213 protein-coding genes, 5 tRNA genes and 3 pseudogenes (1 of these 221 cut by a window edge) are annotated in these 224,644 nt (G+C 65.2%); 78 read left to right on the top strand and 143 right to left on the bottom strand.

All coding sequences use genetic code 11. The features are described 5' to 3' along the window. From AC3A4M_RS01105 to rpoB, 8 genes are all read right to left on the bottom strand, one after another. A protein-coding gene (locus AC3A4M_RS01105; RefSeq protein WP_498733311.1) for an alpha/beta fold hydrolase crosses the window boundary here: on the bottom strand, window positions 1-761 show its 5' portion. It extends 34 nt beyond the left edge of the window; only the first 761 of its 795 coding nucleotides appear in the window; the start codon lies at window positions 759-761; its stop codon lies beyond the left edge, outside the window. Further along, entirely contained in the window at window positions 758-2,182 is a 1,425-nt protein-coding gene (locus tag AC3A4M_RS01100; RefSeq protein ID WP_498733309.1) for a lyase family protein, read from the bottom strand. The genes AC3A4M_RS01105 and AC3A4M_RS01100 overlap by 4 nt, the downstream gene beginning before the upstream one ends. 6 nt (window positions 2,183-2,188) lie before the next feature. After that, window positions 2,189-2,761, bottom strand: coding sequence for a protocatechuate 3,4-dioxygenase subunit alpha (pcaG, locus tag AC3A4M_RS01095; RefSeq protein ID WP_498731094.1), 573 nt, complete (start codon window positions 2,759-2,761; stop codon window positions 2,189-2,191). Continuing rightward, the gene (gene pcaH, locus AC3A4M_RS01090; protein WP_139005728.1) at window positions 2,761-3,606 is read right to left on the bottom strand and encodes a protocatechuate 3,4-dioxygenase subunit beta; all 846 of its coding nucleotides are present in this window, start codon (window positions 3,604-3,606) and stop codon (window positions 2,761-2,763) included. The genes pcaG and pcaH overlap by 1 nt, the downstream gene beginning before the upstream one ends. Window positions 3,607-3,643: 37 nt before the next feature. Next, window positions 3,644-4,834 (bottom strand): 4-hydroxybenzoate 3-monooxygenase, encoded by a 1,191-nt coding sequence (locus tag AC3A4M_RS01085; RefSeq protein WP_498733307.1) that lies wholly within the window; start codon window positions 4,832-4,834, stop codon window positions 3,644-3,646. 104 nt (window positions 4,835-4,938) lie between these two features. Next, entirely contained in the window at window positions 4,939-5,694 is a 756-nt protein-coding gene (locus AC3A4M_RS01080; protein WP_498733305.1) for an IclR family transcriptional regulator, read from the bottom strand. A 281-nt stretch (window positions 5,695-5,975) separates the two neighbouring features. Beyond that, a complete protein-coding gene (locus AC3A4M_RS01075) occupies window positions 5,976-9,869 on the bottom strand; it encodes a DNA-directed RNA polymerase subunit beta' (RefSeq protein WP_498733303.1) in 3,894 nt (1,297 codons plus the stop codon). A 114-nt stretch (window positions 9,870-9,983) separates the two neighbouring features. Beyond that, the gene (gene rpoB, locus AC3A4M_RS01070; RefSeq protein ID WP_498733301.1) at window positions 9,984-13,502 is read right to left on the bottom strand and encodes a DNA-directed RNA polymerase subunit beta; all 3,519 of its coding nucleotides are present in this window, start codon (window positions 13,500-13,502) and stop codon (window positions 9,984-9,986) included. A 516-nt stretch (window positions 13,503-14,018) separates the two neighbouring features. On the opposite strand from rpoB, the gene AC3A4M_RS01065 reads away from it, so the two are divergent. Together AC3A4M_RS01065 and AC3A4M_RS01060 are read left to right on the top strand one after the other, a co-directional pair. Then, window positions 14,019-15,218, top strand: a complete 1,200-nt coding sequence (locus AC3A4M_RS01065; protein ID WP_498733299.1) for an acetyl-CoA C-acetyltransferase — start codon at window positions 14,019-14,021, stop codon at window positions 15,216-15,218. Window positions 15,219-15,221: 3 nt separating this feature from the next. Beyond that, on the top strand, window positions 15,222-15,701 hold the full coding sequence (locus AC3A4M_RS01060) for an aminoacyl-tRNA deacylase (RefSeq protein WP_498733297.1): 480 nt from the start codon (window positions 15,222-15,224) through the stop codon (window positions 15,699-15,701). A 76-nt stretch (window positions 15,702-15,777) separates the two neighbouring features. On the opposite strand, the gene rplL is transcribed toward AC3A4M_RS01060, so the two are convergent. From rplL to AC3A4M_RS01045, 3 genes are all read right to left on the bottom strand, one after another. Further along, window positions 15,778-16,155 (bottom strand): 50S ribosomal protein L7/L12, encoded by a 378-nt coding sequence (gene rplL / locus AC3A4M_RS01055; RefSeq protein ID WP_074701263.1) that lies wholly within the window; start codon window positions 16,153-16,155, stop codon window positions 15,778-15,780. 74 nt (window positions 16,156-16,229) lie between these two features. Then, window positions 16,230-16,832 (bottom strand): 50S ribosomal protein L10, encoded by a 603-nt coding sequence (gene rplJ / locus AC3A4M_RS01050; protein WP_074701262.1) that lies wholly within the window; start codon window positions 16,830-16,832, stop codon window positions 16,230-16,232. A 256-nt stretch (window positions 16,833-17,088) separates the two neighbouring features. Continuing rightward, a complete protein-coding gene (locus AC3A4M_RS01045; protein ID WP_498733294.1) occupies window positions 17,089-18,189 on the bottom strand; it encodes a GNAT family N-acetyltransferase in 1,101 nt (366 codons plus the stop codon). A 164-nt stretch (window positions 18,190-18,353) separates the two neighbouring features. Here AC3A4M_RS01045 and AC3A4M_RS01040 point away from each other — a divergent pair, with 164 nt between their 5' ends. Further along, the gene (locus tag AC3A4M_RS01040) at window positions 18,354-18,794 is read left to right on the top strand and encodes a hypothetical protein (protein WP_498733292.1); all 441 of its coding nucleotides are present in this window, start codon (window positions 18,354-18,356) and stop codon (window positions 18,792-18,794) included. Between the two features lie 127 nt (window positions 18,795-18,921). On the opposite strand, the gene rplA is transcribed toward AC3A4M_RS01040, so the two are convergent. The 5 genes from rplA to AC3A4M_RS01015 form a co-directional block, all read right to left on the bottom strand. Next, on the bottom strand, window positions 18,922-19,629 hold the full coding sequence (rplA, locus tag AC3A4M_RS01035; protein ID WP_074701259.1) for a 50S ribosomal protein L1: 708 nt from the start codon (window positions 19,627-19,629) through the stop codon (window positions 18,922-18,924). A 173-nt stretch (window positions 19,630-19,802) separates the two neighbouring features. Further along, the gene (rplK, locus tag AC3A4M_RS01030; RefSeq protein WP_074701258.1) at window positions 19,803-20,234 is read right to left on the bottom strand and encodes a 50S ribosomal protein L11; all 432 of its coding nucleotides are present in this window, start codon (window positions 20,232-20,234) and stop codon (window positions 19,803-19,805) included. 125 nt (window positions 20,235-20,359) lie between these two features. Next, entirely contained in the window at window positions 20,360-21,244 is an 885-nt protein-coding gene (gene nusG, locus AC3A4M_RS01025) for a transcription termination/antitermination protein NusG (protein ID WP_498733290.1), read from the bottom strand. 107 nt (window positions 21,245-21,351) lie between these two features. After that, the gene (gene secE, locus AC3A4M_RS01020) at window positions 21,352-21,621 is read right to left on the bottom strand and encodes a preprotein translocase subunit SecE (RefSeq protein ID WP_083339782.1); all 270 of its coding nucleotides are present in this window, start codon (window positions 21,619-21,621) and stop codon (window positions 21,352-21,354) included. 113 nt (window positions 21,622-21,734) lie between these two features. After that, window positions 21,735-21,807, bottom strand: a tRNA-Trp gene (locus tag AC3A4M_RS01015). Window positions 21,808-22,101: 294 nt separating this feature from the next. Here AC3A4M_RS01015 and AC3A4M_RS01010 point away from each other — a divergent pair. Then, window positions 22,102-23,310, top strand: a complete 1,209-nt coding sequence (locus AC3A4M_RS01010; RefSeq protein WP_498733287.1) for a pyridoxal phosphate-dependent aminotransferase — start codon at window positions 22,102-22,104, stop codon at window positions 23,308-23,310. Between the two features lie 69 nt (window positions 23,311-23,379). Here the strand turns inward: AC3A4M_RS01010 and AC3A4M_RS01005 are convergent, their stop codons facing one another. Beyond that, the gene (locus tag AC3A4M_RS01005; protein WP_139005717.1) at window positions 23,380-24,030 is read right to left on the bottom strand and encodes a LuxR C-terminal-related transcriptional regulator; all 651 of its coding nucleotides are present in this window, start codon (window positions 24,028-24,030) and stop codon (window positions 23,380-23,382) included. After that, window positions 24,027-25,394, bottom strand: coding sequence for a PspC domain-containing protein (locus tag AC3A4M_RS01000; RefSeq protein WP_498733285.1), 1,368 nt, complete (start codon window positions 25,392-25,394; stop codon window positions 24,027-24,029). Before AC3A4M_RS01000 ends, AC3A4M_RS01005 begins: the two co-directional genes overlap by 4 nt. A 134-nt stretch (window positions 25,395-25,528) precedes the next feature. Here AC3A4M_RS01000 and AC3A4M_RS00995 point away from each other — a divergent pair, with 134 nt between their 5' ends. The 5 genes from AC3A4M_RS00995 to AC3A4M_RS00975 all read left to right on the top strand — a co-directional run bounded on the left by AC3A4M_RS00995 (window position 25,529) and on the right by AC3A4M_RS00975 (window position 29,580). Next, a complete protein-coding gene (locus AC3A4M_RS00995) occupies window positions 25,529-27,022 on the top strand; it encodes a PspC domain-containing protein (RefSeq protein WP_498733283.1) in 1,494 nt (497 codons plus the stop codon). Continuing rightward, on the top strand, window positions 27,019-27,264 hold the full coding sequence (locus AC3A4M_RS00990) for a hypothetical protein (RefSeq protein ID WP_498733281.1): 246 nt from the start codon (window positions 27,019-27,021) through the stop codon (window positions 27,262-27,264). The genes AC3A4M_RS00995 and AC3A4M_RS00990 overlap by 4 nt, the downstream gene beginning before the upstream one ends. A 32-nt stretch (window positions 27,265-27,296) precedes the next feature. Next, the gene (locus AC3A4M_RS00985) at window positions 27,297-27,554 is read left to right on the top strand and encodes a PspC domain-containing protein (RefSeq protein ID WP_074703294.1); all 258 of its coding nucleotides are present in this window, start codon (window positions 27,297-27,299) and stop codon (window positions 27,552-27,554) included. A gap of 250 nt (window positions 27,555-27,804) precedes the next feature. Next, on the top strand, window positions 27,805-28,833 hold the full coding sequence (locus tag AC3A4M_RS00980) for a 6-phosphofructokinase (RefSeq protein ID WP_498733279.1): 1,029 nt from the start codon (window positions 27,805-27,807) through the stop codon (window positions 28,831-28,833). Window positions 28,834-28,869: 36 nt separating this feature from the next. Further along, window positions 28,870-29,580, top strand: coding sequence for a GNAT family N-acetyltransferase (locus tag AC3A4M_RS00975; protein ID WP_498733277.1), 711 nt, complete (start codon window positions 28,870-28,872; stop codon window positions 29,578-29,580). A 35-nt stretch (window positions 29,581-29,615) separates the two neighbouring features. Here AC3A4M_RS00975 and ygfZ read toward each other — a convergent pair whose 3' ends face one another. From ygfZ to AC3A4M_RS00960, 3 genes are all read right to left on the bottom strand, one after another. Further along, window positions 29,616-30,701, bottom strand: a complete 1,086-nt coding sequence (gene ygfZ / locus AC3A4M_RS00970) for a CAF17-like 4Fe-4S cluster assembly/insertion protein YgfZ (RefSeq protein ID WP_498733275.1) — start codon at window positions 30,699-30,701, stop codon at window positions 29,616-29,618. Window positions 30,702-30,767: 66 nt separating this feature from the next. After that, window positions 30,768-31,370, bottom strand: a complete 603-nt coding sequence (locus AC3A4M_RS00965) for a nitrobindin family protein (protein ID WP_498731071.1) — start codon at window positions 31,368-31,370, stop codon at window positions 30,768-30,770. Window positions 31,371-31,593: 223 nt separating this feature from the next. Beyond that, window positions 31,594-32,337, bottom strand: coding sequence for a hypothetical protein (locus tag AC3A4M_RS00960; protein WP_498733274.1), 744 nt, complete (start codon window positions 32,335-32,337; stop codon window positions 31,594-31,596). Between the two features lie 166 nt (window positions 32,338-32,503). Here AC3A4M_RS00960 and AC3A4M_RS00955 point away from each other — a divergent pair, with 166 nt between their 5' ends. The 11 genes from AC3A4M_RS00955 (at window position 32,504) to AC3A4M_RS00905 (ending at window position 42,355) form a co-directional block, all read left to right on the top strand. Continuing rightward, window positions 32,504-33,214 (top strand): winged helix-turn-helix transcriptional regulator, encoded by a 711-nt coding sequence (locus AC3A4M_RS00955; protein ID WP_498731068.1) that lies wholly within the window; start codon window positions 32,504-32,506, stop codon window positions 33,212-33,214. A gap of 42 nt (window positions 33,215-33,256) precedes the next feature. Next, the gene (gene mshD / locus AC3A4M_RS00950; protein WP_498733272.1) at window positions 33,257-34,234 is read left to right on the top strand and encodes a mycothiol synthase; all 978 of its coding nucleotides are present in this window, start codon (window positions 33,257-33,259) and stop codon (window positions 34,232-34,234) included. Between the two features lie 72 nt (window positions 34,235-34,306). After that, on the top strand, window positions 34,307-36,532 hold the full coding sequence (locus AC3A4M_RS00945) for an RNA degradosome polyphosphate kinase (RefSeq protein WP_498733270.1): 2,226 nt from the start codon (window positions 34,307-34,309) through the stop codon (window positions 36,530-36,532). Beyond that, the gene (locus AC3A4M_RS00940) at window positions 36,532-37,494 is read left to right on the top strand and encodes an NUDIX hydrolase (protein WP_498731063.1); all 963 of its coding nucleotides are present in this window, start codon (window positions 36,532-36,534) and stop codon (window positions 37,492-37,494) included. Before AC3A4M_RS00945 ends, AC3A4M_RS00940 begins: the two co-directional genes overlap by 1 nt. A 115-nt stretch (window positions 37,495-37,609) precedes the next feature. Beyond that, window positions 37,610-38,134, top strand: coding sequence for a ferritin (locus AC3A4M_RS00935; protein ID WP_498635807.1), 525 nt, complete (start codon window positions 37,610-37,612; stop codon window positions 38,132-38,134). Between the two features lie 109 nt (window positions 38,135-38,243). Further along, a complete protein-coding gene (locus AC3A4M_RS00930; protein ID WP_498734073.1) occupies window positions 38,244-39,005 on the top strand; it encodes a thymidylate synthase in 762 nt (253 codons plus the stop codon). Next, on the top strand, window positions 39,002-39,583 hold the full coding sequence (locus AC3A4M_RS00925) for a dihydrofolate reductase (RefSeq protein ID WP_498733267.1): 582 nt from the start codon (window positions 39,002-39,004) through the stop codon (window positions 39,581-39,583). Before AC3A4M_RS00930 ends, AC3A4M_RS00925 begins: the two co-directional genes overlap by 4 nt. Before the next feature lie 120 nt (window positions 39,584-39,703). Further along, window positions 39,704-40,012: a GNAT family N-acetyltransferase gene (locus tag AC3A4M_RS00920; protein WP_498733265.1), complete on the top strand. Its 309-nt coding sequence runs from the start codon at window positions 39,704-39,706 to the stop codon at window positions 40,010-40,012. Between the two features lie 102 nt (window positions 40,013-40,114). Continuing rightward, window positions 40,115-41,266, top strand: coding sequence for an aspartate-semialdehyde dehydrogenase (gene asd / locus AC3A4M_RS00915; protein WP_498733263.1), 1,152 nt, complete (start codon window positions 40,115-40,117; stop codon window positions 41,264-41,266). A 238-nt stretch (window positions 41,267-41,504) separates the two neighbouring features. Next, on the top strand, window positions 41,505-41,927 hold the full coding sequence (locus AC3A4M_RS00910; protein WP_498733261.1) for a hypothetical protein: 423 nt from the start codon (window positions 41,505-41,507) through the stop codon (window positions 41,925-41,927). Continuing rightward, window positions 41,924-42,355, top strand: coding sequence for a hypothetical protein (locus AC3A4M_RS00905; protein WP_498733259.1), 432 nt, complete (start codon window positions 41,924-41,926; stop codon window positions 42,353-42,355). Before AC3A4M_RS00910 ends, AC3A4M_RS00905 begins: the two co-directional genes overlap by 4 nt. 20 nt (window positions 42,356-42,375) lie before the next feature. Here the strand turns inward: AC3A4M_RS00905 and AC3A4M_RS00900 are convergent, their stop codons facing one another. The 6 genes from AC3A4M_RS00900 to AC3A4M_RS00875 form a co-directional block, all read right to left on the bottom strand. Next, the gene (locus AC3A4M_RS00900) at window positions 42,376-43,473 is read right to left on the bottom strand and encodes a UDP-N-acetylmuramate dehydrogenase (RefSeq protein ID WP_498733257.1); all 1,098 of its coding nucleotides are present in this window, start codon (window positions 43,471-43,473) and stop codon (window positions 42,376-42,378) included. Then, window positions 43,463-43,888, bottom strand: a complete 426-nt coding sequence (locus AC3A4M_RS00895; protein WP_498733255.1) for a MaoC family dehydratase — start codon at window positions 43,886-43,888, stop codon at window positions 43,463-43,465. The genes AC3A4M_RS00900 and AC3A4M_RS00895 overlap by 11 nt, the downstream gene beginning before the upstream one ends. Then, window positions 43,888-44,337, bottom strand: a complete 450-nt coding sequence (locus tag AC3A4M_RS00890) for an FAS1-like dehydratase domain-containing protein (RefSeq protein WP_498734072.1) — start codon at window positions 44,335-44,337, stop codon at window positions 43,888-43,890. The genes AC3A4M_RS00895 and AC3A4M_RS00890 overlap by 1 nt, the downstream gene beginning before the upstream one ends. 65 nt (window positions 44,338-44,402) lie before the next feature. Further along, window positions 44,403-44,639 (bottom strand): hypothetical protein, encoded by a 237-nt coding sequence (locus AC3A4M_RS00885; RefSeq protein ID WP_498733253.1) that lies wholly within the window; start codon window positions 44,637-44,639, stop codon window positions 44,403-44,405. Between the two features lie 17 nt (window positions 44,640-44,656). Next, window positions 44,657-45,565 carry a DUF2797 domain-containing protein gene (locus AC3A4M_RS00880; protein ID WP_498733251.1) on the bottom strand — a complete coding sequence of 303 codons (909 nt, stop codon included), beginning with the start codon at window positions 45,563-45,565 and terminating at the stop codon, window positions 44,657-44,659. Window positions 45,566-45,694: 129 nt separating this feature from the next. Beyond that, window positions 45,695-46,261: a type 1 glutamine amidotransferase domain-containing protein gene (locus AC3A4M_RS00875; protein ID WP_498733249.1), complete on the bottom strand. Its 567-nt coding sequence runs from the start codon at window positions 46,259-46,261 to the stop codon at window positions 45,695-45,697. Between the two features lie 200 nt (window positions 46,262-46,461). Between AC3A4M_RS00875 and AC3A4M_RS00870 the strand changes: the two genes are divergently transcribed. Next, on the top strand, window positions 46,462-46,935 hold the full coding sequence (locus tag AC3A4M_RS00870) for a hypothetical protein (RefSeq protein WP_498733247.1): 474 nt from the start codon (window positions 46,462-46,464) through the stop codon (window positions 46,933-46,935). 94 nt (window positions 46,936-47,029) lie between these two features. On the opposite strand, the gene AC3A4M_RS00865 is transcribed toward AC3A4M_RS00870, so the two are convergent. The 15 genes from AC3A4M_RS00865 to AC3A4M_RS00795 form a co-directional block, all read right to left on the bottom strand. Then, window positions 47,030-47,106, bottom strand: a tRNA-Met gene (locus AC3A4M_RS00865). A 58-nt stretch (window positions 47,107-47,164) separates the two neighbouring features. Then, window positions 47,165-47,236 (bottom strand) — tRNA-Thr (locus AC3A4M_RS00860). A gap of 126 nt (window positions 47,237-47,362) precedes the next feature. Further along, complete coding sequence (locus AC3A4M_RS00855; RefSeq protein ID WP_498733245.1) at window positions 47,363-47,758, bottom strand: hypothetical protein; 396 nt, start codon at window positions 47,756-47,758, stop codon at window positions 47,363-47,365. Beyond that, window positions 47,755-48,816 carry a hypothetical protein gene (locus tag AC3A4M_RS00850; RefSeq protein WP_498733243.1) on the bottom strand — a complete coding sequence of 354 codons (1,062 nt, stop codon included), beginning with the start codon at window positions 48,814-48,816 and terminating at the stop codon, window positions 47,755-47,757. The genes AC3A4M_RS00855 and AC3A4M_RS00850 overlap by 4 nt, the downstream gene beginning before the upstream one ends. Continuing rightward, window positions 48,813-50,087 carry a phosphotransferase gene (locus AC3A4M_RS00845; protein ID WP_498733241.1) on the bottom strand — a complete coding sequence of 425 codons (1,275 nt, stop codon included), beginning with the start codon at window positions 50,085-50,087 and terminating at the stop codon, window positions 48,813-48,815. Before AC3A4M_RS00845 ends, AC3A4M_RS00850 begins: the two co-directional genes overlap by 4 nt. Further along, the gene (locus AC3A4M_RS00840; RefSeq protein ID WP_498733239.1) at window positions 50,088-51,941 is read right to left on the bottom strand and encodes an ABC transporter ATP-binding protein; all 1,854 of its coding nucleotides are present in this window, start codon (window positions 51,939-51,941) and stop codon (window positions 50,088-50,090) included. After that, entirely contained in the window at window positions 51,938-53,098 is a 1,161-nt protein-coding gene (locus AC3A4M_RS00835; RefSeq protein ID WP_498733237.1) for a glycosyltransferase family 4 protein, read from the bottom strand. The genes AC3A4M_RS00840 and AC3A4M_RS00835 overlap by 4 nt, the downstream gene beginning before the upstream one ends. After that, entirely contained in the window at window positions 53,098-54,375 is a 1,278-nt protein-coding gene (locus tag AC3A4M_RS00830; RefSeq protein ID WP_498733235.1) for a glycosyltransferase family 4 protein, read from the bottom strand. Before AC3A4M_RS00830 ends, AC3A4M_RS00835 begins: the two co-directional genes overlap by 1 nt. Beyond that, window positions 54,362-55,594, bottom strand: a complete 1,233-nt coding sequence (locus AC3A4M_RS00825) for a glycosyltransferase family protein (RefSeq protein ID WP_498733233.1) — start codon at window positions 55,592-55,594, stop codon at window positions 54,362-54,364. The genes AC3A4M_RS00830 and AC3A4M_RS00825 overlap by 14 nt, the downstream gene beginning before the upstream one ends. Window positions 55,595-55,839: 245 nt before the next feature. Beyond that, window positions 55,840-57,771 carry a DEAD/DEAH box helicase gene (locus tag AC3A4M_RS00820; protein ID WP_498731030.1) on the bottom strand — a complete coding sequence of 644 codons (1,932 nt, stop codon included), beginning with the start codon at window positions 57,769-57,771 and terminating at the stop codon, window positions 55,840-55,842. 365 nt (window positions 57,772-58,136) lie between these two features. Beyond that, a complete protein-coding gene (locus AC3A4M_RS00815; RefSeq protein WP_498733231.1) occupies window positions 58,137-58,643 on the bottom strand; it encodes a PadR family transcriptional regulator in 507 nt (168 codons plus the stop codon). Continuing rightward, window positions 58,643-60,670 (bottom strand): oxidoreductase, encoded by a 2,028-nt coding sequence (locus AC3A4M_RS00810; RefSeq protein WP_498733229.1) that lies wholly within the window; start codon window positions 60,668-60,670, stop codon window positions 58,643-58,645. Before AC3A4M_RS00810 ends, AC3A4M_RS00815 begins: the two co-directional genes overlap by 1 nt. A gap of 70 nt (window positions 60,671-60,740) precedes the next feature. Further along, on the bottom strand, window positions 60,741-61,388 hold the full coding sequence (locus AC3A4M_RS00805; protein ID WP_498733227.1) for an MOSC domain-containing protein: 648 nt from the start codon (window positions 61,386-61,388) through the stop codon (window positions 60,741-60,743). A gap of 119 nt (window positions 61,389-61,507) precedes the next feature. Next, window positions 61,508-62,668 carry a cystathionine gamma-synthase gene (locus AC3A4M_RS00800; protein WP_498733225.1) on the bottom strand — a complete coding sequence of 387 codons (1,161 nt, stop codon included), beginning with the start codon at window positions 62,666-62,668 and terminating at the stop codon, window positions 61,508-61,510. 11 nt (window positions 62,669-62,679) lie between these two features. Next, the gene (locus AC3A4M_RS00795) at window positions 62,680-64,056 is read right to left on the bottom strand and encodes a cystathionine beta-synthase (RefSeq protein WP_074701218.1); all 1,377 of its coding nucleotides are present in this window, start codon (window positions 64,054-64,056) and stop codon (window positions 62,680-62,682) included. A gap of 103 nt (window positions 64,057-64,159) precedes the next feature. On the opposite strand from AC3A4M_RS00795, the gene AC3A4M_RS00790 reads away from it, so the two are divergent. Beyond that, window positions 64,160-65,146, top strand: coding sequence for a DNA-3-methyladenine glycosylase family protein (locus AC3A4M_RS00790; protein ID WP_498733222.1), 987 nt, complete (start codon window positions 64,160-64,162; stop codon window positions 65,144-65,146). A 65-nt stretch (window positions 65,147-65,211) separates the two neighbouring features. Here the strand turns inward: AC3A4M_RS00790 and AC3A4M_RS00785 are convergent, their stop codons facing one another. Beyond that, window positions 65,212-65,598, bottom strand: a complete 387-nt coding sequence (locus AC3A4M_RS00785; protein ID WP_498635834.1) for a thioredoxin family protein — start codon at window positions 65,596-65,598, stop codon at window positions 65,212-65,214. A 181-nt stretch (window positions 65,599-65,779) separates the two neighbouring features. On the opposite strand from AC3A4M_RS00785, the gene AC3A4M_RS00780 reads away from it, so the two are divergent. Beyond that, entirely contained in the window at window positions 65,780-66,187 is a 408-nt protein-coding gene (locus AC3A4M_RS00780) for a hypothetical protein (RefSeq protein WP_498733219.1), read from the top strand. A gap of 22 nt (window positions 66,188-66,209) precedes the next feature. Here AC3A4M_RS00780 and AC3A4M_RS00775 read toward each other — a convergent pair whose 3' ends face one another. The 4 genes from AC3A4M_RS00775 to AC3A4M_RS00760 form a co-directional block, all read right to left on the bottom strand. After that, on the bottom strand, window positions 66,210-67,802 hold the full coding sequence (locus AC3A4M_RS00775; protein ID WP_498733217.1) for a hypothetical protein: 1,593 nt from the start codon (window positions 67,800-67,802) through the stop codon (window positions 66,210-66,212). 16 nt (window positions 67,803-67,818) lie between these two features. Further along, on the bottom strand, window positions 67,819-70,134 hold the full coding sequence (locus AC3A4M_RS00770; RefSeq protein ID WP_498733215.1) for a penicillin-binding protein: 2,316 nt from the start codon (window positions 70,132-70,134) through the stop codon (window positions 67,819-67,821). A 250-nt stretch (window positions 70,135-70,384) separates the two neighbouring features. Continuing rightward, window positions 70,385-70,466 (bottom strand) — tRNA-Tyr (locus tag AC3A4M_RS00765). A gap of 102 nt (window positions 70,467-70,568) precedes the next feature. Continuing rightward, window positions 70,569-70,943: a hypothetical protein gene (locus tag AC3A4M_RS00760; protein ID WP_498733213.1), complete on the bottom strand. Its 375-nt coding sequence runs from the start codon at window positions 70,941-70,943 to the stop codon at window positions 70,569-70,571. Between the two features lie 169 nt (window positions 70,944-71,112). Here AC3A4M_RS00760 and AC3A4M_RS00755 point away from each other — a divergent pair, with 169 nt between their 5' ends. Next, window positions 71,113-71,604, top strand: a complete 492-nt coding sequence (locus tag AC3A4M_RS00755) for a YajQ family cyclic di-GMP-binding protein (protein WP_498733211.1) — start codon at window positions 71,113-71,115, stop codon at window positions 71,602-71,604. Window positions 71,605-71,666: 62 nt separating this feature from the next. Here AC3A4M_RS00755 and AC3A4M_RS00750 read toward each other — a convergent pair whose 3' ends face one another. The 5 genes from AC3A4M_RS00750 to AC3A4M_RS00730 form a co-directional block, all read right to left on the bottom strand. Further along, complete coding sequence (locus tag AC3A4M_RS00750) at window positions 71,667-72,341, bottom strand: histidine phosphatase family protein (protein WP_498731009.1); 675 nt, start codon at window positions 72,339-72,341, stop codon at window positions 71,667-71,669. Window positions 72,342-72,353: 12 nt separating this feature from the next. Continuing rightward, window positions 72,354-73,220, bottom strand: coding sequence for a zinc metalloprotease HtpX (htpX, locus tag AC3A4M_RS00745; RefSeq protein ID WP_264668713.1), 867 nt, complete (start codon window positions 73,218-73,220; stop codon window positions 72,354-72,356). Window positions 73,221-73,332: 112 nt separating this feature from the next. Beyond that, window positions 73,333-74,613, bottom strand: coding sequence for an MFS transporter (locus AC3A4M_RS00740; protein ID WP_498733208.1), 1,281 nt, complete (start codon window positions 74,611-74,613; stop codon window positions 73,333-73,335). Window positions 74,614-74,623: 10 nt separating this feature from the next. After that, complete coding sequence (locus tag AC3A4M_RS00735) at window positions 74,624-75,316, bottom strand: esterase/lipase family protein (protein ID WP_498733206.1); 693 nt, start codon at window positions 75,314-75,316, stop codon at window positions 74,624-74,626. A gap of 26 nt (window positions 75,317-75,342) precedes the next feature. Continuing rightward, entirely contained in the window at window positions 75,343-76,086 is a 744-nt protein-coding gene (locus AC3A4M_RS00730; protein WP_498733204.1) for an alpha/beta fold hydrolase, read from the bottom strand. Between the two features lie 171 nt (window positions 76,087-76,257). Here AC3A4M_RS00730 and AC3A4M_RS00725 point away from each other — a divergent pair, with 171 nt between their 5' ends. Continuing rightward, complete coding sequence (locus AC3A4M_RS00725) at window positions 76,258-76,728, top strand: Fur family transcriptional regulator (protein ID WP_498635843.1); 471 nt, start codon at window positions 76,258-76,260, stop codon at window positions 76,726-76,728. Beyond that, window positions 76,721-78,220, top strand: a complete 1,500-nt coding sequence (locus tag AC3A4M_RS00720; protein WP_498731002.1) for a catalase — start codon at window positions 76,721-76,723, stop codon at window positions 78,218-78,220. The genes AC3A4M_RS00725 and AC3A4M_RS00720 overlap by 8 nt, the downstream gene beginning before the upstream one ends. Window positions 78,221-78,271: 51 nt before the next feature. On the opposite strand, the gene AC3A4M_RS00715 is transcribed toward AC3A4M_RS00720, so the two are convergent. Both AC3A4M_RS00715 and AC3A4M_RS00710 read right to left on the bottom strand, forming a co-directional pair. After that, window positions 78,272-78,604, bottom strand: a complete 333-nt coding sequence (locus AC3A4M_RS00715; protein WP_498734071.1) for an ankyrin repeat domain-containing protein — start codon at window positions 78,602-78,604, stop codon at window positions 78,272-78,274. Between the two features lie 53 nt (window positions 78,605-78,657). Then, window positions 78,658-79,251, bottom strand: a complete 594-nt coding sequence (locus tag AC3A4M_RS00710) for a TetR/AcrR family transcriptional regulator (RefSeq protein ID WP_498733201.1) — start codon at window positions 79,249-79,251, stop codon at window positions 78,658-78,660. A gap of 211 nt (window positions 79,252-79,462) precedes the next feature. Here AC3A4M_RS00710 and AC3A4M_RS00705 point away from each other — a divergent pair, with 211 nt between their 5' ends. Next, entirely contained in the window at window positions 79,463-79,693 is a 231-nt protein-coding gene (locus AC3A4M_RS00705; protein WP_498733199.1) for a hypothetical protein, read from the top strand. 59 nt (window positions 79,694-79,752) lie between these two features. Here the strand turns inward: AC3A4M_RS00705 and AC3A4M_RS00700 are convergent, their stop codons facing one another. The 7 genes from AC3A4M_RS00700 to AC3A4M_RS00670 all read right to left on the bottom strand — a co-directional run bounded on the left by AC3A4M_RS00700 (window position 79,753) and on the right by AC3A4M_RS00670 (window position 87,419). Continuing rightward, window positions 79,753-81,180: an FAD-dependent oxidoreductase gene (locus AC3A4M_RS00700; protein WP_498733197.1), complete on the bottom strand. Its 1,428-nt coding sequence runs from the start codon at window positions 81,178-81,180 to the stop codon at window positions 79,753-79,755. Window positions 81,181-81,634: 454 nt separating this feature from the next. Next, window positions 81,635-82,573 (bottom strand): hypothetical protein, encoded by a 939-nt coding sequence (locus AC3A4M_RS00695; protein WP_498733195.1) that lies wholly within the window; start codon window positions 82,571-82,573, stop codon window positions 81,635-81,637. A 452-nt stretch (window positions 82,574-83,025) separates the two neighbouring features. Beyond that, entirely contained in the window at window positions 83,026-83,511 is a 486-nt protein-coding gene (locus AC3A4M_RS00690; RefSeq protein WP_498733193.1) for a hypothetical protein, read from the bottom strand. A 170-nt stretch (window positions 83,512-83,681) separates the two neighbouring features. After that, window positions 83,682-86,174: a hypothetical protein gene (locus AC3A4M_RS00685; RefSeq protein ID WP_498733191.1), complete on the bottom strand. Its 2,493-nt coding sequence runs from the start codon at window positions 86,172-86,174 to the stop codon at window positions 83,682-83,684. Between the two features lie 65 nt (window positions 86,175-86,239). Continuing rightward, on the bottom strand, window positions 86,240-86,620 hold the full coding sequence (locus AC3A4M_RS00680; RefSeq protein ID WP_498730990.1) for a DUF6507 family protein: 381 nt from the start codon (window positions 86,618-86,620) through the stop codon (window positions 86,240-86,242). 75 nt (window positions 86,621-86,695) lie between these two features. Beyond that, window positions 86,696-87,001, bottom strand: a complete 306-nt coding sequence (locus AC3A4M_RS00675; protein WP_498733189.1) for a pore-forming ESAT-6 family protein — start codon at window positions 86,999-87,001, stop codon at window positions 86,696-86,698. 82 nt (window positions 87,002-87,083) lie between these two features. Then, window positions 87,084-87,419, bottom strand: a complete 336-nt coding sequence (locus tag AC3A4M_RS00670) for a hypothetical protein (protein ID WP_074703288.1) — start codon at window positions 87,417-87,419, stop codon at window positions 87,084-87,086. A gap of 293 nt (window positions 87,420-87,712) precedes the next feature. Here AC3A4M_RS00670 and AC3A4M_RS00665 point away from each other — a divergent pair, with 293 nt between their 5' ends. The 7 genes from AC3A4M_RS00665 (at window position 87,713) to rarD (ending at window position 96,946) form a co-directional block, all read left to right on the top strand. Beyond that, window positions 87,713-88,021 carry a hypothetical protein gene (locus AC3A4M_RS00665; protein WP_498733187.1) on the top strand — a complete coding sequence of 103 codons (309 nt, stop codon included), beginning with the start codon at window positions 87,713-87,715 and terminating at the stop codon, window positions 88,019-88,021. Window positions 88,022-88,024: 3 nt separating this feature from the next. Then, window positions 88,025-89,353: a type VII secretion integral membrane protein EccD gene (gene eccD, locus AC3A4M_RS00660; RefSeq protein WP_498733185.1), complete on the top strand. Its 1,329-nt coding sequence runs from the start codon at window positions 88,025-88,027 to the stop codon at window positions 89,351-89,353. 73 nt (window positions 89,354-89,426) lie between these two features. After that, window positions 89,427-90,419: a MinD/ParA family ATP-binding protein gene (locus tag AC3A4M_RS00655; protein ID WP_498733183.1), complete on the top strand. Its 993-nt coding sequence runs from the start codon at window positions 89,427-89,429 to the stop codon at window positions 90,417-90,419. 1 nt (window position 90,420) lies between these two features. Beyond that, on the top strand, window positions 90,421-94,446 hold the full coding sequence (gene eccCa, locus AC3A4M_RS00650) for a type VII secretion protein EccCa (protein ID WP_498733181.1): 4,026 nt from the start codon (window positions 90,421-90,423) through the stop codon (window positions 94,444-94,446). Continuing rightward, window positions 94,436-94,855, top strand: coding sequence for a hypothetical protein (locus AC3A4M_RS00645; protein WP_498733179.1), 420 nt, complete (start codon window positions 94,436-94,438; stop codon window positions 94,853-94,855). The genes eccCa and AC3A4M_RS00645 overlap by 11 nt, the downstream gene beginning before the upstream one ends. Beyond that, on the top strand, window positions 94,852-95,850 hold the full coding sequence (locus AC3A4M_RS00640; RefSeq protein ID WP_498733178.1) for a DUF6177 family protein: 999 nt from the start codon (window positions 94,852-94,854) through the stop codon (window positions 95,848-95,850). The genes AC3A4M_RS00645 and AC3A4M_RS00640 overlap by 4 nt, the downstream gene beginning before the upstream one ends. 61 nt (window positions 95,851-95,911) lie before the next feature. Further along, on the top strand, window positions 95,912-96,946 hold the full coding sequence (gene rarD, locus AC3A4M_RS00635; protein ID WP_498733177.1) for an EamA family transporter RarD: 1,035 nt from the start codon (window positions 95,912-95,914) through the stop codon (window positions 96,944-96,946). A 4-nt stretch (window positions 96,947-96,950) separates the two neighbouring features. Here rarD and AC3A4M_RS00630 read toward each other — a convergent pair whose 3' ends face one another. From AC3A4M_RS00630 to AC3A4M_RS00610, 5 genes are all read right to left on the bottom strand, one after another. Beyond that, window positions 96,951-97,829: a universal stress protein gene (locus AC3A4M_RS00630; RefSeq protein ID WP_498733175.1), complete on the bottom strand. Its 879-nt coding sequence runs from the start codon at window positions 97,827-97,829 to the stop codon at window positions 96,951-96,953. A gap of 160 nt (window positions 97,830-97,989) precedes the next feature. Then, entirely contained in the window at window positions 97,990-99,369 is a 1,380-nt protein-coding gene (gene gabT, locus AC3A4M_RS00625; protein ID WP_498733173.1) for a 4-aminobutyrate--2-oxoglutarate transaminase, read from the bottom strand. A gap of 45 nt (window positions 99,370-99,414) precedes the next feature. Then, on the bottom strand, window positions 99,415-100,845 hold the full coding sequence (locus tag AC3A4M_RS00620; RefSeq protein ID WP_498733171.1) for an aminobutyraldehyde dehydrogenase: 1,431 nt from the start codon (window positions 100,843-100,845) through the stop codon (window positions 99,415-99,417). Window positions 100,846-101,073: 228 nt separating this feature from the next. After that, complete coding sequence (locus AC3A4M_RS00615; RefSeq protein WP_169993406.1) at window positions 101,074-101,211, bottom strand: methionine/alanine import family NSS transporter small subunit; 138 nt, start codon at window positions 101,209-101,211, stop codon at window positions 101,074-101,076. Continuing rightward, entirely contained in the window at window positions 101,208-102,779 is a 1,572-nt protein-coding gene (locus AC3A4M_RS00610; protein ID WP_498733168.1) for a sodium-dependent transporter, read from the bottom strand. Before AC3A4M_RS00610 ends, AC3A4M_RS00615 begins: the two co-directional genes overlap by 4 nt. 193 nt (window positions 102,780-102,972) lie before the next feature. On the opposite strand from AC3A4M_RS00610, the gene AC3A4M_RS00605 reads away from it, so the two are divergent. After that, complete coding sequence (locus AC3A4M_RS00605) at window positions 102,973-104,406, top strand: PucR family transcriptional regulator (protein ID WP_498733166.1); 1,434 nt, start codon at window positions 102,973-102,975, stop codon at window positions 104,404-104,406. On the opposite strand, the gene AC3A4M_RS00600 is transcribed toward AC3A4M_RS00605, so the two are convergent. From AC3A4M_RS00600 to AC3A4M_RS00560, 9 genes and pseudogenes are all read right to left on the bottom strand, one after another. After that, window positions 104,403-105,938, bottom strand: a complete 1,536-nt coding sequence (locus AC3A4M_RS00600) for an FAD-dependent oxidoreductase (RefSeq protein WP_498733164.1) — start codon at window positions 105,936-105,938, stop codon at window positions 104,403-104,405. The two genes, AC3A4M_RS00605 and AC3A4M_RS00600, sit on opposite strands and share 4 nt — an antisense overlap. A 66-nt stretch (window positions 105,939-106,004) precedes the next feature. Then, window positions 106,005-106,886, bottom strand: coding sequence for an ABC transporter permease (locus AC3A4M_RS00595; RefSeq protein WP_498733162.1), 882 nt, complete (start codon window positions 106,884-106,886; stop codon window positions 106,005-106,007). After that, window positions 106,876-107,505: pseudogene (locus AC3A4M_RS00590) on the bottom strand (ABC transporter ATP-binding protein); the annotation flags it as partial. The gene AC3A4M_RS00595 and the pseudogene AC3A4M_RS00590, both read right to left, overlap by 11 nt. Before the next feature lie 128 nt (window positions 107,506-107,633). Then, window positions 107,634-108,767: an ABC transporter substrate-binding protein gene (locus AC3A4M_RS00585; protein WP_498733160.1), complete on the bottom strand. Its 1,134-nt coding sequence runs from the start codon at window positions 108,765-108,767 to the stop codon at window positions 107,634-107,636. Beyond that, window positions 108,757-110,127 carry a sulfate adenylyltransferase subunit 1 gene (locus tag AC3A4M_RS00580; RefSeq protein ID WP_498733158.1) on the bottom strand — a complete coding sequence of 457 codons (1,371 nt, stop codon included), beginning with the start codon at window positions 110,125-110,127 and terminating at the stop codon, window positions 108,757-108,759. Before AC3A4M_RS00580 ends, AC3A4M_RS00585 begins: the two co-directional genes overlap by 11 nt. Then, complete coding sequence (gene cysD / locus AC3A4M_RS00575) at window positions 110,127-111,092, bottom strand: sulfate adenylyltransferase subunit CysD (protein ID WP_498733156.1); 966 nt, start codon at window positions 111,090-111,092, stop codon at window positions 110,127-110,129. The genes AC3A4M_RS00580 and cysD overlap by 1 nt, the downstream gene beginning before the upstream one ends. Then, window positions 111,089-111,826, bottom strand: coding sequence for a phosphoadenylyl-sulfate reductase (locus AC3A4M_RS00570; protein WP_498733154.1), 738 nt, complete (start codon window positions 111,824-111,826; stop codon window positions 111,089-111,091). Before AC3A4M_RS00570 ends, cysD begins: the two co-directional genes overlap by 4 nt. Next, window positions 111,823-113,547, bottom strand: a complete 1,725-nt coding sequence (locus AC3A4M_RS00565) for a nitrite/sulfite reductase (protein WP_498733152.1) — start codon at window positions 113,545-113,547, stop codon at window positions 111,823-111,825. Before AC3A4M_RS00565 ends, AC3A4M_RS00570 begins: the two co-directional genes overlap by 4 nt. Before the next feature lie 222 nt (window positions 113,548-113,769). Next, on the bottom strand, window positions 113,770-114,492 hold the full coding sequence (locus AC3A4M_RS00560) for a sirohydrochlorin chelatase (protein ID WP_498733150.1): 723 nt from the start codon (window positions 114,490-114,492) through the stop codon (window positions 113,770-113,772). Between the two features lie 136 nt (window positions 114,493-114,628). Between AC3A4M_RS00560 and AC3A4M_RS00555 the strand changes: the two genes are divergently transcribed. The 3 genes from AC3A4M_RS00555 to AC3A4M_RS00545 all read left to right on the top strand — a co-directional run bounded on the left by AC3A4M_RS00555 (window position 114,629) and on the right by AC3A4M_RS00545 (window position 116,259). After that, window positions 114,629-115,252 carry a putative glycolipid-binding domain-containing protein gene (locus AC3A4M_RS00555; protein WP_498733148.1) on the top strand — a complete coding sequence of 208 codons (624 nt, stop codon included), beginning with the start codon at window positions 114,629-114,631 and terminating at the stop codon, window positions 115,250-115,252. A gap of 82 nt (window positions 115,253-115,334) precedes the next feature. Beyond that, window positions 115,335-115,778 carry a hypothetical protein gene (locus tag AC3A4M_RS00550; RefSeq protein ID WP_498730955.1) on the top strand — a complete coding sequence of 148 codons (444 nt, stop codon included), beginning with the start codon at window positions 115,335-115,337 and terminating at the stop codon, window positions 115,776-115,778. Window positions 115,779-115,782: 4 nt separating this feature from the next. Next, on the top strand, window positions 115,783-116,259 hold the full coding sequence (locus AC3A4M_RS00545) for an HIT family protein (RefSeq protein ID WP_498733146.1): 477 nt from the start codon (window positions 115,783-115,785) through the stop codon (window positions 116,257-116,259). 20 nt (window positions 116,260-116,279) lie between these two features. Here the strand turns inward: AC3A4M_RS00545 and AC3A4M_RS00540 are convergent, their stop codons facing one another. From AC3A4M_RS00540 to AC3A4M_RS00525, 4 genes are all read right to left on the bottom strand, one after another. Beyond that, a complete protein-coding gene (locus tag AC3A4M_RS00540) occupies window positions 116,280-116,900 on the bottom strand; it encodes a Rho termination factor N-terminal domain-containing protein (RefSeq protein WP_498733144.1) in 621 nt (206 codons plus the stop codon). 102 nt (window positions 116,901-117,002) lie between these two features. Continuing rightward, window positions 117,003-118,103 carry a polyprenyl synthetase family protein gene (locus AC3A4M_RS00535; protein WP_498733142.1) on the bottom strand — a complete coding sequence of 367 codons (1,101 nt, stop codon included), beginning with the start codon at window positions 118,101-118,103 and terminating at the stop codon, window positions 117,003-117,005. Window positions 118,104-118,112: 9 nt separating this feature from the next. Continuing rightward, window positions 118,113-119,450 (bottom strand): geranylgeranyl reductase family protein, encoded by a 1,338-nt coding sequence (locus tag AC3A4M_RS00530; RefSeq protein ID WP_498733140.1) that lies wholly within the window; start codon window positions 119,448-119,450, stop codon window positions 118,113-118,115. 2 nt (window positions 119,451-119,452) lie between these two features. Continuing rightward, window positions 119,453-120,214 (bottom strand): demethylmenaquinone methyltransferase, encoded by a 762-nt coding sequence (locus tag AC3A4M_RS00525; protein ID WP_498733138.1) that lies wholly within the window; start codon window positions 120,212-120,214, stop codon window positions 119,453-119,455. Between the two features lie 148 nt (window positions 120,215-120,362). On the opposite strand from AC3A4M_RS00525, the gene AC3A4M_RS00520 reads away from it, so the two are divergent. The 4 genes from AC3A4M_RS00520 (at window position 120,363) to AC3A4M_RS00505 (ending at window position 124,271) form a co-directional block, all read left to right on the top strand. Next, window positions 120,363-121,667: an isochorismate synthase gene (locus AC3A4M_RS00520; RefSeq protein ID WP_498733136.1), complete on the top strand. Its 1,305-nt coding sequence runs from the start codon at window positions 120,363-120,365 to the stop codon at window positions 121,665-121,667. A 173-nt stretch (window positions 121,668-121,840) separates the two neighbouring features. Then, the gene (locus AC3A4M_RS00515) at window positions 121,841-122,650 is read left to right on the top strand and encodes a basic amino acid ABC transporter substrate-binding protein (protein WP_498733134.1); all 810 of its coding nucleotides are present in this window, start codon (window positions 121,841-121,843) and stop codon (window positions 122,648-122,650) included. A gap of 73 nt (window positions 122,651-122,723) precedes the next feature. Further along, window positions 122,724-123,509: an amino acid ABC transporter permease gene (locus AC3A4M_RS00510; protein ID WP_498733132.1), complete on the top strand. Its 786-nt coding sequence runs from the start codon at window positions 122,724-122,726 to the stop codon at window positions 123,507-123,509. A 3-nt stretch (window positions 123,510-123,512) separates the two neighbouring features. Next, window positions 123,513-124,271 carry an amino acid ABC transporter ATP-binding protein gene (locus AC3A4M_RS00505; protein ID WP_139007217.1) on the top strand — a complete coding sequence of 253 codons (759 nt, stop codon included), beginning with the start codon at window positions 123,513-123,515 and terminating at the stop codon, window positions 124,269-124,271. Window positions 124,272-124,327: 56 nt separating this feature from the next. Here the strand turns inward: AC3A4M_RS00505 and AC3A4M_RS00500 are convergent, their stop codons facing one another. The 4 genes from AC3A4M_RS00500 to AC3A4M_RS00485 all read right to left on the bottom strand — a co-directional run bounded on the left by AC3A4M_RS00500 (window position 124,328) and on the right by AC3A4M_RS00485 (window position 130,572). Further along, entirely contained in the window at window positions 124,328-125,233 is a 906-nt protein-coding gene (locus tag AC3A4M_RS00500) for an intradiol ring-cleavage dioxygenase (protein WP_498733129.1), read from the bottom strand. A 63-nt stretch (window positions 125,234-125,296) separates the two neighbouring features. Beyond that, a complete protein-coding gene (menD, locus tag AC3A4M_RS00495) occupies window positions 125,297-127,177 on the bottom strand; it encodes a 2-succinyl-5-enolpyruvyl-6-hydroxy-3-cyclohexene-1-carboxylate synthase (RefSeq protein ID WP_498733127.1) in 1,881 nt (626 codons plus the stop codon). A 92-nt stretch (window positions 127,178-127,269) separates the two neighbouring features. Beyond that, the gene (locus tag AC3A4M_RS00490) at window positions 127,270-129,360 is read right to left on the bottom strand and encodes a PhoX family protein (RefSeq protein WP_498734070.1); all 2,091 of its coding nucleotides are present in this window, start codon (window positions 129,358-129,360) and stop codon (window positions 127,270-127,272) included. A 216-nt stretch (window positions 129,361-129,576) separates the two neighbouring features. Continuing rightward, complete coding sequence (locus AC3A4M_RS00485; RefSeq protein ID WP_498734069.1) at window positions 129,577-130,572, bottom strand: o-succinylbenzoate synthase; 996 nt, start codon at window positions 130,570-130,572, stop codon at window positions 129,577-129,579. Window positions 130,573-130,669: 97 nt separating this feature from the next. On the opposite strand from AC3A4M_RS00485, the gene AC3A4M_RS00480 reads away from it, so the two are divergent. After that, a complete protein-coding gene (locus AC3A4M_RS00480; protein WP_498733125.1) occupies window positions 130,670-131,578 on the top strand; it encodes a phosphatase PAP2 family protein in 909 nt (302 codons plus the stop codon). Here the strand turns inward: AC3A4M_RS00480 and AC3A4M_RS00475 are convergent. The 3 genes from AC3A4M_RS00475 to AC3A4M_RS00465 form a co-directional block, all read right to left on the bottom strand. Further along, window positions 131,553-132,776 carry an MFS transporter gene (locus AC3A4M_RS00475; protein ID WP_498734068.1) on the bottom strand — a complete coding sequence of 408 codons (1,224 nt, stop codon included), beginning with the start codon at window positions 132,774-132,776 and terminating at the stop codon, window positions 131,553-131,555. The two genes, AC3A4M_RS00480 and AC3A4M_RS00475, sit on opposite strands and share 26 nt — an antisense overlap. A gap of 11 nt (window positions 132,777-132,787) precedes the next feature. After that, the gene (locus AC3A4M_RS00470) at window positions 132,788-133,621 is read right to left on the bottom strand and encodes an MBL fold metallo-hydrolase (RefSeq protein WP_498733123.1); all 834 of its coding nucleotides are present in this window, start codon (window positions 133,619-133,621) and stop codon (window positions 132,788-132,790) included. A 164-nt stretch (window positions 133,622-133,785) separates the two neighbouring features. Then, window positions 133,786-133,992, bottom strand: a complete 207-nt coding sequence (locus AC3A4M_RS00465) for a hypothetical protein (RefSeq protein ID WP_074703282.1) — start codon at window positions 133,990-133,992, stop codon at window positions 133,786-133,788. 199 nt (window positions 133,993-134,191) lie between these two features. Here AC3A4M_RS00465 and AC3A4M_RS00460 point away from each other — a divergent pair, with 199 nt between their 5' ends. Then, window positions 134,192-135,862 carry an HNH endonuclease gene (locus AC3A4M_RS00460; protein ID WP_498733121.1) on the top strand — a complete coding sequence of 557 codons (1,671 nt, stop codon included), beginning with the start codon at window positions 134,192-134,194 and terminating at the stop codon, window positions 135,860-135,862. Window positions 135,863-135,877: 15 nt separating this feature from the next. Here AC3A4M_RS00460 and AC3A4M_RS00455 read toward each other — a convergent pair whose 3' ends face one another. From AC3A4M_RS00455 to pdhA, 3 genes are read right to left on the bottom strand one after another with little or no spacing between them, the layout of a single operon-like run. After that, window positions 135,878-137,455, bottom strand: a complete 1,578-nt coding sequence (locus tag AC3A4M_RS00455) for a dihydrolipoamide acetyltransferase family protein (RefSeq protein WP_498733119.1) — start codon at window positions 137,453-137,455, stop codon at window positions 135,878-135,880. Window positions 137,456-137,457: 2 nt separating this feature from the next. Then, window positions 137,458-138,450 carry an alpha-ketoacid dehydrogenase subunit beta gene (locus AC3A4M_RS00450; protein WP_498733117.1) on the bottom strand — a complete coding sequence of 331 codons (993 nt, stop codon included), beginning with the start codon at window positions 138,448-138,450 and terminating at the stop codon, window positions 137,458-137,460. A gap of 24 nt (window positions 138,451-138,474) precedes the next feature. After that, window positions 138,475-139,599: a pyruvate dehydrogenase (acetyl-transferring) E1 component subunit alpha gene (gene pdhA, locus AC3A4M_RS00445; protein ID WP_498734067.1), complete on the bottom strand. Its 1,125-nt coding sequence runs from the start codon at window positions 139,597-139,599 to the stop codon at window positions 138,475-138,477. Window positions 139,600-139,853: 254 nt separating this feature from the next. Here pdhA and AC3A4M_RS00440 point away from each other — a divergent pair, with 254 nt between their 5' ends. Next, a complete protein-coding gene (locus AC3A4M_RS00440; RefSeq protein ID WP_074701154.1) occupies window positions 139,854-140,306 on the top strand; it encodes an Lrp/AsnC family transcriptional regulator in 453 nt (150 codons plus the stop codon). 335 nt (window positions 140,307-140,641) lie between these two features. Here AC3A4M_RS00440 and AC3A4M_RS00435 read toward each other — a convergent pair whose 3' ends face one another. From AC3A4M_RS00435 to paaA, 6 genes are read right to left on the bottom strand one after another with little or no spacing between them, the layout of a single operon-like run. Then, window positions 140,642-141,421: an enoyl-CoA hydratase/isomerase family protein gene (locus tag AC3A4M_RS00435; protein WP_498733115.1), complete on the bottom strand. Its 780-nt coding sequence runs from the start codon at window positions 141,419-141,421 to the stop codon at window positions 140,642-140,644. A 53-nt stretch (window positions 141,422-141,474) separates the two neighbouring features. After that, a complete protein-coding gene (gene paaE, locus AC3A4M_RS00430) occupies window positions 141,475-142,665 on the bottom strand; it encodes a 1,2-phenylacetyl-CoA epoxidase subunit PaaE (protein WP_498733113.1) in 1,191 nt (396 codons plus the stop codon). After that, window positions 142,666-143,205: a 1,2-phenylacetyl-CoA epoxidase subunit PaaD gene (gene paaD / locus AC3A4M_RS00425; protein ID WP_264668769.1), complete on the bottom strand. Its 540-nt coding sequence runs from the start codon at window positions 143,203-143,205 to the stop codon at window positions 142,666-142,668. 45 nt (window positions 143,206-143,250) lie between these two features. Continuing rightward, on the bottom strand, window positions 143,251-144,078 hold the full coding sequence (gene paaC / locus AC3A4M_RS00420) for a 1,2-phenylacetyl-CoA epoxidase subunit PaaC (protein ID WP_498733111.1): 828 nt from the start codon (window positions 144,076-144,078) through the stop codon (window positions 143,251-143,253). Then, on the bottom strand, window positions 144,075-144,407 hold the full coding sequence (gene paaB, locus AC3A4M_RS00415) for a 1,2-phenylacetyl-CoA epoxidase subunit PaaB (RefSeq protein WP_139004649.1): 333 nt from the start codon (window positions 144,405-144,407) through the stop codon (window positions 144,075-144,077). The genes paaC and paaB overlap by 4 nt, the downstream gene beginning before the upstream one ends. 23 nt (window positions 144,408-144,430) lie before the next feature. Beyond that, on the bottom strand, window positions 144,431-145,426 hold the full coding sequence (gene paaA, locus AC3A4M_RS00410) for a 1,2-phenylacetyl-CoA epoxidase subunit PaaA (protein ID WP_498732016.1): 996 nt from the start codon (window positions 145,424-145,426) through the stop codon (window positions 144,431-144,433). Window positions 145,427-145,593: 167 nt separating this feature from the next. Between paaA and AC3A4M_RS00405 the strand changes: the two genes are divergently transcribed. The 5 genes from AC3A4M_RS00405 (at window position 145,594) to AC3A4M_RS00385 (ending at window position 151,216) form a co-directional block, all read left to right on the top strand. Next, window positions 145,594-147,825 carry a S9 family peptidase gene (locus AC3A4M_RS00405; RefSeq protein WP_498733108.1) on the top strand — a complete coding sequence of 744 codons (2,232 nt, stop codon included), beginning with the start codon at window positions 145,594-145,596 and terminating at the stop codon, window positions 147,823-147,825. A gap of 165 nt (window positions 147,826-147,990) precedes the next feature. Further along, entirely contained in the window at window positions 147,991-148,482 is a 492-nt protein-coding gene (locus AC3A4M_RS00400) for a hotdog fold thioesterase (RefSeq protein WP_498732019.1), read from the top strand. Window positions 148,483-148,496: 14 nt separating this feature from the next. After that, window positions 148,497-149,837, top strand: coding sequence for a phenylacetate--CoA ligase PaaK (paaK, locus tag AC3A4M_RS00395; RefSeq protein WP_498733106.1), 1,341 nt, complete (start codon window positions 148,497-148,499; stop codon window positions 149,835-149,837). 31 nt (window positions 149,838-149,868) lie between these two features. Continuing rightward, on the top strand, window positions 149,869-150,498 hold the full coding sequence (locus tag AC3A4M_RS00390; RefSeq protein WP_264668775.1) for a TetR/AcrR family transcriptional regulator: 630 nt from the start codon (window positions 149,869-149,871) through the stop codon (window positions 150,496-150,498). A gap of 130 nt (window positions 150,499-150,628) precedes the next feature. Further along, complete coding sequence (locus tag AC3A4M_RS00385) at window positions 150,629-151,216, top strand: hypothetical protein (RefSeq protein ID WP_498733104.1); 588 nt, start codon at window positions 150,629-150,631, stop codon at window positions 151,214-151,216. Between the two features lie 31 nt (window positions 151,217-151,247). Here the strand turns inward: AC3A4M_RS00385 and paaZ are convergent, their stop codons facing one another. Further along, window positions 151,248-153,320 (bottom strand): phenylacetic acid degradation bifunctional protein PaaZ, encoded by a 2,073-nt coding sequence (gene paaZ, locus AC3A4M_RS00380; protein WP_498733102.1) that lies wholly within the window; start codon window positions 153,318-153,320, stop codon window positions 151,248-151,250. A gap of 165 nt (window positions 153,321-153,485) precedes the next feature. Here paaZ and AC3A4M_RS00375 point away from each other — a divergent pair, with 165 nt between their 5' ends. Continuing rightward, entirely contained in the window at window positions 153,486-153,920 is a 435-nt protein-coding gene (locus tag AC3A4M_RS00375; RefSeq protein ID WP_498733100.1) for a PaaI family thioesterase, read from the top strand. A gap of 309 nt (window positions 153,921-154,229) precedes the next feature. Here AC3A4M_RS00375 and AC3A4M_RS00370 read toward each other — a convergent pair whose 3' ends face one another. Together AC3A4M_RS00370 and AC3A4M_RS00365 are read right to left on the bottom strand one after the other, a co-directional pair. Further along, window positions 154,230-154,943, bottom strand: a complete 714-nt coding sequence (locus tag AC3A4M_RS00370) for a tyrosine-protein phosphatase (RefSeq protein WP_498733098.1) — start codon at window positions 154,941-154,943, stop codon at window positions 154,230-154,232. Window positions 154,944-154,947: 4 nt separating this feature from the next. Next, window positions 154,948-155,559 (bottom strand): GNAT family N-acetyltransferase, encoded by a 612-nt coding sequence (locus AC3A4M_RS00365; RefSeq protein WP_498733096.1) that lies wholly within the window; start codon window positions 155,557-155,559, stop codon window positions 154,948-154,950. A 139-nt stretch (window positions 155,560-155,698) separates the two neighbouring features. On the opposite strand from AC3A4M_RS00365, the gene AC3A4M_RS00360 reads away from it, so the two are divergent. Beyond that, entirely contained in the window at window positions 155,699-156,613 is a 915-nt protein-coding gene (locus AC3A4M_RS00360) for an SGNH/GDSL hydrolase family protein (RefSeq protein ID WP_498733094.1), read from the top strand. A gap of 96 nt (window positions 156,614-156,709) precedes the next feature. Here AC3A4M_RS00360 and AC3A4M_RS00355 read toward each other — a convergent pair whose 3' ends face one another. The 6 genes from AC3A4M_RS00355 to AC3A4M_RS00330 all read right to left on the bottom strand — a co-directional run bounded on the left by AC3A4M_RS00355 (window position 156,710) and on the right by AC3A4M_RS00330 (window position 162,455). Next, window positions 156,710-157,573 (bottom strand): 3-hydroxyacyl-CoA dehydrogenase family protein, encoded by an 864-nt coding sequence (locus AC3A4M_RS00355; protein WP_498733092.1) that lies wholly within the window; start codon window positions 157,571-157,573, stop codon window positions 156,710-156,712. A gap of 5 nt (window positions 157,574-157,578) precedes the next feature. After that, window positions 157,579-158,382 carry an enoyl-CoA hydratase/isomerase family protein gene (locus tag AC3A4M_RS00350; RefSeq protein ID WP_498634552.1) on the bottom strand — a complete coding sequence of 268 codons (804 nt, stop codon included), beginning with the start codon at window positions 158,380-158,382 and terminating at the stop codon, window positions 157,579-157,581. Further along, the gene (locus AC3A4M_RS00345) at window positions 158,382-159,593 is read right to left on the bottom strand and encodes a thiolase family protein (protein ID WP_074701138.1); all 1,212 of its coding nucleotides are present in this window, start codon (window positions 159,591-159,593) and stop codon (window positions 158,382-158,384) included. Before AC3A4M_RS00345 ends, AC3A4M_RS00350 begins: the two co-directional genes overlap by 1 nt. Window positions 159,594-159,789: 196 nt before the next feature. Further along, window positions 159,790-160,275, bottom strand: a complete 486-nt coding sequence (locus tag AC3A4M_RS00340; RefSeq protein ID WP_498733089.1) for an SRPBCC family protein — start codon at window positions 160,273-160,275, stop codon at window positions 159,790-159,792. 9 nt (window positions 160,276-160,284) lie between these two features. Further along, the gene (locus AC3A4M_RS00335; protein WP_498733088.1) at window positions 160,285-160,746 is read right to left on the bottom strand and encodes an SRPBCC family protein; all 462 of its coding nucleotides are present in this window, start codon (window positions 160,744-160,746) and stop codon (window positions 160,285-160,287) included. A 62-nt stretch (window positions 160,747-160,808) separates the two neighbouring features. Further along, window positions 160,809-162,455, bottom strand: coding sequence for an ABC-F family ATP-binding cassette domain-containing protein (locus AC3A4M_RS00330; protein ID WP_498733087.1), 1,647 nt, complete (start codon window positions 162,453-162,455; stop codon window positions 160,809-160,811). Between the two features lie 267 nt (window positions 162,456-162,722). Here AC3A4M_RS00330 and AC3A4M_RS00325 point away from each other — a divergent pair, with 267 nt between their 5' ends. From AC3A4M_RS00325 to AC3A4M_RS00310, 4 genes are all read left to right on the top strand, one after another. Continuing rightward, on the top strand, window positions 162,723-163,160 hold the full coding sequence (locus AC3A4M_RS00325; protein ID WP_498733085.1) for a VOC family protein: 438 nt from the start codon (window positions 162,723-162,725) through the stop codon (window positions 163,158-163,160). A gap of 98 nt (window positions 163,161-163,258) precedes the next feature. After that, window positions 163,259-164,209 carry a 1,4-dihydroxy-2-naphthoyl-CoA synthase gene (locus AC3A4M_RS00320; RefSeq protein ID WP_498734066.1) on the top strand — a complete coding sequence of 317 codons (951 nt, stop codon included), beginning with the start codon at window positions 163,259-163,261 and terminating at the stop codon, window positions 164,207-164,209. A gap of 10 nt (window positions 164,210-164,219) precedes the next feature. Next, window positions 164,220-165,335 carry an AMP-binding protein gene (locus AC3A4M_RS00315; protein ID WP_498733083.1) on the top strand — a complete coding sequence of 372 codons (1,116 nt, stop codon included), beginning with the start codon at window positions 164,220-164,222 and terminating at the stop codon, window positions 165,333-165,335. A 100-nt stretch (window positions 165,336-165,435) separates the two neighbouring features. After that, on the top strand, window positions 165,436-166,317 hold the full coding sequence (locus AC3A4M_RS00310) for a 1,4-dihydroxy-2-naphthoate polyprenyltransferase (RefSeq protein ID WP_498732037.1): 882 nt from the start codon (window positions 165,436-165,438) through the stop codon (window positions 166,315-166,317). A 3-nt stretch (window positions 166,318-166,320) separates the two neighbouring features. Here AC3A4M_RS00310 and AC3A4M_RS00305 read toward each other — a convergent pair whose 3' ends face one another. Beyond that, window positions 166,321-166,656 (bottom strand): DUF4229 domain-containing protein, encoded by a 336-nt coding sequence (locus AC3A4M_RS00305; RefSeq protein WP_498733081.1) that lies wholly within the window; start codon window positions 166,654-166,656, stop codon window positions 166,321-166,323. Window positions 166,657-166,762: 106 nt separating this feature from the next. Between AC3A4M_RS00305 and AC3A4M_RS00300 the strand changes: the two genes are divergently transcribed. Together AC3A4M_RS00300 and AC3A4M_RS00295 are read left to right on the top strand one after the other, a co-directional pair. Continuing rightward, a complete protein-coding gene (locus AC3A4M_RS00300) occupies window positions 166,763-167,182 on the top strand; it encodes a PLD nuclease N-terminal domain-containing protein (RefSeq protein ID WP_139004588.1) in 420 nt (139 codons plus the stop codon). Beyond that, window positions 167,154-167,624, top strand: a complete 471-nt coding sequence (locus AC3A4M_RS00295; RefSeq protein WP_498734065.1) for a ribosomal maturation YjgA family protein — start codon at window positions 167,154-167,156, stop codon at window positions 167,622-167,624. Before AC3A4M_RS00300 ends, AC3A4M_RS00295 begins: the two co-directional genes overlap by 29 nt. Here the strand turns inward: AC3A4M_RS00295 and AC3A4M_RS00290 are convergent. Both AC3A4M_RS00290 and AC3A4M_RS00285 read right to left on the bottom strand, forming a co-directional pair. Continuing rightward, complete coding sequence (locus tag AC3A4M_RS00290; protein WP_498733079.1) at window positions 167,604-167,744, bottom strand: hypothetical protein; 141 nt, start codon at window positions 167,742-167,744, stop codon at window positions 167,604-167,606. The two genes, AC3A4M_RS00295 and AC3A4M_RS00290, sit on opposite strands and share 21 nt — an antisense overlap. Window positions 167,745-167,992: 248 nt before the next feature. Further along, the gene (locus tag AC3A4M_RS00285) at window positions 167,993-168,157 is read right to left on the bottom strand and encodes an RCC1-like domain-containing protein (RefSeq protein WP_498733077.1); all 165 of its coding nucleotides are present in this window, start codon (window positions 168,155-168,157) and stop codon (window positions 167,993-167,995) included. A gap of 4 nt (window positions 168,158-168,161) precedes the next feature. Between AC3A4M_RS00285 and AC3A4M_RS00280 the strand changes: the two genes are divergently transcribed. Further along, a complete protein-coding gene (locus AC3A4M_RS00280; protein WP_498733075.1) occupies window positions 168,162-168,359 on the top strand; it encodes a hypothetical protein in 198 nt (65 codons plus the stop codon). Window positions 168,360-168,520: 161 nt separating this feature from the next. Then, window positions 168,521-169,468: a MerR family transcriptional regulator gene (locus tag AC3A4M_RS00275; RefSeq protein WP_498733072.1), complete on the top strand. Its 948-nt coding sequence runs from the start codon at window positions 168,521-168,523 to the stop codon at window positions 169,466-169,468. Window positions 169,469-170,089: 621 nt separating this feature from the next. Here AC3A4M_RS00275 and ccsB read toward each other — a convergent pair. The 5 genes from ccsB to AC3A4M_RS00250 all read right to left on the bottom strand — a co-directional run bounded on the left by ccsB (window position 170,090) and on the right by AC3A4M_RS00250 (window position 175,022). Continuing rightward, window positions 170,090-171,124, bottom strand: a complete 1,035-nt coding sequence (gene ccsB / locus AC3A4M_RS00270; RefSeq protein WP_498733070.1) for a c-type cytochrome biogenesis protein CcsB — start codon at window positions 171,122-171,124, stop codon at window positions 170,090-170,092. A 12-nt stretch (window positions 171,125-171,136) separates the two neighbouring features. After that, the gene (gene resB, locus AC3A4M_RS00265) at window positions 171,137-172,771 is read right to left on the bottom strand and encodes a cytochrome c biogenesis protein ResB (RefSeq protein WP_498734064.1); all 1,635 of its coding nucleotides are present in this window, start codon (window positions 172,769-172,771) and stop codon (window positions 171,137-171,139) included. Between the two features lie 128 nt (window positions 172,772-172,899). Continuing rightward, entirely contained in the window at window positions 172,900-173,655 is a 756-nt protein-coding gene (locus AC3A4M_RS00260) for a cytochrome c biogenesis CcdA family protein (protein WP_498734063.1), read from the bottom strand. Between the two features lie 35 nt (window positions 173,656-173,690). Next, entirely contained in the window at window positions 173,691-174,305 is a 615-nt protein-coding gene (locus AC3A4M_RS00255) for a TlpA family protein disulfide reductase (RefSeq protein ID WP_498733068.1), read from the bottom strand. A 54-nt stretch (window positions 174,306-174,359) separates the two neighbouring features. Beyond that, on the bottom strand, window positions 174,360-175,022 hold the full coding sequence (locus AC3A4M_RS00250; protein WP_498733066.1) for a histidine phosphatase family protein: 663 nt from the start codon (window positions 175,020-175,022) through the stop codon (window positions 174,360-174,362). 123 nt (window positions 175,023-175,145) lie between these two features. On the opposite strand from AC3A4M_RS00250, the gene AC3A4M_RS00245 reads away from it, so the two are divergent. Next, window positions 175,146-175,691 (top strand): YceI family protein, encoded by a 546-nt coding sequence (locus tag AC3A4M_RS00245; protein WP_498732043.1) that lies wholly within the window; start codon window positions 175,146-175,148, stop codon window positions 175,689-175,691. A 191-nt stretch (window positions 175,692-175,882) separates the two neighbouring features. Further along, window positions 175,883-176,626, top strand: a complete 744-nt coding sequence (locus AC3A4M_RS00240; RefSeq protein ID WP_498733064.1) for a hypothetical protein — start codon at window positions 175,883-175,885, stop codon at window positions 176,624-176,626. Between the two features lie 6 nt (window positions 176,627-176,632). Here AC3A4M_RS00240 and AC3A4M_RS00235 read toward each other — a convergent pair whose 3' ends face one another. Together AC3A4M_RS00235 and AC3A4M_RS00230 are read right to left on the bottom strand one after the other, a co-directional pair. After that, window positions 176,633-177,361: a redox-sensing transcriptional repressor Rex gene (locus tag AC3A4M_RS00235; RefSeq protein WP_498733062.1), complete on the bottom strand. Its 729-nt coding sequence runs from the start codon at window positions 177,359-177,361 to the stop codon at window positions 176,633-176,635. A 61-nt stretch (window positions 177,362-177,422) separates the two neighbouring features. Continuing rightward, complete coding sequence (locus tag AC3A4M_RS00230; RefSeq protein ID WP_074701123.1) at window positions 177,423-177,686, bottom strand: glutaredoxin family protein; 264 nt, start codon at window positions 177,684-177,686, stop codon at window positions 177,423-177,425. Between the two features lie 108 nt (window positions 177,687-177,794). On the opposite strand from AC3A4M_RS00230, the gene AC3A4M_RS00225 reads away from it, so the two are divergent. Next, window positions 177,795-178,613, top strand: a complete 819-nt coding sequence (locus AC3A4M_RS00225; RefSeq protein WP_498733059.1) for an HAD family hydrolase — start codon at window positions 177,795-177,797, stop codon at window positions 178,611-178,613. Window positions 178,614-178,727: 114 nt separating this feature from the next. Here the strand turns inward: AC3A4M_RS00225 and AC3A4M_RS00220 are convergent, their stop codons facing one another. The 5 genes from AC3A4M_RS00220 to AC3A4M_RS00200 all read right to left on the bottom strand — a co-directional run bounded on the left by AC3A4M_RS00220 (window position 178,728) and on the right by AC3A4M_RS00200 (window position 182,339). Next, window positions 178,728-178,826, bottom strand: a complete 99-nt coding sequence (locus AC3A4M_RS00220; protein WP_003792170.1) for a 30S ribosomal protein bS22 — start codon at window positions 178,824-178,826, stop codon at window positions 178,728-178,730. Window positions 178,827-179,003: 177 nt separating this feature from the next. Further along, window positions 179,004-179,216, bottom strand: coding sequence for a helix-turn-helix domain-containing protein (locus AC3A4M_RS00215; RefSeq protein WP_139004577.1), 213 nt, complete (start codon window positions 179,214-179,216; stop codon window positions 179,004-179,006). Between the two features lie 148 nt (window positions 179,217-179,364). After that, the gene (locus AC3A4M_RS00210; protein ID WP_498733056.1) at window positions 179,365-180,477 is read right to left on the bottom strand and encodes a 3-deoxy-7-phosphoheptulonate synthase; all 1,113 of its coding nucleotides are present in this window, start codon (window positions 180,475-180,477) and stop codon (window positions 179,365-179,367) included. Between the two features lie 222 nt (window positions 180,478-180,699). Then, the gene (locus AC3A4M_RS00205; RefSeq protein ID WP_498733054.1) at window positions 180,700-181,623 is read right to left on the bottom strand and encodes an N-acetylglucosamine kinase; all 924 of its coding nucleotides are present in this window, start codon (window positions 181,621-181,623) and stop codon (window positions 180,700-180,702) included. Window positions 181,624-181,634: 11 nt separating this feature from the next. Further along, window positions 181,635-182,339, bottom strand: coding sequence for a FadR/GntR family transcriptional regulator (locus tag AC3A4M_RS00200; RefSeq protein WP_498733052.1), 705 nt, complete (start codon window positions 182,337-182,339; stop codon window positions 181,635-181,637). Window positions 182,340-182,425: 86 nt separating this feature from the next. On the opposite strand from AC3A4M_RS00200, the gene AC3A4M_RS00195 reads away from it, so the two are divergent. Next, complete coding sequence (locus AC3A4M_RS00195; protein ID WP_498733050.1) at window positions 182,426-183,664, top strand: alpha-hydroxy acid oxidase; 1,239 nt, start codon at window positions 182,426-182,428, stop codon at window positions 183,662-183,664. Window positions 183,665-183,756: 92 nt separating this feature from the next. On the opposite strand, the gene gdhA is transcribed toward AC3A4M_RS00195, so the two are convergent. The 3 genes from gdhA to AC3A4M_RS00180 form a co-directional block, all read right to left on the bottom strand. Beyond that, window positions 183,757-185,097: an NADP-specific glutamate dehydrogenase gene (gene gdhA / locus AC3A4M_RS00190; protein ID WP_498733048.1), complete on the bottom strand. Its 1,341-nt coding sequence runs from the start codon at window positions 185,095-185,097 to the stop codon at window positions 183,757-183,759. Window positions 185,098-185,271: 174 nt separating this feature from the next. Beyond that, window positions 185,272-185,736, bottom strand: a complete 465-nt coding sequence (locus AC3A4M_RS00185) for an ArsR/SmtB family transcription factor (protein ID WP_498733046.1) — start codon at window positions 185,734-185,736, stop codon at window positions 185,272-185,274. A gap of 80 nt (window positions 185,737-185,816) precedes the next feature. Beyond that, window positions 185,817-186,965, bottom strand: a complete 1,149-nt coding sequence (locus AC3A4M_RS00180; RefSeq protein ID WP_498733044.1) for an acetoin utilization protein AcuC — start codon at window positions 186,963-186,965, stop codon at window positions 185,817-185,819. Window positions 186,966-187,155: 190 nt separating this feature from the next. Between AC3A4M_RS00180 and AC3A4M_RS00175 the strand changes: the two genes are divergently transcribed. Together AC3A4M_RS00175 and AC3A4M_RS00170 are read left to right on the top strand one after the other, a co-directional pair. Next, window positions 187,156-188,568, top strand: a complete 1,413-nt coding sequence (locus AC3A4M_RS00175; RefSeq protein WP_498733042.1) for a TrkH family potassium uptake protein — start codon at window positions 187,156-187,158, stop codon at window positions 188,566-188,568. Between the two features lie 37 nt (window positions 188,569-188,605). Continuing rightward, window positions 188,606-189,244, top strand: a complete 639-nt coding sequence (locus AC3A4M_RS00170) for a potassium channel family protein (protein ID WP_413542043.1) — start codon at window positions 188,606-188,608, stop codon at window positions 189,242-189,244. A 3-nt stretch (window positions 189,245-189,247) separates the two neighbouring features. On the opposite strand, the gene proC is transcribed toward AC3A4M_RS00170, so the two are convergent. The 5 genes from proC to AC3A4M_RS00145 form a co-directional block, all read right to left on the bottom strand. Further along, on the bottom strand, window positions 189,248-190,102 hold the full coding sequence (proC, locus tag AC3A4M_RS00165) for a pyrroline-5-carboxylate reductase (RefSeq protein ID WP_498733040.1): 855 nt from the start codon (window positions 190,100-190,102) through the stop codon (window positions 189,248-189,250). A gap of 238 nt (window positions 190,103-190,340) precedes the next feature. Further along, entirely contained in the window at window positions 190,341-191,366 is a 1,026-nt protein-coding gene (locus AC3A4M_RS00160) for a Ppx/GppA phosphatase family protein (protein WP_498733038.1), read from the bottom strand. Window positions 191,367-191,405: 39 nt separating this feature from the next. Then, window positions 191,406-194,132 (bottom strand): type I DNA topoisomerase, encoded by a 2,727-nt coding sequence (gene topA / locus AC3A4M_RS00155; RefSeq protein ID WP_498733036.1) that lies wholly within the window; start codon window positions 194,130-194,132, stop codon window positions 191,406-191,408. A 141-nt stretch (window positions 194,133-194,273) separates the two neighbouring features. Continuing rightward, window positions 194,274-194,927 (bottom strand): ArsR/SmtB family transcription factor, encoded by a 654-nt coding sequence (locus AC3A4M_RS00150; protein WP_498732061.1) that lies wholly within the window; start codon window positions 194,925-194,927, stop codon window positions 194,274-194,276. 74 nt (window positions 194,928-195,001) lie between these two features. Then, window positions 195,002-196,528 (bottom strand): DUF7059 domain-containing protein, encoded by a 1,527-nt coding sequence (locus AC3A4M_RS00145; protein ID WP_498734062.1) that lies wholly within the window; start codon window positions 196,526-196,528, stop codon window positions 195,002-195,004. A gap of 103 nt (window positions 196,529-196,631) precedes the next feature. Between AC3A4M_RS00145 and AC3A4M_RS00140 the strand changes: the two genes are divergently transcribed. After that, complete coding sequence (locus AC3A4M_RS00140) at window positions 196,632-197,249, top strand: GNAT family N-acetyltransferase (protein WP_498733033.1); 618 nt, start codon at window positions 196,632-196,634, stop codon at window positions 197,247-197,249. A gap of 69 nt (window positions 197,250-197,318) precedes the next feature. On the opposite strand, the gene trhO is transcribed toward AC3A4M_RS00140, so the two are convergent. Beyond that, window positions 197,319-198,212: an oxygen-dependent tRNA uridine(34) hydroxylase TrhO gene (gene trhO / locus AC3A4M_RS00135; protein ID WP_498733031.1), complete on the bottom strand. Its 894-nt coding sequence runs from the start codon at window positions 198,210-198,212 to the stop codon at window positions 197,319-197,321. 98 nt (window positions 198,213-198,310) lie between these two features. Here trhO and AC3A4M_RS00130 point away from each other — a divergent pair, with 98 nt between their 5' ends. Together AC3A4M_RS00130 and AC3A4M_RS00125 are read left to right on the top strand one after the other, a co-directional pair. After that, window positions 198,311-198,985: a GNAT family N-acetyltransferase gene (locus tag AC3A4M_RS00130; protein WP_498733029.1), complete on the top strand. Its 675-nt coding sequence runs from the start codon at window positions 198,311-198,313 to the stop codon at window positions 198,983-198,985. Window positions 198,986-199,088: 103 nt separating this feature from the next. Then, window positions 199,089-201,431 carry a DEAD/DEAH box helicase gene (locus AC3A4M_RS00125; RefSeq protein ID WP_498733027.1) on the top strand — a complete coding sequence of 781 codons (2,343 nt, stop codon included), beginning with the start codon at window positions 199,089-199,091 and terminating at the stop codon, window positions 201,429-201,431. 4 nt (window positions 201,432-201,435) lie between these two features. Here AC3A4M_RS00125 and AC3A4M_RS00120 read toward each other — a convergent pair whose 3' ends face one another. The 7 genes from AC3A4M_RS00120 to ssd all read right to left on the bottom strand — a co-directional run bounded on the left by AC3A4M_RS00120 (window position 201,436) and on the right by ssd (window position 206,470). Continuing rightward, window positions 201,436-201,825, bottom strand: coding sequence for an Rv3654c family TadE-like protein (locus AC3A4M_RS00120; RefSeq protein ID WP_498733025.1), 390 nt, complete (start codon window positions 201,823-201,825; stop codon window positions 201,436-201,438). After that, window positions 201,822-202,214 (bottom strand): TadE family type IV pilus minor pilin, encoded by a 393-nt coding sequence (locus AC3A4M_RS00115; protein ID WP_498733023.1) that lies wholly within the window; start codon window positions 202,212-202,214, stop codon window positions 201,822-201,824. The genes AC3A4M_RS00120 and AC3A4M_RS00115 overlap by 4 nt, the downstream gene beginning before the upstream one ends. 71 nt (window positions 202,215-202,285) lie before the next feature. Beyond that, window positions 202,286-202,588 (bottom strand): DUF4244 domain-containing protein, encoded by a 303-nt coding sequence (locus AC3A4M_RS00110; protein WP_498733021.1) that lies wholly within the window; start codon window positions 202,586-202,588, stop codon window positions 202,286-202,288. Between the two features lie 142 nt (window positions 202,589-202,730). Continuing rightward, window positions 202,731-203,351: a type II secretion system F family protein gene (locus AC3A4M_RS00105; protein WP_498733019.1), complete on the bottom strand. Its 621-nt coding sequence runs from the start codon at window positions 203,349-203,351 to the stop codon at window positions 202,731-202,733. Window positions 203,352-203,379: 28 nt separating this feature from the next. Continuing rightward, on the bottom strand, window positions 203,380-204,165 hold the full coding sequence (locus AC3A4M_RS00100; protein ID WP_498733017.1) for a type II secretion system F family protein: 786 nt from the start codon (window positions 204,163-204,165) through the stop codon (window positions 203,380-203,382). Then, window positions 204,162-205,367: a TadA family conjugal transfer-associated ATPase gene (locus tag AC3A4M_RS00095; RefSeq protein ID WP_498734061.1), complete on the bottom strand. Its 1,206-nt coding sequence runs from the start codon at window positions 205,365-205,367 to the stop codon at window positions 204,162-204,164. Before AC3A4M_RS00095 ends, AC3A4M_RS00100 begins: the two co-directional genes overlap by 4 nt. 8 nt (window positions 205,368-205,375) lie before the next feature. After that, a complete protein-coding gene (gene ssd, locus AC3A4M_RS00090) occupies window positions 205,376-206,470 on the bottom strand; it encodes a septum site-determining protein Ssd (RefSeq protein ID WP_498733015.1) in 1,095 nt (364 codons plus the stop codon). A gap of 175 nt (window positions 206,471-206,645) precedes the next feature. Here ssd and AC3A4M_RS00085 point away from each other — a divergent pair, with 175 nt between their 5' ends. Both AC3A4M_RS00085 and AC3A4M_RS00080 read left to right on the top strand, forming a co-directional pair. Then, entirely contained in the window at window positions 206,646-208,355 is a 1,710-nt protein-coding gene (locus AC3A4M_RS00085) for a bifunctional 3'-5' exonuclease/DNA polymerase (protein WP_498733013.1), read from the top strand. Window positions 208,356-208,382: 27 nt separating this feature from the next. Further along, window positions 208,383-209,234 (top strand): annotated as a pseudogene (locus AC3A4M_RS00080) (WXG100-like domain-containing protein); the annotation flags it as partial. 634 nt (window positions 209,235-209,868) lie between these two features. On the opposite strand, the gene AC3A4M_RS00075 reads toward AC3A4M_RS00080, so the two are convergent. Genes AC3A4M_RS00075 through AC3A4M_RS00065 form a run of 3 tightly spaced genes read right to left on the bottom strand, consistent with a single transcriptional unit; the run spans window position 209,869 to window position 213,117 of the window. Further along, on the bottom strand, window positions 209,869-210,588 hold the full coding sequence (locus AC3A4M_RS00075; RefSeq protein WP_498733011.1) for an NUDIX hydrolase: 720 nt from the start codon (window positions 210,586-210,588) through the stop codon (window positions 209,869-209,871). Further along, a complete protein-coding gene (gene nth, locus AC3A4M_RS00070; protein WP_498733009.1) occupies window positions 210,585-211,385 on the bottom strand; it encodes an endonuclease III in 801 nt (266 codons plus the stop codon). The genes AC3A4M_RS00075 and nth overlap by 4 nt, the downstream gene beginning before the upstream one ends. A 13-nt stretch (window positions 211,386-211,398) precedes the next feature. After that, entirely contained in the window at window positions 211,399-213,117 is a 1,719-nt protein-coding gene (locus tag AC3A4M_RS00065) for a hypothetical protein (protein WP_498733007.1), read from the bottom strand. Between the two features lie 278 nt (window positions 213,118-213,395). Between AC3A4M_RS00065 and acs the strand changes: the two genes are divergently transcribed. The 3 genes from acs to AC3A4M_RS00050 all read left to right on the top strand — a co-directional run bounded on the left by acs (window position 213,396) and on the right by AC3A4M_RS00050 (window position 216,980). Next, window positions 213,396-215,369 (top strand): acetate--CoA ligase, encoded by a 1,974-nt coding sequence (gene acs / locus AC3A4M_RS00060; protein WP_498733005.1) that lies wholly within the window; start codon window positions 213,396-213,398, stop codon window positions 215,367-215,369. Window positions 215,370-215,499: 130 nt separating this feature from the next. Further along, window positions 215,500-215,958: a type II 3-dehydroquinate dehydratase gene (gene aroQ, locus AC3A4M_RS00055; protein ID WP_498733003.1), complete on the top strand. Its 459-nt coding sequence runs from the start codon at window positions 215,500-215,502 to the stop codon at window positions 215,956-215,958. 8 nt (window positions 215,959-215,966) lie between these two features. Further along, the gene (locus AC3A4M_RS00050) at window positions 215,967-216,980 is read left to right on the top strand and encodes a DUF2332 domain-containing protein (protein WP_498733001.1); all 1,014 of its coding nucleotides are present in this window, start codon (window positions 215,967-215,969) and stop codon (window positions 216,978-216,980) included. Window positions 216,981-217,008: 28 nt separating this feature from the next. Here the strand turns inward: AC3A4M_RS00050 and AC3A4M_RS00045 are convergent, their stop codons facing one another. Next, window positions 217,009-218,196, bottom strand: coding sequence for a MarP family serine protease (locus AC3A4M_RS00045; RefSeq protein ID WP_498733000.1), 1,188 nt, complete (start codon window positions 218,194-218,196; stop codon window positions 217,009-217,011). Between the two features lie 258 nt (window positions 218,197-218,454). Between AC3A4M_RS00045 and AC3A4M_RS00040 the strand changes: the two genes are divergently transcribed. Beyond that, window positions 218,455-219,132 (top strand): Crp/Fnr family transcriptional regulator, encoded by a 678-nt coding sequence (locus tag AC3A4M_RS00040; RefSeq protein WP_074701094.1) that lies wholly within the window; start codon window positions 218,455-218,457, stop codon window positions 219,130-219,132. A 74-nt stretch (window positions 219,133-219,206) separates the two neighbouring features. Here AC3A4M_RS00040 and AC3A4M_RS00035 read toward each other — a convergent pair whose 3' ends face one another. From AC3A4M_RS00035 to sp36, 3 genes are read right to left on the bottom strand one after another with little or no spacing between them, the layout of a single operon-like run. Then, a complete protein-coding gene (locus tag AC3A4M_RS00035) occupies window positions 219,207-220,142 on the bottom strand; it encodes an NUDIX hydrolase (RefSeq protein WP_498732997.1) in 936 nt (311 codons plus the stop codon). Then, window positions 220,126-220,620, bottom strand: a complete 495-nt coding sequence (locus AC3A4M_RS00030) for a RidA family protein (protein WP_498732995.1) — start codon at window positions 220,618-220,620, stop codon at window positions 220,126-220,128. Before AC3A4M_RS00030 ends, AC3A4M_RS00035 begins: the two co-directional genes overlap by 17 nt. Window position 220,621: 1 nt before the next feature. Continuing rightward, the gene (gene sp36, locus AC3A4M_RS00025; RefSeq protein ID WP_498732993.1) at window positions 220,622-220,777 is read right to left on the bottom strand and encodes a Sp36 family protein; all 156 of its coding nucleotides are present in this window, start codon (window positions 220,775-220,777) and stop codon (window positions 220,622-220,624) included. Window positions 220,778-220,813: 36 nt separating this feature from the next. Between sp36 and AC3A4M_RS00020 the strand changes: the two genes are divergently transcribed. The 3 genes from AC3A4M_RS00020 (at window position 220,814) to AC3A4M_RS00010 (ending at window position 224,255) form a co-directional block, all read left to right on the top strand. Then, window positions 220,814-223,084, top strand: coding sequence for a transglycosylase domain-containing protein (locus AC3A4M_RS00020; RefSeq protein WP_498732991.1), 2,271 nt, complete (start codon window positions 220,814-220,816; stop codon window positions 223,082-223,084). Window positions 223,085-223,086: 2 nt separating this feature from the next. Next, window positions 223,087-224,031, top strand: a complete 945-nt coding sequence (locus AC3A4M_RS00015) for a metallophosphoesterase (RefSeq protein ID WP_498732989.1) — start codon at window positions 223,087-223,089, stop codon at window positions 224,029-224,031. A 150-nt stretch (window positions 224,032-224,181) separates the two neighbouring features. After that, window positions 224,182-224,255 (top strand) — tRNA-Pro (locus AC3A4M_RS00010). An 80-nt stretch (window positions 224,256-224,335) separates the two neighbouring features. On the opposite strand, the pseudogene AC3A4M_RS00005 reads toward AC3A4M_RS00010, so the two are convergent. Beyond that, window positions 224,336-224,644, bottom strand: a pseudogene (locus AC3A4M_RS00005) (hypothetical protein); the annotation flags it as partial.

The raw sequence follows: 224,644 nt of genomic DNA, 5'->3' as shown, positions 1-224,644 counted from the left end.
GCCGTTTCCTCCGGCGCCTCCAGCGGCGCCTGGTGGGCTGCCGAATCGACGACGGCGGCGCGTCCCTTGCGTACGCCGGCCGCCGTTGCTTCGGCGAAGGGCGGCGGGCAGACCTCGTCCTGGCCGCCGGCAATCGCCAGCACCGGGGTGGAGATTTCGCCGAGCTGCCCGCGCACGTCGAAGCCGGCCAGCGCCTCGCAGCAGTGCGCGTAGGCAAAGCGGTCCGCGTCCTGCAGGGTGTGCAGCAGGCGGGTGGTGGCTTCCGCGTTCTTCTCGATGAAGCCCGGGGCGAACCAGCGCTGCGCCGATCCGGTCACCATGGTGGGCGTCCCGGACGCCCGCACGGTCTCTGCGCGGTCCAGCCAGGACTGCGGTTCGCCGATCTTGGCGCCCGAGCAGATGACGCCGATGCCGGCGAAGAACTCCGGGTAGTCCAGTCCGAGCTGCAGCCCCAGGGCGCCGCCTAGCGAGACGCCGGCGTAATAGATCTTCTGTTCCGCGGCGATGTCGCCAGCCGCGCGCAGCTTCTCCACCGCATTGACGACGCCGGAGGCGAGCTCGGCCACGGTGAAGGTTTCGGTGGAGGCGGGGCTGGCTCCGTGGCCGGGCAGGTCCACGCCGACTACCTGGAAGTCATCCAGGAACGGCACGGTGTCGATCCACAGGGCCTTGGTGCCTGTGCCGAGGCCGGCGCCGGCGATCAGGACCGGCTTGCCGCGGCCCTCGGACAGCAGCGTGGGGGTGATCTGGGGAATGGTCATGCTTGGCTCCAATCTGAAAAATGTTCAATGATCCGGGTGATCAGTTCATTGCTTTGGCCCAGATAGCCGGCCGGGTCCAGCAGCGCCTGCAGATCCGCATCCGGCAGCTTGTCCTCCGGCACGGCACCGCGCAGCAGCTGCGCGAACGGTGTTCCGCCGGAGAGGGACTCGTTGACCAGCGTCTGCACCTTGGGCTTGCCCGATCCGGGCACGCCCTCGTCCAGCAGCGGGGCGACGGTGGCCATGATCTTCTCGCTGACGACCAGTGGACCGGTGATGGCCAGGTTGTCCTGCATCCGGTCCGCGTGCACCACCAGGCCGTCCGCGAGTTCGGCCAGCTTGGCGGCCGCTCCCCCGGCCAGGCGCAGCAGCTGGCGCAGGGCCTGCCACTCCACATGCCAGGAACCATCCGGCCGTTCGTCGATGGCTCCCGCCGCGGCGGCCTGGACCTGGGCCAGGTGGCCCGGCGCGGCCAGGGCTGCACTGCGGATCAGGACGGAGAGCACCGGGTTCTGCTTCTGCGGCATGGCCGAGGAAACCCCGCGCCCTTCCGCCCGGGGTTCGGAGAGTTCGCCGAATTCGGGGCGGCTGAGCAGCAGCACGTCGTTGGCCACCTTGCCCGCAGCGGCGAGCACATCGGCCAGGGATGCGGCCAGCGCGGTGACCGGCAGCCGGTTGGTCTGCCACGGCGCCACCGGATCGGCCAGCCCCAGACGTTCGGCGAGCTGCGCCGCCAAAGCCAGCGCCCCGCCGTCGTTGTTTGCGGATTTGTTTTGGGGACCCTTGGCGGCCACGGAGGTCAGCGCCGCCATGGTTCCGGCAGCGCCGCCCCACTGCAGCGGCAGCCTGCCGGCCACCTCGGACAGCTGCACACCGGCTTGTCCGATGCCGGAGAGCCAGTTCGCGGCCTTGAGCCCGAACGTGCTCGGCAGCGAGTGCTGGGTCAGCGTGCGTGCCACCGTGACCGTGCGACGGTGCGTGTCGGCCAGCCGCGCCAGCGCCGAAGCGGCGGTCTTCAGGTCCGCGAGAATGACGTCGAGGGTGCGGTTGGCCATCAGCAGCAGGGCGCTGTCCAGGATGTCCTGGCTGGTGGCGCCCTTGTGGATCGCCGCCGCGGCCGCGGGTGAGGACTCCTTCACCCGTGCGCGCAGGTCGCCGAGCAGTGGGATGACGGGGTTGCCGCCGCCCTGGGCGCGTTCGGCCAGCGACGCCGCATCGTACTGTTCGGCGGTGGAGGCCGCTTCGACCGCGTGGATGAGTCCGGCGTCGATATAGCCGGCATCGGCGAGGACGCGGACCCATTCGAGTTCGACGTCGAGCATGGCCTGGATGAACTGGTAATCACTGGTTAAACGGGACGCTGCTGTCCCGGCCGTAGCCGGGGACAGCAGCCCGAAATCAGCGTTATCCGCTGGATTCATGTGTAGTTATGCTCCCGGGTAGCTCAGGAAGACCGTCTCGTTTTCACCCTGCAGGCGGATGTCGAAATACAGGTCTCCGTTGGCCTCGCGCGTGGCGATCAGGGTCTTGCGGCGCTCCTCCGGCAGCGAGGAAAGCAGCGGATCCTTGGCCAAGGCCTCGGTGTCTTCGGGCAGGTAGATGCGGGTGTGCAGCTTGTTCAGCAGGCCGCGGGCGAAAACCACCAGCGAGATGAACGGGGCTTTGCCCTCCTGGGTGGCGCCCGGGTTGACCGTGGTGAAGGTGTAGTGGCCTTCGTTGTCCACCGCCACACGGCCGAAGCCGGTGAAGGTGTGGTCGTCGCGTACCAGCGAGCCGGTCTCACGGGAAATGACACCGCTTTCGTCGGCCTGCCAGATTTCCAGCAGGGCGTCCGGGATGGGTGCGCCCTGGCCGTCGTAGACCACGCCGTGCAGCCGGATGGAGCCTGGGTGCGCCCGGTGGACCAACTGGCTGTCCTTCTCGTACGGCAGCGCATAACCGTAGAACGGGCCGATGGTCTGGCCGGGGGTTGCTACAAGCTGTGTGGAGTTCTGCGTCATTACTCTGCGTCCTCGTCTTCCATCCAGGTGCGGTTGCTGCCGGAGAGCACAATGTCCCAGGTGTAGCCGGTGGCCCACTCGTGGCTGGTGACATTGTGGTCGTAGGTGGCGACCAGGCGGTCGCGGGCCTTCTGGTCCGTGATGGACTGGTAGATCGGATCCAGGGAAAAGAGCGGATCGCCCGGGAAGTACATCTGCGTGATCATGCGCTGGGTGAAGTCGGTACCGAACAGCGAGAAGTGGATGTGCGCCGGGCGCCACGCGTTGTGGTGGTTCTTCCACGGGTACGGTGCCGGCTTGATGGTGGTGAACTCGTACGAGCCGTCGTCACCGGTCAGGCAGCGGCCGACGCCGGTGAAGTTCGGATCGATCGGGGCCGGATGCTGGTCGCGCTTGTGGATGTAGCGGCCGGCGGCGTTGGCCTGCCAGATTTCCACCAGCTGGTTGCGGACCGGCCGGCCGGCGCCGTCGAGCACTTTGCCTCGGACCACGATGCGCTCACCGAGGGGCTCGCCGTTGTGCTGGATGGTCAGGTCCGCCTCCAGCGCGTGCACGTCGCGGTGACCGAAGGCGGGCGACCACAGTTCGATGGTCTCCGGATCCGCGTGGTGCAGGTCCTTCGTGGGGTGGCGCAGCACGGAGCTGCGGTACGGGGCGAAGTCGATCCGCGGCTGCGTTTCCTCCGGCTTCCCCTCGGCCTTGCCCTGCTGGTACTCATCGTGGATCTTGGTGATCTGGTTGGTGATGAAGTCCTGGCTGTCAGCGGCTGCGTCGGAATCAATCACGGCGCTGTCATTTTCGATCACGTGGCTCTCGTCAAACGTCTCGTCGGTATTTGCTGTCATGGTCGCGCTCCTCTCTTAAGGTGCTTGTGGATGGTGATTAGCTGTGCGGCCAGCCCGTGTAGGACTCGGCAAGGTACTGCTGCCCGTAGCGCGAACTGGTCACGGTCTCCAGCTCCCCGAGCGCGCGTTTGAGCGAGAACGGATCCGCGTTCGGCGAGGTGTGCAGCATGGAGGTCATCCAGTAGGAGAAGTTCTGCGCCTTCCAGACGCGCTTGAGCGCCAGGTCCGAGTACCCCTGCAGCAGCGCGTCATCCTTGGTGGAGTAGAAGGAGTCGATCGCCTCGAAGAGGACCTTCACATCGGCCAGCGCGAGGTTCAGGCCCTTGGCACCGGTGGGCGGAACGGTGTGGCCGGCGTCGCCGACCAGGAACATGCGCCCGTGGCTCAGCGGTTCGCGGACGAAGGAGCGGAAGCCCAGCACCGTCTTGTCGAAGATCGGGCCGGTCTTCAGCTGGAACCCGTCCGGTCCGTCCACGCGCTTCTGCAGCTCGGTCCAGATCCGGTCATCGCTCCACTGGTTGACGTCCTCGTCCGGGCTGCATTGGAAGTACATGCGCTGGACGGTCTCGCTCCGCTGGGAGATCAGCGCGAAGCCGTGCGGGGAGTTGGCGTAGATCAGTTCCGGGGCGCTCTTCGGTGCTTCGGCGAGGATGCCGAACCAGGCGAAAGGGTATTCGGTCTTGTAGTCCTGGGTGCCGGGAACGGCGCGGCGGCAGAAGCTGCGGGAGCCGTCTGCGCCCACGAGGATGTCGCAGTGGACCTCGATCGTGGCGCCGTCCTTGTCGGAGAAACGGAACTTCGGGGTCTCGGTTTCCAGGTCAAACACCTCGGTGACCTCGGATTCGTAACGTACGTCGCCGCCGTCGCGCTTGCGCGCCGCAGCCAGATCGACGAATACTTCGTTCTGCGCGTACAGGGTGACGGTGGCGTCAACCAGATCGCGGAAGTCCAACGGGTGCGACTCGCCGTTAAACCGCAGATCGATGCCGGCATGCTCGTCGCCCTCGGTCAGCACGCGGCCGTCCACGCCGGTATCGGTGAGGAGCTTGACCGAGCCTGCCTCAAGAATGCCTGCGCGATGGGTGTGGGTGATCGTGTCATGGTCACGGGATTCAACCACAATGTTCTCGACGCCGCTCTTCGCCAGCAGGTGCGAGAGCAAAAGACCGGCCGGGCCGCCGCCGACAATCCCGACCTGGGTCTTGATGATCTGAGCATTGGCAGCCATAGAGAATCTCCTCGAGGAATGTGGGGCACGTCTTGAACCAGTGTGACTGCGGCGACAGCGTTCCCGCGCCCCCGTTCGCATTGAATGAGAATTACGACAGGCCGTTAGTCCGGCAGTTCCCCCACTGCGCGGGCGATGCCACGGGCCCCGGCCATCAGCACCGGAACGATCGCGGTCAGGTTTTCCAGGCCGAGCGGCAGTACCACGCCGATCGCGGCGATGGCCTGCCCGTGCTTGCCCAGAACGGGAACGGCCAGGCCGGTGGTGTCGGTGTCCACCCGGCCATCGAAGGCGGCATAGCCGCGCTTGCGGATGTCCGCCAGATGCCGGCGGAAGTCGAAGGAAACCGCGTCCACCACGGCGACCGCTTCGGGGTGCCGGGCGAGGTAGGATTCCTGCACATGGTTGGGGGCATAGGCCAGCAGCACCATGCCCATCGCCGTGCGGTGTACCGGCATCCGGCCGGCGATTTTGGCCTGGTTGACCACCGATCCCCTGCTCGAGAGCCGCTCGATGATCAGTACTTCATCGTCTTTGAGGACGGCCAGCTGGGTGTGCTGGCGGACCACGGACTGGATGTCTTCCATAAAGGGCATGGCTGCCTGGCGCAGATCGAGCGCCGGCGAGCTGCGGTTGGCCAGCTCCCACAGCCGCAGGCCGAGCCGGACCTCCCCCGACGGCTCCCGGCTCAGCAGTTCATGACGGGCCATTTCGTCCACCAGCCGGTAGGTGGTGGCCAGCGGCACCTCGGCACGCCGCGACAGGGTGGCCACGCTCATGGACGACCGGGTGGCATCGAAAGCGCTGAGGATGCGTACAAACCGCTCCAGCATGGAGTCACCCGAACGCGAATTGGCCATGGCAACAGGTTCTCACAACAGCCGGTTCCCGCGGGAACGTCCCTGCCGGTACACCGGCTCTCGTGCAAGGGACGATCTCGGAGCCACGGAACGATCTCGCGTTCAAGAGCCACGGCCGGGAGCCCCGGGCCGGGCGGCCCTTGGCCTCAAAACCCGGAAGCGGCTCCGCGGTTAAACGCAGAACACCCCTTGCGCCCGTTTCCGGGTACAAGGGGTGTTCTGTTGCTACGTGCCTAGAGGCCCCGGGGTGGCGGCATTGCCGGCACGCCCGGGTCCGGTTCCTAGCGGTAGTCGTTGCCCATGTCGTAGTCATCCAGCGGGATGGCGTGGAACTCGGGGGTCAGACCGCCGTCGACACCGGGGTAATCGAAGTCGCTGAACGCGCTCGGGCCGGTGAACAGGTTGGCCTTTGCTTCCTCAGTCGGTTCAACGGTGACGTTGTTGTAGCGGTCCAGGCCGGTACCGGCCGGGATCAGCTTACCGATGATGACGTTCTCCTTCAGACCCAGCAGCGGATCCGACTTGCCTTCCATGGCCGCCTGCGTCAGGACGCGGGTGGTCTCCTGGAAGGAAGCCGCGGACAGCCACGACTCGGTCGCCAGCGAGGCCTTGGTGATACCCATGAGCTCGTCACGGCCGTTGGCCGGGGTCTTGCCCTCGGATACCGCCTTGCGGTTCTCCTTCTGGAAGCGGCTGCGCTCTGCCAGTTCGCCCGGCAGCAGATCCGTTTCACCGGATTCGATGACGGTCACGCGGCGGAGCATCTGGCGGACGATAACCTCGACGTGCTTGTCGTGGATACCAACACCCTGGCTGCGGTACACCAGCTGGACCTCGTCTACCAGGAACTTCTGTGCCTGGCGCGGGCCGAGGATACGCAGAACCTGCTTCGGGTCGATGGCACCGACAACCAGCTGCTGGCCGACCTCGACGTGCTGGCCGTCTTCGACCAGCAGACGCGCACGGCGCAGCACCGGGTAGGCGATTTCCTCGGAGCCGTCATCCGGAGTGACGATGAGGCGCATCTGGCGCTCCCCGTCCTCGATGGTGACACGGCCGGCAACCTCGGAGATCGGAGCAACACCCTTGGGGGTACGTGCTTCGAAGAGCTCCTGGATACGCGGCAGACCCTGGGTGATATCGCCTGCAGAGGCAACACCACCGGTGTGGAAGGTACGCATGGTCAGCTGGGTACCGGGCTCACCGATGGACTGTGCCGCGATGATGCCGACGGCCTCGCCGATGTCCACGGTCTTGCCCGTGGCCAGGGAGCGGCCGTAGCACAGTGCACAGGTACCGACGGCGGACTCACAGGTGAGTACGGAGCGGACCTTGATATCGGTGATGCCGGCGTCGAACAGCTCGCGGATGAGCACGTCGCCCACGTCGGAACCGCCCGCAGCCAGTACCTTGCCGTCGGCGTCAACGACGTCGGTGGCGAGGGTACGTGCGTAAGCCGAGTTCTCCACGTCCTCATGCAGGTGCAGCTCGCCGTTGGCGTCCGCTACTGCAATCGGGGTGTTCAGGCCGCGCTCGGTACCGCAGTCCTCTTCGCGGACGATGACGTCCTGGGACACGTCCACCAGACGACGGGTCAGGTAACCCGAGTTGGCGGTACGCAGAGCGGTATCGGCAAGACCCTTACGGGCACCGTGGGTAGCGATGAAGTATTCCAGAACCGACAGGCCCTCGCGGTAGGAGGACTTGATCGGACGCGGGATGATTTCACCCTTCGGGTTAGCCACCAGACCACGGATACCGGCAATCTGGCGGACCTGCAGCCAGTTACCACGTGCACCCGAAGACACCATGCGGTTGATGGTGTTCTCCTTGGTCATGTTCTTGCGCATCGCGTCGGCAACCTCGTTGGTGGCCTTGTTCCAGATGTCGATCAGTTCCTGGCGGCGCTCGTCATCCGCAATCAGGCCCTTGCCGTACTGGGACTCAACCTTGGCAGCCTGCGCTTCGTAGCCCTCCATAATGGCGGGCTTCTCGGCCGGTGCCTCGATGTCCGAGATAGCCACGGTTACACCGGAGCGGGTAGCCCAGTAGAAACCGGCATCCTTCAGGTTGTCCAGCGTTGACGCCGTAACAACCTTCGGGTAGCGCTCGGCCAGATCGTTGACGATCGTGGAGAGCTGGCCCTTGTCCGCAACCTTCTCTACCCAGGGGTAGTCATCGGGCAGCGTCTGGTTGAAGATGACCTGGCCCAGCGATGTCTCGAGGAGCACCGGCTGGCCGTCTTCCCAACCTTCCGGAGCCGGCTGGTCCGGGCTGGGCACGTACCCGGTGGAGATCCGGATCTTGACCACGGAGTTCAGGTGCAGTTCCCCGGCGTCGAACGCCATGATGGCTTCGGCCGGCGAGGTGAACACGCGGCCTTCGCCTGCTGAACCTTCGCGCTTGGTCGTCAGGTGGTGCAGACCGATGATCATATCCTGCGAGGGCAGGGTGACCGGACGGCCGTCCGACGGCTTCAGGATGTTGTTCGAGGACAGCATCAGGATGCGGGCTTCAGCCTGCGCTTCGGGGCTCAGCGGCAGGTGGACTGCCATCTGGTCGCCGTCGAAGTCAGCGTTGAACGCGCCACAAACCAGCGGGTGCAGCTGGAGAGCCTTACCTTCAACGAGCTGCGGCTCGAAGGCCTGGATGCCCAGGCGGTGCAGGGTTGGTGCACGGTTCAGCAGGACGGGGTGCTCGGTGATGATCTCTTCGAGCACGTCCCAAACCTGCGGACGGTAACGCTCCACCATGCGCTTGGCGCTCTTGATGTTCTGCGCGTGGTTGAGGTCAACCAGGCGCTTCATCACGAACGGCTTGAAGAGCTCCAGCGCCATCTGCTTGGGCAGACCACACTGGTGCAGCTTCAGCTGCGGGCCGACAACAATGACCGAACGGCCGGAGTAGTCAACGCGCTTACCCAGCAGGTTCTGACGGAAACGTCCCTGCTTGCCCTTGAGCATGTCGGACAGCGACTTCAGCGGACGGTTGCCCGGTCCGGTGACCGGACGGCCGCGGCGGCCGTTGTCGAACAGCGAGTCAACAGCTTCCTGAAGCATGCGCTTTTCGTTGTTCACGATGATCTCGGGGGCACCGAGATCCAGCAGGCGCTTCAGGCGGTTGTTGCGGTTGATCACGCGGCGGTACAGGTCGTTCAGGTCCGAGGTGGCGAAACGGCCACCGTCGAGCTGGACCATCGGGCGCAGTTCCGGCGGGATCACCGGGACGGCGTCCAGCACCATGCCCAGCGGGCTGTTGGTGGTGGTCAGGAACGCGTTGACAACCTTCAGGCGCTTCAGGGCACGCGTCTTGCGCTGGCCCTTGCCGTTCTTGATGGTGTCGCGCAGGGACTCTGCCTCGGCAACCATGTCGAAGGTTTCCAGGCGCTTCTTGATCGACTCGGCACCCATGGAGCCCTCGAAGTACAGACCGTAGCGGTCGCGCAGTTCGCGGTACAGGCCCTCGTCACCTTCGAGGTCGGCGACCTTGAGGTTCTTGAAGCGGTCCCAGACCTGCTCGAGGCGCTCGATGTCGGCATCCGCGCGCTTGCGGACATTGGCCATCTGGCGGTCGGCGGAGTCGCGGGCCTTCTTCTTCTCTGGTGCCTTGGCGCCTTCGCCCTCGAGACGGGCAAGCTCGTCTTCCAGGTCGCGGGCGATCGCGGCGATGTCCGAGTCGCGGGTGTCGGAGAGCTGCTTCTTCTCCAGGTCGTGTTCGGCCTGCAGGTTCGGCAGTTCTTCGTGGCGGCGCTCTTCGTCCACGCTGGTGATCATGTAGGCGGCGAAGTAGATGACCTTTTCGAGGTCCTTCGGTGCCAGGTCAAGGAGGTAGCCCAGACGGGAGGGCACGCCCTTGAAGTACCAGATGTGCGTGACAGGTGCGGCCAGTTCGATGTGGCCCATGCGCTCACGGCGTACCTTGGCGCGGGTGACCTCAACGCCACAACGCTCGCAGATGATGCCCTTGAAGCGCACGCGCTTGTACTTACCGCAGTAGCATTCCCAGTCCCGGGACGGGCCGAAGATCTTCTCGCAGAAGAGTCCGTCCTTCTCGGGCTTGAGGGTGCGGTAGTTGATGGTTTCCGGCTTCTTGACCTCGCCGTAAGACCAGTCGCGGATTTCTTCCGCGGTGGCAAGGCCAATTCGCATGAGGCCGAAGGAGGATTCGCTGGACATATGGTCCCTGTTCTCTCTTGTTCTCTAAATCTGAATGTCTTGTGTCGGGTACGGAAAGAGGTACGACGGCGGCAGCCGGCACGGGTTCCGAAGGTTCCGTGCCAGCCCGCTCATCTAGACCTCTTCGACGGAGCTGGGCTCTGCACGGGACAGATCGATACCCAGTTCCTCCGCGGCCCGGAAGACTTCTTCATCCGAGTCACGCATTTCAATCGTGGTGCCGTCGGTGGAAAGGACTTCCACGTTCAGGCACAGCGACTGCATTTCCTTGATCAAGACCTTGAAGGACTCCGGAACACCCGGTTCGGGGATGTTCTCGCCCTTGACAATGGCTTCGTAGACCTTGACGCGGCCGTGGATGTCATCGGACTTGATGGTCAGGAGTTCCTGCAGGGTGTACGCGGCACCGTAGGCTTCCAGAGCCCACACTTCCATCTCACCGAAGCGCTGGCCACCGAACTGGGCCTTACCACCAAGCGGCTGCTGGGTGATCATGGAGTACGGACCGGTGGAGCGTGCGTGGATCTTGTCGTCGACAAGGTGGTGCAGCTTCAGGATGTACATGTAGCCCACGGAGATCGGGTCCGGGAACGGCTCGCCGGAGCGGCCGTCGAACAGACGCGCCTTGCCGGAGGAACCGATCAGGCGTTCGCCGTCGCGGGTCACGTTGGTCGAGTCCAGCAGGCCGGTGATCTCATGCTCGGAAGCACCGTCGAATACCGGGGTGGCCACGGTGGTGGAACCGCTTTCGCGGGGCAGGTTCGGCAGGTTCTTGACCCAATCCGGGTCCCCTTCGATGGTCCAGCCCTGCTTGGCGACCCAGCCAAGGTGGACTTCCAGTACCTGTCCGACGTTCATACGGCCCGGAACACCCAGCGGGTTCAGGACGATGTCGACCGGAGTACCGTCTTCCATGAACGGCATGTCCTCGATCGGCAGGATCTTGGAGATGACGCCCTTGTTGCCGTGGCGGCCGGCGAGCTTGTCGCCGTCGGTGATCTTACGCTTCTGTGCCACGTAGACGCGGACCAGCTGGTTCACGCCCGGGGGCAGTTCGTCGTCGTTGTCGCGCTCGAAGATGCGCACGCCGATGACCGTACCGGACTCGCCGTGCGGAACCTTCAGCGACGTGTCGCGGACTTCGCGGGACTTCTCACCGAAGATGGCGCGCAGCAGGCGCTCTTCCGGAGTCAGCTCGGTTTCACCCTTCGGGGTCACACGGCCAACCAGGATGTCTCCCGCTTCAACCTCGGCACCGATGTGGATGATGCCGCGCTCGTCCAGCTGGGAGAGGACCTCTTCGCTCACGTTGGGGATGTCGCGGGTGATTTCCTCGGCACCAAGCTTGGTGTCGCGGGCGTCAACCTCGTGCTCCTCGATGTGGATGGAGGTCAGCACGTCGTCGGAGACGATGCGCTGGCTCAGGATGATCGCATCCTCGTAGTTGTGGCCTTCCCAGGACATGAACGCAACGAGCAGGTTCTTGCCCAGAGCCAGTTCGCCCTGGTCCGTGGAGGGACCGTCGGCGATGATGCTCTTGACCTCAACCCGCTGGCCTTCGGCAACCAGCACGCGCTGGTTGTAGGCGTTGCCCTGGTTGGAGCGCGCGAACTTCATGATCGGGTAGTGCGTTTCGGTGCCGTCGTCGTTCAAGGTAGTGACCATGTCAGCCGAAACCTCGGTGACCACACCGGCCTTCGCGGCAACCACGGAGTCACCTGCGTCAACAGCGGCGTAGCGCTCCATGCCGGTACCGACCAGCGGAGCTTCCGAACGCAGCAGCGGCACAGCCTGGCGCTGCATGTTCGCACCCATGAGGGCGCGGTTGGCGTCGTCGTGCTCGAGGAACGGGATCAGGGCGGTTGCCACGGACACCATCTGGCGCGGGGAAACGTCCATGTAGTCGATCTCGGTCGGCTCGGTCAGGATCGGCTCGCCGCCGCCACCGCGTTCGCGGCAGAGGACCAGCTCTTCGGAGAAGCGGTTGTCCTCGTCCAGCGGCGCGTTGGCCTGGGCGATCACGGCCTCGATCTCGTCATCCGCGGTCAGGTAGTCGATCTGGTCGGTGACCAGGCCGTCCACGACCTTGCGGTACGGGGTCTCGATGAAGCCGAAGGCGTTGATGCGGCCGTAGGAAGCCAGCGAACCGATCAGGCCGATGTTCGGGCCTTCAGGGGTTTCGATGGGGCACATACGTCCGTAGTGCGACGGGTGGACGTCACGGACTTCCATGCCTGCACGGTCACGGGACAGACCACCCGGGCCCAGCGCGGACAGACGACGCTTGTGCGTCAGGCCGGCCAGCGGGTTGTTTTGGTCCATGAACTGGGACAGCTGGGAGGTTCCGAAGAACTCCTTGATGGCTGCCACAACGGGACGGATGTTGATCAGGGTCTGCGGAGTGATGGCCTCCACGTCCTGGGTGGTCATCCGCTCGCGGACGACACGCTCCATGCGGGAAAGACCGGTGCGGACCTGGTTCTCGATCAGTTCGCCGACGGCGCGGATGCGGCGGTTGCCGAAGTGGTCGATGTCGTCGACCTCGACGCGGATCTCGTGGTCCTCGCCGTCGCGCTTGCCCGAGATGGACTTCTCGCCGGCGTGCAGGGCTACGAGGAACTTGATCATGGCGACAATGTCGTCATTGTTCAGAACCGATGCATCCGGATCATCCAGCGGCTTGTCGATGCCCAGCTTGCGGTTGATCTTGTAGCGGCCAACCTTGGCCAGATCGTAGCGCTTCGGGTTGAAGTAGAGGTTGTCCAGCAGGGACTGGGCAGCTTCCACCGTGGGCGGCTCGCCCGGACGGAGCTTGCGGTAGATATCCAGGAGTGCGTCTTCCTGGGTCTCGGTGGTGTCCTTCTCCAGCGTGGCGCGGATGGAGTCGTACTCGCCGAAGGTCTCCAGGATCTGGCCTTCGGTCCAGCCGAGGGCCTTCAGCAGGACGGTGACGGACTGCTTGCGCTTGCGGTCGAGGCGTACGCCGACCTGGTCGCGCTTGTCGATCTCCAGCTCGAACCATGCACCGCGGGACGGGATGATCTTGGCGGTGAAGATGTCCTTGTCACTGGTCTTGTCGGCGGAACGCTCGAAGTAGGCGCCCGGGGAACGGACCAGCTGGGAGACGACAACACGCTCGGTGCCGTTGATGACGAAGGTACCCTTGTCGGTCATCAGCGGGAAGTCGCCCATGAACACGGTCTGCTGCTTAATTTCGCCCGTGTTGTTGTTCATGAACTCCGCCTTGACGTACAGCGGAGCGGAATAGGTGGCGTCGCGGTCCTTGCACTCCGCCATCGTGTACTTCGGATCAGCGAACTCCGGCTCGGAGAAGCTCAGGGACATGGTGCCCTGGAAGTCCTCGATCGGGGAGATCTCTTCGAAGATGTCCGCCAGACCCGACGTGGTGGCCATGCCCTTCTGGCCTTCGGCCAGCGCCTGCTGAAGGCGGGTCTTCCAGCGCTCGTTGCCGACCAGCCAATCGAAGCTGTGGGTCTGCAGGGCGAGAAGATTGGGAACGTCCAGAGGTTCGTGAATCTTAGCGAATGAGATCCTGCGGGTGGCGCCATCGTTCGATGAAGCGTCAAGCAGGCTGTTAGCGGTATCAGTATTAGAGGTGCTCGAGGCGACCAAGAGAGGGATCCTTCCACAGACCTTCAGGCTTGTACGCGCTTCCGCACTACCGGCATCATGAGATGCCAAGCACAACCAGACCGGATCCGCTATATGATCCAGGCCCGCCCGGATTCCTGTTAAATACAGGAAGGCGTGGCAAAGCCCACCGCTATATGAAGGCTGAAGGTTAAGAGGGAAGACGCAGATTTATACTCTACGCCACGTCCCCTAAATTGTCCAGCAGGCAGAGTATCCCCTTGCCTGTCTGCGCCGGTGAACTGCCTCCGGCGTGTCGGGCCGCGGAAGCCGAATCGTAATCTCCGGCCCCGGCCCTGCTCCCTCCGCCAACGGAGCGCATTGTCTTCCGCGCGGCTCCCCTGCAGCAGCTTCCCTGCTTATCCTGCGGCGGCCATCCTGCGGAACATCTGCGGCTGTTGCCGCGTTCCACAGATTGGAAGCTTATCGAACTCCCGCGCCAGCTAACTGTAGCCTGTCGGGAACAGCTATTTCAAGGATGAAAGCGAGCACAGGACAGTGTCAGGTAACAGAAACGACGTGGTAATTCTCGGCGGCGCCCGCACTCCGCAGGGCCGGCTCAACGGACAGCTGGCGGCTTTCAGCGCCGTCGAGCTCGGCAGCAAGGCCATCGCGGCGGCCCTCGAGCGCTCCGGCGTGCCGGCGGAGAACGTCGACTCGGTCATCATGGGACAGGTCATCCAGGCCGGCGCAGGGCAGAATCCGGCCCGGCAGAGCGCCATCGGAGCCGGCATCGGCTGGGACGTTCCCACCGTGACCATCAACAAGGTGTGCCTCTCCGGCCTGGCTGCGATCACCGATGCGGCCCGCTTGATCCGCGCCGGCGAGGCAGAGGTAGTCGTTGCCGGCGGCCAGGAGTCCATGACCAACGGACCACATGTCCTTCCCGGTTCCCGGCAGGGCTGGACCTACGGCAACATCAACGTCGTCGACTCGGTGGCCCATGACGGACTGACCGATGCTTTCGACCACGAGTCCATGGGCGCCTCAACGGAACGGCGGAATACCGAACTAGCCATCGACCGCACCGCCCAGGACGAGGTCGCCGCGGCATCGCACCAGCGTGCCGCCGCTGCCACCGAGTCCGGTGTGTTCGATGCGGAGATCGTCCCGGTCACGGTCCCCCAGCGCAAGGGCGACGACCTGGTGCTGACCAAGGACGAAGGTATCCGCCCGCAGACCACGGTGGAATCGCTGGCGCCGCTGAGGCCGGCCTTTGATAAGGGCGGGACCATCACGGCTGGCAACTCGTCACCGCTTTCCGACGGCGCAGCCGCCGTCGTCCTGGCGACCCGCGGTTATGCCGAAGACAACGGACTCGACTGGCTCGCCGTCGTCGGCAAACCGGGCCAGGTGGCCGGACCGGACACCTCCCTGCATTCGCAGCCTTCCAACGCCATTGCCCAGGCCCTGAAGCGCGCCGGCTGGAGCACCTCGGACCTTGACTTCATCGAAATCAACGAGGCATTCGGTTCCGTTGCCGTGCAGTCGCTGAAGGATCTGGATTACCCGCTGGAGAAGTGCAATCTCCATGGTGGCGCCATCGCATTGGGGCATCCGATCGGAGCCTCCGGTGCGCGGCTGGCGCTGCATGCAGCCCATGAGCTCAAGCGCCGCAAGCAGGGCAAGGCTGCCGTTTCGCTGTGCGGCGGCGGAGGCCAGGGCGAGGCACTCCTGCTGTACCGCGACGAGGAGTAGCCAGTGGCTGACATTGCTGCCGGCAAGGACAGGTTCCTGGCCGACGCGGGAGACCGCGGGCTGGACGTGGAATTGATCGCACGTCCGGCGGCTCGGAGCCTGGTGGAGGCGGCGCAGCTGCTCGGGATCGCACCGGCGGACATCGTCAAGTCCCTCGTGGTAAAGCACAAGGACGGCACGTTCCTGTTCGCGCTGATTCCCGGGGACCGGCAGATCTCCTGGCCGAAGCTGCGCGCCTTGCTCGGAGTGAACAAGCTGTCCATGCCTGCTGCCGACGTCGCCTTCGAGGCCACCGGCTATCAGCGCGGTACCATCACGCCGCTGGGCAGCACCACGGCCTGGCCGGTCTATGCCGATGCCGCGATCGCCGGCCGGCGCATCTCCATGGGCGCCGGGGAGCACGGCTATTCGGCTTTTGTGGATTCGGATGCCCTGATCAAGGCACTGGACGCTACCGTCGCGGATATCAGCGACCCGGAATAGCGCCTCGGCATTCCGCCAGAGCCGACAAAAGAGCCCCGCACCTGAGTGCGGGGCTCTTTTGGGTGTTGCGAAAAGCTTACTTGACCGTGACGGTGGCGCCGGCAGCTTCGAGAGCTTCCTTGGCCTTGTCGGCAGCTTCCTTGGTTGCACCTTCGAGAACAGCCTTCGGAGCGCTGTCGACAACGTCCTTGGCTTCCTTCAGACCCAGGGAGGTCAGGGCGCGAACTTCCTTGATCACTGCGATCTTCTTGTCGCCAGCAGCTTCGAGGATAACGTCGAATTCGGTCTGCTCTTCAGCAGCCTCAGCGGCGCCACCGGCAGCGGGGCCGGCAACGGCAACGGCAGCAGCCGTGACGTCGAAGGTCTCTTCGAAGAGCTTCACGAAGTCGGAGAGCTCGATGATGGACAGTTCCTTGAAAGCTTCAATGAGCTCTTCGTTGGTGAGCTTCGCCATGGTTGGCGTCCTTCCTATAGGTGGTGTTCAGCGCATTGGCCGCGCACCAAGAGTTGTGGATTGGGAAGAGAGTCTTACTTCTCTTCGGCAGCAGCCTCGGCCGGAGCCTCGGTTGCCTCGGCAGCGGGAGCTTCTTCAGCAGCAGGTGCTTCTGCGGCCGGAGCTTCGGCAGCAGCAGTGTCTGCCGCACCGCCGTTCTCCTCCTGCTTGACGCGCAGTGCCTCGACAGTGCGGGCCAGGGCAGCCATCGGGGCCTTGAGGACGCCGGCAACGCGTGCCAGCTGGAACTCACGGGACTCGAGTGCGGCCAGCGCTGCAACACCGGGTGCGTCCAGGGCTTTGCCCTCGAAGAAACCGGTCTTGATGACGAGCTGCGGGTTGGACTTTGCGAAATCCGTCAGGGACTTTGCGGCTGCAACAGCGTCACCCTTGATGAAGGCGATAGCAGTGGGTCCGGAGAGCTGGTCATCGAATGCATCGATGCCGGCTTCCTTGGCTGCAATGCCAGTCAGGGTGTTCTTGACGACGGAGAACTTGGTCTCCTGGCCGAGAGAAACACGCAGCTCCTTGAGCTGTGCAACGGTAAGCCCGCGGTATTCGGTTAGGACTGCAGCATTGGATTCCTTGAAATCAGTGGTGATCTCTTCAACTGCTGCCACCTTGTTTGGCGTTGCCATAACCCTCCTTCCGGGGAATAGTGCCGGTGGTTCGGGTCGCACGCATAAAAAACGCCCCGGGCAGATGCACGGGGCTTGGCCTTCACACTACCGGCGGGACCGGAAATGGAGGATTGCTTCGTTCACCTGCGCAGGCCGTCCCAGGCATGGGACTTTCGGTTGAATTCTTAGGGGAAATCAACGACCGACGGTCTTTGGTAGTTCAAGCTTACGCGAAGGGATGACCACGGCCAAATCGGCCGTACTATCGTTCCGGTCAGCCACCGGCGCCCAGCCTTTTCTGCCATGCAGCTTCATACCCGGCGGGGGCAAAACCCAGCGCAACGTTGATGGCGAGCATGCGCTCGTTCTCGGCCGCGTTCCAGGTCAGCATGCGCTGCCCCTCAGGCCACAGCGTCCCGACCCGCAGCAGGTTATGCGCCTTCATGAGCATGCCAAGACTGTGGCCGCGGTGGGCACGCAGGACCAAAGTGTCCTCCTGGTAAACGACGTCCGGCTTCTCCGGGTAGTAATCCAAAAAAGTATGTCCGGCCAGTTCCCCACTAGGGTCATGCAGGGCGGCGACGACGAGAGAATGGCCGCCTTTACGTCGAAGTTCTTCTTCGCCTTGGCGGACCCTCGCGCGGTCCCAGGCCTCCTCCTCATAATCGATCTCACCCAACGGCACGTCCGTGCTCATTCTCTGGCGCAGCAAGGCATATTGGTCGACGAATTCCTCCGGGCAAGTGTCCTCCCAAACCACCAACCGGTAACCGGCAGCCTTCGCGGCCGCCTGCGACTCCAGGGACTCGACCTTGGCAACGTCCGCCGGCAGCCCAAGTACACTGAAGCGGTCCACCTGCTCCAACTCATATCCATGGGACTGGGCGAAGCGGACGGCCGCCGAATTGCCCGGCAACGACCCTGCACCGGTCTTCGGCCGCAGGACGTCCGCGGCGTCCGGGTCAAAGTCCGCCGGGTGCTCACTATATGACTGCAGCACACTTCTGCCGTGGTCTCGGGCCGAGGCTTCAGCTGTCCGCAGCAGCTCGCCTGCGATCCCCTGCCTGCGGAAGCCGGGATGGACCATGACGTGGACGTATGCGCTGTGCAAGTTGTCCTGTTTCGTCATTTCCAAGAGGGCACGGCCAACGTGCCTGTCCCCGTCCTTGGCCGCCCACAGCAACGACTGCTCGTAATCATTGGAACGGGCGCCCTCCAGCCGCACGGCAGGGCTGACCCACAGGTCGTTATTGCCCCACAGCAAACCGGTCACCAGATTGGCCAGCTCGGAGGAAGCAACGAAATCCTCTGCATCCCCGGTCTCCAATGAGACCGGAATGCGGATGGGCTGTACGGTGATCGACGTCGTCGACATGGCGTCCCTCGCTAGAGTGATTGACCTTCCCCAATCAGATTACCCGCTCCACCAATTCGATGCCAGCGGGATCCGGCCTTTCCGACAAAGCCTTTCCCAGGCGTCCCTCAACGGCCCTACGATGCAGTATGGAGCTCTTGAGCGGACGCGCTGGAAAACGAGCGGTGGCATACATCAGCCGCGGCATGCTGGCAGGAATGGCCGGAACGGCGGTCATGACAGCCTTCCAGAGGCTGGTGGAAATGCCGATCACCGGCCGCCCGGAGAGTTACGCGCCGGCAGAGCTCGCGGAGAAGTTCCTGCCGGTGGAGGTCGAGTCCATCCGCGGACGGAAACTGCTGAACTACAGTACACATTTCGCTATCGGAGCCGGGTGGGGAGCAGCCTACGGCACCGCCGCGGCACTGGGGCTGCACGGCCAGAAGGCCATCAATACCGTCTTCGCCGTCGTGTACGGAGGTGAGTTGCTGGGCGGATCGCTGTCCGGTTTCTCCCGGCCGTCCGAATGGAGCGCACAGGACTGGGCAGTGGACGTCGTGGACATCTACGTCCAGGCGCAGGCGACGGGGCTCGTCTTCGACCGCCTGCTGGGACCCAAGTCCTAGCAGGCTACCGACAACCGCGGCCGGGCCAGGGCCAGTGCCGCTTAGCTCAGTGCGGCTTAAAAGAACAGAACGGCCGCAGCGTGATGCTGGGCCGTTCTGTTATGGAAGATCCGGAAGGATTGCTTCCTTAGGCTTCGGTGGAAACCTTGGTGACGTTCGGGTCCATGGAGATGCCAGGGCCGAAGGTCGTTGCAACGGTGGCCTTCGAGATGTAGCGGCCCTTGGAAGCGGACGGCTTCAGGCGAAGGACCTCTTCCAGTGCGGCTGCGTAGTTCTCCACCAGCTTGTTGGTGTCGAAGGACACCTTGCCGATGATGAAGTGAAGGTTGGCGTGCTTGTCGACGCGGAAGTCGATCTTGCCACCCTTGATGTCGTTGACAGCCTTGGCCACGTCCGGGGTCACAGTGCCGGTCTTCGGGTTCGGCATCAGGTTACGCGGGCCGAGGACCTTACCGAGGCGTCCAACCTTGCCCATCAGGTCCGGGGTCGCCACGGCGGCGTCGAAGTCGGTCCAGCCGCCCTGGATCTTTTCGATCAGGTCATCGGAACCAACGAAGTCGGCGCCGGCCGCGATTGCGGCTTCAGCCTTGTCACCGGTGGCGAAAACCAGGACGCGGGCGGTCTTACCGGTGCCGTGCGGCAGGTTGACCGTACCGCGGACCATCTGGTCAGCCTTACGGGGGTCAACGCTGAGGCGCAGTGCAACCTCAACGGTGGCGTCGAACTTGGAAGGATTGCTTTCCTTCGCCAGGGTGATTGCCTCGACCGGGGCGTACTGCTTGTCCGCCTCGATCTTGGCTACAGCTGCCTCATATGCTTTGCTGCGCTTTGCCATCTGCTTTTTCTCCTTGTGCAGTTGTGGTCTGCGGACCGCGCCCGGCCCTGCCACTACGACGGCGTTGCCACCTTGGAAAGGTGACGTTTCGGCGCCGTCGTTCTTTAGTTTTGTCTTGTTTGCTTTCCGGCCCGGAAAAACCTGCAGCCGTTCAGCGGTAACGCCTAGGGGAATTAGCCCTCGACGGTGATGCCCATGGAGCGGGCGGTGCCGGCGATGATCTTGGCAGCAGCCTGGATGTCGTTGGCGTTGAGGTCATCCATCTTGGTGGAAGCGATCTCTTCAACCTGAGCCTGGGTCAGCTTGGCTACCTTGGTGGTGTGCGGGGTTGCGGAACCCTTCTGCACGCCAGCAGCCTTCTTGATCAGTTCTGCAGCCGGCGGGGTCTTGGTGATGAAGGTGAAGGAACGGTCTTCGTAAACCGTGATTTCAACCGGGATCACATTTCCGCGCTGGGCTTCCGTAGCGGCGTTGTACGCCTTGCAGAATTCCATGATGTTGACACCGTGCTGACCAAGTGCCGGACCAATCGGCGGTGCCGGGTTGGCGGCGCCTGCCTGGATCTGCAGCTTGATGAGGCCGGTGACCTTTTTCTTCGGGGCCATATCGGGTCCTTCTCTAATTTACGTACCGCAGACACAGGAGCGTGCCGACGGTGGTTTGGCCGCCATGGCGTGGCGGCCGCCCGCGCAGGTCCGGCTAAAGCGGGCCGGGCTGCGCGAAGTCTTTACTACTGGATCTTGGTGACCTGGTTGAACGAGAGCGTAACCGGGGTCTCGCGCTCGAAGATGGTCACCAGTACCACCAGCTGCTGGGATTCCGGCTTGATCTCGGAGATCGTCGCAGGCAGGGTCTCGAACGGACCGTCGTTGACCGTGACCGATTCGCCGACCTCGAAGTCCACCGTGATCGGGGCCGAGGGCTGTGCGGACTTGGAGGGCTTGCCACCCTCGGTCTTGCCTGCGGTGACGGTGTGCTCCAGCATGGAGAACACTTCGTTGAGGCTCAGCGGAACCGGGTTGTGGGCGTTGCCGACAAAGCCGGTCACACCGGGAGTGTGACGCACGGCGCCCCACGAAGCATCCGTCAGTTCCATGCGGACCAGCACGTAGCCGGGGATGCGCACGCGGTTGACGATCTTACGGGTGGTGTTCTTGATTTCCACGACCTCTTCCATGGGGACCTGGATCTCGAAGATGTAGTCCTCCATGTTCAGGGTCTGGATACGGGTCTCCAGATTGACCTTCACACGGTTTTCGTAGCCGGCGTACGAGTGGATGACGTACCAGTCACCCTCCTGGCGGCGCAGCTTTGCACGGAATGCCTCGACCGGATCCTCTTCAGGGGCTGCGGCGGGCTCCACTGCGGAAGCTTCTTCTGCGTCGGCGTCGGCCGGCTCTTCGCCTTCGGCCAGTTCTTCGCCTTCGGCAAGCTCTTCGCCTTCGGCCGGTGCGGTTTCAACGGTTGCTTCGTCGGCCGGTTCCGTTTCCTCGGAAACTTCCCCGGAAACGTCGGAAGCCGGTGCCTGATCGGCACCGGTCTCAGTAGCCTGATCCTCGGCTTCCAGATCAGCGGTTTCCTCGGTGGTCTGCGACTCGAGTTCCTGCTCGGACACTTAGCTTCCTGCTTTCTTCTTCAGCTCTGTTGATTCAATGGCGCCTGACGCTCAGGCCCGGCGCGTTGCCGTCTCCGGTGCACACGGCAGAATCCTGAGCAAAGACGCTACCGTTCGGGCGCTCCGTCACCGAAGATGTAGAGCGAGCCCTGGCCGAAAGCCAGATCCAAAACTGTCACGATCAGCATCATGATGACCACGAAGGCAATCACCACGAGGGTGTAATTCAGCAGTTCCTTGCGGGTGGGTGTGACCACCTTTTTCAGCTCACCGATTACCTGGCGGACAAAAAGGACGATCTTGCCGAAGAATCCGCGCTTGTCGGACTTCCTGCCTGAGGGGCGTCCCTTGGAGCTGTTGGCAGCCGTTTCGGTCAACCTGTGCCTCACTCATCTAGTCCGGTACACGGCCGCCGGCGGAGGCCGGCAACGCCGCTAGCTTCATACGTTGGATTGCTGAACTGCTGCTTCCCGTCCAAGACGGTTGTGCGCAGGGCAGACAGGACTCGAACCTGCAACCTGCGGTTTTGGAGACCGCTGCGCTACCAATTGCGCCACTACCCTATGCGTTGAAGCCAAGAGGCAAGCGTCCGGAATACGGGCGCAAACCATCATGGCGTTTTTCAACACCGAGGTCTAAGTCTACGTCAGGGAAACCCTCACGTCGAACCAGCCCTCATGCCGCCTTCACCAAGCGACTCTCCATTATGCAACATTTCCGGCGTCGTTATTAAACCGAACGGCTCGCAGGGCACTCATCTGGACGCTTTTGCCTGCCCAGGGCAGGACAGGCCGCGGGGCAAGCCCCTAAACTGGGCCATGGACCATTTGTTCTGACGCCTCAAAGACGGGAAATCCATGCCTGCCAACGCGCGCATCTCACAGCGCATAGCCTCCATCGCCGAATCCGCCACCCTGGCTGTTGACGCAAAAGCCAAGGCACTGAAGGCAGCCGGGCGTCCGGTCATTGGCTTCGGCGCGGGCGAGCCGGACTTCCCCACCCCGGACTACGTTGTCGAGGCCGCGGTGAAGGCCGCCCGCGAGCCGCGGTTCCACCGCTACTCCCCCGCCGGCGGGCTTCCGGAGCTGAAGCAGGCTATCGCCGAGAAGACGATGCGGGACTCGGGCTACCAGATCGACGCCGCTCAGGTGCTGGTCACCAACGGCGGCAAGCAGGCCGTCTACGAATCCTTCGCCACGCTGCTGGATCCGGGGGACGAGGTTCTGGTGCCGACTCCGTACTGGACCACCTACCCGGAAGCCATCCGGCTGGCCGGCGGTGTCCCGGTGGAGATGTTCGCCGGCCCCGAACAGCGCTACCTGGTGAACATCGACCAGCTTGAAGCAGCGGTGACCAAGAACACCAAAGTCCTGCTGTTTGTTTCGCCGTCCAACCCCACGGGTGCTGTTTACTCGCCGGAGCAGGTTGCGGAAATCGGCCGGTGGGCCGCGTCCAAGGGCCTGTGGGTCATTACCGACGAAATCTACGAACACCTCACGTACGACGGCGTGCCGTTCACTTCCATTGCCACGGCAGCTCCAGAGCTCGGAGACAAGGTTGTGATCCTCAACGGTGTGGCCAAGACCTATGCCATGACCGGCTGGCGGGTGGGCTGGATGGTGGGCCCGACGGATGTCATCAAGGCCGCCACCAACATGCAGTCCCATGCCACCTCCAACGTCGCGAACGTCTCGCAGATGGCGGCGCTGGCCGCCGTCTCCGGGCCGCTGACGGCAGTGGAGGAGATGAAGGTCGCCTTCGACCGCCGCCGCAAGGCCATGGTCGATGGCCTCAACGCCATCGAAGGCATCGAATGCCCGACGCCGAAGGGTGCCTTCTACGCCTATGCGGATGTCCGCGGGCTGCTGGGCAAGGAGATCGACGGCGTCCGCCCGTCCACCTCTGCCGAACTGGCTTCGCTGGTGCTGGACAAGGTGGAGGTAGCCATCGTTCCCGGTGAAGCCTTCGGTCCATCCGGCTTCGTGCGCCTCTCCTACGCGCTCGGCGACGAGGACCTGGCCACCGGCATCGGCCGCCTGCAGGACTTCCTCGGTACCGCCAAGTAAACCAATCCAGCACCGCTATTCGGGTGCCGGCCTCCTTGCGGGGGCCGGCATCCCGTCTTTTAAACGCGTTCAGAGAATCCGGCGGTCCACTGCCCAGCGGGTCAGCTCGTGGCGGGAGGACAGCTGGAGTTTGCGCAGCACAGCCGACACATGGGTTTCCACGGTCTTGATGGAGATGAACAGTTCCTTGGCCACCTCCTTATAGCTGTAGCCGCGGGCGATCAGCCGCATGACCTCCAGCTCGCGGGCCGAGAGCTTGTCCAGCTCGTCGTCAACGGAAGCAACAGCGGCGGTGCCGAAGGCATCCAGGACGAATCCGGCCAGCCGCGGAGAAAAGGCCGCATCTCCCCCGGCCACCCGGACCACCGCATCCGAAATCTCCGCTCCGGAAATGGTCTTCGTGACATAGCCGCGCGCACCAGCCCGGATGACGGTCACAACGTCCTCGGCGGAATCCGAAACGCTCAGTGCCAGGAACCGGGTGGTGGCCAGCAGATCCGCACAGCCGGCGACGACTTCGGCACCTCCGCCGCCGCGGCCGCCAGGCAGATGCACATCCAGAAGAACGACGGCCGGCCTCACCTCGTGGATGACGGCAATGGCTTCGTCCACGGTTGCAGCCTCCGCTGCGACGTCGATCCTGGAATCCAGGTCCGCCTTCAATCCCGACCTGAAGATGGCGTGGTCATCAACCACGACGATGCGGATGGGGTCGGTCATGAGTGGTTTCCTTCCTCAGGATGCTTCAGGCTCAAATGTACTTCGGTGCCGTTTCCGGTGTTGCGGATACGGGCCTCGCCGCCATGGCGTTCCATCCTGCGGATCAAGGATTCCCGGACGCCCAGCCGGTCGGCGGGCACATTGGCGAGCTCGAAACCCGGCCCGCGGTCGCGGACAAAGACGTCCGTGCTGCCGGGCGTCTTTTCCAAGTAGACGGAGATGCTGCCGCCGGCGTGCTTGGCCGCGTTCTGCACCGCTTCCCGGGTGGCATGGATCAGGGCTTCGTGCTGTTCAGTCATCGGTGTATCGCCTACCGCTACCACGTCGATCGGGTGTCCGTACGCGTCCTCGATTTCCGCCGCGACTGCTTTGATCCGGTCCACCAGATTGCCTTCTTCCTTGCGCCGGTCCCGGTACAGCCATTCGCGCAGTTCGCGTTCCTGGGCACGGGCCAGCCGCGTGACGTCCTGTTCGGAGGCAGCCCGGTTCTGGATCAGGGCCAGCGTCTGCAGCACCGAATCGTGCAGGTGCGCCGCAATTTCGGCCCGTTCCGTCTCCCGGATCCGGCCGGACCGTTCGGTTTCGAGATCAGTCCAGTACTTGACGACCCACGGAGCCAGGACCAGCCCGACGCCGGCCAGGACGGCCAACGTGGCCAGCAGCGTCGGCCACATCACGTCCCAGCTGATGGAACCGGAGATCAAGATGAAAATGCCGGCCACCACGAAAACGAGTCCCGCAATGAGCCGTACTACGCCCTGCGCGCCAGTGGCCCCGGCGCGGTCCATGATGCCGTTACGCCTGGAGTTATCCAGCTGCATCCAGGCCAGCACCGCCCCGGTCACGATGGCGAGCATCGGCAGCCAGGTTTCCCACGGTACGTTGAAGCCTGCCAACTGGGCGACGAAGGCTCCGCCGGCCAGGACCAGCGCTGCACCGACCGCGATTTCCCAGCCGCCGCGCTGCATGATTTCGGCCGTGCGGGTCCTGCCACTGGGGCCAGCGGCAGCCGCCCCGGCAGCAGCCTGATTGCCGGCCGGGCGTTGCGCAGGCGGCACGCCGGTTCCCGGCTGGGGGCCAGGCGGCATTGGAATCCCCGCTGGCCTCGGTCCACCGAAGTTGCGGGCGAAGTTTTCGGCGATGTTGCGCGGGTTGAAGGCCGCGTTGTCGGCCCTGACCGCCTCGTCCGCCGTCGGAACCAAAAGCCACAGCCAGGCATAGAGCAACAGCCCGGCCCCGCTGGCCAGGGTGAGTACGGCCATCGAAATCCTGACCGCCTTGACCGAAAGCCCCAGATGGGCGGCCAGCCCGGAGCAGACGCCCGCAATGATGCGGTCGGCGGGACGGACAAGAGGTGCGTACATGCCTTAATCCAAGCATGCCCGGCGGCGGGTCTGAACCAGTCCGCGGGGATCTCAGGGCTTCTCAGCTAGCGGTCAGGGAAGCTTCAGGGTAGCCCCCCATAGAACCAACCGCCGCGGCTTGGAATGATCGAACTATGACCTCACACCCCTCTGAACCATCCCGGCCGGAAGGCTCCACGGACCGTCCCGGCGACGAGGGCGCCCGCGGCATGGAATCGCCGGCGCCTCCCGCCTACACGCCCCCGCAGCCGTCCGGCAGCAACAGCTTCTTCGCCTGGTTCCGCAGTCTGGGCACACCCCGCGGAGAGGACCGCTGGGTCGGTGGCGTGGCCTCCGGCATCGCCCACCGGATCGGGCTCGATCCGATTCTGGTCCGCGGCATCTTCGTGCTGCTGTTCATCTTTGGCGGCATCGGCGTCCTGTTGTACGGCCTCGCCTGGGCACTGCTGCCGGAGACGGACGGCAGAATCCACGCCGAAGAAGCCGGTCGGGGCCGCTGGACCTCGGGCATGACCGGAGCGCTGATCGTCACCGTCCTCGGGCTGTTCGCCTGGCCCTTCGGCTTCTTCTCCGAGGGCTGGGACTTCGGCGGCTTCCTCTGGGCGGTGATCTGGCTAGGCGCCATCGTCTATTTCATCTACTGGCTCGCTACCCGTAACCGCAGCACACTGCCGCCGGCTTACGGCCCGTACGGACCTGCGCCGCAGGGCTTCGCCGCCCCGGCCGCTCCCGGAGCTCCGGTTCCGCCTGCTTATGGCCCGGCCGCCGGTTCAGCCTATGACCAGCCCAGTGACGGCGCGACGGGACGGGAGCAGGATCCGACCGCCCCGCTGGGTCCGGTTGGCATGCCGCACCCCACCGCCGGCGATCCCTACACCATGGGATCCCGGCCGGCAACGGAACAGCCGTGGTCCGGTTACACACCCCGGCCGGTTCGTCCTCCGGTCCCGCCGAAACCGCGGCGGCGCGGTCCCTCCGGTGCCGATATCGCCCTCACGCTGGGAGCGGCGCTGCTGGCGGGCGGCATCCTGCTGGCCCTGAACCAGCTGGGCTACCTCTCTCTGGCCGGCGCCTGGCTGCCGGTAGCCACAGCGGCCGCGCTGTTGTGCATCGGCCTGGGCATCGTGGTTCTGGGCATCCGCGGCCGTACCTCGGGCGTCCTCGGTTTCCTGGCTGCCGTCGGCGTCGTTCTCTCGCTGGTCTTTACCGCCGGTGTGCAGTGGCAGACCGCCAACTATGCGCTGGGTACGAACTCCACCTGGACTCCCGAATCGGGGGCAAAGGCCAGCGAGGGCTACAGCGTTGTGGCCAGCAACGGAACCCTGGATCTGACCGATGTCACCGGCAGTACCTTCGGCGGCCCCGTGGTGGTACCGGTGAACGCGGCGGCGGCGTCCGTAACGGTGATTGTGCCCGAGGACGTTCCGGTAGAAGTCAAGGCCGCGATGGCGATGGGCAACGTCGAATATGAGGCGGACGGCCAAAGCCGGCAGACCGCGGGGATGTGGCAGCCGGGATCCTTCATCATCAACGACGACGGGTCCGGGCCGGACATTATCCTGCAGATCAAGGGCGCAGCCAGCGATGTGAACATTGTTGAATCACAGGGAAGGGAAGGCTCGCAATGAGCACCGAATCCAACAACAGGGGCATCACCGGCCCGAGCACGGGAACCATTGTCTGGGGCCTGATCGCGATAGCAGTGGGCCTGCTGGTCCTGCTCAGCGTGCTCTGGGACATCAGCTTCGACGTCGGCCACGTCCTGATTGCCCTGCTGATCGGTTCCGGCATCGCCCTGGTGGCCGGGGGCATCTGGAGCGTGCTGCGCAACAAGGACAATTCGGCCGACGCCGACGCCGGCGACAAGTGACAATCAGTCCCAAACACGAAAGCATTGATCCCATGGACACCCTTTACAAGACTCTCCGTTCCATCCCGGTCCGCCGCGGCCCCAACCGCTGGGTAGGCGGTGTCTGCGGCGGCATTGCCGAGAAGTTCGGCTGGGACGCCACCGTGGTCCGCATCGTTACCCTGTTGCTCTTCCTCTTTCCCGGCATTGGCGTCGCCGCCTATCTGGTTGCCTGGCTGCTGCTGCCCAAGTATGACGGCAGCATCGCCCTGGAGCGGTTGCTCCAGAGCAAGGGCACGCGCCGCCGCTGAGCGTAGTCATCGCCGGCTGCTGCCGCTGGCTTTCGCCGCCAGCTCCTGCCGCCCATACGGCCGAATGAAGGTCCCCGCGAGATCCGCCGCGGGGACCTTCTGCTGTTCCGGTGCGGCGTTTTTTTGCCTCTGCGGCAGGCGCATGCAGCGTCAGGGGTGCCCTCACCGGTGGAGTTGCCTAGAATCGAAGGGAGCCCGACGGTGCGCTCCGGAGACGATCGGCAAATCCCGCGACGAAAGTTGGACCTGAGTGAAAATCGGCATCATGACCAGCGGCGGCGACTGCCCCGGCCTGAACGCGGTGATCCGCGGCGTCGTGCTCAAAGGCATCAAGTCCTATGACCACGAGTTTGTCGGCTTCCGCGATGGCTGGCGGGGTGTCATCGACGGGGACATTATCGAGCTGCCCCGCCAGCGCGTGCGCGGCATTTCCAAACAGGGCGGCACCATCCTGGGCACCTCCCGCACCAATCCCTACGACGGGCCCAACGGCGGTCCGGAGAACATCACCGCCACGCTGGAGCGTCTCGGCGTGGACGCACTCATCGCCATCGGCGGCGAAGGGACCTTGGCTGGCGCGCGGGAACTGACGGACGCAGGCCTGCCGATTGTCGGAGTCCCGAAGACCATCGACAACGACCTTGACGCCACGGACTACTCGTTCGGTTTCGACACAGCCGTCCAGATCGCCACGGAGGCCATCGACCGGCTGCGCACCACCGGCGAATCGCACCACCGGTGCATGATCGCAGAGGTCATGGGCCGCCATGTCGGCTGGATTGCCCTGCACGCCGGTATGGCGTCCGGTGCCCATGCCATCCTCATCCCGGAGCAGAAGGTGACCACGGCCCAGGTCGCCGAGTGGGTCCGCGAGGCGCACGACCGCGGGCGCGCACCCTTGGTGGTGGTGGCCGAGGGTTGGGTTCCGGAAGGCGACGCCGAGCCCTGGGCCGAGCGCGGCACGGACGCTTCCGGCCGTCCCCGGCTGGGCGGCATCGGTGAACACCTAGCGCCGGAAATCGAGGCCCTGACCGGAATTGAAACCCGGGCCGCGACCCTGGGGCACATCCAGCGCGGCGGCGTCCCCTCCGCCTACGACCGCGTCCTTGCCACCCGGCTCGGCATGGCCGCCGTCGACGCGGTCTCGGACAAGCGCTGGGGAACCATGGTCTCCCTGCACGGCACCGACGTCGTCGTTGTTCCGTTCGAAGAGGCGCTCGGAAACCTCAAAACCGTGCCGCAGCACCGTTACGACGAGGCCGCAGTTCTCTTTGGCTGAGCCCGTGGGGAACTGTGTAGATGTAGGGTGGCAAACATGAAACTGGACTCAGGCACCGCGGATATTGTGATGCTGGCCTGGGCACGCATGCTCGGCTTCGAGGATTCCGCCTTCGCGTCGCCGTCGGGCCGGTTGACCCGGATAGACAACGACGCCGACACCCTCACCTTTGTTCGGCTGTTCGGCAGATCGGCGCTGGTCGGTCCGGAATGGGCCGTTGAGGCCGCGGCAGCCCATACCGACGCCGAGCTGGCCGAGTACCAGACGCTGCTCCAGCTGACCAAGGGCCACGGCGGCCACGGACTGGGCAAGTCCCAGCTGTACTTCGCGGACGACCTGCCGATGGTCCAGCCGGACGAGGAAGTCACGGTTTCCACCGCAGTTCAGGACGCCTCCCGGCTGGAGTCGCTGTGTCCGCCGGATGACATCCACGAGGTGGCACTCACCGCGATGGACAAGTCCTTTGTCCTGGTCAACGGAACCGAACCGATAGCCGGCGCCGGCTACAAGGAGTGGCAGCAGATCCTGGGCCATATCGGCGTGCTGACCGCGCCGAAATACCGCCAGCGCGGCATCGGAACGTTGATCGGGGCCATTGCCGGCCACGATGCGCTCACAGCAGGACTCATCCCGCAATGGCGCTGCCACGAAACCAACGAGGCCTCGCGGGCCACCGCGCTGGCATTGGGCTTCATTGAATCCGGCACGCAGACCTCTGCGCACCTGCAGGCAGGCGGCCCGGACTAACCCCCGGCCCCTGCCCGCGCGGCGGAGTCAACGGGTCAGCGCGGTCCGCCGCGAAGCAAGCCCTTGGGCCGGCCTACTACCGAGCCGGCGTCCGGAGCCACGATGACCTCCTGGGCGGCGTCGTACTGCGAGTCCTCATCGACCACCAGCAGCTGGGTCTCCGGGTCCACGGAGCGCTTAATGACGGCCAGCCCCACCGGGCCCATCTCGTAGTGCAGGGCCGCGGACGTTACTGTCCCGACTTTGCGCTCGCCCAGCCGGACTTCGCTGCCGGCGGCGGGGAGGGTGTGCTGCAAACCGTCCAGCTGCAGGAAGACGAGGCGGCGCGGCGGGTGGCCCAGGTTGTGCACCCGCGCGATGGTCTCCTGGCCCTTGTAACAGCCCTTGTCCATATGCACGGCAGTGCGCATCAGGTCCAGTTCGTGCGGGATGGTCTTTTCGTCGGTCTCGGTCCCGAAACGCGGGCGCCAAGCGGCAATGCGCAGCGCTTCCACTGCCAGTGAGCCTGCCAGTTCCTTGCCGTCCACCGCCGATTCGAGTTCCGCTGCGGGGACAAGGTATTCAAACCAGGTCCGTTCCCGGCCCGGGTGCTGCGGCTCTTCGATCCTGGTGTAGGCGAAGCCGCCAGCGCCGACCTCCGGCCACGGGTCCTGCCACACCAGCCGGTCCTCAAAGCCGGCAACAGCCTTCACTGCCCCAACGACCGCCCACTGCGACGAGACGTCCGCGATCTCCACGCGGAGCATGAACTTCATTTTGTTCAGCCACGCGGCCAGGCCCTCGGCTTCGAAGGCCTCCACAATGAGCCACGTTGTTTCGCCGTCGTCGATCACGCGGGCGTCGTACTCAATCCGGCCCTGGACAGTCAACAGCAGGGCTTCGCTGGACTCCCCCGGTTTCAGTCCCAGCAGCAGCTGGGAGGACAACCGATTGAGCCAGCTCAATCGGTCAGGTCCGGTGACCGTTACGACACCGCGGTGGGACAAATCCGCCAGGGCCTCGCCGCGCGCGAGCAGCCGCTGCTCGCGCATCGGATCCCCGTAGTGGGCGGCAACGCCGGCATCGGGGCCGGTAGCTTCGACGGCGCCGGGACGGGACAACAGAGGGCTTTGATAAGTCATACCAGCGTCAACGTCCTAACGGCTACGGTATTCCCGCGGCGTCGGCGCCGGCGGGACGAGGGAGGGTCAGGAGACCTTTTTGAGGATCGCGGAGGCGTGGGCTTCGAGCTCTTTGCCCTGGGCGGCTGCGACGTCCCAGCGCCAGAACAGGTCCCCGTTGACCAGGCCGAAGATCCGGGTGGCGGCGTTGTATTCCTTGGACTGCGAGCCACGCATGACCATGTCCGTGGCCAACTGGATCTGCGGACCCTTGATCTGGCCGTAGTACAGCTCGGAAATGCCGCCCGGGTGGACGATGGTGGCCGTGATATCAAAGCCGCCGTTGCCGTTGCGGAGTTCTTCGACCTCGTCCGCCGACTTCAACGCAGGGACGATATCGGCCGGAATCAGGCCCGGTCCGACGTCGGCGTCGTTGAGTTTGCGTTCCAAAGCCCAGAAGCCTGTTTCCACGGTCAGCGGACGCAGCTTGGTCCCGTCCTCGTCCATGAGCCAGCTTTCCGCGGTGTACTGCAGGAACGGCAAGCCGTTGTGCTTGAACGTGGCGGATTGGAAGAAATGTTCCGATCCCTCGTCACCGGCGCCAAGCCGCCCCGAGCCCTCCCAGGTACCCAGAAGCCAGGACAACGGAACGATTTCCGGTGTCAGGTCAGTAGGTATTTCCATGGCCATGGCTTGAAGGGGAAACCTTTACTTCTGGCCCTTGAACAGGCGCCAGACCACCAGGCCGGCGAACCAGGCCATGGACAGACCGGCGACAACGAGCAGGCTGATGAAGAAAATCTCAAGTGCTAGATGCGACATGCCTCCATACTAACCGGCGGCTGCCGGTGGTGCCGCCGCATTACGCACCGCGCCGTGTGACCTCGGTCAACCCGTTGATTCGGAGCGTGAATCAGCGAAGCAGCAGCTTTTCGAGGAAGTACACCAGCGCCCCGGAGGCCATAATCGGGGCGGACCCGATGGCGAGGATGGCCGGGATTTTGCGCGGCCCGCCGTCCGCGAGGACCAGCCGGCGAAAACAGACAATGACGGTGCCTCCGAGCGCGCCCACCACCGCGGCCGGCAGGAGCGAGATACTCGAGCTCAGCGCGGCACCGAGCGGCGCCGCCAGCGTTGCGAGTACGACGCCGAGCGGCGCCACGAGCCGGTCGGGCCAGGGCAGCACACACACGCCGATGGCTACCAGCATGCTCACGCCGGTGATAAGCATCATGCCCGAGTTCGCGGAATTGGCGGCCAGCCGTTCGGCCGCCACCCAGCCCGCCCCGAGGGTCGCCAGGACCAGGCCCGTGCTCGCCCCGAAGGTGGATTCGAGCCGGTGGGGCTGTCCCGTCCCGCGGACCAGCTGGATCAGGAAGACCGTCATCACCCCCAGCGCGACCACCACCACGGTCCAGGCCATGGACATGCCGGTAGGCGCAGCGGCGGCGAGCAGGACAGCGGCAATGCCGCCCAACGAGATGACCGTGGCCAGCGTCTTCTTGGCGGGCACGCCGAGCAGTTGCGGCCAGCCGATGCCAACGAGCAGGACTCCCACGCAGGCGATGACGACAACAGCCGTCTGCGACCAATAGGAGGCACCCACCAGGGCACACAACACTGCGGCTGAAGCGACCGCCACCATCCAGATTCTCACCCTTGTCATCCTGCCTTATCTCAAGAATCCGTGCGAGAACACGGTGACGCGGGCCACCGCGGCGTTATACTGGTGCGCAACCGTCCGGCAACTCCCACGGTCACAAGCAGGTATCTGCCGGGCGTTCGCCCGATGGTGTGCGCCAAAATGATCCCTGGAGGAAAATATGCCGCACATTCTGCTCTTGACCAACGCCCCGGGCCCTTCGGTTGGCGTTCTCCCCGCCCTCGAGCTGCTCAACCACAAGGTGCATATCCTCCCCGCGGAACCGACCGCGCTGCTGGAGACCGATCCCTCCGACGTGGTGATGGTCGATGCCCGCAAGGATCTGGTTGGCGCCCGGTCGTTGACCCAGCTGCTTAAAGCCACCGGCTTGAACGCACCCCTGATGCTGATCCTGACCGAAGGCGGCATGGCCGCCGTCTCGGCGAACTGGCTCGCGGACGATGTCCTGCTCGACAGCGCGGGTCCGGCCGAAGTGGAGGCGCGGCTGCGGCTGGTCATCGCCCGGGCCAACCAGCACGACGAGGAGGCCAACAGCGAAATCCACGCCTCCGGCGTCGTTATTGACGAAGCCAGCTACACGGCCCGCGTGGGCGGGACGCCGCTGAACCTGACCTACAAAGAGTTCGAGCTGCTCAAGTACCTGGCCCAGCACCCCGGCCGGGTCTTCACCCGCGACCAGCTGCTCCATGAGGTGTGGGGTTACGACTATTACGGCGGTACCCGCACCGTGGATGTCCATGTGCGGCGGCTGCGGGCCAAGCTCGGCTCGGACCATGAACAGCTCATCGGCACCGTGCGCAACGTAGGCTACCGGTTCACGCTGGCGCGCAACCCGGAGGCCAATGCCGCGGACCTGGAGCAATCCGCGTAAAGGTTCCTCCCGCAGCCACGGCACGCGGGTTACGCTGAAGGCATGAGTGCACAGACTTCTGCTGAATGGCCCGTGTTGAGCATCAAGGGCTCGCCGGATCCGGAGGTGCTCGGCGACATCCGCGCGCTGACCGACGCAGCCGCGGAGGCGGACGGCAACCCGCCGCTGTCGGAACAGACCTGGGTCAACCTGAAATCCGTGGACCCGGACAACCTGCTGGTACTCGCCTCCTATGCCGGCGAGGAACGCTCGGATCCGTCCACCGCAACCTCGCTGGCCGGCGTCGCCGTCGTTAATCTGCCGGCGCACGGCGAATCCAACGGAGTCCTGGAGCTCGTGGTGCATCCGACTTATCGCAACCAGGGCGTGGGCACCGGACTGGTTGCCGCCCTGCAGGAACACACGGAACTGCCTGCGCTGAAGGCCTGGTCCCACGGCGACCACGAGGGAGCCGCCAAGCTGGCCGGCCGGTTCGGTTTCGCTCCGGTGCGCGAACTCTGGCGGATGCGGCTGACGCACGCTCCGCAGCTTCCCGACGTCGTCCTTCCGGACGGGGTATCGATCCGCGCCTTCGTTCCCGGCAAGGACGAGCAGGCCTGGCTGGCGGCCAACGCCGCGGCGTTTGCGCACCACCCTGAGCAGGGCTCCACCACCCTCGCGGACCTGCAGGCACGGATGGCGGAAGACTGGTTTGATCCCGCGGGTTTCCTGCTCGCGGTGCGGAACAACGACGACGCCCTGCTGGGCTTCCACTGGACCAAGGTGCATCCGCGCACAGGCACCCATCCGTCCATCGGCGAGGTGTACGTAGTCGGAGTCACCCCCGAGGCGCAGGGCACCGGGCTGGGCAAGGCCCTGACCATTGCCGGCATGAAGCATCTGCACGAACAGGGGCAGCAGGCGATCATGCTGTATGTGGACGCGGACAACGAGGCTGCGGTCGCGCTCTACCACAAACTCGGCTTCACCCGCTGGGATACCGACGTCATGTACGGACCGGCCGGGACCGAGGGCAGCTGAGAAGCGGTTAATCTTGTAGGTACTGCTGCCCCATACAATGAGGGCTCCCCCAGCAACAGCACAGGAGACGCCATGGCCACTGAATCGGTAACCCCGGCCCCGGTCCGGCTCGGATCCTCGGAAGTGGCACCAGCCCGCGCCACACAGGACCGCATCGACATCCCGGAATTTGCGCCCTCGCTCCTGCCCGACGGCAATTTCAGCCTGGATGACCGGTTCCTGGACCGCGAAATGAGCTGGCTGGACTTCAACGCCCGGGTGCTCGAACTGGCCGAAGATCCGGACCTGTTCCTGCTGGAGAGAGTGAACTTCCTCTCCATCTTCGCCTCAAATCTGGACGAGTTCTTCATGGTCCGCGTCGCCGGTTTAAAGCGGCGCATCGCTGCCGGCCTGGCCGTGCCGTCCGCTGCCGGGCTCAGCCCGATCGAGCAGCTGGAACAGATCATGGTGGAGGCCCACAAGCTGCAGGTCCGCCATGCCCGGATCTTCGCGGAGATCATCCGGCCGGAGCTGGCCTACGAGCACATCTACATGGTCCGGTGGGAAGAGCTCACCGACGGCGAGCGCGAGTGGCTGACCAAGATGTTCCGGGAAAAGGTGTTCCCGATCCTGACCCCGCTGGCGGTGGACCCGGCGCATCCGTTCCCCTATATTTCGGGACTGTCCCTGAACCTGGCCGTGGTGGTCCGGAACCCGGTCAGCGAAAAGGAGCTCTTTGCCCGCGTCAAGGTTCCTGACCAGCTGCCGCGCATGATCTCGCTGGACGGTCCCCGTGCCGGCTCGATACCGGGGCGGACGGCCCGCTTCATTCCGCTCGAAGACGTCATCGCCCAGCACCTGGATCTTCTGTTCCAAGGCATGGAGATCCTGGAACACCACAGCTTCCGCGTGACCCGCAACGAAGACCTCGAAGTGGAAGAGGACGACGCCGAAAACCTGCTCCAGGCGCTGGAGAAGGAACTGTTGCGCCGCCGTTTCGGTCCGCCCGTCAGGCTCGAAGTCACCACGGACATCAACCCGAGCATCCGCGAACTGCTGGTGCGCGAGCTCGGTGTGGAGGAGTCCGAGGTCTATGCATTGCCGACGCCGCTGGACCTCCGGGGCCTGAGCGTCATCTCCAACATCGACCGCAATGACCTGCACTACTCGAAGCAGTTGGCGCATACCAGCCGCCACCTGAACGAAAGCGAAACGTCCAAGGCAGCCAACGTCTTTGCCGCCATGCGCCGCCGGGACATTCTGCTGCATCATCCGTACGATTCGTTCTCCACCTCGGTGCAGGCCTTCCTGGAACAGGCGGCGTCGGATCCGAAGGTCCAGGCCATCAAGCAGACGCTCTACCGGACCTCCGGCGACTCCCCCATTGTCGATGCGCTGATCGACGCCGCTGAGGCGGGCAAGCAGGTCCTGGCACTGGTGGAAATCAAGGCCCGTTTCGACGAACAGGCCAACATCGACTGGGCCCGCAAGCTCGAGCAGTCGGGCGTGCATGTGGTGTACGGCATCGTTGGGCTCAAGACGCATTGCAAGCTTTCGCTGGTGGTGCGCCAGGAAGGCGACAGGCTGCGCCGCTACAGCCACATCGGCACCGGCAACTACCATCCCCGCACCGCCCGCTACTACGAGGACCTGGGCCTGCTGACCTCCAGTGACCAGGTGGGCGAGGACCTGTCCAAGCTGTTCAACCAGCTCTCCGGCTACGCCCCCAAGTCCACGTTCAAACGTCTGCTGGTGGCACCCCGGTCTGTGCGCAGCGGGCTCATAGACCGGATCGAGAAGGAAATCACCAACCGCAAGGCCGGTTTGCCGGCCCGCGTGGTCATCAAGGTCAACTCGATGGTGGACGAAGCAATTATCGATGCCCTGTACCGCGCATCCCAGGCGGACGTGCAGGTGGACGTCATTGTCCGCGGCATCTGCGCCGTCCGGCCCGGTGTGCCCGGCTTGAGTGACAACATCCGGGTGCGCTCCATTCTGGGACGGTTTCTGGAGCACTCACGCGTGTTCGCCTTCGCCAACGGCGGCGATCCGGTGGTATTCATCGGGTCGGCGGACATGATGCACCGGAACCTGGACCGCCGGGTGGAAGCGCTTGTGCAGCTCAGTTCGCGTGAAGACATTGCAGACCTGGTTTCTTTGATGGACCGGTACATGGATCCGGGCACCGCGAGCTGGCATCTGGACAATCAAGGCCGGTGGACCCGGCACCACAAGGACGCCGAGGGCAACCCGCTCAGCGACGTGCAGTCCTGGCTGCTGGCTTCGCGCGCGCGCCAACGAGCAGTGACGCGCCGGTGATGACCGAATTGAAGACAACGGACCGGACCGAAGCCCCCGCCAAAATCAGCGTCACCGCGGCCGGCGCATTGTGCTGGCGTGTCAGCCAGGGCCGTCTGGAGCTATTGCTCATCCACCGCCCGAGGTACAAGGACTGGTCCTGGCCCAAAGGCAAGCTGGACAGCGGGGAAACCAATCCCGAGTGCGCTGTCCGCGAAGTCGAGGAAGAAGTCGGCGTGCGGGTGAAGCTAGGCATCCCCCTGCCCACCATCCACTATCAGGTGCCCTCGGGGCTGAAGGAAGTGCTGTACTGGGCTGCCAAATTGGATAAGGCGACGCCGAAACCGGACGGCAAGGAAGTGGACAAGGTCCGCTGGAGCACTCCGGAGGAAGCAGCCGAGCTGCTGAGCAACCCCTCGGACAAGGAACCGCTGGCTGCTCTGGTCAAGGCCTACGAGGACGGTGACCTGGAGACGTACCCCTTCATCGTCGTGCGCCATGCCAAAGCGAAGCCCCGGTCGTCCTGGACCCGGGCTGAAGGTGAACGACCGCTTGCTGCCACCGGCCTGCGGCAGGCGCTGGCGGTCTGCCGCCTGCTCGCCTCCTGGCAGCCCAAACGGGTGGTTTCCAGCCCCTGGCTGCGCTGCATGCAAACCATCACGCCGTACGCCAATTCCCAAAAAAGCAAGATCCGTTCGGTCGAGGCAATCACGGAGCACAGTGCGCACCGGAACCCGCAGAAGGCCCGGTCGGCCATCGAATATCTGTTGGACAAGCGCAAATCCACGGCAGTCTGCACCCACCGGCCCGTCCTGCCCCAGGTCATCAAGGTCCTGCGTGACCGGCTGCCTGAGGACCTTGCAGAACAGCTGCCCACGAGAGACCCGTATCTGAAGCCCGGTGCGATGCTCGTCTGCCAGATCAGCGTCAAGAATCCGAGCAGAATCGTCTCTTTGGAGCACTTCGACGCCTACGACGACTGACACGTTCCGGTGCGGCGAGCGGCCGGCCGTTGGGCCGTTGAGAGGTCCGGCCACGGGAAATCTGGCTAGCCTAACCTGCCTATCCAAGACCAAGTTGAGGTCCTAGAGTGCTTGCATGAGCACATTCAACGAACTTCTCGCGGACCAGGTCGGCAACGAATTCGCTGCCTCGCAGCAGTACATCGCCATCGCCGTCTGGTTTGATAACGAAGACCTGCCCCAGCTGGCCAAGCACTTCTACCGGCAGTCGCTCGAGGAGCGAAACCACGCCATGATGCTGGTTCGCTACATGCTGGACCGGGACCTCAAGGTGACCATTCCGGCTATTAACCAGGTCCACAATGATTTCACCAACGTGGTGGAGCCGATCAGCCTGGCCCTGCGGCAGGAAAAGGAAGTCACGGCCCAGATCGAAGCGCTCTTCGCAGCCGCCCGGGCCGAGACTGATGCCTTGGGCGAACAGTTCATGCTGTGGTTCCTCAAGGAGCAGGTCGAAGAGGTGGCTTCCATGTCCACCCTGCTGGCCATCGCCGAGCGTGCAGACAATCTGTTCGACATCGAGAACTTCCTGGCCCGCGAATCCGTGGGCGACGAGGGCCGTGACTACGGCGCACCGGAAGCTGCCGGCGGCGCCGTCTAGGCACTTGAAGGCATCACAGCTGGCCAGTCCGGATCCCATTGCTGGCTGGTCTAGACTGGTCAGCGTGAATGCCATTCCCACTCCGTACGAAGACTTGCTTCGTGAGGTCATGGCCTCCGGCACCGAAAAATCGGACCGTACCGGCACCGGAACGCGCAGCGTTTTCGGCCGGCAGATCCGGTTCGATCTGGCCGAAGGCTTCCCGCTGATCACCACCAAGCGGGTGCATTTCAAATCCGTCGCCTTGGAGCTGCTCTGGTTCCTGCGCGGTGATTCCAACGCCAAGTGGCTGCAGGAACGCGGCGTGAAAATCTGGAATGAGTGGGCGGACGAGAACGGCGAGCTGGGCCCCATCTACGGTGTGCAGTGGCGCGCCTGGCCGACGCCGGACGGCGGGCATATAGACCAGATCGCCGAGCTCGTCGAGGGTTTGAAAAACAACCCCGACTCGCGCCGGCACATCGTTTCAGCCTGGAACGTGGCCGAGATCAAGAACATGGCGCTGCCGCCGTGCCATGCGTTCTTCCAGTTCTATGTGGCGGATGGCAAGTTGTCCTGCCAGCTGTACCAGCGCAGCGCCGACATGTTCCTGGGCGTCCCGTTCAATATCGCATCCTACGCACTGCTGACGCTGATGCTCGCGCAGCAGGCGGGCCTGGAACCCGGTGAGTTTGTCTGGACCGGCGGCGACGTCCACATCTATGACGACCATGTGGACCAGGTGAGTGAGCAATTGACCCGCGAGCCGTATCCCTACCCGCAGCTCCGGATCCTGCGGAAACCGGCCAGCATCTTCGACTACAACTTTGAGGACTTCGAACTGCTGAACTACCAGCATCATCCCGCTATCAAGGCACCGGTGGCCGTATGAGCCCCGCCGATACCCAGTCGGGTACGCATGCAGGCCGGAAGGAACCGGTACTGGGCCTGATCTGGGCGCAAAGTTCCAATGGCGTAATCGGCAAGGATGGCGACTTACCTTGGCACCTGCCCGAAGACCTGGCCCACTTCAAACGGACCACCAAGGGCCATCCGGTCATCATGGGGCGCAGGACGTGGGACTCCTTCCCCGCGAAGTTCCGCCCGCTGCCGGGCCGGACCAATATCGTCATCAGCGGCAGCCCGGAACGGCGGGAAGAGCTGGCCAGTTCCGGCGCGGTCGCCGTCGGATCCCTCGAACAGGCGCTGGCCGAAGCCGCATCCAGCCCCGGCAGCGAAGAGGTCTGGATCATCGGTGGCGGTGAAATCTTCCGTAACGCCACCGCTTTGGCGAACACCGCCGTCGTTACCGTGATCGATCTGGAGACGGACGGCGACACTTTCGCTCCAAAGCTGGGCCCGGGATGGACATTCGACGCCGCCGACCCCGCCGAGGGCTGGCTCACCTCTTCCAACGGCACGCGGTACCGCATCGCGTTGTGGACGCAGCAGGTGGATCCGGCCAGCTGAGGCCTTTCTGGCTGCAGGAGCCGCGGCAGGATAAATTGCCCCTGCCGCCGGGCCGCTGAAATGGCTAGGATCGGTGGACGGGCGCCAACAGTGGCGCCGGTCCGCTGCGCAGGAGGAACCATGTCTGTTTCACACGAGAACCTCACTCTGGTCCAAGACTCCAGCCGGGGCCGCTATGAGCTCCACTGCGGCGGTACGTTTATCGGATTCGAAGGCTTCGAGACCGACGACGACGGCGTCATCACCCTGCAGCACACCATCATCGACGAGAAATACGGCCGCCGTGGCTTTGCCCGCGCCCTGGTGACCATGATCCTGACGGACATGCGGGCCAAGGGGCAGATGATGGTCCCGCTGTGCACGTACGTCCAGTCGTACCTTGAGCGTTTTCCGGAGTACGGTGACTTGGTCGTCGAACACGCGCGCTGAGTTACTACGACACGCACAACGATAGGTACAGACCGACCACGATATGGTGGTATACGTCACCTATTTGGGGGTCGGGCCAGAAACTGGCCTAAAATGGAGCGTATGACTTCTCCCGCAGCAAGTTCCACTGTCCAATCAGTCGGCCTTATCGGCTGGCGCGGAATGGTCGGCTCAGTCCTTATGCAGCGCATGCAGGACGAGGGCGATTTTAATCTGATCAACCCGGTCTTCTTCTCTACGTCCAACGCCGGCGGCCAGGCCCCTGCGTTCGCCGAAGGAGCCGGCACCCTTCAGGATGCCTACGATATCGAAACGCTGGCCAAGCTGCCGATTATCGTCACGGCCCAAGGCGGGGACTACACCGCCGAGGTCTACCCCAAGCTGCGCGACGCCGGCTGGGACGGACTCTGGATTGACGCGGCTTCCACCCTGCGGATGGACCAGGATTCCATCATCGTGCTGGATCCGGTCAACCGCGAAGTAATCGACTCCGGCCTGGCCCGTGGCGTCAAGAACTACATCGGCGGTAACTGCACGGTCTCCGCCATGCTCATGGGCCTCGGCGGACTGTTCCGGAACGGCCTCGTCGAGTGGGGCACCTCCATGACGTACCAGGCCGCTTCCGGCGGCGGTGCCCGGCACATGCGCGAACTGCTCAACCAGTTCGGCAGCCTGAACTCCGTGGTGTCCGACGAGCTGGCCCATCCCTCCTCCGCCATCCTGGAGATCGACCGGAAGGTGCTGGCCGAGCAGCGCAACCCCGAGCTGGATGCCTCCCAGTTCGGCGTGCCGCTTGCCGGTTCGGTGATCCCGTGGATCGACAAGGATCTTGGCAACGGCCAGTCCAAGGAAGAGTGGAAGGCCGGCGCGGAGACCAACAAGATTCTCGGTCTCGACGTTGCCGAAGGCAGCCGGATTCCGTTCGACGGGCTCTGCGTCCGGATCGGTGCCATGCGCTCGCACTCCCAGGCGCTGACGCTGAAGCTCCGGGAAGATCTGCCTGTGTCCGAAATCGAGCGGTTGATCGACGCCGACAACGAGTGGGCCAAGGTGGTTCCCAACACCAAGGAAGCCACCATGGAACAGCTGACCCCCGTTGCCGTCAGCGGCACCCTGGAGATCCCGGTCGGACGTATCCGGAAGCTCGAAACGGGACCGGAATACATCAGCGCCTTCACCGTCGGCGACCAGCTGCTGTGGGGTGCGGCCGAACCGCTGCGCCGCATGCTGCGGATCGCCACCGGCAACCTCTAGCGGCTCGGGCGCCGAGAGCCGCCCTTAGCGCTACAGCAGTCCGTTTCCTTCGGGAAGCGGACTGCTGCCGTTAACGGCCGGTGCCCACACGGCTTTGGACGAGCGGCCGGCACCGTTCCTCCACATCCCAGGCCAAGACCGCGGCTGTCCACATACTTCGAATACTCGTTCTATCCCAGCTTTCCCCCGGCATAGCGTGAAGGCATATCAGTATCCGCACGCCGGAAGGGGCTATTCGATGAAAACGCCAACAGCAGGCGAACTGCTGCACCAGTTTCTGGTTCAGTCGTGCGCCTGCAAACAGGAGGCGACGGCAGAGCGCTACCTGCTGGTCCACGCACAGCTGCGCCGCTATTTGGAGGAAACCGGACACCGGATCCTTGAGACACAGCAACTCCCCTATTTCCGCAGGGAACAGCACAAGGACCCATCCGATGCCTTCTGCCGGTCTTTCTATGCCGAGGAGGTCATCTACGCTCTGCCCGGCTTCCTTGCCCCACCATGGCTCAACAGCAACCCGGCAGACCGCCGCATCCAAATTAGCCAGACTGCTCGCCTGATGGGATGGCTGTGCAAAAGCGGTTACGTTGACCGCAGCTGGCACAGCTGTGCCGTGCTGGAGGTGGAGGGAGCAGTCCGCCGGGCGAGGGCTGAATCATGACTGGCAGCCCCAACGTCGACAAGTTGCTCAGGATGTTCTTCCTCAGGTACAACCTGAGCCAGAAGCCGGTGACCGTAGACCGGTGCAACCGGATCGAAATCCACCTCCGGCACTTCCTGGACCTCTGCGGCGAGGACTATCTGGCACCCGAGCAGCGTCAGCTGCTGGCGTTGGAACGCCAGTTCCAACCGTATGGTTCGGCTTTCGCGCGGCTGATGTATGCCGGCGAGCTGCTTGCGGCACTGCCCGAATTCCTCGCCCCGGAATGGCTCATGAACCATGGCGTGGACCGCAAGGTGCAGATCAGCCACAGCGACCGGTTGGTGCGCTGGCTCTGCGGGGAACGGCTGGTGGACTTCCGGGCCCACCGGATGGATCTGCTGCACTTCCGGAGCGCCCATGACCAGGCACTACGGGTCCAGCCGTGATCCGCGGTCAAACGTCAGCGTCAGAGGGCGCAGCCGATCAGCAGCGGTTCGGGAACCAGCCGGATTCCAAACTTATCCTGAACGCCATCCCTGACCGCGCGGGCAATAGCCACGATGTCCTCGGCGGAAGCGCTCCCTCGGTTCGTGATGGCCAAGGTGTGCTTCGTGGACAGTGACGCCCTGCCTCCGGCGATGGAATACCCATCCACGCTTCCGTTGGCCGTGCCCTCAAGTCCGAAGCCCTTGCCGAAGCCGGATTTGTCGATCAGCCAAGCGGCGCTGAGCTTCATCCTGTCGCCCACGGGCCACCGGGGCGCCGTTCCAGGCAGCTGGTCGGCCACTTCGGCAGCAACGATCGGATTCGTGAAGAAGGAACCGGTGCTGTAGGTATCCCGGTCGGCCGGGTCCAGGACCATGCCTTTCGAGGCCCGCAGTCGCAGGACCTCGCTGCGCACGTCATTGGCCTTGGCCCGCTCTCCGGCTTCGACAGCGAGGGACCGCGCCAGCTCCGCATAGCGGATGGGCGCGCTCATCCGGCTCGGGACGAGCTGGAACTGGACCGTCAGGACCACGAAGCGCGGCGACCCGTTGGTTGTCGTCTGCTTCAGGACCGAGTCACGGTAGCCGAACCGGAGGTCCGAGTTGGCAAACGTCTTAACCACGTTGGCTGCCCGGTCCCACGTCCGTACCGTGGCCACGGTCTGGGCGACGTCCGCTCCGTAGGCTCCGACGTTCTGGACGGGCGTAGCTCCGGTCAGACCAGGAATTCCCGACAGTGCCTCCAGCCCGGACCACGCGTGCAGCACAGTGGCCTCCACTAGTTCGTCCCACGGCTGCCCGGCTTGGACAGTGACCATAACCCCGCCGCGGGCCGCATCGGCGTCTTCCACTTCGTAGCCGGTGCTGGCAATCCGCAGAACCGTTCCCGGATACCCCTCATCGGCAATCACGAGGTTGGATCCGCCGCCGATAATCAGCAGGTCTTCGCCTGCCTCATCCGCGGCACGGACGCCGTCAATGATTTCCCGCTCCGTTGTGGCTTCGACGTAGCGCCGGGCGGGTCCACCGACTCCTACCGTAGTAAGAGGTGCCAGCTTGACGGCGGCTTCACCAGGCACGGACAACGGCCTGCGCCTTGACCAGGACCTTCTGCCCGGCAGCAGTCACGGTCAGATCCACGCGGACCGATGAGTTCGCCTCGTCGACAGCGCCGATGACTCCGGCGACCTCGAGAGTAGCGCCGGCTGCATCCAGATTCTCCACAACCACCGGTTTGGTGAACCTCGTTTGGTAATCGACGACCGCCGCGGGGTTGCCCACCCAGTCGGTTACGAGCTGGACAGCAGCTCCCATCGTGAACATGCCGTGGGCGATCACTCCGGGTAGTCCGACCTGCTCGGCAAACCGGTCATTCCAGTGGATCGGGTTGAAGTCGCCGCTGGCACCGGCATACCGCACCAAATCGGCTCGGGAAATATCGATGGATGTGGAACCGATTTCCTGTCCGACGGACAGATCGCTCAACGCAGGCATCACTGGCCTTCCCCTCTCACCAGAATCGAAGACGTTGCAGTGGCGGTCTTCTCACCATCGGTAGTGCTGATCTCCGCGCGGGTGGTGATCATGGCTCCGCCACCCATCGCCCGCACTTGGTCCACATGTAGTTCGGCTACCAGTTGGTCGCCAGCCACGATGGGGCGGTGATGGACGAACCGCTGGTCGGCATGGACAACGCGGGAGAAATCAATGCCAGCCTCGGGATCTTCAATCAGCTGTGCATCTGCCCGCTGCGCAACAATGATCGCGAAAGTCGGCGGCGCAATCAGGTCCGGGTACCCCAGGTCCTTTGCGGCTTCCACCTCGAAGTGGGCCGGATGCGTTGCCTTAACGGCCCGCGCAAACTCCCGGATCTTCTCACGGCCTACGGTGTAGGCTTCCCCGGCCGGATAAACGCGGCCGGCCAGTTGCGGGTTGACCCCGATCTGTTCTGACATGGATCTCCTTCTCAAGGACAGAAAGTCTCTTCAAAGCCTAGTGCAGGGGTGTATCAATTCTTCTGCGGCCGGGCGGCTGCCCGGCGGGCCCTGGCATCCCGCGCCCGAACTAGCAGGCCGGCCAGATGCGTGAGCAGGCCGGTGATAATGATGGCCAGAGCCGCCCATACGAGGGGCTGAAGGCCGGCACTGGCAGCGATAATGGACAGCAGGATACCGGCGCCGATAAGAACCATGGCTGAGATGACTAGTTTGCGGTAGAGCGGCGAGCCAATATCCCAGGGGTTCATACTTCAAGGTTAGCGGTTCAGAACAACGAAACCTGCACCGGGGGTAGCTGTGACTGATAGGAACCCAACTCGATACGCCTGCCCTTGAGCCCGTTCAGGTCGGCCAGATAGGCCGGGCCGTCCTCCCGGGTCCGGACCAAGGCAATACTGCCCAGAATTGCCTCCAGCATCAGTCCATGGCCACCTGCTGCCAGCTCCAGCGGATAAGACGTGCGTGAATCCGAACCCATGACCCGCCTGCCCGGTTCCGGCAGTTCCCACGTCTGGTCGACGGTGGCGAAGCCTTCCAGCTCCGCACCTGACAGCAGATTCCGGACAGTGCGGGCGTGCTCGGCGTTGATGCTGTCCAGCTCGGCCGGGCTCTGCGGTGCCTGCAGACCGGTCAGCTTCACTGCGGAACGCACAGCCTGGGTCAATTCTGTTTGCTGGGAAACCATGTCTTCCAGCACACGGACAATCCGGCCGTCCTCGGCCCTGGCCACGTAGCGGGCAGCCGCAGCTCCTTGCTCGGCAAGGCGGAGCCGCTTGCGCACGTCCGAGGCTGTACCCACCTTGCTCGTACCGGAGGCAAAGGTTGCCACGTACAGCCAGTGCGGCTGCGCAAGGTAGGCGCGCAGTCCGTCCGGGGCGACACCGCTGCGGTGCGCGTCGTGGAGGAAGCGCAGATCATCGTTCAGAAAACAGTTGATGCATTGGTAGCCCCGTTCGGCGGGGGTTTGAAGGGGGCACGGCACGTGGTGCCTGGTCCGCGGTCCCTGAACCCGGTGGCTGCCCAGACAGAACTTTCCAGCTTCTAGAACCCGAAAGCCGAGCAGAGTCCCCTTGGCGACATCCATAGCGGCAGCCGAGCCGTCAGGCCTTGCCAACGCCAGCTGTGGCCCCGGTGCGCTCCAGACAATGCCGTGGCACAGGAAAGTACCTCTCATGCAGCTACTCTAAGACGCGGGCTGCCCGTCATGCACCCGGCATCACGACACGGCAAAGCCCGACGACGGCGCACCCGCGTGGCGTCCGCCGTCGGGCGTTGAAAGTCCTTGGACCTTTTGCGGAAAACCCTAGGCTGTCTGGCCCCGGTGCTTGCCTTCGGCTATTTCTTCAACCAGTTTGGCGTTGAAGGCGGGCAGATCGTCAGGATTCCGGCTGGTCACCAGCCCTTGGTCCACCACTACTTCCTCGTCAACCCATTTGGCTCCGGCATTCTTCAGGTCGGTGGCCAGGGTGTGATAGGAAGTCAGGTTGCGGCCATCCGTTACGCCGGCCTCGATGAGAATCCAGGGGCCGTGGCAAATCACGGCCACGGGCTTCTGCGCATCGAAGAAGGAACGGGTGAAGTCCACTGCGGCTTTTTCCGCGCGCAGATGGTCCGCATTCACGACACCGCCGGGAATGACCAGGGCGTCGTAATCGTCGACACGGGCCTGGTCAACGGCCACGTCCACTGGGAAGGTATCAGCCTTCTCGGTGCCTTTAAAGCCTTGCAAGGTCCCGGATTTGGGCGCGACAAGGACGGGCTCCCCGCCGGCGTCCTTCACTGCCTGCCAGGGGCTGGTGAGTTCGACTTGTTCCACGCCGTCCGTGAGCAGGAAGGCGACTTTCTTACCGGAAATATTCTGTTCAGACATCATTCCTCCACTTCACAGGGGCCGATAGACGCCAGCCCCCTACCCTCCACGCTAGCCACAGAAGGATTCAGTAAGCAAGCTGACCATTGCGCCGGGCAAAGCTTCGACGCCGACGTCTGGATGCCCGCGGGCACCTCATCGTCGGTGAATAGTTAAACCTCCTAAACATGTAGCCTTTGAGGAGCAAGCAAGAGGAGTCCATGAAAAAGGGTTTTGCCGTAGTAGCCGGTTTGGTGCTGGTTGCGGGATGTTCAGCACCGGTCGATGAGACGCCCGAGCCAGCGGCTGCGGAGACGTCCCATCAGGCGGAAGCGAAACAGGAGTCAACCGAACCGGAACCTTCGGCCGAGCCGATGCCAGAAGCCAACATGCTTGACGTCCCTAGCGGGCCTGGAATCGAGCCGGGCGACTACGAAGTATTCCTCGCTGCATACAAAACCACTTTGGAATCGGGCTTAGAGAAGCGAGTAGAACAACAGCGCACCGATCAGGAGGCCATGGGACTCGCGGCCTATGTGTGCCGGCTAATCAATGCCGGCGAGGACCCTGCACGACTGAGGCTCGTCTACTCCATGGGTTCCATTGACCCGGAACCAACAGAAGACATGGTCCGAGATTATTCTGCGATTCTGTTGGCGGCAGACGAAACATTGTGCGGTCACGAGGACGAATGAGGTAGCAAGGACTGGCGATTAGCCACGCTTGCCCGATAACGGCAAAAAGAAAAGCCCCTGACTAGAGATGATTCCCAGTCAAAGGCCTTCTTATTGGTAGCGGTGCCCGGACTCGATCCGGGGACCTCACGATTATGAGTCGTGCGCTCTAACCAGCTGAGCTACACCGCCACGAATAGGAACGCCCGCGCTGCGTCTTTGCGACACAGACGCGGGCTTCGCTATTCAGAGCCCCCCACCGGAATCGATCCGGTGACCTCGTTCTTACCAAGAACGCGCTCTACCACTGAGCTAGGGGGGCAACGGAGAAAAACTTTACCAGCAGTTTAGCTCCGTGTGAAATCGGAACCGGCGGTTGTGGCCAGCCCCACATTTCCGGCCGCTAACAGCACCGCTGTTTCGTCTCTTCAAAGGCGCCACAAGGGGACTAATCGTCTCCGCCGTCGTCCCAGTCATCGTCGACATCGTCATCCCAATCGTCGTCGTCAACAACCACCGGCGGTGCAGGCGCGACCTGTTCCGGCACCGGGGCCGGGGCCGGCTGCGGCTTGGGGGCGGAGTCTTGTGCCGGCTTGGCCGGCTCATCCTTGCCCTTGGGCTCCTGCTGCTCCTTCTCGGGCAAAGGTTTCGCCGGCGCTTCGGGCTTGGGATCTGCGCTGGCGTCGGGATCGACAGCAGGGGTCGGTTCCGGCGGCGACGAGGCCTGCTGCAGATGCGAGACGTCAATGGTGGAATCCTCGGGCTTGGCCACGGCGACGTTCCACAAGAACACGCTCGCTGCTCCGACCAGCAGCAAAGCCAGTATGGACGAGAAGATTTTCACGAGATTGCCTTTCTTGTCTGGGACGCCAGCAAGCCGTCCAACCACGACTGGGCAAGATGCTGCCAATGCGGACGGAATGCGTAGACGCAGACCAGTCGCAGCTGGGTGGCCACGGTGTAGAGATCCAGCCTGCGGGCCGGCACCGACAAGTCTGCGGCGGCCGCGTCCACCGCCGCTTCGCCCGTCTTACGGGCCTCCGCGGTGACGCGGCCCTGGTCTGCCCGCAAACGCAGGTGGACGGCCAGGTTTGCCAGATCCAGCGCAGGCTCGGCCAGCGCAGCGGTGTCGAAATCCAGCAGTCCAAGCGAAGCCGTCTCTGCACAGTAGAGCAGTTGTTTATCGTGCAGGTCCCGGTGTGCAAGGCCTGCTTCCCCGCGTCCGCTCCCCTCCGACAGGGCCTGACACACCTCATCCGCGAGGCTCCGGACGGCAGCCGGATCGGTATCCAGCGCGCCGAAGTCCAGCAGATGAGCCACCCACTTGCGTACCGTAGCCGCTTCCGCCGCGCCGTCATGCAGCGGCAGCTCCTGCACCCGGGTAGCGCCCCGGACCAACGACGGCCACCGCTCCGCCCAGAGCTGCCAGGCACGGCCCCATGCGCCCAGGGTATCCGCGCTTCCGAGTTCATGGAGACTGGTTCCGGCCAGCGCGGCGGAGACCACCCGGTCCGGTCCGCAACCCATTACCTCGGGCACCGCGAAGCCTGCGCGGGTTCCTGCTTCATGCATCAGTGCGGACTGCCCGGCAACCATGGCAGCCTTACCGGGGGCCAGCAGCTTGGTGTAGCGGGTTCCGTCCGCGGACCGCAGCACAGCGCGGCGTTTATAACGGTGGACCAGGAGCTTCCCGCGGGCCTCCCCCAACCCCGGCAACGCAGGGTCCGTTCTGAAGCCGGCAACGGTGGTTTTCCCGCCGTCGTCAATCATGCCCGCCCGCAGGCGGCCGTATTGATCCACGGCTTCGAAGGTGAGCCGGCGTCCGCTCTTGGGCCATGCTCGGCGGACCGACAAGGCCGCGCCGGCCTGATCGTAGACTGTTGCAGGAACGACGGCGGTCATGCCAGCATTCCTTCGATCTGTGCCAGCCGGCCGAGGATGAGTTGCCGCCAGTCCGGCTCGCACGCACGGAACGGCTCCAGAATCCTCGAGAACAGGTGGCAGGCCGTCCAGACGTTCAGCTCGTCGGCGTCCAGCCCGGCGCCGGACATTCCGCCCTGGCCTTCCTGGTATCCCTCCAGCAGGGCCGCCGTCAACGTTCCCGTGCCGGTGTTCAGCAGCTCGACCGCTGCGAAGCAGCCTAAATCCGAGACCACTGCACCGTAACCGAACCGGTCCAGATCGATGATGCGCAGGCCTTCTCCGCCGACCAGGATCTGGTCGGCGGAGAAATCGCCGTGTACAAAGCCGGCCCGGCCCGGCCGGCGCAGCCGAACGGTCAGCAGCTCGGCGGCGTGATGCAGGCGTTCAGCAGCTGGGGGCACCAGCTGGCCGGTGTTGGCTGCCAGTTTCTGGAGTCCCGGCATGGCAATGTGGCCAGGCGCGGGAACCTTGGGATCGGTGCCGGCAGCGCCCTGGCCGGCCTTCGGCGGCTGGACGGGGCCCGGGCCCGCCCACGGCGGCTGGGTGTGGAGCAGCGCCAGGAACCGGCCCGCTTCGGCCGCGAGCGCCAGCGAATCGGGCTGGCCCGGCTCCGGTGCACCCTGATCCTGCTGGTGCAGTCGCTGCAGGTCCGTATCACCGAACCAGGGGTAATACACGGCGTGCCGGGCGTCCGTTCCGTCCGGACGGGCACCTGCCTCGTCCCGGGGAGATTGTTGTTCCAGGACCGGGACGCCGGCGTCCTGTAGCCGCCTCAGCATGTCTGCGTGCACCCGTGTAGGTCCGGCCGTGACCTTGGCGACGCGGCGCTGCCCGCCCTGGCCGAACGCTGCGACCAGACGGCGGTGGGGGTTGTAGTTCAGCACGTCGATCGCCCCGGCGCGGCCGGACAGCAGCCCGGTCCCGGCGAGGGCACGGTGCAGTTTGCCGTCCAGTGCCAGAGGCCCGGACACCAGCAGCTGTCCGGGGGCTTCGGGGAGCTCCACGGCTTCAAGCTGCACCCCCTGCTGCCCGGCGCGCTTGAAGGTCTTGGCCAGCTTCGAGTCCTGGCTGCGCGAGTATCCGGCGATCCAGGCGGGCCCGTCGCTTCCGGAAAGCCGGGCCACCACGGACACACCGGGCTTATAACGCACGTGCGCCGCGGCGACCCGGCGGCCGAACAGGGTGCTCAGGCGCTCCGGGTCCATTACGGCGTCCAGGGCCGGGAGGGCTGGATCAATTACGGGACCCACCTAGACCACCTCCGCCACGGCGGCGTCGGCGGGATGGCCGACGTCGACCCGTGCCTCGCTGGCATTGGCCGCCTGCTGTTGTTCCACCCAGGCCTTGAAGGTGCCGGAAGGATGACCGAGCAGGTCTGCGGGAGTGCCGTCCAGCACCACGTTGCCGTCCTGGACCCAGAGAACACGGTCGGCGGCCAGCGCCGGTCCGGCGTCGTGCGTAATCGTCACGGTGGTACGTCCTTCGGTCAGGGTGCCCAGCGCTGCGAGCACTTCACTTGCTGCTTCGGGGTCCAGTCCCGTGGTGGCCTCGTCCAGCACTACCACGGGTGCGTGCCGGAGCAAGGCACGGGCGATGGCGAGCCGCTGGCGTTGTCCGCCGGAGAGTGTGCTCCCGCGCTCCCCCACCACAGTGTCATAGCCGTCCGGTGACGCCATGATGAAGCCGTGGGCCTGGGCACGCCGTGCCGCCTGCTCCACTTCCTCGTCGGTGGCCTCCATCCTGCCGTAGCGGATGTTGTCGCGGATGGTGCCGGTGAAGAGCACCGAGTCCTGCAGCAGCAGGCTGACCTGCGAGCGCAGCGAAGCCAGCGTCACCTCCCGCAGGTCGTGTCCGTCGACACTTACGCAGCCGTGCACGGGGTCCATCATGCGCACCAGCAGCGAAGCCAGCGTGGACTTCCCGGAACCGGATGGCCCGACGACCGCCACCTTCTGCCCGGCCGGAATATGCAGGTTCACGTGGTGCAGCACGGGACGTCCGTCGCCGTAGGCGGCCCGCACGCTTTGCAGGCGGATCTCGCCGCGGACACCGGAAAGCTCCACCGCGCCCGGGGCGTCCTGGATGTCCACGGGTTCGTCCAGCAGGTCGGCGACGCGTTCGCCCGAAGCCGTAGCCCGGGCGATGCGTCCGGTGTACTTGGCCAGGTCCCGCAGCGGCTTCATGGCTGTCTTGAGGTAGGTCAGGAAGATGACCAGATCCCCGGGCGTCATGGCCGCTTCGGCCACCCGCATGCCGCCGCCGAAGAGCACTGCTGCCGTCGCGACGCCGACGATCACGTCGGTGCGGCGTTCCAGCCCGGCGGCCAGCCGGCGTGCCTGCACGCCTTCCGTCAGGGCCTGTTTGTTGCTATGGGAGAACTTGCCGGCGAGGATCCGTTCCAGCCCGTAGGCCTGGACCACGCGAATGGCACCGAGGCTCTCCTGGGCGGTGTTGGCCAGGGCACCTTCGCCCTTGCGGGTCTTCCGGGAAGCAGCGGTGATCTTGCCCGTGCTGCCGCGGGAGATCAGCAGGAACGCCGCCGCAGCGAGGACCACCACGAGGGCCAGCAGCGGATCCAGCCAGAACATCACGCCGGCCATCACCACCAGGGTGATCACGTTGGCCACCAGCGGCAACCCGGCCGTGACCGCAACTTCCTGGAGCCGGCCGATATCGCCCACCAGCCGCTGCACCGTATCGCCGGTCCGCGCAGAGGAGTGGTAGCGGTCGGACAACGCCTGGACATGGGAGAAAACGCGCACGCGCAGCGCCGCAGCGACCCGCGAGCCGGCGAGCGCAAAGGCCACGGTGGCCAGATAGTTCGCCAGCGCGCGGAAGCCGACAATGCAAATGGTGGCCAGGGCGCAGGAAAGCAGCAGCACAGGAGTAGCCGAGGGCCCGCTGCCGGCCAGGTCCGCGCCGAGGCTGCGCGTGACCGCGTCCACCACAAACTTGACCGGCCATGGCTCGAGCACCCGGAACACCACCTCGAACAGCAGGGCAGTGATGCCGCCGCCCATCAGGAGCTTATGCCGGCCCACATGCGGCCTGATGATGCCCAGGGTGCGCCGCAGGGCCGCGGGGTTGGCTTGTTTCCGGCTCATACCGTCAGCTCCTGGTTCTTGTCCGGCAGGCGGATTCCGGCCAGACTACGCTCCAGCACCTGGTGCCAGCTGTGCCGCGCGACCGCCTGCTCCCGGGCCGCCAGCGCCATGGCCAGGCGCCGCTCGGGGTGGGCCACCAAGCGGTCAATCGCGGCGGCCAGCGCGGCGGGGTCCGACGGTTCCACCAGCAGCCCGGTTGCCCCGTCGTCGATAATGTCCGGAATCTGGCCTACGTTCGAGGCCACCACGGGCAGCGCCGCGGCGAGGTACTCGTAAATCTTCAGCGGCGAGAAGTACTGGTCGGCGTCCGAGCCCATCGCCGGGTACGGCGCGGTGGCCAGCGAGCAGTCTGCGAGCACCGCGGGAATCCGTTCAGGCACCACGGCACCGGTAAAGTCCACAGCCATGCCCAGTTCCGCGGCACGCCGCTGGAGTTCTGCTGCCAGCGGGCCGTCGCCGACAATGCGCAGTTGCCACGCCTGCGAGGCCAGCGCGGCGGCTTCCAGCAGCACCTCCACCCCGTGCCACGGTTTGAGCGTGCCGACAAAGGCAACTACCGGCACGGCATCGGGGTCGGGGCAGGCAGACAGGATCCGGTCCGTATTCACACCATTAGGTACGACGGCGATGCCGCCGTGGTGGGCAGCATCCGTTTTGCTTTCCACCCACCGGGCAACCGGTGCGGAGACGCACACGGTGCGGTCCGCTGCGGCCACCTGTGCGCGCAGTGCAGCGGAGGCAGCGGCTTCGTCATGCAGGTAGCGGTGGGTGCGCTGCTCGTCGATCAGCGGGGCGTTAACCTCAAGGATGCTGGGAATCCCCAACGCCGCGGTGGCCTGGGCCAGCCCGGTGCTGAAGAGGCTGTAGCGCTCGTAGACGAGGTCGGCGCCGTCGTCGATAATTTTCCCGGCCAGCTCCGCGGCCGCCGCGGCCTGGGCGGCTTCGCGCTCGGGTCCCTGGCTTTTGGGGACCTTGAGCCAGGTCACCGGGAGGTCGGCCAGGTCCGCGGGAACATCGTCGCCGGTGCGCGTGCAGTAGACGCTCACCTCGGCGCCGCGTGCCTGCCAGGCGCGGATGATCTCCTGGAGGTGGACCGAGGCTCCCTTGGTGCCGAAGACCGGGATTCCCGGGTCCGCGCATAGATATGCCACTCGCATTACGCTACCTCCACGCTTTCTGCGGCAGGTACGGCGGGCACCGAGGCCTCCACCAGGTGCCGCAGCCGCCGTGCCTGCTTCGTCGAGTCGAAGTTCGCCTCAATGCACTGCCGGGCGGCTGCCGCGATGCCCTCCCGGTCAAAGTCCGGCCGGGCCGCCTCCTCAAGTGCGGCGGTCAGGTCCGCCACCACACCGTTGCGGATCAGGGTGCCGGTCCGGGCCGCGACGCCTTGGGTCGGATGGATGACCTCGGGGATGCCGGTGACATCGCTGGCGATGGCGGGCACCCCCATGGCCATGGCTTCCAGCAGGACCGTGGGCAGCCCGTCAGCATTGCCGTCTTCTCCGACCACACAGGGGGCGGCAAAGACTTCGGCCCAGCGCAGCAGGTCGGCGACTTCCTGCTGGGTCCGCGGGCCCAGCAGCCGAACTGTGCCTTCCAGACCGAGCGAGTCGATCTGATCGGCCAGCTCCGTTTCGAGCATGCCGCCGCCGGCAATCCGGACATCCAGCCGCAGGCCGAGGCTGCGCAATTCGGCAGCCGACCGAATCAGCAGGTCAAAGCCCTTCTTCTCCACGAGGCGTCCGACGGCCGCAACCCGGAGCGTCTGTCCGGGTACCTGCGGCGCGGTGTAGGGAAAGCGCTCAAGTTCCAGCCCGTTATAGACCAGGTGCAGGTTGGCAGTTTCGGCGGGATACATGGAGCGCAGGTAGCGGTAGTTGTATTCGCTGATAGTGACCACGTGCGACGCGTTGGCCAGGGTCCGGGCCAGGCGGCTGCGGTCCACATCCTGATGGAAGATGTCCTTGGCGTGAGCGGTGAAGGAATAGGTGAGGCCGGACAGCGCAGCCGCAATTTCCGCGGTGCGGGCCGCCAGCGAACCAAAGTGGGCGTGCAGGTGCGTGATGCCGCGCTCCAGTGCCATGGTGGCCAGCTCGATGCCCTGATGCACTTCCGTAGGGTCGTAACCGGCAAACTGGGGCAGCAGCTGCGCCCAGCGTCCGGCGAATTCCGGATTCAGTTCCTGGGCGCGGCCGACAATGGCCCAGCCTTCGCTGAGCTTGGCCGGTTTGGGTACGTAGTTGACCGGGGCCTGTACCCGGGCCAGTTCCGTGTGGAACCTTGGATCCGCCGGCGGCCGCAGCGAGAAGATCTCCAGCACTTCGCCGGAGGCTTCCCGAGCCAGGATCTCGGTGACAATGAAGGTCTCGGAAAAGCGCGGATAGACCTTGAGGACATAGCCGACTCTGGGCGTATTGGGCTTAGCCAGCAACACGGTTCAGCTCCTTCTGCCCCGCAGGGCTCACTGTGTTTTCGGCGCCGGCGGTTTGCAACAGGTGCGCGGCCAGGCGGGCCACCGAGGTGAGTCCGTCGAGCTCAATGCCGGTGCGGGCGGCAGCTGTTCCGGCAACCGTTTCGAACCAGTTGCCGAGGACTTTGCTGCTCAGCTGGGCCGGCTCGCAGACGTCCACGAGCTGGCGTTTGCTGAGCGAACGTGCGCGGATCAGCTGCTCCTGGCGGGGCCAGACCCGCGGCACCACGAGGGCAGGAGTGTCCGTACTGAGGATTTCGCAGACCGAGTTATAGCCGCCCATGGTCACGATGGCCGCAGCTGCATTGATCTCGACGAGCGCGTCCGGGACGCTGGCGATCACGTCGGTCCGCTTCCGGGCGGCATGCTCGACCTGGCGCCTTTGGTCTGCTGCCATCTGCGGGCCGGTAATGACCAGGTGGCGGTACCCCGCCGGAACCTTGGCACGGGCCGCCGCCATGGTCAGGTCGAATCCATCCGATCCGCCGCCGACCATGGTCAGCAGGTACGGCTTGCGGCCCTGGGGTTTGCGCGAAGAGCAGGGGCGGCCTGCGGCCAGATAGCCAGTGAAGCGGACCTTATCGCTGAGGGCCGCGGGAATTTCGCCCGAGGCCACCGGATTGTGCACGGCCGGGTCGCCGTAGACCCACAGCTCGTCGAAGGTACGCCGGACGTGGCACAGATCCCCGAGCGCGGCCCATTCGCGGGCAGCGACGACGGGATCGTCAAGGACCTCGCGCAGGCCGAGGATGACCTTGCAGCCGAGATTGGCTTCCCGCACCGCAGCCAGCGCATCCACCAGTTCCCCGTCCACGCCGAAGGCATGCCGGTCCACGATGACCAGGTGGGGCCGGAAGGCTGTCAGGGCTCCTTCGATCACTGCGGAGCGCAGGCTGATGAGCCGGCTCATCCGGACATCCAGGTGGCGCGGTGCGTAGTTGCCCTGGCGTTTGCTGATCCCGGGAATGACCATCCAGTCCCAGCCTTCGGGCCGCCGGTAGCTGGTGGCGGTTCCCTCGCCGGTCACCAGCAGGCCCGAGACTTTCCGTCCGGTCAGCGCCGGCAGCCGGGCAGCCAGCGCATGGGCGATGGCAAGGTTACGCCGGGTGTGCCCCAGGCCCTGGGAATCATGGGAGTAGAGAACTATCCGTAACTCACCGCTGTCTTGCTGGTTGGTATACATCGGTCCTCCGTAGATTTCATTCTCTTCGTGCGTGTTATTCACTTTGCCGCAGGATGATGAATCGTTTATGAAACCTTTATGAGAGAGTTCTCATGCTCGGCGTGGTGCGCCTCACATCGGCGTCGGAACGGGGCTGAGGACATGCCCCGGGAATGCAAAAAGGCACCCGTTCATACGGGTGCCTTTTTGCGTAAGGTTACTTCAGCCGCCGGTTCCCGGCAGGAGCTGCCGGGTCTGGCCGCGGCTTAGTAGCTCTTGTGTCGGGGCTTGCGGGCTCCGGCGCCTTGGCCGGCGAAGTCCGAACGCTCGCCGCGGTCCTTGCTGAAGCTGCGGTCGCCGTCGAACTTCTTCTTGTACGGACGGTCGCCATCAAACTTCTTCTTGAACGGACGGTCGCTGCCGTAGCCGCCGCGGCTGCCGCCGAAGTCGCCCTGGTCGCGGCGCGGCTTGCGGCCGGAGTCCAGTTCGAGGTGGATCAGTTCGCCGCCGATGCGGGTGCGGGACAGTGCGCGCAGCTGGTCCTGGGACAGGTCCGCGGGCAGTTCCACCAGGGAGTGGTCCGAGCGGATGTCGATGCCGCCGATCTGCGCGGCACTGAGGCCGCCCTCGTTGGCGATGGCGCCGACAATGGAGCCCGGCATGACGCGCTGGCGGCGGCCTACCGCGATGCGGTAGGTCGCATTGCCTTCGGTCAGTGCACGCGTCGGGCCGCGGGATCCCGTGGCATCCCGTCCGCCGGCGGCGCGCTCGCGCTGGCCCTTCGGGGCCTCCGGCAGGTCCTGGACGAGCAGCGGCCGTCCGCCCTGGGCCATCACGGCCAGTGCTGCGGCAATCTCCGCTGCAGGCACATTGTGCTCGGTCTCGTAGTTCGCGATCAGGTCGCGGAAGATCGAGACATCTTCGGACGAGAGGGTCTCAGTGATCTTTTCCGCGAACTTGCTCATGCGAAGGCTGTTGATGGTTTCCGCCGAAGGCAGGTGCATCTGTTCGACCGGCTGGCGGGTGGCCTTCTCGATGGCCCGCAGCAGGTACTTCTCGCGCGGAGTCATGAACAGGATGGCATCGCCCGAGCGGCCGGCACGGCCGGTGCGGCCGATGCGGTGCACGTAGGACTCGGTGTCGTGCGGGATGTCGTAGTTGACTACCAGCGTGATGCGTTCGACGTCGAGACCGCGGGCGGCCACGTCGGTGGCAACCAGGATGTCGATCTTGCCATCGCGCAGGGCCTCGACCGTGCGCTCACGCTGCTGCTGCGGGATGTCGCCGTTGATGGCGGCGGCGCGGTAGCCGCGGGACTTGAGCTTGTCGGCCAGGTCCTCGGTAGCCATCTTGGTGCGCACGAAGGCGATAACGCCGTCGAAATCTTCCGCTTCCAGGATCCGGGTCATGGCATCCAGCTTGTGCGGGCCCATGACCTGCAGGTAGCGCTGGCGGGTGTTGGTGCCCGTGGTGGTCTTGGCCTTGACCGTGATCTCGGCCGGATCCTTCAGGTACTTCTTGGCGATCCGGCGGATGGCGGTCGGCATGGTGGCCGAGAACAGGGCAACCTGCTTGCTTTCCGGAGTCTTCGAGAGGATCTGGTCAACTTCTTCGGCGAAGCCCATGCGCAGCATTTCGTCGGCTTCGTCCAGCACCATGTACTGCAGTTCCGAGAGGTCCAGGGAACCCTTCTCGATGTGGTCGATGACGCGGCCGGGAGTACCGACAACAACCTGTGCACCGCGGCGCAGGCCGGCAAGCTGGGGGCCGTAAGGGGATCCACCGTAAACCGGAAGAACGGTGAAGTTCTCCATGTGCGAGGCGTACGAGGAGAAGGCTTCGGCCACCTGGAGCGCGAGCTCACGGGTAGGGGCCAGCACCAGGATCTGGGTGTTCTTGGTGGGCGGCAGTTCGGCCATGCGGGACAGCGCGGGGACTGCGAAGGCGGCGGTCTTGCCGGTACCGGTCTGGGCCAGGCCCACGACGTCGCGGCCTTCGAGCAGCACGGGGATGGTGGCGGCCTGGATGGGGGACGGCTTTTCGTAGCCGACGTCGCTCAGGGCTGCGAGCACACGGCCGTCAAGACCGAAATCCGTGAACAACACGGTGTTTTCTTCTGTCGCTTCGGCGGCGCTGTTGTCCGTGGCCGGCTCAGTGGCGGCGTTTTCAGACATGGTGGCAGTGGGGGTTTCAGACATGGGGTTCCTCATATTCATTTGGGGACCGTGGCCGCGCAAAGCATCACCATTGGGCTCGATTGAGCTATGGGCGGTGATGATCGAGAGGCCTGTTGACACAAGTCCGGCGCTGTTCCAATCCCTTGGCAGGACTTCCCGCCATAACTTTGCTGGCTGCCTCACGGCAGTCTGTATGGCGTTTTCTCAGCCGGCGCTCCCAAAATGAAAACTGTCCGCGTTATGCGGACCCTACACACCATCAGACGCGTTTTCCGCGTCGAAATAAGGGAATACCGGAGTGGGGGATGTATCCAGTGTACGGTACGCTGCAACTTCTTTGCGCCCGAATGCACGACGGCGGCCGGTGACCTTGGGCACAGCCGGCGTCACAGGGCGTCGAGAGTCTGCTCCGCCCAGGCAATCCACGTCTCTTCGAACATGATGCCCGCCGTCAGCACTGCGCGCTGGAGTTCGTTCCCGCCGCTCCAGTTCCCGCGCTTATCGAGCTGCCGGTAGGTGGCCAGTTGCTCCCGGTGCAGCCTGAGGTGACGTTCCAGTTCGTCCGCGATGGGATCGCCGAGCACCGAGGCGGCGCGCAGCCTGATCATCAACGCCTCGCGGACCGGCCGGGGGTCCTGCTGTTCGGCCGTCCACCGCTGCAGCTCGCGGCGCCCCTCGCCGAGCACCTCGTAGTCCTTGGCCCGCCCCCGGCTCGAATCACGGCCGGTGGAGCGGATCAACCCGTCTTTCTCCAGCCGGCCGAGCTCGCGGTAGATCTGCTGGTGCGTGGCCGGCCAGAAGAAGCCGAAGGACTTATCGAATCGGCGTGCCAGCTCGGCCCCGGAGCCGGGTTGTTCCAGCAGCGCGGTCAGAATGGCGTGCGGCAGCGACATCAGATGGCCGCCGCCAGCCGGGTGCCCTGGTTGATGGCGCGTTTGGCGTCGAGCTCCGCCGCCACGTCCGCTCCCCCGATCAGATGGACCGTCTGGCCTGCTGCTTCCAGTTCCGCCTGCAGCTCGCGCTGCGGCTCCTGGCCCGTGCACAGCACCACGGTATCCACGGCGAGTACCTGGTCGGTGCCGTCCGCGCTGAAGTGCAGTCCGCCGTCGTCAATCCTGCGGTAGGTGACGCCGGGAATCATGGTGACGTCCTTGGCCTTGAGCTCGGCCCGGTGGATCCAGCCGGTGGTCTTGCCCAGGCCGGCGCCGATCTTGCTGCTCTTGCGCTGCAGCAGGTAGATCTTGCGCGCAGGCTTCGGCGGGTGTGGCCGGGCCAGGCCGCCGGGCGTTTCATACTGCGGGTCGATACCCCAGTGCTCGTAGAAGAGCTCCGGCTCCAGCGTGGCGCTCGGCCCGGACTGCGTGAGGTACTCGGCGACGTCGAAGCCGATGCCGCCGGCGCCCAGGACCGCGACGGTGTTTCCCACCGGCCTCTTTCCGCGCAACACGTCCGGGTAGCCGAGCACCGAGGGGTGATCCAGGCCCTCGATGCCGGGGAGCCGGGGCAGCACGCCGGTGGCGAGGATGACCTCGTCGAAGCCCTCGGCCAGCAGGGTTTGCACGGTGGCTTTGGTATTGAGCCGCAGGTCGATGCCGCGGAGTTCAAGCTGGCGGCCGAAGTACCTGATGGTCTCGTGGAACTCCTCCTTGCCCGGGATCTGTTTGGCCAGGTTGAACTGCCCGCCGATCTCGCCGGCGGCTTCGAAGACCGTGATCCGGTGGCCGCGCTCGGCCGCTGCGACGGCGAAACCGAGGCCGGCCGGGCCGGCACCAACCACGGCGAGATTCTTCTTCTCCGCGGCTGGCTCCAGGAGGATCTCGGTCTCGTGGCAGGCCCGCGGATTAACCAGGCATGAGGTGACCTTCCCGACAAAGGTGTGGTCCAGGCAGGCCTGGTTGCAGGCGATGCAGGTGTTGATTTCGTCCGACGTCCCGCGCGAGGCCTTGAGTACAAAGGCCGGATCTGCCAGCAGCGGGCGGGCCATCGAAACCATGTCGGCGCAGCCGTCCGCCAGCAGCTGTTCGGCTACTTCGGGGGTGTTGATGCGGTTGGTGGTGATCAGGGGAATGCCTACGTGCCCCACCAGCTTCCGGGTTACCCAGGCGAAGGCACCCCGCGGAACGGAGGTGGCGATGGTGGGGACGCGGGACTCGTGCCAGCCGATTCCGGTATTGATCAGCGTTGCGCCGGCGGCCTCGATCCCGTGGGCCAGTTCGAGCACCTCTTCGAAGCCGGATCCGCCCTCCACCAGATCCAGCATGGAAAGCCGGTAGATGATGATGAAGTCCGAGCCGACCCGTTCGCGCGTCCGGCGGACGATCTCCAGCGGAAAGCGGATCCGGTTGCGGTAGGAACCGCCCCAAGCGTCGGTGCGGTGGTTGGTCCGCGCCGCGATGAATTCGTTGATCAGGTAGCCTTCGCTGCCCATGATTTCGACGCCGTCGTAGCCTGCCGACTGCGCCAGGGCGGCGGCGTTGGCGAAGTCCTCGATGGTTTGCTCAATGTCCGATGTAGACAGCTCGCGGGGAGCCAGCGGATTGATCGGAGAACCCGCTGGACTGGGCGCCACAAGGTCCCGGTGCGCGGCATAGCGGCCGGCGTGGAGCAGTTGCATGGCAATCCGGCCGCCCTCGGCATGCACTGCATCCGTAACGACTCGGTGCTCGGCTGCCTCTTCCTGCGTCGTTATTTTGGCGCCGCCCGCCCCCAGCCGCCCGGCCTCGTTGGGCGAGATGCCGCCGGTGACGATCAGTCCGACTCCCCCGCGCACCCGTTCAGCGTAGAACGCGGCCATCCGTTTGAAGCCGCCGGGCAGCTCCTCCAGGCCCACGTGCATGGAGCCCATCAGGACCCGGTTGGGCAGTGTGGCGAAGCCAAGGTCCAGCGGCTCAAGCAACCGGGGGAAGGCAGACGATGTCACTATGCACTCCTTTGCACAACTAGTTGCATAAAGACTAGGGGGTCCAAAGGCTCCGGGCAATAACCGCGGGTCAGCCCCGGCGCAGCGCCAGCTTGACCGCCTTGTTGACGTTGCCGCCGATGCTGATTTCGCCGGCCGCTTCCGAATCCAGCAGAGCCTGCGCCTGAGCCTTGTCCAGCCCGCCGAAAACGTCCGCCACGCTCACGCCGTGGCCGGGCCTGAAGACCACTTTGATGCTGTCGCCCGGTGCAATTTCCCCGGCCTGCACCACCTTGCAGTAGGCACCGGGCAGCCCCTTGTGCAAGAAACGCTTGGCCCAGCCCGGTTCTGCCATGTGCCGTTCAAAGGTGGCGCAGGGAATCCGCGGCATGGTCACTTCGGCGGTGACCTTACTGCCGATCCGCCACCGCTCCCCCACCAGCGCCCGGCTGACCGGCAGGCCCTGGGTACGCAGGTTTTCGCCGAACAGACCGGCCGGCACCTCGCGCCCGAGCTCGGCCGCCCACTGCGCCGCGTCTTCCTCCGCATAGGCGTAAAGCGCCTTCAGTTCGCCGCCGTGGTGCTTGCGGTCCGCCTGCACATCCGTCCGCAGCCCGAGCTGGTGGACCAGCACCGGGCCTTCCACCGACCGCTTGTCGATGGCGGTCACGCCGACAATGCTCTCGTCGGGCTTTAAGGCATGGACAGAGCAAACAGCAAGCAGCGATCCGGAAGTCATTGCCCCAGTTTAGGGCCGTTACACCGGGGCTTCCGGCAGCAAAACCTTCACAACCAACGACGGCGGTGCCGGACTTCCAAAAGTCCGGCACCGCCGTCGTTGTCTTGGGTTTTGGACCGCTAGATCTGCTTGAACGCCTGCTCCAGATCGGCGATCAGGTCTTCGGTGTCCTCGATGCCGACCGAGAGGCGGATCAGGTTGGCCGGGACTTCCAGCTCCGTACCCTTCACGGAGGCGTGGGTCATCTCGGAGGGGTAATTGACCAGGGACTCGATGCCGCCCAGCGACTCCGCGAGAGTGAAGATCGTGGTATTTTCGGCAACCTTCCGGGCCGCTGCCTCGCCGCCGTTGAAGGAGACCGACACCATGCCGCCAAAGCCGCGCATCTGCTTCTTCGCCAGCTCGTGGTCGGGATGGTCCGGCAGGCCCGGGTAGTAGACAGCCTCGACCTCGGGCCGGCCCTGCAGCCATTCGGCCACCGCCTGCGCATTGGCCGAGTGCCGGTCCATGCGCACGCCCAGCGTCTTCAGGCCGCGGGTGGTCAGGAACGCGTCCAGCGGTGCGGACACCGCCCCCACGGCGAACTGGATGAAGCCGATCTTCTCGGCCAGCTCGTCATCGTTGAGCACCACGGCGCCGCCGACCACATCCGAGTGGCCGCCGATGTACTTGGTGGTGGAGTGCACCACGATGTCAGCACCGAGCGCCAGCGGGTTCTGGAGGTAGGGCGAAGCGAAGGTGTTGTCGACCACCAGCAGCGCGCCGGCGCCGTGCGCAACCTCGGCGAGCGCGGCGATGTCGGTGATCTTCATCATCGGGTTGGACGGGGTTTCCACCCAGACAAAGCGGGTCTTGTTCTCCTTCACGGCCGCCGCCACGGCGGACTCGTCGGACATGTCCACCACCGTGTGGCCCACGCCCCAGTCCCCCAGCACGCGGTTAATCAGGCGGTAGGTGCCGCCGTAGGCGTCGTTGCCCAGCACGATGTGTTCGCCCGGGGCCAGCAGCGCGCGGATCAGCGAATCCTCGGCCGCGAGGCCGGAGGCGAAGGAAAACGCGTGCTTGCCGCCCTCCACCGCCGCCAGCTGTTCCTGGAGCGAGTCCCGCGTGGGGTTGGTGCCGCGCCCGTACTCGTAGCCGTCGCGCAGGCCGCCGACCCCGTCCTGCGCGTAGGTGGAGCTGAAGTGCACGGGCGGGACAACCGCACCGGTACGCGGTTCGAAGGCCTGGCCGCCGTGCACGGCGCGGGTGTTGAAGCCTTGGTTCTTCTCTGCAGTCATGGAAATCTCCTTCAGCTCGTCAGGTAGGTCAACAGGTCGTGGCGGGTCAGCACGCCGATGGGGGCGCCTACAAAGGTCACCATCAGCGCATTGTTGGACTGGAGTTTTTCGCGGGCGGCGGAGATGGATTCCAGCGAGCCGATCAGCGGCATCGGTTCGCCCATGTGGTCGCCGATCTTGTCGGTCAGTTTGGCTTCGCCCTTGAACAGCTGGGCCGTCAGGGTGCGCTCATCCACCGAGCCGAGCACCTCGCCCATCACCACGGGCGGTTCCTGCGAGAAGACCGGCAGCGTGGAAACGCCGTACTCGTTCATGATCTCGATGACGTCGCGGACCGATTCCGTGGGGTGCGTGTGGACCAGTTCGGGCAGGCGCCCGGCCTTGCCCTTGAGCACCTCGCCCACGGTGGCCTCTTCGCCGCCGGCAATGAAGCCGTAGGACTTCATCCATTCGTCGTTGAAGATCTTGCCCAGGTAACCGCGGCCGGAGTCCGGCAGAATAACAACGACGACGTCGTCAGGTCCCAGCTCCCGGGCCACCTTCAGCGCGGCGACCACTGCCATGCCGGAGGAGCCGCCGACCAGCAGCCCCTCTTCCTGGGCCAGCCTGCGGGTCATGGCGAAGGACTCGGCGTCGTTAACCGCGATGACCTCATCCGGCACGGACTTGTCATAGTTCGCCGGCCACATGTCTTCGCCGACGCCCTCCACAAAGTAGGGGCGTCCGGTGCCGCCGGAGTAGACGGAGCCTTCCGGGTCGGCGCCGATGATCCGGACCGGACCCGAGGCACGGTCCGCCGAAACCTCTTTCAGGTAGCGGCCGGTGCCGGTGATGGTGCCCCCGGTGCCGGCGCCGATGACCACGTGCGAAACCAGCCCGTCCGTGTCCCGCCAAATCTCCGGGCCTGTAGTTTCGTAGTGGCTCAGCGGAGCAGCGGGGTTGGAGAACTGGTCCGGCTTGTACGCACCCTCCACCTCGCGGACCAGACGGTCGGACACCCCGTAGTAGGACTCGGGGCTGTCGGGCGCCACGGCCGTGGGCGTGACAACCACTTCGGCGCCGTAGGCCTTGAGCACGTCGCGCTTCTCCACACCCACCTTGTCCGGCGTGACGAAGATGGACTTGTAGCCCTTCTGCTGCGCCACCAGAGCGAGCCCCACGCCGGTGTTGCCGCTAGTGGGTTCCACCACGGTTCCGCCGGGCTTGAGCAGTCCGTCCTGCTCCGCAGTTTCAACCATCTTGACCGCGATCCGGTCCTTGATGGACCCGCCCGGGTTGAAATACTCCACTTTGGCCAGCACGGTGGCGCTGATGCCTTCGGTCACATTGTTGAGTTTGACCAGCGGCGTATTCCCGATCAGGTCCAGTACAGAATTGGCAAACTTCATGCGCCCAAATCTACCGGCCCGTCCACAAGGGTCATAGCCGGAACGAAACCCTGCGACTCAAGCCGGCCGCCCTGCCCTGCCCGACGCGTGCGACCATGGATAGGTGCCTTCCACGTTTGCCGCCACCGCTGCCCCGACCGCAGATGCCGCGGCAACGGTGGAACTTCCTGCCGGCTACGATCTGCCCGGAACCCTGGGCATCATTCCCCGCGGCAAGCAGGACCCTACCTTTCAAACCACGCACGACGGCGTGTGGCTGGCTTTCGCCACTGCCCAAGGGCCGGTGACGCTGCGCCTGGCCAGCGAGCAAGCGGGCTCCAATGGCGGCGCCGATCCGGCCGTCATCCGGGTCCTCGCGTGGGGCCCCGGCGCCGAAGCAGCCTTGCCCGGGTTGCCGGCCCTGCTGGGCGCCGCTGATAACTGGACGGCCTTCGACCAGGCGGCGTTCCACGCCACGCTCCCGAAGCTGGTCACCGAACCGCGACGGCGGCATCGAGGCCTGCGGCTGCCAAGTACCGGCCGCATCCTGGACGCCCTGGTTCCGGTGGTGCTGGAGCAGAAAATCACCACCATCGAAGCCCGCTATTCCTGGCGCTACCTGGTCAGCAAGTACGGTACGCCCGCTCCCGGACCGGCCCCTGCGGGACTGAAGGTCGCGCCTTCGGCGGAGCAATGGCGGCGCGTCCCGTCCTGGGACTGGCACCGCGCCGGTGTGGACGCCAAACGCTCCGCCACCATTCTTCGCGCCTGCAATGTTGCCTCCGGCCTGGAGCGGCTGGCCGCGCTCTCCCCCGGCCCCGAACTGGCGGCAAAGCTGTGTTCCGTTCCGGGCATCGGTCCGTGGAGCGCCGCCGAGATCGCCCAGCGCACCCACGGCGACCCGGACTCGGTCTCCGTTGGGGACTTCCACCTGGCCGCCTTCGTCGGCTACGCCCTGACCGGAAAGAAAACGGACGACGCCGGGATGCTGGCTTTGCTTGAGCCCTGGCGCGGGCACCGGCAGCGGGTGGTGCGGATGCTCTACCTCAGTGGCTTCCGCAAACCGGCCTTCGGCCCGCGGCTGGCCCCGCAGGACCACCGCTTCCACTGATCAAGCAAAAAGCTCCCCGCCGTATCGGAACGGCGGGGAGCTTTTCGACGCGCGGGAGCAGAGTCCTACTCGGCGTCGGCCTGCTGGGCCTGCTGCTGCTGGGCTGCCACCTGGGCGTGGACTTCCTGCATGTCCAGGCCCTTGACGGCATCCACCAGTTCGGTGAACTGGCCCGAGTTCAGGGCGCCGGGCTGCGAAAAGACAAGGACCTTCTCGCGGAACGCCATCAGGGTCGGGATGGAGGTAATCCCGGCTGCGGCGGCGAGGCCCTGCTCGGCCTCGGTGTCTACCTTCGCGAAGACAATGTCCTCGTGCTGTTCGGAGACTGAATCGTATACGGGGGCAAACTGCTTGCATGGGCCGCACCAATCAGCCCAGAAGTCCACGAACACAATGTCGTTCTCTTCAATGGTCTGGGGGAACTGGGCTTCGGTGATATTAATCGTTGCCATGCTTCCACGCTAACGGGATCAGCCGAATATGTCGCCCCCTGTTCGCTCAGCGCATGAGCGCTGGTGTCCGGCGCCCGGATCGTGCACGTGTTTTCCACAGGTCCGCCGCCGCCCTATCCGCCGCCTCGGGTGCCGCCTAATCTCGGTTTTGACGGATCAACCACAATCGAAGGAGCAACCGATGGAACGCCAGACTGCACTGATCCTGACCGAGGGTTCGACTATCGATGACGCGGTCGCCCTCAGCACGGCCCTGATTGATGAACTAGTGGAGGAGCTGCCCTTCGGCCACGATCCGTCCAGAACCGAGCTCTACGCCGTTGGCCGGGCCGCCTCGCTGAGGTCCAAGCTGGATTTGCCCAGGGGCAGCGCCGGCGACGATCCGTACGCGACTATCAACGGCAAACTGCACCACATTTGGTGCCGCGGCAGCTGGTATACACCGGGAAGCTGTCCGCCCGCTCCCGCAGACAATAACGGTGCCTCCGCTTGGAAATGGCTGCATTTCAACTTGATGCACGCTGTGGAGGCGGACGCCACCTGCTTCCTCTGGGACATCTACCCCCTCGCCAGGGCGGAGGCTGCTTGAAGCAGCCTCCGCCGGCCGCTACCTAGCGGCGGTTTTCAGGGCGCGGGTCGGCCGGCGGTGCGGGCTCTGACGGTACGGGTGGCGGAGCCCAGTCCAGGATGGCCGGAACACCGATGGCAGAGTCGCAGTCAACCTGCCTCACCTCCGGTTGCTCCTGCTCCTCCTCCCTGGGCTCTTCCTCGTCCTTGTCCTTGTCGTCCGAGTCTTCCGGCTCCGGCTTGGGCTTGGGTTTGGGCTGCTCCGCCGCCCTCCGGTTGTCAGCCTCGCACTGGGCCAGCGCGTTCAGATAGGACCGTTCGGCATACTCCTGGTCCCGGAAGAACTGCGCTCGTACCCCCAAGGCGCTTTCATAGGCCGCGTAGGAAACCCAGTAGGCATCCCAATCGGCGCCGATGTCCGCCCAGGCCTTGTTGACCTCGCGGACTTCCTTGGCATAGCCCTTGTAATCGTCCGCGGCCTGGCTGTACTTGTCGTACGCCGTCCAGTAGTCGAGCACGCTTTGCTGCCACTGCTGGGTACCTGCCGCCAGCTTCTGGCTGGCCTCCCGGCGCCGTTCGGTATTCGTCTGCTCAGCTTCCTTGGCGTCGAAAACCATGGGACTCATCCCGGTAAACGCCCAGCCGCAGCCGGGTCCTTGCTTGTCCTCTGCCAAGATCCTGATGCTGGCTTCAGTCACGGCTGCCTTTGCCGGGCTCTTCGGCGGTTCCGGAACGTCCATCCGTTTGGGCATCGGCGGCCATACCGCGTAGTAGGGATCCGCAGCCGGCTGGACGTATTCAACCTTGATCTTGGGTCCCGGCAGCGGAACGGCTTCGATCCCTGAGCCGGCGGGCACCGTGGGCAACGGCACGTCCCTGACCGCCACTGTGTCTTTGACTGTGTACGGCTTGTATCCGGCGGCGGACCACGGCGAGCGCGAGGCATCCGCAGCTACCGATTTCTGGTCTACGCAGACGTCTTTGAGCCCGGCGGCAAGATGATCATCCAGCTGCCTCGCGATCCGGCTCAGCGGAGCATCCGGCGCGCCGACCAGAAAGGCCAGCACATCTCCCCGGCGGAAGGAGACTACCTGGGCGGCGCTGCTGCCTTTATAGGTAAAGACACGATGCGCTTCCACGCCTGGATCTTTCCCGCCGACTTTGCTCTCGTTGATTGCCACGGCGCTGCCGGCACAGGACTGCGCCTCCTTCACCTGCTGCCGCATGACCTCGGCGCCAAGTCCCGCGGTATAGGCGGCAGTAACAACCTGGACACGATCGCCGTCGACGCTGAACAGCCGCGACAGGGCTACCGACGGGGCGGTGTCGTTGACGGCGCAGGAGTACGGCACCGGCTGCGACGCCGAGCGCTGCAGCGTACCGGAAGGCCGCCATCCCTTCGGCGGCTCCGCCAGTGCTGCTGACAGTACCTTTTCCGCCGGCATGTCCCGGATCTCGGCGAAGACCGGTTTGGCGGCAGTGCTTTCTGACGCCTTTTCCTCAACGGAAACTTGTTCGGAGGCGACAAAAGGCGTTCCGGACAGATACAGGGCGCAGAGTCCGCTCCCTGCGACAGCCGTCAGGGCCAGGGCACCGGCTGCCAGTGCCATGCCTGGGCGCTTTTCGAAAACAGACACGATGGCTCCTCAACTGCTATTGGGCCGGAACACTGATCGAGGTATCGCTGCCGGCACTCAAAGTGATCGCCACTTCCTGCCGGTACTTCAAGGAGCTGCCGGGGCTCGGAGTCTGCGCGGTGACCGTATCCGGTGTATACAGGGGATTCTCCTTGGCCGGCTCTTCATTAATCACCGGTGTCAGGTTGTTCCGCAGCAGCACCGTGATGGCTTCGTCTACTTTCAGGCCGCGGACGTCGGGAATGGCTTTGGCCGTGACTGTCCCTACCCCGACGGGTGCGGATTCGGGCAGCGGAACCGCCGGCAGTCCCTTGTGCGCACCCTCCATCGTGGCCTTCCAAACGGGCCCCGCCACCTCGGAACCGGTGAGGTCGTAGAACGTGGTCCCGTAGGCGTCGACTTCGTCCAGTGGATACTGGCCGCCGCCGCGCGGGTCGCCGAGCCACACCGCCGTCGAGAACTGCGGCGTCATCCCCACAATCCAGTTGGCGGAGAAATCGTTGGTGGTACCCGTCTTGGCCCCGGCCTCGCGCCCCTTGAGTTTGCCCATGCCAGAGAGAGTGCCGCCGGACTTGAACGGCTCTTTCAGAGCGTCCGCGACCGTATCGGCAACGCCCGGATCAATGCCCTGATGGCAGTCGGCATCGGGAACCGGGATCTTCTCGCCGGTGTCGCTGCGGACCCCGGCGGTCACCGTTACCGGTTTGCACACCACGCCGCCGCTGACAAACGAGGCGTAGGCGTTGGCCATTTCCAGTGGCGAAATCTCATACGCTCCCAGTGCCAGAGAGGCTTCCCGGCCGCTGAGCTTGTCCGTGGGCAGAGACGTCACTCCCAGCATTTCGGCAAACTTGGCCACGTCCACCACCCCGGTCTGTTCGATCAGCCGAACGAAATACACGTTGATGGACTTGCGGATGGCCTCGTAGGCATCCACGCTGCCGTGGTTGATGTATCCGTAGTTGTGGAATCCCTCCACCGGATCATCGAGCGACGGCGAGTAGTACGGTCCGTTCGCCGAGTAACGCTGCGAGGCAGGAACCCCCTGGCTCAGGGCCGTGCCCAGCACAATCGGCTTCATCGAGGAACCGACTTGGAACTCGCTGGTGGCGTAAACCACCTCGGTTGCTCCCTTGCCCTTGCCCCACTTGCGGTTCTGGGTGATGGCAGCAACATGGCCGGTTCCCGGTTCAACGACGGCGACGCCGAGGGCGGCTCGGTTCTTATCGCCCAATGCTTTGGTCACCGCTTTCCGGGACGATTCCATGGCCTGCCGGTCCAACCCCGTTGTCAGGGTCATTCCGCCTCGGGATAGGCGGTCAGCCCTTTGCTCGGGTGTGGCTCCGAAGGCCGGGTTGGTCAGAATTTCCTCGCGGACCAGATGGCAGTAGAACGGATACTCCGAGTCGCCGCAGCTGGAGGGAACAGATCCCGGCTCAAGTCCCAATGGCGCTTCCTGAGCGGCATCCGCTTCTTCGGCGGTGATCGTCCCGCGGTGCTCCAGCACGGAGATCACGGTATTCCGCCGCATCGTCGCCGCTTCCGGATGGACCACCGGATCGTAGACTGCGGGCCCCTTGAGCAGGCCGACCAGCAACGCCGATTGCGTCAGGTTGAGTTTCGACGCCGAGGTGTTGAAGTAGATCCGGGCGGCCGCCTCGATGCCGTAGGCGCGGTTGCCGAAATACACCGCGTTGACGTACATCTTCAGGATCTCGTCCTTGCTCAGCTGCTGTTCGAGCCGGACCGCGTACTTCGACTCGCGGATCTTCGCGTTGTAGGTGTCTCCCACGGCGACCGATTCTTCGGTCTCGTCGCGCGCGTTGTTGACCAGGATGTTCTGGACCAGCTGCTGGGTGAGGGTCGAAGCTCCTTGCTGGCTGGCATTGACGGCGTTGTTCACGAACGCCCGCGTAATGCCGTACGGATCCACTCCGTTGTGCTCGTAGAAGCGTGCGTCTTCCGTATCGATCAGTGTTTCGAGGAACGTCGGTGACACATCCTCGACGTCGATGTCTATCCGGTTCTCGCTGTAGAAGCGGGCGAATTCCTTGCCGTCCTTGTCCAGCAGCACAGTGTGCTGGGGCAATGAGCGCTCCAGCGGCAGATCCTCGGGTAGTTCCTCCCAGAGGCTCACCAGAGTGTTGGCTCCCGCCGAGACCGCAACGGCTCCCGGCGCGACCAGCGTTCCTGCGCTTAGCGCAACAACCGCCACGGCACCGGCCCATACGGCCAGCCGTGCCGGCCAGGCACGTTCCTTCTCCGGATAACCCGACCGAGCAGACCCCATGAGTTCATGGAGACTTGTCAATGCCGCGTTTTTTCGTCCCATCTAGTACTCCTGACGACTGCGAACGCAGATCTGGCAAGACCACGTCACTGTGGCCACCGGCGAGCGGTATGTACAGAGTACGTCCTCGCACCCGGTGCACAAGGGAATGTTGCCGCAGTGTTGTAAGAGAGCCGAAATGTGACGTAATTGACATCTGGGACATATGAGACGGAGAGAAGTAGGCAGGTGGATCGTTAAGTAAAAATCCCGGAACCTCACAGTTGTGAAGTTCCGGGGATCTTACGTCCGGTGGCAGATGAGGGATTCGAACCCCCGTAGGCATTGCCAGCTGATTTACAGTCAGCCCCCTTTGGCCGCTCGGGTAATCTGCCGAACGTCTTCCTTGAAGACCGCCTCCGTAAGTGGAAGCAAGACAACCTTACAGAAGATCGGGCCGAGAATCGAATCGAACTCCTGACCCCCTGTTTTCCGAGCTAAAACCCGCGGTCAATGCGGGAGGCCAGCTGGGAAATGAAGCCGTCCGCCTGCCGCTGCGTCACCATCCCCCAGGCGACGGCCTGGTCCATCTCGGCACGCAGTCCCGCCAACCGCTCCTCACGTTCGGACTCCTGCTGGCCGCTGGCCAACCGGGCGTCCGCAAGCTGCTTCTCCAGCAGATCGGATTCCCGCCGGATGAATGTGCCAGTTCCGGCCACCGCGAGGTGGGAATGCACAGCATTCACTGTTGATGAACTTGCCGCCGCCGGTCCGGAACCGATGACCGTCAGGGTAGCCACCGTTGCGGCCGTGAGGAATGAGCCGGCGGCTACCCTCATTGAACGGACAAGGTACCGCTGGCGGCTGGACATCGGCTGTCTCCTTAGATGCTTCGCTTGGTGAATCAATTATTCGAGTCTTTCGCCGGAAGATGCATAGGGACTGAGCGGAGCCTGAGTGAGGGCTGTGAAGATACAGGCCGGGTCTGAGGACAGACAGTAGGCTAGTGGCAGAGTACGTTTCCCACCCCAAGGAGGAACCATGGCCAGTGAGTCATCATTCGATGTCGTCAGCAAGGTAGACACCCAGGAAGTTGCCAACGCCCTCAATCAGGCGCAGAAGGAGATCGCGCAGCGGTACGACTTCAAGGGCGTCGGCGCAGAGGTGGACTTCAGCGGCGAGAAGATCCTGATGAAGGCGAACTCCGAAGAACGGGTCAAGGCCGTCCTGGATGTCTTCCAGTCCAAGCTGGTCAAACGCGGGATCTCGCTGAAGTCCCTCGACGCCGGGGAGCCGTACGCTTCCGGCAAGGAGTACCGGATCGAGGGCTCGATCAAGGAGGGCATTGCCCAGGATCAGGCCAAGAAGATCTCCAAGCTGATCCGCGATGAAGGCCCCAAGGGAGTGAAGGCCCAGATCCAGGGCGATGAGCTGCGCGTGAGTTCCAAGTCGCGGGACGACCTGCAGTCAGTCATGGGGATGCTGAAGTCAGCTGACCTGGACGTAGATCTCCAGTTCATCAACTACCGCTAGAAACTCTTGGCGCGGCAGCGCTGTCCCGCTGCCGCGCCAAGTCGGCCCACCGGCCTGAATGCTTACTGGTCTTCCCGGGCGGGAACCGGATCACCCGTCGGCCCGTCGGTCAACGCATCCGCCAGCTCGGCTCCGCCCACGGCCTGGCCCATCCAAGTCAATGCCCTCCAGCCGTTGGCCAGACTGCCTTCAAGCACGACCACGCCGGTGTTACTGAGAATCTGACGCGCAACAAACGGAACACTCAGATTTCCCGCCCTCGCTCCGGCCCAGCTGCGGATCATGGCTCCGTGGCTGAAAATGGCGGCAGTTGCCAGCCCTGCGGCCTCGGCCTCGGCGACCACCTCATCGAAACGGCCGAACGTCTCGTGGCCGTCCGGCCCGCCCGGCATCCGCTGGTCCAGCTCTCCGCCCGACCAGGCGAAAACAGTGGTCATGTAGGTCCGCACCGATTCGGTGTCGCCGAGCATCTCGAGCTGTCCGGCGGAGATTTCCTTCACGCCGTCGCGAATTTCAACGTCCAGTTGCATCCCTGTGGCAAGCGGCGAGGCGGTCAACTGGGTACGGATCGCGGTGGAGGCGAACAGCGCGTCGATCGGCTCGCCGTCGAGGGCCTTTGGCAGTGCCCGGGCCTGCTTGTGGCCCAGCCTGGTCAGTTCCGGTCCGGGAATCGCAGTGTCCAGCAGGCCCTTGATATTCGATGGCGTTTGGCCATGGCGGATCAGCAGCAGGCGCATCGGGTCCGCTCCTTAGCCAAGGGTCCGACCCGCCATCCGTTCCAGCCGGGCCACACGATCGTCCATCGGCGGATGGGTGCTGAACATCTTCTTGAGTCCGCCGCCGCGGAACGGGTTGGCGATCATGAGGTGGCTGGTGTTGACCAGTTTCTGGTCCTGGGGCAAGGGCGCCTGCTGGGTGCCGTACTGCAGTTTACGCAGCGCGGATGCCAGTGCCAGCGGATCGTCGGTCAACTGCGCACCGTCTTCATCTGCGTCGTATTCGCGGGTCCGGCTGATGGACATTTGGATCAGCATGGCGGCGACCGGCGCCAGCAGCGACATGGCAAGCAGGGCAATGGGGTTGGCGTTGCGGTCCCGGCCGCCGAAGAACAGCATGAACTGGGCAACCGACGTGATGACTCCGGCGACGGCGGCGGCCACCGACGACGTGAGGATGTCGCGGTTGTAGACGTGCATCAACTCGTGGCCGAGCACCCCGCGCAACTCGCGCTCGGTGAGCAGGCGGAGAATGCCCTCGGTGCAGCACACCGCGGAGTTCTGCGGGTTGCGGCCGGTGGCGAAGGCGTTGGGCGCCTGCGTGGGCGAGACGTACAGCCGCGGCATCGGCTGGTTTGCGCGGGTGGATAGCTCGCGGACAATCCGGTACATCTGAGGCTGCTGCTGCTCGGTGACCGGGTACGCCTGCATGGCGCGGATGGCGAGCTTGTCGCTGTTCCAGTAGCTGTACGCCGTGGTGCCGACACCGATCAGGGCCATAATCCAGATCCAGCTGCTGCTGCCCGTGCCGCTGGCCAGCAGGGCACCGATGCCCAGCAGGATCGCAAACAGCACGCCGAGCAAGCCGGCTGTCTTCAAACCGTTGAAATGATTATGCACCGCGTCAGGTCTCCTTCTACGCCGGCCGTCGGCCGTCGGTGACCAGCGTGGCATGCCCGGCCATCTTCTGACCAGGCACTCCATATAACGTACAGCGGCGGCGCCGTGTTCCTTACGGCTCCGGGTTCCTATCGTCATACCGGGCAAAGCGCGGCTGCCATTTATGCAGCTGCCAGACCGCCAACATGCATGCCAGTCCCCCGGCGACGGCCGCGAACCCTTCGCCCAGCCACTCGCCGTTTCCGCCGGCCACCGCGTCCCCGAGCCGCGGCCCGCCGGCAACGACGACGATGAAGATGCCCTGGAGCCGACCCCGCATGGCGTCCGGCGTCGCCGACTGCAGGATGGTGTTGCGGAACACGCCGCTGACGGTATCCGCCGCCCCTGCCACCATCAGGCAGGCCACCGCCGGAACCAGCCAGGTGCTGACGCTTCCATCCGCCGCCGCTTCGGCCTTGCCGGCAAGAACGACGACGACGCCAAAGGCCGTGACCGCGGTTCCCCACACTGCCACGCACCACAGCACCGCCAGCCCTTGCCGGCGGATCTGGCCCAGCGGCCCGGAGAAGAGAGCCGCAAGAAACGCGCCCGCAGCAACCGCAGCCAGCAGGATTCCCGCCGTCGCTTCCCCGCCGCCGATGACCACTGCTCCGATGGCCGGCATCAGGGCGCGGGGCTGCGCCAGGACCATGGCGGCCATGTCCACCAGGAAGGTCATCCGGATGTTGGGCCGGGTGCGCAGGAACTGCAGCCCCTCGAGGACCGACCGGAGGCCGGCCTTGCGGACCTCGCCCTCCGGCGGGATCGGCGGCAGCCGGAACACGGCCCAGATGGCGGCGGTAAAGGTCACTACGTCGATGGTGTAGGTCCAGCCGAACCCGACGTTGGCCACCAGTACACCGGCGAGCAACGGGCCGATGGTCATGCCCAGTCCGAACGTCATCATGGTCAGGGCATTGGCAGCAGGCAGGATCTCCCGCCGGACCAGCCGGGGCACAATGGCGCTGCGGGCCGGCTGGTTGAGGCCGGCCGCGGCGGAGTGGATGGCAATCAGGAGGTAGAGCAGCCAGACCTGCCCCAGCCCCGACCAGGCATGCAGCGCGAACAGCCCGGCGCAGGCCCAGAGCACCAGACCGGAGTAGAGGGCGACCTTCCGGCGGTCGTGCGCGTCCACCACCGAGCCGCCGTACAGTCCCGCCAGCACCAGCGGGACCAGCCCGACAATGCCGATGGCACCTACCGCGAGGGTCGACTGCGTCAGCTGGTAGACCTCGAAGCTGACCGCCACGAGCGTGAGCTGGGCTCCGATCGAGGACAGCGAGGTCCCGATCCACATCCGCCGAAAATCCAGGCTCTCCTTGAGCGGAGTGGTGTCGGCGAAGAGTTTGGGCATGGACGAGATTCTAGTTGCCGGAAGCACCTTTCCCTGACAGCACGCTGCGGATCACCTCGAGGACCTTAGCGTCGCCGATGACGCGGAAGTGCCCCATCAGGTCCAGCTCGATATTCTCCGCGCCGGGCAGTTCGCTGCCGCCGGGGATGTGGGGATCAAAGGTGCTGTAGACCGAGGTGATTCGGTGGTTCACGGACAGTTCTGCGGCAAGGGAGCGCAGCGCGCCGTTGCGGGGCGAGAAGGCCCTGATGCTGGGAACCAGGAAGAACCGGGCGTAGACGGAACCGGAAAACGGAGTGTTGATGGCAACCATACGGGCTATGCGTCCGGCGGCACCCGGCATGGTCATGGCGTACTTGCCGATGAGCCCGCCTTTGCTGTGGGCCACGATGGTCACGTTCTTCAGGTCTGCTGCCGCCAGGTAGGCGCTGACCAGTTCCGCCATCCTGGCCACGGTGCCCCGGTTGTATCCGAGCGGCTCCACCACGTGGACCGGGTGGCCTGCCTGGCTCAGGTCTTCGGCGATGGGCTTGAGGAACTGCCATTTTTCGTAGATGCCGGGGATAAGCAGCACCGGTTGGTCCTCCCGACCTGCTGCCTGCAGATAAGGCGCAGGATCATCACGGAACAGGAAGCCGTGCACCTGCCAATAGGCCACATAGGCATAGTCCTGCAGCCATGCCCAGCCACGGCGCAGCGTCATTCCGACGCTTCGGGCCCGACCGTCGATCATGCCCGTGCGGCCAGTTCCAGGCAGTAGGCCGCGACTGTTCTGGGCCGGCGGAACATCGCCACGTGGGCCTCGCCCGGTACTTCCGCAATCCGCGCGCTAGGGCAGGCCCGTCCAAGTTCGGCAACCCACTCGCCCGGCGCGATCGGGTCGCGTTCACCGCGCAGCACCAGCGTGGGCACGTCAATCTTTGCCACAGTTTCCTCCAGCCGGTGTCCGACCATTTCGGGGACGGTGGTGAAGTACCAACGTTTGCTGGACCGCGCATAATCGCTCAGCACCACGTAGTTGACCTGTGGTGGTTCCCTCAGCGTGTCCTGGAACAGCCGCCACCCTTGCTGAAGGGCGCTTCGCTCCTTCCGGTTCGTCGTCGGCCCCAGCAGCACCAGGGCGCGCGTCAACTCGGGGTGGGCAACCGTCATCTCCGCGGTGATCTGGCACCCCATTGAATGCCCCACCAGCACCCCCGGGCCAATGCCGGCAGAATCCAGCGCACCCCGCACCAGCCGGGCGAAACCCGGCATCGACAGCGCCTGCCGTGGAGCCCTGGTACCGCCGAATCCTGGCAGTTCAACAGAGTGCACGGCACCGAAGGCAGCCAGTTCCTGGGCCAGCGGGGCAAAATACCGCGGCGAGACCCCGATACCGGGAACCAGGACGAAGGTTTCCGGCCCGCTGCCCCGCGTCAGAATCTTGAGTTCGCGTCCTTCTACCTGCACCGTGGATTCCTGGGCTGGAGCCATAAAGTGCGCACCTCCTCATGTGAATGTCATCGTAGGCTATGGGGCGGCGCCTGCGGACGATGATGGACCATTGGTGCGTCAGTAGAAGCGCCCAGCTCTCCCGTGACCCCCGACACGCCCGGAGCGAAATCTTTTCTGGACTCATTCCAGAAAACATGAAAGTATCGGTGCATGGTCGATATGAGGGAGCCGGAGGACTTGCTGCGTGAAGCCATGCTTCGCGTGACCCGTCCACGGACTGCAGTGCTGGAGGCCGTCCGTGCCCACCCGCACGCCGATGCCGACACCATCACTGGTGTGGTGAAGGCCGAACTCGGCACTGTCTCGAAGCAAGCCGTCTATGACGTGCTCGCGGCGCTGACCGATGCCAGGCTGGTGCGCCGGATCGAGCCATCAGGTTCACCGGCCCGCTTCGAGGCCCGGGTTGGCGACAACCACCACCATCTGGTGTGCCGGTCATGCGGAGGGATCGAAGACGTGGACTGCGCTGTTGGCGCCGCACCGTGTCTCTCGGCCTCCGATGACCACGGCTTCACGATTGACGAAGCCGAGGTCACGTACTGGGGCATCTGTCCGGCCTGCACTGCCAAAAAGACCTTCACAATGGAAGATCCGACAAGGAGCAATAGAACACATGGCTGAAAACACCAAGCCGCTGACAACCGTTGCGGGCGCGCCCGTCGCGGACAACCAGGACAGCCTGACCGCCGGCCCGCGCGGCCCCATGCTGCTGCAGGACGTCTGGTTCCTGGAGAAGATGGCGCACTTCGACCGCGAGGTCATCCCCGAGCGCCGCATGCATGCCAAAGGCTCCGGTGCTTATGGCACGTTCACGGTGACTAATGACATCACCAAGTACACCAGCGCCAAGATCTTCTCCGAGGTCGGCAAGAAGACCGAACTGTTCGCCCGTTTCTCCACTGTTGCCGGAGAGCGCGGCGCAGCCGACGCCGAGCGCGACATCCGTGGTTTCTCCGTCAAGTTCTACACTGAAGAGGGCAACTGGGACCTGGTCGGCAACAACACCCCGGTGTTCTTCTTCCGCGATCCGCTGAAGTTCCCCGACCTCAACCACGCTGTGAAGCGCGACCCGCGCACCAACCTGCGCAACGCCGAGAACAACTGGGACTTCTGGACCAACCTGCCTGAGGCCCTGCACCAGGTCACCATCGTTATGTCCGACCGCGGCATCCCGGCCTCCTACCGCCACATGCACGGCTTCGGCTCGCACACCTTCAGCTTCATCAACGACGCCGGTGAGCGGTTCTGGGTTAAGTTCCACCACCGTACGCAGCAGGGCATCAAGAACCTCACCGATGAGGAAGCTGCCAAGCTCGTAGGTGACGATCGCGAATCGCACCAGCGCGATCTGCTCGATTCGATTGACCGCGGCGACTTCCCGAAGTGGAAGCTCATGGTCCAGATCATGCCCGAGGCCGACGCGGAGACGTACAAGTACCACCCGTTCGACCTCACGAAGGTCTGGTCCAAGAAGGACTATCCCCTGATTGAGGTTGGCGAGTGGGAACTGAACCGCAACCCGGAGAACTACTTCGCCGATGTTGAGCAGGCCGCTTTCTCGCCGGCGAATGTTGTTCCGGGCATCAGCTTCTCCCCGGACCGGATGCTGCAGGGCCGCCTGTTCTCCTACGGCGACGCGCAGCGCTACCGCCTGGGTGTCAACCACCACCAGATCCCGGTGAACTACCCGCGCGGCGCCGGCTTGGTCAACTCCTACCACCGTGACGGTGCCATGCGTGTTGATGGCAACCAGGGTGCCACCCCGGGCATCGAGCCGAACTCCTACGGCCGCTGGCAGCAGCAGTCGGCGTACCGCGAGCCGGCACTGGCCGTGGGAGCACAGGCCGACCGGTTCAACTACCGCGAGGACGACGACAACTACTTCGAGCAGCCCGGCATCCTGTTCCGCGAGAAGATGTCTGCCGAGCAGAAGCAGGTGCTCTTCGAGAACACCGCGCGCGGCATCGACGGGGCTTCCGAAGCGACCATCGAGCGGCACATCGCCAACTGCACGAAGGCCGATCCGGCCTACGGCGAAGGCGTCCGCAAGGCCATTGAGGCACTGCGCGCCGGCAAGCTTTCCGAGACGGACGTAAACTCCGACTCGGTCTAAGGGCCAAAGAAGATGCCCGGGATCAGCCATGCGGCTGGTCCCGGGCATTTCTCATTTCTCGAGCAAGTGCTCCCGGCCGAACATCTTGGCTGCGTCGCGCGCGGTCGGCGTACCGGCATCGAGGTCGGCGCCCGCGGCCAGAAGTTTGACCACGACCGCATCTTCGCCCTTGAACAGCGCGCCGGCAATCGGCGACTGGTCGCGGACATTACGGATGTCAGGATTGGCTCCGCGCTCCAGCAGCATCGCCACAGTCTCTTCGTGCCCGTGGTAGGCCGCGAGCATCAGCAGGGTGTTGCGGTCCGAATCGAGCACGTCCACCTGCAGACCATGGTCGAGAAACTCCGAGAGTTCACCGGTGTTGCCTTCACGTGCCAGGTCCATGGCGAGTGCTACGACCCGGGCGGATTGTTCATCATTGAGTGGAATATTGTTCGTCACCGTTCCAGCGTAGGGGAAGACTGAGCGCACGAGAGGTAACGATCGAGCAATCGGCGGAAGGCCGCCGTCGTTTGCTGCGTCTGGCCTGTCAGTACGTGCTCATACAGCAGGCCGTGCACACCTGCGGCGAAAAGGCGGCCTTCAACCTCTGCAGCCTCCGGCCCCACCCCGTTCGCCTGTAGCCAAGCGGTGGCCACGTCCCGCCAGGCGCCATAGAGGTCGGCGGAGTGGCTGCCGAATGCCCCTTCCGGGTCCTGCATCGCCGCTTCGAAACCCAGCCGCTGGAGCTGCCGCCCGCGGGCCGTCATGGACCGGCTCCACAATTGGAGCATCTGTTCCCGGAACCCCTCGGGTGCCAGCTGGAGCATTTGGCCCCTCGGTGGCGCTGCCAGCCCGGACTGGACCTGGGCCACAATTTCGGCGACCAGCTGTTCCCTGGTACCGAAGTGGTAGACGAGCATGTAGCTGCTGATCCCCAGCCCTTCCGCCAAGGACCGGAAGGACAGACCAGCAAGGTTCTTGTCCTGCAAATAATCCAGAATGCCCGCCAGCAGCTGCGGCTTGCGCTGGAGATTCTGCGGTCTGGCCATGCCCCTGCGCGCTCCTCGTCCTCCGTGGCATCCTGGCTGGATGCTCTGCTGGACCCCAGCATAGTGCGGCGCAATATGAAGTTTGATTTTCACAACTTTTTCTAGGTGTGCCGTCCTAAGGTAGAGAGCAATGGCTCGCATACTGGTATAGGGACGGCACGGGGGTCGGACCAGCCGGAAACGGTTAAGCCATCAACTGAGGATGGGTATCGTGGCTACAACACAGACTTGGCTGCAACGGAGCACCGCTAAGCTGACCGGCCGACGCAGACCGGCCGAAGAAACGCGTTCGGGGCTGGCCGCTCAGGACAAAGGTCCGGAGCCGCTGATCAACAGCCTGCGGACGGTCTATCCGGAAGCGAGGATCAGTACTCCGAGCCGGAACAAGATCCGGCTCGAGCTGCCCAGCGGCGACGTCCTGCGCTTCTACGTCAATCCGTAGCTGACGGAACTAACTAGCGTTCGGGCGCACACGCTGCGTCCGCCCGACGTTCCCGGGTGTCAGCCGCGGGAGACGCGCACCATCTCGTCTCGCGGCACAACCTTGACGCGCTCGCGCTGGACGGCGGGAGCACCGCCGTCGTCGTTCGCCGCCGCGAAATCGGCACCGAGCTTGCGCTCATACTCATCCAGCTTCAGCCAGCCCTGCCAGGTGGTGTATTCGACGCCGCGCTCTTCGAGCAGCTTGATGATGGCGTCCTCGCCGGGGTTCTTCGCCGCAGGCAGATCCAGCCGGTCCTCCAAAAGGAAACCGATGGTTTCCAGCGCGTCACCCTTGGTGTGGCCGATGAGACCGACGGGGCCGCGCTTGATCCAGCCCGTAGTGTAGATGCCCGGCACCGGATTGCCTTCGGTGTCGATCACGCGGCCACCCTCGTTCGGGATGACGCCGCGGCGTTCGTCGAAACCGACCTCGGGCAGCTCTGAGCCAAAGTAGCCGATGGCGCGGTAGACGGCCTGGACCGGGTACTCGACAATCTCGCCGGTGCCCCGGACATTGCCGGTACCATCCAGCTCGTTGCGCTCGAATTTCATCGCGGCAACCTTGCCGGCGCCGTCGCCCGTACCCTCGACGATTTCCACCGGGGTGTGCAGGAAATGCAGGTGCAGCCGGCGGGAAGCCCCGGTGTCCTGCTCCTCCACAAGCCAGTTGGTGAGCGTATTGACCATCGTCTTGGTCTGGTTGTTGGAGCGGATCTGCTCGTCCGAGCCTTCGTCGAAGTCGAAGTCCTCCGGGTAAAGCACAATGTCGACGTCCCGGGAATGAGAGAGTTCGCGCAGCTCCAGCGGCGTGAACTTCACCTGCGCCGGACCGCGGCGGCCGAAAACGTGGACATCGGTCACCGGTGAATTCTTCAGGCCCCGGTAGACGTTGTCCGGTATCTCGGTAGTCAGCAGATCGTCGGCATGCTTGGAGAGAACACGGGCAACATCGAGGGCCACATTCCCGTTGCCGATGACCGCAATTTCCTTGGCCTCCAGCGGCCACTCGCGGGGAACGTCCGGGTGGCCGTCGTACCAGGAGACGAAGTCCGCGGCTCCGAAGGAGCCTTCAAGCTCGACGCCGGGAATGTTCAGGTCCGCGTCCTTAATGGCACCGGTGGAGAAAATGATCGCGTCGTAGAAGTCGCGGAAGTCCTTCAGCGTCAGGTCCCGCCCATAGTTGACGTTGCCCAGGAAACGGATGTCACCGCGGTCCAGCACCTTGTGCAGTGCGTTCACGATGCCCTTGATCCGGGGGTGATCCGGTGCAACACCGTAGCGGATCAGACCGTAGGGCGCGGGGTACTGGTCGAAGAGGTCGATGCTGACTTCGAAGTCGCGTTCGGCCTTGGTCAGAATGTCGGCAGCGTAGACACCTGCAGGGCCGGCTCCGATGATGGCGACCCGCAACGGGCGCTGCTCCCGGTCCGCAACTGAGTTAGACACTGATCGTCCTTCTTTCGGGGAATCCTGCTGCGCAATAAGCGCACAGTTTCCTATTCTAAATGCCGCAGTCGCTCACGTCCTAAAACGGTGGTGTCGGACACAGGGCGCTGACGCTACTTGCAGTCATGACCTTGTAAGCCCGCTGCCTTGCGGGCATCTTTCAGCCGGTCCCGGATCCGTAGTGCCCACAGCGCGTGCGACTCCTCGGCCGCCGACTGAATGCCTTTTGTACTGGACATCGGCCGTCGGCGTTACCTCCAGCCGTGTTCCTTGCTTGGGGCAGGGAGCATGCGGACATCATCGAACCGCTCTTAAACTCAGGACTCTCCCGGGACCGAACCAGCGGTTCAGCGCCGCCTTAGCTCACAAGCTCGGCGCAATGTCGCCCTAGCAGTTAACTCTTCCGGCACCCCAGAGGGTGATTCAACGGCACATACCGTCTGGCTGGATCCGGTCAACGCGCGAATTGCGCCGGGCGGAGCTGGGTTTCCTTCAGGTCGCCAACTTCGCTGCGGGCCGCCACAGCCCAGTAAACGCCGGCATCGGACTTATTCAGCTCCATGGCCTCCGCGAAGGAAGCGTCATGACCGATGTAATGCAACTTAAAAATGTCCTGCCCCTGCTGATCTCGCCCGTGAGCAGTGACCCGGCAGGGCAGACCGCGGAAGGTGCACGTCCAAATTCCCTCAAATAGGTCAGTAACCTCACCGATGTCTACCTTCTTTCGCCACAGCCCTCGAGCAGTCTGCGTCCATGGCTCCCAGAACTCGTCCTCATCCAGATCTCCTTTCTCCGGCTCCTCGTCATCGGGCCGCTCGGAGGCGCATAACACCACGGCTCCGCCACCGTCCACGACATCGGCTACATAGGGATTGAAATTCCAAACAGCAAGGGTGCCCAGCACATCCTCCGGCAACAACTTCTCCTGCGCCGCCGGGCCGTCCCATGCCACCGGCACCCAGCCGGAAGCTGCATCAGGGTAGACCCCTAGGAGGGATTCGGTGCCGTGGCCGCTGATCCTCCACAATTCCGCACCGGCGGGCACTCGTACCGGGTCCAAGTAGTACACGGGGACAGGCATGCCTCCCTCCCAGCCGGCGAATCCCGTCCCGGTATACGGAGGACGATCGCGCACTTCCGGTTCTGCAGCATCATGGAGAGACTCCCCTGACGGGGCGGGAAACCGGAGGACATCTACACACTCCGGGGCGGCAGGGAACGGCGATCCGGGAAACCCAAGCCCATGGACCGAGTGCAGTTGCGCCGGCGTCAACCCGGCGAGCTGCGCAGCAGGGAGCACAAACCCTGCCAGCAGATCCGCTGACCTGCCCAAATACTGTTCCAGGTCATAGCCGTGCACGGCTTTCTGCAAGATCGCTACCATAATGAGCATTCCCTTCCTTAAGCCGGCAATATCCCGGTCCTACCATCCGTATTTCCTGTTGAGCGCGAACACATCGCGGACCGTGGTCTCCCGCAAATCATGCAGTTCGGACAGCGGTACCGTCACACGGATGTCACCCGGCCCAACAAAGGAACTCTCTCTCCCCGACAGTGTGAGCGTCGAAATCGGCAACCATGGCTTAACGCTCTTGGCCTTCGAAAATCGCATACTGTCCGGCTGACCGGGCGCCATTGATCCGCGGGGTCATTGACGAATCTTCAGGCCGGGGGTTGCCTGTTCAGGCCCGTCAAAAGTAGCCGTGCGGTTTCCAGACGTCCGCAGGAACAATACGTCTGGGCATCGATCATTCGGATCCTCCTGGCAGTCCTCCACGGTCTCTGTCGAGGCAATAGCCTACTGGAGCGACAGGAACCCCACGTCACAAGGTTGCCGGTTCCTCATCACCAACCCCATTTCTTGTATTCGACGAAATTGTCGCGGATTCCTGTCTCCTGCAAGTCTGTTAGTTCAGATACGGGCACTGTTACCTCAATATCGCCTGGTCCATTGAACGAGTACTTCAACCCGGCTTGCTCCACGAGCGGCTTCAACTCGCGAAGTGCACGGTGCCAATCCGCGTCGGCATAGGCAACGGCCAGCCCATCATCAGTAAACGCAACAATCGTCAGTCGGTAGCCCTTCCAATTCGCCACCGCACCGATAGATTCCCATTTTTCTAATATCTTGTAGTCGACAACGCGTGTAAATCTAAATTGTCCTGCACCCACCGCTCGGTTCTTGGACCATCCCGGTCCGGGTGCCACCTTAGCGACCGTGGCCAGCATGATCGTGCGTGCTTCAGGATCTGCCACCGTGGCATCGAATTCACGACCTTCAAAGACCGCATACTCGCCGGCAGGACGTACACCCTTTACCCGCCGCGTCATAGGTGCTGCTCCGATCGCATTCGGCAAGACACCGCCGACGCTTGCACAGCTGCCAAGGCACTAGCACGGTCCTGCGATACATTCGGGCGAACGTTTGTCACTTCCGGCCTTTCTGCTTCGATCACACAGACGCGGTCATTGTGCATCCGAAACACAATCTAAACCGGCGCTCACTTTAAGCCTTCAATGCTGCTCAAGACGCGCCGCCACGTCTGGCTAAACCCGTCATAGACGCCTGCCAGTACTTCCTGCCCTGATGCATTATTCTCCCAAAGTTCAGCGCCATCCCTAAACTGGACAGCTTTGCCATTCCTCATTTCTGCCACTTCTTCAGGAACAAGGTCTGTGTCCAGGTCAGTGCTACCGGTGAAGCCATGGCCCATATTAGGTGCAGGGTCCCGTTTGGCGGACGGAACGTTGTAGTCCTCAATCTCCGGGACCCCCGATGGGCTCCCTCCTTGCTGCACAATATGGTCGTCGAGCCGTCCATCGGCAACACGGATCTGGTCCAGGCCGGTGTCACTCGTCCTAAACCGGATCGAGAAGACAGGCTTGGAGTTGTCGGGTAGATAAGGCGTTGATTCATAGTCCAGCCGCAGCCCGTCGTGGATTTGTTGGGGTGTGCGTAGTCCACTGGTGTGTTCGGCGCGGGAAATATAGCCGACAGTTCCCGTCCGGTATGCGTTGGAGGGGTCGAACAGCGCCTCGGCCTGGCCTTGGGTGACGACCTTTTGGAAGAGCGTATTCAAATCGGGGCTCGGGATGGATCGGCGTATGTTTCGGAGTGCCTCAGCGTCGGCAAGGGATAGATCCTCCGCGTCCGCGGCCACGGTCCGGCGCAGCCATTCTTCGTCCTTGCCGTGCTGCTCGAGCGCACCCCTGACATCTTCCCAGGCATCTGCTTGCCGCAGACTGCCCAAGTCCGTTGTGACGGTATGTTCCATTCCGTCGCGGAATACGACACGTTCGGGAGTCCCATCGGCCGCCCGGACCAAACGGCCCGGTCGATCATCGGCGCCGCCATTTCCATCCGGCTCGCGTTCCGGCGGTACGTCATCGGGAGAAGCCTCAGGCTCTCCAGCGCGCACTGCAGCGTCCTCAGTGTCGGCTGCCGAGGGCGCGGCTGTACCGGGCGGGGCCTCGTCCGGTCCCTTCACATCTGTTGGGGTCGAATCTGTACTTCGCCCGCTGCCATCGCCAGTGCTGGCGGGGTTCGACGTCGATCCGCCAGTCTGTTCCTTATCGGGAGTCTTCGTACCGTCGGCGCGAGCCGGATCTGGTGCGCCGGTGCCTCGAACCGGGGTGGTATCCGTGACGCTTCCGCGGCCGGGTCCGACGGGGCCTTCGGCGTCGAAGCGGTTGATCAGGTTGTCAATGCGGGTGCTGACCGGGCCCGGGCCATTGCCGGTGGACACCCCAGCGTAGGCCGGACGCGGACCGGAAAGTGAAGCCCCGACGTCGTTAATGAAGTTGTCCACGCGGACGGCGGCAGGTGCCACCCGGCCCAGGGTGACGCGGGCCGTGTCTGTAGCGAAGTTGACCGTATTGATCTTCAGCGCACTGCCCAGGTCGATGACCCGGCCGGTGTAGCCGGCGATCTTCGTCAGCCCGGTGGCGTTCACGACGCTGGCCACGCGGCTGCCGGTACTGCCGACCCGGGTCGCGGCCGAGGCCACGGAACCGGTCTTGGCCACGGCGCCGCCGCCGGCAGTGAGCAGGATGGAGGCCAGATCGAAAGCAGACGCGCCGGCCGCATAGGCAGGGTCGCGCTTCCAGTCATCCCAATGGACGGCGGCCTTGCCCACGGCAACCAGGCGCTCCGCCGATTGGTCCACGATATGTCTGTTCCCGGTCGCACGAAGGGCGACCTGGGCAACCGGCGTTGCAACGATCGCCACGTCCAGCGCCAGCGTGCCGATGCCCTTCCACGTCGCGGAGAAGGTCTCCATGTCCGTGAAGTTCACCATGTTCCACAGGCCGGTCACCGTGCCGGTGATGCCGCTCCAGACGCCCTTGCCGAAGGACACCACCCCGTCGAGGGCATCGCGGTACCACGGCTTGTCCCACTCGGTGGGCTCGCCCCAGGGAATGTTCCCCTCCGCCGCCGCGGCGTCGAGCTGGTCCGCGGTATACCCGTAGGCGACCTGGTTGGCTCCCGGCCCATCCTGCGTTGTCACCACATACGAAGGCCCATCGAAGAGACCGGAGATCGCCGTCGCGCATGTGCGTTCCGCTTCCATATGCTCGGCCAGCAACGCGTCGGCGGACTTGAGGATGTTGTTGTCGTCGTTGACCAGGTCTTGGTCCTCACGCCAGTCATCGCCGCCGTCGTCGATCCGCGACTGCACGGCGAGCCAGTCGGCGTAGAGGGCGTTGTAGCGCCGCTTGGCTTCCCTGGCCCACTCGGCGAAGGTGTCGACGGCGTCTGCGACGGCGTTCGCGTCCTCCAGGACAACTTCCGCCTCGGAGGCCACCTTGTTGAAGGCAGTGTGGACCTGCCAGTCCCCCGGGCCCTTGTACGCGGTGGACATGCCGGCCCACAGTGCGTGCGATTCCTCGGCCGCCGACTGGATGCCTTCTGCCTTGGTCCGCAGCTTGCCGGCGTGCTGTTCCAGCACATCGCCGTCCGGCAACGGAGGAAACTCAGAGGGATTCCAGGCCATGGTTCAATACCTCATGTGTGCGAGTAAGTGAATGAGTGAATGTGCGGCGACGGTGCAAAAGTCGTTCAGACCGCTTGGGGAACCGGACCGTTCCGGTGCGGCGCAGGTGCGGGCTCGGGGATGTAGGCGTCGTTGGCGGTGTCCTGGGCCGCCCGGACGTTCTGCTCCATCGCCTGGTCACCGGTGATGATGGCGTTGACCGCAGTGGACGTGGAATTGAGGGCCTGGACGCTGCGGCCCTGGACCTGCGTCATGGCTGCCTGCAGCTTCTCTTCGGACAATCCGACCAGCGCTTCACCGATGATCTGCGACTTCGAGGCTTCCATGATGGAACTTACTTCCGCGCCGAACTCCACAAACAGGTCCGCATACTTCTCGGTCTGCGTCTGCACCCTGCCGATGATGGATTGGATCGTCGCCGATTCAATGTCCCAGTCCGCTGCCATCTTTCCTCCATGCCTGGCGTGCCTGATCCGTACGAAAGACAACGCCGGGGTTTCGGCGCTGCCTTATCTGGCTGGTTAGCCGATGTTCTGGACGGCGGTACGGGCGCGGGCACCCGTGTTGGCCGCGGTCTGGTCATTCTGCTCAAGGGTGTTCCGGACCAGGCGGATGATTTCCTTGACCTCGCCGGCCGCGTTCTTCCAGCGGGATTCCACACCCTGGTATTCCTCGGAGACGCCGTCGGCCTGGTAATCCGACATGGCGGCGGCAACGGCCTTGTCGCGCTCGGCGATCAGGCTCTCGAGCCGGCCGACGATGGACTGGATTTCGCCCTGTACCTGGGCGGAAATGTCGGTGTCGTAAGTAAGACGGTCCTGGGACATAGCAGTTCCTTTCGGAGATCCGGCGGTAGCGCCGGGAGAAATGACGTCTGTAAGGGATGCCCGCTGCTGCGGACCGGAGTGGCTAGCGCGAGGAGCTGAAGTTGGCGGCGTCGAAATTCGCGGCGCCCTGCTGCTGCGAGGCGTTGTCGGCGGACTCCTGGTCGCCGGTGTGGAACGCCAGGTCCATTTCGCTCTGGCCGGTCAGGATTGCGGCGAGCGCGCCATTGAGGTTGTTGGCGATTTCGTCGGCGCGGGCCTTGAATTCGTCGAACTTCACGCGGGCCTGGCCGTTGAACTTGCCTTCGAGCGGCGCTACCGCGTCAACCAGGTTCCGGACCAGCTGGCCCATGTCCTCGTTTGAGCCTCCGGTCTGTGAGGTCAGCTGCGACAGGGTCTGTGAGCCCATATCAAATTTCATCATTACCACCTTCATGGCGCTTGGCTGCGCTCTCGTCTGTCCTGGTTGATCGTTTCGCAAGAATTACCAGCAGAAGCTCTGGAGACTGTAGGGGGTCTGCGGTAACTGAATAGTCCAATAGAATCCCAAACGTCACACCAGTCGCAACCGTTCAGCATGGGTAGAACTCCCCACTTGGTCTGTAATCCGGCGGTTTGGCGGTTCCGGGGTGACATGATGGATACGCGTTGCCCGGCCGCAGAGCCGACGAGCACCGCCAGCCACGAAACCGACGCCAGAAGAGGAGTGCCTGCATGGCCAACGACTACGACAGTCAGCTCATCGAGTCTGTGGTGGTCCGGCGCAACCGGCTGACCTCTGCCCTGCTGTACGGCGGGAATCCGAACCAGCGCCGCTGGATGGACAGCCTGAGGTTGTTCCTGTTCAGCATTGCACTGGCCGCACTGATTGCCGCTATCTGCGTGGGCTACTCCTTTGTCAGCAACCTGCTCGCCGAACAGCGGCAGAAGCAGCAGGAACGCTCGGCCTCGGCCTGGGTGCAGCTGCGTGAAGACCCCCAGCACGGGGTGCTGCCCCTTGAGAACCTACGTCCGGGAGCCTGACCGATGCCGCTCGCTTTTACCCGCGTCACGCTGATCGGCGAAAGCCGGCACCTGGATCTGCTGCTGCCGGCGGACCAGCCGGTGGGTACCCTGATGCCGCAGATCCTCGACCTGATGGCGGATTCCCCTCGCGACGAGGTCGCGGCCAAAGTGCTGGTCCAGGCCTCCGGCGAGCCGTTGCCCGACCAGGCGACACTGTCCGACGCCGGAGTCAGCGACGGCGGCAAGCTCACCTTGTTCAACGCCTCCGATGCTCCGCCGCCCGCCGTCGTCTACGACGTGACGGACACGGTTGTCGAGGAAACCGAGTCGGTGGGCGGTCGCTGGGACGAGCGCTTCCGCCACCTGATGGCCGGCGCCTTCGCCGCCCTGGGCAGCTGGGGCGCCGCCGAAATACTGCTGGGCTCGTTCGCGGGCGGCAGCAGCTGGTGGATTCTGCTGGCGGTTGCGGTTGTCCTGCTGGCCGGCTCCACTCTGTTCGGGCTGCCGCAGCGCAGGAACGTGGGGCTGACGCTGGCAGGCACCGGCTGGCTCTTCGGGCTCGGCTCGGTCCTGCATCTGGACCTCGGGATCGAGCTGAAGCTGCTGGTGCTTGCGCTGCTCTCCACCGCGGCCTTTGCCGCCGTCGGGGCAGTGCTGGGCCGGTCCAAGGCCATGTTCGGTGCGGCGGGAACGCTGGCCGCGCTGACCGTTATCTGGGCTGCGTGCGGCTTTTTCTCCGGTGATCCGGTCCGGGCAGCCGCCATCACCGGCACCACCAGCATTGTGCTGCTGGGCCTCACGCCGAAGATCGCCCTCTCCGTTTCCGGTCTGGCCACGCTGGATGACCAGCGTTCCCAAGGCGGTTCCATCCGGCGCGCCGATGCTCTGGACGCCATCCGCGCCGCGCACCGGACCCTGGCACTGGGCACCGTTCTGACGGCGCTGTCCATCGCCGCGGCACTGTGGATCCTGGGCACGGACTCGACCCGGCAGGCGTGGACGCTGCCGCTGCTGGCCGCACTGGTCCTCGCCGCAAGCCTGCGGGCGCGGTCATTTCCGCTGGCCGCCGAGCGGGTCTCGCTCTACATCGCCGCCTCAGCGGGAGTCGCCGCGCTTGCCCTGTCCGCCCTGCTGCTGCTGGACGGCTCCGAATGGCTGGTGGGCTTGCTCCTGCTGGTGACGGCACTGGCCGTCGGCTCCGTCCTCACGCTGGGCCTGCCGGCGCACACGGCAGCCCGCCTGCGCCTGGCCGGGAACAAGATCGAAACCATCGCCATTCTGGCCACTGTGCCGCTGATCCTCGGGCTGTTCGGACTCTTTGCCCAGTTGCTGACGAGCTTCGGTTCATGAGTCCGGCACCCACCGCCACAGCAGACCGGTCCGCAACTCCAGCCCGACCTCGCTCCTTGGGAAGGAAGCCCCAGTGACGTACGATCCGTGGACTCCCCAGCCGGCGCCGCAGACCCGGCGCGAAGCTCAGGCCGCCCAGGCCGCAGGAGAAGGCAGCTTCGGCGGCTTCGAAACCTCCACCGACACTTTCCGCCGCCGCCTGCGCACCCGCCAGGGACTGCCCGCCGGCGCCCGTGTTCTGCGCCAGCTCACCAGCCTCTTCCGCTCCGATGACTACCCGCAACGGCTCAGCGCGGCCGCCGCCGGAGCCCAGGAACCGGTCACCACCGGGCGCCGCATCGCCGTCATCAGTTCGCGCGGCGGGGCCGGCAAGACAACGACGACGGCGCTGCTCGCCTCCGTGTTTGCCGCCATGCGCCAGGACTCGGTGGCCGCCGTGGACAACGATCCTGGCCTCGGCTCCCTGACGCTGCGTCTTGGCCTCGAGCAGGCGCCGTCCGTCGATGAGCTGGCTTCCGCCGTCGTTAGCGGAACCCCTGCGAGCCACGCCGAGCTGGCCGGGCAGATGGGGGCAGCGGGAACCAATCTTTACGCCACCGGCGTCCGCTTGTGGCAGCCGCGCGCGGAGTACCCGGCGCTGGGAAACGCCCTGACGGCGGTCAGCCGCTACTTCCCGATCACGCTGCTCGACTGTCCCACCGGCATCAGCCATCCGGACAGCGTGTGGGCGATCAAGTCCTCGCACGCCGTGGTGCAAGTGGTTCCGGCCACCGTGTCCGGGGTCAATGACGCGCTCAGCTACGCCCGGGCCTGGCGGCAGGACCCGGCTACCCGCGCGCTGCCTTTGCTGACCGTGGTGACCAGCACCGATGCCGACGCGCCGCTGGATCCCGTCAAGGAGGCGGTCCGGCTCAGCCGCGAAGGCCTGGACGTGCTGGCCCTGCCCTACGACCGGCATCTGGCCGCCGGCGTCGAAATCGACCTAGGTCTGCTGGCACCGCAGACCCGGCTGGATGCCACTTCGCTGGCGTCCACGATCCTGCACGCAGCCAACGGGAACCGGTGATATGAGCGTCAAGCTGATCCACCGCCCCGCCCGGACCACACCGCCGGCCCGCACCGTGGAACCCTACGCCCTGGATGCGCCGCCGCCGGTGAACGAGGGCCGCAGCGGCATGAACATGATGTCGCTGGTGCCGCTGCTCGGCGCGGGCGCGTCCATGACGGTCATGATGCTCTTCCGCGGTTCCTCCCTGGCCGCCGTCGGCGCGTTGATGATGATTGTGACCATCCTGGCTTCCATCGCCATGATGGTCAGCCAAAAAGGAAAGCAGGCCCGGCAGAGCCGCGACCAGCGCGAGTACTACCTGGAATATCTGGAGCGCGCGCGGACCGAACTGCGCACCGATGAGCAGCGTGCCATCAAGGTTGCCCGGGTGAGCAGTCCCCCGCCGTCGGCCTTGTTCGATATCATCCGCAATCCCAAACGGATCTGGGAACGCCGCCGGCGCAACGAGGACTTCCTGGACGTGCGGATCGGCAGCGGCGAGCGGCAGAGCAGGGAGATCAGGGTTAATGACTCCGCTTCCGGCCTGCAGCAGACGGACCAGTTCATGACCACCGAACTGCAGATCCTGCGCCGGCGCTTCGAGGCCTCCCCCGAGCTGCCGCTGACCCTTCCGCTGGACTCGGCCGGCAACGTCAGCCTGGTCGGTTCACGCGAGTTCGCTTTGGCCGTCTGCCGGAACCTGCTGGTGGAGGCCGCCGCGTTCCACTCCCCCGAGGACCTGCACATCGCCCTGTCCGTGCCGGAGGACCGGTACGACGACTGGGCCTGGGCTACTTGGCTACCACATCTGGCGGACCAGTCGCGGACGCACCGCACCGGACCCGTCCGCCGGCTGGCACCCTCGCTGGATTCGCTCTCCGACCTGCTCAAGGACGACCTGCAGAACCGCTCCACCATCGCCGCCGAGGCGCGGAAGAACTACCTGAAGGGCGGCGTGGGCAATTCCATGCCGCGGCTGCTGATCATCGCCGACACGTACGGCGAGCCGCCGCAGGAACTGGCGCTGCCGGACAAGCTGTCCTCCCCCGGCCAGCTGGGTGCCACGGTCATCTACCTCGCCGACAACCGCCGGCATGAACCCGGCGAGGTGAGCATCCGGATCAGCGAAGCGGCGGCCGGGCCGCGCAGCTTCCTCAGCCAGAACTACCGCGAGGATCCGGTTGACGCGGTGACCGAGGAAGGCCTGCTGGACGAACTACCGCTGGCCACCGCGGAATCGCTGGCCCGCGAACTGGCGCCGATGCGGCTGTCGCCTGACTCGCTCGAGCACAACAGCGCCGAGAGTTCCGTGGGTTACCTGGAGATGCTGGGCCTCTCCCCTCGGCTCGACGCCGCGGACATCCGCAGGCTGTGGCAGCCGCGCAGCGAGATCGACTTCCTGCGCGTCCCGCTCGGCCCGGATGACCGGGGCAAGCCTGCCTTTCTTGATCTCAAGGAATCCGCTCAGTTCGGCATGGGCCCGCATGGCCTGTGCGTGGGCGCCACGGGTTCGGGCAAGTCGGAGATGCTGCGCAGCCTGGTGCTGGGGCTGCTGGCCACCCACTCCCCCGATGTGCTGGCGATGGTGCTGGTGGACTTCAAGGGCGGCGCCACCTTCGCCCCGTTCGAGGGCGCCCCGCAGGTCACCGGCATCATCACCAACCTCTCGGATGACCTGACCCTGATCGAGCGGGTCTACGCCAGCCTCAACGGCGAAATCCTCCGGCGCCAGGAGCTGCTCAAGGCCGCGGGCAACATCGCCAACATCACCGACTACCAACTGCACCGCCAGGAACGCTTGGCCCGCGGCGAAGAGATGGATCCGCTGCCGCATCTGGTGGTCATCATCGACGAGTTCGGCGAGCTGCTGACCGCCCGGCCGGACTTCATCGAACTGTTCCTCTCCATCGGCCGCATCGGCCGGTCCATCGGCGTGCACCTGCTGCTGAGCAGCCAGCGGATCGAGGGCGGCAAGCTGCGCGGCCTGGACACGTACCTGTCCTACCGGATCGGCCTGCGCACCCTCTCCGAATCCGAGTCCCGCACGGTGCTGGACACCCCCGATGCCTTCCATCTGCCCCCGGTTCCCGGTTTCGGCTACCTGAAGGTGGACACCACCACCTACACGCGCTTCAAATCCGGCTACGTCTCCGGCCCGGTCGAGGTGGAGGAACCGGAAGACGAACAGGACGAGGCCGAGGAACTGGTGCTGGCCGTCCCGCGCTACGCCGCCGTCCTCGAGGACGCCGCAGCCGGAGCGGCCGGCAGCAAGCCGGCAAAGTCGGGCCTGCGGACCAAGGCCTCGCAGCGCACCACCGGGCCCACCGTCATGTCCACGCTGATGGAAACCCTGCGCACCTTCCCGCGCTCGGTCCAGCCCATCTGGCTGCCGCCGCTGCCGAAGGGCATCGCACTGGACACCGCGGCCGGCTCCGCCGCCGCCACCAGCCAGGGCATCCGGCTGGCCAAGGGCGGCAACCTGCGCGTCCCCATCGGCCTGCTCGACGACCCGGCCAAGCAGTGGCAGGGCCTGTGGGAGCTGGACCTGAACAACGCGGGCGGCAACGCCATCATCGTCGGCGGGCCCCAGTCAGGCAAGAGCACCGCCCTGCGCACCATTGTCTGCAGCCTGGCCCTCACACACAGCCCTTCCGAGGTGGGCATCTACGCCGTCGACCTTCTGGGCAGCGGCTTGTTGCCGCTGGAGGGACTGCCGCACGTGGGCGGGGTCGCGGTGCGCACCAACCGCGAAGTGGTGCGCCGCACCATCGAGGAGATCGCGGCCATGCTGGACACCCGCGAGCAGCTGTTCGAGCGGTACCAGATCGATTCGCTGCAGACGCTGCGCCGGATGTGTGCCCAGGGCATGATCCCGGAACTGGCCAGCTCGGATATCGTGCTGGTGCTGGACGGCTACGGCCAGCTCAGCGACGAGTTCGACGACGTCGAAAAGAAGGTCCACTCGATCATCTCCCGCGGCGGCGGCTACGGAATCCACATGATCGTGACTTCCACCCGCACCAACGAGGTCCGTATCGCCCAGCAGGGCTTCTTCGGCAACCGGATCGAGCTGCGCCTGGGCGACCCGGCGGAATCGAATTTCGGCCGCAAACTCGCCGAGTCGATCAGCGCGGACCGGCCGGGCCGCGGCCTGATGGAGCAGAAGCTCATCGGCCACATCGCCCTGCCCCGGATCGACTCCGAGCCGGATCCGGACACCGCGGTCCAGGGTATGCGGGATCTGGTTGCCGCCGTCGCGGCCTCCACCGATGACCGCGCCATGCAGGTCCGCGTCCTCCCGCCGCTGGTGGGGGCGGAAACGGCCGTCACCCCGCCGCGGCCGGGACGGATCCCGCTGGGCCTGCGCGAGACGGATCTGGGCACCGAGCACTTGGACATGCACGTCAAGGACCGGCATCTGGTGGTCCTCGGCGACGACGGCGCCGGCAAGACCAACGTCATGCGCTCGGTGATCCGGCGGCTGGCCGAACAGCATACGCCGGAAAACCTGGTCTTCGCGGTCTTCGACCCCCGCCGCGGCCTCGCCGACGAGGTGCCCGAAGAGTACCTCGGCGGCTATGCCACCAGCCCCGCGCTGGCCGAACAGCTGGCCGGGGCCGTGGCATCGGAACTGGACAAACGCGTCAACGGAAACAACGACGGCGGCGCCAGCAACGGCGGGAATCCTCCGCGCGTTGTGCTCATCATCGACGACTACGACATTCTCACCGCGGGCGGCTCCTCCCCCTTGAGCCGGCTGACGCCCTACCTGCCGCTGGGACCCGAGATCGGCCTGCACGCGGTGCTCTCGCGCCGGGTCCGCGGTGCCAGCCGCGGCATGTACGAGGCCTTCTTCATGTCGCTGCGCGATTCGGGCAGCACCGGCATCCTGATGTCGGGCGACCGCGGCGAGGGTGCACTGCTCAACGGCATCCGCGCACGGGCACTGCCACCGGGCCGGGCCCAGCTGGTGCAGTCCGGCAAGCCCGTCAACACCGTTCAGCTGTACTACAACGCAACGGAGGCCGCCGCCGATGAGCAGTGACTGGACCGTCATCAGCCTGCGCGAACCGGACCAGCGCACCGTGGTCGAGGCCATGGTCGCCACCGTCCCGGAGCTCAATGTCAGGGAAACCGCGGAGAACTCCCTGCTGGAACTCTTCACCGACGACGGCGAGGTCCAGCTGGTGCTCGAACTGCCGCGGCTGGTCCGCGTTCCGCAGGAGGTGCAGCGGCTGCTCGCCGGCGCGGAAGTCTCCGCGGTGCCCGGTGTCCGCGTGCCCGCTGTCTTCACCCCCGGCACCGGAGACCCCGCCGCCGAACCGCTCTGGTGGCAGGACATCCACGTCCGCGACGGGCTCCGCCACGCCATGGCCAGGGCCGACGCCCTCTGCCACGCCCTTGCGCGCCGGTGCGAGGGCGCCGTCGTCGTTCCCGGGATGGTGCAGCCGTGAGCCACGCTTCCGCTTTCGACTTCAGCAGTGCCGCCACCGGCGTGCTTTTCCAGGACAAACCCGTCACCTTCCTCTCGCCCTGGATCGCCAAGTCGCACGCGGCGGCCCAGGAAGACGGACGGCACTTCGCCGTGCTGACACCGGGTACCGCCGCGATCAGCCTGCCGTTAAGCATGCTGCTCTCCGAACCCGGCTGCCAATGGCTGGCCACCAGCGCGGACGGCACGTTCTTCGACGGCTTCACCGGCCGGGTCCACGAATGGAACGGCGAGGTTTTCGAACCGCTGGACGAACTCGCAGAGGACTTCCTGCTGACCCCGCGCACGCCCGGCGGCCTGCTCCATGTCCGGGCCGAGACCATGCACCCAGCGAGCCTGGGCACCCGCATCGGGGACTTCACCGCGCAGCTGTTCACCGAACTCACCGGCCACCCGCCCGTCGGGTGGGGCCGGGCCGAACCTGTCAGCGAACCATGGGACACCGCGGCGATCACGGCCCACTGCTATGACCGGGCACCGGAAACCTCCGGGCTGGTCGCCGTGGGGCAGCCGCGGGTGGGGACGGCGGCAGCTGCGATCGCCGTCGTCACGGTGGAACGATCCGCGGCCGGGGTCCACGAAAGCGTGGAACTCCTGGCGGAAACCGCCGATCCGCTGGGCCCGGACCAGCTGGACGCCTTTGCCGCACGGATGCACCGCAGCCACGCGCGGACCGCCGTCCTGGGCCACGCCGTCGGTTTCAGTAATCTTGCCCGCCCGGCGCGTTTCACCGGCATGTCCGTTCCGGCCTGCGCATTCTTCGGCTCGGAGGCGCTGCGGGACTTCGGCGCCCGGCAGGCGCTGGCAGCCGCGGGACCGCGCGCACGGCTGATCGGGGTTCCGCCGGTGCAGTCCCTGGCCGTTAACTACGCGCAGGAACCTGCCCCGGCGGAGAAGCACCCGCTGGAAGCCTGGGCGGAACTCGCGGGCAAGCTTTCCGGCCAACTGCCGGACTGAGGCCGCCGCCTTATGACCCCGCCAGCCGCCAGGTTGGAATACCCGGCCTGCCGGTGATGTTATGGGCTCTGTGTCAACTAACGACGGCGATCCAGCCTCCCCTCCCCACCAGCAGCTAACTGCCGTCGCCCCGGACCTGGATGCCACGGCGGAGACGGCTGCAGTAGCAGTCGGCACCAAGGGCAGGAAACCGCGCAGCGAACACAGCACAGGCTTGCTCTTCGGGCTGGCTGCCTACGGGCTGTGGGGCATCCTGCCGCTCTACTTCGCCATCCTGGAGCCGGCCGGTCCGCTGGAGATCGTGGCCAACCGGGTGGTCTGGTCGCTCCTGTTCTGCGTGCTGCTGATGACGGCCATGCGCAGCTGGCGCCCCTTCAAGGCTGCCCTCGTGGACAAGCGCACCCTGGGCACGCTTTCGCTGGCCGCGGCGCTCATCGCCGTCAACTGGTTGACCTACACCATTGCCGTGCTCAGCGAGCGCACGGTGGAGGCCTCGCTGGGCTACTTCATCAACCCGCTGATTTCCGTCCTGCTTGGCGTCCTCCTCCTGAAAGAACGGCTCCGGCGCGCCCAGTGGGTGGCCCTGGCGGTGGCGTTCGTTGCCGTCCTGGTGCTGGCCTTCGGTTACGGCAACGTGCCCTGGCTATCGCTGGTCCTGGCGTTCAGCTTCGGCTTCTACGGCCTGGTCAAGAAGAACGTCGGGTCCAAGGTGGACGCCGTCTCGAGCCTGAGCGTGGAGACCTTGGTGCTGACTCCCCTGGCCGGAGCCGTGATGGCGGTGCTGATGGTCCAGGGCCAGGCAACCCTGCTGGACAACGGGCCCGGGCATTTCTGGCTGATGGCAGCCGGCGGACTCATCACCGCGCTGCCCTTGCTGTTCTTCGGAGCTGCGGCCCGGCGTCTGCCGCTGAGCATGGTGGGCATGCTGCAGTATCTGGCCCCGTTGATCCAGTTCATCCTCGCGCTGGCCGTCTTCAACGAGCCGATGCCGCTGGAACGGTGGATCGGGTTCGGCCTGATCTGGCTGTCCCTGATCATCCTGACCACGGACATGCTCGCTTCCTACCGCAAGCTGCCCCAACCGGCCGCCGCCTGACCGGTCAGACATTGCCGGGCGCATCCAGCCCGTGCACGCCCTCCTGCGGAACCACGACCATGGGAACGGGCAGTGCCCGGAGCACCTTCAGCGCCGTACTGCCCAGGAACAGCCGGTTGCGCTGGGCGAGCCGGCTTGAGCCGATGATCACCAGTTCGCCGTCGTCCCAGTCCAGGCTGTCGATGGCCTCTTCGATGGTCCGTCCGTGCGCCACGGTCACGGTTGCGGTTCCGTCGAGCGCATTGGTGGCGGCTTCCGCCAGGACGGAGTTGGCGTGCAGATGGGCCTGGTGGATCGCCTCGCCGGAGTCCGAGCGTTCGTGCGTGTCCAGCGCCACGAGCGAGACCAGTCGCAGCGGCAGGCCACGGCGGCCGGCGGCGCGCAGTGCCACGTCCCGAGCCGTCTGTGCGCCCTGCCGCTCGCCGATGAAGGCCGTCAACCGGGTCAGTGGCCCCTTCCGCTGGTAGCCGCGCGGCGCAAGGGCCACGGGCACCGGCGAGGCGTGCAGCAAGGCGTTGGCGACGCTGCCTACCGAGAAACGTTTGAACAGCCCAGTGGAGGCGGCGCCGATGACGATGAGCGCGGCCGATTGCGCGGTGGCTGTCTCGATCAGGCCTTCGGCGAAGGAATCCGAGTCCACCACCCGGAATTCGGCGTCGATATCCGAAGGCACGAGTTTCAGCGCTTCGCGCCGCGCGGTCAGGACCTCCTGCTCGCCGGCGCTGACGCGCTTGCCCTGCGGATTGACGGCCACATAGGGCGCGTTTTCCGGCACCACGTAGACGATCTCCAGCCCGGTCCCCTGTGCCCGCGCAATGGCTACCGCCAGCGCGATGGCATCGGCTCCCCGGTCATCCGGCTGGTACCCCACGACATATCGCATCCGTTCCACCCTCCACCGCCGCGGCGGCTACCGCATGAGCATTATGAGGCGACTCTACCGTGAGGCAGGACACATTTCACCAGCCGCTTTCCGGAAGCACCGAGGGGACAGGGCCCGGCAAAGGCCGGCTCCTGTCCCCTCGGATAAATACGCTGGACCGTCAGGCAGCGGCTGCGCGGATGGCGCCTTCGAGCACGTCGAGGGCATCCGCCAGCAGGTCGTCGCCGATGACCAGCGGCGGCAGAAGACGGACTACGTTGCCGTAGGTGCCGCAGGTCAGGATGATGACGCCTTCCTTCAGGCAGGCGGCGGAAATCGCCTTGGTCGCTTCGGCGTTCGGGGCCTTGGTGGTCGCGGCGGTACCCGACTGCACGAATTCCAGCGCCAGCATGGCTCCGCGGCCACGCACCTCGCCGATGATGTCGACTTCGGCGGCCAGCTTCTCCAGCCGGGCACGCACCTGGGACTCGATCGAGCGCGCCCGGGCGTTCAGGTCCTGCTCCTTCATGGTTTCGATGGCAGCCAGCGCCGCGGCGCAGGCCACCGGGTTGCCGCCGTAGGTGCCGCCCAGCCCGCCGGCATGGACAGCGTCCATCAGTTCCGCGCGCCCGGTGATCGCGGACAGCGGCATGCCGCCGGCGATCCCCTTGGCCATGGTGATGATGTCCGGCACGATGCCCTCATGGTCGGAGGCGAACCACTCACCGGTGCGGCAGAAGCCGGCCTGGACCTCGTCCGCGATGAAGACGACGCCCTTGTCCTTGGCCCATGCGGCCAGCGCCGGCAGGAAGCCCTCGGCCGGGACGATGAAGCCGCCCTCGCCCTGGATCGGCTCGATCAGGATCGCGGCGACGTTTTCGGCGCCGATCTGCTTCTCGATCATGGTGATCGCGCGGCGGGCGGCGTCCTCGCCCTTGATATCGGCTTCCTCGCGGAAGGGGTAGCTCATCGGCACGCGGTAGATCTCCGGTGCAAACGGGCCGAAGCTGCCGGCCGGGCTGGACTTGTAGGGGTTGGCCTTCGCCGTCAGACCCATGGTGAGGTTGGTGCGGCCGTGGTACGCGTGGTCAAAGGCGACGACGGCGGTACGTCCCGTAGCAACGCGGGCCACCTTGACGGCGTTTTCAACGGCTTCGGCACCGGAGTTGAACAGTACGGTGCGCTTGTCATGGTCGCCCGGGGTCAGCTCGTTCAGTTGCTCGGCAACCGCAATGTAGCCCTCGTACGGGCTGACCATGAAGCAGGTGTGCGTGAAGTGCTCCACCTGTTCCTTGACCGCGCCGACGACGGCGGGATCGGACGCGCCGACACTGGTCACGGCGATACCCGAGCCCAGATCGATGAAAGAGTTGCCGTCGACGTCCTGGACGATACCGCCGTCGGCGTCGGCCACGTAGACCGGCACGCTGGAGGCGACGCCGCCGGCCACGACCTTCGCACGGCGGGCCGCGAGTTCAACGGACTTGGGTCCGGGGAAGTCGCCGAGGATTTTGCGCTTCTGCTCGAGCCGGAACTGGGGCTCGGTAGCCTGAGTGGTCATTTCTTAGCCTTTCAACTGGTTCAGGTAGGTAGGTTTGTTCGGTGCCTAAGCGTCCAGGGCGCTCATGACGTGCTTGATACGGGTATAGTCCTCGACACCGTACATGGACAGGTCCTTGCCGTAGCCGGACTGCTTGAATCCGCCGTGCGGCATTTCGGCCGTAAGCAGGATGTGGGTGTTGATCCAGACGGCGCCGAAGTCCAGGTCGCGGGAGACGCGCATGGCCGTTCCGTGGTCGCTGGTCCAGACGCTGGAAGCCAAGGCGTATTCGACGTCGTTCGCCATCTCCACGGCTTCGGCCTCGGTGCCGAACTTCTGCACGGTGATGACAGGTCCGAACGTTTCCTGCTGCACAATGTCATCCGTCTGCTTCGCGCCGGTGACGATGGTGGCTTCGTAGAAGAACCCCTTGTCGCCGGCGCGCTTGCCGCCCACCGCGACCGTGCAGTGTTCCGGCAGCGCGTCCATGACGGCGTTCACGGCGTTGAAGTGGTTGATGTTGTTCAGCGGCCCGAAGTAGTTCTCGGCGTCATTGTCGGAGCCGGTCCGGAGCGTCCTGGTGTGTTCGACCATGGCGTTGACCAGATCATCGTGGGCGGATTCTTCCACCAGCACGCGGGTAATGGCGGTGCAGTCCTGGCCGGCGTTGAAGAAGGCGAATTCGGCAATGGCCGCGGCACTCTTCTTGATGTCGGCGTCGGCGAAGACAATGGCAGGAGCCTTGCCGCCGAGTTCCAGGTGTGCGCGCTTCAGACCCTTTGCGGCTCCGCTGGCCACGGCGATTCCGGCGCGGACGGAACCTGTGATGGAGACCAGGCCCGGTGTCTTGTGTTCCACCATGGCAGCGCCCGTGCCAGCGTCGCCGAGGACGACGTTGACTACGCCGGCCGGGAAGATGTCCTTGATCAGCCGGGCCAGCACCAAGGTGGACTCCGGCGTAGTGTCGGAAGGCTTGAGCACCACGGTGTTTCCGGCGGCCAGGGCCGGGCCGATCTTCCAGACGGCCATCAGCAGCGGATAGTTCCACGGTGCCACCTGTGCGACCACGCCGATCGGCTCCCGGCACACAAAGGACGTGTGCCCTTCCATGTATTCGCCGGCGGACTTGCCTTCAAGCAGGCGTGCGGCCCCGCCGAAGAAGCGCAGCTGGTCTGCACCGGCGGCTACCTCTTCAGAGGCGATCATTTCCCTGACCTGGCCGGTATTGCGGTGCTGCGCCTCGACCAGTTCCTCGCTGTGGGCTTCCACCGCGTCCGCGAGCTTGAGCAGCAGCAGCTGGCGCTGGCTGGGTGTGGCGTGCTTCCAGGTCTTGAATGCCGCCGCGGCCGCAGTCATTGCATCATCGACGTCGGATTCAACCGAGACCGGGGACTGGGCCACCACTTCGCCGTTGGTCGGGTTGATGATGTCGAGCAGCTCGGTTCCGGCGGGAGTGACGAATTCGCCGTTGATGAAGTTCTGCAGGGTCTGAACCACGGTTTACATCCCTTTTCTGGCCTTAAGGCCGTAACGCGCATAACCGGTCAGCGGCTGTGATTGCCGCAACACTGCCGACAATATGCCCCCGGCCCGGCCCGCAGCCATAGCTTCCTGCACACGGACCAGCGCTGCCGTTCGTGCACTTGTCCAGCCAGGCACGCACCCCGGACGTGTCGATGCCCCGCTGCGCAGGCAACGGGGCATCGACAGAAGGAACGAACGGGCTCAGAGCTCCGGTGCGTGCTCCTCGGGCATTCTGGTGTCGTCCTCCGGGTGCCGCTGGAGGTTGACCAGCGCGAGGCCAAGGCCTCCCCAAACAGTCAGGATGGAAATGATCAGCATGACGATGGCCGCAGTGCTCATTTGCTTACCTCTTTCTTATTCGGCGCATCCAGCACAGGATCGTTGGCCGCGGATTTACTGCTCCACGGGATGAGGGACAGGACCAGGGCAACCACGATCAGCGCCACCACCATGCCCCAGCCAAAGACGCCCACAAACCACATTGGCATCTCGCCGTAGCCTTCCTGGATTTTCTTGATCAGTTCGCTGATCAGAATGTAGCCCAGGACGATCGGTGACAGAATGCCCACCAGGATCCGCCAGGGAAGCCCGAGCTTGATCGAGGACACGTCGCTGACGTGTCCGCCCAGCAGCGGCAGCTTCCGGAAGGCGTACGTCAGCAGCAGGACCGTGACGAACGCACAGGCCATAATGCCGAAGTTGTTGACGAAGGCGTCCGTGACATCCAGCAGGTTCAGTCCGGTGGTGGTCGGGAACAGCAGGATCGAGATCAGCGCCAGCGGGATACCGACAATCCAGGTCGTCTTGACCCGCCCCATGCCCAGCTTGTCCTGAACAGCCGAAATGATGACTTCGATGATGCTGATCAACGAGGTGAAGCCGGCAAAAACCAGCGACCCGAAGAAGAGGACACCGAGCAGCGCGCCCAGCGGGGCCTCGGAAATGATGGTCGGGAAGGCAATAAACGCAAGGCCGATGCCGCCTGCACCGGCAACGTCGCCAACCTCGGCGCCCGCGGTGAAGGCCATGAAACCGACGGCGGCAAAGACACCGATACCGGCCAGGATCTCGAAACCGGAGTTGGCGAAGGCCACCACAAAGCCCGAGCCGGTCAGGTCCGTCTTGCGCTTGAGGTAGGACGCGTACGTGACCATGATGCCGAAGGCCACGGACAGCGAGAAGAAGATCTGGCCATAGGCAGCCGCCCACACACCGGTGTTTGTCAGCGCACCCCAGTCCGGGGTGAACAGAGCGTCCAGTCCATCGGCCGCACCGGGCAGGAACAGCGACTGGACTACCAGAACCAGGAACATCACCAGCAGCAGCGGCAGGAAGATGATGTTGGCCCGGCCGATGCCTTTCTGGACGCCGGCCGCCAGGACCAGCAGCACCAAGGCCCAGACGATGACCAGCGGGATGAGCACATTGGGCACGAAGTCGAAGCCGATGTTGACGTTCTCGCTGACCTGGAGGAATTCCCCGAGGAAGAACCCTGCAGGATCGGCGCCCCAAGCCTCGGTGAACGAGAAGATCATGTACATGCCGGCCCACGCGATGATCACCGCGTAGTAGATGGAGATGATGAAGCAGATGGCTACCTGCCACCAGCCGAGCCCTTCGGCCTTCGGCGTCAGACGCCGGTAAGCCAGCGGCGCGGAGCCCCGGTGGCGGTGCCCCACCGCATAGTCGAGGAACAACAGCGGGATGCCGGCCGTCAACAGTGCGACCAGATACGGAATGATGAACGCCCCGCCGCCGTTTTCATAGGCGACGTAGGGAAAGCGCCAGATATTTCCCAGGCCGACGGCGGAGCCGATGGCGGCGAGAATGAACACTTTACGGGTGGACCACATCTCGCGCGGCGGCTTGGCCGGCGGCGCCCCCTTCGGGTGCGACAGATTGCTCATGCTGGGACCTCTTATCGATTGCAAAATGACTGATTTCGCCCATCATAGACCCGGCCCCATGCGCGAGGAACAGCACCTCGCTGGTCAACGCACAAACCGTTATCCCTGTTCGCTGTGAACCAGGTTGCTTTTCCCGCTGCGTCATCGTCTCTATGTAGTGCAGCTGCACAATGAATACCCGTATAGTGGCCCTATGGCTGTCTCTCTTGCCAATCTCCTGGCCCAAAAGTCCCTGCACCTGCGCGTCGTGGGGAAGGCATCCGGCAATCCCGATGCGGCCATCACCTGGGTAGCTACTACCGAACTGGAAGACCCGCTGCCTTTCCTCAGCGGCGGCGAGGTGGTGCTGACAACCGGGCTGCGCCAGAAGACCGCTGCCGCGCAACGGCGCTTCGTTGCGCGCGTCCACGAGGCCGGTGTTGTTGCAATCGGCTTCGCTTTGGGCCTCTCGCACAGCAAAGTGCCGCCGGCGTTCCTGAACGAGGCAGACCAGTTGAACCTGCCGGTATTCGAAATACCGTACGAAACGCCCTTCGTCGCAATCAGCCGAATGGTGGCCGATGCAATCTCGGCCGACCACTACCGCAAACTTGAGCGTCTGCTCTCCGACCACCAGGCTCTCTCGGCCTCGTTGCTGGGCGGCGGCGGGCTGCCGGCGCTGCTGCGCACCCTGGCCGGAATGGTGGGTACCGACGTCGAGCTTTCGCAGTATGGCGCCGTTCTGTACAGCACCGGAGCCGGCACCACCGGCAGTTGGAACAAGGTGCCCATCGCCACCGGTTTGAAAGACCGCTGCGCCCTTGCGCTGGCGGAACCTTACGAACGCAATGCCATCGTCGACTATGCGCAGAGCATGATCAGCCTGGAACTGAGCAACCAGGCCAAGCACCGGGCAGCCCAGCGCAATGCAGCCGGACAGATCCTGCAGGACATTGTCCGCGGCACCCTGCAGGGCCAGGATGCGACGCTGAGGCTGAACACCATCGGCGTCGACACCGCCCGGCGCCAGCTGGTCATGCTGGTCCAGACCGCCACCGGGCAGCGCCCCGCGCTGCGGACCTTGCCGCTGCCCGCCGCCTTCGAAGGGGCCGCCACCGGGCTCGTCGACGAGCGGCTGGTTCTGGTGGTCCGGGACGCCGAGTCCGGCGAGCGGCTCGGCGAGGAACTCAGCAGCTACCTGTACGACGCGGGCCTCACCGCCACCGTGGGTGTGGGCGGCAGTTATGCCCAGCCCAACGGCCTGCGCTGGAGCTACTTCGAGGCGAAGGAAGCCCTCACCCACGGCGCCCGGCTGAACGTTCCGCAGCGGCTGTCGCTGACCTCGCTGCTGATGGCCTCCGAAGACGTGCCGCTGGCCGACCTCGCCGCCGAGGCGCTTGATCCGCTGGCTGAGTTCGACACCGCCCACGATGCCCAGCTTATGTCCACGCTGGAAACCTATCTGGAACTGAACGGTTCGGTAGCCGCGGTCGCGGAGACCCTCGGGCTGCACCGGAACTCCGTGCGGTACCGGCTGGCCCAGATCATCGAGCTGACCGGCTACGACCCGGCGTCCACGGCGGACCGGGTCCATCTCTGGCTGGCCCTGACCGTGCGCCGGCTCGCGGCCGAATCCGGTTCCTCCTAGCCGCGGTCCGTGCCGGCGGCGGCCACTCCCCCGAAGGCAGCGGTGGCCACCGATGGACGGGAGATCCGGACCATGTCGTCCCGGGGTACTACCTTGACCCGTTCGCGCGCCACCGGGCCGGCTTCCGTTGCTTCGGCACCCAGTGCCCGCTCGTGGGCATCCAGTTCCAGCCAGCCGTCCCACGTGGTGTATTCCACCCTGCGGTCCCCGAGCAGTTCCAGGATGGCGGCTTCGTCCGGCCGCGCCGCAGCCGGTAGTCCGGCGCGGTCCGCCAGCAGATGGGTGATGGTTTCCAGCGCGTCGCCCTTGGTGTGCCCGATCAGGCCCACCGGACCACGCTTGATCCAGCCCGTGGCATACAGCCCCGGTACCGGATTTCCATCAGCATCCAGCACTTTGCCGCCGTCGTTCGGGACCACGCCTCGCTGGTGGTCGAATTCCACGTCGGGCAGCGCGGATCCGAAGTAGCCCACCGCCCGGTAGACGGCCTGGACCGGGTACTCAACGATCTCGCCGGTGCCGCGCACGTTGCCGGTACCGTCGAGTTCGGTGCGCTCGAAACGGATTCCCGTGGTCCGGCCGGCTGCCTCGCCGCTGCCGGCGAGGATTTCCACCGGGTTGTGCAGGAAATGCAGGTGCAGCCGGCGCGAAGCTCCGGTGTCCTGCTCTTCCACGAGCCAGTTGGTCAGCGTGTTGACCATGGTCTTGGTCTGGTTGTTGGAGCGGATCTGCCCGTCCGAGCCTTCGTCGAAGTCAAAGTCCTCCGGGTAGAGCACAATGTCGACGTCGCGGGAATGCGAGAGTTCGCGCAGCTCCAGCGGCGTGAACTTCACCTGAGCTGGACCGCGGCGACCGAAGACGTGGACATCGGTCACCGGCGAATTCTTCAGGCCCCGGTAGACGTTGTCCGGGATCTCGGTAGTCAGCAGGTCGTCGGCATGCTTGGAGAGCACACGCGCAACATCGAGGGCCACATTCCCGTTGCCGATGACCGCAATTTCCTTGGCCTCCAGCGGCCACTCGCGGGGAACGTCCGGGTGGCCGTCGTACCAGGAGACGAAGTCCGCGGCTCCGAAGGAGCCTTCAAGCTCGACGCCGGGAATGTTCAGGTCCGCGTCCTTAATGGCGCCGGTGGCGAAGATGACCGCGTCATAGTGTTCGCGCAGATCGGCCAGGGACAGGTCCGTGCCGTAGTCCACGTTGCCGAAGAACCGGATATCGCCGCGGTCCAGCACCTTGTGCAACGCCGTCACGATCCCCTTGATGCGCGGGTGGTCCGGGGCGACGCCGTAGCGGATCAGTCCGTACGGGGCCGGGTAGCGGTCGAAGAGGTCGATGCTGACCTGCACTGCGCCGGAGGCCACCTCGTCGCTTTTCGTGAGGATATCGGCGGCATAAACGCCGGCTGGACCGGAACCAACGACGGCGACGCGAAGCGGCCTTGCGCCGTCGGAATGAGGAGCCAGTGCAGCCTCCGGCTCGGATGACTTTCCTGCGCCTGACTGGGGCGAGGCAAGGGGGGATGTGGTCATGGGAGTGTTCCTTTCGGGATTCAGGCCAGTGGAAAGAGAGATTGTGGAAGGCGAGCATCGCTGGACTCAGGCCACACCGGACTTCAGCAGTCCCCGCCCGCGCAGCAGCCTGCGCTCCACGGGGGCGAAAACCAGCAATTCAATGACAATGCCGATGGCCAGGATCAGCAGAATGGCCGACACGACGATGGCCATATCGGACAGGTCCCGGCCCTGCTGCAGCAGCGAGCCCAGGCCGAAGCCCATGGACCCGCCGACCGTGATGATTTCGGCCGCCATCAGCGAGCGCCAGGAGAAGGCCCAACCCTGTTTGAGGCCGCCGATGTAGCCGGGCAGCGCGGCAGGGAGAATGATCCGGGTCGCCTGCTGCCAGCGGCTGGCGCCCAGGACATGGCCTACCCGCAGGAACTGCGGCGGCACCTGGTCAACGCCGGAAATGAGCCCATTGATGATCGAAGGCACGGCCCCCATGAGCACCACGAAGTACACCGTGGCATCGGTCAGGCCGAACCAAATGATGGCAGCCGGAACCCAGGCCACGGACGGCAGGACCTGCAGCCCGGAGATGAGCGGGCCGAACGCGGCTCGCAGCCCCTTGTGCTGGGACAGCAGCAGGCCGGCCGGGGTAGCGATCACCGCTGCGATCAGGAATCCGAGCACACCGCGTTCGAGACTGGTGAGGATGGTCTCCTGCGCCGCGCCGTCGCCCCACAAGGAGCCCAGCGCCGCGGCCACGTCGGCCGGTCCGGGCAGGATGTCCGGGCGCGGCTGCACGATCCAGATATACATTTGCCACGCATAGACGATGGCGGCGAGCGCGAACACGGGCAGCAGGGCCTTGCCGATGGCCGGCCTGACCGTTGGCCGGCCCGGTTGCTCGGCCTGCAGCGCATCCAGTCCGGCTTCGAGCCGGCCGACGTCGTCGTTGGATTCTGTCTCAAGCCGCATGACGGCGGATCTCCCGTCGCAACTCGGTGGTGATTTCGCCCGCCAGTTCGGCACGGTCCCGGGCGTCCAGCCCGTCTCCGACATTCCATTCGGCAACGATCCGACCGGGCCGGGAGGACATCAGCAATACCCGCTGCCCCAGCCTGACCGCTTCACGGACATTGTGCGTGATGAAGATGATGGTCCGCCCGGTCCGGCGCCAGATCCGTTCCAGTTCGTCATGCAGCAGGTCCCTGGTGATGGCATCGAGGGCGGCGAACGGTTCGTCCATCAGCAGCAGCTCACGGGACTGGGCCAGCGACCTGGCCAAGGCCACCCGCTGGCGCATGCCACCGGACAGTTCGTGCGGACGCTTTTTCCCGGCTCCGCCCAAGTGGACCAGCTCCAGCAATTCCCGAGCCTGTTCTGTCCGCTCCTGCCGTCCCACCCCGCGCAGTTCCAGCGCCAGCTCGACGTTGGCCTGCGCCGAAAGCCAGGGAAACAACGAGGCGTCCTGGAACATAAACGCCGCTTCCGGAGCTTTCAGCTCTCCTGCCGTTGGTTCTTCCAGACCGGCCACCAGGTTCAGCAGGGTGGACTTGCCACAGCCCGAGGCGCCGAGCAGCGCAACGAACTCGCCTCGCTCCACGCTCAGATTGACGTTGTCCAGCACCAGCGGGGCGTCCGGTCCGAAGCGTTTGGACAGGCCGCTGATTTCCAATTGGGCGCCGGTGCGTTGCAGCACACTGTTTTGGGAAGTCATGGTCCTTACTCCTTGCCCAGGCCGGCAGCAGGAACGGCAGGCTTGTCTTCCTGCGTCCGGAGACCGTTGAGGATGGACAAATCCAGGATGGTGCTGATATCGGCCTGCTCGGTGGTGCCGGCCGTGACGCCGTCCTCCAACAGCTGGGCCAGTGCGGTGGCGTGGGGATCCATGGTGAACGTGATGTTCGCCAGCGAGCGCCCGATCACCTCGTCGGTGAGCGGCAGGCCGTGAGCGCCTTCCAGCCCGGCATTGATGGCATCCGCCACCTCGGCCGGATCTGCTGCCGACGTCTCGTTGAGCCAGTCCACGGACCGCTGTTCGCCGGTGATCAGCGCCTTGACCTGCTCGGGATGCCGGTTCAGGAAGTCGGTGCCCACAATCAGCAGCGTGGTGGTGAACTGGCCCTCCGGCCACAGGTCCCGCTCATCGACCAGCACCTTCGCGCCGGCTTCGAGCACAAGCCGCGAGGCCCACGGTTCCGGCACCCACGCGCCGTCGATCTGTCCGTCCTTGAACAGCTGCAGGGTCCCTGCGTTCTCCGTCGGGTTGATGGCAGCGCCCGCCCGGCCGTCCGCGGCAATGGCAATCCCCTGTTCCTTCAGCCAGACCCGCAGGGCAACATCCTGCGTCCCGCCAAGCTGCGGCGTGGTCAGCGTGGCTCCCTCCAGGTCCTCGGGGTTGTCGATACCTTCGCGCACCACCAGCTGGGCACCCCCGGAACTCGCCCCCGAGACGATCCGCAGGGACCGTCCCTCGCTCTGCACATAGGAGTTGATCGCCGGATTGGGGCCGATGAACGCCGCGTCGATGGCGCCGGCATTCAGCGCCTCCACGGCGGCCGGACCTGCGTTGAAGACCTGCGTGGACAGTTCCGTCCCGCCGAGTTCCTCGGCGAAAAACCCCTTGTCCACTCCGATCAGGGCCGGTGCATGGGTCACGTTGGCGAAGTAGCCGAGCCGCAGCTCCTGCGCATTACTGACCGGAACCTCGGCCTCACGTCCACTGCTGCGGTCGGCTGCGCCGGAAGCAGCGACCGCCCCGGCAACAATCGCGACGGCCAGCCCGACGGCGAGCAGGATTTCGGACGTGCGGCTGGAGAGCAGGAGCCCTTTCTTCCGGGTCCGTTTAGCCGCCACGAGGCTCCCCCTCCCCGTCCGGAATCCCGCTGGCGATGCCGGCGGCGAGGGTATTGCCGTCGACGGGATCGATCACCAGGAAGGCCCCGGTCCGGCGGTGCCGTTCGTAGGCTTCAACCGGCAGCGCGGAGGCCAGCCCGATCTGCACGGTTCCGATGTCGTTGAGTCCCAGGTCCGCCGCCGGCTCCTGCGAAAAGCTGGCCAGATCAAGTCGGCCGGTGATGGAGCGGACGAGCCCCTGCACGGTCCTGCTGCCGTGCTTGATCAGCACCTTGGCGCCCTCACGCAGCGGCTTGGGCGAGAGCCAGCACAGCGAGGCGTGCAGGTCCTGGCTTGCCGTAGCGAAGGTGCCGGTTTCCACCAGCAGGTCGCCGCGGCTGATGTCGATATCGTCGCTGAGCCGCAGCACCACGGACTGCGGCGCGGAGGCCTCCGCCAGGGAGGTGCCGGCGAAATCGATGCCGGCCACCGACGTCGTTATTTGGGTCCCGGCGGCGGAGCCGAGCACGGTGACGCTGTCGCCGACGCGGACCACACCGGAGGCCAGTTGCCCGGCGTAACCGCGGTAGTCGCGGAACGCCTCGGGGTCCAGCCCCGGCGCCAGCGCCCCCTGCGGCCGGATGACCGACTGCACAGGGAACCGGAACGCTTCGAATTCGTTCTCGAGTTCGTCCACCGCGGGCAGCGTTTCCAGCACCTCGAGCAGCGCCGGCCCGGTGTACCAGGGCGTGCGGGCCGAGAGCTCGACGACGTTATCGCCTTCCAGCGCGGAGACCGGCACAACGCGCACGTCGGGCAGCCCCAGCTCCGCGGCGGCGGCCAGCAACTGTTCCTCCACATCCCGGAACACGCCCTCGCTGAACTCCACCAGGTCGATCTTGTTGACCGCGGCGACGATGTGCGGCACCCGCAGCAGCCGGGCCACGGCCAGATGCCGCCGGGTCTGTTCCAGCACGCCCTTGCGGGCATCGATAAGTACGATGACGGCATCCGCCGTGGATGCGCCGGTCACCGTGTTCTTGGTGTACTGCACGTGGCCCGGGCAGTCGGCCAGGATGAAGCTGCGCTTTTCGGTGGCGAAGTAGCGGTAGGCGACATCGATGGTGATGCCCTGTTCCCGCTCGGCGCGCAGGCCGTCGGTCAGCAGGGCCAGGTCGATCTGCTGGCCCTGCCCGCTGCCGGACGCGGTTCCGCCGAAGCCGCGCTCGGCGCTGGTGCGGGTGACCGCTTCGAGCTGGTCCGCGAGGATCGATTTGCTGTCATGCAGCAGCCGGCCCACCAGCGTGGACTTGCCGTCGTCGACGGAACCGGCCGTGGCGAACCGGAACAGCGTGGCGGTCTGGAAGTCGGTGGTGGTCATTAAAAGTAGCCGTCCTTCTTGCGGTCTTCCATGGCGGCCTCGGAGATGCGGTCATCGGCCCGGGTGGCGCCACGTTCGGTCAGGGTGGAGGCCGCCACTTCGATGACGACGTCGTGGGCGGTAGCGGCGGCGGATTCCACGGCGCCGGTGCAGGACATGTCCCCCACCGTCCGGTAGCGCACCGTCCTGGTCAGCACTTCCTCGCCGTCACGCGGCCGCGACACTTCGCCGACCGCCCGCCACATGCCGTCCCGCCGGAACACCTCGCGTTCATGGGCGTAGTAGAGGCCCGGCAGCTCGATGCCTTCGCGCTCGATGTAGCGCCAGACGTCCAGCTCGGTCCAGTTGGAGATGGGGAACGCGCGGACATGCTGGCCTACGGTGTGCCGGCCGTTGTAGAGGTTCCACAGTTCGGGGCGCTGGTTGCGCGGGTCCCACTGGCCGAACTCGTCGCGCAGGCTCAGGATCCGTTCCTTCGCCCGCGCCTTGTCCTCGTCCCGCCGGCCGCCGCCGAAAACCGCGTCGAACCGGTGGCGCGAAATCGCGTCCAGCAGGGGCACCGTCTGCAGCGGGTTGCGGGTGCCGTCCGCCCGCTCGGACAGTTCGCCGCGGTCGATGAACTCCTGCACGCTGCCCACCACCAGGCGGAGCCCCAGCCTTTCCACGGTCCGGTCGCGGAATTCGAGCACTTCGGGGAAATTGTGGCCGGTGTCCACGTGCAGCACCGGGAACGGCACCTTGCCGGGCCAGAAGGCCTTGGTGGCCAGGTGCAGCATCAGCACGGAATCCTTGCCGCCCGAGAACAGCAGGGCCGGCCGCTCAAACTCGGCGACCACCTCGCGGATGATGTGGATGGCCTCGGATTCCAGCGCGTCCAGCGAAGACAGGGCGGCGCGCGGGGCGCTGGCTGCCGTAGTGGGTGCCGCGGCGGGCGGGCGGTCTTCGGTCAGGTAAGTGGTGTTCATTGGTGGATTCCGCATTCCGTCTTGGCGAGGCCGGCCCAGCGGCCGGCACGAGGGTCTTCGCCCGGGGCAACCGGGCGGGTGCAGGGCTTGCATCCGATGGACGGATAGCCGTTGGACAGCAGCAGGTTTACCGGCACCCCGTTCCGGCCGGCGTACTCCAGCAGGTCATCGAAACTCCAGCCTGCCAAGGGGTTGACCTTGACCAGGGCGTGCGCGCTGTCCCAGGTGACGAGTTCGGTGTTGGTCCGCGTGGGTGCCTCATCGCGGCGGACGCCGGTGAACCAGACGCCGTAGCCGGACAGGGCCTTTTTCAGCGGGCGCATCTTGCGCAGTTCGCAGCATAAGGCCGCGTCGCGCGAGAACAGGTCCGTGCCGAGGCTGCGGTCCTGCTCGGCCACCGTCTGCTCCGGCAGCACGTCCACCACGTTGACGTCCAGCGAACGCGCTACCTCGTCGCGCGTGGCCTGGGTTTCCGGAAAGTGGTAGCCGGTTTCCAGGAACAGGACATCGACGCCTGGCAGCTGCTGCGCGACCAGATGCGGCAGTACCGCATCGGCCATGGAGCAGGCGACCGCGGCCTCGGCTGTGCCGAAGTTCCGTGCCGCCCAGGCGACAACCTCGGGTGCCGGGGCGTCCCACCCCAGTTCGGCCGTCCCGGCGTCGGCCAGCGCACGCAACTGCTCCTCGCTCCGGGAACGGGACGACGATGTTGCCATGGTTGGACGTGCGGTCATTTCAGTGCTCCTTCCTCGGCGCGGTGCGCCCATTCCGCGAAGGTCTCGCCGTCGTTCTTTGCGGTGGTGTACTGCCGGATGAGCCGTTCCACGTAGTCGACCAGGCCATCCGCCGTGACCTTCAGTCCGCGGACCGTCCGGCCCAGGCCCGGTTCCGCACGGTCCACCGCGGCCAGTCCGCCGCCGAGGTGGACCTGGAAGCCCGGGGTCTGCCCGCCGTTGCCGTCCGGCAGCAGCTGGCCCTTGAGCCCGATGTCGGCGGTCTGGATCCGGGCGCACGAGTTCGGGCAGCCGTTGATGTTCAGGCTCAGCTGCTGCGGCAGCTCCCCGCTGTCCGCAAGGTCCTTGAGCCGGGTTTCCAGCTCGGTGATCGCCGCCGCCGCGGTGGTCTTGGTGTCCACGATGGCGAGCTTGCAGAATTCAATCCCGGTGCACGCGATGGTGCCGCGGCGGAACAGGGAGGGTGCGGCGCTGAGGCCGAGCCTGTCGAGTTCTACCGTCAGTTCCGCCACATGTTCCTCGGCTATGTCCAGCAGCACCAGTTTCTGGTGCGGTGTGGTTCGCAGCCGGTAGGAACCCTTGGCCTCCAGCAGGTCGGCCAGCTGGACCAGCGTGCTGCCGGAAACGCGCCCCACCACCGGCGTGACACCGAGGTAGAACCGGCCGTCCTTCTGCCGGTGCACGCCGACGTGGTCACCGGGCGAAGTGGGCTTGGGCGCGGCAGGGCCGTCCGGCAGCGGGGCGGAGAGGTACTCCTCCTCCAGGACGGCGCGGAACTTCTCCGGCCCCCAGTCGGCCAGCAGGTATTTCAGCCGGGCCTTGTTGCGCAGCCGCCGGTACCCGTAGTCGCGGAAGATGCTGGTGACGCCGACCCACACTTCGGCCGTCCGCTCCGGCGGGACGAAGACGCCCAGCCGTTCGGCCAACCGCGGATTGGTGGACAGGCCGCCGCCCACCCAGAGGTCGTAACCGGGACCGAGCTCGGGGTGCACCACGCCCACCAGTGCGAAGTCGTTGATCTCGTGGACCACGTCTTGGCTAGGATGGCCGGTGATGGCGGTCTTGTATTTGCGCGGCAGGTTGGCGAAGGACTCATCTCCGATGTAGCGCTCGGAGATTTCCCGGATGGCCGGCGTCGGGTCGATGATTTCGTCCGCCGCGATGCCCGCCACGGGTGAACCGAGGATGACTCGCGGTACGTCGCCGCAGGCTTCGGTGGTGGAGAGTCCGGCCGCCTCCAGCCGGTTCCAGATTTCCGGCACGTCCTCCACCCGGATCCAGTGCAGCTGGATGTTCTGCCGGTCCGTCAGGTCCGCCGTGTCCCGGGCGAACTCCGTGGAGATCCCGCCGATCACCCGGAGCTGGTCTGTGCTCAGGGCGCCGCCGTCGATGCGCACGCGGAGCATGAAGTACTTGTCTTCGAGCTCGTGCGGTTCCAGCGTGGCCGTCTTGCCGCCGTCGATCCCCGGCCGGCGCTGGGTGTACAGCCCCCACCATCGGAAGCGGCCGTGCAGGTCGGTGGCCTCGATGGAGTCGAAGCCGCCCTTGGCGTAGATCTGCTCGATCCGCTGGCGGACGTTGAGCCCGCCGTCCTGCTGCTTCCATTCCTCGTTGCCGTTCAGCGGCTCGGTTCCGTCGATCTTCCACTGGCCGTGCGGCTTGGTGGGCGGACGGGACGGCCTGCCTGTTCTGGTCTCTGCGGATGCTGCTGGTGCGCTCATAGTGGACGAGCGTACGGAGCCCGCCGGACCGGCGACAATGCTCCCGAAACATCCGGTCACGGCCTGTTGCGCGACGTATTGTGCGGAAATATTGCCCGTCTTCCGACGACTTATTACGCGCTTCCCGTAATGAAAGCGTCGCATGCAAAACGTCGAAAGCGCGCTGCCCGGCCGCGCGGGGGCCGCCTGCCCGCGGCCGTGGTGCCGGCCAATCCGCAGGTGCTATCCGCGGGTGAAGTTCGCGGCCACGGCAGCGTCGTAACGGTCCAGCACCAGCTGGGCCAGAACCGGGTGCGGCAGCAGCGGCCCGGTGACGATGTCCGCACCGGCGCCGGCAAGTTTGTCGTGGAAGAACCCCGGCGCCAGCAGGTAGGACGCCACTGCCACCCGAGCAGACCCCACGCCGGCGGATCCCGCTCGGGCCGATTCCTGCCGGGCAGCAGCCACGGCCTCGGCCACGGACGGCCTCGCCGAGGCACCGAAGCCGGCGGTCACCGGACCAGACCGCAGCTTCCGCAGCATGCCGGCCAGTTCCGCCACGGCTCCCGCTGCCGCCGTCAGGCTGGACCCGGCCGCGGCCAGCACCACGGCGTCGTCGTTAGCTGCCCCCGACTCCGCCAGACGTTCCTGCAGCAGCGAGGCCAGCCGCTCATCAGGACCCAGGGGTTCGGCCGCACAGGTAGCCGGGCGGCTTTCCACCGCCTGCCGGATGTCCACGCTCGTGTGGTAGCCCGCGGAGAGCAACAGCGGAACAACGACGGCGCGGCGCCCTGCCGGCAACGCGGCAACGACGTCGGGCAGCGCCGGCTCCTGTACGTCCACGTAGGCCTCGCGCACCTCGGTCCCCGGCCGCAAGCGGGCCACCTCGTGGCGGAGGGCATCGATGGCGCGGCGGCCGGCCGGGTTGGACGTTCCGTGCGCGCAGGCAATCAGGACAGGTGGCATGAGGCACTACAATAGCGGCAGTTTCCCCGGCACAGCGCGGTCGAACGGCGCCTGGCGCAATGAACGGTCATGTGCCCGGCGCACTCCTGCCCGCCGTGGTCTTGCCATATCCGGGCACAGGCACAAGGCTTGGGCCATGGCACATGAAACGCATGAAAGCCGGACGCACAGCTGGCTGGGTGAGGACGACTCGAGCCGGGCGGATTCGGCCACGATCAACCTCGAGCCCGAGCGGCTGACCGCCCACGGCGCCTCCCGCACCTCCGAATACGCCGCCAGCTGGTCGCTGACCACCACGCAGAACTGGTTCACCGAGCGCCTGATGGTCACGGTGCACGGCCACGGCTGGAGCCGCCACCTGGAACTGTTGCGCGCGACCAACGGCGAGTGGAGCGCAGAAACGCGCGCCTGGGGCATCGTGGACCTGCCCGAGCCGGGGCTGGCGGATCCGTCCGCGCTGGTCGGGGCAGTGGACTGCGACCTGGGGCTGTGCCCGGTCACCAACACCATGCCGATCCTTCGCCTGGGCCTGGTCCATGACGAGCAGGTCTCCGCCGACCTCGCCGTCGCATTTGTCCGGATGCCCAGCCTGCAGGTGGTTCCCGCCCTGCAGCGCTACACCGGAATCAAGGCGTACGACGACGTCACCGGCACCGCGCTGGTCGGTTTCGATTCGGGCAACTTCAGCGCCGAAGTCACGGTTGACGCGGACGGCATCGTGGTTGACTACCCCGGGCTGGCGCAGCGCCGCCGGAACTGAGGCCGGAGGGGTAACAGGGCTGGCCAACGGGCACCCGCAGGTAGGATGGTGAGCGACCCACCCCACCAGTCAAGGAGCCCCCATGCCCGAAATGTTCGTGGACAAGTTCCGTGCCCTCGTCCCCAAGTACCTGGGCCGGAAGTGGAGCGAAGAAGACGGCATCTCCTACGACGAACTCGAAGGCCTCCTCGGCGAACACAAGTTCCAGATTCCGCAGGCGCTGGTGGAGTTCTACCATGCGCTGGGCGGCTGCGAGGACCTGATGGAGGCCCACGATTTCTTCTGGGATCCGGACGAGCTGGAAATCGAGGACGGCTACCTGCTCTTTCTCGACGAAATGGATGAAGAAGCCAACTGGGGCTTTCGGACCGAGCACCTTGCCGTTCCCGACCCCATCGTCTGGATCCGTACCAACACCGGCAAGCAGCGCTGGCAAAGCGAGGAATCCACCTTCAGCGAGTTCGTCTTCGACATGTTCGACTGGGTCTTCAATGACGATGAGAACGACGACGAACTGCAAGACTGACCCCATGATCTGGCCGAGCCACGCTCCCGAAAATTACCAGTGCCCCTTCTGCGACTTCGCCTCCGGGCAGTTCCGGTTCCAGGCGAACCTCTGCCGCCCGGAGGATCTGGTGGCCTCCACGGACTTGGCCATGGCTTGGATCGCGTCGCACGGCTTTGAGCCCGAACCCGGGCACGTGCTGGTGGGGCCGAAGGAACACTTCGAACTGCTCTACGACATGCCCGACGATGTCCTGGCAGAGATCGCGTCGCTGAGCCGTGACATCGCCGTCGCCATGAAGAAGGCCTGGCAGCCGGACGGTATTACCACCCGCCAGCACAACGAGCCCGCCGGGAGCCAGCACGTCTGGCACTACCACCAGCACGTGCTGCCCCGCTGGCACGACGACGGACTGTACTTTACGCCGCAGCGGCCCATCGTGGATCCCGCCATCCGGGCACGCAAGGCCGCCGAGCTCCGGGCGGTCATGGCGCAGCTCTAACAGGCCGGCGCCGGAGCGGGTTAGGCGTCTTCGCGGTTCGGATTCTCCAGCCGGAAGAAGTTGGAGTCGCTGCCGTCGGTGCGCTGTTCCTGATAGATGAAGTTCAGCCGGCGCTCGTCGAAGGTCTTGAACCATTCATCCCAGCTCACGTGCTGCAGGTCCTGGCTGTCCCCGCCGAAGTCGAAACGCAGGACGCCCAGGTGGTCATCGTGTTCGGTGCCGCTGACGGTGGCAGGCGTGGCGTTTCGCTCCTCTGCCCACTGCTTGATCACCTCGTGGTGCGTGGTGACCAGGCTGCGGCCCTCGCGCTCCGGTTCGTCTTCCGTGGACGTCACTTCCTGCGAATACTTCAGCGAGTCCGAGCTGTCCGGGCCGGTGCGCACCTTGCCATCGTCAGGACCGGCACCCACATCCCCGCTTTCGCTGCGGCCGCCGTCACCGTCGCCGCCGGAAGCCGGTTTGCCGCCGTCGTTCTTCGCCGCTGCCAAAGCGTCGACCAGGTCTTCCTTTTTCATGTCGTGGACGCCGCTGACACCGGCCTTTTTGGCCGCGTCGCGCAGTTCGTCCACCTTCATGTTGCGGAGTTCGGTCTCGCTGACGTCCGGGGTGTCCGGAGTCTGGTTGCCTGGTTTTTCAGCCACGGAAGCCGTCCTTTCCACAGAGGTTGCCTTTATCTGCGAACCTACTGCAGTTCCGCTCCGGCCACTAGGGGAAGTCCCGCATTGGCCAAGGCGGTACCGGGATCAGACGTCGCGGTCGACAACCGCCTCGGCAAATGCGGTCAGGGCCAGCTTGACGGTGCTTTCCGGCAGCCGTTCCAGAGCCGCTTTGGCGTCATCGGCCCATTTGCGGGCCACGGTCCAGGCTTCGGCGGTCACCGGGTGTTCGCGCAGTGCTTCGACGGCGCGGGCCAGGGCCGCGTCCGACGTCAGGTCCGCGTCCACCAGCTTGAGTACGGAGGCCGCCGAGTTGTCGCCGGCCGCGGCGGCCTGGCGCAGCAGCAGGACCGGCAGCGTGGGCACGCCCTCGCGCAGGTCGGTGCCGGGCAACTTGCCGGACTTGACCTTCAGCCCGGTGACATCGATGACGTCATCCGCGAGCTGGAAGGCGACGCCGACCTTTTCGCCGTATTCCAGCATCATGTCCACCACCTCGGGACCGGCGTTGGCGAACATGGCGCCCAGCTGGCCCGAGGTCGCGATCAGCGAACCGGTCTTGTCCGCGATGACAGAGAGGTAGTGCTCCACGGGATCTTCGTCTTCGCGCGGTCCTACGGTTTCGTGCAGCTGGCCCAGCACCAGCCGTTCGAAGGTACGGGCCTGGATCTTGACGGCTTCCGGGCCAAGCTCAGAGACCAGGATAGAGGCGCGGGCAAAGATCAGGTCGCCGGCGAGAATCGCCACCTGGTTGCCCCAGACCTCGTGGGCGGTGGGCGCGCCGCGGCGGTACGGGGCGGAGTCCATCACGTCGTCGTGATACAGGGTGGCCAGGTGGGTCAGCTCAACAACGACGGCGGCCTGCAGCACCTCGGGCACGGGGCCCTCCCCCAGCTGGGACGCCAGGATGGTCAGCAGCGGGCGGATGCGTTTGCCGCCGGCCTCGACAAGATGCCGGCTGGTGGTGTCCGCCAGCGGATCCGAGTGCGCGATGGCGGCACGCAGCCGCTTCTCCACTCGGGCCAGGGCCGTGGATACGGCGGGCCCGAGAGCGGGATCCTGGGCCACCGGGGCGAAGCCCGCCGGCAGGTTCAGGCTGGTGGCGAGGGCAGCGGTGGCCGTGTCCAGCTCCAGGGAGTCCGGCACGCCGGCGCCTGCAGGAGTCCAGCTCGGTTTTGCGTCAGTCACTGTATAACACTAACTAATCGTCGGGGCAGATGGTGTGCGGCTGTGCGTGGAAAGGCCTTGGTTGGACGCCGGCGGCGTGAGCTTCTCCAACAGATGAATAACTCTATCCTCAAAAGCCTTGCCATCCTGGTCCGTCAGGTTGGCAAGCATCCGCACCACAAAGCGCATCAGCACCGGCACCGGCATTCCGGTCCGCAGTGCCAGCTTCATGATGGCAGGTTTTCCGATCAGGCCTGCAAAAACGCGGCCGAGCGTGAAGTGGCTTCCCCAGTGGCCCTGGATGATACCGGCGTACCGGGCCAGCGAGGAGTCGAAGCCGGCCTGGCTGAGGATCTGGCCGTGTGAACCGCCCAGCCGGCCATAGGTGTCGGCGATCAGTTCCGCGGCGTAGCGGGCCGATTCCATCGCGTAGGAAATGCCCTCGCCGTTGAACGGGCTGACCATGCCGCCGGCGTCGCCGAGCAGCAGCAGCCCAGGCGAGTAGTGCGGGGTCCGGTTGAAGCCCATCGGCAGGGCCGCGCCGCGGATCTCGCCGACCTGGTTCTCCGGGTTGTAGCCCCACTCGTTGGGCATGGCGGCGGTCCAGTCCCGCAGCACCTGCTTGTAATCCAGTTTGCCGAAGGAGCGCGAAGAATTCAGGATGCCCAGGCCCACATTCGACGTGCCGTCCCCGACGCCGAAGACCCAGCCGTAGCCGGGCAGCGGGTTGCCCTGGGCATCGGGCAATTCCAGCCAGCCCTCCATCCAGTCATCGTCGTGCCGCGGACTGGTGAAGTAGGTGCGCACGGCCACGCCCAGCGGCCGGTCGTCGCGTTTTTCAATGCCGAGACTCAGGGCGGTGCGGGTTGAATTGCCGTCGGCCGCGAGGACGACGTCGGCGTTGAAGTCCTGCGTCTGCCCCGTTTTCCGGCCGCGTTCGTCCAGGATGTTGGCGCGCACCCCGGTGACCCGGCCGGCGTCGTTCCTCAGCGCAGTGGAAACGGAATGGCGTTCCAGCACCTTGGCCCCGGCCGCCTCTGCATGGCGGGCCAGTTCCTCGTCGAAACCCAGCCGGGTGCGGATCAAACCGTAGTCCGGGAAGTCCGAGAGCTCCGGCCAGGCAAGTTCCAGCCGCCGCCCGCCGGCGATCAGGCGCAGGCCCTTGTTGCGCCGCCAGCCGGCCGATTCCTCATGCGGCAGGCCCAGCAACTGGACCTCGCGGACGGCGCGCGGGGTCAGTCCGTCGCCGCACACCTTCTCGCGCGGAAACGACGTTTTTTCCAACACGGTAACTTCAATACCCGCTTTGGCCAGATAGTAGGCAGCGGTTGAACCGGCAGGTCCGGCCCCGACAATCAGAACGGACACGGTTACAGCGCAGCCCTCGTGCCCCGGCGGCGGAGCGCGGTCTGGGCGTTGGCGTTGGGCGCGTCGGTCCGGCCCGGCTTGCGGGCGCGGTGCACGGCCACGATGCCGCCGGTGAGGTTGCGGTAGGCCACGTCCTGCCAGCCCTCCTCGGCAATCCACTGGGCCAGCTCGTTCTGGTTGGGCCAGGCGCGGATGGATTCGGCCAGGTAGATATAGGAGTCCGGGTTGGACGAGATCTTGCTGGCGATGGCGGGCAGCATCCGCATCAGGTATTTGGTGTACATGGTGCGCCAGACCGGAAGGGTCGGCGAGGAGAACTCGGCGATGACCAGCCGGCCGCCGGGCTTGGTCACGCGCAGCATCTCCTGCAGCGCCTTGCGCGGTTCATTCACATTGCGCAGGCCAAAGGAGATGGTCACGGCGTCGAAGGAGTTGTCCGCGAACGGCAGGCTGGTGGCGTCCCCGGCGACGAAGTCGATGTCCGGGCGGCGGCGCTTGCCCACCTGCAGCATGCCCAGCGAGAAGTCGCAGGCCACCACGTGGATGCCCGCATCGGCATAAGGCTCGCTGGAGGTGCCGGTTCCGGCGGCCAGATCCAGGACGCGCTGGCCCCGCTTGGCACCGACCGCGTCCACCACAATCCGACGCCACCGACGGGTCTGCCCCATGGACAGAACGTCATTGACGACGTCGTACTTTGGGGCGACGTCATCAAACATGGCTGCTACTTCATCAGGGCGCTTGTCCAGGGATGCACGGTTCACCCGTTCATTGTCTCAAAGTTTGCCGCGCCGGTTTGCCGCGTCCCAAGACCCGGCGCGGGAGCCGCCGCCGTCGCCGCCCAACGGCGGGTGTGGGCCAGCTTGCACCGGTGCTTTGGCGCGCCGGAGGCGGGGTAACCTTGAAGTCATTATGACCTCCCTGCGCGCCGTCACCGTTGACCTCGGTGAGCACTCTTCACCGACCGGAATACTGGACTATCTGGTCCGCGACGACGTGCTCTGCTGGGTCCGGCGCGGCGGCGGACTGGTCGGTTTGGGCGAGGTCGCCCGGTTCACCGACGCCGGTCCCGGCCGGTTCCAGACCGCGGCCCGCTGGTGGCGGGAGCTGCAGCAGGACGCGGAGGTGGACAACCCCGTCGGCCTGCCCGGCACCGGACTGGTGGCCTTCGGCTCGTTTGCCTTCTCCAAGACCTCCGGCCACGCCTCGCGGCTGATTGTTCCGCAGGTTGTTGTCGGCCTTGGCGAGCAAGGCTGCTGGCTGACCTATATAACCGACGACGATGGCGCCGACCTGAGCGCCGAGACAGCCGAGGCCGCGCTGGCCGGCTGGCTGGATGAGATTTCCGCCGAGCGCGGTGCCGAAACCGCCGACCGCCTGCACCCCGGGCAGGTTTCCGAAAGTGCCTTCAAGGCCGCGGTCGCAGCCGGCGTGGAGAAGATCTCCGGCGGCGGATTGAGCAAGCTGGTGCTCGCCCGTGACGTGATCGCCGAGCTATCCTCCCCCATCGCCACCGCCCAGGTGCTGCGTGAACTGGCCATCCGCTACCAGGACTGCTGGACCTACGGGGTGGACGGCCTCATCGGCTCCACGCCGGAAATGCTGATCAAGGTCGAGAACAACGTGGCCCGCGCCCGGGTCCTGGCCGGGACGCTGGACCGCGCCAATACCCACAAGATCGACGGCGAGTCCGACGCCGCCTACGCTGAACGGGTGCTCGCCGGCTCGGAGAAGCAGCAGCACGAGCACGAGATCGCCATCGACTCCTTGACGCGCAAACTGGAGCCGTACACCTCCGAGATGACCTCGCACAGCGAACCCTTTGTGCTCGAACTGCCCAACGTGTGGCACCTGGCCTCCGATGTGTCGGCGGAGCTGTCCACCAATGGCGGCCACGCGCCGTCGTCGTTGGAACTGGCCGAAGCCGTCCACCCCACCGCGGCCGTCTGCGGAACGCCCACCGAGGTGGCCGGCGCACTGATCCGCGAGCTCGAGCAGATGGACCGCGGCCCTTACGCCGGTCCGGTGGGCTGGACCGACGGGGCCGGCAACGGCGAATGGGGCATTGCCCTGCGCGGTGCCGTGGTGGAAAACCCCACCCGCGTGCGCCTCTACGCCGGCTGCGGCATTGTCGACGCTTCGACACCGGAAGCGGAACTGGCGGAAACCTGGGCCAAGTTCAGGCCCATGATCGAGGCCCTGGGCCTGCGCCGCTAGTCTGCCCGAAACGCTCCAGCCGGTCGCGGCGGCATAACAATTTGTACACTTGAGCGAGTCCCGCTTGTTGACTAATAGGCAATCAATGTAGCCTGTGATGCATATCACCCGTTACCGAATGTTACGGCTAGACTTAAGCCGGATTTTTCATCAAAGAACAGGTAGGAAAGCCAATGCGCAAAAACGCATCCACCGCGGTCAAGGTATTCTCCATCCTTGCCACCGGCACCCTGGCCCTCACCGCGTGCGGTGGGGGCTCGTCTTCGGACGGCGGCTCCGAGGCTGCTGAAGGCAATGAGCTCGGCCTGGTAACCCCGGGCACACTTACGGTCTGCTCCGACATTCCGTATCCGCCGTTCGAGTTCGAGGAAAACGGCGAATACACCGGCTACGACATGGACCTGATCCGCGAGATCGCCACGGGTATGGGCCTTGAGACGCAGATCCAGGATGTCGGCTTCGACGCCCTGCAGTCCGGCGTGGTCCTCGCCTCCGGACAGTGCGACATCGGCGCCAGCGCAATGACCATCACCGAAGAGCGCGAAGAGAACATCGACTTCTCCGAGCCGTATTACGACTCGCTGCAGTCGCTGCTGGTTCCGGCCGATTCGGCTATCAAGTCCATCGAGGATCTGGCAGGCAAGTCCGTGGGCGTGCAGCAGGGCACGACCGGCGAGGCGTACACCCGCGAGAACGTGCCGGCCGACACTGAGGTCCGGGCCTACCCGTCCGACGCCGAACTGTTCCCGGCGCTGCAGTCGGGCGGCGTCGACGCCGTGCTGCAGGACCTTCCGGTCAACCTAGGCCACTTGGAAGGCGGCAAGTACGAGATCGTCGAGGAATACCCGACGGATGAGTCCTACGGTTTCGCTGTGAAGGAAGAGGGCAGCGAGGCTCTGCTGGAGGCAGTGAACGCCGAACTGGCCGAGCTGCGGGACAGCGGCAAGTACCAGGAGATCTACGACAAGTACTTCACCCAGTAACGCCCTTACAGCTTCGCCCCGGATCAGCTGTCCGGGGCGAAGCTTGTCCTGAAGACCTCTGGAAGGCCTGAATGTGCAACCGTCTACCCGTAGGCGCCTGTTCCGCGGCGTGCTCTACGCCATTTTCATCCTTGCCGTCGCCGCCGTCGTATTCGTCGCCGACTGGGAAGCAATCCAAACCAACTTCTTCAACCCCGAGGTTGCTGCCGCAGCCTTCCCCGAAGTCATCCTGATCGCCGCAAAGAACACGATTGTCTACACTGCAATCGCGTTCGTCGGCGGCTTGGTTTTCGGCCTGCTGCTGGCGCTCATGAAGCTCTCCCCGGTGGGCCCTTATCGCTGGGTGGCCACCGCGTACATCGAAATCTTCCGCGGTTTGCCGGCACTGCTGGTGATCTTCGGTTTCGCGTTCGCCGTGCCGATCGCCTTCGACTGGCGGCCGCCGGGCGGCAGCGCCGGTGCCGGTCTGATCGCGTTGATTGTGGTCTCCGCCGCGTACATCGCCGAGACCATCCGCGCCGGCATCGAGGCCGTTCCCCCAGGCCAGCGCGAGGCCGCCCGCTCCCTCGGCATGAACCCGAGCTGGACCATGGTGTCGGTTGTCCTGCCGCAGGCCTTCCGCATCATCACTCCGCCACTGACCAACGAACTGGTCATCCTGATCAAGGACACCTCGCTGCTGTTCATCGCCGGCATGGCGCTAAGCGAGCGGGAATTGACTACCTTCGCACGCGATGCCGTCTCACAGCAGGCGAACGCGACACCGCTGATGGTGGCGGCGCTGATGTACCTGATCATCACGCTCCCGCTCACCCAGCTGGTTGCCAAGCTTGAACGACACAACAAGAGAGGCCGGTAAGCCATGGCGACGGAGAGTTCCCTGCGAAAGGACCGTCCCGCAATCGAGGTCCGGGGCCTGTACAAGAGTTTCGGGGACAACGAAGTCCTCAAAGGCATCGACTTCCACGTCGACCAGGGCGAAGTGGTGTGTGTCATCGGGCCGTCCGGCTCGGGCAAGTCCACGCTGCTGCGCTGCGTGAACCGGCTGGAAGAACCCACCAAGGGGACCATTCTGGTGGAAGGCGTGGACATCACCGACGAGGAAACGGACCTGGACAAGATCCGTACCCGGATCGGCATGGTGTTCCAGCAGTTCAACCTCTTCCCGCACCTGAGCGTGCTGCGCAACCTCACCCTGGCCCAGCAGCGGGCCAAGAAGCGCGGCAAGTCCGAGGCCGTCGAAACCGCCCGGCGCAATCTGGCCAAAGTCGGGCTGGACAACCGGGAGAACGCGTACCCGGCCCAGCTGTCCGGCGGCCAGCAGCAGCGCGTGGCGATCGCCCGGGCCCTGTCCATGAACCCGGACATGATGCTCTTCGACGAGCCCACCAGCGCACTGGATCCGGAGCTCGTGGGCGACGTGCTGGAAGTCATGCGCCAGCTCGCCGACGAGGGCATGACCATGATGGTGGTGACCCACGAGATGGGCTTCGCCCGCGAAGTGGGCGACCGCGTGGTCTTTATGGACGGCGGAGTTGTGGTGGAGCAGGGCAAGCCCGAGGACGTCCTGGGCAACCCGCAGCACGAGCGGACCAAGGCCTTCCTCTCGAAGGTGCTCTAACCCTCGCCCAGCGTCCGGGGCATCTGAGCTGCCGGCCCTTGACCGGCAGCTCAGATTCAGATGGTGACGTTCAGCGAGGCGCTGTAGCCTTCGGCCGCGGAGCCAGACATCGTGGCCAGCTGGTAGATCCCACCGTCGTCGCCGAAGACGTTGTCCCTGGCCAACGGTGTGTTGGGAAAGTTCCGCCGGCTGACCTCGTACCCGGGGGCGGCGTAGGCGCCCCTGCAGGCCGCCTCCGTGAGGGCGATCTGCGAAACTTTCAGGATCTGCCCGGCACTCGTGGCGTTCGACACGGACTCGAAAACTTCGAAGTGGATATGCGGCCAGCGTCCGTTGTAGGCGCCGGGAAAGACGGTCGTAAACGTCACCTGTCCATTGGCATCGGCTTCCTGCACACCGCGCAGGAAGTTCTCGCCTTCCAGACCGGAATCGTAGATCGAGTATCGGCCCTCCCGGTCGCAGTGCCACACATAGACCGCGGCCCCGGCGAGCGCCTTACAGCCGTTGGCGTTGTCCAGCAAGGTCAGCGTGAACTTCAGCGGCACGCCCTCCGCCCTCGTTGCCGAACCGTTGAAGCTGGACGTGATGTCGCTCCTGACCACGCCGGATGCCTCCAGCACATTCGGGCCGTTCGTGCCGTCCCCGGGGAAGGGGCCGGCGGTTTCGTCCGGCATTTCCGCCCCGCACTCGGCGATGGCACGGGTCACCGTGGACGATGGCGTGGCGGCGCCGGAAGCAGATGCTCCACCTGATGCGGATGTCGAGCCGGACGCCGAACCGGTAGCGGGCGGCGATGTGGCCGCCGTCGTTGTTGAGCCGTTGGTTGTGCCGGGAGTGCAGGCGGCCAAGGCGGCCACCGTGCCGGCGCCTAAGAACAAGCCGAGCGTTCGCCGGCGGCTCAGCGTCGTTAGATCGAATTCGAGTCCGCGGTCGTGGTCAGGGTGGGGCATTTTGTGCGTCATGGGTTCCTTTCTAGCCGGGAACCCTATGCTTCGGCTATGGCTGGTCTGCGATCACGCACGATGTCAGCTGGGAGTTACCTGAGGCAACGTCCGGGGCCGCTCGGGCAGCCGGGCACGCAGCGCCGCTCCCACGGTCTCCGTGATCGCAGCATGCAACTGCCGCAGGGCTGCCCGGTCCGTGCGCACCTCGACGATGCTGCGGCCTGCCACCGGCTCCCGCAGCGCGGCCGCCAGCGAGGCTTCATCCTCCACCAGCCGGTAGCCCACTCCGTACGCTGCGGCGATCGCGGCCAGGTCCACGCGGTGCGGGGTGCCGAAGAGACGTTCGACGGCGGCGCTATAGTCAGCACGTCCGCCCACCTCGCCGTGTTCGAGCAGGGAGAAGATGCCGCCGCCGGCATCGTTGACCACGACGATGCGCAGGGCCGGCTCCGCTTCGCCGTCACCGAGGAACAGGCCGGTGGCGTCGTGTAGGAAGGTCAGGTCCCCCAGCAGGACGGTGGTCGGCCCGCCCGCACCCAGCGCGATGCCGGAGGCAGTTGAAATGGTGCCGTCGATCCCCGCCAAACCGCGGTTGGCGTGGACGAAGGCTGCTGGCTCCGGCGCCGGAGCGCCCATGAGATCCACATCGCGGATCGGGTTGGAGGAGCCGAGCACCAGCCGGCCCTGGGCGGTGGCCCAGACCGCCCGGCCCACATGCAGTCCGGTGAGGCCCGTTGCCTGCTCCAGCAGTTTCGCGATGGCCGGCACGGCTGTGACGGCGGCGTCCTGCCAGCGCTCCAGCCAGCCGGAAGGGCCGGTGCCGGAGAAAGTGGAGAGTTCCGCCGGCTCGCTGATGATCCGTTCCCGGCGCCGGCCGGGTTCGAACCAGGCCACCGGCTCCGGCATGAACAGTGCCGTCTGGACGTCCTGCCTGGCTAGCAGGGCGGCCACTGGCCGGGAGAGCGTTGGCCGGCCGAAGACCACGGCACGCTCGATGTCCCTATCCAGATGCCCCAGCAGCAGCCGATACGCCGCGATGGCATTGGGACCGAACCGTGCATTCGACGATGGCTCGGCCAGCAGCGGCAGCCGGTGCGCGCGGGCGAAAGCCTCCGCCTGGGCACCGGCACCGTGGCCGGCAACCACCACCGTGCGCCGTTCCTCCGCCGGTTCAGCTGCAGGCGCAGCTGAAGCAGTGGACGCGGCCCCGGCGGACTCCTCCCTCAGGGCGGCTGGCTCCGACAGCGCGCCCGGCGCATGCTTCCCCTCGCCCTGCTGTACCCCGGCGGCAGGTGAGCCGAGGTGCGAAGCCGAAGCCCCGCCGTCGTTCATTGCCGGCACCAGCGGATCGCGGAACGCCAGGTTAACGTGCACCGGACCCACGGCGCCTTGGTGGTGGTCCGCCCCGTGCTGGCCCTGATGGGCCTGCGAGGGCGTGGCGGTCAGGGAATGTGTGCCCTGCCTGGTCTCCACCGGTGCGACCGGGATGCCCTTGCCCGCCAGCAGCCCAGAGCTGATGGCCTCGGCCGGGTCCTCACCCGCGGGCACATCCACGGCATAGCGGACATGCCGGCCAAAAATGCCCGGCTGGCTGGTGGTCTGGTTGGCGCCCGTGCCGCGCAGTTCCTCCGGCCGGTCCGCCGTGAGCACCACCAGCTCGACGCCGGCATGGTTGGCTTCCATCACGGCCGGCAGGAGTTCGCCGACGGCGGTACCCGACGTCGTGACCACCGGTACCGGGCGCAAGGATCCCAGCGAGAGGCCCAGCGCGGTGAAGGCCGCCGCCCGCTCGTCAATCCGCACGTGCAGCCGCAGCTCCCCGCGGGCCTCGGACTCGGCGAGCGCATAAGCCAGCGGGGCACTGCGCGAACCCGGTGCGATCACCACATCGCGCACCCCACCGTCCAGCAGGGCGCTGACAGCGGAGCGGGCGGCATCGAGGGCGTTCAGTTCAACGGTCACCTGTCCATCCTAGGCAGACGGCCGCGCCCACCAAGGTGGACGCGGCCGTGGGTCGCTGCTGCCGATGCGGCTGGGCGCTAGGGTGCTGAGTGCTACCGGCCGACGAAGCCGTTCTTGCCCTTGAACATTTGGATCACGGCCGGGCGGGGCAGGCCGCCCTTGCCCGACGGGGTACCGGCCGGCAGGTAGTCAGGGAACAGCGAGCGCTGCTTGTCCCAGGAACCGTCCTCGCCCGGGTGCTGGACCGCCACGAAGACCAGGCCGTCCTCGTCGTGGATGACCGGGCCGCAGGTTTCGGCGTCGATCGGGACCGCCATGAACTGCTCCACCTTGCCCATCTCGGGGCCTTCCATGGTGACGCGGTACAGGGCGTCATTGCGCTGGATGGTGCCGGGCTGGCCGTCGGTGGAGATCCACAGGTTGCCGGCCGAGTCGAACGCGAGGTTGTCCGGGCAGGAGAGCGGTTGGACCTGGTCGGCCGGGTAGCCGCTGAAGTACACGCTCTCGTCCACCTCCGGGTCGCCGGCGACCAGCAGCAGCTTCCAAGTGAACTGGGTGGAGGTCTGGTCCCCGGTCTCGGTCATTTCGACGATGTGGCCGTGGCGGTTGTTGGCCCGCGGGTTCGGCTCATCGGCCTGGGCAGCCGTGCGGTTGGTGTTGTTGGTGCAGGCCACGTAGATCTTGCCGTTGGCCGGGTTGATCTCCACGTCCTCCGGGCGGTCCATCTTGGTGGCGCCCATCTTGTCCGCGGCCAGCCGGGTGTAAACCAGGACCTGGTCGATCTCCATGCCCGGTACCAGGGACTTGTTGTTGTGGGTCAGCTGGATCCAGTGGCCCACGCCGTCGAACGCCCCGTCGCTGGGCAGCACGCCGGAACCGTCAATCTGGTTCGCCGGGGAGTTGCCGGAGAAGCTGGCCACGTAGAGGTCGCCCTCGGTCAGCAGCGTCATGTTGTGCTTCTTGTCGCCCTCGCGGTACGTGTCCTTGGAGACGAACTTGTACAGGTAGTCGAAGCGCTCGTCGTCGCCCGAGTAGGACACGGCATGGCCGGACTTGGCGATCGTGACGTTGGCGCCCTCGTGCTTGAAGCGGCCCAGCGCGGTGTGCTTACGCGGCGTGGACTTCGGATCGAACGGATCCACTTCCACAATCCAGCCGAAGCGGTTGTCCTCGTTCTTGCCGTCGGCGGTGTCCGTATCGAAGCGCGGTTCTTCGATGTGCCAGCCACGCGACGGATTGGTGCTCGTGAGACCGTAGCGGCGCTGCTCATCCGTCGGCGCCGAAACCTTGAAGTACTGGTTGAAGTTCTCTTCGCCGGAGAGGATGGTGCCCCAAGGGGTCGTGCCGCCGGCGCAGTTGTTCTGCGTTCCCAGCACAATGCGCCCGCTCGGATCCGCCTTGGTCTTGAGCAAGGCCGAACCTGCGGCGGGACCGGTCAACTCGTACTCCGTGTCCATCAGGAAGCGGCGGTTCAGCTTGGCCCCGCGGACGTACTTCCACGGCTGGCCCTTGCCCTTGCGCTCCACCTCGACCACGGACAGACCGTGCGCGGCCATGGCGGTCTTGCGGACCTGGCTGATATCCATGTCCGGCGGGAACATGATGTTCTCATTGGTGTATTCGTGGTTCGAGAACAGCACACCGCGCTTGCCGTTGCTGCCCTGAATCTCGATGATGTCCAGGTAGTCGCAGTTGTAGCCGAACTGGCCCGCCTGGGACTCCGGCGTCTGGTTCTCGGGATCGAACTCGGCGGAGTCGTGGAACAGCGGATCGCCCCAGCGGATGACCGGCTCCCAGTTGTAGCCCTTGGGCACAACCACGTCATCCACCGTGTTCCGCACACCGTCGATTCCCGCGAACTTCAGCTTGCTCGGGTTGCCGGAGCCGAACCCCTTCTTGGCCGCAGGTGCCAAGCCAGCCGCGGAGCCGTTGGCCGCAGCCGCTCCCCCGCCGAACATCAGCGCCACCACGCCGGCACCGCTGACGCCGAGCATGTTCCGCCGGGAGAATTCGGCAGAGACGATGTCGCGGAAGTAATTGTTGTCCGAGGTATTGCACACGCCCTTGGCGCAGGCGTTGTCGCACTTGAGCGCACAGGTCATGGCGCTGCGCTTGCCGGAGGTATGTCCCAGCATCGGCAGCAGGCGTTTTTTCAGATCAGACACTTCAGAGGCCTTCCACATCGAACGGTTGCGAACGGCTTTCACCATTTCAGCGCAATCCGACCAACAGGCCGAGGCTAAGTAAACAACAAGCAAACAAACAACGACGGCGGGGCGAACCCTCCGCGGTCAAGCCCGGCTTTCGCCGTCCGGCCCTTCCCCGGCCTCCTCCAGCCCGCTTCCAGCCCGCCTGTCCTACCCCTGTCATCTCCTATTCGGCCACTCCACTCGATCCCGCTACCTCCCCGCTGCCACCTCGGCGAGAGTCCTATAGGTACGTTCAAGCCGCTCGGTCCACCACTGCTGCCGCTCGGCCGGTGCCGCGTATCGTTCCAGCAAATCCTCATCTACCTCCACCGTGCGGACAGGCAGCTCGCCGCCTGCCGGCACCAGGGGCTGGTCCGTCACGTCGCCATCCATCAGCGAAACCGTGGCCAGGCCGCAGGCGTAGGGCAGTTCGGGCAGCGCCGCTGCCAGCGCAACCCCGGCGCTGATCCCCACGGACGAGTCCAAGGCGGAACTGACGACGGCGGGCAGGCCTGCCCGGGCGACGATATCCAGAGCCCGGCGAACCCCGCCCAGCGGTTGTGCCTTGACCACGATCAGGTCTGCCGCCTCTTCCCGTGCCACCAGGAGCGGGTCGCTTTCCTTCCGCACACTTTCGTCCGCAGCAATCAGGGTGCCTATGCCGCGCCGCCGGAGCTCAAGGCGCACCTGCCGCAGGCCATCGATGTCCGGAACGGGCTGCTCGGCGTATTCGAGCCCATACTCCGCCAGAAGAGTCAGGGCTTCGACGGCGGTGGGAACGTCCCAGCCACCATTGGCATCCACCCGCAGGGCCGAGCCCGGTGCGGCCGCCGACACCGCCGCCACCCGGGCAACATCATCCTCGAGGCTCTGGCCCCGCTCGGCGACCTTGATCTTGACTGTCTTCGGCCCGTCATAGCGCGCCAGCACCGCCGGCACGTCCTCCGGGGCAACCGCGGGAACGGTGGCATTAACCGGCACACTGCTGCGAACCGGCTTAGGGAAACCCTGCCAACCCGCTTCCACAGCCGCACGCAGCCACGAAGCCGCCTCGCCGTCGTCGTACTCAGTAAAAGGAGAGAATTCCGTCCAGCCCGCCGGACCGTTGAAGAGCATCACCTCGCGCCGGAGCACTCCGCGGAACTTCACTTTCATGGGCAACGACACCACCCGCGCCGTGGCCAGCAGTTCGTCCAAAGTCGGCATCCTAAGGGGCTCAATCGTCACCATTCCACTCTACGCTGGGGGCAGGAGGGCGTGGCTGTCGGCATCCGTCCAGCAAATTATGCGACCCTTGAAGGCGATGACTAACCAGCAGAAGCGCATGGCCCGGCCCGCCGCCGGCCGACGGGCGGGCAGAAGTCCCATCCTGTTCTGGCTCGGCGCCGTCCTCTGCGTAGCCGCGTTTGCCTTCACGTACTACGCCTTTGTCCGCACCACGCTGGGCCAGTTCGCGGACGAGTCCGCCTGGGCCGAAGCGGAAGCCGGCTGGCAGTTAGGCCGCGGGGTCTTCCTCGACTTCCTGGATTTGCTGCCCGATATCTCGGTGGCGCTCGCCGCCGTCGTTCTCTTGGTAGTGGCGCTCGCCCGGCGCCGTTGGCGGGCGGCCGGCATCGCCGTGGGCGTAGTTGCCGCCTCGGCCGCCAGCACCTGGATCCTGAAGAACCTCATCCTGGACCGGCCCGATCGCGGTGTCCCCACACTGGAACACAACTCGCTGCCCTCGGGCCACACCACCATCGCGGCGGCCGCGGCGATGGCCATTTTCCTAGTCGTATCGCCCCGCTGGCGGCCCTTCGCCGCAGCAGCCGGCGGTGCCTACGCCGTGCTCGCTGGCGCAGCCACCCTGATCAACGGCTGGCACCGTCCGGCCGACGTGGTCGCGGCGTTCCTGGTGGCCGGCTTCTGGGCCCTGGTGGCAGGTCCGCTGGTGCTGCGTTCGGGCGACGGCTGGAACTTCTTCCACGGCTACGGCAGCCACTGGTCGTCCTCGCCCGTGTGGCCGCGGCTGTGCTGGCTGCTGGCGCTCCTGGGGCTGGGCCTGGCCGCCACGCTCTACTGGTTTATCCAGCAAATTGGCGCCGCGCCGACGCCGGGCGACGGACGGCTGCCGCTGTTCTTCTGGGCCGGGATGGGCTTGATCGTCGGCGCCGGCATGTTGCTCAGCGCCCTGCTGATCTGGCTCTTCAGCTTCCAGTCCCGCCGGAAATAACCGGCTCCGGCTCGAGCGGCCCCGTGCGCGGGATCCAGTAGGCCATGGCCGCGGCGCCCAACAGTCCCAGCCCTGCGGTCATCCAAATGCCGGCGGACAGGGACACCGCGGCCGTCACGAGGCTGAGCAGCGCGGGCCCGCCCATGATGCCGGTGTCGCTGAGCAGGCGCCAGAAGCCGAGGAACTGCGCCCTGCCTACTGGCGGCGCATAGTCCGCGCCAAGGGTCATGACAATTCCCGAGCCCAGGCCGTTGCCCAGCCCGATCAGCAGCGCCGCGAGCAGGAAGCCCAGCATGGTGGCGGTGAACGGGATGAGGAACAGCGCGCCGCTCATGATGGTCAGGAACGGGATGGCCACGGCCAGCCGCCCCTTGAGGTCCATCAGCTTTCCGGCGGGGTAGAAGACCAGCATGTCTACCGCGCCGGAGAGGCCGAAAATAACCGACGTCGTCGCCGCATCCAGCCCGATGCTGTCGCCCCACAGCGGGATCACCACATTGCGCGACGCGCGGATGGCACCGATCAGCAGGATGCCGATCCCGATGGTCAGGTAGATGCGGCGGTGGCTGCGGGCAATCGAACGCATGCTCGGCCGCGCCGGTTCTTCGCCGTCGCGGTCAGTGCGGGCCACCTCCAGTTCGGGGACCGTCAACGAAATTCCTGCGGCCACGAGGAAGGCAACCGCGCCCAGCCAGTAGGCGCCAGCGGTTCCAGCCAACCCAATAACGACGGCGCCGGCGAACGGACCGATGAACATCCCGATCCGGTGCACGCCGCCGAGGGTGGACAGCGCACGGGCGCGGAAATTTACCGGCACGGCCTCGCTCAGGTACGACTGCCGGGCCAGCAGGAAAACGGATCCGCCCATGCCGATCAGGAAGACGGCCAGCGCGAAGACCGTGATGTTTGGGGCCGCCACCGCCAGGAACATCGAGGCCGCGCACCACAGCGACGCCGCTACCAGCGCCCACTTCTCGCCGAATCGTGCCGTGAGCATCGACGCCGGGATGTTGGTCACCAGCGAGCCGACGCCGAGCAGCGTAACCATCAGCGCGGCAAGAGCCACGGTGGTCCCGAGGTCCCTGGCGCTCAGTGCCACCACCGGCAGAATGGCGCCCTGGCCTACTCCGTAGAGAAGGGACGGGCCATACGCCGGCACGGCAATCCGGCGGAGGCTGAAACTCTCTTCGGGCCTCAGCTCAGCACCCCTTAACGCGGTGCTTGCTTCAGACGCGTGAGCAGCGCCCGTGACTGGAGCGGGCCGTACGGCAGGATCGGTATCGCCTTCGTAGTGTCCGCGGGCGTGTCCCTGCTGGCCTGCTCACCCATCCGGACAGCCAGCGACATCGTCTCCCACATACTCTTGACGAAAGCGTCGCTGACCGTTTGCCCGTGGCCAGGCACCAGCACATCGTATTCGTGGCGCAGACCGGAGATCTTGCGAAGCGTTTCCACCCAGTCGCGCGGGTAGGAATCCTCGAACGCAGGATTCGCACCCTGCTCCACGAGGTCGCCGGCGAAGAGGGTCGACGGCGTACCCACCAGCAAATCGCCGTCGGTATGGCCCCGGCCCAGGTAGAACAGCTTTACCGGCATGTCACCGAGGTTTACGGTGACTTCGGTATCCACCGGCTTCGTCGGGACACGGATGCGTGTATGCTCGCCGGTCCCCTCGGCCATCTCGGGCTCCGTATCCGCTACCTGTTCGCGCTGGAGCGAAGCAGTCTCAGCCATATCGTGCGCGCAGTTGCGGTGCGCATAAAAGTCATGGACTCCGTTGTCCGCGAAGAAGGCGTTGCCGAAGATATGGTCGAAATGCGAATGGGTATTGACTACCACCAGCGGCAGCTTCGTGAGGGACCGGACCGCCTTGTAGATCTGCCGTGCTTGCCGCGGGCCCGCCCCGGTGTCGATCACCATGGCTTTTTGCTTCCCGATCACCAAGCCGCTGTTGAGCGAGTAGCTCCGCGTTCGGATGACATAGTTTCCGGGTGCCACCTGAACGTGCTCGGCCTTGTCCTCGGTTTGCACGGTCTCGCTCATGCCGGCTATTTCCTCCTGGATCTGTTCCCGGACGCAGCGTCATTGCGTGTCCAACCCCAACCGTATCGCGGTGAGCGGGAAGGAAACAGTCACAGACCGGATAGCGCGTAACCGAACAGCCTCACTCGGGGTGGGGTGAGAACGGCAACCGATTTACTCGTCCATCAATCCCACATGTACCCTTCATGGATCTCGCCAAAAGGGACACGAGGATCGACCAGCGCCTGGACATGGTGCGACCCCGCGCCACGGATCAGAATCCCATGGTCGCCTTCCGCCACAGACTCGAGAAATACCGGACGAATGGCGTCTGCCTCGGCAGCACTCAGTCCGGCCAAATACAGTTCATAGGCCTCAGGAAGAGCTTTCATGTCACAAGGGTAGCCCGGGCAATGTCGACGGTACAGGGATTCGTACGGCCCAGGTTCGGGCCGACCCCGGGGTATGCATCGCAAGACCTCATCGGGCCAACAGCACGGCATTTCCCTCCAATCCAGCACCACCTTTCTGGTTATCCACCCCCGGACTAAACGCTTGTGCCCTCCACCACACCACGTTAGAATCGAATGTATGTTCGAGTCAATCGTTCCAGCAGAAATGGACCCGGTGAAGCCGGTTCCCGGCGATCCGGGTGCTGCGCTGGTCCGCAGCTGGGCCGTCGGACTCGCAGGTCTGGACCAGGACGTCTCCGAGGGGGTGCGGATTGACCGGATCAGCGCTTTGGAGGAACTCAAGGGCGCCCTCGCTGCCGCGCAGGCGCGGGAGACGGAAGCGTTTGTGGCTTCCCGCCGGGAGGCCAGGGCCGCGGCCGGGGTTCCGGCGGAGAGGCGGGGCCGGGGCCTGGCCAAGGAGGTCGGGCTGGCCCGGAAGGACTCCCCGAATCGGGGTGGGAAGCACCTGGGCTTGGCCACCACGTTGATCAGGGAAATGCCGCACACGTATGCGGCGTTGGCAGAGGGCCGGCTGAATGAGTGGCGGGCGACCATCCTGGTCCGCGAAACCGCCTGCCTGAGTGTGGAAGACCGAGCCAAGGTCGACCGGGAACTGTGTGCTGATCCGAAGACGCTGCACGGGTGCGGGGACAAGCGGATCGGGGCGATGGCGAAGCAGGCCGCGCTGCGGCTGGATCCCTTGTCGGTGGTCCGGAGGGCGGCGAAAGCCGAAACCGAACGCCACGTCTCCTGCCGTCCGGCGCCGGACACCATGGCCCAGGTGTCCTGCCTTGTGCCGGCGGGGCAGGGCGTGGCCGTCCTCGCCGCCCTGACGAAGGAGGCCGACCGGTTGAAGGTGCAGGGCGATGAACGCTCCCGGGGACAGCTGATGGCCGACATCTTCGTGGAACGCGTCACCGGCCAGCCCGCGGAGAACCCCGCGAAAATCGAAGTGCAGTTGGTCATGACCGACCGCACCCTGTTCCAGGGCGACTCCGAACCGGCCCACCTGACCGGGTACGGCATCGTCCCCGCCCAATGGGCTCGCGACCTGCTCCGCACCGGCGACACCGACACCGAGGTTGAGGGAGCGGCTGGCAGCGGCCATTCCGCCGCCGCAAATCCGGAAAATCGTGCCGCTGGCGAAGACGAATTCGTTGCCCGCGCAGCGGATGCCGTCGATGGGGGCGGTGCTACCGGTTCCGGTCCGCCGGCCAGCGGCGAACCGGAACCGCTCCCCGATGCTGGTGCCGGGAACACGGACCCCGGAACCGCCGGAAATGCTGGCTCGGCGGCCGGACCTCCCGGTGCGAAGCGAAGAGACCCCGGCGATGCAGCCGATGCTGGCGAGGTGGAAGTGTGGGTGCGCCGGCTCTACACCGCGCCGGGCACCGGGCAGTTGCTCGGAATGGATTCACGGGCGCGGTTGATGCCCGCCGGAATGCAGCGGGTCATCCAGGCCAGGGACCAACTCTGCCGCACCCCGTGGTGCGACGCACCCATCCGCCACCACGACCACGTCGTGCCCTGGCGTAACGCCGGAGAGACCAGCGAGATCAACGGGCAAGGCCTATGTGAAGCGTGCAACCTCGCCAAAGAAGCCGACGGCTGGCACGCCCAAACCATCCCCGGACCCCGGCACACCGTCGAAACCACCACCCCGACCGGGCACACCTACCAATCCACCGCACCGGCACTGCCCGGCACACCACCGGCAACAGAACAACCGGACGAGACGCCGGAGCCGGTGTCAATCTTCGAACAGGCACTCGGCCGCATCGACTTCCTCTACTACCGCGCAGCCGCCTGACTAGCAACAGCAAAGTCAGAGGTCGGCGAGAACCGATCCCGGGCTTTCAATGGCATCCGCTACGTACCGGAGGAAGCCGCCTGCTGTGCCGCCGTCACAAACCCGGTGGTCGAAGGCCAGAGTCAGCTCGGTGACTTTACGCACCGCCAACTGTCCATCAATGACCCACGGCTTATCAATGATCCGGCCAACCCCAAGTATTGCCACTTCTGGGTAATTGATGATGGCCGCGCTGCCGTCCACACCAAAGACCCCGTAGTTGTTCAGCGTAAAGGTTCCGCTGGTCAGTTCTGCCGGAGTGGCTTTGCCATCGCGGGCGACGGCAGTCAGCCGGCGTATCTCGGCATCGAGTTCACGGGCGCTGAGCTTATCGGCCCTGCGGATGCTGGGAACCATCAGCCCACGATCCGTTTGTGCTGCAAAGCCGAGGTTCACGCCGTCAAAACCCACGATCTCATCGTTTTCTACCCGAGTATTGAGTTCAGGGAATTTGGCCAGACCCGCAGTTACGAAACGGGCGATGAAAGCCAGGAGACCTGGCGTATTGTCCGCATCCCGCTTCTTTAAGGCTGCACGCATCTCAAGCAGCGCAGTGGCATCCACATCCACCCATACTGTGGCTTCCGGAATCTCCCGCCGGCTCTGCGACATAGCTGCAGCTACCGTCTTCCGCACACCCTTCATAGGCGTACGGGTAGCGATCCCAAGCCCCGTGCGTGCGTCACCAGCACCGGTGCCGTCGGCCGCAGTGATGGAAGCAGCGTCGGCCGATCCCGCAGGGCTTTCACTCAGGCCCGCAAGCGCCTTTTCGACGTCTCGTCGCAGGATCAGCCCACCGGGGCCCGAACCGTGCATCTCGGCAATACGGAGTCCACCGTCCCGGGCCAGTTTGCGCACCAGCGGTGAAATCACTTGCGGAGCCAGACCAACAGGTGCCGATCCGTTGGACGTCCCCGCAGCTGCCGGAGTCCCAAGTTCACCCGCTTCGACAGCTCGCACGGCCTGGGCGGCGGCGGCCCGAGGCGCACGATCGGGCGCTGCAGCAACCGCCGGCGCTGCAGCGGGGACTGTACGCGGCTCAGCCACAGGAGCGGCTGTCCCGGCCCACTCACCGGCGTTCCCCTTTGGCCGGCGGGTACGCTTGGCGCCGCCATGGCCACCCGGTGTTCCGTAGCCGATGAGGACATTTCCGGATCCGCTTTCTTCGGCGGGTTCAGCAGGCTCAGCGGGGGCTTGGACGCCGGCCCGCTCCTCGTTCCGGTACGCTTCGGCGTCGGGATGCGCTGCGGCCGTGCGTGCCACGCCGGCAGCTGAAGTGGAAGCCCCGGAGGGCCCGGCAGCACCCGCGGCTCCTGCCGCATCGACGGAAATCAACGGTTTGCCGACATCAATGGTGTCCCCGGCCGCGCCATGCAACTCGGCGACGGTGCCGGCGAACGGACTGGGTACTTCCACCATGGACTTGGCGGTTTCGACTTCGGCGATTGGCTGGTCGACCTTGATTTCATCGCCGACATTAACCAGCCAGTTGACCAACTCGGCATCGGTCAGCCCCTCGCCCAGATCCGGGAGGTTGAATACCTGACGTGACATGATTATGCGTCCTCCCACTGAAGATCATCCACGGCGTCGAGGATGCGGTCCACGCTGGGCAAGTAGAACTGCTCCAGCTTCGGCGCCGGGTAAGGAATATCAAAGCCGGTGACGCGCAGAACCGGCGCTGCCAGCGAGTGGAAGCAGCGTTCCTGCACCCGGGCCACGATTTCCGAGGCGACTGAGGCAAAGCCCGGGGCCTCGGCGATAACGACGGCGCGGCCCGTCTTGCGCACGGACGCGGCCACGGTCTCGTCGTCGAAAGGAACGATGGAACGTACGTCGATGACCTCCAGCGAACGGCCTTCTTCGGCAGCGGCCGCCGCAGCGTTCAATGCGGTGGACACCGAGGGACCGTAGGCAATCAGCGTGGCGTCGCTGCCTTCTCGCGCTACGACAGCTCGGCCGAAGGAGTCGACGGACTCGCGCAGGGACTCCAGTTCGAGGTCTTCCTTGGACCAATACAGCTTCTTTGGCTCCAGGAAAACCACGGGGTCCGGGTGGCGGATGGCTTCGCGGAGCATCGTATACGCGTCCTGCACGGTCGCCGGCGCCACTACCGTCAGCCCGGGCGTGTGCGCATAGTAGGACTCGGAGGAGTCACAATGGTGTTCCACTCCGCCGATGCCGCCCGCGTAGGGAATGCGGATAACCATGGGCAGCTTGATCTTGCCTTTGGTCCGGTTCGGCATCTTGGCTACGTGCGAAACTACCTGCTCAAAGGCGGGGTAGGCGAAGGCATCGAACTGCATCTCCACCACCGGACGCAGCCCGTTCATCGCCATGCCGATGGCCATGCCCATAATGCCGGACTCGGCCAGCGGCGTGTCGAAGCAGCGTTCCTCGCCGAAGCGGGCCGTCAGTCCGTCGGTAATCCGGAAAACGCCGCCGAGAGGGCCGACATCTTCACCAAATACGACGACGGTCGAATCTGATTCCATCTCATCGGCCAGTGCCGTATTCAGCGCCTTGGCAAACGTCAGTGTTGTGCTCATGGTGGGTTCCTTCGGTGGTAGCAGCTAGGCCGATTCGCGCGACAGCTCGTCGCGCAACTTGGCCGCCTGTTCGCGCAGCTGGCTCGTCTTTTCGGTGAATACGTAGCGGAACAGGTCTTCCGGATCCACCTCGGACTCGGCGTTCAGTCCGTCCCGCATGGCAGCTGCCACCGTCTCAGCCTTCTCGGCAATGTTCTTTTCCACTTCTTCGTCCAACAGATTGAGGTCAGTCAGATAGGTGCGCATGCGCTGGATCGGATCCTTCGGCACCCACTGCTGGACCTCGTCATCTTTGCGGTAGCGGGTGGCATCGTCCGCGTTGGTGTGGGACTGCATCCGGTAGGTGTGCGCTTCGACCAACGCCGGCCCGCCGCCGTCACGCGCCCGCTCGACTGCCTTGCCCAGGACGGACAGCAGTGCTGCGAGGTCATTGCCGTCAACCCGCTCCCCCGGCATGCCGTAGCCAATGGCCTTATGAGCTAACGACGGTGCTACGGTCTGGTGGTGCAACGGCACAGAGATGGCGTACTGGTTGTTCTGAACGAAAAACACCACCGGCACGTGGAAGACGGCTGCGAAGTTCAGTGCCTCGTGGAAGTCGCCTTCGCTGGTTGCGCCGTCGCCGCACATGGCGATTACAACGGTGTTCTCGCCCTTGAGCTTGGCCGCGTGGGCCACCCCGACGGCGTGCAGCAACTGGGTGGCCAGCGGCGTGGCCTGGATGGAAACGTTATGTTCATACGGGTCGTACCCGCTGTGCCAGTCGCCTCGCAGCAGGGTGAGCGCCTGGATGGGATCGACGCCGCGGGCGAGCACTGCGACGGTGTCGCGGTACGTAGGGAAGAGCCAGTCCTGCTTGTCGATGCAGACGGCTGCCGCAACCTGGCAGGCTTCCTGTCCGTGGGAGGACGGGTAGACGGCCATGCGGCCCTGGCGCACCAGCGCATTGGCCTGGTCATTGACACGGCGGCCGACGACGAGCTCGCGGTAGGCAGCCAACAGGGCTTCGCCATCCGGCAGAGGGTATTTGTCGTTGTGGACGTGGCGGCCGTCCGGATCCACCAGCTGGACCGGCTGCCCGGACGGCAGCATGTAGGACTCGGCGGTTGCCTGCTGATCCAGGTCCGAACGGCGGGAAGGGTCCTGCATCGATCCCTCGAGCGGGTTTCCGGTTGAGATAGTCATCGTTTGCTCCCTCGAATCCTTCGCATACTGTTGGCCGCCAGGCGGATTATCGTTCACCGCAGCTGTGCCGGAGAGTAGAAACTGTGTTGCTTTAGTATGCGTTCGGATGACTATTCGTATCCACTTCCGTCAAAAATCATGGAATTTTCAACGCAGAGGCCGTACTCTTATGGACGAATTGTAATTGTGAGCTGCCTAACTAAACGAGGTGTAGACGAATGACAGATGGCGATTCGCCGAAGCTGGACGACATTGACCGGAAGATCCTGTCTGAGCTCACCCGGGACGGCCGGCTGTCGGTAACGTCCGTAGCGGAGAATGTGCATATCTCCCGCGCACACGCGTATTCGCGTATCGCTCGTCTGACCGAAGCCGGAGTCTTGACGAAGTTCACGGCGCTGGTGGATCCGATCAAGGCCGGCTTGAAGTCTTCCGCCTACGTAACGCTGAAATTGCGGCAGCATTCCTGGCGCGAACTGCGGGAAGCGCTGCGAGCCATCCCGGAGGTCCATCACATCGCGCTCGTCGGCGGTAACTTTGACGTGATCCTGCTAGTGCGCGCCATCGATAACGTGGACCTGCGCCGGGTGATTTTTGACCAGATCCAGTCCATGCCCGGGATTCTGGACACGCAGACGTTCCTCGTGTTCGAGGACCTCGACACCCGATAATAGCCGGGCCCGGCAAGGAGACCTGGCCTATAAGCCGGATGTCTGAAAGCCGATATTAAGAAGCCCGAGTTAAACGGCAATGCCGCCGGATTCTTCCCGGCGGCTTTCCGTTAACCATGGTCAGGACTGGTGCGCTCCGACTGCAACAGCCTCGCGTCGCGGAACTGCCCTCCCCCATGTGGCCGCAGAAGCGGACCAGCCCTGCCATGCCTTGTGGGTTTCCCCAGCTCGGATCGTTTCATCGGGTTAGAAAATCGGTTTGATAAATTCTCTGCCCGGACGCATGACATGTCAAGGGTATGGAGGGGCCGGCAGTGGATCTGTCAGGAAGGCTGCTAGCCCTTGAATACCGGCTTGCGCTTTTCCTGGAACGCTTTGAAACCCTCGGCGTAGTCTTCGCTCTTGCACAGCTCGCCCTGGGCGGTGTTTTCCTCGTCGACGGCGGACCACAGTCCCAGCCGCTGGTCCCGGATGTTGGCCACCAGTTCTTTCGACGCGCGGAAGGCACCCGTTGCACCCTGGGCGACCTTGGCCACCGTGGCCCGGGTGCTGTCCAGCAGTTCGTCCGCCGGCATGGTCCGGCTGAACAGGCCGGCCCGGACAGCTTCTTCGCCGCTCATCAGGTCCGCCGTGTAGATCAGATCCAGTGTGCGGTGGGCGCCGAGCCGCTCGGTGAACAACCAGTGGCCGCCGGAGTCAAGCGTGGCGCCAATGTTGGCGAACGGCGAGCCGATCTTCGCGTTGTCGGCAACGTAAACCACATCGGTGGCGATGAGCAATCCCAGGCCGACGCCGAGGCAGGCACCTTGTGCCGCCGCGAACGTGGGTGCCGGGAAGGCAGCCATCTTCTTCAGCAGCGGCGTCACCAGATTGCCGAGGTAGCCGTACGCGTCATCGGTTTCGGGCACGACTCCGGAGATGTCGCGTCCGGCACAGAAGCCCCGGCCTTCACCCCGGAGCAGCAACGCGCGGACGGAACCGTCAGCGGCGGCCGCGGCGGCGTCGTCGTACGCCTTTTCCAGCTCAGCCAAAGCGTCTTCGTTGAGCGCGTTCATCTTCTGCGGCGCGTTCAGCACCACTTCGGCGACGTTGTTTTCGATCGACAACTCGATCATGCCCACGGTTTTCTCCTTCGGTGCAGGTGCAGTGCAGGTAACTTCAGCGGCGTTTACGCGTCGTAGTTGACGGTGATTTCATCGCCGGTGGGCCGGGTCTGGCAGGTCAGCACGTAGCCGCGCTCGATCTCTTCCGGCTCCAGTGCGTAGTTCTCCTCCATCTCGAAAGTACCGGAGACCACCTTGGCACGGCAGGTGCCGCAGACGCCGCCGGCGCAGGCGAAGGGAACGTCGGGACGGACGCGCAGTGCCGCGTTGAGCACGGTTTCGCGGGCATGCTTGGGGCTGGCCACCTGGGCGGAGAGTCCGTCGAGCTGGAAGTTGATTTCGTAGTTGTCCGCGGTCGGGTCCACCTCGACCGGGCGGCCGATGTTGCCCTGCGGCTTGTTCGGCTCGCCGGTGGTGAAGAGCTCGAACCGGATTTTCTCCGCCGGCACCCCGCGCTCGGCCAAGGTGTCCCGGCAGAGCTGGACCAATTCGAACGGACCGCAGAGGAACCACTCGTCGACGTCGTCAGTGCGCAGCACGTCATCGAAGAGGCTGGTGAGTTTTTCGGCGTCGATCCGGCCCGAAAGCAGCGGCGAGATGCGCTGTTCGCGGGAGAGCACGTGGTGCAGGGCAAAGCGGGCCGGGTACTTGTCTTTCAGGTCCGCCAGCTCCTCCACGAACATGACGTCCATGGCGGCCTTGTTTGCATACACCAGGTCAAAACGGACGTTGTCATTGGCGGCCAAAACGGTGCGGGCAATGGAGATCACCGGGGTGATACCGGAACCGGCGGCGAATGCCACGAAAACGTCTTCGGCGTCCGTGTCGATGGCCTCCGGGTGGTTGATCTCCGTCATCTGGTGCTTGGAGATGAACGCGCCGGTGGGGCTCATGACGTCCAGGACGTCGCCGGCCTTGAGGTTCTCGTTGGCCCAGTTGGAGAACAGGCCGCCGATGTCGCGCTTGATCGCCACGCGGATCTCGCCCGGGCGGGGCTCGGCGCAGATGGAGTAGCTGCGCCGGACCTCCTGGCCCTCCATCGTGGTGCGCAGCGCTACGTACTGGCCGGGGACATAGTCGTACTGGCCCTGCAGCTCCTCGGGCACGGCGAAGGTGACCTCGATGGCCTCGTCGGTGAGGCGGCGGACCTCGGCAACGCTCAGCGGGTGGAAGGAGCCCCGCTTCTTGGCCGGCGCGTCGGTGGCGGTACCGCCGGAAGCGTCGGAAGCTGAGGCCGGCGATGTGGAAGTAGTCATTTAGAGCACCTTGAAGTAATCGAAAGGTTCTTTGCACTCATTGCACTGATAGAGCGCCTTGCAGGAGGTGGAGCCAAACCGGGTCAGTTCACGGGTGTTGAGCGAGTTGCACTGCGGGCATTTCACACTGAGGCCCAGGCTGATCGGACCGGTGCGGAGGGCAGCCATGCCGGTGGGTGGCGCGATGCCGTACTCCTCAAGCTTGGCCTTGCCCGAATCCGTCATCCAGTCCGTGGTCCAGGCCGGCGCCAAGACGAGCCTGACCCGCACGTCACCGTAGCCTTGTTCGCCAAGGGCGGCAACGACGTCGTCCTTGATGGCATCCATGGCGGGGCAGCCGGAATAGGTGGGCGTGATGGTCACGTCCACCGCCGGGTTGCCGTTGTCGTCGAATTCTCCAGGCACGACGTCGACACTGCGCAGGATTCCCAGCTCGGCGATATTGATGACGGGAATCTCAGGGTCGCAGACCGTCGCCGCGATGTCCCAGGCCCGGGCTGCTTCAGCCTCGGCCGGGCGCACTGCTGTGTTGGTAGACATAACCTGCTCCGTTATCTTTCTTGACTCGTCTTGGCTGTTGCCGGTTTACCAGCTGGCGCCCGGGTGCTCGCGCGCGATGACCTGCATCTCCGCGAGGATGTAGCCCAAGTGTTCGCTGTGCTTGCCGGTACGGCCACCGGTCATCGCCGGCTGCACGTCGGGGAGCTCCAGCCCTGCTTCGTCCAGCACCTGCGCCACGAGCGCATCGAAGGGTTCGCGCATTTCGGACGGACGGGCTGCAACGCCGGCAAGGCGTTCGATGAGTTCGTCATCCTGGAACAGCTCCGCCACATAGGGCCAGACCGAGTCGAGGCCGGCCTGGATGCGGAGCTTGGACTCCTCCGTGCCGTCGCCGAGACGGATGGTCCACTGGATCGAATGGTCCCGGTGGTAGTCCACTTCCTTAAGTGCCTTGGCCGAGATGGCGGCGATGGTCTCGTCCGCGGAATCGACCAACCGCGAGTACAGCTCATGCTGGAAGATGGAGAACACCAACTGGCGGGCGATGGTCTTTCCGAAGTCACCGTTAGGCTGCTCGACCAGGAAGCAAGAGCGGAATTCCGCCTCGCCGCGCCAGTAGGCCAGGTCATCCTCTGACTTGCCCCAAGCGGAGCCGGCGTAGGTAAGGAACGAGCGCGCGTGTCCCAGCAGGTCCAGGGCGATGTTACCCAGGGCCACGTCTTCTTCGAGCTCGGGCGCACGGGAGATCCACCAGCCGAGCCGCTGGGCCAAAATCAGCGCGTCATCGCCGAGGCGCAGGGCATATTCGCCGACATCTTCGCCGACCTTGATACCACCGGCGACCCGCTCGGCTACGTCCTCGGGACGCAGGGCGTTGCCCGGTGTGATGCGTGTTGCGCTTTCGCCGCTCACAGGTGCTTCACCCCTTCGCTCTTCTTGTAATACGTAGCGTGCCGGTAGTCCTTGCCCTTGGGCGATTCGAAGAACTCACCCTTGGCATCCGGATCGCTGGCAATGATCGACGACGCCGGCACTACCCACAGCGATACGCCTTCGTTGCGCCGTGTGTACAGATCCCGCGCGTTGCGCACGGCCATCTCGGCGTCCGGTGCGTGCAGCGAACCTGCGTGCACGTGCGAAAGTCCGCGGGATGACCTGACGAAGACCTCCCAGAGCGGCCAGGGCGTCTTTTCCGGCGTGTGGCCGATTTCCGTGGCGGGGGTCTTGTCCGACGTCCCCATTGCGGTCTGGTCTGATGTTGCCATTAGGCTACCTGTGCTTTCTGTGCCTTCTTCGCTGCATAGGCAGCTGCTGCTTCGCGTACCCATGCGCCGTTCTCGTGCGCCTCGCGGCGGCGTTCCATCCGCTGGGCGTTGCAGGGGCCGCGGCCCTTGAGGACCTCGTAGAACTCATTCCAATCGAGCTCGCCGTACTCCCACTTGCCGGTTTCTTCGTTAAAGCGGATCTCATCATCGGGCAGGGTCAGTCCGAGGACCTTTACCTGCTCCTGGATCATGCCGACAAAGCGCTGGCGCAGCTCGTCATTGGAGAAGCGCTTGATGTTCCAGCGCATGGACTGCTGCGAGTTCGGGGATTCGTCGTCGTTCGGACCGAACATCATCAGCGCCGGAGCGTAGAAGCGGTTGACCGCGTCCTGGGCCATCTGCTTCTGCGCGGGCGTGCCGTTGGAGAGCTCGAGCAGGATCTCGAAGCCCTGCCGCTGGTGGAAGGACTCCTCCTTGCAGACCCGCACCATGGCCCGGCCGTAGGGACCGTAGGATGCACGGCACAGCGGCACCTGGTTGACGATGGCGGCACCGTCCACCAGCCAGCCGATGGCGCCCATATCCGCCCAGGTGAGCGCCGGGTAGTTGAAGATGGAGGAGTACTTTGCCTTGCCGCTGAGCAGCTGGTCGAAGAGCTCGTCGCGCGGCGTGCCCAGGGTCTCCGCCGCGGAGTACAGGTAGAGTCCGTGCCCGGCTTCGTCCTGCACCTTGGCCATCAGGATGGCCTTGCGCTTCAGCGACGGGGCGCGCGTGATGAAGTTCGCCTCCGGCTGCATCCCGATGATTTCGGAATGGGCGTGCTGGGAAATCTGCCGGGTCAGGGTCTTCCGGTACCCGGCCGGCATCCAGTCCGCGGGCTCGATCCGTGAATCCTCGGCGATGATCTTGTCAAAGTAGGCCTGGCCGGCCTCGTCCTCAGCGGACGGAACAGGCTGCAACTGTGCGTCCCGGGGGGATTGCGTCTGCGTTGCCATGATGGTCACCTCACTATGGGGGAAATTTCCGGCGCGAAATATTTACCGACCGTTCGTTCAGAATATAGTCACGTCGGCGAGACAGTCAAGCGTCGCGCGCCGAACGTTCGGTTCACCTGTGAGCCAAACCTGGCGGCCCTACACAGCCCGGTCTATATATTTGGGGCATGAGCCACTCTCCCGCAGACACCGCAGCAGACTCCCCCACCACCGGCACTGCCAACTCGACCGACCAGACCCCGTCCGCAGGACTGCCGCAGCCGCCGGTAGCCCGGAAGGAACCGGTGGAGCGCACGCATCACGGTGACACGTTCGTGGACAACTACGAATGGCTCCGCGAGAAGGAGGAACCGGAGGTTGCGGCCCACCTGCAGGCCGAAAACCAGTACACCGATGCCGTCACCGCCGACCAGCAGCCGCTGCGCGAGGCAATCTTCAACGAGATCAAGAACCGCACGCAGGAAACCGACCTTTCCGTCCCGGCGCGCAAGGACGGCTGGTGGTACTACGGACGGATGGAAGAGGGCAAGCAGTACGGTATCCACTGCCGGGTCAAGGCCCAGGACACCGGCGATACGAAGGCAGACTGGACGCCGCCGCAGGTTGAACCCGGCAGCGAAGTGCAGGGCGAGCAGATCTTGCTGGACGGCAATGCCGAGGCCGAGGGCCACCCCTTCTTCTCCCTCGGTGGCGCTGCGGTCACCCGGGACGGCAACCTCTACGCCTACGCAGTGGACAACGCCGGCGACGAGCGCTTCACCCTGCGGATCAAGGACCTGCGGACCGGCGAGCTGCTTCCGGATGTGGTGGAGAACGTGTTCTACTCGCTGGCACTCTCCCCCGACGGCAGCCAGGTCTTCTACACCGTGGTGGACGATTCCTGGCGGCCCTACCAGATCAAATCCCACACGCTCGGCACCAAGGTGAGCGCCGACGTCGTTGTTTATCAGGAAGACGATCCCGCGATGTGGACCGGCTTCGAGCTGTCCGCGGACCGTCGGCATCTGGTCATCGGGATCGGCTGCTCCGAATACAGCGAAACGCGCCTGCTTGATTTCGCGCACCAAGATGCAGGTCTGCGCACCGTTATTTCCCGCGACGAGCGCATCCTCTACGAGGCCGAACCGTTCCTGCTCGACGGGGTGGAGAAGGTCCTGCTCACGCACAACAAGGACGCGGTCAACTCCATGGTTTCCGTGGTGGACGCGGTCGAGTTCGCCAAGCCGCTGGCGCAGCAGCGCTGGGATACGGTGACAGCGCACGACGACGGCGTGCGGGTCAACGGCGCGGGGGTCACCGCTACGCACGTGGTGCTGTCCGTACGCAAAGACACGATCGAGCGCGTCCAGGTCATCCCGCTAGCGGGGCTGGGTACGCCTGGGCAGGCGCAGCCGGTGGAGCCAGACTTCGACGAGGAGCTCTACACGGCCGGCGTCGGCGGTTCCGACTACGACGCTCCGGTCATCCGGCTCGGCTACAGCTCGTTCCTGACCCCGCCCCGGGTCTATGACTACGAGCTGGCTACCGGGGAGCTGTTCTTGCGCAAGGAGACGCCGGTCCTGGGCGGCTACCGGTCCGAAGACTACGTCGCCGAGCGGGCCTGGGCCACTGCGCAGGACGGCACACAGATTCCGCTCTCGGTTGTCCGCAAGGCCACGGTGGAGCGCAATTCCGCCAATCCTGCCCTCATCTACGGCTACGGCAGCTACGAGGTCAGCATGGATCCGGGCTTCAACACCGCGCGGCTCTCGCTGCTGGACCGCGGCGTGGTCTTCGTCATTGCCCACGTGCGCGGCGGCGGGGAGGTGGGACGCAAGTGGTACGACGACGGCAAGAAGCTGGCCAAGATGAACACCTTTACCGACTTCATCGACGCCACCGACTGGCTCGCGGCTTCCGGCTGGGCTGATCCCGCGCGAATCGCCGCGATGGGCGGTTCCGCCGGCGGCCTGCTGATGGGTGCCATTGCCAACCTGGCGCCGGAAAAATATGCGGCCATTGTCGCCCAGGTGCCGTTCGTGGACCCTCTGACGTCGATCCTGGATCCGGACCTGCCGCTGTCCGCCTTGGAGTGGGAAGAATGGGGCAATCCGATCACGGACCCCGGAGTCTATGCCTACATGAAGTCCTACGCGCCGTACGAGAACGTGCACGAGGCTGCCTATCCGCGCATCGCGGCGGTGACCAGTTTCCACGACACGCGCGTGCTTTATGTGGAGCCGGCGAAGTGGGTTGCACGGCTGCGCGAGGCCACCACGGGCGCGGAGCCGATTGTGCTCAAGACGGAGATGGACGGCGGCCACGGCGGGGCCTCGGGCCGGTACGAAGCCTGGAAGGACCGGGCCTGGGACTACGCCTTCGTCCTTGCGGCCTTGGGTGCCCGCGAACTGATCCAGTAAAAGCTCCCTTTGGGAGAGTACGACGGCGGGCGGCTGCAGTTTCCGCGGCGGCCCGCTTGCGTCGCTGTGCTGCCGACCACCCTTCTGCGGAACCGGATGACTTGACTTGACTCACAATTCAGGATTACCTAATGAACATTCGGTAAAGAACAACGAGGGGTGCACATGACGGAAATCGACGTCGACACCAACCTCGGCGGGCAGCCCGACAGCCCCGCCGCGGAGTCTGCTGCGCCCTTCCACCCTGCCTTCGTCAACGATCAGGCCGCCGCGTGGATGGGCGTGGAACTGGTTCGCGCGGAGTTCGGTGATGTTGTCATCCGGATGCGCTTGCGGGACGAGATGCTCAACGGCTTCGGCATGGCGCAGGGCGGCATGATCTTCGCCTTCGCCGACGTCGCCTTCGCACTGGCCTGCAACGATCCGCACGGTGACGGCAGCACCATTACCGTTGCCTCCGGCGTCGATGTTAATTTCATGAATCCGGGGTTTTCCGGCCGTCAACTGACCGCCACCGCCACCCTCGTCAACCAGACCGGCCGCAGCGGTCTGTACGACATCCGCGTGACCCAGGAGTCCGGAAGCGGCGAGGAAGTCCTCGCCGAGTTCCGCGGCAGATCGCGTACCGTACCCAACCCCGCCGCCCAAAAGCACTAGCAAGGACCTCCTTAATGACCACCACCACCGGAACGAAAGCCCGCAAGTCCACTCCGGCTGAGCCCGAGACCCTCGATCCCGAGGAGCTGATGAGCCGGGACGAACTCGAAGCCCTGCAGCTGACGCGCCTGCAGCACACCGTGGCCTACGCCTACGAACGCGTGCCGATGTACAAAAAGAAGTTCGACGACGCCGGCGTGCGTCCGGAGGATCTGAAGGAACTGGCCGATCTGGCGAAGTTCCCGTACACGGACAAGGAAGACCTCCGCCAGTCCTACCCGTTCGGCATGTTCGCTGTTCCGCAGAACGAGGTCGCCCGAATCCACGCCTCGTCCGGCACCACCGGCCGGGCCACGGTTGTCGGCTACACCAAGGGCGATCTTGAACGCTGGGAGACGCTGTTCGCCCGGTCGCTGCGCGCCTCCGGCGTCAAGAAGGGCTGGAAGGTCCACAACGCGTACGGTTACGGCCTCTTCACCGGCGGACTCGGCGCCCACTACGGAGCCGAAAAGCTTGGCTGCACGGTCATCCCGATGTCCGGCGGCCAGACCGAAAAGCAGATCCAGCTGATCCAGGACTTCGAGCCGGACGCCATCCTCTGCACGCCCACCTACCTGCTGACCATCGTGGACGCCATGGAACGCAAGGGCCTGGACCCGCGCAAGACCTCGCTCAAGGTTGCCGTGCTCGGCGCCGAACCGTGGACCGAAGAAATGCGCCACGAGCTCGAAACCAAGCTCGACATCGACGCCTGCGACATCTACGGCCTCTCCGAAGTCATGGGCCCGGGCGTAGCCGGCGAGTGCATCGATTATAAGGACGGCTCCACGATCTGGGAGGACCACTTCCGCCCCGAGATCATCGATCCGACCACGGATGCAGTGCTGGCCGACGGCGAACACGGCGAGCTGGTGTTCACCTCGCTGACCAAGGAGGCCATGCCGGTCATCCGCTACCGCACCCACGACCTGACCCGGCTGCTGCCGGGCACGGGACGGGCAAGCATGCGCCGCATCGGCCGGATCACCGGACGCAGCGACGACATGATCATCCTGCGCGGCGTGAACCTGTTCCCCACCCAGATCGAGGAAATCGCGCTTCGGATTCCGGGCCTGAGCCCGCATTTCCAGCTCGAGATCACCCGGCCGGACCGGATGGACGAGCTGACCGTGAAGATCGAACGCCGGGACGACTGCACGGCCGAAACCGCCGCCACGGCTGCCAAGGACCTGCAGAAGCAGATCAAGATCCATGTCGGCTCCAGCTGCCGGATCGACATCGTTGAACCAGGCTCCCTCGAGCGGTCCAACGGCAAGCTCCGCCGGATCTACGACCTGCGCAAGAGCGAAAGCTGACCGACCGAACGTTCATGGAAAGATAGTTGTCATGGTGAAGGCGAAGAATCCGGAAACAGCCCGGCGCGGACGTCCGGGCTACGACCAGCAGTCGGTGCTGAGCGTAGCCGTAACCGTCTTCAACAAGCATGGCTACGAGGCAACCTCCATGGGCATCCTGGCGGAAAACCTCGGCATTTCCAAGAGCGCCATCTATCACCATGTTCCGTCCAAGGGCGATCTGCTGCGGCTGGCATTGGAGGAGGCGCTGGGCTCGCTGGAAGCAATTCTGGAAGAGCCCGGTGCTTCCGCCGGCCGGGCGGATGACCGGCTGGAGTACGTGCTGCGCCGGACCATCGACGTCCTGACGGAAAAACTCCCCTACGTCACCTTGCTGCTACGGCTGCGCGGGAACACCGAGGTGGAGCGCAACGCGCTGGAACGCCGCCGCGAATTCGACCACAAGGTCGCGGCCCTGATGGACGCGGCCCGCGAAGAGGGCAGCCTGCGCAGCGATATCGATCCGCGCACCACCACGCGCCTGCTCTTCGGCACGATCAACTCCATCGTCGAGTGGTACAAGCCCGGTGGAAAGCTGACCTCGCAAAAGCTGGCCGATGACCTGATTTCCATGATGTTCGACGGCCTTCACCTGCCAACGGCTGCCCGCGTTATCGCCTAACCGCTCTCCCGCCCCTGACCCCTGAACTGTTAGGCTGGCAGCAACCAACCGGCGTCAGGGGGACGTTATGGACTGGTTCGCGGATTTTCCAGGGGAAACCGGACCGTATATATGGATATCGCTGGCGAATATGGGTCTCACCATTGCCGGCATTGCACTCTTTGCCTACAGGTTTAGATGGGCATGGCTGTTTCCCGTCGCCACCACTGTGGCTTTTCTTAGTCTCAGCCTCCAGGCCCAAGGCATCAGGACAAGTTTCGGCCCGGTGCTCACGCTCACGGTTTGTGTCTACGGCCAATGGCGCTGGCAGCTGTACAAGGACGGAGCCACCGCCTCGATCCCGCTGAGGCGCGCCTATCCGGTGGAGTGGGGCATCGCGGCCGGACTGTTGATCCTCTTCACTCTGATCACAGGCTTTGCCGGCTTCGAACTGCTGTCGTTCGTCGGCCCGGGATACGTCCTGAGCAGCCTGCTGTCGTCCCTGCCACTGGTGATGTACCTCGGGTTCGCGCACGGTATCTTCGAGTCCTGGTATTTCGGTGCCGCTTTCGGGGCCCTGAACCTGGCCAGCCTGGCCGTGCTGGTCCCGGCCCCGCCTGCGGCATTCGTCTATACGGCCGTCGTCCTCGGTCTTTACGTGTTCGGACTGATTAAATGGAAGGCGGCCCTGAATCATCAGGGCCGCCTTGCTCCGGCAGCTCACCCTGCCGGCAGCTGATACCGCCGGGCAGGAGCAACCGTAACCGCTGCTACTTTTCGACGAGCGTCAGCACGTCGTAGGTGGCAACGATCTCATCGTTCTGGTTGGTCAGGACTGCATCCCAGGCAACCTCGCCGTACTCGTCCGTTTCACGCGGCGTGATCCGCTTCGCGGTCAGCGTCACGCGGATGGAATCCCCCGCTGCGACCGGCGTGATGAAACGCAGGTTCTCCAGACCGTAGTTGGCCAGCACCGGCCCCGGAGCCGGCTCCACGAAGAGGCCGGCGCCCCAGGCGAGCAGCAGGTAGCCATGCGCCACGATGCCCGGGAAGAACGGATTGGCCTCCGCAGCTTCCTGATTGGTGTGCGCGTAGAACGTATCCCCGGTCTCGTTCGCGAAGGCGGTGATGTCCTCCAAGGTGACCTGCCGCAGGTCCGAGCGCAGCGCGTCGCCGATCTTGAGTTCGGCGAGATTCTTCCGGAAGGGGTGCACCTCATCGAAGTTGCGGTCGGCGCCGGTATGCCAGACACCGGTGATCGCCGTGAGCATGTTGGGCGAACCCTGAACGGCGGTGCGCTGCATGTGGTGCAGCACAGAACGGATGCCTCCGAGTTCCTCGCCGCCGCCTGCACGTCCCGGACCGCCGTGGACCAGGTGCGGAACCGGAGAGCCGTGGCCGGTTGAGGTGCGCGCATCCTCGCGGTTGAGCACCAGCACGCGGCCGTGGTGGGCGGCGATTCCCGTCACCAGCTTGCGCGCCGTCTCCGGGTCATTGGTGGCGACGGTGGCGACCAGCGAGCCTGAGCCCATGGCTGCGAGCCGGATGGCGTCATCCAGGTCCTTGTAGCCGATGACGGAGGAAACCGGCCCGAAGGCCTCGCGCGAGTGCACCGCTTCCGCCTCGGCGTCGGCAAATTTCAGCAGCACCGGGGACATAAACGCGCCGTCGTCGACGCTCCCCACGGTTCCGTCCTGCAGGGTGACCTTCGGCGAATCCAACGTTCCGTACGCCAGTTCGCCGCCGGCGTCGAGCATTTCCTGAACTGCCGCGCGCACATCGGCAAGCTGCTCCAGCGAAGCAAGGGCCCCCATGGTCACGCCTTCGGCCCGTGGATCGCCGACGACAACCCGCTCCTCAATGCGCGCACGCACGGCGTCGATGACGTCCTGCACACGCTCCGTCGGGACGATGGTGCGGCGGATGGAGGTGCACTTCTGGCCGGCCTTGGCCGTCATTTCGGTGACCAGTGACTTGATGAAGGCATCGAACTCAGGGGTGCCCGGCACGGCGTCGGGACCCAGGATCGCGGCGTTCAAGGAGTCAGCTTCGGCCGTGAAGCGGATACCGCCCTGGGCGACATTCGGATGGGACTTCAGCAGGTTGGCGGTGGTTGCCGAACCGGTGAAGGAGACCGCGTCGCGGTAGTCAAGGTGGTCCAGCATGTCCCGGGCGGAGCCGGAAATAAGCTGCAGGGAACCGGCCGGCAGAATGTTGGACTCGATGATGAGCTTGACCGCGGCAGCTGTGACGTAACCGGTGGGAGTGGCCGGTTTGACGATGGTGGGAACGCCCGCAATGAACGCCGGCGCGAACTTCTCGAGCATGCCCCAGACGGGGAAGTTGAAGGCGTTGATCTGCACGGCCACACCCGGAATGCGGGTGTAGATGTGCTCACCGACGAAGGAACCATCCTTGGCGAGCACCTCGGCGGGCCCGTCGATGACAACCTGTGAGTTCGGCAGTTCACGCCGGCCCTTGGAACCGAACGTGAAAAGGACGCCGATGCCGCCGTCGATGTCGATCATGTTGTCGATCTTGGTGGCGCCCGAGCGGTGGGAGAGCTCGTAGAGGGCCTCACGGCGGCTGTTGAGGAACTGTGCCAGTTCCTTGAGTTTCAGCGCACGCTGGTGGAAGGTCAGCTTGCCCAATTCGGTCTGGCCGACGCTGCGGCCGTACCGCACCATTTCTGCCAGATCCAGCCCGTCCGTACTTACCTGGGCCAGCACATCGCCTGTGCTGGCGTCACGGACCTCGGTGCCGGTTACCCCGGATTCCGGCGTCCACCAGGCGTCCTGGACGAAACTCGGCACAAATTCAACACCAACGGAGGTTGTGGTCATCGTTGACTGCCCTTTCCTTCTCTGGGGACGAATCGCAGTATCGTCCACAGTATCGACAAGCATCTGAACAACGCAGGATAAACAAACTGAACGGTCGTTCGGTAACATGTCTACACTACATGAATGCGTCCTAAGCCGACAGGACGGAAGGGTCAGGATCGACTAATGCAGCCGGATATCAAGACAGAAACCGAGCAGGACCAGCCGTGGAAGATTGTCCTCGGTGAATTGGACGAGAAGATGGGCGTAAAGATTCTGGAAAAGTCCGCCCAGCGCGTGGTCGCCACCATGCCGGTAGAGGGAAACAGACAGTCTTTCGGCCTGCTGCACGGCGGTGCCTCGCTGGCGTTCGGCGAGGCTATCGGATCCTGGGCGGCCGTGATCCATGCCGGCAAGGGCCGCTCCGCCGTCGGCGTCGATGTCTCGGCCACGCATCACCGTTCAGCGCGCAGCGGTACGATCACTGGGATCGCCACCGCCATCCATCTGGGCCGCACCACCACCAGCCATGAGGTCGTGATTTACGACGACGAGGAACGCCGGCTCTGCTCCATGCGCATCACCAACCTGATTCTGGACCGCCCCAAGCCCGGCGAATAGCCGCCTGCTACTCAGGAAAGACCAGTAAAAAATCGAGTAGTGAAGATCCTCACTTCTCCATGGACTGGCCGGTAGTGTTTCAAGCACGAAGCCCGCACCGGCGTCAGCGGAGGCCCGGCAGACCGCCCAGCAGCAATGCTGACGGTAAAGCAGCCACCATCCGCGGACTCCAGCCCCGCACGTTCACAACGAACATGACGACGGCGGCGGGCGGACCGCCAGGTGCAGCACCGTGTAACGCATCACTCCCTCGGCGGCGTTGGGGAAGGCCGCGGTGGCAGCTTGGGGAAGCTGCCACCGCCGCCAGAGTCAGTCCAGGTGCAGCCGGTTCCGCAGCTGCCGCAGCTCCGTCTCGCCCAGGCCGTTCCGCAACAGGTACTGCGCGGCGTCGAACCCCTCCGCGGCTGCCTCCACTGCCGCGCGGGTGTCTTCGATCCGTGCGGCCAGCTCCGGCCCGGAAAGGTACCGTTCGATCGGATGCCGATAGGGACTAATGCGATGCCACTCATTGATGCCGCGCAGACCGAATTCGTAGTGGTCCGCAATAGTGCCCGTATCCGCGCCAAGGAGGTTCAGCAGCAGCATCGCGATGAGGCCGGTGCGGTCGCGTCCGGCGGAGCAATGAATAACGACGGCGCCCTCCGCCGCTGCGAGCGTACGGGCTATCGCCGTGATCTTGTCCGGAAAGAGCCGGAGATTGTCAGGGTAGGAACGCGGATGGCTCAGGTAGGGCCCGCTGAGCTCGCGGAACTCCGCGTGGTCGGGTTCTTCCGTCGGGCAGTTGAGCACGGTGAAGGGCGAGCGGGCTTCGACGGGGACCTCGGGATCCGTCTCGCGGCGCGAGCGCTCCCCTACGTTCCGCAAATCGACCACGGTGCGCACGCCGTCGTCGTACATCTGGCGCCACCCGGTTTCGGTCAGCCATTCCGAACGGCCCATGCCGAAAATGTCGCCGGCGATCCGGCGCGCATTGACCGCGCCGTCCCACTCCATTGGGCGGATCCGCTCCAGCCGTGCCGTCATGCCCTCAGCGGTTCCCTGCGTCGGGACGGACCTTGTCCAGCCGTGCCTGGAGCCCGCGCTTGACGATGGGCCACTCGGAATCGAGCACGGAGTAGACAACAGTGTCGCGCACGGTCCCGTCCGGCATTTTCGTGTGGTTGCGCAGCACGCCGTCCTGCTTCGCACCGAGCCGTTCGATGGCTTCGCGGGACTGGCGGTTCATCCAGTGGGTCCGGAACTCCACTGCTCGGCAGCCGAGCTTTTCGAAGGCGTGGGTCATCAGGAGCATCTTGCTGTCAGGGTTCGCGCCGGTCCCCTGCGCGCTGGCCCGCGTCCAGGTGTACCCGATCTCCACGCGCGGGGTGTCCGTGTCAATGTTGCAGAAAGTGGTCATGCCCAGGACGACGCCGTCGGAAAGCCGGCTGACGGTGAACGGCAGCATGGTCCCCTGGTCCTGTTTTTCCATCCGGCGCCGGATCTCCAGTTCCATGGTCTCCGGGGAGGGAACCCGCGTGTACCAGAGGTTCCACAGCTCGCCGTCGCGTACAGCATCCTCCAGCTCCGGCATGTGGCGTCTTCGCAAGGGCTGCAACCGGACGTACTTGCCGGTCAGGGTCAGCGGCTCGAACAGTGGCATGGACTCATCTTAGAACCTTGGAAAAACCTTAGGATCCTGAACCTGCCGTCGGCCTTCACCGGCGTGTCGAAAAGATTCGCTCGGGCGACACGGAGTGAAACGTGCCACGTCGGCAGCGGCCAAGGGTATTTTGGGACGCATGAATGCTAATTTTCGGGGCCGTACCGGCCTGCCTAAGCGCCTGGGGGCGCTGACAGTTCTGGTCGCCGGTCTTGTAGCCGGGTCTGTCGCTGCACCTGCCGTCGCCCATGAGGACTCCGTTGATCTGGTTGTTCTCGGCGACTCCTACTCCGCCGGCCTCGGCGCCGGCACACCCGCTCCGAGCACCGTTATCGATGATCCCAGGTGCTTGGTCACTTCCTCCGGATATGCTGACGCGCTTGCCGAGCGGCAGCGCGCTGTTGAACTCACCGCTAACGCCGCGTGCTCAGGTGCCTGGGCCGGCAGCGGACCGTCCGAGCCGGTCAACGAGGACGTCCCCGATGTCCCGCAGCAGATTCAGCTCGCAACGAAAGATGGCCTGCTTGGATCCGGAACGGACCTCGTGACCCTGACAGCAGGAGGCAACGACGTCCAGTTCAGCCGCATCATCGGTGCCTGCATGACGCAGGATTTGTCGATCTGCAAGGCAACAGTGAAGCACGCCGAAGACGTAGCCAGATACCAAGTCGTCACGGCGCTGGAAGACGACTACCAACTCATCAATGACTCAGCATCAAACGCGACCATCGTCGCACTCGGCTATCCGCACTTGTTCTCAACCGAAGGGGCCACGGCCTCGCCCCTGTCTCCCGAAGCCGCGAAAGTATTCAACGACGGCGTAGACACCCTGAACAACATCATCAAGAGGACGGCGGAAGATTCAGAGGCCAAGGTCGTGTACGTGGATGTCACCAAGCGATTCCGAAATCACGGGATCGGGTCTTCAGAACCGTGGATCAACTTCGATCCCACCAACTTGGGGGACTACAACAACTTCCATCCGAATGAAAAAGGCTATGAGAAGGGCTACGCGAAAGTCCTGAAACCGGTAGTCCGTTCCTTGCGGCACTAGTAGGCCGCCGCAACAAAAGTATAAACAATCGCCCGCCGGAGAAGCTCTCCGGCGGGCGATTGTTTGCCTGCTCAGTTCGTGGCGGTCGGGACGTGCCTAGCTATCCCAGCTGAAGAAACCCTTGCCGCTCTTGCGGCCCAGCTCGCCCTTGGCCACCTTGTCGCGCAGGATCTGCGGCGGCGCAAAGCGCTCCCCCAGGGTGGAGTGCAGGTACTCCGCGATACCCAGGCGAACGTCCAGGCCCACGATGTCCGTGGTCTTCAGGGGCCCCACCGGGTGCTTGTAGCCGAGCACCATGGCCGCATCGATGTCTTCCGCCGAGGCCACGCCCTCTTCAACCATGCGCATGGCTTCCAGGGCGATGGCCACACCCAGCCGCGAGGAAGCGAAGCCGGGGGCGTCATTGACGACGACGGCGGTCTTGCCCAGCGACTGGACCCATGACCGGGCTGCGGCGCCGAGTTCTGCCGAGGTTCCTTCGGCCAGCACTACCTCGACCAGCAGCGAAGCCGGTACCGGGTTGAAGAAATGCAGTCCGCAGAAGTTGGCGGGCCGCTCGAGCTGTTCGGCGAGCTTGCCCACCGAGAGCGACGAGGTGTTGGTGGCCAGCCAGGCGTTCGGCGGCAACTGCGCTTCCACGGCTTTGAGCGCCGTCGACTTCAGTTCGAAGTCTTCCGGCACCGCTTCGACTACCAGACCGCAGCTGCCGAAGGAGTTGTAGTTGACCGAAACCGCCAGCCGCTGGGTCAGCGCCTCAATGGTCTCGGTGGTGGTGCCCCGCTGCACGCTCTTGAGCAGCGCATCGGTTACCCGGCGGCGCGCGCCTTCGGCGGCGTCGTCGTCTCGTTCCACCACCACTACCTCGGCACCGGCGGTCAGGAAGGCGTGGGCGATGCCCGCACCCATGCGGCCGCCGCCGAGCACGCCTACTTTGCTAGGTACCGTATCTACTGTTTCCATGTGGCTTACTTGCTTTCTGTCTGCTTTTCCTTGGCCGCGCGCTTGGCAGCGCTCTTATCCAAGAACGCCTGCATGCGATCGAATTTGGCTTCGGATTCGAACAGGATTCCCTGCGCGATCGTGTCGATAACGGGATGGACTTCCCGCGGAGTGTGGAACACGCTCTTGGTGATCCGGACGGCCAGCGGGTCCTGGGCCCCGATCCGGTCCGCCAACGCGTGGGCGGCGTCGATCAGGACGTCGGCCTCGTGGACCTCCGTGACCAGGTGCACCGCGAGGGCTTCCTGCGCACCCAGGATGCGGCCCGCCAGCAGGATTTCCTTGGCCAGCGGTTCGCCGACCAGCTCCTTCAGGCGCCAGGTGGCTCCCGCGGCTGCCATGATGCCCAGATTGGTCTCGGGCTGGCCGATCTTCACGCTTGGCGTGGCCAGACGGAAGTCCGCGGCGTAGGCCAGTTCCGCACCGCCGCCGAGGGCATAGCCGTCAAGGGCGGCGATGACCGGCATGGGCAGCTGGGCGATCCGGTTGAAGATGGTCGAGTTGATCCCGGCCAGGGCATCTTCACGACGGCGTTCGCGCAGCTGCGCGATATCCGCACCTGAGGCGAAGATCCCCTTGCCGTTGACCTGCGTGCCGGAGAGGATCATGATCCGCGGCTGGCGCTCCAGCACCGCGCAGATGGCGTGCAGTTCATCGACCATGGCCTGGTCGATGGCGTTGCGGACCTCCGGCCGGTTCAGCTGGACATGGATGCGGTCTTCGCGCTCTTCGACCAGCAGGGTGGAGAATTCGTGCGCGTCGAACAGCATCAGACCCGCTCGATGATCATCGACGTGCCCTGGCCCACGCCCACGCACATGGTGGCCAGGCCGCGCTGGGCGTTCTCGCGTTCCATCCGGCCCAGCAGTGTCACCACCAGACGTGAGCCGCTGGAACCGAGCGGATGCCCCAAAGCGATGGCGCCGCCGTCGTTGTTCACGATGCTTTGGTCGATCTTCAGGTCGCGTAGCACGGCCAGGGACTGCGTGGCGAAGGCTTCGTTGAGTTCGACTGCACCGAGGTCCTCGACGCTCCAGCCTGCCTTGTCCAGCACCTTGCGGGTGGCCGGAACCGGACCGACGCCCATGATTTCCGGGGCCACACCGGCGGAGGCGCCTTCCACAATGCGGGCTCGCGGGGTCAGTCCGAACTTCTTCACGGCCGCCTCGGACGCCACGATGATCGCGGATGAGCCGTCGTTGAGGGAGCTGGAGTTTCCGGCGGTGACGACGCCGCCGGGCTTGATGATGGGCTTCAGGCCGGCGAGGACCTCCAGGCTGGTGCCCGGGCGCGGGCCCTCGTCCGTGTCGACGACGGAGGTGCCCTTGCGGCTCTTGACCGTGACGGGGACAATCTCGTCCTTCAGCCGGCCGCCCTCGATGGCCGCGATGGCCCGCTCGTGCGACTGCACGGCGAAGGCGTCAGCGTCCTCGCGGGAAATGCCGTAGACATCGGCGACCTCTTCCGCCGTCTCCGGCATGGAGTAGGTCATTTTGCCGTCGCGGGACAGGTCGCCCTTGGCGAAGCGCTCGTTGACGAACCGCCAACCGATGGACGTGTCGAACTGCTCGCCCGGCTTGGCGAAGGCCTTCATCGGCTTCTCCTGCACCCAGGGCGCACGGCTCATCGACTCGACGCCGCCGGCCACGACAATGTCCGCGGCGCCGGCCTTGATCATGTGCGAGGCCATGATGATGGCGCTCAGCCCGGACGCGCAGAGGCGGTTGACGGTGATGCCGGGCACGTGATCTCCGTAGCCGGCCAGCAGCCACGCCATGCGCGCAACGTTGCGGTTTTCCTCGCCGGCACCGTTGGCGTTGCCGAAGATGACCTCGTCCACAGCATCCGGATCCACGCCCGCACGGTGCACGGCTTCCTTGACCACGAGCGCGGCCAGATCGTCCGGGCGTACCGCGGACAGTGCGCCTCCATAGCGGCCAACCGGGGTACGGGCCCCGCCAATCAGGAATGCCTCAGCCATTGAATTTTCCCTCGCGCTCGAGTGTCTTGGATGACGATGTGCGGACGGTTCCGACGGATTTTGCCCGGCAGAAATTACCGACCGACCGTTCTATAAAGAATCCCACGCGCGCTGGCGAGGGTCAACTGAAGCCGCAGTCCAAGGCGTTACATGACACCGGGTGCTGACAACACAACGACGACGGCGGATGGCGTACTTACTGCCTGAGCGCCTGGCTGTAGTGCCGCACGAGTTCTTCAACGGACTGCCCGGTGTCGCCGGAACCATCGAGAAAAGTCGCCAACTGCTCGAGGCAGCCATGCCAGCCGGCAGCAACGTTGGCAACCATGGCCGGATCCTGAATGGTGTTCGTGAGCATCAGCAGACTGCCGCCGGCATCGGGCTGCAGCCGCCAGCGAAGCACTTCCTGGTCCCAGCTGAAGGCGAGCAGGTGCGGCGGATCCAGCTCCAGGACCTTGCCCTGGTCAGGTTCCTCGTCGGAGAAGCGGAATTCGATGACTCCGCCAACCCGCTGTTCCAACCGGACAGCACAAGGGAACCATGCCGAGAGTTCCGAGTCGTCGCTCAGCGCGCGCCACAGCCGCTCGATGTCCTGGCCGTACCGGCGGCGGAAACGCAACACCGGCTGGCCTTCCACCGTGCTGTCCAGACTGACATCCACCTTGAATTTTCCTGCCGTCATACTTCCTCCTCAGGCGCGGTTTTCGGCCTTGGCCGCGATGTCCTTCAAGTCCTGCGCCATAGCTTTGCGGGCCGCGTTCATGCCGAACTTGCCGAACACGGCCATCATCAGCTTGGTCAGCGCGCCCGGGCGGGCCTGCTCGGCACCGAAGAACATTGTCAGTTCCGTACCGCCCGGCACCGGGCGCAAGGTGAAGCGGGTGGTGTAGTCGGCGCCGCCGGACTGCGCCTTACCCGTGGTGGCATGGGGAGCCTGGGCGTCTGCAACCCACATCTCTTCGGTGGCTTCCTTCCCCATCATTTTCCGGGTTTCCCGCCAACGAAAGCCTTCGGTGTAGGGACCGGGCGTGAGGACTTCCACCTTGGTCACGCCGGACAGAGTTCCCGCGGCTCCCTCAATATCCGTCAACACCTCCCAGACGGCCTCGACCGGTGCGTTCACGTGCTGGGTCAATTCCAGTTGATGCGCCATTGATTCCTCTGGTTTCTAACAGGTGTATCCGCGTTGGTCTGCCCAACACAGTAGCCCATGGGTCAGACAGGCACTGGGAAGGACGCGACCCGGCCGGCAACCAGCCGCAGTTCCGCGCCGGGTCCGGTGCCGCCGAAGCGCCCGGCGAACCAGGCACCCAGCTGGCGGTCGTGGCTGACCATGACGAGAGTTCCCGCGTAGGCGGCGAGCGCTTCCTCCAGCTCGCCCTCCAACGCCGGAGCCAAGTGGTTGGTGGGCTCATCGAACAGCAGCACGTCGTAGTGTCCTACCATCAGCCGCGCCAGCGCCAGCCGGCGGTACTGCCCCACGGACAGCGCCCCGACGGGCACAAAGAAATCCGCCGTGCGGAACAGCCCAAGGGCCAGCAGTTTCTCCGCGTGCTCCTCGGTATCGCCGGGCAGCCCGGCGCCGAAGGCCTGCAGCAGCCGGTGCGCCGAGCGGGCCGGCGGGGCAAGCTCCTGGGGCAGGTAGCCCAGCCGCCCGCGCCGCGAGACAGTCCCGCTGCCCGGGACCAGCCGACCGGCCAGCACATCCAGCAGCGTGGTTTTACCCGCGCCGTTGGGGCCGGAGACCAGCAGTTTCTGCCCGGCCGACAGTTGAAGGCCGTCCACCTGCAGCCTGCCTTCAACAATGATGCCGGCTGCCTCCAGCATGGTTCCGGTTAGGTTGGTGCCGCCGAAGTCCGCGGCCAGCTTCAGCGGTTCGGGCGGCCGCTGGACCGGTTGGGCCTGCAGCCTGCGAAGCCGTTTCTGGGCGTTGCGCAGCCGGCTGGTCCGGGCCGACTCCACAGTAGTGGTCTTGTAGGAGAAGGCCATCTTGTCCTTATCCGGGCGGTCCGGAACGTCGCCGAACTGCTCCCGGTGCCGGGCGATTTTCGCCTTTTCCGCCGCCACCGCATCCAGCCACTTGCCGTAGGCCTGGGCCCAGCGCTGGCGCTCGGCCGCCTTCTCGCGCAGATAACCGGTGTATCCGTTGCCATAGCGCACCAAGGTGCGCCGGTCCGCGTCCACCTCCACCACTGTGGCGGCGACGCGTTGCAGGAAGGTCCGGTCATGCGAAACAGCGACGACGGTGCCCGGGTGCGCGGCGAGGGCATGTTCCAGCCACTCGACGGCGCTGTTGTCCAGGTGGTTGGTCGGCTCGTCCAGCAGCAGGACCGGCGCAGGATCCGCCAGTAGGCAGGCGAGCGCGAGGCGCCCCTGTTCACCGCCGGAGAGCGAGCCGATCATCCGGTCCCTGCTGACATGCCCCAGACCCAGCCCGTTCAGCGCGCTGTCCACGCGGGCATCCGCGGCGTAGCCATCGCGCAGCCGGTAAGCCGCGAGCAGTTCGTCGTACCGGCCGCCTTCCTGTTCCTTGCCACCGGCCATGGCGGCCTCGAGCCCGCGGAGTTCCGTTTCCATGGCGCGCAGCCTGGACAAGGACGCGTCGATGGCCTGTCCAACGGAGGACGACGGCGGCAGATCCAGCGTCTGCCCCAAGTAACCGTGGGTGCCATGCACGGCAACGGTTCCGGCGTCCGGCTGTTCGAGACCGGCCAGCAGCCTGAGCAAGGTGGACTTGCCCGCGCCGTTCTCGCCGATGATGGCCAGGTGTTCGCCGAACGGGATGACAAGGCTGACGTTGTCCAGCAGGAGGCGGCCGCCATAGCCGTGCGAAAGGTGTGAGAGATGAATATGAGCGGTCAACGTAACCCCATTGCGTCGAATACTTATGCCTGCGGGCGTATCCGTCAGAGGACCGGGTCGCAGCGGGCAGGCAAATGGACGAAAGCGGGTTACAGCTTCATGCCTCCCAGTGTGTGAGTGCCGGGACGGAGTTGTCAACGTTTCAGCGCCCCTCGGTGCAGCTGCGGGCAGTGGACGCCGCAGGTGCCGGATTAACCACCGCCTTCGCGGACAAAAGTTGTCCTGAAGACTCTGGCGGACGATTGGCCGGGCACTTACCGTCGAAGCATGACCTACAACTTGCAGATAGTCGTGGATTGCGCCGATGCCCATACCCAGGCCGACTGGTGGGCCGAAACCCTGGGCTGGACGCTGGAGCGAACGGACCCTGAGTTCATCAAGGAGATGATCGCCCAGGGCCACGCCCGCGAGGAAGACACCATCACGCATAACGGCATGCTGGTTTGGCGGGCCGGCGCCGCCATCTCTCCGCCGGAGGAAAAGGACTTGCCAGACCGCCGGCGGATCCTCTTCCAGCCGGTTCCGGAACCGAAAACGGTGAAGAACAGGCTGCACTGGGATGTGCGCCTTGCCGGCGATGACAGGGACGTGGTCCGGGCGCGGCTTGAAGCCCGCGGTGCCAAGTTCCTGTACGACGCCCAGCAGGGACCGTACAGCTGGTACACCATGGCCGATCCGGAAGGCAACGAATTCTGCCTCACGTGACAGGCCGGTTTTGGGCCCAAGGCTAAACTCGCTATGTGAGCTTTGAGAATTCTGCCCCCGCGCCCACCGCCGCCGCACCGGAAGCCAGCAACCACGCACTGGCCACCGCCCTGCCCGCAAAGGTGTCGGATGTCTTCGACCCCGCCCACTGGCGCGAAGTATCCGGTTTCGATTTTCAGGACATGACGTACCACCGCCAGGTGGAACGGGACGCGTCCGGCGCCGTGCTGCGCGATCTGCCCACGGTGCGCATCGCCTTCAACCGGCCCGAGGTCCGCAATGCCTTCCGGCCCGGCACGGTGGACGAGCTTTACCGCGCACTGGACCACGCCCGGATGACGCCGGATGTGGCGACCGTCCTGCTGACCGGCAACGGCCCCTCCCCCAAGGACGGCGGGCACTCGTTCTGCTCCGGCGGCGACCAGCGGATCCGCGGCCGCGACGGCTACCGCTATGCCGACGGCGAGACGCAGGAAACCATCGACCCGGCCCGCGCCGGCCGGCTGCACATCCTCGAAGTCCAACGCCTGATGCGCACCATGCCCAAGGTAGTCATCGCCGTCGTGAATGGCTGGGCGGCCGGCGGCGGGCACAGCCTCCACGTCGTCGCGGACCTGACCATCGCCTCCCGCCAGCACGGAAAGTTCAAGCAGACCGATGCCACTGTCGGCAGTTTCGACGCCGGCTACGGCTCGGCGCTGCTGGCCCGCCAGATCGGCCAGAAGGCCGCCCGCGAGATCTTCTTCCTGGCCCGCGAGTATTCCGCCGAAGACATGGTCCGGATGGGCGCCGTGAACGAGGCCGTGGATCATGATCGGCTGGAGGAGACCGCGCTGGAGTACGCCGCGGATATCGCCCGGCAGTCGCCGCAGGCCATCCGCATGCTCAAGTTCGCCTTCAACCTCGCGGACGACGGGCTTGCCGGCCAGCAGGTCTTCGCCGGCGAGGCCACCCGGCTGGCCTACATGACGGATGAGGCAGTGGAGGGCAAGGAAGCCTTCCTGGAAAAGCGCGACCCCGACTGGTCCCGCTTCCCGCACTACTTCTAGGGATGCCCGGATGAACATCGATCCGGCGCTGAAAGCGCTCTCGGCCGCGCTGGCAGGCGCGGGCCCCGCCGTCGAAATCGCACCCGATGGAACCCCCGAGCCGGTTGCCTCGGCGGGCCTGGCGCCGGAGACCGCAGCGGTAGTGCGGACCTCGGGCTCTACGGGCACGCCGAAGGCCACCATGCTGGGCATTGATGCGCTGGCTGCGTCCTCGATGGCCACGGCCATGCGGCTGCAGGGCGAGGGCCAGTGGCTGCTGACGTTGAGCCCCAACTATGTGGCCGGTCTGCAGGTGCTGGTGCGTTCGCTCTACGCGGGCACCCGGCCCTGGGTAATGGACCTGTCGGACGGCTTCACGCCGGAGGCGTTCACCACGGCGGCCGGCGAACTCACGGACAGGTTCCGGCTGGTCTCGCTGGTCCCAACGCAACTGCACAGGCTGCTCACCGACCCGTCCCCGGAGACGGTCCAGGTGCTGCGGCGCTTCGACACCATCCTGCTCGGCGGCGCCCGGATGCCCGACGACCTGCGCGCGGCGGCCCGGAAACATTCACTGCGGATTGTCCGCACCTACGGCATGAGCGAGACCTGCGGCGGCTGTGTTTACGACGGCGTCCCGCTGGACGGCGTGCAGCTGCGGCTCGACGAGGGCCGGATTTCCATCGGCGGCGACGTGCTGGCCTCGGGCTACCTCGACAATCCCGAGCTGACCAACGCGCACTTCAGTACCGTGCCGGACAAGGACGGCATTGCCGGCCGCTGGTTCCTTACCGAGGACCTGGGTGAAATGCACGACGGCGTGCTGACCGTCAGCGGGCGGGCAGACGATGTGCTCATCACCGGTGGCGTCAAGATCTCCGCCGCCGCAGTGTGTGCGGCCGTCGAGACCGTCCCCGGGGTGGAGGCCGCCCTGGTGGCCGGTGTCGAGGACCCGGAGTGGGGCACCCGGGTGGGTGCCGCCGTCGTCGGTTCTGCCGACGATGAGTTGATCCGCCGGACGGTCCGCGAGGCGCTGGGGCCGGCCGCGGTGCCGCGCATCCTCGTGCGGCTGGAGGCCCTACCGCTGCTGGCAAACGGCAAACCGGACCGGCTGGCCGTGGCGCGGGCGCTGCGCGAAGCCGGCTGATACGCACACCCCGCCGGCGATAAGCGAGAATAGTTCACTGCGGCCGGCACCGGATCCGGTCCGCCGCCATCATTACCGTTCACGAAAGCAGGATCTTCACGTGGCTACAGTTGCCCAATGGATTGAAGGCGCACGCCCCCGCACGCTACCCATGGCGGCTGCCCCGGTCATCGTGGGCAGCGCCGCGGCCTTCGACCTCGAAGCCTTCGACCCCACGCGGGCTTTGCTGGCGCTGCTGATCGCCCTGCTGTTCCAGATTGGCGTCAACTATGCAAACGACTATTCGGATGGTATCCGCGGCACCGACGACGTCCGGGTAGGTCCCATCCGCCTGACCGCCTCCGGGGTGGCCTCGCCGAAGTCGGTGAAGTTCGCGGCCTTCGGCTGTTTCGGGCTGGCCTTGCTCGCCGGCCTGGCCCTGATTATTTTGTCCCAGACCTGGCCGCTGCTGCTGGTGGGGGCCGGCTGTGTCATTGCCGCATGGGGCTACACCGGCGGCAGCAACCCCTACGGCTACCGGGGCCTGGGCGAAGTCTTCGTGTTCCTGTTTTTCGGCATCGTGGCAACCATGGGCACCACCTACACCCAGGCCCTACAGGTCAGCTGGGCTTCCTTCGTGGGCGCGGTGGGCACCGGGCTGATCGCCACGGCGCTGCTGATGGCCAACAACGTCCGGGACATTCCCACGGACCGCGAGGTCGGGAAGATCACGCTGGCCGTCCGGCTGGGCGACGAGGCCGCACGGATCAGCTACGTGATGATGCTGGCCGTTGCCATCCTGCTGCCACTGGTCCTGGTCAACGAGCATCCGTGGATCCTGCTGGTGCTGCTGCTGGCCCCGGTGTGCCTGATGCCCAGCTGGGTCATGCTCAAGGGCAAGAAGCGCAAGGACCTGATCCCGGTGCTCAAGCAGACCGGCATCATCAACCTGTGCTTCGCCGTCGCCTTCTCGCTGGGTCTGGCGCTGACCCGGCTGATGTAGCGGTCAGTCCGCCGTCGGCTTGTCTTCGGGTTTGGTGTCTTTGGGCTTGCGGTCCGAGTCCACTCGGAGCTCGCCGTAGCGGTCCACGGCCTCGTCTTCGGCCATCGCATCCGAGATCTCGGTCGAGGTCCGCAGGGGCGCGGCGTTACCGGAGAACCGATGCCGCAGGGACTCCGAAGCGGCGTCGCGCATTTCACGGAAGAACAGGTACGTGATGCACCATCCGGCCACGGCAGCCACGAGGGCGGAGAAGATCAGGCCTACGCCGAGCCACATGCAGATGACGAAGATAACGGCAACAATACCCAGCCGCAGAGCGGTAAATTTCCAGAAAGCCACCACACAAGTTTACGCTGTCGGCGCCAGCCGGGCCTCCGGTCGCGCTCAGAGCGGAAAGCCTGCTACACGGGCAGTGGCGACGCCCCGGCTCAACTACACTTAATGCATGGCCCGTGTCTACATAATGCTCGTTGTACTCGCAGTCGCAATCATTGTTTATGCGCTGATCGAGTGCATCCGCTCGCGGCCGCAAGAAGTCCGCAGCATCTCCAAACCGGGCTGGATCCTCACCATTATCCTGGTTCCGCTCATCGGCGCCCTGCTCTGGTTTGCCTTCGGGCGGCCGCGCGCTTCAAAACAGGCCCAGCAGGCCGCGCCGCGCCGGCCCATGGCTCCCGATGAGGACGTCGCGTTCCTGCGCAACCTGGACGTGCAGCGCCGGCAACGCCAGCGCGAGGAAGCGCTGAAAAAGCGCGAAGAGGAACTCAAGAAGCAGGCCAAGGACAAGGGCCGCAGCGGTACCAACCACAGCGGCACGAACCAGGTCAGCGAAGAGGATCCGGAAAATCCGAACACCCCGCGCTGACGGATTACGACGGCGGGCCCTCCTCGCCGCTGCCGCGCTAACCATCGCTGCGGGGCTGCTGGTCCGGTTCATCGGCAGCGGCACCTGGACCAACCACACCGGCGACGCGCTCTACGCGGTGCTGATCTACCTTCTGGCGGCCGTCGTGGCTCCGCGGATTCCGTGCGCGCTCATCGCAGCTGCCGCATTGGCGGTGTGCACCGCCGTCGAACTCTTCCAGCTTTCGTCCGTGCCCGCCGCACTCGGCGAAATCTTCCCGCCGGCGCGCCTGGTTTTCGGCACCACGTTCGGCATGCTGGACCTGGTGTCCTATGGAACAGGTGTGCTCGCAGCGAGTCTGCTGGACGCCGTGCTGCGCCGTCGTCTCAGCGGCCGACGTCCTGGCAGCCGGAGTCATGACGGCGCAGTCTCCGCGGACGCTTCAGGTCAGAATGTGCCGTAGGTAGCGCTCCGGCGCGTCCAGATAGGACTTCCAGTTGATGACCAGATCCAGCTCGTCCCAGTTCCTGCGGCCGATGCCGTGCTCGCCGGTCTCGTAAATGGTGGCTCCGGGTTGCCGCACACATCCTTCATATGCGCGTTGACACCTGTCCGGCCCTCCCCGCAGGCAGACCAACAGTAGTTCGGCGCCCTCCCAAGCCAGAATCTCTGATAGACGGACGCGACGAGGTTAGAGGCAGTAGAGACGAAGTCGATGTAGAGGAGGACACTGACGGCAGAGGCGACGCACGCTGAGCTGTGAATCGCAGCGCTAAATGGCGGCTTATCTGCGGCGCTAAATGGCGCCCCGCGCCGCGCGTAAGCCGCTCGTTAGTCGGTTGAGGAGAGGTGCCAGCTCGCAGTGTCGCATTGGCCGTCATCGCTGTTACCGGTCGCCAAAACGCTCCCATCGGAGCGAACGCCTAGCGTGTGAGTGGAACCAGCCGCAAACCGCCACGACGTCACACCACGCCACGCCACGCCACGATGCAACATCGCATTGCCCGCGACTGTTGGAGACGACCGCGGCGGCCTGCCCACCTTCAAAGCCGTATCCCTCGCGGCAGGCCACGCACTCGTAGTTGATGGCCCCGACATGGCCCCCGAAGTAGAGGCCGTGACAGGCGCGCACTTCAACGGGCCCAAGGACTTCCACCAGTGGTTGAAGCGTCAGGATGAAGCAACAGGCCCGCGGTGAGGCCTCCGCCTGCCAACCGGCCCGTCCGGTAGCCATCCCCAGCGCCCGACCCGATTCCCCTCCCCCGACATCCGCCCGCAGGTCTGCGCGCCGCGCAGCACGCCCTTAGGCTTGACCTTGACCCCAAGGGCAAGGTTTAGGGTGGCTGTGGAGGTGAAGAGATGAGAATTGGCCAGCTGGCCATCCGCGCGGGAGTGTCGACCAAAACCATCCGCTACTACGAGCGGATTGGCCTGATCACGCCCACGCGGCGCACGAACGGGTACCGCGACTTCGACGAGGACCATCTGCGTCTGGTGGCCGAAATCCGAGAGCTAAGCGGGAGCGGCATCGCCCCGAGCAGGGCCGCGCCGTTCATCGAGTGCCTGGACTCCGGACACGAACACAGCGACGAATGCGTGGCCTCGCTGGCCGTGTACCGCGACACCATCGCCGAGCTGGACCGCATGATCGCCGTCCTCACCACCCGTCGCGACGAACTCAAGCGCCGGCTCGATCACGGCGCATCCCGCACATTCGACAAGGAGACCATGATGACCGACTACACCACGCTTCCGGACAACCTTCCCGTTCCCCAGGACGATGGAGCGGCAGACCACCTGCCAGGCATGAACCTGCCGCCGCTAAAACTTCCCACCAGCGACGGGAAGGTCGTCGATCTCGCGAACCTGGGCCCCGGCAGGACCATCATCTACCTGTACCCACTCACCGGCCGCCCCGGGACCGACCTTCCCGACGGATGGGACGCCATACCGGGAGCGCGCGGCTGCTCGACCGAGGCCTGCGCCTTCCGCGACCACTTCGAGGACCTCCACACAGCCGGTGCCGCACGGGTGTTCGGCCTCTCCACCCAAGACACGGAGTACCAGGCAGAGGTCGTCAACCGCCTCCACCTGCCCTTCACAATGCTCTCCGACGAACGCCTGGCGCTGGCCGACGCCCTGAACCTGCCCACGTTCGACGCACCGGGCCACGACCGCCTCTACACGCGCCTGACCCTCGTGCTGCGCGACGGACAGATCGAGCACGTCTTCTACCCAATCTTTCCCCCGAACACCCACCCCCAACAGGTACTCGATTGGCTCGAAGCGCACCCCGCCAGCAGGTAGCCAGATCCGGCCAACCGGACCGGAAAGGAATCGAGCGCGGTCGTGAACCGGTCCTCGGCCGGGACAATCCAGAAGGCCGGCGCAAAGCGAGAGCGCCGCACCGAGTGAGCCTGCTTTGGTCTCGGTCTCCGTAAGCCGATCCCTTAGGGTGCTTCCGAACAGCTTCAAACGGCGGCCAGGGCATTTAGCCGGGCGCCGAGGCGTTCCTCACCGATCGCGCCTCGATCCCAGGACCTGGTGTGCGGCCGCTCGTCAGAAGATCCCAGTGCGGGACAGCTAACCCTTCTCCTCATCGTTATCGTCATGGTCGGCGTCGGCGTCGGCGTGATGCGGACAGCAGAAAGGGTCTTGTGTTGGATTCGCAACGCCGCATTTGGATCAGCTAGCGCTTGGCGCAGATCAGGTACTTGATGCCTTGACTGATATCGATCCGGGAGAGCCAGCCGCAGCTCCACGCTCCACGCAACCCCCGCCGTCGTAACGATTCCCCCGCTAGTTCGCGCGTCCCGATACTGGGTTGCAAGGCGGCTCCTTGCAGGGAACCGGAGGACAAGAAACGGGGCCTGCGCACTGGTTGTCCAGTGCGCAGGCCCCGTTCAGATAGCTAGTGTAGCGGTCCGCTTACTGGATCCCGGAGTAGCTGTGCAGCCCGGAGAAGAAGACGTTCACAATGGTGAAGTTGAAGACCACGCAGAGGTAGCCGACGATGGACAGCCAAGCGGCCCGGGTTCCGGTCCAGCCGCGGGTGGCGCGGGCATGCAGGTAGCCGGCGTAGACCACCCAGATCACGAAGGTCCAGACTTCCTTGGTGTCCCAGCCCCAGTAGCGGCCCCACGCCTTCTCGGCCCAGATGGCGCCCGCCATCAGGGTAAAGGTCCACAGCACGAACGCGATGGCATTCACCCGGTAGGCAAAGTTCTCCAGCGACAGCGCCGACGGCACAAGACGCAGGAAGCCCATTCGCTCAGGCTGGCCGGCACGGGCGCGGGCTTCCCTGTTGGCCTGCAGCAGCTGCAGCACGGACATGGCGAAAGTCAGGGTGAACAAAGCGGAGGCGATCACGGCGATCGAGACATGGATGATCAGCCAGTAGCTCTGCAGCGCCGGCACCAGATGGGCCACCGGCGTCGGGAAGCCGATCGCAGCCGCGCACAGCATGATGACAACCAGGCCGATAACAAACGAGCCCAGAAAGCGTACGTCCTTGCGGGTGAGGACCAGCAGGAATACGACGGCGACAACCAAGCCGCCGGTGGTGCAGAACTCGTACATGTTGCCCCACGGCACGCGGTGCGCCGCGATGGCCCGCGAGATCACGCCGGCCGCGTGGACGAGGGCAGCCACAACGGTAATGGCAACGCCAATACGAGCGGCAACACGGCGTTCCTTGGTGTAGACCATGGCTTCGTCAGCCGTCTCGACAGACGTGTCGGCCCCCGCTTTTCCGCCGGAACCGGCTGCTACGCCACCGCCTGCTCCGGCCAGGACCTTCTGCTCGGACTGTTCGCGGGCCAGGCGGGATTCGACCGACCGGATGGTCTTGCTGGAGGTTGCCAGGTCCCAGCAGAAGGCAATGAACGCCACGGTGTATGCCATGGCAGCCAGCAGGATGAACAGCTCGCTGTACTGGCCGAGCGTCTCGTCAATGGAGGGCATTGGAGGGGATCCTTAGGAGTTCTTTACGCCGACGGCGCTTTTGTTATTGTCTGCCTGCTGGTCCTGGTTGGCCAGCCATTCCTTCTCGAAGAGTTTGTGCAGGGCCGCAGATTCGCCTTCCAGCCTGGGGTCTTCGCCGCGGGCTAGCAGTCCCCACTCAACCATGGTCCGGCCGTCCTCGTGGGTACCGGCACGAACCCAGACGCGGCGGCGGCCGATGAACAGGGAGGCGCTCAGGCCGATGATAGCGAGCGTCGAGAACACCAGCGCGCCGGCCTGGCCCGGGTCGTGGTCGATGTCCAGGGCGACGTAGCGCTTCAGTCCGTCGAAGGTGACGGTGCCCAGCCCGTCCGGCAGCTCGTAGCTTTCGTAGGCGCCGAGGGAGAATTCGCCGGCCTCGTCCTCGCCGTCGCTCATCGACGTCAGGGTGGAGGTGTCGAGCACAAAGACGTTCTTCGGGTCGCCCTCGTCCAGGCCGAGGTCGCCGTAGTAACCGTTCAGGTACAGCCGCGGGTTGAACGGATCCGGGTCGCTGCCTACGGCCACGCCGTCGGAACCTTCCACCGCGGTGGGCAGGAAGAAGCCTACAAAGCCCAGCTGCTCCGGCTGGGCGTCCGGGACCTTGATGACCATGGTGGAGGTGTAGGCACCGTCGTTGGGCACCGAAACCACAGGACCCTGCAGCGCGATGTTGCCTTCGCCGTCGCGGATCGTCACGACCGGTGCATAACCGTTGCCAACCAGGTACACGCTCGTCCCGCCGATGGACAGCGGTTCATTGACCTTCAGCGTCTGCTGCTCCGGTTCCGCCTCGGGAGATTCCTTCGTCGTCAGGACGGCGGTGAAGTCCAGGGGCTGGCCGTAATGGGTGTCCGATTCACGGTCGAAGACCACGTCGAAACTGTCCAGCTGCATCGAATACGGCTCCAGCTGGTCCTCGTGGAAATTGCTGCCCGGGGAGAAGTTGTCGTAGCCCACCAAGGTGTTGACGAAGGACTCGCCCTCGACGATGATCTTCTGCCCGCGGTAGCCGAACAGCCCGCCCACGGCCACGGAGACCAGGACACCGATCAGCGAGACGTGGAAGACCAGGTTGCCGATTTCCTTCAGGAAGCCCCGCTCGGCACCGACTGAAGGCATGGCGCCGTCCTTGCCGCGCACCTCCACCCGGTAACCGCGGCGCTTGAGCAGGCGGGCTGCGTCGTCGACGGCGGATTCCCGCGTGACCTCCAGATCGGACGGCAGCGCCATCGAACCGTATTCCGGCAGCCGGGAGAGCCGGCGCGGGGTCCGCGGCGGCTGGGAACGCATGGCCTTCCAGTGCTGGATGGCGCGCGGGACTACACAGCCGATCAGGGAGATGAACAGCAGCAGATAGATCGCCGAGAACCAGACCGACGAGTAGACATCGAACAGCTGGAAACGGTCCAGCCAGGGGCCGGTTTCCGGGTTGTCAGTGATGTATTGGGTGACGACGGCGGGATTCGCCGGCCGCTGCGGGAACAGCGAGCCCGGCACCGCGGCGACGGCCAGCAGCAGCAGCAGGAACAGCGCCGTGCGCATGCTTGTCAACTGGGTCCACATCCAGCGCAAGGTGCCGACGAAACCCAAGGCGGGCAGGGCGACGTCGTTCTTCGCCGAAGGCATTTTGTCCTTCTTCGCCGGGCCCCAGCCGCGTGCGGCATCCGCCTTGCCGGCGGGTCCTGCCTGCTCCGTGCCCGGCGTCGGGGATGTCTCGGACGCGGGCTTCTCGGGAGTCTTAGGTGTTTCGCTCATCAGATGGGGAGCCTCACTTCATTTGCGAACCAGTCCTGCAATTGCGTTACCCAGGTCCCCCACATCCCGCTGGCCATCAGCACACCGAGAATCACCAGCAGTGCCCCGCCTGCCCGCTGCAGGAACAGCCGGTGCTTGCGGAAGAATGCCATGGCGCCCATGCCCCGCCGCACGCCGAGCGCGATCAACAGGAACGGTATGCCGAGACCCAGGCAGTAGACAAAGGCCAGGAAGGCCCCCTTGGTCGCATCGGCACCGCCGGAATATGCCAGCGCCTGGACCGCGGAGAATGTAGGGCCGATGCACGGCGCCCAGCCCAGTCCGAAGGTCATCCCTAGGACCGGGGCGCCCCAGAGTCCGGCCGGCGGGCGGGAATGGATCTTGCGGTCGCGCTGGAACCAGGACAGTCCGCCCATGAAGATCACGCCCATCGCAATAACGACGACGCCGAGTGCCTGCGTAACCCACGCGGCTTCGGATCCCTTCAGCCAGGCTCCCAGTTGCCCGAACACCGCCCCGATGGCCACGAAGACAATGGAGAAGCCCAGCACAAACAGGCCGATGCCGGCGAGCATCCGGCCGCGGCGCTGGCGTTCAAGGTCCACGCCGGTCAGTCCGGTCACGTAGCCCAGGTAGCCCGGGACCAGTGGCAGGACGCACGGGGACAGGAAAGACACCAGCCCCGCCAGCATAGCCACGGGGATGGCGAGCAGGACGGAGCCGTTCAGGACAGTATCGCCGAAGGCGCTGCCGATGCTCAGGGGGACGTAGGCCGCAGTCAGTTCCACGGTCAGGCGGCCGCTGTGTCTCTGATCAGCGCTTTCAGCGTGCCCTTGTCCGCGACGCCCAGGATGCGGGCAGCTACCCGGCCCTTCTTGTCGAGCACGAGCGTGGTGGGGACGGCCTGCGGCGGGACGTAGTTGGTCATTGCCAGCAGGATGCCGCCGTCTTTGTCATTAAAGCTGGGGTAGGTCACGCCGAAATTGCGCTCAAAGGCTTCGGCCGTTGCCTGTTCGTCGCGGATGTTCACGCCGTAGAACTGCGCCTCGTCGGCGAACTCCTCGCTCAAGGCCTGCAGGTCCGGGGCTTCCAGCCGGCACGGCGCACAGGCTGCGTACCAGAAGTTCAGCACGGTGACCTGGCCGGCAAAATCGGCGGCCTCCACGGTGGTGCCGTCGAAAAGCTTTCCGGACAGCTGGACCGGCTCGCCGCGGGTGGCGGCGTCGTATTCGGTCACCGAGCCGTCCCCGGCGATGTAGTTTTTGTTGTCGCCGGCGTTGGCCTGCTGGGCGAGGGAATCCTCCACGGTGCAGGCGGCCAGGGGCAGGGCAAAGACCAGTCCCGCACTAAGCTTCAGCAGGGAACGGCGGTTGAACGGCTGGGGGGTTTGGGCAGTCACAATCACACTTTTCTTCGTGGGCTGGGAAGTATCCCACTTCTACAACGCGTAGTAATTCTATTACGCTCCCGGGATATTCGCCGCACCGGGCAAAAGGTCGGCGCTGGGCTCGCAGTATTCGACCCCGACGAGGCGTTCGCCGTCGAACTTCAGACTGGTTACCGAGGTCAAAGTACATTGCCGACGGCGGGGGTCATGCCACAGCCTGCGGTGTTCGGCTGCCAGCCGGGTCACCCAGATGGGCAGCTGATGGCTCACCAGCACTGCTTCGGCACCCTCTCCGCCGCGTTCGACGGCGGCGTGCCGGGCATCCTGCACCGCTTCCATGACCCGGGCGACCTGCCCGGCGTAGGGCTCGCCCCAGGACGGCAGCATCGGGTTGCGCAAATACCGCCAGTGCCGCGGATCCCGCAGGTGCCGCTTGACGTCCGAGAGTCCCTCGAAACGGTTCTCCGCCTCGATGATCCGCTCATCGGTCACGATTTCGAGCCCCAGCGCGACGGCAGTGGGCTGAGCGGTCTCCTGTGCGCGGGTAAGCGGCGAGGCCACCAAGTAGCTGATCTTGGCGCCGTCTTCGGCCCGCTGGGCAAAGTAGTCCGCCGCCCGCTGGGCCATCTCATGTCCAAGCTCGGAGAGACGGAAATTAGGCAGCCGGCCATAGAGGACGCGGTCCGGATTATGGACCTCGCCGTGGCGGAGTAAATGCACAGTGGATAGGGGCATGGTCTTAATTCTCTCAAAGTCAAGGGGATTGCCCAAAGCCGGAGGGCGTGGCAAGAATGGGCACTGAGTGAAGATCTGCTGCTCAGCCCAGATGGAATCGTTTTTCCCACGAAGGAGATCGTTATGACATTGCCCCAAGGCCTGGCTCAAGGCGTCTGGACTCTCGACCTGGCGCACAGCGAAATTGGCTTCACCGTCCGCCACGCCGGGATCAGCAAGGTCCGCGGCCGATTCACTGATGCCTCGGCCGAGGCCCGTGTTGGTGAATCACTCGCCGAGTCCACGTTGCATGCCACGGTTAATACAGCCAGTTTCGAGTCCGGCGACGCCAACCGCGATGCCCATGTCAAGGGCTCTGACTTCTTCGATGTCGAGCAGTTCCCCGAGATGACCTTCGTCGCCACGGGCGTCGAAGGCGACGGCGAGGACTACACCGTTACCGGCGACCTGACGATCCGCGGCGTGACAAAGCCGGTGGAAGTCGAGGTGGAGTTCACCGGCGTGGCTGTCGATCCGTTCGGGGCGACCAGGGCCGGGTTCACCGGTGAAACCGAAATCAGTCGCAAGGAGTTCGGCCTGACCTGGAACGCGGCGCTGGAGGCCGGCGGCGTGTTGGTCAGCGACAAGGTGAAGATCAACCTGGATGCAGCACTGGTCAAGCAGGCCTGAGCTGCCCGATCCGATGCATGGATTTTGCCCGGCCGGGACAGCTGTTCCGGCCGGGCAAAATCATCCTTCAGAGCTAGTCCCTGCCGGTATGTCTGCGCTGTAGGGTTGCAGTAGGAGCTGTCCTGTCCTGGCTTGTCAACGCGGTACCGGCGGCTATCTGCAGTGTCGATCGACAGAAGAAGGATGCGACCATGTCCACTCCCGAAAACAATCCAAATCCGTCCGAGAAACCGGACCAGCAACCGGGACAGTCCGGCGAGAACGGCGACGTCGCACCCCGCTACGGACAGAACTCGCCCTATGGCCAGAACACGCCGCAGTACGGGCAGAACTCCCCCTACGGACAAAACCAGCCGTACGGACAACAGCCCTATGGCCAGAACACCCCGTCTCCGTACGGGTACCAGAATGCACAGCCGGGCCAGTACAGCTACCCGAGCAGCCAGCCCCAAGGCGGTACAGGGAAGCCCGAAGCTCCCAAAGAAGTCATGATCGCCTTCTGGCTGCTCATCGCGGCGGCAGCGCTGACCGCCATCGAGATCATCATTTCTTTGGCAACCATGGACACCGTGCTGGCCCAGCTGGCGGATGACCCGGCTGTCCGGGATGCCGTGGCCCAGACCGGCGGCCAGATCAGCGAACAGGAATTCATCGACATGGCCAGCGGTATGGCCGGCGTGGTCATGGTCGTCGTCGGGCTTATCGGCATCGGGCTCTACCTGATGGTTGCCTTCGGCGTAAAGGCCGGCAAGAACTGGGCCCGGATTACGGGTACGGTATTCGCCGCGCTGTCGCTGCTCGGCATCATTCCGTTTGGACTGCACACCCTGACGATCCTCCTTGGCATCGCCGCAATCGTGCTGCTGTTCATGCCGCCGTCGAGCAACTTCTTCAAGGCAGTGGCGGCACGCAAGTTCGGCATCTACGGCCGCTGACGTTTCCTACTGTGCCTTGCGGGCGCGGGTTTCGGAGTCCAGCTCCGCTTCCTGCGCCCGTTGTGCATGATAGGCCAGGATCTGCAGTTCGGTGGCCATGTCAACCTTCCGCACCTGCACATGCGGCGGTACCTGCAGCACAACGGGGGCGAAACTCAGGATGCTGGTGATTCCGGCAGCGACGAGCTTGTCGCAGAGTTCCTGTGCCACACGGCCCGGAACGGCCAGCACCACCATGTTCGCGCCGGTCCGGTGCAGCACCGTTTCCAAATCGGCCGTGTTGTGGATTTTCAGACCACCGATCTCGGTTCCGATGATCGACGGGTCAGCATCGAAGATGGCCGCAACTTCGAATCCACGCGTGGTGAAACCCGAATAGCCTGCCAGAGCCCTGCCGAGGTTACCGGCGCCGATGATGGCGACGCGCCATTCCTGGGTCAGCCCCAGTCGGGCGGAAATGGTCCGCGTCAGCAGCTGCACGTCATAGCCGACGCCGCGGGTGCCGTAGGAGCCGAGGTAGGACAGATCTTTGCGGAGCATCGGGGACTTCACCCCGGCGGCTTCGGCGAGTTCCTCCGATGAGGCACGCTCCACCCCCTCGGCAAGCAGGGAGTTCAGGGCGCGCAGGTAGATCGTCAGCCGCGCAACAGACGCCGGCGGAATAGTGCGGCCCGAACTTTCGGGATTCCCAGCGGTACCGGGAAGATCCTGCGTGGTCACGATGTGGCTCTCCATTGCTAGCTGTAGTCCCACTTTAGGCGCTGGGCAAAACGGCAACCAATCGGCTCTAGTGGGGTCAGGACGTCAGCAGGCGCCGCAGCCTCTCAGGGTCGATGCGCCAGAAATCTCGCTGCACGCCGTCGATCATGACCACCGGAATCTCCTCGGCGAACCGCCGTTCCAGCTCCGGATCCTCCAGAATGGACTTCTCCTGCCATTCCAGCCCTAGGTCATCGGCAACTGCCGACACAGTTTCCCGGGCCGCTTCACAAAGATGGCAGTCCGGCTTGGTGAGCAGCACCAGTTCATGGCTAGGGCGGGGAGCAGCTGAATCCGTCATAGCTAACAACGTAGCCCTACCGGGTCAGGAGTCAATAACCGGACGCCGCGCTGCCTCCGCCCACAGGGCGGCTCGGCATCGATGCCTTTGCCTCGTTAGACTCGAGACATGCCCTTAGCCGCCGCAGGTCCTGCCCATCGAAAGCCTGATCCCGCCGGCACAGAAACCGGGGCCGCGTTTTTCGACGTCGACAATACTTTGATGCGCGGGGCAAGCCTGTTCCATGTGGGGCGCAAGATGTACCAACGCGGTGCCTTCCGGATGCGCGACGTCGCCGGGTTCGCCATCAAGCAGGGAAAGTTCCTGTGGCGCGGGGAAAACCTGAAGGACATCCAATCCGTCCGCGATACCGCCATGGCGCTCGGCGCCGGGCTGATGGTGACGGATGTAAAGGCCCTGGGCGAGGAAGTCTATGACGAGATCATCGCCTCTAAGATCTGGCCTGGCACCCGCGCCCTCGCGGATCAGCATCTGCGTGCCGGCCGCAAAGTGTGGCTGGTGACTGCCACTCCCCTGACGGTCGCGGAGGTCATCGCGGACCGACTGGGCCTGGATGGGGCTCTGGGTACCGTGGCGGAAATTTCCGAGGGCGCCTACACGGGGGCACTGGTCGGTGAAATCCTGCATGGACCGGCCAAGGCCTATGCTGTCGCCGAACTCGCCAAGCTGGAGGGGCTGGAGCTGGAGAACTGCTGGGCCTACAGCGACTCCTACAATGATGTGCCGCTGCTGTCGCTGGTGGGCAATCCGGTGGCTATCAATCCGGACGCTAGGCTGCGCCGGCATGCCCGGGAACGCAACTGGCCGATTTACGACTTTCGCAGCGGCCGCAAGGCTGCAACCCTGGGCCTCAAAGCCGCCACAGGAGCCGGCGCCGTGTACGGGCTCTGGCGCGGGGTGCACAAGTTCCGCGGCCCACGCGGCTAAGCAGGTCCGCTGCGGCGTTCCCGCCACGGGGCAGTTCGGAGTTCCCGCACGGTTTAACGCAAACGGCCCGCCAGTTGCCTGACGGACCGAGAAGCATGCTGTAAAGCGGAAGCTCTACTTCTTATTGCGACGCTGGTGGCGTGTCTTGCGAAGCAGTTTACGGTGCTTCTTCTTGGCCATACGCTTGCGGCGCTTCTTAATAACTGAACCCACGAGTTCCTCACAAATTCACTTCGATTAACATCCGACTGCCACAGTTTGCCCTTGAGAACAGCAGTGGCCGGCGGATTCTTACGATGACGTAAAACGTTCCTTAACAGGGTACCGCCTAAATCAGGCGACAATTTACCGGCCGTTGGCGCCCGGTCCGTTGCCCAGATCCAAAACCGCCTAAGCGGTATCCGACTGGCCCTCCACAACGGCACCGCGAAGATACTGCTCCACGGCCGATTCCGGCACCCGGTAGGAGCGCCCGAAACGAACAGCAGGCATCTCTCCGGAGTGGATCAACCGGTAAACGGTCATCTTGGAAACACGCATCACTTCAGCCACTTCCGACACCGTCAAGAAGCGGACGTTCGAGAAGTTCTTCTCCTCAGCCATTTCCAAAATCCTTTACTCCGGTTGGGCCCAACGGCATGCCGCCTTGCCCTGCGAGTAATTTGCCGTCTAGCTAGACACTCTAGAGGGCCAAGTGACCAAAGTGAAAGTTGGCCTGTTGATTAAGCGTTACATGATTCGCGCGCCTTTTTCAGCGGGACACCCCGGCGCGCTGAACACTGCTCAAGGCCAGCTGGGCGAGGGTGGTAACCGTCATGTCCCAGTCCATGCATGCGTCCGTCACGCTCTGCCCGTAAACCAGTTCGGCGTCGCCTGCGGCCTGTTCAGCGACATCGAGTTTCTGCGCGCCGGCCACGAGGAAACTTTCCAGCATGATCCCGGCAATGGCGGAGGCGTTGTGGCCCGCCCCTTCCAGTTGGGCCGCCACGTCCAGCGCCACCTCTGCCTGCCGGTGGTGGCTCTTGCCGCTGTTGGCGTGGCTGGCGTCAACGATCAGCCGCGGGTTAAGCCCCGCTTCTGCCAGCAACTCCGAGGCACGGGCAACATTGGCGGCGTCGTAATTTGGTCCTGCATTGCCGCCGCGCAGAATCAGGTGAGTATCGGCGTTCCCCGCGGTCGAAACCATGGCGGCACGGCCGGCTTCGTCGATGCCCAGGAAAGTCTGGGCAGCCGAGGCGGCGGTGCAGGCATCAAGCGCCACCTGGAGCCCGCCGTCGGTCCCGTTCTTGAAACCGATCGGCATGGACAGTCCCGAGGCGAGCTGGCGGTGGATCTGGCTTTCCGTGGTACGCGCACCGATCGCTCCCCAGCTGACCAGATCCGCTAGGTACTGCGGGCTGATCGGCTCGAGGAACTCGGTGGCAACAGGGAGCCCGAGGTCGGCTACGTCGAGCAGGAACCGGCGCGCCGTCCGCAGCCCGCTGGCAACGTCATGCGAGCCGTCGAGGCGCGGGTCGTTGATCAGGCCCTTCCAGCCAACCGTGGTTCGCGGCTTCTCGAAGTACGCACGCATGACGATGAGCAGCTCAGAGCTGTGCTGCTGGGCCACCGCGGCCAGACGCCGGGCGTAGTCGAGCCCGGCCTCCGGATCGTGGATGGAGCATGGGCCGACGATCACCAGCAGCCGGTCATCGACGCCGTCCATGACCGCACGGATCTCGGCGCGGCCGCGTTCGACGACGGCGGACTGTTCGGCAGTTGCCGGCAGCTCTTCGACGACCTCCTGCGGCGTCGGCAGCGCGCTGAAGGAGGTGACCCGCAGATTGCTGGTCTGGATCTTGTCTGCATTCAGTACCGGATTCATGGTTTTCCCGTCCTATGGAGGCGGGAACCGAGCAGAACCCGCCGTGGAAATGGCGAAGGGCAGAGAATGATCTCTGCCCTGTTGGCTCTGAAGGTGTCGGTTGCGCACGCCGCTAGGCAGTCACGTTAGGCCCCTCCAGAGCCAACGGAAAATACGCATACCAACGGGTTGTCATGTCCACGAGCATAAGCCACGGTTTCCGCCCTGCGGCAATTGTGACGATTATGACTGCGGGTAATCCGGAGTTGGCGCGTCAGAACCCGCGCGGCTTACGCGTCCGGCCGGCTCATCGAGCAGGTCCACGCCATAGACCGGTTCCCGGTCCAGCTGGCGCACGTCGTCAATGCCGTACGGGGCAAGGGCGGCGGCAATGCCGGCAGCCAATTGCGGCACGTTCGCCCCTAGGCCGCCACCGAGGATAACGGGCCCGGAGATATCCAGCCGGCCGGCCACCTGCAGGATGAGCCGCCCCAGATCCTTGGCGGCAACAGCCAGCAGTTCCACCGCCACCGGATCCGCGGCGGCCTCGACAACCAACCGCGACCGCTGCGCCCAGTAGCGGCGGCCGGTGGGGCCGTGGAAGTGTGCGATCAGCTCTACCGGGTCCGCCAGCGAGCAGTCGGCCAGCAAGGCACGTGTCAGCGCATCGGGCTCCAGGCCTTGGTCGTGGCGGCGCAGTGCGTGCCGGACCAGTTCCCGACCCAGCCAGTAGCCGCTGCCCTCGTCCCCCAGCAGGTAGCCCCAGCCTCCTGCCCGGGCCTCGCGCCCGGTACCGTCGGTGCCCCAGACCGCCGATCCAGTTCCGGCGATGACCGCAATGCCGCGGCGGGCCCGTCCGGCGGCGAGCACCAGGCGTGAATCGTGTACGGCGCGGATTTCCGCATGCGGGGCAAAAGGCGAGATGAGCGCGGCCAGGGCACCGGCGTCGTTCGCTGTATCGATCCCGCCGGCCCCGGCGATCACCCTGTCCGCATCGCTGCCCAGGGCCGAGAAAACTTCGGCCAGCGCGGTGGACGCTGCTTCAGGGGAAACGTTCTGCACGTTGGCGCTGCCCGCAATGGCTTCGGCCGTGACGGCGCCGTCCTCCAGACGGATGGCATGCGTCTTGGTGCCGCCGATGTCCAGTCCGATCAGAATGTGCGCCATAGCGTTAGAGCTTACTGCCGCCCGGCGGGCCCGGAGTCCATGCCGGCCTCGGCATAATAGCCTTCGATGTGCCTGCGGATGATCCCGGCGGCTTCCTCTGCACGGCCATCGCGCACGGCTGCCAGCACTTGGCGGTGTTCCGCCAGCAGCCGGGCGGACGTGGCGGCCCAGTCGGGCAGGTTGTCGGTCAGGCGGTTGGCGTAGCGCTCGATGGATTCCCGCAGTGATGACATCATCGCGCCGACCAGGACATTACCCGCACTTTCGGCGATGGCGACATGGAACTGCGTATCCAGGCGAAGGAATTCCTCCACGTCAGTCCCGGGCAGCGCCATGGCCTCCACGAGGTCGGCGGCGCGCTCCAGCGCCGGATGAGCCGGGTCCGCATTGGCTGCCGCCCACGTTTCCAGCAGCACCCTGGTCCGGACAATATCCGACACCGGAAGGTTCGCGGCGGCGACGTGCATCCGCAAGGCGGCTCCCATGGCACTGGCCGGGTCGGCCGTGATGAAAGTACCGGCGGCAGGCCCGGAACCGACACCGGAACGCACAATCCCCATTGCTTCGAGTACCCGGATGGCTTCACGCGCCGAGGTCCGCGAAACACCCAGCCGTTCGGCCAGCGCGCGCTCCCCGGGCAGCCGGTCCCCCACCGTCAGCGCGCCGCCGTCCAACTGCGCTTCCATCCAGGCCAGCACCTGTTCGTGGGTTCTCATGCCAACATCATACTTGCCGTGGTCCTACCACATGCATTACGCTGTGGTTGGACCACACAGGTTTCCACCCACGAGGGAGCTAAGCCATGCATGAAGAATTGCCCCCGGCCCTCAAACGCCGGATCCCCAAAGTTGCAGATCTCGCCCCGCTGATGCAGTTCAAGCGGCCTACCTTCGGCACCGCCGCCCGGTTGCAGCGCGCCAACACCATCTGGGAGCTGCGTGCGATGGCCAAGCGGCGCACGCCCACCGCGCCCTTCGACTACACCGACGGCGCCGCAGAAGCCGAGATCACCCTGAACCGGGCGCGGGAGGCCTTCCTGGACCTGGAGTTCCGGCCAGGCATTCTGCGCAACGTCCAGAACGTGGACTTGAGCACCGAAGTGCTGGGCCAGCGGTCGGCGCTACCCGTAGGCATCGCTCCCACCGGCTTTACCCGGATGATGCAGTCCGAGGGCGAGTACGCCGGCTCCCGGGCCGCGGCCGCGGCTGGCATCCCCTACACGCTCTCCACCATGGGCACCGCTTCAATCGAGGATGTCGCCGCTGCCGCACCACACGGCCGCAACTGGTTCCAGCTTTACCTCTGGACAGACCGGGAGAAGTCACTGGCGCTGATCGACCGTGCAGCCAAGGCGGGCATGGATACGTTGATGGTCACGGTGGACACCCCCGTGGGCGGGGCCCGGCTGCGCGACGTCCGCAACGGCATGACGATCCCGCCGGCGCTGACCGCGAAGACCGTGTTGGACGCTTCCTACCGTCCCGCCTGGTGGTTCAATTTCCTGACGCATGAGCCGCTGTCCTTCGCCTCGCTCTCGCGCTACTCGGGGACCGTCTCCGAACTGATCGACTCCATGTTCGACCCCACCTTGAGCTTCGATGACCTGGCCTGGCTGCGCGACACGTGGAAGGGCAAGCTGGTGGTCAAGGGCCTGCAGACGCTGGAAGATACCAGGAAGGTGGTGGATTACGGCGCGGACGGAATCGTGCTCTCCAACCACGGCGGACGCCAGCTGGACCGCGCGCCCATCCCCCTGCACCTGCTCAGCCAGGTGGCGCGGGAGCTGAAAGGCAAGACGTCCATCATGCTGGACACCGGCATCATGAGCGGCGGCGACATCGTGGCAGCGATCGCGCTGGGAGCCGATTTCACCCTCATCGGCCGGGCCTACCTGTACGGGCTGATGGCCGGCGGCCGGATGGGCGTGGACCGCGCCCTGGAGATCCTCTCCGGCGAGATGGCCCGCACCATGCGCCTGCTCGGCGTCAACAAGGTCGAAGACCTGAACCCGGATCATGTGAAACTCCCGGCCGGCCTCTGACCGACCGGCACTCTTCCTGCTTCAAACACTGCTGCAAACAACGACGGCGGGGCTCACCTGGTGAGTCCCGCCGTCGTTCGCTGTAAATTCCCTTAGATGACGCCTAGGGCCAGCATGGCGTCCGCAACACGGCGGAAGCCGCTGATGTTGGCGCCGGCAACGTAGTTGCCGGGCATGCCATATTCGTCGGCCGTCGCGGCACAGCTTTCATGGATGCCCACCATGATGGCACCGAGCCGTTCCTCCGTGTGCTCGAAGCTCCAGGCGTCGCGGCTGGCGTTCTGCTGCATCTCAAGGGCAGAGGTTGCCACGCCGCCGGCGTTGGCCGCCTTGCCCGGGCCGAACAGAATACCGGCTTCCTGGAACAGTGCCGTGGCCTCGGCGGTGCAGGGCATGTTGGCCCCTTCGGCCACCGCCACCAGACCGGAATTGACCAGCTTCGCCGCCGCCTTGTCGTCGAGTTCGTTCTGCGTGGCGCAGGGCAGTGCCACGGAGGCGTCGACATCCCAGACCGAGCCGTCCTCGACGTAGCTGACGGAACCGCCGCGGCGTTCGGCGTACTCGGAGATACGGCCGCGCTCGACTTCCTTGATCTGGCGAAGGAGTTCGACGTCGATGCCGGCCTCATCCACGATGTAGCCGCCGGAGTCGGAGGCGGTGATGGCGGTGGCACCCAGTGCCTGTGCCTTTTCGATGGCGTTGATGGCCACGTTGCCCGAACCGGACACCGAAACCCGCTGTCCGTCGAAGGACATGCCCTTGGTCTTGAGCATTTCCTCGGTGAAAAGCACGGCGCCGTAACCGGTGGCTTCAGGCCGGACCAGGGAGCCGCCCCAGCCGATGCCCTTGCCGGTCAGCACGCCCGACTCATAGCGGTTGGTGATCCGCTTGTACTGGCCGAACAGGTAGCCGATTTCACGCCCGCCCACGCCGATATCACCGGCGGGAACGTCCGTGTACTCGCCGATGTGGCGGTACAGCTCGGTCATGAAGGACTGGCAGAAGCGCATGACTTCGCCGTCGGACTTGCCGCGCGGGTCAAAGTCCGCCCCGCCCTTGCCGCCGCCGATCGGCATTCCGGTCAGGGCATTCTTGAAGATCTGTTCGAAACCCAGGAACTTGACGATGCCGAGGTACACCGACGGGTGGAAACGCAGTCCGCCCTTGTACGGGCCGAGCGCGGAGTTGAACTCCACCCGGAAACCACGGTTGATCTGCACCTGCCCGGAGTCATCAACCCACGGTACGCGGAAAATGATCTGGCGTTCGGGTTCGCAGATGCGCTGAAGTATAGCGGCATCTGCATACTCGGGGTGCTTGGTCGAGAGGGGGACCAGGCTTTCAAAAACCTCGTTGACGGCCTGGTGGAATTCAAGTTCGCCGGGATTGCGGCGAAAGACTTCGTCCCGGATTTCGAGCAGATTCGCATCCATGGGGGTGGGTCCCTTCAATAGCTATCGGAGTGCGGGCAGGTGCATGTACGGAAAAACCTCGTGATTGAAAGACGCAGCTGCGCAACCTTCAAATCGAAACATACCCGGTGGGCAAGATGATAACGGGAACGAAATAACGCCCGCCAGCGGCGTAATGAATCCGGCCCTCCGCCGCTAGCCGCGGCGGCTGCGGCGTAGCTTCGGCAGGTGTGCAAAAAGGTCCGCCGCCTGCTTGGCAGCTTGGTTGGCCGCATGGCCCAGGGACCGGCCCAGCTGGGGCGGTATCTGGTTCTCTCCGTCACCGTCCAGCTCCGCGGCGGATGCCGAAACCAGCGACACTGCAGGCGCCAGCGGTTCCTCCACGGGCAGGTTTACCGACACCAGTCCGAACCCGGCAACCCAGTCCGCGATGTCCTGCAGCGGGTCCGTCTGCAGAGCGTAGAAACGCTTCTGTCCCTGGGCCCTCATCGACACCAACCCGGCCTCGCGCAGCACCTTGAGATGCTTTGAGACGGTAGGCTGGCTGACTTCGAGTTCCTCGACCAGTTCGCCCACGGATTTGTCGCCCTCACGCAGGGAGCCGAGTATTTCGCGGCGAGTCCCCTCTGCGATTACGGCGAAAACATCATCGATGACCATTCCATTACCCTAGCCACATATACCCGGTGCGGCATCCCCTGCCGTACCCGTGGCGGGCAACCGCATGGAAATCGTTATGCTCAGTCAAACCACGGGTCCAGCCCGTGATACGGGAACACTTCCTTGCGGGTTGCCATGACCGTGCGATCAACCGCGTCGTTGGGGTCGTAGCCGACTTCCCAGGAGCGCCACCAGAGTTGGGCGTCGTCGTTCATCAGCAAGGGAGCGGTCTGCCCGTATCGCTCCAGCACGTAGTCCCGCCAGCGTTGCGGTACTTCCGCCCGCAACGGGACAGGCTGGCCCGCGACTATGGCAACCAGATGGCTCCACGAACGCGGCACCACATTAAAAATGTCGTAGCCCCCGCCGCCGGTGGCAATCCAGCGGTCATCAGTCACCTCGCGTGCCAGCCCCGCAATGTCCAGCATCATCTGGCGTTGGGCGTCGACGCTGAGGCGGACGCTGCTGAGGATGTCCCGGGCATGGTTGTCGCAGCCGTGCTGGCTCACGATAACCTCCGGCTTGAAGGCATGTGCCAGTTGCGGGACCACCGCATGGAAGGCCCGCATCCAGGCCGCGTCCCCCGTGCGCGGAGGGACCGCCACGTTCACGGCGCTGCCCAGAGCGTCCGGACCGCCGATCTCATTCGCAAAGCCCGTACCGGGGAACAGCGACATTCCCGTCTCATGGATGGAGACAGTGAGCACCCGCGGGTCGTTCCAGAAAATGTTCTGCGTGCCGTCGCCGTGGTGCGCATCGACGTCGATATACAGGACGCGCTGGACGCCGCCGTCAAGCAGGCGCTGAATGCCCAGTGCGCAATCGTTGTAGATGCAGAAGCCGCTGGCTTTGTCACGCGCGGCATGGTGCATCCCCCCGCCGAAATTAACAGCGTGCACGGCCTTCGAGCTCATCAGGGCTTCCGCCGCCTGCAGTGTTCCGCCGGCCAGCCGGGCACTGGCCTCGTGCATCCCGGCAAAAGCCGGGTCATCCTCCGTGCCCAGCCCCCGGGACTCATCCGGCTCGTCCGGGTTGGCGCTGACGGCATGCACGGCCGCAACATAATCCGCGTCGTGCACGGCCAGCAGTTGATCATCCGTCGCGACCTCGGGGGCGACGACCGAAACGTTGTCCCTGTCGAAGAGGCCGAAGTCTGCCGACAGCCGCGCAGTCAGGTCCAACCGGATCGGCGACATGGGATGTTGCGGCCCAAAATTGTAAGCGAGCATCGACTCATCCCACATGACGTGAGTTGGAACACTGGCCGCTGGGTTCGCTTGCATCAGGGACAGGCTACGCGAAACGATGGCCGGGGTGCATGATTAGCGTCCCCGATGACGGCTGATAGATGATTTACTACTGCAAGGACCAAGTCCCCAAACCCGCCGAGAATCCATCAGCCCGTCAGAAGCGAACCGTATGACAATTAACCAGCCGTTCAGTCGGCCGGATCGGAAGCAAGGGAAGCTCTCCTTCCTGCTGAGCATCCGCGATTTTGTCGACAACGTCGCCAACAGTTCTCCGGCGCGGCTGGCTCTTATTGTCTATGCCGGCGTTATCTTGGTCTTCACGGGCCTGTTGTCACTGCCCGGCGCCGCCGCGGACGGAAACATCACGCCGCTGCACGACGCGTTCTTCACCGCCGTTTCGGCCGTGTGCGTGACCGGCCTGACGGTAGTTTCCACGGCCACCCATTGGACCTTCTTCGGTCAGGCGATCATTCTGCTCGGCATCTTCATCGGCGGGTTGGGCACGCTGACACTGGCGTCCATGCTGGCCCTGATGGTGAGCAAACGGCTGGGCGTCCGGGGCAAGCTGATCGCGCAGCAGGCCATGAATAATGCCGGCCGGCTCGGCGAAGTCGGCACGCTGCTGCGGATCGTCATCACCACCTCGGTGCTCATCGAACTGGCCCTGGCCCTGATGCTCATCCCCCGGTTCATCATTCTGGGCGAATCCTTCGGACAAGCTGTCTGGCATGGCGTTTTCTACTCCATCTCCGCATTCAACAACGCAGGCTTCACCCCGCACTCCGACGGTCTGGTGCCCTATGAAGAAGACCTCTGGATACTCACTCCCCTGATGATCGGGGTATTCCTGGGCAGCTTGGGCTTCCCCGTTGTCATGGTCCTGCTGGAGCGCGGCTGGCGGTTCAGCAGATGGAATCTGCACACCAAGCTCACCGTTCAGGTCACGTCCCTCCTGCTGCTCCTCGGGGCCATAGCCTGGGGCTTCATGGAATGGCAGAACGAGGACACGATCGGCGGCCTCTCCCCAACGGACAAAGGCATCCACGCGGTTTTCGCCTCGGTGATGACGCGCTCCGGCGGCTTCAACCTCGTAGACCAGAACGCCATGGAATCCCCGACCATGCTGCTCACCGATGCCCTCATGTTTGCCGGCGGCGGCTCAGCCTCGACGGCCGGCGGCATCAAGGTGACCACCATCGCCATCGTCTTCCTTGCGATTGCCGCCGAGGCGCGCGGCAACAGAGACGTCAATGCCTATGGCCGTACAATTCCCGAGGGTGCCATGCGTGTTGCGATCTCCGTTATCGTCATGGGAGCTACCTTCGTGGCCGTGGCTTCGGGCATGCTGCTGTCAATGACCGATGAAGATCTGGACCGCATCCTGTTCGAAGTGATTTCGGCTTTCGCGACCTGCGGGTTGAGCACCAATCTCAGCGCCGAGCTTCCACCTGAGGGCAAGTACATCCTCTCGGCCCTGATGTTCGCGGGCCGGGTAGGTACTATCACGCTGGCCTCCGCGCTAGCCTTGCGTGAAAGCCGACAATTGTTCCATTACCCGGAAGAGAGGCCGATCATTGGCTGACAAGTCGAACAGCAACCGCCCGGCGCACAACGCACCGGTGCTGGTGGTGGGCCTGGGCCGCTTCGGCGCGGCCACGGCGGAGCAGCTGGTGAAGCAGGGCCGGGAAGTCCTGGCCATCGAACGCGACCCTGCCCTGGTCCAGAAATGGTCCGGCCAGCTGACCCACATCGTCGAAGCCGACGCCACCAACATCGACGCGCTGCGCCAGCTCGGCGCCCAGGACTTTACGTCCGCCGTCGTCGGTGTGGGTACCTCGATCGAGTCCTCCGTGCTGATCACGGTCAATCTGGTGGATCTGGGTATCGAACACTTGTGGGTCAAGGCCATAACGGCCTCGCACGGCAAGATCCTCACCCGCATCGGCGCCAACCATGTGATCTACCCGGAGGCCGACGCCGGCCGCCGCGCCGCGCACCTGGTTGGCGGACGGATGCTGGACTTCATCGAGTTCGACGACGGTTTCGCGATCGTGAAGATGTACCCGCCGAAGGAAACCCAGGGGTTCACCCTCGGCGAGTCGGGGGTCCGCTCCAAGTACGGCATCACCGTGGTCGGCGTGAAGTCGCCCGGCGAGGATTTCACTTACGCACGGCCCGAGACCAAGGTGTCCAGCCGCGACATGCTGATCGTGTCAGGCCATGTGGACCTGCTCGAACGGTTCGCTGCGCGGCCGTAGTGCTCAGGCGAGTTCTCGGGAGATTTCCGCGGCACGGTCCGCAGCTGCACGCGCACCGGCGGCAATGATGTCCGGCAGCCCAGCCTCGTCGAAGGCGGCGATAGCGCGCTCGGTGGTGCCGTTAGGGCTGGTGACCGACTTGCGCAGCGCCGAAGGGTCTGCCCCGTCCTCGGCCAGCATGGCACCGGCGCCGGCAACCGTATCGCGGGCCAGCACCATGGCAAGCTCCGGATCAAGGCCGAGCTTTACGCCGGCTTGCGCCATGGCTTCGGCAAGATAGAAGGCATAGGCCGGGCCCGAACCGCTGACAGCGGAGACAGCGTCGAGGTTCTCTTCCGGAACTATGACCGTAGTGCCTGCGCCAGAGAACACTGCGGCTGCCGCCGCCAGCTGATCCTCGGTAACGTTGCTGCCGGCCGACAGCCCGACAGCGCCCCGGCCCACCTTGAGCGGTGTGTTGGGCATGGTGCGCACGAGCGGCTGGCCCTCGGGCAGCGCAGCCTCCATGGTGGCGATCGTGACCGCGGCAGCAACGCTGAGGACCACGGTTTGCGGCGACAGCGCGGACGCAATGCTGCGGCACAAGTCGACGATGCCGACAGGCTTAACCCCCAGCACCACCAGCGCGGCATCCTCCACCGCTTTGATGTTGGCCTGCGCGTCCTCGTTTTCGGCCAGCACGGTCAAACCCTCGTAGCGGCTGCGCAGTTCTTCCGCCCGCTCGCTCCGGCGGACCGTGGCCGTCACGTTCCTTGCAGCTGTGCCGGCCGCCAACAGGCCCGCGAGCACCGCTTCGTTCATGGAACCGCATCCGAGAAAGACGATCCGTCCGGTGGTTTCAATAGTCTGCGCAGTCATGCTGCCATTGAATCACGCGGCCGCTGGGCCCGGCATGTTCTGTGTCGGGATCGATTCACAGTCTTTTCCCAGCATCTTAAAGGCGATATCCCAACAAGGAAACCTACCGTGATTAGTACCTCATAAAGGTGCGAGTGATTATGGATCGGGTCTCCTGGTCCGGTGCCGGCAAACCCGCGGACGTCTCCCCCAACCGTCCGCAGGTGGTGCCGGCACCTTCTCTTTAACCAGCAGCTGGCTAAGGTATCGCGCTGTCCAGTCTTTCGACCGCCGGAGCGGGCTCCAGTGCCTTCTGTACGAGGGCGGTCCCCACCGGGCGTACCGGTGCATCGCTGTCGTACAGCAGATGGTCGAAACGCTTGAGGATGAGCCCTTCGCGCAGAGCCCACGGACAGATCACCATGGAGTTGATGTTGAACATCTCCATCGCAGCCTCCGCAACCAGTGCCCCTGCCAGCAACTGCGGGGCGCGCACAAGCGAAACCCCGGGCAAGTTAGCCCGGTCGTTGGCTGGCATTGCGGAAAGCCGCTGGGTCCAGAGGGATAGGTCCTCGCGGCGTAGTTCGCGCCGTATATAGGGTCCGGCCGCGGACGGAGCCGCTCCCGTTATGCGTGCCAGGGACCTGAATGTTTTGGACGTGCCGGCGACGAGATCAGGGAACCCAGCGCCGTCGAACTCTTTAACCGCCGGAGCAAGGGTTTCCCTGATGTAGTGCCTGAGGTCCTTGACGCTGCCGGCGCTGGGCGGATCTGACGGCAGCCAATCGCGGGTCAGCCGTCCCGCGCCCAGCGGAACCGACGCTGCCACGTCCGGTTGTTCATCATGCCCGATGGCCATTTCGAACGAGCCGCCGCCGATATCCAGGTCCAGAATGGTGCCGGCGCCCCAGCCGTACCAGCGCCTGACCGCTACCAGGGTCATCGCCGCTTCCTGCGGGCCGGTCAGTTCCTGCAGTGCGACGTTGGTTTCAGCCTGCACGCGGGCCAGCACGGCGTCGCCGTTGGCAGCCTCGCGGATGGCGGAAGTGCAGAAAGCCAGCATGTCCTCGGCGCTGTGCTGGCCGGCGAATGCCCACGCTTCCCGGATGAACCCGATCAACTCCTGTTGGCCGGCCCCGTTGATGTTCCCGTCGGCGTCCAGATAGGCCACCAGCGACAGCGGCCGCTTGTGCGAGGCAAACGGAACGGGCCGGGCACCCGGATGGGCGTCGACCAATAACAGGTGGACGGTGTTCGAACCGATATCGAGAACGCCTAGACGCATGCTCTTATTATGTCGGCTGAAAGCACGGCGGTTTGTCCCTTACTTCTTGGCTGTGGCCTTGCGCCGGGCGGCTGGCTTTTTGGCCGGACCCTTGGCACGCTTTTCGGCCAGCAGTTCAATGGCCTGTTCGCGGGTCAGCTCCTCGATACTCATTGAACGCGGCACCGTAATATTGGTCGCGCCGTCGGTAATGTACGGACCGAAGCGGCCGTCCTTGACCACGATGTTCTTCTCCGAGACGGGATCCGTGCCGAATTCGGCCAGCGGCGGCGCCGCGGTCCGGCCGCCGCGCTGCTTCGGCTGGGAGTAGATCTCCAGCGCCTGCTCCAGCGTGATGGTGAAGATTTCCTCTTCCGAACCGATGGACCGCGAGTCCGTGCCCTTCTTCAGGTACGGGCCGAAGCGGCCGTTCTGCACCGTGATCTCGTTGCCTTCGGCATCTGCGCCCAGGACCCTGGGCAGGCTCATCAGCTTCAGGGCGTCTTCCAGCGTCACCGTCTCCACAGTCATGGACTTGAAGAGGGAACCGGTGCGCGGCTTGACCTTGACCGGTTTCTTCGGCGGCTTGGGCTTGCCGTTCTTGTAGTACTCCACAGGCTGGTTCGCCAGATCCTCGGCCGTGAGCTCGGGAATGATCTCGGTGACGTAGGCACCGTAGCGGCCCTCTCTGGCCACAATAGTGCGGCCCGTCTCCGGGTCCTGCCCCAGCTCACGCTCGCCGGGGCCCTGGTTCTCCATCAGTTCCACGGCCTTTTCCGCGGTCAGTTCGTCAGGCGCGAGGTCGTCCGGAACATTCGCGCGCTGCGGGTCGGCCAGTTCACCGGTTTCCGGATCGAGCACGGCGGCCCGTTCCAGATAGGGGCCGAACTTGCCCACGCGCAAGGTGATGCCCTCGGCGATATCGATCGAGTTGATCTGCCGCGGGTCGATTTCGCCCAGGTCATTGACGATGGTGTTCAGACCCGTTTCCTTGCGGTCCCCGTAGTAGAACCCGTCGAGCCAGTCCACCCGCTTCGCCTCGCCGCGGGCAATGCGGTCCAGGTCCTCTTCGAGCGCGGCCGTGAAGTCATAGTCCACGTAGTCGCGGAAGTGCTCTTCCAGCAGGCGGACCACGGAGAACGCGATCCAACTGGGCACCAGGGCGGAGCCGCGGGTGCTGACGTAGCCGCGGTCCATGATGGTGGAAATGGTTGCCGCGTAGGTGGACGGCCGGCCGATGCCGCGCTCTTCCAGCGTCTTGATCAGCGAGGCTTCGGTGTAGCGCGGCGGGGCGGAGGTTTCGTGTCCGACGGCGGCAACGTCCTGGGCCTTCAGCGCATCCTTTTCGGCGAGCTGCGGCAGGCGGCCGGTGGCGGCGTCGTCGTCCTCGTCGCGGGCTGCGTCCTTGCCTTCCTCATAGGCGGCCATGAAGCCAGGGAAGGTGATGACGGTACCGGATGCGGAGAAGACCGCGTCCCGGCCGTCCGGAGCAACGGCGCCCAGACGAACGGTGGAGGTGGAGCCCTTTGCGTCCGCCATCTGGGAGGCAACGGTGCGCTTCCAGATCAGTTCGTAGAGCTTGTATTCATCGCTGTTGAGCTGGCTGCGGACCTGGCCCGGGGTGCGGAAGGAATCCCCGGCAGGACGGATCGCCTCGTGGGCTTCCTGCGCATTCTTGTCCTTGCCCTTGTACACGCGGCGGGCATCCGGCACGTACTCCGGGCCATACAGTTCCGAGGCCTGGCGGCGGGCAGCGTTGACAGCCTGGTCACTCAGGGCCGGCGAGTCGGTACGCATATAGGTGATGTAGCCGTTTTCGTACAGCCGCTGGGCCACCTGCATGGTGATCCGGGCCGAGAAACGCAGCTTGCGGGCGGATTCCTGCTGCAGCGTCGAGGTGGTGAACGGCGCGGCCGGGCGGCGGGTGTACGGCTTGTTCTCCACTGAACGGACGGCGAACTCCGCGGTGCGCAGTCCGTCGGCGAGAGACGAAGCAGCCACCTCGTCCAGGTGCACAGCGGACTTGGCGGTGAGCACGCCGGTGTCATTGAAGTCTTTGCCGGTGGCCACGCGGGAGCCGTCAAGCGAAACGAGCTTGGCCTTGAATGCGCCGCCCTTGGCGGTATCCTCGGGCTCGACCGTGGCCAGCAGATCCCAGTAGGAGGCGGAGCGGAAGGCCATGCGCTCGCGTTCGCGCTCGACTACCAGGCGGGTGGCCACGGACTGCACGCGCCCGGCGGAGAGCCCGGCCTTGACCTTGCGCCACAACACCGGGGACAGTTCGTAGCCGAAGAGCCGGTCCACTATGCGGCGCGTTTCCTGCGCGTCCACCAGGTCGGTGTCCACATCCCGCATTTCCTGCAGCGCGCGCTGGATGGCTTCGCGGGTAATTTCGGGGAAGGTCAGCCGGTGGACCGGGACCTTGGGCTTTAGCACCTCAAGCAGGTGCCACGCGATGGCCTCGCCCTCGCGGTCACCGTCAGTTGCGAGATAGAGCTCGTCGGCGTCTTTGAGCAGGCTCTTGAGCTCGGCGACTTTCTTCTTCTTGTCCGCAGACACCACGTAGTAAGGCTCGAAGTTCTTCTCAACATCGACGGCGAACTTGCCCACCGAAGTCTTCTTCAGCTCGGCCGGCAGGTCCGACGGCTGCGGCAGGTCCCGGATGTGGCCCATTGAGGCCGTGACCTCAAAACCCTCGCCGAGATAGCCGGCAATAGTCTTGCCCTTGGCAGGAGACTCGACAATGACGAGTTTCATACCGGTTTTTTCGCGGGCCTTGGGTGGCACGATTCTCCTACGTCAATTGCTGTGGCGGTGCGGCAGATGCATCCTGTCCCCGAAGTATCCGGGACAGCTGCCAGCTCTAGGTTAGCCCCAAGAATGGCACAACGAAGAAAATCAGTTGCAGGCACGGGGCCAGCGGGCGCTCTATGCGTCGTCGATATCCCCGGGCAGGAACGAGAATACGTAGTACAGCTTTTGGGCGTCTTCGCCCCGGTTTTCGGGATTTGTGGTGGGGCTGAACTCGAGCAGAATCTCGCCGATCCGGCGGCCCAGATCCGCGCGCTGCTCCTCGGTCAGATAAAAACGGCCCGTGCTCAACGCGGCGAGGTGGCCCTCCTGTCGCCAGGTGTCCGGGTTCGGCGCCTGCTTGTCCCGCTTGACGTATTTGGAGAGGCGCTGGCGCAGGTCATTGAGCTCAACATCGACGACGCCGAGGGTTGCCGCCCGGCTGTCCGCCACCGAGGTGACATCCAATCGTCCCGCGGCTGCCTGCCAGTGCCGCTCGCGGCCGTCGCCCTGGTTGGCGCTGCGCTTGACGAAGCCCCACTTTTCCAAGGCCCGTAAGTGGTAGCTCATGGCACTCGGCGTGAGCCCGTGCCGCTGCGCCAGCTCCGTCGCCGTGGCCGGCTGCTGCGTATCGAAGAGTTCCTCGATGACTTTCAGGCGCACCGCATGGGCAAGCGCCCGGATGGCCCTCGCATCTGAAATGTTGACCCGGTCCCCCGAGCCCGCCTGCGCCCCTGCTCCGGAAATTTCGCCGGGCGCTGGGTCGGTAAATGGCGCTGCACCTTTGGTCATGGAAGGTAAGTCTAATGCCCTTCAGAGCGCGGCAGTGAGCCGGTTCACTTGCGAAACGGCAACGATTAAGGCACCTATCCCCCGGCAGGAACGAGGAAGCCGTCCGCCACGAGGTTGCGCACGTCGGAGGTCAGCTGCTCGGCGAATTCCGCGTCCGGCCTCTCCAGCAGGGCTGCGAGCGCAGCCACCAGCTGGCCGACGGTCAGTTCGCCGTCGCTGGCAGAGACGAAGCCCGCCAGCTCGGAACTCATCAGATTGGTGCGGCGGAAGCCGGCTCCCTGGCGCAGCAGGATCACCCCCGGGTGCTCTGCCCCCGGGCGCTGATGGCGTTCCTCCGTGACATCATCGGCCGGCTGCAGCCGCTGGTCCGCGAAGTCCCCCGCGTGCGCCTCGAGCCAATCGTGACGCTGGACGGCGGCGGCCAGGTGCGGACCGATGGGCTGCTCGATCGCGTAGCCGATTTCCTCGAACCGGCGCAGCCGGGCGGCGCTTTCGCTGCGCCGCAGCCAGATCATGCCGAACCCCACGCTCTCCACATCGCGGGAAGCGAAGTCCTCCAGATACGCTGCATAGGAACGCCCGTAGAGACCCGGATCCCGGTTTTCCGAAGCGTCCCGCAACCAGGTCTGTGCGTACGACGACGGCGTCAGCTGTTCGCGCTGGATCACCCAGGCCTCGGTTTTCGGATCGAGCCAAACTTCGAGCCGGTCATGCCAGGAACCTGCACCGCGGGGAATCTCCCAGTTTCCCAGCAGCTGCGCCACCCCGCCTGTCTCCAGCGCCGAGGGCAGCCGGCGGACCAGCGTGGAGACAATATCGTCGCCGGGCAGTCCGCCGTCGCGGTAGGTGAACTGCTCCTCGTCGGCCGTCTCCTCGGTCCGCGGTGTGATGACGAACGGCGGATTACTGACCACCAGCCCGAACTGCTCGCCGGCCACCGGGTCGAGCAAGCTGCCCAGCCGGAGGCTGACCCGCGCGGCCAGGTTCCGCGGATCCAGATCCAGTGCGCCAGCGTTGAGCAGCAGGTTGAACCGGGTGAAGGCCAATGCGCGTTCCGAAATATCCGTGGCCGTGACATGCCGCGCATGGCCCAGCAGGTGAAAGAGCTGGATGCCGCAGCCTGTACCCAGGTCCAATGCACGTTCCACCGGAGCGCGGACGGTCAGTTGCGCCAGCGTCAGAGAGGCCTGCCCGATCCCGAGCACGTGGTCGCGCCGCAGCACCCCGGGCGCCTGGTGCGCGCCCAGATCGCTCGCCACCCACAGCTGCGTTTCGTCGAACGCATACGGCCGGAGGTCAACGGCGGGACGGAAGCGTCCGCCGTCGTTATTGATCAGCCCCAGCGCCAGCAGCCCTTCCGGCGCAACGGCGGGAAAGGCAGATGCCAGCTGGTCCCGGTCCAGTGTGCCGCCCAGCAGCCACAAACGTACGACGGCGGCCAACGGCTTGGGCCCGGCAGCGGCAAGTTCGCGATCGGTTACCAGCTGGGCCGGAATCAGCTGGTCCCGGTCCAAGGCCTCGTAGGCTTCGGCGCCCAGCAATTGCTGGACCCCGTCCACCGTGTAATCCAGCGCCGTCAGGTCCTTAGCCAGGGCAGCCATCAGCTGCAGGTCCGTACTCTGCGGGGCGTGGGGAACGTTGCCGCTATTGAACTCAGTCACGCCTCAAAGTCTAGGCGCGGGGCAGGAATGGTTAAATGGCGGCATGCTTGTTACCACCACCCATCTGGAACAGACCGCGCCCGAGCAGCTGGTTCCGGGATCGCGCCCGCTGCCGCCGGGTAGCCGGATCGAGCAGGTCCGCCGCATTAGTCCTGAGTTCAGCAAGTTCCTCTACCGGTCTGTCGGCAGCGGCTGGAACTGGTCGGATCGCCTGGCGCTGACGCGCGCCCAGTGGGATGAAGTACTGCGCACTCCGGGTTCCGAGACCTGGGTGCTGTGGGTGGAAGGCTCGCCGGCCGGCTACGTGGAACTGATGGGGCGTCCGGGCGCGGCGGGCACCGAAGTTGAGATCGTGTACTTCGGGCTCTTCCCGGAGTTCATCGGCGAAGGGTTCGGCGGCGCGCTGCTGACGGAAGGGATCCAGCAGGCGTGGCAACTGGATACCCGGTGGGAGCGCTTTGCGCCCGTCAACAGGGTATGGGTCCACACCTGCTCGCTGGACGGGCCGTCGGCACTGGACAACTACCAGGCGCGCGGCCTGCAGATCTTCAAGAACGAAGAAGAGGTCATCGAGCCGCTGGACGCCTCAGGCGGGCTGTGGCCCGAGGCCGGACCAATGGAATCCACCGGTTCCGCCCGCGAGCTACCGGTGGAGGCCTAGCAGCCGGCGCGCAAACCGGTCCTGTCTGCAGCGCCGGAGCTGAACCCGGCGCTGTACCCGCTTGCCCTCTTAAGCGGCGCAGCCGTCCGGGCAGCGGAGCTTCTCGGGGTTCGACGCGCACTCGGTGCAATACAGGGTGAGGTTGCGGCAGCTCGGATTCGAGCAGTTCTCGAACTTGTTCGTCGCCCCCTGACAGCGGACACATTCACCGATGGTCTTCGCTTCGGGAGTGAACTCCATATGCATACGCTTGTCGAAGACATAGAGCGAGCCTTCCCACAGCCCGGCGTCCCCGAACGTCTCGCCGTAGCGGACGATGCCGCCCTTCATTTGGTAAACCTCTTGGAAACCGCGGTTAACCATGAGCGAGGACAGCACTTCGCACCTGATTCCGCCGGTGCAGTACGTCACCACGGGCTTGTCCTTGAGATCGTCGTACTTGCCGGACTCCAGCTCTTTGATGAAGTCGTGGGTGGTGGCCACATCCGGGACTATGGCGTCCTTGAACTTGCCGATCTGAGCCTCGAACGCGTTGCGGCCGTCAAAGAAGACCACATCCTCGCCAGCCTGCTTCTTGGTCTCGACCAGTTCGTGCAGTTCTTCCGGCCTCAGGTGCATCCCGCCGCCGACCACACCGTTCTCGTCGACCTTGAGCTCTCCTGGTGCGCCGAAGGACACGATTTCGTCACGGACCTTTACGCTGAGCCTCGGGAAGTCCTCGGCACCGCCTTCCGACCATTTAATGTCCATCTTCTTGAACGCCGGATACTCGCGGGTGGCCTTCACATACTGTTTGACCGCACCGATTTCCCCGCCGACGGTGCCGTTGATGCCGTCCGCGGAGATCAGGATCCTGCCCCGCAGTCCCAGTTTTTCGCAGAGGGCACGCTGCCACAGCCGTACCGCTTCAGGGTCCGGCAAGGGGGTGAACGCGTAATAAAGCACAATTCGGTTTACAGCCACGTATTTAAGGGTAAGCGCAGATGGCAAACCGGTTATTGTGACCTTGTTGTCATCTACTTCGGATGCCGCCCACGCTGTTGGTTCGGTACTGTCTACCTATGGGCCTCGATTTCACCGCAGACGTACCTGATAACTTGCTCCCGGCGTGGGTTGCCGGATGGTCAGCCTGCCGCGGCTATTCCCCGGCTCGCGAAGCCGGGCATCCGGCCATCGTGCTCGCCGACAAGACCGGCGACTGGGAGTTCTTTGCCTATGAGCCCGGTGACGAGGAGTTCGCGGATCTCGCCAAGAACACGCTGGAATCGCCCAAGCGCATGCTCACCGTGCTGACCCGTGATCCGCAGCGCTACCATATGCTGGCGCCGCAGCACGGGCTGAGGGTCCATCACAGCGACCAGTCAATGATGGTCACCGACATGTCCGAACAGGACGCCGAGGATCCCTGGTACCGGGACACCGATTTCAAGACCGTCATCGATCGCGACGGCAACGTGCACCGCGCCCGCGTCATGTACGGCGAGGAGGAAGCAGCCCATGGCGTGATGGCTGTGGTGGATGGCGTCGCGGTCTTCGACCACATCGAGACCCATGACAACTTCCGCCGCCGAGGCCTCGCCACGCACATCATGCGCGCACTGGCAGCTTCAGCGTTCGAGCACCTTGTGGAAACAGGCCTGCTGATCGCCTCGCATGACGGCCGCATGCTGTACCAGCATCTGGGCTGGGACACGGTGTGCGACGTTCTGATCCTCAAGCCCTCGGACGCCGCTTAGCCGCACCATGGCAGGCGTGCCCCGCCATCCTTACTGCTGTCTGCTGCTGCTGCTCAGGTAGGCAGCGGCGCCGTCTGCTTCCGGCAGGTGACACAATGTTCGGGTGGCACTGCATGATTCCCTGATTCCCCTGCTCGGCTCCGGTCCGGATCCCGAACAGCTCATGCACGTCCGCGAACTGCCTGCACGGGATGCCATCCACGAACCCTGGCCCGATTGGGCGCACCCGGATGTCGTCGATGCCTACGCCACCTTGGGCATGCATCAGCCGTGGCGGCACCAGGTCCTCGCCGCCGAATCGGCCCACGCAGGCCGCCACACGATCATTGCCACGGGTACCGCGTCCGGGAAGTCGCTGGCTTACCAGCTCCCGGCACTGGACTCGATCCACCGGACATCGCTGGAGGACCAGGCCAGGCTGGAACCCACTGGATCCGTCGCGTTGTATCTGGCTCCGACCAAAGCGCTCGCCGCCGACCAGTTGTCCGCCATCAAATCCCTTAAGCTGCCGACGGTGCGGGCCGAAACGTACGACGGCGACACGGACCCCGGTGCCCGCCGCTGGATCCGCGATCACGCCAATTTTGTCCTGGCGAATCCGGACATGCTCCACTTTGGCATTCTGCCGAACCACACCTGGTGGGCCCGGTTTTTCCGCCGGCTCAAGTACGTCATCATCGATGAAGCCCACAGTTACCGGGGCGTTTTCGGTTCCCATGTCGCCAACTTGATGCGCCGGTTGCGTCGGATCTGCGCCAGCTATGGCGCGGACCCTGTCTTCATCGGTGCCTCCGCGACGTCGTCTGATCCGGCCTCTTCCTTTGGCCGGCTGATTGGTGCCGAAGTCAACGCTGTGACGACGGATTGCTCGCCCCACGGCGCCACCACCGTAGCGTTCTGGGAGCCCCAACTGACGGAGCTCAAGGGCGAAAACGGCGCCCGAGAACGTCGGACCGTAGTAGCCGAAACCGCCGATCTGCTGGCCAATCTTGTCTCCGCACGCGTCCGGACCATCGCCTTCATCAAGTCACGTCGCGGGGCGGAAACCATCTCCAGCATTACCAAAAGGCTCTTGGAAGAGGTCCATCCGTCGCTGCCCGGACGGATCGCTGCCTACCGCTCCGGCTATCTGCCCGAGGAACGCCGGGAACTTGAAAACAAGCTCCGGTCCGGTCAGTTGCTTGGCGTTTCTAGTACTTCCGCGCTGGAACTAGGTATCGATATTTCCGGGCTGGATGCGGTACTGGTCGCAGGCTGGCCTGGCACCCGGGCCTCGCTGTTCCAACAGATCGGACGGGCAGGCAGGGCCGGGCAGGATGCAGTGGCAGCGTTCGTGGCCAGTGACGATCCACTCGACACTTACCTCGTGCACCATCCCGAAGCGGTTTTCGACGTCTCCGTCGAAGCCACTGTGTTCGACCCGTCAAACCCTTATGTCCTCGGTCCGCATCTCTGTTCGGCGGCCCAGGAGCTGCCGTTGACTCCGGCAGAGCTGGGGCTCTTCGGTCCCACAGCCGAATCCCTGTTGGATAGCCTCACGGCGGACGGTTATCTACGGCGTCGTCCTGCAGGCTGGTATTGGACACACGCCGAAAGCGCAGCGTCCCTGGTTAATCTCCGAGGCGACGGCGGTGGTCCCATCAACATTGTCGAATCGGAATCGGGCATGCTGCTGGGCACCATGGACTCGCCGCAGTCCCATTACCAGGCCCACACCGGAGCCATTTACGTCCACCAAGGCACCACCTACATCGTGGACGAGCTCAATGAGCAGGACCATTGCGCCATGGTCACCCGGTCCAATCCCGACTACTACACGCAGGCCCGGGACATCACCCAGATCGAGGTTCTGGAAGAACTGCGCGGTGCAGACTGGGGCAGGGTCCGTGCTTCCTTCGGTGAAGTCAAAGTCACGACGAAGGTGATCTCCTTCCAGCGCAAGGCCTTCATCTCCAACGAGATCTTGGGTGAAGAACCACTCGAATTGGGTGCGCGGGAACTGTTTACCAAGGCAGTTTGGTTCACCATCGACGAGGCCGATCTTGCGGCGGCCGGTCTGGTTACGGCTAGGATTCCCGGAGCGCTGCATGCCGCCGAACATGCTGGGATCGGGCTGTTGCCGCTGGTGGCGTCGAGCGACCGGTGGGACATCGGCGGAGTCTCCACGGCCCTGCATGCCGACACCGGGAAACCGACCATCTTCGTCTATGACGGCCATCCGGGCGGAGCCGGTTTCGCTGAACGGGGTTACGATGCTGCCCGGACCTGGCTTACCGCCACCCGAGACGCCATCCGGGCCTGCGAATGCGAGTCCGGCTGCCCGTCCTGTGTGCAGTCACCCAAGTGCGGCAACAAGAACAACCCCTTGGACAAGTCCGGTGCCGTAATGCTGATCGACGCGCTGCTCGCCGCGGCCGACATGCCCGCGGCGGAAGCAGCACGCTGACCGATCAGGGCGGCGGACCAGCCCTGGCCCGCCCTTCAGCCTCCTTCCATGGCGCATGCACCATACCGAACAGCTGCGGTAACGGGACGGCGACGTCGATGTCGACTACGGCTCCCGCCGCTCCGTGCCGGCGGCAACTTTCCAGCTCGGCTCCATGCTCGCGGGCAACTTCACCCGCCAAACCGCACGGGTCCCCGGCCAGCAGCCCACGGGCGGCATCGGCGGATGCCAGGGCTGCGAGGTCCGCAGCCTTGGACGCGCGCGCGACAGCGGTACTGGCTTGCATTCCCGCAGCCAAGGCCGCCGCCAGAAAGCACATCAACAGGGCCGCTGCCGCCGCCATCACGGTGCCGGAACCGCGTTCGCGCAGCGGGGCGACGGCGTCTCGTGTCATTCCCCCGCTCCCGAGATCGTCGCCGAAGAAACCGCGTGCTGCTCGGCCGGGGCAGTCGCTTCGGCCGCCAAGGTCCAGCCGCCGACGTCGGCCCAGGGAACGGGTACCGCCGCAGTAGCCCTCACGGTGATCCAGCCTCCGGCGTTTCCGCTTGCCAACGTGGCCCCGCTGCCCGCAATCCTGCGGACGGCGGAGGCCGCCACTGCTGCCGTTTCGCCCCGGGCTAACTGCCGGGCGGCTGTCTGTGCTGCCTTCTCCAACTGCAATTGTGTTGACCCGGCGGCGGCCCCGGCCAGCAGCATGGCCAGCACCGCCACGATTGCCGGCATCACGATGGCTGTCTCGGCGGTGACCGACCCGCGGTCACCGTTCTGCCGGCGGGATGCCATGGCCTTTCCTGCTGCCGCGCCGGGCGTACGCTTTGCGCGGCAGCAGGAATCGTGTCGCTTGAGCACAGGTCTCACACCGCGGTCAGTGCCATTTCCACGAGGCCCGTTAAGAGCCCCCGCACCTCCCCGCTGCGCAGGATGAGCACCAGCAGCCCGGCAAAGCCCACGGCGGCAAGTGTGGCGATGGCGTATTCGGCGGTCGCCATTCCCGCTTCCGAACCAGTCAGCCCGCGCCAGCCGCGGCGGGTGGTTTCGTCCGCATGCGGGAGCGGAAGCTGGATGACCTCGGCGAGCTCCTCCGATTCGGCGGAAGCTTCTGCCGCGGCGGCGCCGTCGAAAGAACGGGAGAACTGGGTTGATCGTGACAAGGACATTTCTACCTCCTGATTGAGCCGCAGTGTTGCGGTACATATGAGCCTGCCGCCGCGCAAACCGGCGTAACACCGATGTTTTCCCTCAAGTGCACAAGCCCGCCTGGAAGAAGGTGTGTGGAGGATAACTGGCTCCGGAGCCGATTCACAGGTCGGGGAGCAACGAGATCAGCACCGGCACGATACCCAGGCTGATGAAGGACGGCAGCGCACACAAGCCCAACGGCAGGACCAGCCGCGTCCCCAAGGTTGCCGCACGCCGCTCGGCTTCCTGCCTGCGGCGGCGGCGCAACTGGTCCGCTTGGGCATACAGGATCGCCGCGGAGGGCGCGCCGGTGGCTGCTCCGAACCGCAGCGCCTCTTGTATCTCGTCCAGGCGCGTGTCCCTGCCGACGAGCCCCCAGGCCGTGTGCCACTCTGTTCCGAGCTGCAGGGCCGAGGCGACTTTATCCAGCCGTTCCCTGCTGCCAGGTTCGGCGACCTGGGCAAGCGTCGCCACCGCGGCAGGCAACGACGTACCGGATTGGATCATGGCCCCAAGCAGGTCCAGCATCAGCGCCGTGTCAGGTGCGCTCACCCCAACGTTGCCACCGGCGGCGCCTGTGTGGCTGGCTCCGGCATCGGACGGCTGCCGCTTCACAGCACGGAACCAGTGTGAGGTGCCGGCCGGGCCGCGATCCCACCTGCGTTTCCCCAGACGTGGCCAAGGACCCACGAGCAGCCACAGGGCCCCAAAGATGAGCAGCGGGGTAATCAATCCAGCCATGTCGGTCCTCTCCCTCGGCGCATGAGGATTACCCGTCTGCAGCGCGGCTGACCAGATGCTGGGACCAGAGCCGGCCCGCTGCCAGCAGCCCCAACCCCACCGCGAGGATGGCCCAGCCCGCCGGGGTTCCCAGAAGGATGCCAAGAGGATCGGCACCCATGGCAATGCCGAGGCCAAGGCCGAAGATCGGAAGCCATGTCAGCAGCGTGGTCGTGGCACGTGGGCCGGCCAAGGCAGTACGCCGGGCGGCTGCCCCGTCCAGGGTGTGCTGCAAATGAACGGCGTAATTCTCCAGCAGGACTGCCAGCGGGGCTCCGGTCTGTTCGGCAGCGTCCCAACAGGCAGCCAGGTCCTGCCACATGCGCCTGGCCATTGCGGCAGCCGGCAACCGTGTCCCGGCGCCGGGTACGTTGGCCTGGCGTAGGGCGAAGCCGACGCTTAATCCAAGCTCGGCCGCTTGTCCGGCCGACCGCATACCAGGCAGAAGCAGCGCGGCCAGGCCCTCCCCAGAACGGTCCGGCCGCTCTGCCCCGGTTGAAGTCTGGCTTGCTTCCGCTTGGAATTCGTCAGGTCCGTAAACCCGGAGAATGTCGGCCCACATCTGGGCAGGGGTACGTCCCGAGCGCAGCAAGGAAGCCATCTGGCGCACGAACATGGGCAGTTCATCGGCGCTGTCCCGGCCACTTTTGCCTGCACCCTGACGGGGTCGGGGTAGGCGTAGCAACCCGGGACTTATCGGAGTCAACCGGCGTTTCCCGCAGCCCAGGACCACAATGGCTGCCAGGCACAGCAGCATCACCAGCAGCGCCGTCATGATCCGGCTGTTCCCGCCTGGCCTGTTCCCGGTCCGAACAGCCTGGGCTCCAGTTCCCGCCAGCCTGGTCCGAATTCCATAGTGGTGCCGCGGGCCGCCAGTGCCGGCACCGTTTCGAGGTTTCCCGCCGGCGTGGCCCGCAGCAGCGCCAGCTCCCTGATCTGCCTGCCGGCAGCTGTGCGGTCCAGATGAATGATCACGTCCAGTGCCGTACTGGCCTGCAGGGCCAGCGCCTGGGGTTCCAAACCGGCGAGCGCTCCCATGGCCGCCAGCCTGGCCGGTACACCGGCGGCTGAATTGGCGTGCACAGTGCCGCCCGCCCCGGCATGACCGGTGTTCATGGCAGCGAGGAACTCGCGCACCTCCGCACCCCGGCACTCCCCCACAATCAGACGGTCCGGGCGCATCCGCAGGGCTTGGCGGACCAGCTCGCCGAGATCGACACTGCCGCTGCCTTCCAGATTGCTGTGCCGGCTTTGCAGACCGACAACGTGCGGATGGTCAGGATTGAGCTCGGCAGCGTCCTCGACCAATACCAGCCGTTCAAAGGACGCGGAGAGCCCGAGCAGCGCGGACAGCATCGTGGTCTTGCCCGAACCGGTGGCACCGCTGATCAGGAAGTTCAGCCGCCCGGCCACCACTGCTTCGAGGTACGGCAGCCAACCGGATGAAGACCCGACCAGTTCGGCGAGGGTAAACACGCGGGGCCTGCGGATGCGGATTGACAGCAGCGTTCCCTGGGTCGAAACCGGCGGCAGCACCGCATGGACCCGGTACCCGTCGAGGCGCACATCCACGCACGGGTTGCCGTCGTCGAGCCGGCGGCCACCGGCGGTCACCAGCCGGGTAGCCAAGGCGCGCACTTCTGCATCGTTACCGAAGGTGACTTGGCTTCGCTCCAGGCCCCGTTCCCCGTCGGTCCACACCTCCGAGGGCCCGTTGACCAGAATGTCCGTGACTGTCCCTTCCAGGGCCAGCCGCTGCAGCGGTCCGAGACCCCGCAGGTCAGCCGTCAGGTTCTCCACGGCCTCCAGCACACCGTCGGTGCCCAGAAGCTGGCCGCTCGACTGTACCGCCGCCGCCACGCGGGCTCCCGTGACTGGCGACGGATCGGACAACACGGCGTCCCGGAAGGGAGCCAGGTTGACCGGGGACCCTACAGGCCCGGTTGCGGCACGGCGGCCGCGGGAGCCAGCTGATATGGCCATGATCATCGCTCCTTGCTTGGAAGATGCATGATCTGTTGCGCCAGCCGTCTGACCGGCCGCCGGACCCTGCGGCCCTGGCCTTTTTCCAACAGCCTTCCGGTTTCCTGCACCAGCCCCATCCCGCGAAGCCGGGGAACATATCCCGCCAGTTCAAGCCCGGCCGAAGCCGCCGCCAACTCTTCGTCCAGCCCCGCCGGCAAGGGCCCGCGGACCACCGCACTGACAGTCAGCGGGTGCAGGATTTCCGCCGCTGCCCGGGCTGCGAGAACACCGCGGGTGCCGGAAGGCATCAACAGCAGGGCCTGATCAGCGGTATCCAGCCAGCGGTCCAGCCCCTGCTGGACCCGCCCCGCGTCAATGACCACCAGCGAAAATCCTTCCGACGCCGCAGCCATAACTCCGCCAATGGCGTGTGCTGGCACGTCCAATGCCGACGAGGAGGTTTCGCCGCCTCCCCAGGACAGCACTGAGAATCCGTTCGTGACCGGCAACGAGGCGCATAGCTGGGCCGGGTTGACGGCTCCCTTCACCCCGGCGAGATCCGGCCAGCGCAACCCGGTCAGCGGTTCGGGTGCCAGCCCGAGGTCAAGCCCGCCACCGAGCTGGTCAGTGTCCACCAACAGGGTTGACACTCCCTGTGACGCCGCTTCCGCGGCGAGCCAGCAGGCCAGCGTGGAACAGCCAATGCCGCCGGTGGCGCCCAGCACGCCCACCACTGTCCCCGCGCCGTCCCGCTGCCTGTTCCTGCTCAAGTACTCTGCTAACCATGCGGCCGCTTCCGGCAGCACGGCCACCCTGTGGGCGGCAACCATCGCGGCCTGTTCCCAGAGCAGCACGGATTCCTCTGGGAAACCGGCCACAATGACATCCGCTCCCAGCCTAGGCAGCCGGGAGGCTGCATCGCTGCCCAGTACCAGGACGCTCCCGTCCGGAACCCGGCCCAGATCCTGCACGGCCACAATCCGCAAGCCCACTCCGGCTGCGGCGGCTATCCTCGCGACTTCATCACGCAGTCTGGCGGCCTCGGTGACCAGCAGTACCTCGGGCATACCGTGCTCCGGTGTCCACGGCTGGACTGTTGAAATCTGCTCCTGCATGTTCCGAGACTGGCTGTCCCTGCCTGCCGCCGACACCTGCCCGCGCCGGATTGTGCAAACGGTGAGGGCCTTCCGGGCCTGTGGAGGAGGACTGCGAACAGCTCCCATCCGCAGTCCTCCGGCATCTCACGGCCAACCGGCAGAGCAAGCTGGCGAAACAGGAGAAACTGGAGACATGTACATGGTCCTTGCCCCTGCTGCGCCCGGCGCTGGCGCTGCTTCGCCGGACGAGCAGGCCTTCTGTCTCCAACCCGCGGACGCAACGGGCGCACCCAGCGGGCCAGCCGCCGTCGTACGCTTTGCGGACCTTCCCGGCGCCGTCCGCCGTGCCGAGCAAGGACGTGTCCGTTGGGTCTGGGACACGACGCGGAGCAGTTACCTGCCAATGCTCAAGGCGGGAGTAAGCGTGGAGCGTTGCCACGATCTGACTCTGACCCGCAACATCCTGTCGCTGTCCGAGTTCGTGCCCGGAAACGATTATGTCCGATCCTTGCGGCAGGCCGCTGTGACGGATGAAGAACGTGATGGCTTGCCCCGGCAGGTCCTGCCCGTTCCTGATTCGCCGGACCAGTTCACGCTCTTCGATTCGCCGCAGCCCCGCGGTAGAAGCGTGCACGAACTGGTCCGGGAGCTGCAGGACCAGCTGTCCGCTGTCGCCGGATCATCCCGGCGCGGACGGCTCCAGCTGCTGGTGGCCGCCGAATCCGCCGGCGCGCTCATCGCCGTCGAGATGGAATACGCCGGCGTGCCCTGGCGCGAAGACATCCACGAGCAGATTCTGGCAGGATTCCTCGGTCCGCGGCCGCGCACCGGCGAGCGCCCCATTGAGCTGGAGAGGCTCGCCGCCCGGCTGCGCGAACTGCTGGACAATCCGCGTTTCAACCCGGATTCCGCCCAGGAGCTGCTGCGCGCCTTGCACCGCGCGGGGATCGAGGTCAAGAGCACCAGATCGTGGGAACTGCAGGAACACAACCATCCGGCCATTGCCCCGCTGCTCGAATACAAAAAGCTCTCGCGGCTGCATTCGGCCAATGGCTGGACCTGGCTGGATACCTGGGTGCGGAACGGCCGGTTCCGGCCCGAGTACATTGTGGGCGGGGTGGTGACCGGCCGCTGGGCATCACGCGGCGGCGGCGCGCTGCAGATTCCGCAGCAGATCCGCGACGCCGCCCGCCCGGACCCCGGCCACAAGCTGGTGGTGGCCGATGCCGCCCAGCTTGAGCCGCGGGTGCTGGCCGCGCTGGCCCAGGACTCCGCGCTCGCGGCGGCAGCCCGGGGCAAGGACCTGTACCAGGGCATCGCCGACGTCGGATTTGGCGGCGATCGGGCCAAGGCGAAAGTGGCAATGCTCGGCGCCATGTACGGCGCTACTACCGGCGAGTCAGGCCGGCTGGTGCCGCAACTGACCCGGACCTACCCGCGGGCTATCGGCATCCTCGAACGTGCCGGGCGGACGGGCGAAGCCGGCGGCATTGTCAGCAGTTATCTGGGCCGAAGCTGCGCCGCTCCCTCGGAACGCTGGGCGCAGGCGCAGCGGACCACCACGGCGGAGGAGCAGCGCCGTGCGGACAGCATCGCCCGCACCCGGGGACGTTTCACACGTAATTTCATCATCCAGTCCACGGCAGCGGAATGGGCCTTGTGCTGGCTCGCAGAATTACGACGGCGGTTGCGCGCCGCTGCGGCGGAGGGGACCTATATGGGGGAACTGGTGTTCTTCCTGCATGACGAAGTGATGCTGCACGCGAACGCGGACCAAATCCAGCTGGTATGCCGGATTGTTGAAGAGTCGGCGGCGGAGGCTACGCGGCTGATGTTCGGTCCGATTCCGATCGAGTTTGCTGTCAGCATCGCGGTGGTGGATTCCTACGCCGACGCGAAATAGCGGTTATCCACAACTAGCAGAAGTGCCATGGTAGTGGCACCAGCAGTCCCCCTAGGCTCGAACCAACGTTGTTCGACCGGCCCAGTCCGGCAGCTGACAGGGGTGCTGGTGGCAGTCTTGACCATCGATACAGGGGCAATGCTCGTCTCGGCTGCTGCGGCGGAGGGTTCCGCGGACAGAGCCGCGGACTTGCGCACGGACGCCGTCGGGCGGACTGCCGTGGCAGCGGGAATGTCCGGCTGGGAGACGGAGGCGATGGAATGGGGCCAGGCCTACGACGACGCGGCCATCCAGATCCTCACCTCACTTGAGCGGCTCGGCTCGGCCTACGCGTCCGCAGGCTTCCATACCCGGGCGGCGGCCGAGCTCTACCGCTTCACCGAGCAACTGGCCAGCGGGAAAGACGCTCCCTATGCGGCGCCGCAGGAGCCGGCAGCTCCCCGGCTGTGCCGGCAACTGCCGGTCTCCGCAGTTGGCGGCAGGATCCCGGTCCTGCCCGAGTTCGGACAGTTCATCGCCGATGCCGCCGGTGAAAGGTGGCCTTCGGGCGATGCCGAGGCCATGCGCGCCACCGCTGGCGCCTGGCGAATGGTGGGCGCGGATCTCCGGGCGCTTGGCAGCGAAGCCCTGCGCACCACCGCAGCCCCGTTGGCCGGACAACGGGGAGCAGACATCGCCCTGCTCGAGTCGCATCAGGAGGAGCTGTACCGCAGTGCCGCGGCCGTCGCCGAAGCATGTGATGCCTTGGGGAGGGACTGCGACGAGCTGGCCAGCGCGGTAGAGGAAGCACATGCCACGCTGATCCAGGAAGCCCATGACTTCGGCAGGCAGGTCGCCCTGTTGATCGCCATGGGAGCAGTCACAGCCTGGCTGACCGCCGGCGGCGGCCTCATCACCACCGGTCTGGCCGCCACCAAGGTTGGCCAGGCCGTGTTGACCTTCCTCGAAGCCACCGGCAGGCTCCGTATCCAGGTGAAACCGCTGATTGACAGAACCCTGGAGATAGCCCGGAAACTGGCCGCCGCAGGAAGGCCGACTGAACTTTCACGGCGCTCGCAACCTGGCCCGCTGGGCATGCAGGCAGCGGCCATGGGCACCTTTGCCCGATCGGCGCTCCAGTCCGCCCCGGTATCTGCTGCCCGCGGCTTTGCTGCCAAGCATGCAAGCTTTGCCGGCAAGCACGGTGACAGGCTGCTCAGTGTTGCCGCCAGCGGGCCGGAAGCGCTGCTGACCGGGGCACTAACGGGAGCTGTGCGAAAAGAAGCCCAAGGCGCTGCGGGGATCGTGGCAAATCAAGTACGCCCGGTTGCCGGACGCGCCGGCGTCCGTATGCTCAATCCCGACATCGTCTCACCGGCAGTCCTCGGAGCCTACTCCGCGTTCGGCTGGTACTCCCGTGTGAACAACACGATGAAGGTCTGGGAGAAAGAGGGCTGGCTGGGTCCCTCCCGCTACTACTCCAGCCCGCCACGGGTGGACCCGGTCAACGTCCGGTTTCCGGCGCCGCTGAAGTTCAAGCTTGGGACGGGTCCTCAACCGGAGCAACCGGGCGCAGCGGCGCGGGGATCTCATGGGACTGGTCCCAAGGGATCGTCCAGCCCAGATCGTCGAAAAGATGACTTAGCAGTATCGCGGTGAAACCCCAGACGATGACGTCATGGACCAGGAAGCCGGGGCTCTTGAAGACCTGTCCTTCCCGCTGGACAACTGTCATACGCCGGTTGGCTGGATTCAGCAGGTCGGCCACGGGCACCCGGAAGACCTGGGCAGACTCGGCGAAGTCGACCACGGCTACCGGCGACGGCGCAGACCACCAGGCAACGACGGGGGTGACCAGAAAGTTGCTGACCGACAGGGGAATCTCCGGCAGCGTGCCGAGGACTTCCACTCCGGTGGCATCGAGCCCCGTCTCTTCCACTGCTTCACGCAGGGCAGCGGCAATCGGCCCGTCGTCGTCGGGATCGATTCCTCCGCCGGGAAACGCCACCTGTCCGGGGTGGGAGGACAAGGTGGCGGCACGTTCCACAAACAGTACGTCCAAGTCGTCGGGGACAGCCGACTCATGGAATTGGGATGGTGTGCTGTCCAGCGCCCCGAACAACAGCAGGACCGCTGCCGCCCGGGATTCCTCGTCGTCGAGCTCGACGTTGTACCAGCCCTCACGGTCCCGTACGGACAGCCGCTCTTCCATGGGGACGTTCAGAAGCTGCTGCAGGTCGGACTTCGCGCTCATGCGTCCAGCTTAAAGCCGGCCGCGCGCAGTTCGGCACGGCTCTCGCCGGCCCGCATTCTGGCCAGCAGTTCCTCGCGCCCGGGAGCAAGTTCATATTTAAGCAGCTTGGCCGCCTTATCCGGGTCGACTTCGCCTTCCCCAAAGGACGGACAAAGCGCCGCTACCGGGCAGGCGCCGCAGGCTGGCTTGCGCGCATGGCAGATCCGCCGGCCGTGGAAAATGACGCGGTGCGAGACCATCGTCCAGTCTTTGGGTTCGAAAAGCTCTGCAACATCGAACTCGACTTTGACCGCGTCGGTGGCATCGGTCCAGCCGAAACGGCGGGCCAGGCGGCCGAAGTGGGTGTCCACGCTGATGCCGGGAACGCCGAAGGCATTGGCCAGCACCACGTTTGCCGTTTTCCTCCCCACGCCCGGTAGCGTAACCAGGTCCTCAAGCCGCCCGGGGACTTCGCCGTCGAACTCGTCGACGATCCTGTTGGACAACGCCAGCACACTGGCCGTCTTGGCCCGGAAAAACCCGGTGGGCCGGAGCATCTCCTGCAGCTCGGCTTCATCGGCTTCGGCCATGGCCCGGGCGTCCGGATAACGCGCGAACAACACGGGCGTCGTGGCGTTGATCCGGACATCAGTCGTCTGAGCCGAGAGCACCGTGGCGATGAGCAGTTCGAAAGGGTTGCGGAAATCCAGCTCCGCAACCGCATAGGGGTACTGCTCTGCCAATATCTTGTTGATGCGGCGCGCACGGCGTTTTAGCGCCAGCGGGGATTCGTCAGGACTGATCTTGCTTCGTCCCACGGGCCGCTGGCCCTTAAGCGCGTTCAATGTTGGTCAGATCCCTCAGCACGCCAACCCGCCCGTCGGTGTGCTGGACAAGGAACTCGTCCCCGCGGTCCTGCAGCGCCAGGATCCAGGCGCCCGGTTCCAGCATGAAGGCGACTTCACCGGTGTTTTCGTCATATGTCGGCCGGGTACGGCCGACAGCGAACCAGAAGGCTTCATAAGTAACCTCCTCGTCGGATTCCTCAATGTGTTCCCGGGTGGCGCTGATCGGTTCAGCGGCGTCAAGCCTGGTCCCTTCGGTGCTGGCGCCCGCCACCGAACCCATGGCCGCAGTTTTCGGCATTTCGGACTCGAACCGTCCTTCGGTCCGGTCTTCGGAGCGTCCGGTCTCGACTGTCTGGGCGGCAGGAGCAGTCTGTGATGCGCTTGTCTGCTCGCCGGTGGATTCGCCGGAAGCAGCTGCCCCAGCATCAGGCTGCTCCTTGCCGGCATCCGGTCCTCTGGATCCCGCGCCGGCAATGCTGTCTGCCTCGGTCACTTCCCCGCGGTCCTGCGGTCGGGCCGAATCCTTCGCTGCCCGGGCCGACGCAGCTGCACTCGACTCCTTGGCCGACTGTTTGGCGTCGGCTGCAACCGCCACCTCGTCGTCGGACATGGGAATGCCCACTGCCTCGCCATCGGCGGCGCCGGGGGCCGTGAGATCCTCGTCGCCGGCTGCCTCGCCGTTGCGCCCGGACAGTGCTTCCTTCTTCGAGTCTGTCTTGCCCGCTTCCGCTGCAGCGGCCACACCGGCCACGCCCGCGGCGCCTGTTCCTGCAGGCGCCGCGAAATCGGCGGCGGAACCGGACGGTGTTGCGGCACCGGCGGAAGCCTGGGGCTGGGCACCGGCCTTCGCCGGCTCGTTCGAAGCCTCCGTCCGCCCGGTAGCATCATGCGGGCGGCCCTGGGACGTAACGCCGGAACGGCCCTGCTCACGAGCTCCCTTGTCCTTGCCTGCAGCACCGGCCCCTGCGTTGGATGCCGTTGCGAATGCTCCGTGGGTGCCGGGGCCGGACAGGCCGGCAGCCGCGCCCGACGCAGCACCGGTTGCACCTGCTGCGCTGTTCTTACCGAATCCCGTTGAGTTTGTGGCCTTCACCCCCGCTGAGGGAGATCCTGCCGCGCCCGCCTTTGCTGCCGAGTCATTCGGTGTGTGCTGCTGCCCCGGTGCGGCTTCTGCCGTGACCGGTTTGGGAGCTTTGGCCCGGGCCGGAACCGCATCCCGGGCAATCGGATGTGCCGGCGTTTCCAGCCGGCCGGCGAAATCGGCCCGGAACTGCGGAATCCAGCGTGCGCAGACGGTCGCTGCGAGCAGACCGAGACTGCCGATGAAGCCGATCGTAGCGCTAAGGCTGAACGCGCTGACCAGCGTCAGGAAGAAATAACCGGCAGTAAACGAGGCCACCACCGAGGCGAACTGGTCCACGGACAGGGATCCGATGCGCAGCTTTGTCTTGGGTGCCAGCCGACGGATGATGAACAGCACCAGCACCATGGCCGGCAGCAGGATGCTCAGACCGAGACGGAAGAGGTTAGAGGAATTCCACTGGTTCAGCCCAATTCCCTGAATGACGGCGGTGGGCAGCACTGACGCCAGGAACAGCAGTACCACGGACAGTGCCACGGCGACGTCCCGCACGGTGAACGGCCCGGCTACTGCCTCGCTGACGCCGTCCGAAGTGGTTACTGCATGATCTGTCATAGTCATTCTCCGATCGTCGCGGCCAAAGCAGGCCTTGGCAGAGCTTGCGCTGGTCTCAGCGTAGTCAAGGAAAGTAGCCATCACTAGCCGAACCGCGGTGTCCGCAGGAGCCGTTCAACACCCTTTTTCACCGCTCACCGCAGAATTACGTCCTTTTACATCCGAACCTGTGACCCGTGCCACGATGTCCGGACGCAGGGACTAATGTGATGATCAGCACGAGTGGCCGACCGTCCTGGCGGAATGTGCCACGCACAGCCGCAACACCACGAAAGGGCCTTCTTATGTCTGAAGCCAACGGAACCCAGCACGCCACGAGCGATGCCTTGGAAAACCTGCTGCAGGAGAACCGGAAGTTCGCGCCCAGCGAGGAATTCGCTGCGAACGCGGTGGTCAAGCCCGGCATCTATGAAGAGGCCGACGCCGATCATCAAGCCTTCTGGGCGAAGCAGGCACGGGAACTGTTGTCCTGGAACGAAGACTTCACCCAGACCCTGGACTGGTCCGACGCGCCGTTTGCCAAATGGTTTGTCGGCGGCACGCTCAACGCGGCATACAACGCGCTGGACCGCCACGTGGAGAACGGGCTCGGGGACCGGGTAGCCATCTACTTCGAGGGCGAGCCTGGCGACACCCGCACGTACACGTATGCCCAGCTGACCGAAGAGGTCAAGAAGGCGGCCAACGCATTCGAGTCCCTCGGCGTGGCCAAGGGCGACCGGGTTGCCATCTACCTGCCGATGATCCCGGAAGCCGTCATCACCATGCTCGCCTGCGCCCGCATCGGCGCCATCCACTCGGTGGTCTTCGGCGGTTTCTCCGCGGACGCCCTGCGCAGCCGCATCGACGATGCCGAGGCCAAGCTCGTGGTCACCTCGGACGGCACGTACCGCCGCGGCAAGCCCAGCCCGCTGAAGCCGGCCGTGGACTCCGCCCTGGAGGCAGAGGGTCATGCGGTCAGCAGCGTCGTCGTCGTCAAGCGCAACGGCGAGCCCGTGGACTGGCACGAGGGCCGCGACCGCTGGTGGCACGAAGTGGTGGAATCCGCGTCCGCGGACCACACCCCGGTGCCGCATGACGCCGAGCACCCGCTGTTCATCTTGTACACCTCCGGCACCACCGGCAAGCCCAAGGGCATCCTGCACACCACCGGCGGGTTCCTAGCGCAGAGCGCGTTCACGCACAAGGCCACCTTCGACCTGCACGCCGAGACCGACGTGTACTGGTGCACCGCGGATATCGGCTGGGTCACCGGCCACACCTACGTGACTTACGCACCGCTGATCAACGGCGCCACGCAGCTGATGTACGAGGGCACGCCGGACACCCCGCACCAGGGCCGTTGGTGGGAACTGGTGGAGAAGTACAAGGTCTCCATCATGTACACCGCGCCCACGGCGATCCGCACCATGATGAAGTGGGGCGAGGACATTCCGGCGAAGTTCGACCTGTCCTCCATCCGGGTCCTCGGCTCCGTGGGCGAGCCGATCAACCCGGAAGCCTGGATGTGGTACCGCCGCGTGATCGGCGGCGACAAGGCCCCGATCGTGGACACCTGGTGGCAGACCGAGACCGGTGCGCACATGATTGCCCCGATGCCCGGCATCACCGAAACCAAACCCGGTTCGGCGCAGACCCCGGTGCCCGGCATCGCCGTCGACGTCGTCGACGAGATGGGCCAGTCCGTGCCGAACGGCCATGGCGGCTACCTGGTCATCCGCGAGCCGTGGCCGGCCATGCTCCGCGGCATCTGGGGCGATCCGGAACGCTATAAGGAGACCTACTGGTCCCGCTTCGACAACATGTACTTCGCCGGCGACGGCGCCAAGAAGGACGACGACGGCGACTTCTGGCTCCTCGGCCGCGTCGACGACGTCATGAACGTCTCCGGGCACCGCCTGTCCACCACGGAGATCGAATCCGCCCTGGTGAGCCATCCCTCGGTGGCCGAGGCCGCCGTCGTCGGCGCAGCGGATGAGACCACGGGTGAAGCAGTCGTGGCGTTCGTGATCCTGCGCGGCAATGCCGTCGAAGACCCGGAGATCGTCACCACCCTGCGCAACCATGTGGGCAAGGAGATCGGTCCGATCGCCAAGCCGCGCCAGATCCTGGTGGTGCCGGAACTGCCGAAGACCCGTTCCGGCAAGATCATGCGCCGCCTGCTCAAGGACATCGCCGAAGGCCGCGAAGCCGGCGACGCCAGCACCCTGGCGGACAACACCGTGATGCAGCAGATCACGTCCACGCTCAAGGGCTGACCCTTCTGCACCAGAAAGGCGGCCGCCGGCAGGACATCCTGCCGGCGGCCGCCTTTCGTTTCGGGCACGCCCCGCCCGGAGGCCGTAACGCGGCTCGGGAGCGCGTCCCTCGCTGAGGCATAGTTAAGCCATGACTTCGCAACCCGCCGGCACGGCAGACAAGACAATCCTGGTTCTCAACGGCCCCAATCTGAACCTGCTGGGGACCAGGGAACCGGCCATCTACGGTTCGGCCACGCTGGCGGACGTAGAGCAGCTCGCCGCGCAGGCAGCCAAGGCCCACGGACTGGGCACCACCTGCTTCCAGTCCAACCATGAGGGCGAACTCATCGACGCCATCCACGGCGCCCGCGGCACCGCAGCCGGCATCGTGATCAATCCCGGCGCGTACACCCACACCTCCGTGGCACTGCGGGACGCGCTCTCCGGCGTCGAGCTTCCCGTGGTGGAAGTGCACATCAGCAACATCCACCGCCGCGAGGAGTTCCGCCACCACTCCTACATCTCCGGTATTGCCCAGGCCGTCATTGCCGGCGCGGGCGTCAGCGGCTACAAGTTCGCGATCGATCTGCTCGCCGAAGCCCTCTAGCCGGCCCCATGGACATGGGCGGCGGCGCGGATCCGGGTGCCGGTTCGAACACGGCGGATTGGTACCGCAATTTCAGTCTGTTCGAGGCGCGCGGGCAGTCCGACTGCTACGAGGAGTGGACGCTGGCCATCAGCCAGGATGCACAGCTACTGGCCCTGATCGACGCACTGCCTTATGCCAAACGCCAGCCGAACCTTGTCCTCGCCGCGGCCAGGTACGCCGGCGCCGGCATCACGCCCTATCCGGAGTTCCGGCAGTTCGTGCTCTCCCGCTGGCCGCAGGTACGCCAGGTCATCCTGACCCGCTCCACGCAGACCAACGAACCGGGCCGCTGCGCCGTCTTTCTGCCCTCGCTGGCCGGCATTGCCGCGGCCGAAGGCACACCGCTGGCGTTGCTGGAGGTCGGCGCCTCCGCCGGACTGGTGCTGTTTCCGGACCGCTACCGCTACCAGTACAACGGCGGCCCTGTCCTTGCGGGACCGGCCTCGGCCCCGGACTCCCCGGTTCTGCCCTGTGCCGTCACCGGACCTGCGCCGCTTCCGTCCGAGCCGCCGACAATCAGCTGGCGGGCCGGCATCGACCTGAATCCATTGGACAGCACCAACAACGACGACGTCGCATGGCTCCAGGCGCTGATCTGGCCGGAACAGGAGTTCAGGCGGCAGCGGCTGCGGTCGGCCCTGGCAATAGCCCGGCAGGATCCGCCGCGGCTGGTCGCCGGCGATCTTAACCGGCGCCTTGCGGAAGTGGTTGCCGAGGCACCTGCGGAAGCGGCCGTCGTCGTACTTCATTCGGCAGTGCTGGCCTACCTTGCTCCGCCTGAACGGCGGAAGTTCGCGCAGACAGTGCGGGAGCTTGGCGTGCATTGGCTGTCCAACGAAGGCGCGCAGGTGCTGCCGCAGCCCGGCGACGAGCCCGAGGGCATCGACGGCGACCTTGTCCGCGGCAGATTCGTGCTCCGACACAATGGCCGTCCGGTTGCGCTTACCGGCCCGCATGGCCAGTCGCTGGACTGGCTCTAACACCGCCCGGAAGCTCGATGGCCTGCCGCTATTTCCGGATGCACTGTCCGGCGGAAACCGTTTCCTGGTAGACCATGGCGTTGTCGATGACCGGCCGGATTTCATCCAAGGACAGCGCGTAGCCTACCGGCACGTCATCGGTGGCTTTGGCGAAAACGAGGCCGGCAATGCGCCCGTCCTGGTCCAGCAGCGGCCCGCCCGAGTTCCCCTGCTCCACGTCGGCGGCCAGTGTGTAGACCTCCAGCTCCTCCGGATCCGCGCCATAGATGTTCTGCACGAGCACGGTGGACAGGCCCTGTACCGTGGCGGGCTGGCTCTGGAACGGGCCGCCGGCCGGGTAGCCTTGGAAGGCGGCCAGCGTACCGTCGGCCAACTCCTCCCCGACCGGCAGCGGGCGCACGTCCAGGCCTTCCACGGCAAGCACGGCGATATCGTGAACCGGATCGAAATGCACCACGCGGCCCGGGAGGACCCGGCCGTCCGGTATCTCCACCACGGGCTCGTTCACGGACGCAACCACGTGGGCGTTGGTCATCACACGGTCCGGCGCGATCACGAATCCCGAGCCGGTCTGGTTCTGTCCGCACTGGAATGCGGTGCCGGCGATCTTCACCACGGACTGGGCGGCCTCGTTCAGCGCGGCTGTATCCGCCCCTGCGTCCGGAACCGGCACCGGGTCGGCGGGCGTCACGCCGTCGATCACTTGGGGGATGCCGTCCTGCACGGCGATGGAGCGGGCCTGCGCCAGCAAGGACTTTACCGGGGCCGGCGTGAGTGAGTCGATGGTCTGGATGACCTTCGAACCGGCAATCTGCTGCGAGACAAACGGCACACCCAGGGCGCTGATGCTGAAGGCCAGCATCGACATCACCAGCGCCGCGACGGCCACGTTGGCGGCTCCGCCTAGCAGCCGGTCCACCGGTCTCACCGGGGGAAAGTCGAGCCTTCGCCGGATTGCGCGGCCGATGCCCGAGCCCATGGCGTGGCCCAGGATCACCAGCAGGACCGCGACGGCGATGATCGCGGTCAGTCGCCAACCGGGGTCCGGCACCCACATGCTCACAAAAGGAACCGACAGGAACGCGGCGATGGCGCCAAGGACAAACCCGACGATGCCGCCCAGCGTTACCAGGAAGCCTTTGCGCAGCCCCCCAACCAGGTAGGCGAGCAGGATCAGGATCAGGACAATGTCCAGGATCGTCAGGCCAAAAAGCAAGCTGTCTCCATCGGGGCCGGAAGTTTAGGCATTAGTCTAGTATCCGAGGCTGGGAATATGCCGGGCCGCTGCGACGTTCTGCGCTGTGGCACCTCAGACAACGCTGTCTTCCCATTGCACTGACCACCATTTTCCTCATCCCTAAGCGAAACGCGCCTGTGGAAGATGTCACAAGTGCTTTACATACGGCAAAATGGGAGGCAGTGCCTAGCTGACGAGCAGCCGGCTGACCGCCGCAAGACTGAAACAGGAGACTCCATGGACATTGAGATACTACGCCGCGCACCGCTTTTCGCTTCCCTCGACGATGATGTGTTTGCCGCACTGACCGACGAGCTGACCGAAGTGGATCTTTCCCGCGGCGCCTCAGTGTTCCGTGAAGGCGACCAGGGCGACCAGCTGTATTTCATCGTCTCCGGCAAGATCAAGCTCGGCCGCACCGCTGCCGACGGTCGCGAAAACCTGGTGGCCATCCTCGGCCCGGGCGAGCTCTTCGGCGAAATGGCCCTGTTCGATCCGAGCCCGCGCAGCACCTCGGCAACCGCGGTCTCCGAGACCCGCCTGGCCGGCCTGAAGAACGAAAACCTCCGCGGCCTGCTCGAGACCCGTCCCGAGGTCTCCGCCCAGCTGCTGCAGGCATTGGCCCGCCGCCTGCGCCGCACCAATGACTCGCTGGCCGACCTGGTCTTCTCGGACGTTCCCGGCCGCGTGGCCAAGGCCCTGCTGGACCTCGCCGACCGCTTCGGCCGTCCGGCCACAGACGGTGTCCTGGTGGCCCACGAGCTGACCCAGGAAGAGCTGGCCCAGCTGGTCGGCGCTTCGCGGGAAACCGTCAACAAGGCCCTCGCCGAGTTCGTCCAGCGCGGCTGGCTGCGCCTGGAAGCCCGCGCGGTGGTCATTCTCGACATCCAGCGGCTGCGCCAGCGCTCCCGCTAAGTCTTTTCATGACGACGGCGACGGTCACCTTAGAAGGTGACCGTCGCCGTCGTTATATCTACTGCGAAAAAACTCTATCGTCCGCGCTGCAGGGAACCGCCTTCGGGGGCGGTGAGGGTTTCGACTTCGAGCATCGGCTCGCCCTCCACCAGTACCAGTTCCGGATGGTAGACGCGCAGCGGCCGCTTGTGGGACAGGTAGGCAATGCAGCCGCGGGCGGAAGCAATCTTTTCGAGAATTGTTTCCACTGCAGGTGAGGAGACCTCGCTGAGGTTCAGCCCGCGGGTGTCGTCCTGGTCTGCCAGATCCCCGAGTGTGGAGGTGTTCCGCTCGGCAATCACTTTGCCGGCGCAGACCCAGGACGCCCAGACACCCTTGCCAGCCAACAGGCTGGGCTGCTGGCTGACCGGTTGTGCCGCGGCGAAGTACCTTGTGTCGAACCGGCGGTGGGCGAAGTCCGGGCTGAGCCACCGCGAGAGCGGCTTCAACAAGTCGGTGCGCAGCCCCAGTCCCCAGCGGTCCAGCAGCTGCGGAAAGCTCTTTTCCTGCTCTGCGACCGCCTGGCGGGCGCGCATCCATTCCTCGCTGTCGCCGCCCTCGACCAGGGATGACTCGTCCTGCCCGGCCAGCAGGATGCCGCTCTCTTCGAACAGTTCCCTGATGGCGGCCACCACGAGGGCCCTGGCGTGCTGATGATCTTCCAGACCCATTAGCTGGGCCCATTTGGCCGCCGACGGCCCATACCACGGCACCGGCTCGAAGTCCGCCTCGTCATCGATGGTTCCCCCGGGGAACGCGATGGCGCCCAGCGGCGAACTGCCGGAGCGGTACCCAAGGTAAGTCTGGGTACCCTCCGGGCTGTCGCGGATCAGGACCACGGACGACGCGTACCGCGGTTTGCGCGGCGTGCGCTCGCCATGGTCAAACCAGCTGCGGGCGGCCTCCAGCTGGTCCGGCGGAAGCCGGAACAGCCGCTTGGTCTGCCGAAGCGGACTAGCTGAACTCGGCAATCAGTTCCACCTCAACCGGAGAGTCGAGCGGCAGAACGGCAACGCCGACGGCGGAACGGGCATGTGCGCCCGCCTCGCCGAAAACCTTGCCGAGCAGCTCGGAAGCGCCGTTGATGACAGCCGGCTGGCCGGTGAAGTCCGGCTCCGAGGCCACGAACCCGACTACCTTGACGATCCGTGTGACACGGTCCAGGTCCCCGATGACGCTCTTGACGGCGGCCAGTGCGTTGATGGCGCAGGTGGCTGCGAGCTCTTTGGCCTGCTCGGCCGAGACAGAACTTGAGACGTTGCCCACTTTGCCCTTGGCGGCCAGTTCACCGTTAACCATCGGCAGCTGGCCGGAGGTGTAGACATAGTCGCCGGACACGACGGCGGGCACATAGGCGGCTACGGGAGCAACCACCTCGGGCAGGGACAGGCCAAGTTCAGCCAGGCGCTCTTCTACAGCGGAAATGCGGGACTGCTGCGGCTGCGTCATGTTACTGCTTCTCCCTCTTCAAGTAGGCAACGAGATTGGTGGAATCGGGTCCAGGAACTACCTGCACGAGCTCCCAGCTGTCCTCTCCCCATTGGTCCAGAATCTGCTTCGTGGCGTGAATAATCAGCGGAACTGTGGCGTATTCCCATTTGGTCATAAGTCAACCGTAACGCGTGCTTGTAAACTAGAGCCCATGGCGGCTCGTAAATCCCCTTTTTTTGACACTGCTACAACGCTGGGCAAAATCATGGCGTTCCTTGGCATCAGTGCGCTCTGCGGCGTGCTCGCTGCCGGATTGCTGGTGCCCGCAGCGGCCGTAGCCGGTGTGGGGGCGACCTCGTCCATCGACTATTTCGACCAGCTGCCGGATGAGCTGCAGACCAGCCCGCTCTCCCAGCCCTCCAAGATCTACTCGGCGGACGGCAAGCTGATTGCCACTTTCTACGCCGAGAACCGCGTCCCCGTGACGCTGGACAAGGTCTCGGAGCACATGCAGAACGCCATCATCTCCATTGAAGATGTGCGCTACTACGAGCATGGCGGCGTGGATCCGCAGGGCATCATGCGCGCGGCCATGAGCAACGTGGCCGGCGGCGACCTGCAGGGTGCTTCCACCCTGACCATGCAGTACGTGAACAACGTGCTCATCGACGCCGGTGCTTCCGCCGGCAAGAGCGCCGACGAACTGACCATCAGCGGCACCAAGTCCATCGGCGACAAGTTGCGCGAAGCCAAGCTGGCCATCGCCGTCGAAAAGGAATACTCCAAGGAAGAGATTCTGCAGGGCTACCTGAACATCGTGCTCTTCAGCGGCCAGACCTACGGCATTGAAGCCGCGGCGCAGACCTTCTTCGGGGTCCCGGCAGCCAAGCTGAACATCGCGCAGTCCGCCATGCTCGCGGGCATGGTGCAGTCCCCCAACTATTTCAATCCGGTGTCCAATCCGGAAGCGACCATCGAACGCCGCAATACGGTGCTGGCCGCGATGCTGAGCAACCAGAAAATCACGCAGGAAGAGTATGACAAGGCGGTGGCCTCGGACCTGGGCATCGACCTGCAGCCGGTTCGTTCGGGCTGTGTCGCCGCGAACTTCGCCGACTACTTCTGCAGCTATGTGCAGCACGTCATCATGCAGTCTGACGCTTTCGGCGCCGACGCCACCGAGCGGTCCAAGCTGCTGGCCCGCGGCGGCCTGAAGATCCAGACCACCTTGGATTCCCGCCTCCAGAAGTCCGCCCAGGAAAACGTTGAAGAGCAGGTTCCCATGGGCGACGAGTCCGGGGCCGGTTCGGCCATGGTGACCGTGGAGCCCGGGACCGGCAAGATCCTGTCGATGGCCCAGAACACCAACTACAGTCCGGAACAAGGTGCCGAGAACACTGAGCTGAACTTCAACGTAGATGCCGATATGGGCGGCACCGCCTACGGGTTCCAGCCCGGATCGACCATGAAGCCGTTCACCACGGTGGCGTGGCTGGAGTCCGGCCGGAAGCTGAACGATCGGATCGATGCCAGCCGCACCATGTACCCGGCTGGCTACGACTGGAACGCCAGCTGCCTGCCCGCGGGGGCCTGGTTCGACAAGTGGGACTTCAAGAACGCAATCTCCGGCTGGGAGCGGTCCATGACCGTCAGCGAAGGTCTGACGAAGTCGATCAACTCCGCCACCGCCGCGCAGGCCGCCATCCTGGATCTCTGCGACATCCGCGATGCCGCCACCCGCATGGGTGTTCATCGCGCGGTCGACGGCGAGCCGTTCGAGGTCAATAGTCCGTCCTTCGTGATCGGCGGCCAGGAAGTCGCACCGATCACCATGGCAGCGTCCTTCGCTACGTTCGCCAGCGGCGGCATGTACTGCAAGCCCATCGCGCTGACGTCGGTCAAGGATGCGCAGGGCAAAGAATACGAAGTACCCAAGGAATCCTGCGAGCGGGCCATCTCCAAGGATGTGGCCAACGCCGTGACCATCCCGCTCGAGAACCTCGTGGCGGACAGCCCCGGCTACATGCGGCCCATGGGTTTCCCGGCCGCCGCCAAGACCGGTACCACGGACGTGTCCGAGCAGACCTGGACGGTCGGCTACACCACCGGCCTCGCCACCGCATCGTGGGTGGGTAACTGGACCTCGTACGATTCGCTCAACAACATTCCCATCAACGGCGTTACCCGCGACTACGTGGACGGCGCCACCATCGCCGGCGCCCAGTGGACCGACTACATGATGGAGATTGCACCGCTTTACGAAACGAATGCGTTCGACAACCCGCCGAACAGCATCGTGAACCCGGCACAGTCCCAGTCCCCGCAGTCCCAGAATAGCGGCGGCGGCTCGAACAGCGGCGGTTCGGGCAACGGCGGCGGATCAAACAACGACGGCGGATCCGACGACCGCGGTAACGGCAACAACGGCCGTGGCAACGGCGGAAACGGCAACGGCAACAGCGGCGGAAATGATGACGGCTGACCATGGACGCTGAACACCTGCGCAAGCAGCTTCGCACTGCCGGCCGCGTGGCACTTGGTGTCACGGCGGCCGGCAGTGCCGCATTTGCCTACGGCAGCCTGATCGAACGCAACCTCTTCGGCGTACGTGAAGAAACCCTCGCCATCCTGCCGCCCGGACGCCGCCCGCTGAGGATCCTGCACCTTTCGGATATCCACATGACCCCGGGCCAGAAGCGCAAGCAGCAGTGGCTGCGTTCCCTGGCGTCTTTGGAGCCGGATCTGGTGGTCAATACCGGGGACAATCTCAGCCACCGCCAGGCCGTGGAACCGCTGCTCGAAGCCCTCGCTCCGCTGCGCGAGTTCCCCGGCGTCTTTGTCCCGGGCTCCAACGATTACTACGCACCGGTGCTGAAGAACCCCTTCGGCTACTTCACCGGCCCGTCCGACCAGCCCGAGGACTACGCGGACCGGGAGCTGCCCTGGCGCCACATGCACGCCACCTTCAGCACCTCGGGCTGGACGGATCTGACCAACCGCCACCAGTCCATGGTGCTCCACGGCCTCCGGCTGGACTTTACCGGCGTCGATGACCCGCATCTGGACCGCGACCGGTACACAGGCTATCCGCACGGCTCCTCGACCTCCGAGGCATCGGACCATGTGCGCATTGCCGTGGCGCATGCCCCGTACCAGCGGGTGCTGGACTACTTCACCGCCGATAGCCCGGACCTCATCCTGGCCGGCCACACACACGGCGGCCAGGTCTGCATCCCCGGCTACGGCGCCCTGGTGAGCAACTGCGACCTGCCCACGTGGCGGGCCAAGGGCCTGACGTACTGGGAGCACGCCGGCCGCAGCGTGCCGTTGAACGTCTCCGCCGGGCTGGGCACGTCCCGCATGGCCCCGGTGCGCTTTGCCTGCCGCCCCGAGGCGGTCCTACTGACCCTCACGCCCCGCTCCCCCTGACGATCCCGGGGTCCGTCCAGGTGCGGCGGGACCGCTCCAGGCCCTGTGTCCAGCGTCACCGGGTCCCCGATTTCAGCTTTCGGCCCTTTCTCCGCTATTCTTGAACAGTTGCTTTTGCTGCTGTGGACAACGACGGCGGAGCAAAGGTTTCGGGGTGTGGCGCAGCTTGGTAGCGCGCGTCGTTCGGGACGACGAGGTCGCAGGTTCAAATCCTGTCACCCCGACGAAACCAGCAGGAAAGGCCTCCGGCCGGCAGCAATGCCAGGCCGGGGGCCTTTCTTCTTGCCAGCCCCGGGGAATCATGTCAAGATGCCCGCTTCGATTGATTCGTGGAATCATCTGATTTTGCCCGGATAGCAGGTTTGGGCTTTGGTCCTTGTTTAGATGTGGTGAGGGTCAGCAGTTCGGCCGTGAGGGCCTGGACCTGGCGTTGGATGGCTGCCGGATTCAGCGGCTCGTTTTCCTTGGCCAGCCGTGTCTTCACTCTCTTGGTGACAGTGCCGGTATCGGCTAGGACGCGCTGGTACGGCGTGGCCGGCTTGTCGTATTTCTTGGTGGTCTTCGCGCCGATGCGTTCCTTGGAAACGAGTTTCTGCTGCGGCGCGAAATGGTT

The organism is Arthrobacter sp. Soil_C_60, from assembly GCF_057656375.1.
This window is presented reverse-complemented; position numbering and strand designations above follow the sequence as displayed.

Excerpts from the sequence above, each read along its gene's own strand:
- AC3A4M_RS00685 (WP_498733191.1), bottom strand. The coding sequence starts at position 86,174 with ATGGCCTGGAATCCCTCTGAGTTTCCTCCGTTGCCGGACGGCGATGTG.
- paaZ (WP_498733102.1), bottom strand. The coding sequence starts at position 153,320 with ATGACCACAACCTCCGTTGGTGTTGAATTTGTGCCGAGTTTCGTCCAG.
- pcaH (WP_139005728.1), bottom strand. The coding sequence starts at position 3,606 with ATGACAGCAAATACCGACGAGACGTTTGACGAGAGCCACGTGATCGAA.
- rplA (WP_074701259.1), bottom strand. The coding sequence starts at position 19,629 with ATGGCAAAGCGCAGCAAAGCATATGAGGCAGCTGTAGCCAAGATCGAG.
- AC3A4M_RS00435 (WP_498733115.1), bottom strand. The coding sequence starts at position 141,421 with ATGATCGAGTTGTCGATCGAAAACAACGTCGCCGAAGTGGTGCTGAAC.
- AC3A4M_RS00140 (WP_498733033.1), top strand. The coding sequence starts at position 196,632 with ATGCTTGTTACCACCACCCATCTGGAACAGACCGCGCCCGAGCAGCTG.
- AC3A4M_RS01000 (WP_498733285.1), bottom strand. The coding sequence starts at position 25,394 with ATGTACGCACCTCTTGTCCGTCCCGCCGACCGCATCATTGCGGGCGTC.
- rarD (WP_498733177.1), top strand. The coding sequence starts at position 95,912 with ATGGGCTCTGTGTCAACTAACGACGGCGATCCAGCCTCCCCTCCCCAC.
- AC3A4M_RS00815 (WP_498733231.1), bottom strand. The coding sequence starts at position 58,643 with ATGTCGCTGCCGCACGCCATTCTGACCGCGCTGCTGGAACAACCCGGC.
- AC3A4M_RS00975 (WP_498733277.1), top strand. The coding sequence starts at position 28,870 with ATGAAACTGGACTCAGGCACCGCGGATATTGTGATGCTGGCCTGGGCA.
- eccD (WP_498733185.1), top strand. The coding sequence starts at position 88,025 with ATGCCGCTCGCTTTTACCCGCGTCACGCTGATCGGCGAAAGCCGGCAC.
- aroQ (WP_498733003.1), top strand. The coding sequence starts at position 215,500 with ATGACTTCGCAACCCGCCGGCACGGCAGACAAGACAATCCTGGTTCTC.
- AC3A4M_RS00490 (WP_498734070.1), bottom strand. The coding sequence starts at position 129,360 with ATGTGGAAGGCCTCTGAAGTGTCTGATCTGAAAAAACGCCTGCTGCCG.
- AC3A4M_RS00015 (WP_498732989.1), top strand. The coding sequence starts at position 223,087 with ATGGACGCTGAACACCTGCGCAAGCAGCTTCGCACTGCCGGCCGCGTG.
- AC3A4M_RS00795 (WP_074701218.1), bottom strand. The coding sequence starts at position 64,056 with ATGAAGTTTGCCAATTCTGTACTGGACCTGATCGGGAATACGCCGCTG.
- AC3A4M_RS00755 (WP_498733211.1), top strand. The coding sequence starts at position 71,113 with ATGGCCAGTGAGTCATCATTCGATGTCGTCAGCAAGGTAGACACCCAG.
- AC3A4M_RS01085 (WP_498733307.1), bottom strand. The coding sequence starts at position 4,834 with ATGGCTGCCAATGCTCAGATCATCAAGACCCAGGTCGGGATTGTCGGC.
- AC3A4M_RS00720 (WP_498731002.1), top strand. The coding sequence starts at position 76,721 with ATGGCTGAAAACACCAAGCCGCTGACAACCGTTGCGGGCGCGCCCGTC.
- AC3A4M_RS00515 (WP_498733134.1), top strand. The coding sequence starts at position 121,841 with ATGCGCAAAAACGCATCCACCGCGGTCAAGGTATTCTCCATCCTTGCC.
- gabT (WP_498733173.1), bottom strand. The coding sequence starts at position 99,369 with ATGACCACTCAGGCTACCGAGCCCCAGTTCCGGCTCGAGCAGAAGCGC.
- AC3A4M_RS00770 (WP_498733215.1), bottom strand. The coding sequence starts at position 70,134 with ATGGGACGAAAAAACGCGGCATTGACAAGTCTCCATGAACTCATGGGG.
- AC3A4M_RS00875 (WP_498733249.1), bottom strand. The coding sequence starts at position 46,261 with ATGTCTGAACAGAATATTTCCGGTAAGAAAGTCGCCTTCCTGCTCACG.
- AC3A4M_RS00225 (WP_498733059.1), top strand. The coding sequence starts at position 177,795 with ATGCCCTTAGCCGCCGCAGGTCCTGCCCATCGAAAGCCTGATCCCGCC.
- AC3A4M_RS00750 (WP_498731009.1), bottom strand. The coding sequence starts at position 72,341 with ATGCGCCTGCTGCTGATCCGCCATGGCCAAACGCCATCGAATATCAAG.
- AC3A4M_RS01045 (WP_498733294.1), bottom strand. The coding sequence starts at position 18,189 with ATGTCGACGACGTCGATCACCGTACAGCCCATCCGCATTCCGGTCTCA.
- AC3A4M_RS00050 (WP_498733001.1), top strand. The coding sequence starts at position 215,967 with ATGGACATGGGCGGCGGCGCGGATCCGGGTGCCGGTTCGAACACGGCG.
- AC3A4M_RS00400 (WP_498732019.1), top strand. The coding sequence starts at position 147,991 with ATGACGGAAATCGACGTCGACACCAACCTCGGCGGGCAGCCCGACAGC.
- AC3A4M_RS00360 (WP_498733094.1), top strand. The coding sequence starts at position 155,699 with ATGAATGCTAATTTTCGGGGCCGTACCGGCCTGCCTAAGCGCCTGGGG.
- AC3A4M_RS00895 (WP_498733255.1), bottom strand. The coding sequence starts at position 43,888 with ATGCCTGCGTTGAGCGATCTGTCCGTCGGACAGGAAATCGGTTCCACA.
- AC3A4M_RS00480 (WP_498733125.1), top strand. The coding sequence starts at position 130,670 with ATGACTAACCAGCAGAAGCGCATGGCCCGGCCCGCCGCCGGCCGACGG.
- AC3A4M_RS00560 (WP_498733150.1), bottom strand. The coding sequence starts at position 114,492 with ATGCCACCTGTCCTGATTGCCTGCGCGCACGGAACGTCCAACCCGGCC.
- AC3A4M_RS00145 (WP_498734062.1), bottom strand. The coding sequence starts at position 196,528 with ATGGCTGCCCTGGCTAAGGACCTGACGGCGCTGGATTACACGGTGGAC.
- AC3A4M_RS00200 (WP_498733052.1), bottom strand. The coding sequence starts at position 182,339 with ATGAGAACCCACGAACAGGTGCTGGCCTGGATGGAAGCGCAGTTGGAC.
- paaB (WP_139004649.1), bottom strand. The coding sequence starts at position 144,407 with ATGGGGACGTCGGACAAGACCCCCGCCACGGAAATCGGCCACACGCCG.
- AC3A4M_RS00040 (WP_074701094.1), top strand. The coding sequence starts at position 218,455 with ATGGACATTGAGATACTACGCCGCGCACCGCTTTTCGCTTCCCTCGAC.
- AC3A4M_RS00370 (WP_498733098.1), bottom strand. The coding sequence starts at position 154,943 with ATGACGGCACGGCTGGAGCGGATCCGCCCAATGGAGTGGGACGGCGCG.
- eccCa (WP_498733181.1), top strand. The coding sequence starts at position 90,421 with ATGAGCGTCAAGCTGATCCACCGCCCCGCCCGGACCACACCGCCGGCC.
- AC3A4M_RS00995 (WP_498733283.1), top strand. The coding sequence starts at position 25,529 with ATGACCTCACACCCCTCTGAACCATCCCGGCCGGAAGGCTCCACGGAC.
- AC3A4M_RS00460 (WP_498733121.1), top strand. The coding sequence starts at position 134,192 with ATGTTCGAGTCAATCGTTCCAGCAGAAATGGACCCGGTGAAGCCGGTT.
- AC3A4M_RS00555 (WP_498733148.1), top strand. The coding sequence starts at position 114,629 with ATGGCACATGAAACGCATGAAAGCCGGACGCACAGCTGGCTGGGTGAG.
- paaA (WP_498732016.1), bottom strand. The coding sequence starts at position 145,426 with ATGGCAACGCAGACGCAATCCCCCCGGGACGCACAGTTGCAGCCTGTT.
- AC3A4M_RS00985 (WP_074703294.1), top strand. The coding sequence starts at position 27,297 with ATGGACACCCTTTACAAGACTCTCCGTTCCATCCCGGTCCGCCGCGGC.
- AC3A4M_RS00905 (WP_498733259.1), top strand. The coding sequence starts at position 41,924 with ATGACTGGCAGCCCCAACGTCGACAAGTTGCTCAGGATGTTCTTCCTC.
- resB (WP_498734064.1), bottom strand. The coding sequence starts at position 172,771 with ATGCCTTCGGCGAAGAACGACGTCGCCCTGCCCGCCTTGGGTTTCGTC.
- AC3A4M_RS00565 (WP_498733152.1), bottom strand. The coding sequence starts at position 113,547 with ATGAGCGCACCAGCAGCATCCGCAGAGACCAGAACAGGCAGGCCGTCC.
- AC3A4M_RS00300 (WP_139004588.1), top strand. The coding sequence starts at position 166,763 with ATGGCCCGTGTCTACATAATGCTCGTTGTACTCGCAGTCGCAATCATT.
- AC3A4M_RS00365 (WP_498733096.1), bottom strand. The coding sequence starts at position 155,559 with ATGCCACTGTTCGAGCCGCTGACCCTGACCGGCAAGTACGTCCGGTTG.
- AC3A4M_RS00695 (WP_498733195.1), bottom strand. The coding sequence starts at position 82,573 with ATGCTCATTATGGTAGCGATCTTGCAGAAAGCCGTGCACGGCTATGAC.
- AC3A4M_RS00030 (WP_498732995.1), bottom strand. The coding sequence starts at position 220,620 with ATGACGCAGCCGCAGCAGTCCCGCATTTCCGCTGTAGAAGAGCGCCTG.
- AC3A4M_RS00580 (WP_498733158.1), bottom strand. The coding sequence starts at position 110,127 with ATGACCACCACCGACTTCCAGACCGCCACGCTGTTCCGGTTCGCCACG.
- AC3A4M_RS00885 (WP_498733253.1), bottom strand. The coding sequence starts at position 44,639 with ATGAACCCCTGGGATATTGGCTCGCCGCTCTACCGCAAACTAGTCATC.
- ccsB (WP_498733070.1), bottom strand. The coding sequence starts at position 171,124 with ATGCCCTCCATTGACGAGACGCTCGGCCAGTACAGCGAGCTGTTCATC.
- AC3A4M_RS00325 (WP_498733085.1), top strand. The coding sequence starts at position 162,723 with ATGACCTACAACTTGCAGATAGTCGTGGATTGCGCCGATGCCCATACC.
- AC3A4M_RS00610 (WP_498733168.1), bottom strand. The coding sequence starts at position 102,779 with ATGAGCAATCTGTCGCACCCGAAGGGGGCGCCGCCGGCCAAGCCGCCG.
- rplL (WP_074701263.1), bottom strand. The coding sequence starts at position 16,155 with ATGGCGAAGCTCACCAACGAAGAGCTCATTGAAGCTTTCAAGGAACTG.
- AC3A4M_RS00930 (WP_498734073.1), top strand. The coding sequence starts at position 38,244 with ATGGCCTCCGGCACCGAAAAATCGGACCGTACCGGCACCGGAACGCGC.
- AC3A4M_RS00350 (WP_498634552.1), bottom strand. The coding sequence starts at position 158,382 with ATGCTGTTCGACGCGCACGAATTCTCCACCCTGCTGGTCGAAGAGCGC.
- AC3A4M_RS00215 (WP_139004577.1), bottom strand. The coding sequence starts at position 179,216 with ATGGCTGAGGAGAAGAACTTCTCGAACGTCCGCTTCTTGACGGTGTCG.
- AC3A4M_RS00920 (WP_498733265.1), top strand. The coding sequence starts at position 39,704 with ATGTCTGTTTCACACGAGAACCTCACTCTGGTCCAAGACTCCAGCCGG.
- AC3A4M_RS00780 (WP_498733219.1), top strand. The coding sequence starts at position 65,780 with ATGGAACGCCAGACTGCACTGATCCTGACCGAGGGTTCGACTATCGAT.
- AC3A4M_RS00910 (WP_498733261.1), top strand. The coding sequence starts at position 41,505 with ATGAAAACGCCAACAGCAGGCGAACTGCTGCACCAGTTTCTGGTTCAG.
- AC3A4M_RS00615 (WP_169993406.1), bottom strand. The coding sequence starts at position 101,211 with ATGAGCACTGCGGCCATCGTCATGCTGATCATTTCCATCCTGACTGTT.
- AC3A4M_RS00990 (WP_498733281.1), top strand. The coding sequence starts at position 27,019 with ATGAGCACCGAATCCAACAACAGGGGCATCACCGGCCCGAGCACGGGA.
- AC3A4M_RS00075 (WP_498733011.1), bottom strand. The coding sequence starts at position 210,588 with ATGAGCGCGAAGTCCGACCTGCAGCAGCTTCTGAACGTCCCCATGGAA.
- AC3A4M_RS00800 (WP_498733225.1), bottom strand. The coding sequence starts at position 62,668 with ATGACTGCAGAGAAGAACCAAGGCTTCAACACCCGCGCCGTGCACGGC.
- paaD (WP_264668769.1), bottom strand. The coding sequence starts at position 143,205 with ATGTCTACCAACACAGCAGTGCGCCCGGCCGAGGCTGAAGCAGCCCGG.
- AC3A4M_RS00870 (WP_498733247.1), top strand. The coding sequence starts at position 46,462 with ATGAAAAAGGGTTTTGCCGTAGTAGCCGGTTTGGTGCTGGTTGCGGGA.
- AC3A4M_RS00740 (WP_498733208.1), bottom strand. The coding sequence starts at position 74,613 with ATGCCCAAACTCTTCGCCGACACCACTCCGCTCAAGGAGAGCCTGGAT.
- ygfZ (WP_498733275.1), bottom strand. The coding sequence starts at position 30,701 with ATGACTTATCAAAGCCCTCTGTTGTCCCGTCCCGGCGCCGTCGAAGCT.
- AC3A4M_RS00690 (WP_498733193.1), bottom strand. The coding sequence starts at position 83,511 with ATGACGCGGCGGGTAAAGGGTGTACGTCCTGCCGGCGAGTATGCGGTC.
- AC3A4M_RS00945 (WP_498733270.1), top strand. The coding sequence starts at position 34,307 with ATGGCCACTGAATCGGTAACCCCGGCCCCGGTCCGGCTCGGATCCTCG.
- AC3A4M_RS00160 (WP_498733038.1), bottom strand. The coding sequence starts at position 191,366 with ATGCGTCTAGGCGTTCTCGATATCGGTTCGAACACCGTCCACCTGTTA.
- AC3A4M_RS00175 (WP_498733042.1), top strand. The coding sequence starts at position 187,156 with ATGACAATTAACCAGCCGTTCAGTCGGCCGGATCGGAAGCAAGGGAAG.
- rplK (WP_074701258.1), bottom strand. The coding sequence starts at position 20,234 with ATGGCCCCGAAGAAAAAGGTCACCGGCCTCATCAAGCTGCAGATCCAG.
- AC3A4M_RS00715 (WP_498734071.1), bottom strand. The coding sequence starts at position 78,604 with ATGGACCTGGCACGTGAAGGCAACACCGGTGAACTCTCGGAGTTTCTC.
- cysD (WP_498733156.1), bottom strand. The coding sequence starts at position 111,092 with ATGAACACCACTTACCTGACCGAAGACCGCCCGCCCGCCGCGGCACCC.
- sp36 (WP_498732993.1), bottom strand. The coding sequence starts at position 220,777 with ATGACCAAATGGGAATACGCCACAGTTCCGCTGATTATTCACGCCACG.
- AC3A4M_RS00385 (WP_498733104.1), top strand. The coding sequence starts at position 150,629 with ATGGGTCTCACCATTGCCGGCATTGCACTCTTTGCCTACAGGTTTAGA.
- AC3A4M_RS00120 (WP_498733025.1), bottom strand. The coding sequence starts at position 201,825 with ATGACACGAGACGCCGTCGCCCCGCTGCGCGAACGCGGTTCCGGCACC.
- AC3A4M_RS00470 (WP_498733123.1), bottom strand. The coding sequence starts at position 133,621 with ATGAGCGAGACCGTGCAAACCGAGGACAAGGCCGAGCACGTTCAGGTG.
- AC3A4M_RS00550 (WP_498730955.1), top strand. The coding sequence starts at position 115,335 with ATGCCCGAAATGTTCGTGGACAAGTTCCGTGCCCTCGTCCCCAAGTAC.
- AC3A4M_RS00240 (WP_498733064.1), top strand. The coding sequence starts at position 175,883 with ATGTCCACTCCCGAAAACAATCCAAATCCGTCCGAGAAACCGGACCAG.
- paaE (WP_498733113.1), bottom strand. The coding sequence starts at position 142,665 with ATGACTACTTCCACATCGCCGGCCTCAGCTTCCGACGCTTCCGGCGGT.
- AC3A4M_RS00180 (WP_498733044.1), bottom strand. The coding sequence starts at position 186,965 with ATGCTCGCTTACAATTTTGGGCCGCAACATCCCATGTCGCCGATCCGG.
- AC3A4M_RS00605 (WP_498733166.1), top strand. The coding sequence starts at position 102,973 with ATGGCTGTCTCTCTTGCCAATCTCCTGGCCCAAAAGTCCCTGCACCTG.
- AC3A4M_RS01100 (WP_498733309.1), bottom strand. The coding sequence starts at position 2,182 with ATGAATCCAGCGGATAACGCTGATTTCGGGCTGCTGTCCCCGGCTACG.
- AC3A4M_RS01080 (WP_498733305.1), bottom strand. The coding sequence starts at position 5,694 with ATGGCCAATTCGCGTTCGGGTGACTCCATGCTGGAGCGGTTTGTACGC.
- AC3A4M_RS00405 (WP_498733108.1), top strand. The coding sequence starts at position 145,594 with ATGAGCCACTCTCCCGCAGACACCGCAGCAGACTCCCCCACCACCGGC.
- pcaG (WP_498731094.1), bottom strand. The coding sequence starts at position 2,761 with ATGACGCAGAACTCCACACAGCTTGTAGCAACCCCCGGCCAGACCATC.
- AC3A4M_RS00505 (WP_139007217.1), top strand. The coding sequence starts at position 123,513 with ATGGCGACGGAGAGTTCCCTGCGAAAGGACCGTCCCGCAATCGAGGTC.
- AC3A4M_RS00100 (WP_498733017.1), bottom strand. The coding sequence starts at position 204,165 with ATGACGGCGCTGCTGGTGATGCTGCTGTGCCTGGCAGCCATTGTGGTC.
- AC3A4M_RS00115 (WP_498733023.1), bottom strand. The coding sequence starts at position 202,214 with ATGGCATCCCGCCGGCAGAACGGTGACCGCGGGTCGGTCACCGCCGAG.
- AC3A4M_RS00355 (WP_498733092.1), bottom strand. The coding sequence starts at position 157,573 with ATGGAAACAGTAGATACGGTACCTAGCAAAGTAGGCGTGCTCGGCGGC.
- AC3A4M_RS00955 (WP_498731068.1), top strand. The coding sequence starts at position 32,504 with ATGCCGCACATTCTGCTCTTGACCAACGCCCCGGGCCCTTCGGTTGGC.
- AC3A4M_RS00595 (WP_498733162.1), bottom strand. The coding sequence starts at position 106,886 with ATGCGGCTTGAGACAGAATCCAACGACGACGTCGGCCGGCTCGAAGCC.
- AC3A4M_RS00670 (WP_074703288.1), bottom strand. The coding sequence starts at position 87,419 with ATGAAATTTGATATGGGCTCACAGACCCTGTCGCAGCTGACCTCACAG.
- AC3A4M_RS00455 (WP_498733119.1), bottom strand. The coding sequence starts at position 137,455 with ATGTCACGTCAGGTATTCAACCTCCCGGATCTGGGCGAGGGGCTGACC.
- AC3A4M_RS01005 (WP_139005717.1), bottom strand. The coding sequence starts at position 24,030 with ATGACCGACCCCATCCGCATCGTCGTGGTTGATGACCACGCCATCTTC.
- AC3A4M_RS00440 (WP_074701154.1), top strand. The coding sequence starts at position 139,854 with ATGACAGATGGCGATTCGCCGAAGCTGGACGACATTGACCGGAAGATC.
- AC3A4M_RS00940 (WP_498731063.1), top strand. The coding sequence starts at position 36,532 with ATGACCGAATTGAAGACAACGGACCGGACCGAAGCCCCCGCCAAAATC.
- asd (WP_498733263.1), top strand. The coding sequence starts at position 40,115 with ATGACTTCTCCCGCAGCAAGTTCCACTGTCCAATCAGTCGGCCTTATC.
- AC3A4M_RS00150 (WP_498732061.1), bottom strand. The coding sequence starts at position 194,927 with ATGACCAAAGGTGCAGCGCCATTTACCGACCCAGCGCCCGGCGAAATT.
- AC3A4M_RS00880 (WP_498733251.1), bottom strand. The coding sequence starts at position 45,565 with ATGAGAGGTACTTTCCTGTGCCACGGCATTGTCTGGAGCGCACCGGGG.
- AC3A4M_RS00210 (WP_498733056.1), bottom strand. The coding sequence starts at position 180,477 with ATGAATCCGGTACTGAATGCAGACAAGATCCAGACCAGCAATCTGCGG.
- AC3A4M_RS00205 (WP_498733054.1), bottom strand. The coding sequence starts at position 181,623 with ATGGCGCACATTCTGATCGGACTGGACATCGGCGGCACCAAGACGCAT.
- rplJ (WP_074701262.1), bottom strand. The coding sequence starts at position 16,832 with ATGGCAACGCCAAACAAGGTGGCAGCAGTTGAAGAGATCACCACTGAT.
- AC3A4M_RS00450 (WP_498733117.1), bottom strand. The coding sequence starts at position 138,450 with ATGAGCACAACACTGACGTTTGCCAAGGCGCTGAATACGGCACTGGCC.
- AC3A4M_RS00665 (WP_498733187.1), top strand. The coding sequence starts at position 87,713 with ATGGCCAACGACTACGACAGTCAGCTCATCGAGTCTGTGGTGGTCCGG.
- AC3A4M_RS00130 (WP_498733029.1), top strand. The coding sequence starts at position 198,311 with ATGGGCCTCGATTTCACCGCAGACGTACCTGATAACTTGCTCCCGGCG.
- AC3A4M_RS00345 (WP_074701138.1), bottom strand. The coding sequence starts at position 159,593 with ATGGCTGAGGCATTCCTGATTGGCGGGGCCCGTACCCCGGTTGGCCGC.
- ssd (WP_498733015.1), bottom strand. The coding sequence starts at position 206,470 with ATGCAGGAGCAGATTTCAACAGTCCAGCCGTGGACACCGGAGCACGGT.
- AC3A4M_RS01010 (WP_498733287.1), top strand. The coding sequence starts at position 22,102 with ATGCCTGCCAACGCGCGCATCTCACAGCGCATAGCCTCCATCGCCGAA.
- AC3A4M_RS00805 (WP_498733227.1), bottom strand. The coding sequence starts at position 61,388 with ATGACTTCCGGATCGCTGCTTGCTGTTTGCTCTGTCCATGCCTTAAAG.
- AC3A4M_RS00570 (WP_498733154.1), bottom strand. The coding sequence starts at position 111,826 with ATGACCGCACGTCCAACCATGGCAACATCGTCGTCCCGTTCCCGGAGC.
- AC3A4M_RS01075 (WP_498733303.1), bottom strand. The coding sequence starts at position 9,869 with ATGTCCAGCGAATCCTCCTTCGGCCTCATGCGAATTGGCCTTGCCACC.
- AC3A4M_RS00485 (WP_498734069.1), bottom strand. The coding sequence starts at position 130,572 with ATGCCGACTTTGGACGAACTGCTGGCCACGGCGCGGGTGGTGTCGTTG.
- AC3A4M_RS00235 (WP_498733062.1), bottom strand. The coding sequence starts at position 177,361 with ATGGAGAGCCACATCGTGACCACGCAGGATCTTCCCGGTACCGCTGGG.
- gdhA (WP_498733048.1), bottom strand. The coding sequence starts at position 185,097 with ATGGATGCGAATCTGCTCGAAATCCGGGACGAAGTCTTTCGCCGCAAT.
- AC3A4M_RS00675 (WP_498733189.1), bottom strand. The coding sequence starts at position 87,001 with ATGTCCCAGGACCGTCTTACTTACGACACCGACATTTCCGCCCAGGTA.
- AC3A4M_RS00275 (WP_498733072.1), top strand. The coding sequence starts at position 168,521 with ATGAGAATTGGCCAGCTGGCCATCCGCGCGGGAGTGTCGACCAAAACC.
- AC3A4M_RS00730 (WP_498733204.1), bottom strand. The coding sequence starts at position 76,086 with ATGGCTCCAGCCCAGGAATCCACGGTGCAGGTAGAAGGACGCGAACTC.
- acs (WP_498733005.1), top strand. The coding sequence starts at position 213,396 with ATGTCTGAAGCCAACGGAACCCAGCACGCCACGAGCGATGCCTTGGAA.
- AC3A4M_RS00735 (WP_498733206.1), bottom strand. The coding sequence starts at position 75,316 with ATGACGCTGCGCCGTGGCTGGGCATGGCTGCAGGACTATGCCTATGTG.
- AC3A4M_RS00085 (WP_498733013.1), top strand. The coding sequence starts at position 206,646 with ATGTACATGGTCCTTGCCCCTGCTGCGCCCGGCGCTGGCGCTGCTTCG.
- AC3A4M_RS00230 (WP_074701123.1), bottom strand. The coding sequence starts at position 177,686 with ATGACGGATTCAGCTGCTCCCCGCCCTAGCCATGAACTGGTGCTGCTC.
- AC3A4M_RS00195 (WP_498733050.1), top strand. The coding sequence starts at position 182,426 with ATGCATGAAGAATTGCCCCCGGCCCTCAAACGCCGGATCCCCAAAGTT.
- AC3A4M_RS00020 (WP_498732991.1), top strand. The coding sequence starts at position 220,814 with ATGGCGGCTCGTAAATCCCCTTTTTTTGACACTGCTACAACGCTGGGC.
- AC3A4M_RS00820 (WP_498731030.1), bottom strand. The coding sequence starts at position 57,771 with ATGTCTGAAACCCCCACTGCCACCATGTCTGAAAACGCCGCCACTGAG.
- AC3A4M_RS00935 (WP_498635807.1), top strand. The coding sequence starts at position 37,610 with ATGAGCACATTCAACGAACTTCTCGCGGACCAGGTCGGCAACGAATTC.
- AC3A4M_RS00375 (WP_498733100.1), top strand. The coding sequence starts at position 153,486 with ATGCAGCCGGATATCAAGACAGAAACCGAGCAGGACCAGCCGTGGAAG.
- AC3A4M_RS00520 (WP_498733136.1), top strand. The coding sequence starts at position 120,363 with ATGACCTCCCTGCGCGCCGTCACCGTTGACCTCGGTGAGCACTCTTCA.
- AC3A4M_RS00925 (WP_498733267.1), top strand. The coding sequence starts at position 39,002 with ATGAGCCCCGCCGATACCCAGTCGGGTACGCATGCAGGCCGGAAGGAA.
- AC3A4M_RS00840 (WP_498733239.1), bottom strand. The coding sequence starts at position 51,941 with ATGAGCCGGAAACAAGCCAACCCCGCGGCCCTGCGGCGCACCCTGGGC.
- AC3A4M_RS00065 (WP_498733007.1), bottom strand. The coding sequence starts at position 213,117 with ATGACTATGACAGATCATGCAGTAACCACTTCGGACGGCGTCAGCGAG.
- AC3A4M_RS00645 (WP_498733179.1), top strand. The coding sequence starts at position 94,436 with ATGAGCAGTGACTGGACCGTCATCAGCCTGCGCGAACCGGACCAGCGC.
- AC3A4M_RS00680 (WP_498730990.1), bottom strand. The coding sequence starts at position 86,620 with ATGGCAGCGGACTGGGACATTGAATCGGCGACGATCCAATCCATCATC.
- AC3A4M_RS00340 (WP_498733089.1), bottom strand. The coding sequence starts at position 160,275 with ATGACGGCAGGAAAATTCAAGGTGGATGTCAGTCTGGACAGCACGGTG.
- pdhA (WP_498734067.1), bottom strand. The coding sequence starts at position 139,599 with ATGCAGGACCCTTCCCGCCGTTCGGACCTGGATCAGCAGGCAACCGCC.
- mshD (WP_498733272.1), top strand. The coding sequence starts at position 33,257 with ATGAGTGCACAGACTTCTGCTGAATGGCCCGTGTTGAGCATCAAGGGC.
- paaK (WP_498733106.1), top strand. The coding sequence starts at position 148,497 with ATGACCACCACCACCGGAACGAAAGCCCGCAAGTCCACTCCGGCTGAG.
- AC3A4M_RS00710 (WP_498733201.1), bottom strand. The coding sequence starts at position 79,251 with ATGGCCAGACCGCAGAATCTCCAGCGCAAGCCGCAGCTGCTGGCGGGC.
- AC3A4M_RS00785 (WP_498635834.1), bottom strand. The coding sequence starts at position 65,598 with ATGGCAACGATTAATATCACCGAAGCCCAGTTCCCCCAGACCATTGAA.
- proC (WP_498733040.1), bottom strand. The coding sequence starts at position 190,102 with ATGACTGCGCAGACTATTGAAACCACCGGACGGATCGTCTTTCTCGGA.
- AC3A4M_RS00825 (WP_498733233.1), bottom strand. The coding sequence starts at position 55,594 with ATGTATACCAACCAGCAAGACAGCGGTGAGTTACGGATAGTTCTCTAC.
- AC3A4M_RS00545 (WP_498733146.1), top strand. The coding sequence starts at position 115,783 with ATGATCTGGCCGAGCCACGCTCCCGAAAATTACCAGTGCCCCTTCTGC.
- AC3A4M_RS00835 (WP_498733237.1), bottom strand. The coding sequence starts at position 53,098 with ATGCGAGTGGCATATCTATGCGCGGACCCGGGAATCCCGGTCTTCGGC.
- AC3A4M_RS00315 (WP_498733083.1), top strand. The coding sequence starts at position 164,220 with ATGAACATCGATCCGGCGCTGAAAGCGCTCTCGGCCGCGCTGGCAGGC.
- AC3A4M_RS00105 (WP_498733019.1), bottom strand. The coding sequence starts at position 203,351 with ATGGCTGGATTGATTACCCCGCTGCTCATCTTTGGGGCCCTGTGGCTG.
- AC3A4M_RS00850 (WP_498733243.1), bottom strand. The coding sequence starts at position 48,816 with ATGACCGCCGTCGTTCCTGCAACAGTCTACGATCAGGCCGGCGCGGCC.
- AC3A4M_RS00245 (WP_498732043.1), top strand. The coding sequence starts at position 175,146 with ATGACATTGCCCCAAGGCCTGGCTCAAGGCGTCTGGACTCTCGACCTG.
- AC3A4M_RS00630 (WP_498733175.1), bottom strand. The coding sequence starts at position 97,829 with ATGCGATATGTCGTGGGGTACCAGCCGGATGACCGGGGAGCCGATGCC.
- AC3A4M_RS00760 (WP_498733213.1), bottom strand. The coding sequence starts at position 70,943 with ATGTCCAGCCGCCAGCGGTACCTTGTCCGTTCAATGAGGGTAGCCGCC.
- AC3A4M_RS00250 (WP_498733066.1), bottom strand. The coding sequence starts at position 175,022 with ATGCCCCTATCCACTGTGCATTTACTCCGCCACGGCGAGGTCCATAAT.
- AC3A4M_RS00965 (WP_498731071.1), bottom strand. The coding sequence starts at position 31,370 with ATGGCCATGGAAATACCTACTGACCTGACACCGGAAATCGTTCCGTTG.
- AC3A4M_RS00465 (WP_074703282.1), bottom strand. The coding sequence starts at position 133,992 with ATGAAAGCTCTTCCTGAGGCCTATGAACTGTATTTGGCCGGACTGAGT.
- AC3A4M_RS00600 (WP_498733164.1), bottom strand. The coding sequence starts at position 105,938 with ATGACCACATCCCCCCTTGCCTCGCCCCAGTCAGGCGCAGGAAAGTCA.
- AC3A4M_RS00110 (WP_498733021.1), bottom strand. The coding sequence starts at position 202,588 with ATGTCCTTGTCACGATCAACCCAGTTCTCCCGTTCTTTCGACGGCGCC.
- AC3A4M_RS00390 (WP_264668775.1), top strand. The coding sequence starts at position 149,869 with ATGGTGAAGGCGAAGAATCCGGAAACAGCCCGGCGCGGACGTCCGGGC.
- AC3A4M_RS00500 (WP_498733129.1), bottom strand. The coding sequence starts at position 125,233 with ATGACGCACAAAATGCCCCACCCTGACCACGACCGCGGACTCGAATTC.
- AC3A4M_RS00725 (WP_498635843.1), top strand. The coding sequence starts at position 76,258 with ATGGTCGATATGAGGGAGCCGGAGGACTTGCTGCGTGAAGCCATGCTT.
- AC3A4M_RS00285 (WP_498733077.1), bottom strand. The coding sequence starts at position 168,157 with ATGTTGCATCGTGGCGTGGCGTGGCGTGGTGTGACGTCGTGGCGGTTT.
- AC3A4M_RS00185 (WP_498733046.1), bottom strand. The coding sequence starts at position 185,736 with ATGGTCATCGATGATGTTTTCGCCGTAATCGCAGAGGGGACTCGCCGC.
- AC3A4M_RS00335 (WP_498733088.1), bottom strand. The coding sequence starts at position 160,746 with ATGGCGCATCAACTGGAATTGACCCAGCACGTGAACGCACCGGTCGAG.